General features: G+C 57.9%; 184 protein-coding genes and 4 pseudogenes. 102 read left to right on the plus strand and 86 right to left on the minus strand.

Features of this window, described 5'->3' with window-relative positions; all coding sequences use genetic code 11:
* Nucleotides 1-446: 446 nt before the first annotated feature.
* Together rhtA and H043_RS0120245 are read left to right on the plus strand one after the other, a co-directional pair.
* Nucleotides 447-1,334, plus strand: a complete 888-nt coding sequence (gene rhtA / locus H043_RS0120240; protein WP_027613370.1) for a threonine/homoserine exporter RhtA — start codon at nucleotides 447-449, stop codon at nucleotides 1,332-1,334.
* A gap of 169 nt (nucleotides 1,335-1,503) precedes the next feature.
* Nucleotides 1,504-1,785 carry a hypothetical protein gene (locus tag H043_RS0120245; RefSeq protein WP_007965435.1) on the plus strand — a complete coding sequence of 94 codons (282 nt, stop codon included), beginning with the start codon at nucleotides 1,504-1,506 and terminating at the stop codon, nucleotides 1,783-1,785.
* Nucleotide 1,786: 1 nt separating this feature from the next.
* Here H043_RS0120245 and H043_RS0120250 read toward each other — a convergent pair whose 3' ends face one another.
* On the minus strand, nucleotides 1,787-2,365 hold the full coding sequence (locus H043_RS0120250; RefSeq protein ID WP_027613371.1) for a TetR/AcrR family transcriptional regulator: 579 nt from the start codon (nucleotides 2,363-2,365) through the stop codon (nucleotides 1,787-1,789).
* A 92-nt stretch (nucleotides 2,366-2,457) separates the two neighbouring features.
* On the opposite strand from H043_RS0120250, the gene H043_RS0120255 reads away from it, so the two are divergent.
* Entirely contained in the window at nucleotides 2,458-3,186 is a 729-nt protein-coding gene (locus H043_RS0120255; RefSeq protein ID WP_027613372.1) for an SDR family oxidoreductase, read from the plus strand.
* A gap of 40 nt (nucleotides 3,187-3,226) precedes the next feature.
* Nucleotides 3,227-3,823, plus strand: a complete 597-nt coding sequence (locus tag H043_RS0120260) for a 2-hydroxychromene-2-carboxylate isomerase (RefSeq protein WP_027613373.1) — start codon at nucleotides 3,227-3,229, stop codon at nucleotides 3,821-3,823.
* Nucleotides 3,824-3,872: 49 nt separating this feature from the next.
* Here H043_RS0120260 and H043_RS0120265 read toward each other — a convergent pair whose 3' ends face one another.
* From H043_RS0120265 to H043_RS0120280, 4 genes are all read right to left on the minus strand, one after another.
* Nucleotides 3,873-5,681, minus strand: a complete 1,809-nt coding sequence (locus tag H043_RS0120265) for an aminopeptidase P family protein (protein WP_027613374.1) — start codon at nucleotides 5,679-5,681, stop codon at nucleotides 3,873-3,875.
* 56 nt (nucleotides 5,682-5,737) lie between these two features.
* Nucleotides 5,738-6,904 carry an aminotransferase class V-fold PLP-dependent enzyme gene (locus H043_RS0120270; RefSeq protein ID WP_027613375.1) on the minus strand — a complete coding sequence of 389 codons (1,167 nt, stop codon included), beginning with the start codon at nucleotides 6,902-6,904 and terminating at the stop codon, nucleotides 5,738-5,740.
* A gap of 205 nt (nucleotides 6,905-7,109) precedes the next feature.
* Nucleotides 7,110-7,724, minus strand: coding sequence for a LysE family translocator (locus tag H043_RS0120275; RefSeq protein WP_003226640.1), 615 nt, complete (start codon nucleotides 7,722-7,724; stop codon nucleotides 7,110-7,112).
* 99 nt (nucleotides 7,725-7,823) lie between these two features.
* On the minus strand, nucleotides 7,824-8,081 hold the full coding sequence (locus H043_RS0120280) for a hypothetical protein (RefSeq protein WP_027613376.1): 258 nt from the start codon (nucleotides 8,079-8,081) through the stop codon (nucleotides 7,824-7,826).
* Nucleotides 8,082-8,473: 392 nt separating this feature from the next.
* Here H043_RS0120280 and msuE point away from each other — a divergent pair, with 392 nt between their 5' ends.
* The 4 genes from msuE to H043_RS0120300 all read left to right on the plus strand — a co-directional run bounded on the left by msuE (nucleotide 8,474) and on the right by H043_RS0120300 (nucleotide 12,640).
* Nucleotides 8,474-9,037: an FMN reductase gene (msuE, locus tag H043_RS0120285; protein WP_027613377.1), complete on the plus strand. Its 564-nt coding sequence runs from the start codon at nucleotides 8,474-8,476 to the stop codon at nucleotides 9,035-9,037.
* 10 nt (nucleotides 9,038-9,047) lie between these two features.
* A complete protein-coding gene (ssuD, locus tag H043_RS0120290; RefSeq protein ID WP_007965452.1) occupies nucleotides 9,048-10,193 on the plus strand; it encodes an FMNH2-dependent alkanesulfonate monooxygenase in 1,146 nt (381 codons plus the stop codon).
* 130 nt (nucleotides 10,194-10,323) lie between these two features.
* Entirely contained in the window at nucleotides 10,324-11,511 is a 1,188-nt protein-coding gene (locus H043_RS0120295) for an acyl-CoA dehydrogenase family protein (protein ID WP_027613378.1), read from the plus strand.
* Between the two features lie 25 nt (nucleotides 11,512-11,536).
* Entirely contained in the window at nucleotides 11,537-12,640 is a 1,104-nt protein-coding gene (locus H043_RS0120300; RefSeq protein WP_027613379.1) for a sigma-54-dependent Fis family transcriptional regulator, read from the plus strand.
* Here H043_RS0120300 and H043_RS0120305 read toward each other — a convergent pair.
* Nucleotides 12,637-13,002 carry an antibiotic biosynthesis monooxygenase gene (locus H043_RS0120305; RefSeq protein ID WP_027613380.1) on the minus strand — a complete coding sequence of 122 codons (366 nt, stop codon included), beginning with the start codon at nucleotides 13,000-13,002 and terminating at the stop codon, nucleotides 12,637-12,639. The two genes, H043_RS0120300 and H043_RS0120305, sit on opposite strands and share 4 nt — an antisense overlap.
* Before the next feature lie 95 nt (nucleotides 13,003-13,097).
* On the opposite strand from H043_RS0120305, the gene soxR reads away from it, so the two are divergent.
* The 4 genes from soxR to H043_RS0120325 all read left to right on the plus strand — a co-directional run bounded on the left by soxR (nucleotide 13,098) and on the right by H043_RS0120325 (nucleotide 16,168).
* Nucleotides 13,098-13,547, plus strand: coding sequence for a redox-sensitive transcriptional activator SoxR (gene soxR, locus H043_RS0120310; protein ID WP_027613381.1), 450 nt, complete (start codon nucleotides 13,098-13,100; stop codon nucleotides 13,545-13,547).
* Between the two features lie 103 nt (nucleotides 13,548-13,650).
* Nucleotides 13,651-14,109 (plus strand): VOC family protein, encoded by a 459-nt coding sequence (locus tag H043_RS0120315; protein WP_027613382.1) that lies wholly within the window; start codon nucleotides 13,651-13,653, stop codon nucleotides 14,107-14,109.
* Nucleotides 14,110-14,317: 208 nt separating this feature from the next.
* Entirely contained in the window at nucleotides 14,318-15,193 is an 876-nt protein-coding gene (locus tag H043_RS0120320) for an alpha/beta fold hydrolase (protein WP_027613383.1), read from the plus strand.
* 24 nt (nucleotides 15,194-15,217) lie between these two features.
* On the plus strand, nucleotides 15,218-16,168 hold the full coding sequence (locus tag H043_RS0120325) for a LysR substrate-binding domain-containing protein (RefSeq protein WP_049827918.1): 951 nt from the start codon (nucleotides 15,218-15,220) through the stop codon (nucleotides 16,166-16,168).
* Nucleotides 16,169-16,282: 114 nt separating this feature from the next.
* Here H043_RS0120325 and leuD read toward each other — a convergent pair whose 3' ends face one another.
* Nucleotides 16,283-16,897, minus strand: a complete 615-nt coding sequence (leuD, locus tag H043_RS0120330) for a 3-isopropylmalate dehydratase small subunit (RefSeq protein ID WP_027613385.1) — start codon at nucleotides 16,895-16,897, stop codon at nucleotides 16,283-16,285.
* Nucleotides 16,894-18,312: a 3-isopropylmalate dehydratase large subunit gene (leuC, locus tag H043_RS0120335; RefSeq protein ID WP_049827919.1), complete on the minus strand. Its 1,419-nt coding sequence runs from the start codon at nucleotides 18,310-18,312 to the stop codon at nucleotides 16,894-16,896. The genes leuD and leuC overlap by 4 nt, the downstream gene beginning before the upstream one ends.
* Nucleotides 18,313-18,436: 124 nt before the next feature.
* Between leuC and H043_RS30765 the strand changes: the two are divergent.
* From H043_RS30765 to H043_RS0120375, 9 genes and pseudogenes are all read left to right on the plus strand, one after another.
* Nucleotides 18,437-18,526, plus strand: a pseudogene (locus tag H043_RS30765) (DUF4381 domain-containing protein); the annotation flags it as partial.
* Between the two features lie 177 nt (nucleotides 18,527-18,703).
* Complete coding sequence (locus H043_RS0120340) at nucleotides 18,704-19,894, plus strand: PepSY domain-containing protein (RefSeq protein ID WP_027613387.1); 1,191 nt, start codon at nucleotides 18,704-18,706, stop codon at nucleotides 19,892-19,894.
* The gene (locus tag H043_RS0120345) at nucleotides 19,891-20,433 is read left to right on the plus strand and encodes a hypothetical protein (protein WP_027613388.1); all 543 of its coding nucleotides are present in this window, start codon (nucleotides 19,891-19,893) and stop codon (nucleotides 20,431-20,433) included. Before H043_RS0120340 ends, H043_RS0120345 begins: the two co-directional genes overlap by 4 nt.
* A complete protein-coding gene (locus H043_RS0120350) occupies nucleotides 20,430-20,771 on the plus strand; it encodes a hypothetical protein (protein WP_027613389.1) in 342 nt (113 codons plus the stop codon). The genes H043_RS0120345 and H043_RS0120350 overlap by 4 nt, the downstream gene beginning before the upstream one ends.
* Entirely contained in the window at nucleotides 20,768-21,343 is a 576-nt protein-coding gene (locus H043_RS0120355; RefSeq protein WP_027613390.1) for a DUF6162 family protein, read from the plus strand. Before H043_RS0120350 ends, H043_RS0120355 begins: the two co-directional genes overlap by 4 nt.
* A 35-nt stretch (nucleotides 21,344-21,378) precedes the next feature.
* Entirely contained in the window at nucleotides 21,379-22,308 is a 930-nt protein-coding gene (locus tag H043_RS0120360; protein WP_027613391.1) for a metal ABC transporter substrate-binding protein, read from the plus strand.
* Complete coding sequence (locus tag H043_RS0120365; protein WP_027613392.1) at nucleotides 22,305-23,153, plus strand: metal ABC transporter ATP-binding protein; 849 nt, start codon at nucleotides 22,305-22,307, stop codon at nucleotides 23,151-23,153. The genes H043_RS0120360 and H043_RS0120365 overlap by 4 nt, the downstream gene beginning before the upstream one ends.
* Entirely contained in the window at nucleotides 23,153-24,052 is a 900-nt protein-coding gene (locus H043_RS0120370) for a metal ABC transporter permease (RefSeq protein WP_003226663.1), read from the plus strand. The genes H043_RS0120365 and H043_RS0120370 overlap by 1 nt, the downstream gene beginning before the upstream one ends.
* Nucleotides 24,053-24,958, plus strand: coding sequence for a metal ABC transporter solute-binding protein, Zn/Mn family (locus tag H043_RS0120375; protein WP_027613393.1), 906 nt, complete (start codon nucleotides 24,053-24,055; stop codon nucleotides 24,956-24,958). It abuts the gene before it with no gap.
* 185 nt (nucleotides 24,959-25,143) lie between these two features.
* Here H043_RS0120375 and H043_RS0120380 read toward each other — a convergent pair whose 3' ends face one another.
* From H043_RS0120380 to H043_RS0120400, 5 genes are all read right to left on the minus strand, one after another.
* Nucleotides 25,144-25,368: an MbtH family protein gene (locus H043_RS0120380; RefSeq protein WP_003226665.1), complete on the minus strand. Its 225-nt coding sequence runs from the start codon at nucleotides 25,366-25,368 to the stop codon at nucleotides 25,144-25,146.
* Nucleotides 25,369-25,451: 83 nt separating this feature from the next.
* Complete coding sequence (locus H043_RS0120385) at nucleotides 25,452-26,864, minus strand: aspartate aminotransferase family protein (RefSeq protein ID WP_027613394.1); 1,413 nt, start codon at nucleotides 26,862-26,864, stop codon at nucleotides 25,452-25,454.
* Between the two features lie 143 nt (nucleotides 26,865-27,007).
* A complete protein-coding gene (locus H043_RS0120390) occupies nucleotides 27,008-27,493 on the minus strand; it encodes a GNAT family N-acetyltransferase (protein WP_027613395.1) in 486 nt (161 codons plus the stop codon).
* A 217-nt stretch (nucleotides 27,494-27,710) separates the two neighbouring features.
* The gene (locus tag H043_RS0120395) at nucleotides 27,711-29,033 is read right to left on the minus strand and encodes an ATP-binding protein (protein WP_049827920.1); all 1,323 of its coding nucleotides are present in this window, start codon (nucleotides 29,031-29,033) and stop codon (nucleotides 27,711-27,713) included.
* Complete coding sequence (locus H043_RS0120400; RefSeq protein WP_007969056.1) at nucleotides 29,033-29,713, minus strand: response regulator; 681 nt, start codon at nucleotides 29,711-29,713, stop codon at nucleotides 29,033-29,035. The genes H043_RS0120395 and H043_RS0120400 overlap by 1 nt, the downstream gene beginning before the upstream one ends.
* Nucleotides 29,714-29,866: 153 nt before the next feature.
* Here H043_RS0120400 and dsbD point away from each other — a divergent pair, with 153 nt between their 5' ends.
* The 3 genes from dsbD to dsbG are packed head-to-tail and all read left to right on the plus strand — an operon-like array spanning nucleotide 29,867 to nucleotide 33,216.
* Complete coding sequence (gene dsbD, locus H043_RS0120405) at nucleotides 29,867-31,600, plus strand: protein-disulfide reductase DsbD (protein ID WP_027613397.1); 1,734 nt, start codon at nucleotides 29,867-29,869, stop codon at nucleotides 31,598-31,600.
* Nucleotides 31,601-32,470 carry a TlpA disulfide reductase family protein gene (locus tag H043_RS0120410; protein ID WP_027613398.1) on the plus strand — a complete coding sequence of 290 codons (870 nt, stop codon included), beginning with the start codon at nucleotides 31,601-31,603 and terminating at the stop codon, nucleotides 32,468-32,470.
* The gene (gene dsbG, locus H043_RS0120415; protein WP_027613399.1) at nucleotides 32,446-33,216 is read left to right on the plus strand and encodes a thiol:disulfide interchange protein DsbG; all 771 of its coding nucleotides are present in this window, start codon (nucleotides 32,446-32,448) and stop codon (nucleotides 33,214-33,216) included. Before H043_RS0120410 ends, dsbG begins: the two co-directional genes overlap by 25 nt.
* Nucleotides 33,217-33,329: 113 nt before the next feature.
* Here dsbG and H043_RS0120420 read toward each other — a convergent pair whose 3' ends face one another.
* Nucleotides 33,330-34,145 carry an alpha/beta fold hydrolase gene (locus H043_RS0120420; RefSeq protein WP_027613400.1) on the minus strand — a complete coding sequence of 272 codons (816 nt, stop codon included), beginning with the start codon at nucleotides 34,143-34,145 and terminating at the stop codon, nucleotides 33,330-33,332.
* A 190-nt stretch (nucleotides 34,146-34,335) separates the two neighbouring features.
* Entirely contained in the window at nucleotides 34,336-47,334 is a 12,999-nt protein-coding gene (locus H043_RS0120425) for a non-ribosomal peptide synthetase (RefSeq protein WP_027613401.1), read from the minus strand.
* A gap of 370 nt (nucleotides 47,335-47,704) precedes the next feature.
* Here H043_RS0120425 and H043_RS0120430 point away from each other — a divergent pair, with 370 nt between their 5' ends.
* Nucleotides 47,705-48,259 carry an RNA polymerase factor sigma-70 gene (locus H043_RS0120430; RefSeq protein WP_027613402.1) on the plus strand — a complete coding sequence of 185 codons (555 nt, stop codon included), beginning with the start codon at nucleotides 47,705-47,707 and terminating at the stop codon, nucleotides 48,257-48,259.
* Between the two features lie 134 nt (nucleotides 48,260-48,393).
* Here H043_RS0120430 and H043_RS0120435 read toward each other — a convergent pair whose 3' ends face one another.
* From H043_RS0120435 to H043_RS0120445, 3 genes are all read right to left on the minus strand, one after another.
* On the minus strand, nucleotides 48,394-49,407 hold the full coding sequence (locus tag H043_RS0120435; protein ID WP_027613403.1) for a GNAT family N-acetyltransferase: 1,014 nt from the start codon (nucleotides 49,405-49,407) through the stop codon (nucleotides 48,394-48,396).
* Nucleotides 49,408-49,486: 79 nt separating this feature from the next.
* Nucleotides 49,487-50,284, minus strand: coding sequence for an ABC transporter substrate-binding protein (locus H043_RS0120440; RefSeq protein WP_027613404.1), 798 nt, complete (start codon nucleotides 50,282-50,284; stop codon nucleotides 49,487-49,489).
* A 92-nt stretch (nucleotides 50,285-50,376) separates the two neighbouring features.
* Complete coding sequence (locus H043_RS0120445; protein WP_027613405.1) at nucleotides 50,377-51,000, minus strand: TetR/AcrR family transcriptional regulator; 624 nt, start codon at nucleotides 50,998-51,000, stop codon at nucleotides 50,377-50,379.
* Nucleotides 51,001-51,183: 183 nt separating this feature from the next.
* On the opposite strand from H043_RS0120445, the gene H043_RS0120450 reads away from it, so the two are divergent.
* The 8 genes from H043_RS0120450 (at nucleotide 51,184) to H043_RS0120485 (ending at nucleotide 60,541) form a co-directional block, all read left to right on the plus strand.
* The gene (locus H043_RS0120450; RefSeq protein ID WP_027613406.1) at nucleotides 51,184-52,974 is read left to right on the plus strand and encodes an acyclic terpene utilization AtuA family protein; all 1,791 of its coding nucleotides are present in this window, start codon (nucleotides 51,184-51,186) and stop codon (nucleotides 52,972-52,974) included.
* A 12-nt stretch (nucleotides 52,975-52,986) separates the two neighbouring features.
* Nucleotides 52,987-53,856 carry an SDR family oxidoreductase gene (locus H043_RS0120455; RefSeq protein WP_027613407.1) on the plus strand — a complete coding sequence of 290 codons (870 nt, stop codon included), beginning with the start codon at nucleotides 52,987-52,989 and terminating at the stop codon, nucleotides 53,854-53,856.
* 3 nt (nucleotides 53,857-53,859) lie between these two features.
* Nucleotides 53,860-55,476: a geranyl-CoA carboxylase subunit beta gene (gene atuC / locus H043_RS0120460; RefSeq protein ID WP_027613408.1), complete on the plus strand. Its 1,617-nt coding sequence runs from the start codon at nucleotides 53,860-53,862 to the stop codon at nucleotides 55,474-55,476.
* A gap of 30 nt (nucleotides 55,477-55,506) precedes the next feature.
* A complete protein-coding gene (gene atuD / locus H043_RS0120465) occupies nucleotides 55,507-56,664 on the plus strand; it encodes a citronellyl-CoA dehydrogenase (protein ID WP_027613409.1) in 1,158 nt (385 codons plus the stop codon).
* Nucleotides 56,661-57,458, plus strand: a complete 798-nt coding sequence (locus H043_RS0120470; RefSeq protein WP_027613410.1) for an enoyl-CoA hydratase/isomerase family protein — start codon at nucleotides 56,661-56,663, stop codon at nucleotides 57,456-57,458. The genes atuD and H043_RS0120470 overlap by 4 nt, the downstream gene beginning before the upstream one ends.
* A gap of 110 nt (nucleotides 57,459-57,568) precedes the next feature.
* Nucleotides 57,569-59,530 (plus strand): acetyl/propionyl/methylcrotonyl-CoA carboxylase subunit alpha, encoded by a 1,962-nt coding sequence (locus H043_RS0120475; protein WP_027613411.1) that lies wholly within the window; start codon nucleotides 57,569-57,571, stop codon nucleotides 59,528-59,530.
* 70 nt (nucleotides 59,531-59,600) lie between these two features.
* Entirely contained in the window at nucleotides 59,601-60,143 is a 543-nt protein-coding gene (locus tag H043_RS0120480; RefSeq protein WP_027613412.1) for an exonuclease domain-containing protein, read from the plus strand.
* Between the two features lie 113 nt (nucleotides 60,144-60,256).
* A complete protein-coding gene (locus H043_RS0120485) occupies nucleotides 60,257-60,541 on the plus strand; it encodes a pyrimidine/purine nucleoside phosphorylase (protein WP_003226701.1) in 285 nt (94 codons plus the stop codon).
* Nucleotides 60,542-60,612: 71 nt separating this feature from the next.
* Here the strand turns inward: H043_RS0120485 and H043_RS0120490 are convergent, their stop codons facing one another.
* Both H043_RS0120490 and H043_RS0120495 read right to left on the minus strand, forming a co-directional pair.
* Nucleotides 60,613-61,419: an MOSC domain-containing protein gene (locus tag H043_RS0120490; protein ID WP_027613413.1), complete on the minus strand. Its 807-nt coding sequence runs from the start codon at nucleotides 61,417-61,419 to the stop codon at nucleotides 60,613-60,615.
* 189 nt (nucleotides 61,420-61,608) lie between these two features.
* Complete coding sequence (locus H043_RS0120495; RefSeq protein ID WP_003226705.1) at nucleotides 61,609-62,544, minus strand: chemotaxis protein CheV; 936 nt, start codon at nucleotides 62,542-62,544, stop codon at nucleotides 61,609-61,611.
* A 456-nt stretch (nucleotides 62,545-63,000) separates the two neighbouring features.
* Here H043_RS0120495 and H043_RS0120500 point away from each other — a divergent pair, with 456 nt between their 5' ends.
* The 3 genes from H043_RS0120500 to H043_RS0120515 all read left to right on the plus strand — a co-directional run bounded on the left by H043_RS0120500 (nucleotide 63,001) and on the right by H043_RS0120515 (nucleotide 65,512).
* A complete protein-coding gene (locus tag H043_RS0120500) occupies nucleotides 63,001-63,471 on the plus strand; it encodes a hypothetical protein (RefSeq protein ID WP_027613414.1) in 471 nt (156 codons plus the stop codon).
* Between the two features lie 491 nt (nucleotides 63,472-63,962).
* Nucleotides 63,963-64,856, plus strand: a complete 894-nt coding sequence (locus tag H043_RS0120510) for a sensor histidine kinase (RefSeq protein WP_027613415.1) — start codon at nucleotides 63,963-63,965, stop codon at nucleotides 64,854-64,856.
* Nucleotides 64,853-65,512, plus strand: coding sequence for a response regulator transcription factor (locus tag H043_RS0120515; protein ID WP_007969079.1), 660 nt, complete (start codon nucleotides 64,853-64,855; stop codon nucleotides 65,510-65,512). The genes H043_RS0120510 and H043_RS0120515 overlap by 4 nt, the downstream gene beginning before the upstream one ends.
* Here H043_RS0120515 and yegS read toward each other — a convergent pair.
* Nucleotides 65,496-66,413, minus strand: a complete 918-nt coding sequence (gene yegS / locus H043_RS0120520) for a lipid kinase YegS (protein ID WP_027613416.1) — start codon at nucleotides 66,411-66,413, stop codon at nucleotides 65,496-65,498. The two genes, H043_RS0120515 and yegS, sit on opposite strands and share 17 nt — an antisense overlap.
* 318 nt (nucleotides 66,414-66,731) lie before the next feature.
* Between yegS and H043_RS30480 the strand changes: the two genes are divergently transcribed.
* The gene (locus H043_RS30480; RefSeq protein ID WP_177325650.1) at nucleotides 66,732-67,040 is read left to right on the plus strand and encodes a hypothetical protein; all 309 of its coding nucleotides are present in this window, start codon (nucleotides 66,732-66,734) and stop codon (nucleotides 67,038-67,040) included.
* Between the two features lie 57 nt (nucleotides 67,041-67,097).
* Here the strand turns inward: H043_RS30480 and glp are convergent, their stop codons facing one another.
* The gene (gene glp, locus H043_RS0120535; protein WP_027613417.1) at nucleotides 67,098-68,324 is read right to left on the minus strand and encodes a gephyrin-like molybdotransferase Glp; all 1,227 of its coding nucleotides are present in this window, start codon (nucleotides 68,322-68,324) and stop codon (nucleotides 67,098-67,100) included.
* Nucleotides 68,308-68,847 (minus strand): molybdenum cofactor biosynthesis protein B, encoded by a 540-nt coding sequence (gene moaB, locus H043_RS0120540; RefSeq protein WP_027613418.1) that lies wholly within the window; start codon nucleotides 68,845-68,847, stop codon nucleotides 68,308-68,310. Before moaB ends, glp begins: the two co-directional genes overlap by 17 nt.
* Nucleotides 68,848-68,929: 82 nt before the next feature.
* Between moaB and mobA the strand changes: the two genes are divergently transcribed.
* Together mobA and H043_RS0120550 are read left to right on the plus strand one after the other, a co-directional pair.
* Complete coding sequence (gene mobA / locus H043_RS0120545; RefSeq protein WP_027613419.1) at nucleotides 68,930-69,532, plus strand: molybdenum cofactor guanylyltransferase MobA; 603 nt, start codon at nucleotides 68,930-68,932, stop codon at nucleotides 69,530-69,532.
* A 78-nt stretch (nucleotides 69,533-69,610) separates the two neighbouring features.
* Entirely contained in the window at nucleotides 69,611-69,832 is a 222-nt protein-coding gene (locus tag H043_RS0120550; protein ID WP_027613420.1) for a YgdI/YgdR family lipoprotein, read from the plus strand.
* A 76-nt stretch (nucleotides 69,833-69,908) separates the two neighbouring features.
* Here the strand turns inward: H043_RS0120550 and H043_RS0120555 are convergent, their stop codons facing one another.
* The 3 genes from H043_RS0120555 to H043_RS0120565 all read right to left on the minus strand — a co-directional run bounded on the left by H043_RS0120555 (nucleotide 69,909) and on the right by H043_RS0120565 (nucleotide 71,602).
* Nucleotides 69,909-70,799: a pseudouridine synthase gene (locus H043_RS0120555; protein ID WP_027613421.1), complete on the minus strand. Its 891-nt coding sequence runs from the start codon at nucleotides 70,797-70,799 to the stop codon at nucleotides 69,909-69,911.
* Between the two features lie 81 nt (nucleotides 70,800-70,880).
* Entirely contained in the window at nucleotides 70,881-71,198 is a 318-nt protein-coding gene (locus H043_RS0120560; RefSeq protein ID WP_003226726.1) for a transcriptional regulator, read from the minus strand.
* A 167-nt stretch (nucleotides 71,199-71,365) separates the two neighbouring features.
* Complete coding sequence (locus H043_RS0120565) at nucleotides 71,366-71,602, minus strand: glutaredoxin family protein (protein WP_027613422.1); 237 nt, start codon at nucleotides 71,600-71,602, stop codon at nucleotides 71,366-71,368.
* 201 nt (nucleotides 71,603-71,803) lie between these two features.
* Here H043_RS0120565 and H043_RS0120570 point away from each other — a divergent pair, with 201 nt between their 5' ends.
* Nucleotides 71,804-73,516 (plus strand): monovalent cation:proton antiporter-2 (CPA2) family protein, encoded by a 1,713-nt coding sequence (locus tag H043_RS0120570; protein ID WP_027613423.1) that lies wholly within the window; start codon nucleotides 71,804-71,806, stop codon nucleotides 73,514-73,516.
* Here the strand turns inward: H043_RS0120570 and H043_RS0120575 are convergent.
* Nucleotides 73,513-74,721, minus strand: coding sequence for an ammonium transporter (locus tag H043_RS0120575; protein WP_027613424.1), 1,209 nt, complete (start codon nucleotides 74,719-74,721; stop codon nucleotides 73,513-73,515). The two genes, H043_RS0120570 and H043_RS0120575, sit on opposite strands and share 4 nt — an antisense overlap.
* Nucleotides 74,722-75,026: 305 nt before the next feature.
* Here H043_RS0120575 and H043_RS0120580 point away from each other — a divergent pair, with 305 nt between their 5' ends.
* The 8 genes from H043_RS0120580 (at nucleotide 75,027) to H043_RS0120615 (ending at nucleotide 86,379) form a co-directional block, all read left to right on the plus strand.
* Complete coding sequence (locus tag H043_RS0120580) at nucleotides 75,027-75,341, plus strand: YqjD family protein (protein ID WP_003226733.1); 315 nt, start codon at nucleotides 75,027-75,029, stop codon at nucleotides 75,339-75,341.
* Nucleotides 75,342-75,343: 2 nt separating this feature from the next.
* Nucleotides 75,344-75,730 (plus strand): phage holin family protein, encoded by a 387-nt coding sequence (locus tag H043_RS0120585; protein ID WP_027613425.1) that lies wholly within the window; start codon nucleotides 75,344-75,346, stop codon nucleotides 75,728-75,730.
* Nucleotides 75,727-76,065: a hypothetical protein gene (locus tag H043_RS0120590; RefSeq protein ID WP_027613426.1), complete on the plus strand. Its 339-nt coding sequence runs from the start codon at nucleotides 75,727-75,729 to the stop codon at nucleotides 76,063-76,065. The genes H043_RS0120585 and H043_RS0120590 overlap by 4 nt, the downstream gene beginning before the upstream one ends.
* Nucleotides 76,066-76,189: 124 nt before the next feature.
* Nucleotides 76,190-77,353, plus strand: coding sequence for an EAL domain-containing protein (locus H043_RS0120595; RefSeq protein ID WP_027613427.1), 1,164 nt, complete (start codon nucleotides 76,190-76,192; stop codon nucleotides 77,351-77,353).
* 76 nt (nucleotides 77,354-77,429) lie between these two features.
* The gene (locus H043_RS0120600; protein ID WP_003226741.1) at nucleotides 77,430-78,758 is read left to right on the plus strand and encodes a deoxyguanosinetriphosphate triphosphohydrolase; all 1,329 of its coding nucleotides are present in this window, start codon (nucleotides 77,430-77,432) and stop codon (nucleotides 78,756-78,758) included.
* A gap of 350 nt (nucleotides 78,759-79,108) precedes the next feature.
* Nucleotides 79,109-79,735, plus strand: a complete 627-nt coding sequence (locus H043_RS0120605) for a response regulator transcription factor (protein WP_027613428.1) — start codon at nucleotides 79,109-79,111, stop codon at nucleotides 79,733-79,735.
* Nucleotides 79,736-79,743: 8 nt separating this feature from the next.
* Nucleotides 79,744-83,385 (plus strand): transporter substrate-binding domain-containing protein, encoded by a 3,642-nt coding sequence (locus H043_RS0120610; protein WP_027613429.1) that lies wholly within the window; start codon nucleotides 79,744-79,746, stop codon nucleotides 83,383-83,385.
* A 48-nt stretch (nucleotides 83,386-83,433) separates the two neighbouring features.
* Complete coding sequence (locus H043_RS0120615; RefSeq protein ID WP_027613430.1) at nucleotides 83,434-86,379, plus strand: HD domain-containing phosphohydrolase; 2,946 nt, start codon at nucleotides 83,434-83,436, stop codon at nucleotides 86,377-86,379.
* On the opposite strand, the gene H043_RS0120620 is transcribed toward H043_RS0120615, so the two are convergent.
* Nucleotides 86,380-86,862: a GAF domain-containing protein gene (locus tag H043_RS0120620; RefSeq protein ID WP_027613431.1), complete on the minus strand. Its 483-nt coding sequence runs from the start codon at nucleotides 86,860-86,862 to the stop codon at nucleotides 86,380-86,382.
* Nucleotides 86,859-87,749 carry an ATP-binding protein gene (locus H043_RS0120625; RefSeq protein ID WP_027613432.1) on the minus strand — a complete coding sequence of 297 codons (891 nt, stop codon included), beginning with the start codon at nucleotides 87,747-87,749 and terminating at the stop codon, nucleotides 86,859-86,861. The genes H043_RS0120620 and H043_RS0120625 overlap by 4 nt, the downstream gene beginning before the upstream one ends.
* Nucleotides 87,750-87,914: 165 nt before the next feature.
* Here H043_RS0120625 and H043_RS0120630 point away from each other — a divergent pair, with 165 nt between their 5' ends.
* Entirely contained in the window at nucleotides 87,915-90,236 is a 2,322-nt protein-coding gene (locus tag H043_RS0120630; protein ID WP_027613433.1) for a response regulator, read from the plus strand.
* Here the strand turns inward: H043_RS0120630 and H043_RS0120635 are convergent.
* The 3 genes from H043_RS0120635 to msrB all read right to left on the minus strand — a co-directional run bounded on the left by H043_RS0120635 (nucleotide 90,220) and on the right by msrB (nucleotide 91,660).
* Nucleotides 90,220-90,681 carry a MarR family winged helix-turn-helix transcriptional regulator gene (locus tag H043_RS0120635; RefSeq protein ID WP_027613434.1) on the minus strand — a complete coding sequence of 154 codons (462 nt, stop codon included), beginning with the start codon at nucleotides 90,679-90,681 and terminating at the stop codon, nucleotides 90,220-90,222. The genes H043_RS0120630 and H043_RS0120635 overlap by 17 nt on opposite strands.
* Complete coding sequence (locus tag H043_RS0120640; RefSeq protein WP_027613435.1) at nucleotides 90,678-91,163, minus strand: glutathione peroxidase; 486 nt, start codon at nucleotides 91,161-91,163, stop codon at nucleotides 90,678-90,680. Before H043_RS0120640 ends, H043_RS0120635 begins: the two co-directional genes overlap by 4 nt.
* A 101-nt stretch (nucleotides 91,164-91,264) precedes the next feature.
* A complete protein-coding gene (msrB, locus tag H043_RS0120645) occupies nucleotides 91,265-91,660 on the minus strand; it encodes a peptide-methionine (R)-S-oxide reductase MsrB (protein ID WP_027613436.1) in 396 nt (131 codons plus the stop codon).
* 223 nt (nucleotides 91,661-91,883) lie between these two features.
* On the opposite strand from msrB, the gene H043_RS0120650 reads away from it, so the two are divergent.
* Nucleotides 91,884-93,095 (plus strand): pyridoxal phosphate-dependent aminotransferase, encoded by a 1,212-nt coding sequence (locus tag H043_RS0120650; RefSeq protein WP_003226761.1) that lies wholly within the window; start codon nucleotides 91,884-91,886, stop codon nucleotides 93,093-93,095.
* Nucleotides 93,096-93,399: 304 nt separating this feature from the next.
* A complete protein-coding gene (gene htpX, locus H043_RS0120655) occupies nucleotides 93,400-94,287 on the plus strand; it encodes a protease HtpX (RefSeq protein WP_007964827.1) in 888 nt (295 codons plus the stop codon).
* A 182-nt stretch (nucleotides 94,288-94,469) separates the two neighbouring features.
* Here htpX and H043_RS0120660 read toward each other — a convergent pair whose 3' ends face one another.
* Entirely contained in the window at nucleotides 94,470-95,123 is a 654-nt protein-coding gene (locus tag H043_RS0120660; protein WP_027613437.1) for a thiopurine S-methyltransferase, read from the minus strand.
* Between the two features lie 104 nt (nucleotides 95,124-95,227).
* Here H043_RS0120660 and H043_RS0120665 point away from each other — a divergent pair, with 104 nt between their 5' ends.
* Nucleotides 95,228-95,995, plus strand: coding sequence for a class III extradiol ring-cleavage dioxygenase (locus tag H043_RS0120665; RefSeq protein WP_027613438.1), 768 nt, complete (start codon nucleotides 95,228-95,230; stop codon nucleotides 95,993-95,995).
* Between the two features lie 104 nt (nucleotides 95,996-96,099).
* On the opposite strand, the gene H043_RS0120670 is transcribed toward H043_RS0120665, so the two are convergent.
* Complete coding sequence (locus H043_RS0120670; RefSeq protein ID WP_027613439.1) at nucleotides 96,100-97,773, minus strand: DEAD/DEAH box helicase; 1,674 nt, start codon at nucleotides 97,771-97,773, stop codon at nucleotides 96,100-96,102.
* A gap of 421 nt (nucleotides 97,774-98,194) precedes the next feature.
* Here H043_RS0120670 and H043_RS0120675 point away from each other — a divergent pair, with 421 nt between their 5' ends.
* Complete coding sequence (locus tag H043_RS0120675; protein ID WP_027613440.1) at nucleotides 98,195-98,986, plus strand: crotonase/enoyl-CoA hydratase family protein; 792 nt, start codon at nucleotides 98,195-98,197, stop codon at nucleotides 98,984-98,986.
* Nucleotides 98,987-99,105: 119 nt separating this feature from the next.
* Here the strand turns inward: H043_RS0120675 and H043_RS0120680 are convergent, their stop codons facing one another.
* Nucleotides 99,106-99,861 (minus strand): spermidine synthase, encoded by a 756-nt coding sequence (locus tag H043_RS0120680; protein WP_027613441.1) that lies wholly within the window; start codon nucleotides 99,859-99,861, stop codon nucleotides 99,106-99,108.
* A gap of 153 nt (nucleotides 99,862-100,014) precedes the next feature.
* Between H043_RS0120680 and H043_RS0120685 the strand changes: the two genes are divergently transcribed.
* Nucleotides 100,015-101,361: a class II 3-deoxy-7-phosphoheptulonate synthase gene (locus tag H043_RS0120685; RefSeq protein ID WP_027613442.1), complete on the plus strand. Its 1,347-nt coding sequence runs from the start codon at nucleotides 100,015-100,017 to the stop codon at nucleotides 101,359-101,361.
* A gap of 117 nt (nucleotides 101,362-101,478) precedes the next feature.
* Here the strand turns inward: H043_RS0120685 and H043_RS0120690 are convergent, their stop codons facing one another.
* Together H043_RS0120690 and H043_RS0120695 are read right to left on the minus strand one after the other, a co-directional pair.
* Nucleotides 101,479-102,705: a winged helix-turn-helix domain-containing protein gene (locus H043_RS0120690; protein ID WP_027613443.1), complete on the minus strand. Its 1,227-nt coding sequence runs from the start codon at nucleotides 102,703-102,705 to the stop codon at nucleotides 101,479-101,481.
* Nucleotides 102,706-102,769: 64 nt separating this feature from the next.
* The gene (locus H043_RS0120695) at nucleotides 102,770-102,991 is read right to left on the minus strand and encodes a DUF1127 domain-containing protein (RefSeq protein ID WP_007964812.1); all 222 of its coding nucleotides are present in this window, start codon (nucleotides 102,989-102,991) and stop codon (nucleotides 102,770-102,772) included.
* Between the two features lie 96 nt (nucleotides 102,992-103,087).
* Between H043_RS0120695 and H043_RS0120700 the strand changes: the two genes are divergently transcribed.
* Entirely contained in the window at nucleotides 103,088-103,942 is an 855-nt protein-coding gene (locus H043_RS0120700; protein WP_027613444.1) for a LysR substrate-binding domain-containing protein, read from the plus strand.
* Here H043_RS0120700 and H043_RS0120705 read toward each other — a convergent pair.
* Nucleotides 103,932-104,681 carry a sulfite exporter TauE/SafE family protein gene (locus tag H043_RS0120705; protein WP_027613445.1) on the minus strand — a complete coding sequence of 250 codons (750 nt, stop codon included), beginning with the start codon at nucleotides 104,679-104,681 and terminating at the stop codon, nucleotides 103,932-103,934. The genes H043_RS0120700 and H043_RS0120705 overlap by 11 nt on opposite strands.
* 110 nt (nucleotides 104,682-104,791) lie before the next feature.
* On the opposite strand from H043_RS0120705, the gene H043_RS0120710 reads away from it, so the two are divergent.
* Nucleotides 104,792-105,748 carry a LysR family transcriptional regulator gene (locus H043_RS0120710; RefSeq protein WP_027613446.1) on the plus strand — a complete coding sequence of 319 codons (957 nt, stop codon included), beginning with the start codon at nucleotides 104,792-104,794 and terminating at the stop codon, nucleotides 105,746-105,748.
* 73 nt (nucleotides 105,749-105,821) lie between these two features.
* Nucleotides 105,822-106,277: a MarR family winged helix-turn-helix transcriptional regulator gene (locus tag H043_RS0120715; RefSeq protein ID WP_027613447.1), complete on the plus strand. Its 456-nt coding sequence runs from the start codon at nucleotides 105,822-105,824 to the stop codon at nucleotides 106,275-106,277.
* A gap of 51 nt (nucleotides 106,278-106,328) precedes the next feature.
* On the opposite strand, the gene H043_RS30305 is transcribed toward H043_RS0120715, so the two are convergent.
* The gene (locus H043_RS30305) at nucleotides 106,329-106,544 is read right to left on the minus strand and encodes a hypothetical protein (RefSeq protein ID WP_155953505.1); all 216 of its coding nucleotides are present in this window, start codon (nucleotides 106,542-106,544) and stop codon (nucleotides 106,329-106,331) included.
* A gap of 79 nt (nucleotides 106,545-106,623) precedes the next feature.
* Between H043_RS30305 and H043_RS0120720 the strand changes: the two genes are divergently transcribed.
* Entirely contained in the window at nucleotides 106,624-107,043 is a 420-nt protein-coding gene (locus H043_RS0120720) for an organic hydroperoxide resistance protein (protein WP_027613448.1), read from the plus strand.
* Nucleotides 107,044-107,077: 34 nt separating this feature from the next.
* Nucleotides 107,078-108,088, plus strand: coding sequence for an alpha/beta hydrolase (locus H043_RS0120725; protein ID WP_027613449.1), 1,011 nt, complete (start codon nucleotides 107,078-107,080; stop codon nucleotides 108,086-108,088).
* A gap of 184 nt (nucleotides 108,089-108,272) precedes the next feature.
* Here the strand turns inward: H043_RS0120725 and H043_RS0120730 are convergent, their stop codons facing one another.
* A complete protein-coding gene (locus tag H043_RS0120730; RefSeq protein ID WP_003226785.1) occupies nucleotides 108,273-108,842 on the minus strand; it encodes an elongation factor P in 570 nt (189 codons plus the stop codon).
* A 48-nt stretch (nucleotides 108,843-108,890) separates the two neighbouring features.
* On the minus strand, nucleotides 108,891-110,033 hold the full coding sequence (gene earP, locus H043_RS0120735) for an elongation factor P maturation arginine rhamnosyltransferase EarP (RefSeq protein WP_027613450.1): 1,143 nt from the start codon (nucleotides 110,031-110,033) through the stop codon (nucleotides 108,891-108,893).
* A gap of 124 nt (nucleotides 110,034-110,157) precedes the next feature.
* Here earP and H043_RS0120740 point away from each other — a divergent pair, with 124 nt between their 5' ends.
* Together H043_RS0120740 and H043_RS0120745 are read left to right on the plus strand one after the other, a co-directional pair.
* Nucleotides 110,158-110,568, plus strand: a complete 411-nt coding sequence (locus tag H043_RS0120740; protein WP_027613451.1) for a hypothetical protein — start codon at nucleotides 110,158-110,160, stop codon at nucleotides 110,566-110,568.
* Between the two features lie 2 nt (nucleotides 110,569-110,570).
* A complete protein-coding gene (locus H043_RS0120745; protein ID WP_027613452.1) occupies nucleotides 110,571-111,053 on the plus strand; it encodes a GreA/GreB family elongation factor in 483 nt (160 codons plus the stop codon).
* Nucleotides 111,054-111,062: 9 nt separating this feature from the next.
* Here the strand turns inward: H043_RS0120745 and cysB are convergent, their stop codons facing one another.
* From cysB to H043_RS0120770, 5 genes are all read right to left on the minus strand, one after another.
* Complete coding sequence (gene cysB, locus H043_RS0120750; RefSeq protein WP_007908591.1) at nucleotides 111,063-112,037, minus strand: HTH-type transcriptional regulator CysB; 975 nt, start codon at nucleotides 112,035-112,037, stop codon at nucleotides 111,063-111,065.
* A gap of 113 nt (nucleotides 112,038-112,150) precedes the next feature.
* Nucleotides 112,151-112,654, minus strand: a complete 504-nt coding sequence (locus H043_RS0120755) for a universal stress protein (RefSeq protein ID WP_027613453.1) — start codon at nucleotides 112,652-112,654, stop codon at nucleotides 112,151-112,153.
* A gap of 98 nt (nucleotides 112,655-112,752) precedes the next feature.
* Nucleotides 112,753-113,658, minus strand: coding sequence for a 5'-nucleotidase (locus H043_RS0120760; protein WP_027613454.1), 906 nt, complete (start codon nucleotides 113,656-113,658; stop codon nucleotides 112,753-112,755).
* Nucleotides 113,659-113,685: 27 nt separating this feature from the next.
* A complete protein-coding gene (locus H043_RS0120765) occupies nucleotides 113,686-114,642 on the minus strand; it encodes a putative 2-dehydropantoate 2-reductase (RefSeq protein ID WP_027613455.1) in 957 nt (318 codons plus the stop codon).
* A complete protein-coding gene (locus H043_RS0120770) occupies nucleotides 114,643-115,029 on the minus strand; it encodes a co-chaperone YbbN (RefSeq protein WP_027613456.1) in 387 nt (128 codons plus the stop codon).
* On the opposite strand from H043_RS0120770, the gene H043_RS0120775 reads away from it, so the two are divergent.
* The gene (locus H043_RS0120775; RefSeq protein ID WP_003226800.1) at nucleotides 115,028-115,471 is read left to right on the plus strand and encodes a PilZ domain-containing protein; all 444 of its coding nucleotides are present in this window, start codon (nucleotides 115,028-115,030) and stop codon (nucleotides 115,469-115,471) included. The genes H043_RS0120770 and H043_RS0120775 overlap by 2 nt on opposite strands.
* Nucleotides 115,472-115,600: 129 nt before the next feature.
* The gene (locus tag H043_RS0120780) at nucleotides 115,601-116,677 is read left to right on the plus strand and encodes a 3-deoxy-7-phosphoheptulonate synthase (protein WP_027613457.1); all 1,077 of its coding nucleotides are present in this window, start codon (nucleotides 115,601-115,603) and stop codon (nucleotides 116,675-116,677) included.
* 60 nt (nucleotides 116,678-116,737) lie between these two features.
* Here the strand turns inward: H043_RS0120780 and H043_RS0120785 are convergent, their stop codons facing one another.
* Nucleotides 116,738-117,019: a GNAT family N-acetyltransferase gene (locus H043_RS0120785; protein ID WP_003226804.1), complete on the minus strand. Its 282-nt coding sequence runs from the start codon at nucleotides 117,017-117,019 to the stop codon at nucleotides 116,738-116,740.
* Between the two features lie 635 nt (nucleotides 117,020-117,654).
* Between H043_RS0120785 and oprI the strand changes: the two genes are divergently transcribed.
* Nucleotides 117,655-117,906 carry an outer membrane lipoprotei OprI gene (gene oprI / locus H043_RS0120790; protein ID WP_025113130.1) on the plus strand — a complete coding sequence of 84 codons (252 nt, stop codon included), beginning with the start codon at nucleotides 117,655-117,657 and terminating at the stop codon, nucleotides 117,904-117,906.
* A 122-nt stretch (nucleotides 117,907-118,028) separates the two neighbouring features.
* On the opposite strand, the gene H043_RS0120795 is transcribed toward oprI, so the two are convergent.
* From H043_RS0120795 to H043_RS0120805, 3 genes are all read right to left on the minus strand, one after another.
* Complete coding sequence (locus H043_RS0120795; protein WP_027613458.1) at nucleotides 118,029-119,000, minus strand: L,D-transpeptidase family protein; 972 nt, start codon at nucleotides 118,998-119,000, stop codon at nucleotides 118,029-118,031.
* A gap of 136 nt (nucleotides 119,001-119,136) precedes the next feature.
* Nucleotides 119,137-119,430, minus strand: coding sequence for a hypothetical protein (locus H043_RS0120800; protein ID WP_003226812.1), 294 nt, complete (start codon nucleotides 119,428-119,430; stop codon nucleotides 119,137-119,139).
* Nucleotides 119,431-119,487: 57 nt separating this feature from the next.
* The gene (locus H043_RS0120805) at nucleotides 119,488-120,093 is read right to left on the minus strand and encodes an arylesterase (RefSeq protein WP_007964780.1); all 606 of its coding nucleotides are present in this window, start codon (nucleotides 120,091-120,093) and stop codon (nucleotides 119,488-119,490) included.
* 10 nt (nucleotides 120,094-120,103) lie between these two features.
* Between H043_RS0120805 and H043_RS0120810 the strand changes: the two genes are divergently transcribed.
* The 3 genes and pseudogenes from H043_RS0120810 to H043_RS0120820 all read left to right on the plus strand — a co-directional run.
* Entirely contained in the window at nucleotides 120,104-120,787 is a 684-nt protein-coding gene (locus tag H043_RS0120810; RefSeq protein WP_007964778.1) for an ABC transporter ATP-binding protein, read from the plus strand.
* Complete coding sequence (locus tag H043_RS0120815; protein ID WP_027613459.1) at nucleotides 120,787-123,291, plus strand: ABC transporter permease; 2,505 nt, start codon at nucleotides 120,787-120,789, stop codon at nucleotides 123,289-123,291. The genes H043_RS0120810 and H043_RS0120815 overlap by 1 nt, the downstream gene beginning before the upstream one ends.
* Nucleotides 123,292-123,325: 34 nt before the next feature.
* Nucleotides 123,326-123,493: pseudogene (locus tag H043_RS0120820) on the plus strand (transcription elongation factor GreB); the annotation flags it as partial.
* Nucleotides 123,494-123,584: 91 nt separating this feature from the next.
* On the opposite strand, the gene greB reads toward H043_RS0120820, so the two are convergent.
* Nucleotides 123,585-124,058 (minus strand): transcription elongation factor GreB, encoded by a 474-nt coding sequence (greB, locus tag H043_RS0120825; RefSeq protein WP_027613461.1) that lies wholly within the window; start codon nucleotides 124,056-124,058, stop codon nucleotides 123,585-123,587.
* A gap of 648 nt (nucleotides 124,059-124,706) precedes the next feature.
* Here greB and H043_RS0120830 point away from each other — a divergent pair.
* From H043_RS0120830 to H043_RS0120835, 3 genes are all read left to right on the plus strand, one after another.
* Entirely contained in the window at nucleotides 124,707-125,126 is a 420-nt protein-coding gene (locus tag H043_RS0120830) for a hypothetical protein (RefSeq protein WP_155953506.1), read from the plus strand.
* A 92-nt stretch (nucleotides 125,127-125,218) separates the two neighbouring features.
* Nucleotides 125,219-125,608 carry a hypothetical protein gene (locus H043_RS29235; RefSeq protein WP_049827923.1) on the plus strand — a complete coding sequence of 130 codons (390 nt, stop codon included), beginning with the start codon at nucleotides 125,219-125,221 and terminating at the stop codon, nucleotides 125,606-125,608.
* 2 nt (nucleotides 125,609-125,610) lie between these two features.
* The gene (locus H043_RS0120835; RefSeq protein WP_049827924.1) at nucleotides 125,611-126,072 is read left to right on the plus strand and encodes a hypothetical protein; all 462 of its coding nucleotides are present in this window, start codon (nucleotides 125,611-125,613) and stop codon (nucleotides 126,070-126,072) included.
* Nucleotides 126,073-126,238: 166 nt separating this feature from the next.
* Here H043_RS0120835 and H043_RS0120840 read toward each other — a convergent pair whose 3' ends face one another.
* Nucleotides 126,239-127,366 (minus strand): hypothetical protein, encoded by a 1,128-nt coding sequence (locus tag H043_RS0120840; protein WP_027613464.1) that lies wholly within the window; start codon nucleotides 127,364-127,366, stop codon nucleotides 126,239-126,241.
* A gap of 247 nt (nucleotides 127,367-127,613) precedes the next feature.
* On the opposite strand from H043_RS0120840, the gene H043_RS0120845 reads away from it, so the two are divergent.
* The 5 genes from H043_RS0120845 (at nucleotide 127,614) to H043_RS0120865 (ending at nucleotide 131,134) form a co-directional block, all read left to right on the plus strand.
* Nucleotides 127,614-128,444 carry an HNH endonuclease signature motif containing protein gene (locus tag H043_RS0120845; RefSeq protein WP_027613465.1) on the plus strand — a complete coding sequence of 277 codons (831 nt, stop codon included), beginning with the start codon at nucleotides 127,614-127,616 and terminating at the stop codon, nucleotides 128,442-128,444.
* A gap of 61 nt (nucleotides 128,445-128,505) precedes the next feature.
* Complete coding sequence (locus H043_RS0120850; protein WP_027613466.1) at nucleotides 128,506-128,910, plus strand: helix-turn-helix domain-containing protein; 405 nt, start codon at nucleotides 128,506-128,508, stop codon at nucleotides 128,908-128,910.
* Between the two features lie 201 nt (nucleotides 128,911-129,111).
* On the plus strand, nucleotides 129,112-129,924 hold the full coding sequence (locus H043_RS29905) for an inositol monophosphatase family protein (RefSeq protein WP_081730258.1): 813 nt from the start codon (nucleotides 129,112-129,114) through the stop codon (nucleotides 129,922-129,924).
* A gap of 298 nt (nucleotides 129,925-130,222) precedes the next feature.
* Nucleotides 130,223-130,516 carry a hypothetical protein gene (locus H043_RS0120860; RefSeq protein WP_027613468.1) on the plus strand — a complete coding sequence of 98 codons (294 nt, stop codon included), beginning with the start codon at nucleotides 130,223-130,225 and terminating at the stop codon, nucleotides 130,514-130,516.
* A 15-nt stretch (nucleotides 130,517-130,531) separates the two neighbouring features.
* Nucleotides 130,532-131,134: a hypothetical protein gene (locus H043_RS0120865; protein ID WP_027613469.1), complete on the plus strand. Its 603-nt coding sequence runs from the start codon at nucleotides 130,532-130,534 to the stop codon at nucleotides 131,132-131,134.
* Between the two features lie 732 nt (nucleotides 131,135-131,866).
* Here H043_RS0120865 and H043_RS0120875 read toward each other — a convergent pair.
* Together H043_RS0120875 and H043_RS0120880 are read right to left on the minus strand one after the other, a co-directional pair.
* The gene (locus tag H043_RS0120875) at nucleotides 131,867-132,874 is read right to left on the minus strand and encodes a YiiX/YebB-like N1pC/P60 family cysteine hydrolase (protein ID WP_049827926.1); all 1,008 of its coding nucleotides are present in this window, start codon (nucleotides 132,872-132,874) and stop codon (nucleotides 131,867-131,869) included.
* Between the two features lie 71 nt (nucleotides 132,875-132,945).
* The gene (locus tag H043_RS0120880; protein ID WP_027613472.1) at nucleotides 132,946-133,989 is read right to left on the minus strand and encodes a hypothetical protein; all 1,044 of its coding nucleotides are present in this window, start codon (nucleotides 133,987-133,989) and stop codon (nucleotides 132,946-132,948) included.
* Between the two features lie 378 nt (nucleotides 133,990-134,367).
* Here H043_RS0120880 and H043_RS0120885 point away from each other — a divergent pair, with 378 nt between their 5' ends.
* The 9 genes from H043_RS0120885 (at nucleotide 134,368) to H043_RS0120925 (ending at nucleotide 143,639) form a co-directional block, all read left to right on the plus strand.
* The gene (locus H043_RS0120885; RefSeq protein ID WP_027613473.1) at nucleotides 134,368-135,582 is read left to right on the plus strand and encodes an ABC-three component system protein; all 1,215 of its coding nucleotides are present in this window, start codon (nucleotides 134,368-134,370) and stop codon (nucleotides 135,580-135,582) included.
* Complete coding sequence (locus H043_RS0120890) at nucleotides 135,579-136,064, plus strand: three component ABC system middle component (protein ID WP_027613474.1); 486 nt, start codon at nucleotides 135,579-135,581, stop codon at nucleotides 136,062-136,064. Before H043_RS0120885 ends, H043_RS0120890 begins: the two co-directional genes overlap by 4 nt.
* On the plus strand, nucleotides 136,061-137,998 hold the full coding sequence (locus H043_RS0120895; RefSeq protein WP_027613475.1) for a DUF3732 domain-containing protein: 1,938 nt from the start codon (nucleotides 136,061-136,063) through the stop codon (nucleotides 137,996-137,998). Before H043_RS0120890 ends, H043_RS0120895 begins: the two co-directional genes overlap by 4 nt.
* A 274-nt stretch (nucleotides 137,999-138,272) precedes the next feature.
* Nucleotides 138,273-139,394 (plus strand): hypothetical protein, encoded by a 1,122-nt coding sequence (locus tag H043_RS0120900; protein WP_027613476.1) that lies wholly within the window; start codon nucleotides 138,273-138,275, stop codon nucleotides 139,392-139,394.
* 255 nt (nucleotides 139,395-139,649) lie between these two features.
* Entirely contained in the window at nucleotides 139,650-140,519 is an 870-nt protein-coding gene (locus H043_RS29240; protein ID WP_049827927.1) for a hypothetical protein, read from the plus strand.
* An 85-nt stretch (nucleotides 140,520-140,604) separates the two neighbouring features.
* A complete protein-coding gene (locus H043_RS0120910; protein ID WP_027613477.1) occupies nucleotides 140,605-142,023 on the plus strand; it encodes a hypothetical protein in 1,419 nt (472 codons plus the stop codon).
* A gap of 89 nt (nucleotides 142,024-142,112) precedes the next feature.
* Complete coding sequence (locus tag H043_RS0120915; protein ID WP_027613478.1) at nucleotides 142,113-142,592, plus strand: hypothetical protein; 480 nt, start codon at nucleotides 142,113-142,115, stop codon at nucleotides 142,590-142,592.
* A 206-nt stretch (nucleotides 142,593-142,798) separates the two neighbouring features.
* A complete protein-coding gene (locus H043_RS0120920; protein WP_027613479.1) occupies nucleotides 142,799-143,017 on the plus strand; it encodes a hypothetical protein in 219 nt (72 codons plus the stop codon).
* A gap of 67 nt (nucleotides 143,018-143,084) precedes the next feature.
* Nucleotides 143,085-143,639, plus strand: a complete 555-nt coding sequence (locus tag H043_RS0120925) for a restriction endonuclease (RefSeq protein WP_027613480.1) — start codon at nucleotides 143,085-143,087, stop codon at nucleotides 143,637-143,639.
* Between the two features lie 45 nt (nucleotides 143,640-143,684).
* Here H043_RS0120925 and H043_RS30770 read toward each other — a convergent pair whose 3' ends face one another.
* On the minus strand, nucleotides 143,685-143,900 hold the full coding sequence (locus H043_RS30770; protein WP_027613481.1) for a hypothetical protein: 216 nt from the start codon (nucleotides 143,898-143,900) through the stop codon (nucleotides 143,685-143,687).
* Nucleotides 143,901-144,542: 642 nt separating this feature from the next.
* Nucleotides 144,543-145,100, minus strand: coding sequence for a hypothetical protein (locus H043_RS0120940; protein ID WP_027613483.1), 558 nt, complete (start codon nucleotides 145,098-145,100; stop codon nucleotides 144,543-144,545).
* 245 nt (nucleotides 145,101-145,345) lie between these two features.
* Between H043_RS0120940 and H043_RS0120945 the strand changes: the two genes are divergently transcribed.
* Nucleotides 145,346-145,816, plus strand: coding sequence for a helix-turn-helix domain-containing protein (locus H043_RS0120945; protein WP_027613484.1), 471 nt, complete (start codon nucleotides 145,346-145,348; stop codon nucleotides 145,814-145,816).
* 171 nt (nucleotides 145,817-145,987) lie between these two features.
* A pseudogene (locus tag H043_RS29245) lies at nucleotides 145,988-146,595 on the plus strand (histidine phosphatase family protein); the annotation flags it as partial.
* A gap of 365 nt (nucleotides 146,596-146,960) precedes the next feature.
* Here H043_RS29245 and H043_RS0120955 read toward each other — a convergent pair.
* Entirely contained in the window at nucleotides 146,961-148,262 is a 1,302-nt protein-coding gene (locus H043_RS0120955) for a hypothetical protein (RefSeq protein WP_027613486.1), read from the minus strand.
* A gap of 257 nt (nucleotides 148,263-148,519) precedes the next feature.
* Between H043_RS0120955 and H043_RS29910 the strand changes: the two genes are divergently transcribed.
* Together H043_RS29910 and H043_RS0120960 are read left to right on the plus strand one after the other, a co-directional pair.
* Entirely contained in the window at nucleotides 148,520-149,047 is a 528-nt protein-coding gene (locus H043_RS29910) for an SH3 domain-containing protein (protein ID WP_081730266.1), read from the plus strand.
* Nucleotides 149,048-149,159: 112 nt separating this feature from the next.
* Complete coding sequence (locus H043_RS0120960) at nucleotides 149,160-149,972, plus strand: DUF1206 domain-containing protein (RefSeq protein ID WP_027613487.1); 813 nt, start codon at nucleotides 149,160-149,162, stop codon at nucleotides 149,970-149,972.
* 31 nt (nucleotides 149,973-150,003) lie between these two features.
* On the opposite strand, the gene H043_RS0120965 is transcribed toward H043_RS0120960, so the two are convergent.
* Nucleotides 150,004-150,831 carry an alpha/beta fold hydrolase gene (locus H043_RS0120965; protein ID WP_027613488.1) on the minus strand — a complete coding sequence of 276 codons (828 nt, stop codon included), beginning with the start codon at nucleotides 150,829-150,831 and terminating at the stop codon, nucleotides 150,004-150,006.
* Nucleotides 150,832-150,876: 45 nt separating this feature from the next.
* Nucleotides 150,877-151,320 carry a DNA methylase gene (locus H043_RS0120970; protein ID WP_027613489.1) on the minus strand — a complete coding sequence of 148 codons (444 nt, stop codon included), beginning with the start codon at nucleotides 151,318-151,320 and terminating at the stop codon, nucleotides 150,877-150,879.
* A 391-nt stretch (nucleotides 151,321-151,711) separates the two neighbouring features.
* On the opposite strand from H043_RS0120970, the gene H043_RS30780 reads away from it, so the two are divergent.
* Complete coding sequence (locus H043_RS30780) at nucleotides 151,712-151,921, plus strand: hypothetical protein (protein ID WP_081730259.1); 210 nt, start codon at nucleotides 151,712-151,714, stop codon at nucleotides 151,919-151,921.
* Between the two features lie 33 nt (nucleotides 151,922-151,954).
* The gene (locus H043_RS0120975) at nucleotides 151,955-152,836 is read left to right on the plus strand and encodes an alpha/beta fold hydrolase (protein WP_256214397.1); all 882 of its coding nucleotides are present in this window, start codon (nucleotides 151,955-151,957) and stop codon (nucleotides 152,834-152,836) included.
* A 69-nt stretch (nucleotides 152,837-152,905) separates the two neighbouring features.
* Here H043_RS0120975 and H043_RS0120980 read toward each other — a convergent pair whose 3' ends face one another.
* Together H043_RS0120980 and H043_RS0120985 are read right to left on the minus strand one after the other, a co-directional pair.
* Nucleotides 152,906-153,154, minus strand: coding sequence for a hypothetical protein (locus H043_RS0120980; RefSeq protein WP_027613491.1), 249 nt, complete (start codon nucleotides 153,152-153,154; stop codon nucleotides 152,906-152,908).
* A gap of 28 nt (nucleotides 153,155-153,182) precedes the next feature.
* Nucleotides 153,183-153,884, minus strand: a complete 702-nt coding sequence (locus H043_RS0120985; protein WP_027613492.1) for a glycosyltransferase family 2 protein — start codon at nucleotides 153,882-153,884, stop codon at nucleotides 153,183-153,185.
* A 187-nt stretch (nucleotides 153,885-154,071) separates the two neighbouring features.
* On the opposite strand from H043_RS0120985, the gene H043_RS0120990 reads away from it, so the two are divergent.
* Together H043_RS0120990 and H043_RS0120995 are read left to right on the plus strand one after the other, a co-directional pair.
* Nucleotides 154,072-155,295, plus strand: a complete 1,224-nt coding sequence (locus H043_RS0120990; protein WP_027613493.1) for a zinc-dependent alcohol dehydrogenase — start codon at nucleotides 154,072-154,074, stop codon at nucleotides 155,293-155,295.
* A gap of 265 nt (nucleotides 155,296-155,560) precedes the next feature.
* Nucleotides 155,561-155,971, plus strand: a complete 411-nt coding sequence (locus H043_RS0120995) for a response regulator (RefSeq protein WP_027613494.1) — start codon at nucleotides 155,561-155,563, stop codon at nucleotides 155,969-155,971.
* A gap of 351 nt (nucleotides 155,972-156,322) precedes the next feature.
* On the opposite strand, the gene H043_RS29920 is transcribed toward H043_RS0120995, so the two are convergent.
* Complete coding sequence (locus tag H043_RS29920) at nucleotides 156,323-156,589, minus strand: DUF1652 domain-containing protein (RefSeq protein WP_081730260.1); 267 nt, start codon at nucleotides 156,587-156,589, stop codon at nucleotides 156,323-156,325.
* 326 nt (nucleotides 156,590-156,915) lie between these two features.
* On the opposite strand from H043_RS29920, the gene H043_RS0121000 reads away from it, so the two are divergent.
* A complete protein-coding gene (locus H043_RS0121000) occupies nucleotides 156,916-157,164 on the plus strand; it encodes a DUF6555 family protein (RefSeq protein WP_027613495.1) in 249 nt (82 codons plus the stop codon).
* 147 nt (nucleotides 157,165-157,311) lie between these two features.
* Here H043_RS0121000 and H043_RS0121005 read toward each other — a convergent pair whose 3' ends face one another.
* The 12 genes from H043_RS0121005 to H043_RS0121050 form a co-directional block, all read right to left on the minus strand.
* Nucleotides 157,312-157,815 carry a ferritin-like domain-containing protein gene (locus H043_RS0121005; protein WP_027613496.1) on the minus strand — a complete coding sequence of 168 codons (504 nt, stop codon included), beginning with the start codon at nucleotides 157,813-157,815 and terminating at the stop codon, nucleotides 157,312-157,314.
* A gap of 152 nt (nucleotides 157,816-157,967) precedes the next feature.
* Nucleotides 157,968-158,897: a ZIP family metal transporter gene (locus H043_RS0121010; protein ID WP_027613497.1), complete on the minus strand. Its 930-nt coding sequence runs from the start codon at nucleotides 158,895-158,897 to the stop codon at nucleotides 157,968-157,970.
* 9 nt (nucleotides 158,898-158,906) lie between these two features.
* On the minus strand, nucleotides 158,907-159,059 hold the full coding sequence (locus H043_RS30310) for a hypothetical protein (protein ID WP_155953508.1): 153 nt from the start codon (nucleotides 159,057-159,059) through the stop codon (nucleotides 158,907-158,909).
* A 60-nt stretch (nucleotides 159,060-159,119) separates the two neighbouring features.
* Nucleotides 159,120-160,004, minus strand: a complete 885-nt coding sequence (locus H043_RS0121015) for a manganese catalase family protein (protein WP_027613498.1) — start codon at nucleotides 160,002-160,004, stop codon at nucleotides 159,120-159,122.
* Between the two features lie 132 nt (nucleotides 160,005-160,136).
* Nucleotides 160,137-160,364 (minus strand): PLD nuclease N-terminal domain-containing protein, encoded by a 228-nt coding sequence (locus H043_RS0121020; RefSeq protein WP_027613499.1) that lies wholly within the window; start codon nucleotides 160,362-160,364, stop codon nucleotides 160,137-160,139.
* 90 nt (nucleotides 160,365-160,454) lie between these two features.
* Nucleotides 160,455-160,901 (minus strand): DUF421 domain-containing protein, encoded by a 447-nt coding sequence (locus H043_RS0121025; RefSeq protein ID WP_027613500.1) that lies wholly within the window; start codon nucleotides 160,899-160,901, stop codon nucleotides 160,455-160,457.
* Between the two features lie 7 nt (nucleotides 160,902-160,908).
* Complete coding sequence (locus H043_RS0121030; RefSeq protein ID WP_027613501.1) at nucleotides 160,909-161,427, minus strand: hypothetical protein; 519 nt, start codon at nucleotides 161,425-161,427, stop codon at nucleotides 160,909-160,911.
* Nucleotides 161,427-161,933 carry a CinA family protein gene (locus H043_RS0121035; protein ID WP_027613502.1) on the minus strand — a complete coding sequence of 169 codons (507 nt, stop codon included), beginning with the start codon at nucleotides 161,931-161,933 and terminating at the stop codon, nucleotides 161,427-161,429. Before H043_RS0121035 ends, H043_RS0121030 begins: the two co-directional genes overlap by 1 nt.
* A 13-nt stretch (nucleotides 161,934-161,946) precedes the next feature.
* A complete protein-coding gene (locus H043_RS29925) occupies nucleotides 161,947-162,195 on the minus strand; it encodes a hypothetical protein (RefSeq protein WP_177325649.1) in 249 nt (82 codons plus the stop codon).
* Nucleotides 162,196-162,329: 134 nt separating this feature from the next.
* Nucleotides 162,330-163,154, minus strand: coding sequence for a DUF3618 domain-containing protein (locus H043_RS0121040; RefSeq protein WP_027613503.1), 825 nt, complete (start codon nucleotides 163,152-163,154; stop codon nucleotides 162,330-162,332).
* Nucleotides 163,151-163,579, minus strand: a complete 429-nt coding sequence (locus H043_RS0121045; RefSeq protein WP_027613504.1) for a phage holin family protein — start codon at nucleotides 163,577-163,579, stop codon at nucleotides 163,151-163,153. The genes H043_RS0121040 and H043_RS0121045 overlap by 4 nt, the downstream gene beginning before the upstream one ends.
* Nucleotides 163,579-164,226: a hypothetical protein gene (locus H043_RS0121050; protein ID WP_027613505.1), complete on the minus strand. Its 648-nt coding sequence runs from the start codon at nucleotides 164,224-164,226 to the stop codon at nucleotides 163,579-163,581. The genes H043_RS0121045 and H043_RS0121050 overlap by 1 nt, the downstream gene beginning before the upstream one ends.
* Before the next feature lie 297 nt (nucleotides 164,227-164,523).
* On the opposite strand from H043_RS0121050, the gene H043_RS29255 reads away from it, so the two are divergent.
* Together H043_RS29255 and H043_RS30785 are read left to right on the plus strand one after the other, a co-directional pair.
* Nucleotides 164,524-164,973 carry a low affinity iron permease family protein gene (locus H043_RS29255; protein WP_049827929.1) on the plus strand — a complete coding sequence of 150 codons (450 nt, stop codon included), beginning with the start codon at nucleotides 164,524-164,526 and terminating at the stop codon, nucleotides 164,971-164,973.
* Nucleotides 164,974-165,238: 265 nt separating this feature from the next.
* Nucleotides 165,239-165,457 carry a hypothetical protein gene (locus tag H043_RS30785; protein ID WP_027613506.1) on the plus strand — a complete coding sequence of 73 codons (219 nt, stop codon included), beginning with the start codon at nucleotides 165,239-165,241 and terminating at the stop codon, nucleotides 165,455-165,457.
* A 564-nt stretch (nucleotides 165,458-166,021) separates the two neighbouring features.
* On the opposite strand, the gene H043_RS0121070 is transcribed toward H043_RS30785, so the two are convergent.
* Entirely contained in the window at nucleotides 166,022-166,261 is a 240-nt protein-coding gene (locus tag H043_RS0121070; protein WP_027613508.1) for a hypothetical protein, read from the minus strand.
* Nucleotides 166,262-166,445: 184 nt separating this feature from the next.
* Here H043_RS0121070 and H043_RS0121075 point away from each other — a divergent pair, with 184 nt between their 5' ends.
* From H043_RS0121075 to H043_RS0121085, 4 genes are all read left to right on the plus strand, one after another.
* A complete protein-coding gene (locus tag H043_RS0121075) occupies nucleotides 166,446-166,943 on the plus strand; it encodes a hypothetical protein (protein WP_027613509.1) in 498 nt (165 codons plus the stop codon).
* Between the two features lie 53 nt (nucleotides 166,944-166,996).
* Nucleotides 166,997-167,314 carry a hypothetical protein gene (locus tag H043_RS29930; RefSeq protein ID WP_081730262.1) on the plus strand — a complete coding sequence of 106 codons (318 nt, stop codon included), beginning with the start codon at nucleotides 166,997-166,999 and terminating at the stop codon, nucleotides 167,312-167,314.
* A gap of 258 nt (nucleotides 167,315-167,572) precedes the next feature.
* Complete coding sequence (locus tag H043_RS29935) at nucleotides 167,573-167,755, plus strand: hypothetical protein (RefSeq protein WP_081730263.1); 183 nt, start codon at nucleotides 167,573-167,575, stop codon at nucleotides 167,753-167,755.
* A gap of 87 nt (nucleotides 167,756-167,842) precedes the next feature.
* Nucleotides 167,843-168,517, plus strand: a complete 675-nt coding sequence (locus tag H043_RS0121085; protein ID WP_027613511.1) for an HAD family hydrolase — start codon at nucleotides 167,843-167,845, stop codon at nucleotides 168,515-168,517.
* 220 nt (nucleotides 168,518-168,737) lie between these two features.
* On the opposite strand, the gene H043_RS0121090 is transcribed toward H043_RS0121085, so the two are convergent.
* The 5 genes from H043_RS0121090 to H043_RS0121110 all read right to left on the minus strand — a co-directional run bounded on the left by H043_RS0121090 (nucleotide 168,738) and on the right by H043_RS0121110 (nucleotide 172,994).
* A complete protein-coding gene (locus H043_RS0121090; RefSeq protein WP_049827930.1) occupies nucleotides 168,738-170,003 on the minus strand; it encodes an APC family permease in 1,266 nt (421 codons plus the stop codon).
* A 281-nt stretch (nucleotides 170,004-170,284) separates the two neighbouring features.
* Nucleotides 170,285-170,650, minus strand: coding sequence for a histone-like nucleoid-structuring protein, MvaT/MvaU family (locus H043_RS0121095; protein ID WP_027613513.1), 366 nt, complete (start codon nucleotides 170,648-170,650; stop codon nucleotides 170,285-170,287).
* A 70-nt stretch (nucleotides 170,651-170,720) separates the two neighbouring features.
* On the minus strand, nucleotides 170,721-171,281 hold the full coding sequence (locus tag H043_RS0121100) for a hypothetical protein (RefSeq protein WP_147304802.1): 561 nt from the start codon (nucleotides 171,279-171,281) through the stop codon (nucleotides 170,721-170,723).
* Nucleotides 171,282-171,687: 406 nt separating this feature from the next.
* A complete protein-coding gene (locus tag H043_RS0121105; protein WP_027613515.1) occupies nucleotides 171,688-171,987 on the minus strand; it encodes a hypothetical protein in 300 nt (99 codons plus the stop codon).
* Between the two features lie 296 nt (nucleotides 171,988-172,283).
* A complete protein-coding gene (locus tag H043_RS0121110; RefSeq protein ID WP_027613516.1) occupies nucleotides 172,284-172,994 on the minus strand; it encodes an SOS response-associated peptidase family protein in 711 nt (236 codons plus the stop codon).
* A 98-nt stretch (nucleotides 172,995-173,092) separates the two neighbouring features.
* Here H043_RS0121110 and H043_RS0121115 point away from each other — a divergent pair, with 98 nt between their 5' ends.
* Nucleotides 173,093-173,524 (plus strand): LexA family transcriptional regulator, encoded by a 432-nt coding sequence (locus H043_RS0121115; protein WP_027613517.1) that lies wholly within the window; start codon nucleotides 173,093-173,095, stop codon nucleotides 173,522-173,524.
* Nucleotides 173,511-174,791: a translesion error-prone DNA polymerase V subunit UmuC gene (umuC, locus tag H043_RS0121120; protein ID WP_027613518.1), complete on the plus strand. Its 1,281-nt coding sequence runs from the start codon at nucleotides 173,511-173,513 to the stop codon at nucleotides 174,789-174,791. Before H043_RS0121115 ends, umuC begins: the two co-directional genes overlap by 14 nt.
* Nucleotides 174,792-175,051: 260 nt before the next feature.
* Here the strand turns inward: umuC and H043_RS30315 are convergent, their stop codons facing one another.
* Both H043_RS30315 and H043_RS0121125 read right to left on the minus strand, forming a co-directional pair.
* Nucleotides 175,052-175,660, minus strand: a complete 609-nt coding sequence (locus H043_RS30315) for a hypothetical protein (RefSeq protein ID WP_155953509.1) — start codon at nucleotides 175,658-175,660, stop codon at nucleotides 175,052-175,054.
* Entirely contained in the window at nucleotides 175,657-177,096 is a 1,440-nt protein-coding gene (locus H043_RS0121125) for an AAA family ATPase (protein WP_027613519.1), read from the minus strand. Before H043_RS0121125 ends, H043_RS30315 begins: the two co-directional genes overlap by 4 nt.
* A gap of 424 nt (nucleotides 177,097-177,520) precedes the next feature.
* Between H043_RS0121125 and H043_RS0121130 the strand changes: the two are divergent.
* Nucleotides 177,521-177,853 (plus strand): annotated as a pseudogene (locus H043_RS0121130) (DUF4113 domain-containing protein); the annotation flags it as partial.
* 103 nt (nucleotides 177,854-177,956) lie between these two features.
* Here the strand turns inward: H043_RS0121130 and H043_RS29940 are convergent.
* The 4 genes from H043_RS29940 to H043_RS30560 form a co-directional block, all read right to left on the minus strand.
* Nucleotides 177,957-180,431 carry a hypothetical protein gene (locus tag H043_RS29940; protein WP_081730264.1) on the minus strand — a complete coding sequence of 825 codons (2,475 nt, stop codon included), beginning with the start codon at nucleotides 180,429-180,431 and terminating at the stop codon, nucleotides 177,957-177,959.
* Between the two features lie 675 nt (nucleotides 180,432-181,106).
* On the minus strand, nucleotides 181,107-181,511 hold the full coding sequence (locus tag H043_RS0121140) for a hypothetical protein (protein ID WP_155953510.1): 405 nt from the start codon (nucleotides 181,509-181,511) through the stop codon (nucleotides 181,107-181,109).
* Nucleotides 181,512-182,089: 578 nt separating this feature from the next.
* A complete protein-coding gene (locus H043_RS0121145; protein WP_027613522.1) occupies nucleotides 182,090-182,470 on the minus strand; it encodes a hypothetical protein in 381 nt (126 codons plus the stop codon).
* A gap of 90 nt (nucleotides 182,471-182,560) precedes the next feature.
* Nucleotides 182,561-182,949: hypothetical protein (locus H043_RS30560; RefSeq protein ID WP_027613523.1), on the minus strand; the 389-nt coding region annotated here is incomplete at its 5' end.

Here is a 182,949-nt window from a genome sequence, read left to right on the forward strand (position 1 = left end):
AGTGATTATTTTCAGAAGTTTTCGAAGAATTCTTCAACAACTTCAACCACTTGCGCTTCCGATCTCTCGTTAGCGGGAGGCGAATTCTACAGCGTTACACGCTGCTGTCAACACCTCTTTTTCTCCGCTTTCGACCGAGAAGATCGAACCGTCAAAAGAGCCAAACATCACCGCTCTTTCAACTCCTTCCAGGCTTCGATGAACTGAAGCAAGCCGCTGCCGAAAACTGCGTAACTCATTGAATCTCAAGGAGTTTTACGTTTCGACTGCGCCGGAAGTGGGGCGAATTATAGACTTCCTGAATCTGCCGTCAACCGTTAATTTCAGTTTTCTATCAATGCACCGAAAAAGCCTGCTTATATATAGATGCAACGTCAGCGAATGCGCAGTATATTGCCCAACACTTAAAACAACACCCTGTTCTCACCTTCGGATGATGCCTTGCAATGACTGACCAACCTCGCTCTCTGGCCTCAATGCTGTTCCCGGTTGGCCTCTTATTAATAGCCATGGCATCCATTCAGTCTGGCGCCTCTCTGGCCAAGAGCATGTTCCCGGTGGTTGGCGCTCAAGGAACGACCACTCTGCGCCTGGTCTTCGCCAGCGTGATCATGCTGTTGTTATTGCGCCCTTGGCGCGCAAGGCTGACAGCTCAGTCCCTGCGCACGGTGATCGTTTACGGAATGGCGCTGGGCGGGATGAACTTCCTCTTCTATATGTCATTGCGCACCGTGCCACTTGGAATTGCAGTCGCGCTTGAATTCACGGGTCCGTTGGCCGTCGCCATCTACGCCTCCCGCCGCGCTATCGACTTTCTCTGGATTGCTCTGGCGGCAGTTGGCCTGCTGCTGTTGATCCCGACAGGAGCGACATCCACGGGGATTGATCTAATGGGCGCCGGTTACGCCTTGGGGGCCGGCGTGTGCTGGGCGCTGTACATTCTGTTCGGCCAAAAGGCTGGCGCCGACAACGGCGTGACGACCGCGGCGCTGGGCGTGATGATTGCCGCACTGTTTGTCGCCCCGATCGGCATCGTGCATGCCGGCGCGGCATTGCTCACCCCGTCGCTGATCCCGGTGGCCATCGGCGTCGCCATCCTCTCGACTGCTTTGCCCTACACGCTGGAGATGGTCGCCCTCACCCGCATACCAGCCCGCACCTTTGGGACGTTGATGAGCATCGAACCGGCCTTTGGCGCGTTGTCCGGGCTGCTATTCCTGCAGGAGTACCTCACGCTGTCACAATGGATGGCGATCCTGTGCATTATTCTGGCTTCCGTCGGGGCAACCATGACCATGGGCAGTAGCGCCAAACCCGTTGTAGCGGCAGATTGAAACAGGATTTGACGAAGGTCTGGCAATTGGCGTTCATTTAGGCCATGTTTAGGCCCCTTAACTCAGTGCCAGGCATGGATTTTTTCGGACAGGGATATCGAACCGCTTAAAGCGCAGGCGAATACAGGCAGACCCGAGCGCCAGACTCGTGGCTACCATAAGGACGGTAATGAAACGAATTTTGATACTGATCGCTGTATTGGCAGTAGCGGGGTGCGCAGCCACTTCCAAGACCCAAGTGAAGCACGGTAAAAAAGGGCTGCACATCAACTGTTCCGGGCTGTCGTCCTCTTGGGACAAGTGCTACACCAGCGCCGCCAATGCCTGCGCCCCAAAGGGCTACAAAGTCATCGCCAAATCAGGGGACGCCGTGGAAGAACCCGGCGATTACCCGTTCGGTCTTAATCCGGCCGGTTATACCAGCCGCAGCATGATCGTCATCTGCAAATGAATCATGCTGGCTGCTCGCCTTGTCGAGCAGCCAGCTGACGCCCGATTTCCTCATGACTGGATTTCAAAACCGTCCGTTGAATCTCCGGCGTCACCAGCATCCGCGCCACTACCAACGCTCCGACGCATTGCGACAGAATCGCCCACGCCAGGCTGTCGCTTTCCAGAATCTGCGCCCAACTGGCGTGCAACCGACAAATCCACAACTCTGCCTGCTCGCGAACCTGATCATCTGAACGGGCAATTTCCGCACCCAGTGTCGGCAAGGCGCAGCCCGATTCAGGCTGCTCCACGTGAGCCATGCTCAGGTACTGTTTCAGACAGCGTTCCAGCCGCTCACGATCCTGCGCCCCCTGCCCTCCCAGTCGCTCCAGGCTCTGACACAGTTCACGCTCGACGATCGCCGTGAACAGCTCGTTTTTCGACGAAAAGTGGCTATAAAACGCTGCGCCACTGAGGCCGATAGCCTTCATCAAACCATCGACACCGACTGTGGAAAAGCCCGAACGCTTGGCTGACAGCGCGCTGCTGTTCAGCAGCTTTTCTCGGGTTTCCAGCTTATGACCGGCGGAATACCGCATGTGCTTGCCCTCTTGATCGACCGCCTTGACGTTGTCCGGATCCTAGCATAACGTTCGTTCACTTAACGATCGTTTACTAAAGGGATCTACCCATGAATAACAAGAAGGTCGTGTTGGTGGTGGGTGCGGGCGATGCCACTGGCGGAGCGATTGCCAAACGCTTTGCCAGAGAAGGTTTTATCGCTTGCGTCACCCGGCGCAGCGCCGACAAATTGCAGCCGCTGGTCGAGGCGATTCAGGCCGAGGGTGGCGAAGCACACGGTTTTGCCTGCGATGCGCGCAAGGAAGAAGACGTGATTGCGTTGATTGAAGAGATTGAAACCCGCCTCGGCCCGATCGAGGCGTTTGTCTTCAACATTGGTGCCAACGTGCCTTGCAGCATTCTCGAAGAAACTGCGCGCAAGTATTTCAAGATCTGGGAAATGGCCTGTTTCTCCGGTTTCCTCAATGCCCGCGAAGTGGCCAAGCGCATGGTCACCCGCCAACGCGGCACCATTCTGTTCACTGGCGCCACCGCCGGGCTGCGCGGTGCTTCCGGATTTGCCGCGTTTGCCGGCGCCAAACATGGTATCCGTGCACTGGCGCAAAGCATGGCGCGCGAGTTGGGGCCGATGAATATCCACGTCGCCCATATAGTGGTCGATGGCGCGATCGATACCGACTTCATTCGCAACAGTTTCCCCGAGAAGTACGCGACCAAGGATCAGGACGGTATTCTCAATCCCGAACACATCGCCGAAAACTATTGGTATCTGCACAGTCAGCCACGGGATGCCTGGACCTTCGAGCTGGATCTGCGCCCGTGGAACGAACGCTGGTAAGCCCCGCCTCCTCCATAACAATAATCAGAGAGCAGCGAAGATGACGAAAACCGTGGAGTTCTATTTCGACCTCGGCAGCCCTGCCACCTACCTGGCTTACACCCAATTACCGAAAATATGTGCCGCAACTCAAAGCGAGCTGATCTATATCCCGATGCTGCTGGGCGGCGTGTTCAAGGCGACTGGCAACGCATCGCCGGCAATGATTCCGGCGAAGGGCCGCTACATGTTTCAGGATCTGGATCGCTACGCCAAACGTTACGGCGTGCCGCTGAAATTCAATCCGCATTTTCCGATCAACACGCTGATGCTGATGCGTGCCGTCACTGGCATACAACTGCACCAACCGGAACGCTTTCACGCATTTATCGATTGTCTGTTCAAGGCATTGTGGGTGGAGGGACGCGCTCTCGATGAGCCGGCAACTGTCGCTGCGGTATTGAGCGAACATGAATTCGACCCCAATGAAGTCCTGGCCCTGACCAACGACGAGACAGTCAAGGCAGCCCTGAAGGACAACACTGAAACAGCCATTAAACGCGGGGTGTTTGGCGCGCCGAGCATGTTTATCGGCAACCAGATGTTCTTTGGACAGGACCGCCTCGACTTCGTCGAAGAGGCCCTGCGTCAGGCTTAGAAAAACCTCAGAACCCGGACGCTGCCAACAGCGCCCGGGTTTCAGCCATTCAAATCGCCGCTGTGCGCGTGTTCAGCCACTCCAGCGCGGCCCCATCGAGCAACGGACTCAGACGCTCACGCACTTCAGCATGGTAGGCGTTGAACCACTCCTTTTCTTCCTGCGTGAGCAAGGACGGCTCCAGGCAGCGCGTGTCGATCGGGCAGAGGGTCAAGGTTTCAAACTTGAGGAAATCACCGAACTCGCTGCTCCCCGCCTCGCGGTTCATCGCCAGGTTCTCGATGCGCACGCCCCAACGACCCGGACGATAGGTGCCCGGTTCAATCGAGGTGATCATCCCCGGTTGCATCGCCGTTTGCGGTGCCGGTGCTGCCTGATAGGCGATCACCTGCGGGCCTTCGTGCACGTTGAGGAAATAGCCGACCCCATGACCGGTGCCGTGACCGTAATCCACGTTTTCCGCCCAGATCGGTGCGCGGGCGATGGCATCGAGCAACGGCGAGAGAATGCCTTTCGGGAACTGCGCCCGCGACAGGGCAATCACGCCTTTGAGCACACGCGTGCAGTCACGCTTCTGCTCAGCCGTCGGGGTACCGACCGGCACCATTCGAGTGATGTCGGTAGTACCACCGAGGTATTGGCCTCCCGAGTCGATCAGCAGCAAGCCGTCACCCTCGATCACCGCGTGTTCTTCTTCGGTGGCGTGATAGTGCGGCATCGCGCCATTGGCGTTAAACGCGGCAATCGTGTTGAAGCTCAACGACACGTAATCCGGACGGCGCTCGCGGGCAGCGGTGAGTTTTTCGTCGATGGTCAGTTCGGTGATGCGTTCACGGCCCCAGGCCGATTCCAGCCAGGCGAAGAATTCGCACAACGCCGCGCCATCCTGTTCCATGGCCTTGCGAATGTGCTGTGCATCGGCCTCGCTCTTCTGCGATTTGGCGAGGGTGGTCGGGTTCAAGCCTTCGACCAGTTTCACCGCGCTGTCGAGGTTATCCAGCAAACCGCTGGTCACCCGCGCCGGATCCACCAGCAGGCTCGCACCACCCGGTACGGCGCGCAAGGCGTCGGCGACCTCGCGGTAATCGCGCAGAGTCACGCCGTCCTGTTCCAGCACTGCACGCAGCTCGGCATCGACTTTGCTCAAGGCCACAAACAGCGTGGCCTGCTGTTGATTGATCAACGCAAAAGAAACAAACACCGGGTTGAACGACACGTCGCCGCCGCGCAGGTTGAACAGCCAGGCGATGTCATCGAGGGTGGCGATGAAGTGCCAATCGGCGCCACGTGCCTGCAGGGTCTCGCGCAGTTTGGCGAGTTTTTCGCCACGGCTGACCGTCGCTTGCGGTGGCAGATGCTGATAGATCGGCGCGTTCGGCAGGCTCGGGCGATCCGCCCAGACTTCATTCAACAGGTCGATGTCAGTGCGCAGACGCGCGCCACGCGCTTCGAGCTTGCTGCTCAGGGTGCGCGCTGAAGCTACGGCCATCACCGCACCGTCGACCGCGACTACGCCACCTTCCGGGGTCTGCTCGGCCAGCCAGTCCAGCGGGCTCAGCTGACCCGGTTGCAGCTTGACCAGTTCGATGCCGCTGCCCTTGAGTTCCTTGGTCGCCTGTTCCCAATAGCGACTGTCGGCCCAGACCCCGGCGAAATCAGCAGTCACGATCAAAGTGCCGACCGAACCATGGAAGCCCGACAGCCATTGCCGCCCCTGCCAATAACCCGGCAGGTATTCCGACAGATGCGGGTCGGCCGATGGCACCAGCAACGCATGAATGCCTTCACGGCGCATTAATTCACGGGTGTGCGCCAGGCGCTGGGGAACCGTTCCTTCGGTCAAAGTCTGGGTACTCATCATGTCTCCTGCCAATCACTTCATCGTTATTGTTCGTAGCCGTGAAAACCGGCTGGTTAAAGCCCTGTCGCCCAGAATGCCGGGGCACTGGCGCAGGCGCCTTTGATCAGTGCTGCCGCCTGATCGACATCATCGGCGGTGGTGAAACGGCCGAGACTCAGGCGAATGGTGCGACCGGCCAGCCGGGCGTCGTGCCCCAGTGCCAGCAGCACGTGAGAAGGCGTGTTGCTCGCCGAGTTGCAGGCCGAGGTCGCGGAAAAGGCGATCGACTGGCTCAAGGCCGCACTGTTGAATTCACCTTCGCTGAAGGTCAGGCTCAACGTGTGCGCGATGCGCTGGCTGGCGCTGCCGTTGAGACGTACGCCTGGCAGACTCAGCAACTGTTCGAGCAGCCGTTCACGCAGCGCCACGATGGACTTTTTCTCGGCATCGAATTCGGCAGCCGCCAAGGCGAATGCCACGCCCATGCCGGCGATCTGATGCGTCGCCAGAGTCCCGGAGCGCAGTCCGCCTTCGTGGCCGCCGCCATGAATCTGCGCCTGCAAACGCTGCTGCGCGCGCGGGCCGACATACAACGCGCCGATCCCCTTGGGACCGTAAAGCTTGTGCGCCGAAAACGACATCAAGTCCACTGGCCACTGCTGCAGATCAATCGCCACTTTGCCGGCGCCCTGCGCAGCATCGACATGAAACAACGCGCCACGGCCGCGCACGACTTCACCGATGGCCGGGATGTCATTGAGGGTGCCGAGTTCGTTGTTGACCAGCATCAGCGACACCAGAAAGGTGTCGTCGCGCATGGCTTCGCTGACTGCCTGCGGGGTGATCAGGCCTTCGGCGTCTGGTACCAGATAGGTCACCGCGACGCCGGCATCCTGCAATTGCCGGGCGGTATCGAGAATGGCTTTGTGTTCGATCTGACTGGTAATGATGTGGCCGCCGGCAACGCCGCGCGCCTGGGCCACGCCCTTGAGGGCGAGGTTGTTGGACTCGGTGGCGCCGGAAGTCCAGACGATCTGCGTGGCCTCGGCGCCGACCAGTTCGGCGACTTGCCGACGGGCCTGCTCGACCGTGTGCCGGGCCTGCTGGCCGAAGGCATGGGAGCTGGACGCCGGGTTGCCGAAGTTACCGTGAAAACCCAGACAATCGATCATCACCTGGATGACCCGCTCGTCCACCGGGGTGGTGGCGGCGTAATCGAAATACAACGGACGTTTATTCATAAAAGACTCGCAGAGCGTGTTCCGGGATCAGGAGGCTCGTGTCTGCAAACGGCACAGCGCAGCCTTGTGAGCTGCGCCTGGGTTCGAGACCGTCATCAATACCTGATCGGATGCCGTTAAAGAAGAACAACTTCATTTAAAAGTGCGTAGGAACGCTCCTGAAGCCGAGCTTAACAGGCATCGGGCCGGCGGTTGAAGCAATGCGTCAGTGAAAGCTTTCGAGAAGTAACGGGTACAGCGAAATCACCAACAGCGCCGCCATGCCCCAGTTGAACACGCGCAACCAGCGCGGGTCCTTCAGCACGTTACGCAGCAGCGTGCCGCACGCTGCCCAGACGCCGACGCTGGGCAGGTTGATGATGGCGAACACGGCGGCGATCACCACCACGTTGGTGAAGTAACCCTGCATCGGCGTGTAGGTGCTGATGGCGCCGATGGCCATGATCCAGGCCTTGGGATTGACCCACTGAAACGCGGCGGCACCCAGATAGCTGATCGGTTTGGCCTCGCCTTCCACGCCCTCACCCACCGGCCCCGAATGGGCGATTTTCCACGCCAGGTACAACAGATATGCAGCGCCGAGATAGCGCAGCACGGTGTAGAGAATCGGGTAAGTCTGGAATACCGCGCCCAGGCCGAAACCCACGGCGACCACCAATACGAAGAAGCCGCAGGTGATGCCGAGCATGTGAGGAATGGTGCGGTTGAAGCCGAAGTTCACGCCCGACGCCAGCAACATGGTGTTGTTCGGCCCCGGTGTAATCGAGGTGACAAGGGCAAACAGGGCAAAGCCCAACAGCAGATCAAGCGAGAGGGTCATGGGGCAATCCGTCAGGGTCATTCAGGTGTTGACCCTATCGCACGGCAGCGCGCAAACCCACGGACAGTTACGCGAAAATTCGAGCAGTACAGTTTTCGATTAACTTGGACGACCGTGCAGCTGTATGGCTCGACCGGCGCTCATTTCAGCTTTCTTGTCGAATGGCGACTCGCCCAGCAGTGCGGCTTTCTTCGCGTGATATTCGTCGAAAGACAAGCCGCTGCGGTTCAGCGCTTCCATCGCCAGTTCGCGGGTTTCTTCGGCGGTGTACGGCCGTTGTTCGGGGGAAACGTGGCTCGCGCAACCGGCGAGTACGGAGACAGCGAGCAGCAGCGAAACAGTCAGTAAACGATTCATGGGGAGCGTCCTGGCGAGCGGTGGTAGTCGATGGACAAAGGCTACGCCCGCGCCTCTCCGGGCAAAAATCAACGCTCTCAATAGTGGCTATCAAGATTTCAGCTTCAACGCCCTCATATCTCTTAACGATCTATAAATATCGATTAACGTTCTTTTACGGAATAACCAGCAGCCGCTATAAATCCCTGCACACGGCGAACAACTGTTGCTCCAGCAACTGTTGCCCAGGCAACAGCAGATCAGCAAACCCGCCTGATATCTGCACAACCGACTCACGCCAGAGCGCTAAGGCCCAAGTAAACCGGGGCTCTCAGGAATTGGTACAGCGCTTGCTCAAACCTTGGCACTTACTCACTGCTCGCTGAGCAACTGTTGATAAAAAGGAACTGATCATGTCGCGTCCCCTGAAAGTCGTCGCCCTCTCCGGCGGCACCTGGCGTCCATCGCGCACGCTGGTGCTGACCCAAGCGCTGTTGGCCGAACTGGCCGAACACTTGCCGGTCGAGAGTCATCTGATCGAACTCGGTGATATCGCCCGGCCGTTGGGTGCTGCCCTGTCGCGTCAGGAGCTGAGCGCCGAGGTCGAAGCCGAACTGCAAGCCATCGAACAGGCCGATCTGCTGATCGTCGCCGCGCCGGTGTATCGCGGTTCCTACCCGGGCCTGCTCAAGCATCTGTTCGACCTGATTGACCTCAACGCGCTGATCGACACTCCAGTGCTGCTTGCCGCCACCGGCGGCAGCGAGCGCCATGCGCTGGTGCTCGATCATCAGTTGCGGCCGCTGTTCAGTTTCTTCCAGGCGGTGACCCTGCCGATCGGGGTCTACGCCACCGAAGCCGATTTCGCTGACTACCAGATCACCAGCGAACCGCTGAAAGCGCGGATCCGTCTGGCCGCCGAACGCGCCGCGCCGCTGTTCGGCACACAAATCAAACCGTTGCTGAAAATCGCGTAAGGAGCTGTGCATGGATGTTTTCTGGTTCCTGCCGACCCACGGCGACGGCCATTACCTGGGCACCACCCAAGGCGCGCGCCCGGTCACCCTGAATTATCTGAAACAAGTGGCGCAAGCCGCCGACAGCCTCGGCTATCACGGCGTGCTGATTCCCACCGGGCGCTCCTGCGAAGACTCGTGGGTGATCGCCTCGGCGCTGGTGCCGTTGACCGAACGCCTGCGTTATCTGGTAGCGATCCGCCCGGGGATCATTTCGCCCACCGTTTCGGCGCGCATGGCGGCGACGCTCGATCGACTGTCCAACGGTCGTCTGCTGATCAACGTGGTGACCGGCGGCGACCCCGACGAAAACCGTGGCGACGGCAGCTTCCTGAGCCACAGCGAACGCTACGAAGTCACCGACGAATTCCTCAGGATCTGGCGCCGGGTGTTGCAAGGCGAATCGGTGGATTTCGAAGGCAAACACCTGAAAGTACAGAACGCCAAAGCCCTTTATCCGCCAGTGCAGAAACCGTATCCGCCGCTGTATTTCGGCGGCTCGTCCGACGCGGCGCATGACCTCGCTGCCGAGCAAGTCGACGTGTACCTGACCTGGGGCGAACCGCCCGCCGCCGTTGCCGAAAAACTCGCCGATGTACGTGAACGTGCCGCTCGCCATGGACGCAAGGTGAAGTTCGGTATTCGCCTGCACGTCATCGTTCGCGAGACCGCCGAAGAGGCGTGGAAAGCTGCGGACAAACTGATCGAGCACATCAGCGACGAGACCATCGAAGCCGCGCAGAAATCCTTCTCGCGCTTCGACTCCGAAGGCCAGCGGCGCATGGCGGCGTTGCACGACGGGCGTCGCGACAACCTGGAAATCGCCCCCAACCTGTGGGCCGGCGTCGGTCTGGTACGCGGCGGCGCCGGTACCGCGCTGGTGGGCGATCCGCAGCAAGTGGCCGCGCGGATCAAGGAGTACGCCGACCTCGGTATCGAGAGTTTTATCTTCTCCGGCTATCCGCATCTGGAAGAGGCCTACCGCTTTGCCGAACTGGTGTTCCCGCTGCTGCCCGAGCCGTATGCAAGCCTGGCCGGACGCGGCGTGACCAACCTGACCGGGCCGTTTGGCGAAATGATTGCCAACGATGTGTTGCCCACCCAAGCCAAGGCCTAAAACGCCCCCTGTAGGAGTGAGCCTGCTCGCGAAAGCGGTGTGTCTGCGACGGTGATGTCGACTGTGCTGACCACATCGCGAGCAGGCTCACTCCTACAGAGAATCGCGTCGATTTGATGAGGAACACCGCGTGACCGCCAAACCACAAAGCACCCTGCTCTCCCCGCTGCAGACCGCGCGCCAACTGGCCGCCGAATTCGCCGTCACCGCCGTCGAGCGTGACGAACGCGGCGGTACGCCGAAGGCCGAACGCGATGCCCTGCGCGACAGCGGCCTGCTGGCCCTGAGCATTCCCACCCGCTACGGCGGCCTCGGCGCGACATGGAGCGAAACCCTGCAGATCGTGCGCGAGTTCGCCAAGGTCGACAGTTCCATCGCCCACGTCTTCGGCTTTCATCACCTGATGCTCGCCACCGTGCGCCTGTTCTCGCGGCCCGAACAATGGCAGCCGTGGTTCGAACAGACCGCGCGGCAGAACTGGTTCTGGGGCAACGCCCTCAACCCGCTCGACACCCGCACCGTGGTCAAGGACTTCGGCGGTTGGCGCGAGTTTTCCGGGAAGAAAAGCTTCTGCTCCGGCGCCAGCGATTCGCAGATGCTGATCGCTTCGGCCGTCGACGAAAGTGCCGGCGGCAAGTTGCTGATCGCGGCGATCCCCAGCGGTCGCAGCGGCATCACCCTGCACGACGACTGGAACAACATCGGCCAGCGCCAGACCGACAGCGGCAGCGCTACGTTCGAACGGGTGCGGGTCGAGGAATCCGAACTGCTGCTCGATCCCGGCCCGTTGAGCACACCGTTCGCCTGCCTGCGTCCGCTGATCGCGCAACTGACCTTCACCCACATGTTTCTCGGCATCGCCGAAGGTGCCTTTGAGGAAGCGCGGCAATACACCCTGAGCGAAACCCGGCTCTGGCACAAATCCGCCGCCCGCAATGTGCGTGAAGACCCGTACGTACTCGCGCATTACGGCGAGTTCTGGGTGGCGCTGGAAGGCATCCGCCTGCTGGTCGAACGGGCCGCCGCGCTGCTCGACGAGGCCTGGGCCCAAGGCCCGAACCTGACCGCAGAAGAGCGCGGACATCTGGCCACAGCGATTGCCACCGCCAAGGTCGCCGCCAGTCGTCAGGGGCTGGATATTTGCAGCCGTTTGTTCGAAGTCACTGGCGCGCGCTCGACCCACGCTTCGCTGCGTCTCGATCGGCACTGGCGCAACCTGCGCACGCAGACCCTGCACGACCCCCTCGATTACAAACTTCACGAGTTGGGCGACTGGGCGCTGAATCAGGCGCTGCCGGTGCCAACGTTCTATTCCTGATCCTGCCTTTAATGGAGCGAGCCCCATGCAACTGCTGACCCTTCCGCCCTCACCCGCTCTGGCGACGTCGATCCGTGCCACCGCACAGGTCTTCGAAGACCCCAAGTCCCAGGCCCTGCTGGCGCATCTGCAGCAGGTCGCGCCGAGCGAAGCCAGCGTGCTGATCATCGGCGAGACCGGCACCGGCAAAGAGCTGGTGGCGCGGCACATCCACAATCTGAGCCACCGCCGGCATCGGCCGTTTGTCGCGGTCAACTGCGGTGCGTTCTCCGAATCGCTGGTGGAAGCCGAGCTGTTCGGCCATGAAAAAGGCGCCTTCACTGGCGCCCTCAGCGCCAAGGCCGGGTGGTTCGAAGAGGCGGATGGCGGCACCTTGTTCCTCGACGAAATCGGCGATTTGCCGATGGCGATTCAGGTCAAGTTGCTGCGGGTGTTGCAGGAGCGCGAAGTGGTGCGCCTCGGCTCGCGCAAGAGCATTCCGATCGATGTGCGCGTGCTGGCCGCGACCAACGTGCAACTGGAGAAAGCGATCAATGCCGGCAACTTCCGCGAAGACCTGTTCTACCGGTTGAACGTGGTCAATCTGGAACTCAGCCCGTTGCGCGAGCGGCCCGGCGATATTCTGCCGCTGACCCGACATTTCATCGAGGCCTACAGCCAGCGCCTGGGTTACGGACGGGTCAGCATCAGCTCCGGTGCCGAACAGAAACTGCGCAGCTACAGTTGGCCGGGGAACATCCGCGAACTGGAAAATGTCATCCATCACACCCTGTTGATCTGCCGCAACGGTGTGATCGAGCGCGACGATCTGCGCCTGTCGAACCTGCGCATCGAGCGCCCGGACGATCAGCAGTCGAGCACCGACGATTCACCGGAAGCGTTGCTGGAGCGGGCCTTTCAAAAACTCTTCGAACAACAGGCCGGCGCCCTCCACGAAAAGGTCGAAGACGCCCTGCTGCGCGCCGCCTATCGCTTCTGCCATTACAACCAGGTGCACACCGCCGCGCTGCTCGGTCTGAGCCGTAACGTCACCCGCACGCGGCTGATCAAGATCGGCGAACTGGCGGTGAACAAGCGGCGACTCACGGAAAACCTGCGCGGCGAGCGCCTGATCCAGTTATCGATCTAGCCGACCAGGTTGCAATGCAGCGCATCGTCATGACTGCGGGCGATGCTGCTCAACACCTGGAATGAATTGAAGGTCACGGTTCTCGCCTGATGGGCGCGGATCAACTGCCAGAAATCATGCTCGCCGCTTTCAAAGCTACAGAACGCCGCCTCCCCGGCCTCGCGGCTCTGCCACTGCAGCAGGCTCAGCACCCGCCGGCCGTCGTCGCTGACCTGGACGCTGGCGCTGACAAAGCCTGCGTAGCGCTGCGCCAGATGTTCGCTCTGCTGCGCCAGCGCACAGACCAATGCCGGTTGCTGGCGCGGCTCGATCTCGAATTCGATCAATTGGGTAAAACTGCGATTTTTCGCTGAGGTTTGCATGAGAAGTCCCCACTCATCGTAAGCCGAGTCTTGCGACTCGAAGGCCTGCAGGGTAAAACCTCTAGTTAAGTCAAGGTCAAGAGTCCTTTTGCAAAATGATCACCCAGGAAAACCTGCACAAACAGCTCACCGTGGGCGAAGTCGCCGCGCGCAGCGGAGTCGCGGTCACTGCCCTGCATTTTTATGAAGCCAAAGGCCTGATCACCAGCCAGCGCAATGCCGGCAATCAGCGCCGTTACCCACGGGCGGTCTTGCGCCGGGTGGCGTTGATCAAGGTCGCGCAGCGTCTGGGCATTCCGCTGGCGGAGATTGGCGAGGCGCTGAAGAGACTCCCCGACGACCGCGCTCCGACAGCAGCAGACTGGAAAGTCCTGTCCGAACAATGGCGCCGCGAACTGGACGAGCGGATCAATCAACTGACCTTGTTGCGCGACCGCCTCACCGGTTGCATCGGTTGCGGTTGCCTGTCGATGGAAGCCTGCCCGTTGCGCAATCAGGGCGATGTGCTCGGTGATCAGGGGCCGGGGGCGCACTTTCTGGACTGACTGCTCGTCGGGGAAAAATCCTGGCCGCGCAGACAGTTCTATAGTGAATCTTCCACAAATCCGGTGGAGCCATACCTCGCAAAACAAAAACAGGGAGAACGTCATGAGCGTCAAACCCATTCCCGAGGGGTATCACAGCATTACCCCGTACCTCGGCATCCTCAAGGCTGCCGAAGCCATCGATTTCTACAAGAAAGCCTTTGGCGCCACGCAGGTCATGCGCCTGGACATGCCCGACGGGCGCATCGGCCACGCCGAGCTGCGCATTGGCGACAGCGCGATCATGCTCGGAACGCCGTGCGATCAAGGGCCGTTGAGTGGTCCGGACAATGCCGTGTCGGTCGGTCTGCATCTGTATGTCACCGATGTCGACAAGTCCTTTCAACGGGCGCTGGATGCCGGGGCGAAAGCGGTGTCGGAGGTCAAGGATCAGTTTTATGGTGATCGCAGCGGGACGCTGAAGGATCCCTATGGTCACCTGTGGTTTCTGGCGACGCGCAAGGAGGATCTGACCGAGGAGCAGATCAAGCAGCGGGCGATGGAGATGTTCAGTCAGGGTTGAGATTTTCAGGGTTTTGGCTGGCCCTATCGCGAGCAGGCTCACTCCTACAATTGGAACGCATTTCAACTGTAGGAGTGAGCCTGCTCGCGATGAGGCCAATGCGGATAGATCACACTTCATGAACCACCACACCACGCTTCAACCCTTGCCCCGAATGCCGAACACTTTCAGGATGCATTCCACCCGCACCTGAACAAGGATCAGCCCGATGTTTGCCGGATTCGTCAAAGACCAGCGCCACGTCAACGGCGTCGACATCGCCTATCGCCTCGGTGGCAGCGGCCCGGGGCTGTTGCTGTTGCACGGACACCCGCAGACCCACGTGATCTGGCACAAGATTGCCGAGCAGTTGGCGGAGCATTTCACCGTGGTCGCCGCCGACCTGCGCGGCTACGGCGACAGCGCCCGACCGGCTGCCGATGAACAACACCGCCATTACTCAAAACGCGAAATGGCCAGGGACAACCTCGAGTTGATGCAGGCGCTGGGCTTCGAACAGTTTTCGATTCTGGCCCACGACCGTGGCGCCCGGGTCGGCCATCGCCTGGCCCTCGACCACCGCGCGGCGGTGCAGCGGATGATGCTGCTGGACATCGCCCCGACCCTGGCGATGTACACACAGACCAACGAAGCGTTCGCCCGCGCCTATTGGCACTGGTTCTTCCTGATCCGCCCGGCGCCGTTGCCGGAAACCCTGATCGAGGCCGATCCCGCAGCCTATCTGCGCAGCGTGATGGGCAGCCGCAGCGCCGGACTCGCGCCGTTCACCGAGCCAGCGTTCAGCGAATACCTGCGTTGCCTGCAACGTCCCGGCAGCGCCCGAGGCATTTGCGAGGACTACCGCGCCAGCGCCAGCATCGACCTGGAACATGACCGGGCCGACATCGCTGCCGGGCATCATCTTGACCTGCCGCTGCGGGTGCTGTGGGGTGCGCAAGGCACAGTCGGGCGCTGCTTTGACCCGCTCAAGGAATGGCAGCTTGTGGCGACCAACGTCAGTGGCAAGGCGCTGCCGGCCGGGCATTATCTGGCCGAAGAAGTGCCCGAACTGTTGCTCGCCGAAGCGCTGGATTTCCTACGCTGAATCGAGCCCTGTACCGCCGATGCTATGCTGGCGGCTTGTGCCGCCAATGCTCGTTCCCACATGTCCCAGAACCAAGACCCCGTGCCCCTGCCCGAAGACCTGCGCGTGCTGCTGACCGTTATCCGCAAGAACGGTTTTGCCGCCGCTGCGGATGAACTGGGCCTGTCCCCGGCCTACGTCAGCAAACGCATCCAGATTCTCGAATCGACCCTCGGCACCCGCCTGCTGCATCGCACCAGTCGTCGCGTGTCGCTGACCGAGGACGGCGAGCGGGTGCAGCGCTGGGCCTTGCGCATCCTCGATGATTTTCAACAACTGCATGACGATCTCGCCGACGCCCACGACAGTCCACGCGGGCGTTTGCACATCTGCAGCAGTTTCGGCTTCGGTCGCAACCATGTGGCGCCTGCGGTTTCGCGGCTGGCCGAGCTTCACCCGCAGTTGCAGATTCGCCTGGACCTGTTCGACCGCGCGGTGGACATCGTCAACGAAGGCTTCGATCTGGAAATCCGCGTCGGCGACGACCTGCCCGGCCAGCACATCGGCCGGCAACTGGTGAGCAACCGCCGTGTGCTATGCGCTGCGCCCGCATACCTTGAGCGCCGCGGCACACCGCAGACTCTGGACGATCTGCAACAACATGACTGCCTGGTGATCAAGGAGCGCGACAACGCTTTCGGCGTCTGGCATCTGGATCGCGACGGCACGCAGGAAAGCGTGCGGGTCAGTGGGCCGCTGTCTTCCAACAACGGCGAGATCGTCCTGCAATGGGCGCTCGACGGACGCGGCGTGCTGCTGCGTTCATTGTGGGATGTGAAACCGTTGCTGGAACAGGGCCGACTGCTGCCGGTGCTGGCCGACTACAGCCAGAGCGCCAATGTCTGGGCGGTGTACCCGACGCGGCTGGCCAACTCCGGAAAGCTGCGGGCGTGTGTGGAGTTTTTGCAGGGGCATTTCAAAGCACTGTCACTGTAAACACAGCCTCCTGTGGGAGCGAGCCTGCTCGCGAAAGCGTCGGGTCAGACAATTGAGTGCTGGCTGAGACGACGCCTTCGCGAGCAGGCTCGCTCCCACAGGGTAAAAGGGGTGTCAGGTCAGCCATGGGTTGGCGGCCAGATGTTCGCGCTCGAACGCCTCGATCTGCTCACGCCGCTGCAAGGTACTGCCTATCGCATCCAGCCCCAGCAACAGTGCGGTCTTGCGCAAGCCGTCAATCTGGAAATCGATGACTTCACCGTCCGCCAGACGTATCTGCTGCGCCTCAAGATCCACATTGATCAGTGCTGTTTCAGGCTGACTCACCAACCGGCCAATGCGCTGCACCTGTGCCTCGTCCAGGGTAATCAGCAACACCCCGTTGCGCTGGCAGTTGTCGTAGAAGATCCCGGCAAAACGGCTGCCGATCAGCGCGCGAATGCCCATTTGCTGCAACCCCCACACCGCGTGTTCGCGGCTGGAACCGCAACCGAAATTCGGCCCGACCACCAGAAAGTTCGCGCCCTGCCAGGCCGGTTGGTTCAACACGAATTCCGGGTTGGGCGTGCCGTCGGCAAGAAAGCGCAGATCAAAAAACAACCCACGATCCAGCCCCTGACGGTCGATACCCTTGAGAAACTGCTTGGGCATGATCACGTCAGTATCGACGTTGGCCGCGAGCAGCGGCGCGGCCCGGCCGCTGACTTGCGTGAAGGGTTGCAGGCTCATGGGCGTTCTCCAAAGTGGCGGATGTCGGTGAGGTGGCCGTTGATCGCCGCAGCGGCGACCATGGCCGGGCTCATCAGGTGCGTGCGCGCCCCCGCGCCCTGGCGGCCTTCGAAATTGCGATTGGTGCTGGAGGCGCAACGGTCACCGGGCGCAAGTACGTCATCGTTCATCGCCAGGCACATCGAGCAGCCGGACTGACGCCATTCAAACCCGGCGTCGATAAAGATCTGCGCCAGCCCTTCCGCTTCAGCCTGAGCACGCACTGCGCTGGAGCCGGGCACGATCATCGCCCGCACATGCCCGGCCACCCGTCGCCCACGCACGACGCCGGCAGCGTCACGCAAATCCTCGATCCGCGCGTTGGTGCAGGAGCCGATAAAAGCGTGACTGATGACGATATCGCGCAGCGCCATTCCCGGCTCCAGGCCCATGTATTGAAGGGCGCGGCGCATGTCCTGACGCAGGATCGGATCGTCGATACTTTGCGGATCCGGCACTTGCGCACCGATCGGCGCCGCCTGATCCGGGCTGGTGCCCCAGGTAACCATCGGTTCCAGCTTGCTGGCGTCGAGGTGGATTTCGCGGTCAAACACCGCGCCGGGATCGCTGCGCAGTTCACGCCACTTTCCCACGCCCCGCGCCCACAGTACGCCTTGTGGTGCGCGGGGTTTGCCGTTGAGATAAGCAAAGACTTTTTCGTCCGGCGCCATGAACGCACCGCGTGCACCGGCTTCTACCGCCATGTTGCAAATGGTCATCCGCGCCTCGACGCTCAGCGCATCAATGGTCGAACCGCAGAACTCGATCGCATAGCCAGTGGCGCCCGATGCACCGATGCGGCCGATCAGCGCCATGATCACGTCCTTCGACGTCAGCCCCGGCGCCAACTCGCCATCCACCGTCACGCGCAGGCTTTTCAGGCGTTTGTAGACCAGCGTCTGCGAGGCCAGCAAGTGCTCGATTTCCGAGGTGCCAATGCCAAATCCGAACGCCCCCAGCGCACCGTACGTGGTGGTGTGGCTGTCACCGGCAGCGATGACCATGCCCGGCAGAATGAAGCCCTGCTCCGGGGCGATCACATGCTCGATGCCCTGACGTTTATCGAGAATGTCCAGCAGTTCGATGCCGAAGTCCCGGCAGTTCTCCGCCAGATACGACACCTGCCGCGCACCGCCGGCATCAGGCATCGCCGCCACCCGTTTGGGGGTGGTCGGGTTGACGTGATCGACCACCGCCAACGCCGTACCCGGCCGCCAGACCTTGCGCCCGGCAGCACGCAGACCGCTGAACGCCTGCGGGCTGGTGTATTCGTTGATCACTTGGCGATCGATGTACAACAGCACATGGCCCTGATCGTCGAGGCGGCACACGGTGTGCGAATCGATGTGTTTGTCGTAGAGGGTTCTGGGGCTCATCACGGGGCTCACTAGGGGAATCGAGTGATTTCCATCATAGGGAGCGCCTTGACCGCATCAATTGCCAGGCAGTGAGAGCGGCATTCATGAATCGTGTTTGATCGGCTGATCACCGAACGCCCCTGTGGGAGCGGGCTTGCTCGCGAAGGCGTCGTGTCAGTCGACCTCAATGTTGAATGATCTACCGCTTTCGCGAGCAAGCCCGCTCCCACAGGGGGGGAATTGCGAAACATTTGCTTTCATATCACTTTTCGGGATTTGTCCGGCTCATCCGTCCTATAGAGATGCAGGCCGTTCGCACAGGCAACAGCCACGACCGCGCCTTTTGCGGACACCCGCGCTGCGAAGCCCGTAGCCGCGTGCCCTTTCATCGAAATCAAGACGCGCAATCATGTCGAAGAAATCCCGTTCCAAACTGTGGTTCCTGGTGCATAGCTGGCTCGCGCTGCCGATCTGGTTTTTTGTCCTGATCGTGTGTGTCACCGGCACGCTGGCGGTGGTCAGCCAGGAAATCGTCTGGCTGGCCAACCCGCAGATGCGCGCCAGTCAGCCGTCGGACGACGCGCCGCGGCTCAGTTACGATCAGGTGCTGGCCGCGATCAAACAGGCCGAACCGCAGACGCTGGTGGAAAGCATCAGCCGCCCCGACGAATCGCACTTCGCCCTCGACGTCGAAGTCAGCTACCCCGACGGCCGCTCGCAGACGGTCTACGTCAACCCATACACCGGGGTGATCCAGGGCCCGGCGCCGGACTTCAACTTCAAGGCGTTCACCCGCGCCCTGCACGGCTGGTGGCTGGTGCCGTTCACCAACGGTTTCAGCTGGGGCTGGTACCTGGTGTCGTTCCTCGGTCTGCCAATGCTCGCTTCGCTGGTGACCGGGCTGGTGGTGTACAAGCGCTTCTGGAAAGGTTTCTTCAAACCCACCCTGCGTTTTCGTCACGGTGCGCGGATCTTCTGGGGCGACTTCCATCGACTGAGCGGCATCTGGTCGATCTGGTTCATCGCGGTGATCTCGATCACCGGCACCTGGTTTTTGATCCAGGCCATTCTGGCCGACAACCAGGTGTCCATCAGCAGCGAACCGATCATTCCCGCCATGTCTCGGGAAAGCGTACCGATGTCGAGCGACGCCAGTCCTCCCCCACGGATCAGCCTCGATCGCGCGGTACAGATCGCCGAACAGCACATCCCCGGGCTGGAAGTCAGCTTCGTCAGCCTGCCGGGCAATGCCTACAGCCACCTGAGCCTTGGCGGTCGCGGCTGGTATCCGCTGATGTTCCAGACCGCCACGCTCAACCCGTACAACGGTGAGATGGCCGCCACGCGACTGCTGACCGACCGTTCCTCGCTGGAGTTCGTCACCGAGTCGATGCGCCCGCTGCACACCGGTGATTTCGGCGGTCTGTGGATCAAACTGATCTGGTTCTTCTTCGGCCTGCTGCTGAGCATGATGGTCCTCAGCGGCCTGTTGATCTGGACCAAGCGCACCGCGCTGGCCACCGCCAACGCCCTCAAGCGCGAAAATAAAAAGGCCCGCAGCCCCCGCGTCAGCCGTGAACCGGCGGAGGTCAGCCTGTGAGCCCGTCCAATCGCACTGCCCAACCGTCCGCCCTGCGCCGCTTCTGGCACAAATGGCGTTTTCATCTGAACGCCCTGTTGCTGCTGATTCCGTTGGGCTTCATGCCCAAGTATTTCGCCGATGCCGCGCTGTTTCGCGGTGACGTCGGCCTCGGTGAGCATGAGGTCGGCGAAATCCAGGTCGGCCCGTGGAGCCTGCGCCTGGCCGAACTGCGTAACGAAGCACCGCGCCTGAGCGGCCCCGCAGGTTACATGAAGGACTTCAATGCCGCCCTCTGCGATGCCTGTGTCGAACAGGTCAAGGCCACCTACCTGCGCATCGGCAAACCGCGCAGCCTGCGCGCCGCCGGGGTGATTTTCTTTGGCACGCCGTATCGCATGGGCGCGCAATTGCCGGTGGCGGAAAAAACCAAAGCCGATGCCGAACTGTGGATCACCATGGAAGGCTGGGACGGCAGCATGCATCAGGCCTCGATTCCCCTGAGCCAGGCCTCCCCCGCCACCCTCGCCTGGCTGAACCAACAAGGAGCCAAACCATGAACCGCGTTCCACGCCCTTCCCGCCTGCGGTTGCGCGCCGCGTTGCTGATGCTGTGCGCAGGTTTCAGCACCGGCGCCCTGGCCCATAACCCGATGTGCGAATGCAAGGCCGTCGATGCCGAGCAGATCAAATGCACCGGCGGCTTCTCCGACGGCAGCGGCGCGCCGGGGGTGACCCTCGATGTGATCGGTTACGACGAAACCATTCTGCTGCCGGGCAAGCTCGGCGCCGATTCGACCGTGACGTTCAAGAAACCGGCGGCCGAGTTTTATGTGCTGTTCGACGCCGGCCCCGGCCACGTCGTGGAAATCGACCAAGCCGACATCGAGGCCCCATGAGCACGCCCACCACGCAAGTCGTCCGCCCGGCCGGTGCCGGGCATGAAACCCTTAACGTTCTGCTGTTGTGTTTGCTGATCCTTGCCGTCGCCGGATCAGTGGTGGCATGGCGCGGGGTGTCCCATGAACCGGAACCGGTCGCCAGCCATCAGCTCGATGCGCGGCGCGACCTCAGCGCTGCCGAGCAAGGCATCTACGCCGACCTGCGGGTGACCCTCGATGAAATCCGCCTGCTGCGTGCAGAACAGCAAAGCCTGCCGACACCACAGACCCTGGCTGAAGAAGGTTTCGCCCCGTTCGCTCAGGACGCCAGCTCGGTCAGCCGTGGTGGCCATGCCTGGCAGTTACTGGCGGACCGCGCCTATTTCGGCCACAGCCAGTCGCCCGCCGTCGCCGGTTCGTTCGTGATGCTACTGAGCGCCGACGCCACTGCCGCGCCGGACATCTGGCTCAACCGCGCCGCCGAGCTGCAGACGCCCACCGAACTGACTGACGCCGCGCTGTCCGCCGCAGGCTGGAAACAGATCGTCGCGCAGTTCGATGCCGGCGTGACCCGCGAGCATCGCCACTGAACCTTCGCCTTCACCCGAGAGAAGACCGCTTGCCCATGCTTATTTCCCTGACTCGCCGTCCCCTCCTGCGCACCCTGCTGTTAGGCCTGTGCGCGTGCCTGCTGAGCCCGCTGGCCAGCGCCGATCCGGGCAAACGCCTGCGCATCGGCATCACCCTGCACCCGTATTATAGCTATGTGGCGAATATCGTCGGCGACAAGGCCGAGGTGGTGCCGCTGATTCCCGCCGGCTTCAACCCGCACGCCTACGAGCCACGCGCTGAAGACATCAAACGCATCAGCGGTCTGGATGTGATCGTGCTCAACGGGGTCGGTCATGACGACTTCGCCGACCGCATGATCGCCGCCAGCGAAACGCCGAACATCAAGACCATCGAAGCCAACGAAAACGTGCCGCTGCTGGCGGCCACCGGTACCGCTGCGCGCGGCGCCGGCAAAGTGGTCAACCCGCACACCTTCCTGTCGATCAGCGCCTCGATTGCCCAGGTCAACAACATCGCCCGCGAGCTGGGCAAACTCGACCCGGACAACGCCAGGACCTACACCCAGAACGCCCGCGCCTACGGCAAACGCCTGCGGCAGATGCGCGCCGATGCGCTGGCCAAACTGACTCAGGCAGCGAACGCCGAACTGCGTGTGGCCACGGTGCATGCGGCCTACGACTATCTGCTGCGCGAATTCGGCCTGGAAGTGACGGCCGTGGTCGAACCGGCCCACGGCATCGAACCGAGCCCGAGCCAGTTGAAAAAGACCATCGACCAACTGCGCGAACTCGACGTGAAGGTGATCTTCTCGGAGATGGATTTTCCCTCGACCTACGTCGAAACCATCCAGCGTGAGTCCGGGGTGAAGCTGTACCCGCTGTCGCACATTTCCTATGGCGAATACAGCGCCGACAAATATGAGAAGGAAATGACCGGCAACCTCGACACCGTGGTGCGGGCGATTCAGGAGTCCGGGGCATGACAGCAAAAGAAACCCTCTCTGACACCCATCAATCCCCTGTGGGAGCGAGCCTGCTCGCGAAGGCGTCCGGTCAGTCAGCATCATTATTGAATGAACCACCGCATTCGCGAGCAAGCCCGCTCCCACAAGGGGTAAGTGGGCCGACTCTGGATTTTGCGGGAGTCTCTCTGACCCTCGGGCGCACCACGATCCTCGACAACGTGACCTTCCAGGTTCAGCCCGGTCACGTCCACGCCCTGGTCGGCCCCAACGGCGGTGGCAAGAGTTCGCTGATCAAGACCTTGCTCGGGCAAATGCCGCATCAGGGTCAACTGAGCCTGCACTGGCCCGGCCAACCCGGCACCATCGGCTACGTGCCGCAGGCGTTGGAGTTCGATCGTGGCCTGCCGATGACCGTCGACGATTTCATGGCCGCGATGTGCCAGCGTCGGCCGGCGTTTCTCGGCCTGAGCAAGCACTACGCCAAGGCCATCGGCGAGGCGCTGGAACGGGTCGGTATGCAGGACAAACGCAAGCGGCGCATGGGCGCGTTGTCCGGTGGCGAACGGCAGCGCGTGTTGCTCGCTCAAGGCTTGATCCCGGCTCCGCAATTGCTGGTGCTGGATGAGCCGATGTCGGCCCTCGACGAAGCCGGGATCCAGGTGTTCGAACGCCTGCTCGGCGACTGGCGCGCCGCTGGCATCACCGTGCTGTGGATCGAGCACGATCTGGAAGCGGTCAAGCGTCTGGCCGACCGGGTCACCGGTCTCAACCGCCGAGTGCTGTTCGACGCCACGCCGCAACAGGCACTGACCCCGGAACGGCTGCTGAGTCTGTTTTCCACCCATCCACGGAGCGCGGTCTGATGAGTTACGAAGCCTTTCGTTTGATGGTTCAGGGCTGGGCGTCGTCCGGTTACCTGCCGGAAGCGCTGGCCTACGGCTTTGTGGTCAACGCATTGCTCGCCGGCCTGTTGATCGGTCCGGTGCTCGGTGGCCTCGGCACGCTGGTGGTGGTCAAGCGCTTTGCGTTTTTCTCCGAAGCGGTCGGGCACGCGGCGCTGACCGGCGTGGCCATCGGCATTCTGCTCGGCGAACCCTACACCGGGCCGTACGGCAGCCTGTTCGGTTACTGCCTGTTGTTCGGCATCCTGCTCAACTACCTGCGCAACCGCACCGGCCTGGCGCCCGACACCCTGATCGGCGTGTTCCTGTCGGTGTCGCTGGCGCTTGGCGCGAGCCTGCTGTTGATTCTGGCCGGCAAGATCAACGTGCACATTCTGGAGAACGTGCTGTTCGGTTCGGTGCTCACCGTCAATGGCAATGACCTGCTGGTGCTGGCCATCGTCGGTTCGCTGGTCATGGCCCTGGCGCTACCGCTGTACAACCGGATCATGCTCGCCAGTTTCAACCCGCAACTGGCGGCGGTGCGCGGCGTCGCGGTGAAGACTCTGGATTACCTGTTCGTGATTCTGGTGACGCTGATCACCGTCGCGGCGGTGAAGGTCATCGGCGCGATTCTGGTCGGCGCGTTGTTGGTGATTCCGGCGGCGGCCGCGCGTTTGCTCAGCCAGTCGCTCAAGGGCTTCTTCTGGTGCTCGGTGCTGATTGCTACCGTCAGCACGCTGTGCGGGATTCTCGCGCCGATCGTCTTCGATCTGCCAATCCCGTCCGGCGCCGCGATCATTCTGGTCGCCGGCATCGCCTTCGCCCTCGCCGCCATTGCGCGCGGGGTTGTCCCGAGTCTGAAAGGGAACCTTGGATAAATGATCTTCTCACTGCGAAAACTGACCCTGGCCATGGCCCTGTGCGGCGTGGTTGGCAGCCCGTTGCTGGCGGCTGAAAACCCTCAACCGCTGCGCGTACTGGCCTCGTTGCCCATCACCTACGGCCTCGGCGAAGTGCTGCTCAAAGGCACCGACGTCAGCCTGGAACGCGCGGCCCCGGCGAATCTGCCGGGCAGCCGTCAGACCGCATACTTCACCGGTCGCGGCGCTCCGGCGCTGGGCAAACTGGCGAGCAATGCCGACGCGGTGATCGGCGTGCGCTCGCTGTGGGCCGATGATCCGCTGTACCCGATCGCGCGGCGCAGCAACATTCGCATTGTCGAAGTCGACGCGGCGCGCCCGGTGGATGGCGCCCTGCCGGGGATCGCCGTGCAACCGGGGCTGAAGGTCGATGGCTTGAACAGTCAGCCATGGCTGGCGAGCAACAACATGGGGCGCATGGCTGATGTGATCGCGGCAGACCTGGTGCGTCTGGCGCCGTCGGCCAAACCGAAGATCGAGGCCAATCTGGCGGCGCTGAAACAGCGCCTGCTCAAGCTCAGTGCCGACAGCGAAGCGCGCCTGGCCGAGGCTGAAAACCTGAGCGTGATGAGCCTCAGCGATCACTTCGGTTACCTGATCGGCAGCCTGAATCTGGAGCTGATCGGCCAGGACGCGCGAGCAGATGCCGAGTGGACAGCCGAAGATCTGAAGAAGCTCACGGCGACGCTGAAGGACAACGACGTGGCGCTGGTGCTGCATCATCGTCAGCCGTCGGAGGCAGTGAAAGCAGCAATTGCCGCCTCGGGGAGTCATCTGCTGGTGTTGAGTACCGATGCAGCGGACCCGGTGGCGGAGCTGGAGGGGAATGTGGATTTGTTGCTCAAGGGGTTGAGCGGGGCGTAGTTTCAGTTACACCGCGTTATCGTTCTTCGCGAGCAAGCCCGCTCCCACAGGGGGGTTGTGTGCAGCGCAGATCCAATGTGGGAGCGGGCTTGCTCGCGAAGAGGCTCGTCAGAACAACACCATTGCCAGCCATGAAAAAACCCGCTGCCTGTCACCAGTCCAGCGGGTTTGTTTTGTCTGTCAGATTACTGAGCGGCCGCCTGCCCTTCCATCTTCTGCCGCAGGCTCAGCGGACGCATGTCGGTCCAGACTTCTTCGATATAGGCCAGGCATTCCTTCTTCAGGCCGCTCTTGCCCACGGTGCGCCAGCCTTCCGGCACGGCTTTGTAATCCGGCCAGATCGAGTATTGCTCTTCGTGGTTGACCACGACCTGAAAGAGGATGTCCTCGCGGTCGAATACTGACGTCATGCTGGTTCTCCATCGTTGTAAGGGTGGGCTGCACCGGGGGTGCAGCCGGGTATGTAGTAAGAACGTTCGGCGCTGCGAAAAATTTACAAAGCGGCGGTGGCAGCGGCCAGGGCCCGGCCGAAGATCTCGGCGACGCGGTCGATTTCGGCGGCGGTGATCACCAGCGGCGGCAGGAAGCGCACCACCGCGCCATGGCGGCCGCCCAGTTCGAGAATCAGTCCGCGCTTGAGGCATTCACGCTGCACCAGCGGTGCCAGACGCGCGAACGCGGGTGGGTGACCGAGCGCATCCGGCGCGCCGTTGGGGTCAACCAGTTCGACGCCGAGCATCAAGCCACGACCACGAATGTCGCCCAGTTGCGGGAAGTCGCGTTGCAGGATGCGCAGGTGTTCGCTCAGGCGTTCGCCCATGGCGGCGGCGTGTTCGCAGACCTTGTGCTCAAGCAGATAACGCATCACCGCGGAACCGGCGGCCATCGCCATCTGATTGCCACGGAACGTGCCCGCATGGGCGCCCGGTTGCCAGGTGTCGAGCCAGTCGCGATAAACCACCACCGCCAGCGGCAGGCTGCCGCCGATAGCTTTGGACAACACCACCACATCCGGGACGATACCGGCGTGTTCGAAGGCAAACATCTTGCCGGTACGCGCGAAACCGCTCTGGATCTCGTCGACGATCAGCGCCACACCGGCCTTTTCGGTGATTCGACGCAAGCCGCGCAGCCACTCGATATCGGCCGGAATCACCCCGCCCTCGCCCTGCACCGCTTCGACGATCACCGCTGCCGGCAACTGCACGCCGGCTTCAGGATCGTTGAGCAGGTTTTCCAGATAACTCAGGTTGGCTTTGACCCCGGCCGCGCCGCCGAGACCGAACGGGCAACGGTAGTCGTAAGGGAACGGCATGAATTGCACACCGTTGCTGAGCAAGGCGCCCAGCGGCTTTTTCGGCCCCAGGCTGCCCATCAGGCTCAAGGCGCCCTGGCTCATGCCGTGATAACCGCCGGAGAACGACAGCACGGTGCTGCGCCCGGTGGCGGTGCGCACCAGTTTCAACGCGGCTTCCACCGCATCGGTGCCGGTCGGGCCGCAGAACTGGATTTTCGCTTCGGCCGCCAGTGCTGGCGGCAGCAAACCGAACAGGTCCTGGACGAACTGATCCTTCACTGGCGTGGTCAGGTCGAGGGTGTGCAGCGGCAGCTCATCGGCCAGCACTTGCTGAATAGCCTCGATCACCACCGGGTGATTGTGTCCCAGCGCGAGAGTGCCGGCGCCGGCCAGGCAGTCGATGAAGGTGCGGCCTTCGACATCTTCGACGTACAGGCCCTTGGCGCGCTTGAGTGCCAGCGGAATGCGTCGCGGATAGCTGCGGGCATTGGATTCCTGCTGGCTCTGCCGGGCCAGTAGTGGTGATTCGTTGAACTGATACAGGGTTTCCGCCGGCGCGGAGCTGATCCGGGCCGACGACTCTTCGATAAGGCTGGTGGCGACTGACATCTCTCGACCCCTCAATACGCTATGGATAGTGACCAAAACAGCACACCGCACAGGTGCGCGTTCCGGTCGCGGGGCGCACATGCAGGTTTTCCTGTTCTGGAAACGCTTAAGCGGGGCGAGGATTTAGACCCTTGATCGAGATGTCAGCCAGGCAATGGCAGCAGCTTGTGCAGCGTAACGCGGTGCAAGCCCTGATCGCTGGCGCGTGGCACTGCATCGCAGTAGCCCAGATGCCGATAAAAAGCCGCGCCGCTACGTGTGCTGGCGATGCGCGCCTGCGGCACACCACGAATCCGCAGCCAGCCTTCAAGGTCGGTCATCAGGGCGCGCCCTGCGCCACGGCGAAACCATTCCGGCTGCACATGGCAAAAACCTATCTTACCGCTGGCCGTGGCCATGCCGACACCCACCGGTTTGTCCTGCAACAAGGCGATATTCAGGTAGCAATGCGCGTCGGCAAGGTGCGCGCTGATGACGTCGGCAGATTGTCGGCCGATCCAGCGGCTGACCAGTTGCGGATCGTTGCGGTGTTCGAGCGCACAACCGACGCGAATCGATCGCTCGATGATGCGACTGATGATGCCGGCGTCGGCAGGTTTCGCCGGGCAGATGCAGATCGATGCTTCCATGGCGCGTTCCCTCAATCCATTGAGTCAGAGCAGCCCCGACCTTAACGCCGAGGCTGGCGAATCACCAACGCAAAGACGTTACATTTGATGTGCCACACCACGGATCCCCTAATGTGGGAGCGGGCTTGCTCGCGAAGGCGGCGTGCCAGTCAGCAACCTGTCGACTGACCGGACGCCTTCGCGAGCAAGCCCGCTCCCACAGGGGATTTTTGCTGGTTCAGACAGGTTGCAGCGGCATGGTCAGCTCGACGCGCAAGCCATCCGGACGGCTGTCGAAATGCAGGGTGCAGGCGCAGCGCTGGACGATGGCTTGCACAATGGCCAGGCCGAGACCGCAGCCGGTGCTCTGACCGTTGCGCCAGAAGCGTTGGGTCAGATGCTGCAGATCTTGCGCCGCAATCCCCGGGCCGTGGTCGCGCACCACAAAACGGGCGCGCTGGCCGACCGTTTCCAGGCTCAGCTCCACCTCAGCGTCCGCCGGGGTATGGCGCAGGGCGTTGTCGAGCAGATTGCGCAACGCGGCAATCGACAGCACCGCCGGCATTTGCACCGGCGCACTGGAGAGCTGCTTGGGCAATTGCAGTTTGATGCGCTGACGCTCGCCACCAGCCGCATCCTGCATCGCCAGTTTCGCCACCTGTTCGGCGCTGCACTGCACGCCGTCATCGAACGACAGACTGCCCTCGACCCGCGCCAGCAACAGCAGTTGCTCCAGCGTGCGGTGCATACGGTCGGCACCCTCTTCGGCGCGAGCCAGCGACTGATCACGGGCACTGCCCTCGGTCATGCGTGCCACTTGCAGGTGGGTCTTGATCGCGGTCAGCGGGCTGCGCAGTTCATGGGCGGCATCGCCCGTCAGCCGTCGTTCGCGCTCGATGGTCTTGCCGATGCGCTGAAACAACTGATTCTGGGTATCGAGCAGCGGTTTCAGTTCACTGGGAAACGACTGCAACTGCAATGGCTCAAGCGAGTCGGCGTTACGCCGCATCAAGGCTTCGCGCAGCCGATTGAGCGGCGCCAGCCCCTGGCCGATGCCCAGCCACAACAGGCACAGGCAACCGAGCAACGCCACGCCCACCGGCACCGAGGCCGCCAGCAGGATCGACATGTTCAGCGCTTCGCGTTCGATTTGCCGATCGGCCGTGGTGATCCGCACATCCCCCCGCGCGAGAGTGAAACTGCGCCACGGCGCGCCATCGATCATCTGATCGTGGAAGCCCATTTTTTCCGCTTCCAGGGTTTGCTCGGGGCTGCTGTGGCTGCGGGCCAGAATTTCCCCGCGCAACGAACTGACCTGACAGGCCATGCCGCCGGGAATGTTCAATTGTTCGGCACTGAAATGGGTGCCCTCGCCCTTGCTCGGCAGCGCCGGCAATTGCTCCAGCAGCCCGGCGACCATGCGCGCCGAGGCTACCAGCCGCTGGTCGAGGGAAAACATCATCTGATTGCGCAAGTCGCTGAGCATCCAGGCCGCAGCCAGTGCCCAGATCAGGGCGAACGCGGCGCCGAGGGTCAGACTCAGGCGCAGACGCAGACTCATCACTTCTGTTGTTCTCCACCATCGGCCGGCCCGAGGCGATAGCCCAGACCGCGCACGGTCTCGACGATGCCCTTGCCGAGCTTGCTGCGCAGGTGGTGGATATGCACGTTCAGCGCGTTGCTCTCCAACTCGTCATTGAAGCCGTAGACGCTGTCCTTCAACTGCTCGGTGGACAGCACTCGGCCACGGTTGTGCAGCAGCGCCTGCAACAGCGATTGCTCGCGGCGCGACAAGTCCACCGGTTGCCCGGCCAACGTGGTTTCGCGGCTGCTTGGATCGTAGGTCAGCGCGCCGTGTTCGATCAGGTTGACGCTGCGCCCGGCGACCCGGCGCAACAAGGTTTGCAGACGCGCGAACAATTCACGCAGATCGAAGGGTTTGAGCAGGTAATCGTCAGCCCCGGCCTGCAAGCCATCCACGCGGTCGGTGACCGAGTCGCGTGCGGTCAGGATCAGCACCGGAATTTCCAGGCCTTGCTGACGCAGCTGTTGCAGCAACTTGAGGCCATCTTCGTCGGGCAGGCCGAGATCGAGCACCATCACGTCGAATTCGGCGACCTTGAGCATCGCCCGCGCTTTCGAGGCGGTGTTGACGTGCTCGACCGTCAAGCCCTGCGCCGTGAGACCGGCAACGATACCGCTGGCGATCAGTTCATCGTCTTCGCAAACCAGTACGTGCATGATCCGTCCCGTAGAAAAAAGCCGATTAGGCCGTTGGCCGATTAAGCTGACATTATGGCGCCCAACGCCACAGCGACAAGGGCGTGACGGTTAATCATCGGTTAATCGCCATCCACCATTGTGCCCACACTTGCACAGGGACAAGGCTCCTCCATGCGTCATTTTTTTCTTTTGTTTGTACTGCTGATCTCCGGCCTGGCCCAGGCGGGAAACAACCCATTCGAGACCAAACCGGAGTTTCTGCCGGTCGACAAAGCCTTCGTGCTCACCTCCGAACGCCTTGAGTCCGGGGAAACCCAGCTGTTCTGGCAAATCACCGACGGCTATTACCTGTACCAGAAACGCCTGAAATTCGACGGTTTGACGGCCGAGCAGCAGCCTGTGCTGCCCGAGGGCGAGTCGCACAGTGACGAGTTCTTCGGTGAACAACCGGTGTATCGCCAAGGGCTGGAGGTGAAAGTCCCGGCCTCGGCCAGCGGTCAGATCAAGGTCAGTTACCAGGGCTGCGCCGATGCCGGCCTGTGTTATCCGCCGCAAACCCGGGTCATCGATCTGGGCGGCAAAGCGACGCCAACGGCCAGTGCCGAAGCACCGGATCAGGCCCTGGCCAGCAGCCTGCAACAACGGGCGCTGGGCTGGAGCCTGCTGGTGTTCTTCGGCCTCGGCCTGTTGCTGGCGTTCACCCCGTGTTCGTTGCCGATGCTACCGATTCTGGCGGGCATGATTGTCGGCAGCGGTGCAACCCCACGCCGTGGTTTCGCCCTGGCCAGCAGCTATGTGATCTGCATGGCGCTGGTGTATGCAGCGATGGGGGTGATCGCTGCGCTGCTCGGCGCCAACCTGCAGGCGTGGCTGCAAAATCCATGGCTGCTCGGTGCATTTGCAGCAGTGTTCGTGGTGCTGGCGCTGCCGATGTTCGGCTTCTTTGAATTGCAATTGCCGGTGGCCCTGCGTGACCGCCTCGAACACGCTTCGCGCAGTCGCAGCGGCGGCAGCCTGATCGGTGCCGGGGTGCTCGGCGCGTTGTCCGGTCTGTTGGTCGGCCCGTGCATGACCGCGCCACTGGCCGGCGCTTTGCTGTACATCGCGCAGAGCGGCAATGCGCTGCACGGTGGCTTGATTCTGTTCGCGTTGGGCATCGGTATCGGGGTGCCGCTGTTGCTGTTGGTGACCGTCGGCAATCGCTTCCTGCCGAAACCTGGCGCGTGGATGAACCTGCTCAAGGGCATCTTCGGTTTCCTGTTCCTCGCGACCGCGTTGCTGATGCTGCGCCCGGTGCTGGACTCGTCACTGTGGCTGGGCCTGTGTGGCGCGCTGCTGCTGATCGCGGCGTTCTGTGCCTGGAAGCAATCGGACGGCTTCGGCCGGGTCGCCCAAGTGTTCGGCGCCAGTTCGTTGCTGCTCGGTCTGTGGGGCAGCCTGTTGCTGATCGGCGCTGCCGGTGGCAGTGACGACCCGTATCAACCGTTGCAGGTTTACAGCGCCGGGCGGGTCGCCAGCACCACGCCGAGCGGGCATGACGCGTTCACCACGATAAAGGATCCGGCAGCCCTGCTGCGCGAACTGGATAGCGCCAAGGCTCAAGGCCAGTGGGTGCTGCTCGATTACTACGCCGACTGGTGTGTGTCGTGCAAAGTCATGGAAAAACAGGTGTTCGGCAAGGACAAGGTCATGCAGGCACTCAGCGATGTGCGCCTGCTGCGCCTCGACGTCACTGCCGACAATGCCGCCAGCCGCGAGCTGCTCGGCCGCTACAAAGTCCCGGGGCCACCAAGTTTTGTCTGGATCGGCACCGACGGCGAAGAACGACGCAGCCAGCGCATCACCGGTGAGGTGGATGCCGAGACGTTCCTGCAACGCTGGACCACCACCCGAGACGCCAATTAAATGCTGACGTTCACCCTCGGCACCTTTGCCATCGCGCTTAACCATCTGCTGCTGATCAGTGCCCTGGCGCTGGCGACCTTTGTCGGCTGGCGGGTGGCCAAGCGTGGCGGCGATAACCCCGAGTCGGCGCTGTTCAGCCTGTTTCTGCTGGGCATGCTCGCGGCACGCGTGGCGTTTGTCGCCCTGTACTGGGGCCACTATCGCAACGATCCGTGGCAGATCATCGACCTGCGCGATGGTGGATTCCTCGCCTGGCCGGGGGTGATCGTGCTGCTGCTCACCGCTCTCTATCGCGGCTGGCGCCGCCCGGGCCTGCGTCGGCCATTGGGTTTTGGCGTGGCCAGCGGCGTGCTGTTCTGGTTGTTGGCGACCCTGTCACTGAACATCTACGAACAAGGCACGCGCTTGCCGGAAATCACCCTGCGCAACGCCGCAGGCGAGACCATCCAGCTCAGCGACTATCAGGGCGGACCATTGGTGATCAACCTGTGGGCAACCTGGTGCCCACCGTGCCGGCGCGAGATGCCGGTGCTGGAAAACGCTCAACAACAACGCCCGGACCTGACCTTTCTGTTCGTCAATCAGGCCGAAAGCATGCAAAGCGTTGCCACCTTCCTGGAAACCCAGGGCCTGAGCCTGAACAACGTGCTGTTCGACCGCAGCGGTCGACTGGGTCAGGCCGTGGGCTCCATGGCGTTGCCGACTACGCTGTTCTATAGCCCTGACGGTCGCTTGCTGAGCAGTCATCTGGGCGAACTGTCGAACGCCAGCCTGGCCCGCGCCCTGGAAAATTTCGACATCCCGAATCCAACCGCCGCACCGGCCACCTCTGCAAGGAAACTGCCATGCCCCGCCTCCGCCACCTGCTGACGCTGACTCTGGGCACTGCCCTGCTGCACCTGCCGTCGGTGCAGGCCGCCGAAGAATTGCCCGCCGCGATCAAGCAGATCGAAGCCAAGGGCGCAAAAATCGTCGGCCAGTTCGACGCCCCGGACGGCTTGCGTGGTTATGCGGCGCAGTACCAGAACCGTGGCATGGCGTTGTACCTGACGCCGGACGGGAAACACGTGCTGCTCGGCAATCTGTACGACGCCGACGGCAAGGATCTGAGCAGCGAGCCGTTGCAGAAACTGGTCTATGCGCCGATGGCCAAGGAAATCTGGGGCAAGTTCGAAGCCAGCAACTGGATTCAGGACGGCAACAAGGACGCGCCGCGCACCGTGTACCTGTTCAGCGATCCCAACTGTCCGTACTGCAACATGTTCTGGGAACAGGCGCGACCATGGGTCAAGGCCGGCAAGGTGCAGCTGCGGCACATCATGGTCGGGATCATCCGCGAAGACAGCCCGGCGAAATCCGCCGCGCTGCTGGCGGCGAAAGATCCGGCCAAGGCCCTGGAAGATCACGAAAAGGCCGGCAAGGCCAGCACCCTGAAGCCGTTGAAAGACATTCCAAAAGCGGTGCAGACCAAACTGGCCGCCAACATGCAGTTGATGGAAGACCTGGAACTGCAGGCGACGCCGGCGATTTTCTACATGGATGACAAGGGTGAGCTGCAACAGCAGCAAGGCGCGCCTTCGCCGGAGAAACTGGCGAAAATTCTCGGGCCAAAGTGAGTCCGGCTTCTTTATTGCCTGATCGGGCCTCTTCGCGAGCAAGCCCGCTCCCACAGGGATCACCGCGGTCACTGTGGGAGCGGGCTTGCTCGCGAAAAGAACGATGACACGGTTTAGCGGTTGCGCTCAGCCAAAAAAGTAAACAACACCTCGCTCACAAACTGCGGATTCTCCAGGCTGGAAATATGCCCCGCCTCCGGCACCAGCACCCACGGGCAACCGATCAATTCAGCCATTTCCTGTGCCTCCGACGGCGGTCGCGGTTTGTCCTGATCGCCGCACAGCACCAGGGTGGTCGCGGCATTCAGTTCGCCCAGGCGCGGCAACAGATCATCACGGCTGAAGGTGATACGCCCCATCGGCACGATGCTTTCGCGCAGGCGATCCGCGGTGTAGGCCGCCAGTTTGGCGCGGAAGTCCTGATACAGCGCCGACTGCGGATCGATGCCCGGGCGGAAGAAGATCGGCACCACGATGTCGAGCAACTGAGGCGCAATCTCGCCGCTTTCCTCGATTTGCTTGAACAGCGAGAAATAGTACTGACGGGTTGGCTCAGGCTCGACGCCGACGTAGGTGTCGAGCAGTACCAGACCGTTGATCCGTTGCGGTGCCGACAACGCCAGACGCACGCCCCACATGCCGCCGACTGACAGCCCCGCCAGCGTTATCTGCTCGATCTGCAGGTGGTCGAGCAAGGCCTCGACCTGCCGCGCGATGTCATCCAGCGAGGTGGTGCCTTGCGGCAAGCGCCCGGATTCGCCGTGGCCCCACAGGTCCAGCGCAATCACCCGGTAGTGCGGCGACAGCGCAGCGATCTGCGGCGCCCACATGGCCGTGTCCCACAGATAGCTGCCCGCCAGCAACACGGCCGGGCCGGTGCCTTGATCAATGTAGTGCAGCGCTTGTCCGTCAACCGTGAAGAAAGGCATCGACCACCCCCGCGACAAAAAAGAGAACCGGCAGACTGAGCTGCCGGTTGTTGATCGTCAACCGTGTAAATGTCTGAAAATGTGCCGCCCCAATCGCGAGCAGGCTCGCTCCCACAGGGGATCTGTGATCGACACAAAACCCATGTGGGAGCGAGCCTGCTCGCGAAGGGGCCGGTACAGACGCCGAAGATTACAAGCCCTCCAGCTCCGCCATCAGATCATTCAAGCGATCCACTTTATCCTCGGTCATGTCACTCGCCGCCAGGCCTTCGATGTACTCGGCCAGTTCCTGCACCGTGCTGCACTCGAACATCGCCCGCAACGGCACATCGCGTTGCAGGGTTTTCTGCACCCGCGAGGCGATCTGCGTAGCCAGCAACGAATGCCCGCCCAGTTCGAAGAAGTTGTCGCGCACGCCGACCTTGTCGACCTTGAGCACTTCGGCCCAGATGTCGGCCAGGGTCTGCTCCAGTTCGTTGCGCGGGGCCAGGTAATCCTCGCTCTGCAACTGACCGATCTCCAGCGCCGGCAAGGCCTTGCGGTCGAGTTTGCCGTTGGCGTTGTGCGGCAACTGATCCAGCCACAACCAGTGCAGCGGCACCATGTATTCCGGCAGTTCGCTGCGCAGGCGTTGCTTGATCCGCTCCAGACGTTCGCTCGGGTTGAGCGCCGAATCCGCCGCGACCAGATAGCCAACCAGGTGCTTGCCATTCACGCCTTCCTGCACGCCGACCGCCGCATCGCGGACTTCCGGTTGTTCGTGCAGACGCGCTTCGATTTCACCCAGTTCGATGCGGTAACCGCGAATCTTCACCTGATGGTCAACCCGGCCAACGTACTCCAGCACCCCGTCACTGCGCCGCCGCGCGAGGTCACCGGTGCGATACAGACGCTCGCCCGGCGCGCCGAACGGGTTCGGCACAAATACCGGCGCGGTGCGCAGCGGATCGCTGACGTAACCGCGACCGACACCGGTCCCGGCCACGCACAACTCACCCACCGCGCCCAGCGGCACCAGTTCCAGCGCGCCATCGACCAGATACAGCAAGTTGTTGTCGGTCGGCGTACCGATCGGCAAATAGCTGCCGCGAGTCGAAGCCATGTCCACACGGAAGAACGCCACGTCATCGGAGCATTCCGCCGGGCCGTAAGCGTTGACCAGACCGATCTGCGGATAACGCAGCAGCCACTGGTGCGCCAGTTCCGGCGGCATGGCTTCACCGGTCGGCAGCATCCAGCGCAGGCCGTCGAGGCTCAGGCGATCAGAAGAGAGCATGCCTTGAATCAGCGACGGCACACTCTCGAGCACGGTGATGCCCTGCGCCTGCACATGCACCAGCAGACCCTGCGGATCGTGAGCGATAGTGTTCGGCACGATGTCCACCCGCGCCCCGAACAGCGGCGCGGCAAGGAACTGCCAGACCGAAATATCGAAGCTTTGCGAAGCGGTCTGCGCGATCACGTCGGCGTCCGTCAGTTGCAGGTACGGCACCTTGCTCAACTGGTTGTTGAGCATGCCGCGCTGCTCGACCATTACGCCTTTCGGCAACCCGGTCGAACCCGAGGTGTAGATCACGTAGGCCAGGTTGTCCGGGCCACTGTAGATCCCCGGGTTCTGCAGCGATGTCGCCAGCGCCTGCACTTCTTCCCAGACCAACAGCCGTGGACGGTTGGCGCAGCTGAACTCATCGAGCAAAGTCTGCGCCTGTTCGCGGCAGGCCTCGCTGCACACCAGCACCGGCGTGCGGCTCAGCTCGATGATCCGCTGCAGACGCTGGCTCGGCAGGCCCGGATCCAGCGGCAGGTAACCGGCACCGGCCTTGAAGCTGCCGATGATCATCCCCAAAAGATCCAGATTACGTTCGGCGAGCAACGCTACCGGTTGATCCAACTGCACCCCGGCGGCGACCAGTGCATGGCCGAGGCGGTTGGCGTTGAGGTTGAGCTCGGCATAGCTCTGTTGCTGATCAAGGCAAGTGGCGGCGATGCGCTGCGGATGCGCCGCGACCTGCGCTTCGAACAGCGCCACGTAGCTCTGCTCCAGCGGATAATCGTGCGCGCTCTGGTTGCAGCCGTGCAGCAAGAATTCCTGCTCATCAAAGCCCAGCAGCGGCAGGTCAGCCATGTCGCCATGGAAGCCATCGACCAATGCCAGCAGCAGGCGCTTGAACTCACCGAGCATGCGCTCGATCGTCGATTCGTCGAAGTAGCGCTGGTCATAGGACAGATGCAGGCCGAGGTCATCGCCCGGGTAGCACACCGCCGTCAGCGGGAAGTTGGTGTGGGTACGACCAGAGTCCGACGTAGCGTTGAGACTCTGCGCTCGGTCCAGCACCGAGACTTCCACTGGCGCGTTCTCGAACACGAACAGACTGTCGAACAGCGGTTGGCCTTTCGGCAATTCGCTCTGCTCCTGGATGTTCACCAGCGGCAGGTATTCGTACTCGCGCAGCTGCATGTTGCTGTCGAGCAGAGCGCTCAACCACTGGCGCACACTGGCACGCTGATCGTCCTCAGGCATTTTCACCCGCAGCGCGATGCTGTTGATGAACAGGCCGACGGTGCGCTGCATTTCCGGCATTTCCACCGGGCGCCCGGCCACGGTGACGCCGAACAGCACGTCGCGATCACCGCTCAGGCGGCGCAATACCAGAGCCCATGCCGCTTGAGCGAAGGTGTTGATGGTCAGTTGATGGGCCTGGGCCAGCTCACGCAGACGGGCGCCATCCTCAACGTTGAGACGGGTATAGCGGTCACCAACGATCATGCCGCCGCTTTCGCCGGCGTGTTCGCGCAGGAACGGTCGGTCGCTCGGGATCGGCGTGGTGCGTTCAAAACCTTGCAGGTTCTGCTGCCACCACTGACGTGCCTCGGCCAGGCTCTGGCGTTGCAGCCAGCCGATGTAGTCGCGGTAACGCGGCGGCACCGACAACTGTGCTTCGCGACCTTCACCGAGGGCGGTGTAGATCTCGAAGAAATCGTTCATCAGCAGCGAACGACACCAGGCATCGATCAGGATGTGGTGGTTGCTCATCATGAACCAGTAACGCGCCGCGCCGACCTTGATCAGGCGCAGGTGGAACGGTGCCTGATTGAGCAGATCGAACCCGGCCTCACGCTCGCTTTTCAGCAGCGCTTGCAGCTTCGGTTCTTGCTCGTCCTCGGCGATGGCGCTCCAGTCCAGGTACTCGATCGGCGTACGACCCGGGGTGTGGATCACTTGCAGCATGTCTTCGCCGACGTTCCAGCAGAACGACGCACGCAGCGCTTCATGACGGGCGACCACCGCTTGCCAGGCTTGGGCGAAACGCTCGGGATCGAGCTCGCTGTTGATCCGGTAGCGATCCTGCATGTAGTACAGACCGGTGCCCGGTTCGAGCAAGGTGTGCAGCAACATGCCTTCCTGCATCGGCGTCAGCGGATAGACGTCTTCGATCTGCGCCGCCGGCACCGGCAGTGCATCGAGTTGCGCCTGGGTCAATTTCGCCAGCGGGAAGTCCGAAGGCGTCAGGCCACCGGCCGTGTCTTGCAGGCAATGTTCGATCAGGCTTTGCAGCTCGCCGAGGTAGGCGTCGGCCAGATCGTTGATGGTTTGCGCCTCGTAGCGCTCGGCACTGAAAGTCCAGCGCAGCAGCAGTTCGCCGCCGTACACCTGACTGTCGATGCTCAACTCGTTTGGCAACGGCGCCTGCGGATCGTGGGCCGCACCGACCGGCTCATCCAGCGGACGGAACAGCGCATCGCTGGCGAAACTCTGGTCGAACTGGCCGAGGTAGTTGAAGGTCACCGGAGCATTCGGCAACGCCGCCATGCTGCGCTGACTGAGGTCATCGGCCAGATAACGCAACACGCCATAACCGAGGCCTTTGTGCGGCACCGCGCGCAGTTGTTCCTTGATCGCCTTGATCGAAGCGCCCTGCCCGGCGGCCTCTTCGATGTTGTGCGGGGTCAGGCGTAATGGATAGGCGCTGGTGAACCAGCCGACGGTGCGGGTCAGGTCGATCTCGTCGAACAGGGTTTCGCGGCCGTGGCCTTCCAGTTGAATCAGTGCCGACGGCTGCCCGCTCCAGCGGCACAGCACGCGGGCCAGCGCGGTCAGCAGCAGATCGTTGACCTGCGTGCGGTAGGCGCGCGGTGCCTGTTGCAGCAGTTGTTGGGTACGCTCGGCATCCAGGCGCACGCTGACGGTTTGCGCGTGACGATTCTGCTGTCCGCCCTGCGGGTTTTCGCACGGCAGCTCGGCGTTCTGCCCGGCCAGTTGCGTCTGCCACCAGTTCAGTTCTTCACGCAACGATTCGCTGCCGGCATAGGCCTGCAAACGTGCAGCCCAGTCTTTGAAGGCACTGGTTTTTGCCGGCAGTTTTACCGACTGTTCGGCGTCGAGCTGGCGATACACGGTTTGCAGGTCGTCGAGCAATACGCGCCACGACACACCGTCGACCACCAGGTGATGGATCGCAATAAACAGGCGTTGCTGCCCTTCGGGACCATCGACCAGCAAGGCGCGCAGCAGCGGGCCGTTCTGCAGATCGAGACTGCGCTGGGCATCAGCGAACAGCGCTGCGCACTGGTCCATCGCCGCCACCCGCACCTGCCACAACACCTCGGCGTCGGACACCGGTTGATGCGTTGCTTGCCATTGATCGTTGACCTGAGTGAAGCGCAGACGCAAAGCATCGTGCTGCTCGATCACAGCCAGCAGCGCCTGCTCCAGACGATGCGGTTCCAGCGCCACACTCGGCTCCAGCAGCAGCGCCTGGTTCCAGTGCTGACGCTCAGGAATATCAGTGTCGAAGAACCAGTGTTGAATCGGCGTCATCGCCGACTCACCGACCACCAGTCCCTGCTCGGCAGTGACTTGCTCGCTGCGGCTGGCCACGGCGGCGAGGGTCTGCACGGTCTGATGCTGGAACAGATCCCGCGGGCTGAAATGAATGCCCTGCTGCCGCGCACGACTGACCACTTGAATCGACAGGATCGAGTCGCCGCCGAGTTCGAAGAAGTTGTCGTTGAGCCCGACCTGCTCGACGTTAAGCACCTCGCACCAGATCTGTGCCAGGGTCTGCTCCAGCTCATTGCTCGGCGCGACGTAGTCCTGACGGTTCAACTCCGGATCCGGTGCCGGCAAGGCGCGGCGGTCGAGTTTGCCGTTGGCGGTCAGCGGCATGCTCGCCAGCAGGATCAGGTGCGTCGGCACCATGTAGTCCGGCAGTTGTGCCTTGAGGTGCGACTTCAGTGCTTCACGCAGTTCGGCCTGTTGCGCTTCGCCTTGCTCGGCAACTTCGCTGACCAGGTAGCCCACCAGTTGCTTGCCGCTCGGCGCATCCAGCGCCAGCACCACCGCTTCGCGGATCGAGTGGTGATCGAGCAGACGGGTTTCGATCTCACCCAACTCGATACGGAAACCGCGAATCTTCACCTGATGGTCGATCCGCCCCAGGTACTCCACCAACCCATCGGCACGCTGGCGCACCAAGTCGCCGGTGCGGTACATGCGTCCACCATCGGCGGCAAACGGGTCTGCCACGAAACGCTCGGCGCTGATGCCCGGACGGTCGTGATAGCCCTGCGCCAGACCGGCGCCGCCGACGAACAATTCACCGGTCGCGCCTTGCGGCACCAACGCCAGATCGGCATCGAGAATGTACGCCACGCGGTCACCGATCACGCTGCCGATCGGCACGCTGCCGGCGCCCTCTTCCAGCACTTCCGGGGCGAGACCGGCCAATGGCATGACCACGGTTTCAGTCGGGCCATAGGCGTTGAAGAACAGACTCGGTTTGAACGCAGCACGAATCCGTTGCAGGTGCTCGCCAGTCAGCGCTTCGCCGCCGGTGATGATCATCCGCACCGGCAGAGTTTCATTCTGCGTGGCGAGGAACTGCGCCAGCTGGCTGCCGTAGCTCGGGGTGAAGCCGAGCACATTGATCCGGTGGGTGCGGATCAACCCGCAGATTTCTTCCGCGTCCCACTGCCCTTGCGCTCGCAGCACCACTTGCGCGCCGCTGAGCAACGGCACCAGCAGACGCTCGGTGGCGGCGTCGAAGTTGATCGAATAGAAGTGCAGTTCGCAGTCGTCCGCACGCATGCCGAAACGTTCGATCACGGCCTGGCAATGCATGGCGATTTCACCGTGGGACACCACCACGCCTTTCGGTTTGCCGGTCGAACCCGAGGTGTAAATCAGATAGGCCTGATGCTGCGGCAGGCTGATAAAAGGCAACTCGCTGACCGGGTAATCCACCAGCGCCGCGCTGTCATCTTCCAGGCACCAGCGCGCCACGCTCGACGGCAAATCGCCGAGGGCGTTGAACATCGCGCGGTCACTGAGCAGCAGACCGATGCGGCTGTCTTCGATCATGTAGTGCAGGCGATCGAGCGGGTATTCCGGGTCCAGCGGCACGTAAGCGCCGCCCGCCTTGAGGATCGCCAGTAGGCCGACGACCATTTCCAGCGAGCGCTCCAGCGCCAGACCGACCCGCACTTGCGGGCCGACCCCACGCTCACGCAGGGCCCAGGCCAGGCGATTGGCGCGGGCATCAAGTTCCGCGTAGCTCAGGGTCTGGCCGGCGAAGGTCAGGGCCGGGGCGTCTTTGCGCGCCAGTGCCTGCTCGGCGAACAGATGATGGATGCACTGATCGAGACGACGCTCGCCCGGTTCAACGCCGAGGCTGTCGAGCAACTGCTGTTGTTCAGTCGGGGCGAGCAGCGGCAACTGGCTCAGACGCTGTTGCGGATCGGCGATCAACGCTTCCAGCAGGTTGCGCCAATGCTGGGCCATGCGCGCGATGGTCGGTTCGTCGAACAGGTCGGTGCTGTAGGTCAGGCAGCAACCGAGGCGATGATCGAGGTCGGTGACTTCCAGGTTGAGGTCGAACTTGGTCGCCCGCGCATCGTTGGCCAGGTACTCGACGGTCATCCCGGCGAGCATGCGGCTCTGCTGGAATTCCCAGCGCTGCACGTTGCACATCACCTGGAACAACGGGTTGTACGCCGCGCTGCGTGGTGGTTGCAGCGCTTCGACCAGATGATCGAACGGCAGGTCCTGATGCGACTGGCCTTCGATAACGGTGTGGCGCACTTGCTCGAACAGTTCGCCGACCGACATCTGGCCGTCGAGCTGGCAACGCAGCACCTGGGTATTGAGGAATGCGCCGATCAGCCCTTCGCTTTCCGGACGAATCCGGTTGGCCACCGGCGCGCCGATGCGCAGGTCGGTCTGGCCGCTGTAGCGGTAGAGCAAGGTGGCGAGCGCAGCGGTCATGGTCATGAACAGGGTCAGACCGTTTTGCGCATTGAACGCGCGAACGCGAGCGGCGAGATCATCACTGAGGTCGAAACGGAACAGCTCACCCTGATGGCTTTGCACCGGCGGACGCGGACGATCGCCGGGCAGTTCCAGCAGCGGATGTTCGCGACCGAGTTGCGCAGTCCAGTAGTCGAGCTGGCGCTGACGTTCACCTGACTCCAGCCACTGCCGTTGCCAGACGCTGTAATCGAGGTACTGCACCGGCAACGCTTCAAGCGGCGAATCGCGCTCATCGACAAAGGCTTCGTACAGCGCGCTGAGCTCGCGGGCAAAAATATCCATCGCCCAGCCTTCGGTGACGATGTGATGCAGGGTCAGCACGAAGTAATGCTCGTGCTCGGCGGTCTTCACCAGACAGGCGCGCAGCAGCGGGCCGCTTTCCAGGTCGAACGGCAGATGCGCTTCGTCATCGGCCAGTTGCTGGACGTTCTGTTCACGCTGGTCAGCCGGCAGTTTCGAGAAATCTTTCCAACCCATGCGCACGCCGGTTTCGGCATGCACCTGTTGACGGGCCACGCCATCGACGCTCGGGAACGTGGTACGCAGGGTTTCGTGGCGCAGGATCAGCGCCTGCAAGGCTGCCTCGAAATGCTCGACGTGCAACACGCCGCGCAGGCGCGCCATGCCGCCGACGTTGTACGCCGGGCTGTCCGGCTCCATCTGCCAGAGGAACCACATGCGCTGTTGCGAGTACGACAACGGCACCGGTTTGCTGCGATCGACTTTGGCAATCGGCGGCTGTTGGTTGGTCTGGCCGCTGGCCTGGATCAGGCGGATCTGTTCGGCGAAATCGCCGAGTTCGCTGTGCTCGAACAAGGCACGCAACGGTAGCTCGACGTCACAGGCCTGACGGCTGCGCGAGATGATTTGTGTGGCCAGCAACGAGTGTCCGCCGAGGGCGAAGAAGTCGTCGCGCAGACCGATCCGTGGCAGACCCAGCACTTCACGCCAGATCGCGGCGATCTGTTGCTCCAGCTCAGTGACCGGTTCGACGTGTTCACGCACCTGCCACTGCGGCTCAGGCAAGGCGCGACGGTCGAGTTTGCCGCTTGGGCTGAGGGGCATTGCGTCCAGGCGCATCAGTTGCGCCGGGACCATGTATTCCGGCAGCTCGGAGGCCAGCGCGTTTTTCAGGCGGGCGATCTGTGCGTCCTGATCTTCGCTGGCGTCGGCGGCAGTGAAATAGCCGATCAGTTGCGCGCCGGCTGCGGTTTCCCGTACCAGCACCACGGCCTGGGCGACGCCGTTTTGCGCCAGCAGCCGTGCTTCGATTTCTTCCGGTTCAACGCGGAAACCACGCAGTTTGACCTGCTGATCGAGGCGCCCGAGGTATTCGATCACGCCGTCCGAGGTCCAACGTGCACGGTCGCCGGTGCGGTACAAACGTGCGCCCTGCTCGCCCAACGGGTCGACCACAAAGCGCTCGGCCGTCAGCGCCGGACGACCGAGGTAACCCCGGGCCAGACCGATGCCGCTGATGCACAGTTCACCCGGCACACCGGCCGGCACGGGATTGAGATCGGCGTCGAGCACGCGGCAGATCACGTTGCCCAGCGGCCGGCCAATTGGCGAACGCTCACCGTCGTCCGTGGTGCAGTGCCAGTGGGTGACGTTGATCGCGGTTTCGGTCGGGCCGTAACGGTTGTGCAGTTGCACCGCCGGCAGCTGCGCCAGCACGCGGTTGCGCAGTTCCGCCGGCAGCGCTTCACCGCCGGAGAACACCCGGCGCAGGCTGGTGCATTCGGCGCTCAGCGGCTCGTCGATGAACAGCGCAAGCAACGGCGGCACAAAGTGCAGCGTGGTCACACCGTATTCCTGCACCAGTTGCGCGATGCGATGCGGATCACGGTGTTCGCCGGGGCCGGCGATCAGCAGACGCGCGCCAGTGATCAGCGGCCAGAAGCATTCCCACACCGACACGTCGAAACTGATCGGCGCCTTTTGCATCAGCACGTCGCTGTCGTTCAGGCGATAGCTGTTCTGCATCCATTGCAGACGTTCGGCCAATGCAGCGTGGGTGTTGCCGACGCCTTTCGGTTGGCCGGTGGAGCCGGAGGTGTAAATCACGTAGGCGAGATTGTCGCCGTGCAGGTGCAGACCCGGCGCCTGGCTCGGCCAGTTCTCCAGATGCAGCGCGTCCATGGCGATGACGCTGACGCCGTCACTGGCTGGCAGACGGTCGAGCAATGCAGTCTGAGTCAGCAGCAGCTCGACACCGCTGTCGCTGAGCATGTAAGCCAAGCGCTCGGCCGGATAATCCGGATCCAGCGGCACATAAGCGCCACCGGCCTTGATGATCGCCAGCAGGCCGATCAGCAGTTGCGGCGAACGCTCGGCGGCAATCGCCACGCACACGTCCGGGCCGACACCTTTGTCGCGCAGATAGTGCGCGAGGCGGTTGGCCTGGGCGTGCAATTCGGCGAAGTCGAGGCTACCTCCGTCCCACACCAGCGCGGTGCGTTCCGGGGTCCGCCGCGCCTGTTCGTTGAGCAGCTCCGGCAGCCATTGCTGCGCCGGGGTGCACGGGGCGACGCTCCATGCCTGTTGCTGCTCGTGCTCACACGGAGTGAGCAATGGCAGGTCGCCGATCGCCTGTTGCGGCTGCTCGCAGACCGCGCGCAGCAGGTTGCTGAAGTGTTCGGCCAGACGCTCGATGGTCGCCGCGTCGAACAGTTCATCGGCGTAGTCGAAGGACAAGGTCAGTCGCCCGTTGCGATCCTCTTCACTGTGCAGTTGCAGGTCGAACTTGGCCTCGCGGCTGTGCCACGGCAACTCTTCGGCGAGCAGGCCCGGCAGGCGTTTGAGCGCACTCAAGTCGCGTTGCTGGTGGTTGAACATGACCTGGAACAGACCTTGTTCGCGAGCCTGCGGGAACGCTTCGAGCAGTTGTTCGAACGGCAGATCCTGATGGGCCTGCGCACCCAGTGCAGCCTCGCGGGTCTGCGCCAGCAACTCGACAAACGATAGCCGCGAATCAACCTCGGCACGCAGCACCTGAGTGTTGATGAAGAAGCCGATCAAGCCCTGGGTTTCCAGGCGCGGACGGTTGGCGTTGGGGATGCCGATGCGGATATCGCGCTGACCGCTGTAGCGGTGCAGCAGGCTCTGGAACGCCGAAAGCAACAGCATGAACGGCGTCGATTGATGCGCCTGCGCGGTCTGCTTGATCGCATCACTGAGGCTGACGCCGAGGCGCACGCTGTGGCGCGCGGCGCTGTGCAATTGTCTGGCTGAACGCGGGTGGTCGGTGGCCAGTTCCAGCACCGGATGTTCGTCGCCCAGTTGCGCTTTCCAGTACGCCAGTTGTCGCTCGCCCTCACCTTGCGCCAGCCACTGGCGCTGCCAACTGCCGTAGTCGGCGTATTGGGTGGGCAGCGGCGCGAGTTCGGCGCGCTGGCCTTGGGATGCCGCAGCGTACAGGCGCGAGAATTCGTCGATCAGCACGTTCAGCGACCAGCCGTCGGCGATGATGTGATGCAGCGTCACCAGAAGCTGATGATCTTCATCGTCGAGGCGTACGAGTGTCACCCACAGCAGCGGGCCTTTTTCCAGATCGAACTGAGTGCGCGCCTCGTCCTCGCGGATCTGTTGCGCGCGGGCTTCACGTTCGTGCGCCGGCAGGTCGCTGATGTCGATCAGTTGCAGGTTGAATTCAGGTGCGGCGTCGACTTGTTGCAGCGCTACGCCGTCGCGCTCGAAGAAGCGCGTGCGCAGCGATTCGTGACGCTCGATGAGTTGCTGAAAGCTGGCGCGCAACGCGTCTTCGTCCAGCTCGCCGCGCAGACGCAGGGCGCCGGGGATGTTGTAGGCGCTGCTGTGCGGGTCGAGTTGCCAGGTGATCCACAGTCGGTTTTGCGCCAGCGATTGCGGCAGTGCTTGCGTGCGCGACAACGCAGTGATTGCGCCTTGGGCGCTGCCGCCGTCCTGTTGCTGTTGCGCGACCGCAGCGGCGAATTCGGACAGGGTCGGCGCTTCAAACAGCAGGCGCAGGTTCAGCTCCAGCGCCAGTTCTTCGCGGACCCGGGCGATCACTTGCGTGGCGGCAATCGAGTTGCCGCCGAGCAGGAAGAAGTGGTCGTCGGCGCCGACTTGTCTGACGTTTAGTTGCTCGGCCCAGATCTTGCCGATTAGCGTTTCCAGCTCCGAAGCTGCCAGGCTCGATTCGCTACTTTGCACCTCGGCGGACGGGAACACCGCGTAGCTGTCGAGGCTGCCATCGGCCAGACGATTGCGGCACGCCGAGCGTTGCAGCTTGCCGCTGGAAGTCTTCGGCAGCGCGCCCGGGTTGAGCAGCACCACCACGCTTGGCGCTTCCTGATAGGCCTCGGCCACCGCTTGGCGAATGGCTTTGATCAGCGCTTCGGGCGGCAGGATTTTCTGCACGCTGCGGCTGATTTCTGCGGCGATGCCAATGCCTTCTTCACCGCCCTGATTGACCGCGAATGCCGCGACGCGACCTTTGCGCACCACTTCCACTTCACGCTCGACGGTTTGCTCGATGTCCTGCGGATAGAGGTTGTGACCGCGCACGATCAGCAGGTCTTTCAGGCGCCCGGTGATGAACAGTTCACCGTCGCGGATGAAGCCCAGATCGCCAGTGCGCAGCCAGGTGCGACCGGCGTGCTGGACAAAGGTCTTGGCGCTGGCCTCGGGGTTGCGCCAGTAGCCGTGAGCGATGCTCGGCCCGGCGGCCCAGACTTCACCGACGAGGTTGTCAGCCAGTTCATTCAGCGTCACCGGCTCGACGATCAGCACCGCGTGCTCCGGCTGGCTGATGCCGCAACTCATGATCGGGCTGCCGTCGCCCGGCTCGGCGCGGTTTTGCGCCAGTGCCTGATCATCGACGCGTAGCGCAGGAATGCCGGTGCCCCGTGGTGTGCCGGCGACGAACAGGGTCGCCTCGGCCAGACCATAGGAGGCCATGAAGCTGTCTTCGCTGAAGCCGCACGGGGTGAACTTCTCGGCGAAGCGCTCAAGGGTATCGAGACGGATCGGTTCGGAGCCGGAATAGGCCACGCGCCAGCGGCTCAGGTCGAGGCGCTCCAGCGCCGATTCGCTGACCCGCTCGCTGCACAGACGATAGGCAAAATCCGGCCCGCCGCTGATGGTGCCGCCGTATTGGCTGATCGCTTCAAGCCAGCGCAACGGGCGACCGAGGAAGTACGCCGGTGACATCAGGATGCACGGCACGCCGCTGAAAATCGGTTGCAGCAATCCGCCGATCAGGCCCATGTCGTGGTACAGCGGCAGCCAGCTGACGATCACATCGTCAGGGTTCACATCGATGCCGAAACCGTGGCGAATCAGCAGCTCGTTGGCCACCAGATTACCGTGGCTGACCTGCACGCCTTTGGGCAGCGCGGTGGAGCCGGAGGTGTATTGCAGGAAGGCGATGTGGTCTTGCGGCAGAGCCGGTTCGACCCAGCGCTCGGCCAGGGCGTTGTCGAGGGTATCGACGCACAACAACGGCGGCGCGCCGTCGATTTGTTGCAAGGCATCGCGCAGGTCGGCACTGGTCAGCAGCAGGCGCGGTTCGGCGTCGGCAATGATCGACAGCAGGCGTTCCTGGTGATGCCGACGGGCGGACTCCGGCGGATAGGCCGGCACTGCGATCACCCCGGCGTACAGGCAACCGAAAAACGCCGCGACGTAATCCGCGCCGCTGGGAAACAGCAGCACCGCGCGATCACCGAACTCAGCCTGGGCCTGCAGCGCGGCAGCAATGGTGCGCGCGCGTTGATCGAGTTCGCGGTAACTGAGCACCACGCCCTGCTCCTCGGTTTCGGCGAGAAAGCGCAGGGCCAGGCGATCCGGCGTCTGTGCCGCGCGGCGCTGGAGGGCTTGGACCAGAGTGCTGGGGAGTTCGAACGCGTCGGTCATGAGGTTTCCTGCCTGAATTCGGCTTGCTAAGTGGAATCGAGTTGCTGCGTCACGCCGATCGAGGGCGTGCAGGGCGCGGTCTGTGCCGACCGCGCAAGGCATCGGAATGCTGTCTGGCCGGGGCTCGGTACCCGGAACCATTCACCAATGAGAACGGATGACGTCTTGAAATAATTAGTCGGCAGGCTGGATCGCCAACGGGGGCTGGGGTGTGGCGGTGTGTCGCAGTTCTCGATTCGCACCTTTACGGAGCATTAGTTCTCTTTCTCAATTGACAATCATTATCATTCAACATAATTTGTCGCTCGATGTGTAGGACGGCCCCGTCCCCCAGGCGTCCCACTAACCTATTGGCAGCAAGGTGATTTCCATGACGGAACAAGTATCCACAAGCAGGTGCGATTCACCGCTACTTCAGGCCTTCGTCGACAATCGACTGATTCTGGTGAAGATTGCAGCGCGCATTACCGGCTGCCGTTCACGCGCCGAAGATGTGGTGCAGGATGCGTTCTTCCGCTTGCAGTCGGCCCCGCCGATCACGTCGTCGATCAAGGCGCAATTGAGTTATCTGTTCCAGATCGTGCGCAACCTCGCCATCGATCACTACCGCAAACAGGCGCTGGAACAGAAGTACTCAGGCCCGGAAGAGGAAGGGTTGAATGTGGTCATTCAGGGCGCTTCGCCGGAAACCTCGCATATCAACTTCTCGACGCTGGAACACATTGCCGACGCGCTGACCGAACTGCCCAGCCGCACCCGCTACGCCTTCGAGATGTACCGTCTGCACGGCGTGCCGCAAAAGGACATCGCCAAGGAACTCGGCGTCTCGCCAACCCTGGTCAATTTCATGATTCGCGATGCGCTGGTGCACTGCCGCAAGGTGTCGGGCAGTCGCGGGGATGCGGCTTCGATGGGTCGTCGTTAATCAGCGAAATCGTGGTAACCCCATTCGCGAGCAGGCTCGCTCCCACATTTGTCCTGTGTATGCAGAACCTGTGTGGGAGCGAGCCTGCTCGCGAATGCGGCCTCAAGATCACGTAGATCTTTGAGGCCTGAACCTCAGGCCAGCTTGCACCGATCAAAAAACCGCTCACGCCCCAGAATCATCAACGCCGCACGCTTGTGCGGAAAGTCGAATTCCTTCTCGCAGTGGAAGCACTGATTCTGCATGTGGCCGATCATCTTCGCGTTGTCGGCACGCGGTTCGGCGACCACGCGCTGGGTACGCGGATCATCCAGAAACAGATAGTGCACCAGGGCCGACAACCAGCTCGCGACCTTGTGCGGGCCACGGTGATTCTCTTCCCCCACCAGCATGTGAATGCCACGGTCGTAATTGTCGACATCATAGAACGGCGCGATACGGTCTTCCTTGGCCCAGTAGGCCTCGAAATAGGCAAACGGCTGATCGTCGAAACAGCCGATCAACGTCAGCGTGTGCGGATCGGCGTCGAGCTTGCTCAGGTATTCGCGATGCTGCTCAAGACTGCCCTCCTCCTGCCAGAAACTGGCGACACGTGGACTGTTCTGCCAGCGATTGAAACGCGCCAGATCCTGCTCGATCTCCACCGTGCGCAGGGAGATCCACGCCCCGAGGCGTGCATCGAAACGTCGATAGACTTCGCCGCGCGGCTTGACCGGACGCAGCGGATGGCGCTTGCCCTGGCTGATCACCATTTGTTGTGGGTAGCTGCCGCTCAGCGATGTACCGAGCCATGGCTGCGGCAATTGCCAGAACAGGGTGCGTTCGCAGCGGTATTCGCCGGCCACTTCGGTGCTGACCAGCAAGCCGCTGAGCAAGGCTTCGGTGGGCGGCTGGTCCAGTTGCCAGAGCAATTGCTGACGCTCCGGCTCACGGGCGAACAACCAGTAACAGGCCGCCCACAACGCCAGGCCGGGCGGCAGGGCAAAACGCTCATCGAGCTGAATCGGGCCGGTGCCGTCACGATTCAGACGCAAGCGAACCAGCGGTTGCCCGTCCAGGCTCAGGCTCAGACGGCTTTCAGTAGCATCGGCTACCAGTTCACTGCCCGAAGGCAAGGCCAGGGCAGTCAGGTCATTCAGATTGGACATGGGTCGGGCTCACGATAATCGTCGACAGTTCAACGATGGGACGTGAGCCGCACGGGAAAATTTAGCCGGCGGGGTGAAATCAGTGTTGCGGTACCGGTACCAGAGCGATCTTGTATGGCTCGAAAATCTTCAGCATCTGTCCGTTGTCCCGCAGCTCCTGCAACAATTTGCCAAACGCCTCACCGGTGATCGGCGCGGCCGGGCGCAAAATGGAGTAATGGTGATAAACCTGATCGATGCGCTGCGACACCAGCAACTTGTCGGCCACCTTTTCGTTGCGTTTCAGGTAGTCGAACAGGTAAGAGCGCGTGACCAAGGCGATGTCGGCGCGCCCGCGCAGCACCATCAACAGGTTGCTGTCATGGGAATAGGTCAACGTGGCCTTGAACGTATCCGCGAGAAATTTGGGGTCGGCGTTGAAATTGGCGAACTCGTAGTGATAACCGCTGTACAGCGCCAGCCGCTTGCCCTTGAGGTCCGAGAAGTAATCCTGCTGCCGACCCTCTTCGCGTTGCGCGACGAAAATCTCGGCATCTTCCAGACCCATATCGACCGTGGTGTGTGGAATGTCCTTCCAGCCCCACTCCGGGTTTTCGAAAATCGCCATGTCGGTGCGCCCTTCCTTCAAGTCACCGAAACGCCGGGGAATCGAGGTCGGTACCAGGACAAACTGATACTCCGTCTGCAACGCATTCAGCGCTTCGACCAATTCCGGCAGCAGACCGGTGTCGGCTCCGTTTTCCGGGCGGATGGTGTAAGGCGGAAAGTGCGCGGCGCCCACTCGAACCAGTTGCGCCGCCTGCGCAGGCAACCCTGAAAATGCCGTCAGCGCGACGAGTACCAGCCCCGTGGCCGTCCGAATTGGCGAAGACTTCAAAACACCCCACTCCCCGAAAAAATACCGATCAATGCATTCAAGCTAGGCGGTTTCGCCCAGTTAGCCAGTTTCCTGACCTGTTGGAACGTGGGTTAACGCTCTTCGAGCACCAGAATCAGCGCTTCATCGGCCAACTGATCGAGGCTCAGGCTGCCGCCGGCACGAAACCAGGTGGTGGTCCAGGACAGCGCGCCAGTGAGAAAACGTCGGGTAATGAATACATCGCCACGGATAAACCCCGCCTCCTTGGCTTCGCCCAGCACCTGCAACCAGAGGTCTTCATAGACATCGCGCAGGGCCAGCACCCGGGCCTGACCTTCTTCGGACAGCGAACGCCATTCATAGACCAGCACCGCCATGGCTTCGCCGCTGCCGCCCATGATCGACTGCAACTCGCAGCGAATCAGCGCCAGCACCCGCTCGCGCACGTTACTGGCTTCGGCCAACGCGGCGCGCATCAACGCGGTGTTGTAACGGATGGTTTCTTCCATCACCGCCCGAAGGATTTCATCCTTGCTTTTGAAGTGATGAAAAATGCTCCCGGACTGGATCCCCACCGCCCCGGCCAGATCGCGCACGGTGGTGCGTTCATAACCCTTGTTGCGGAACAGGTGAGCCGCCACTTGCAGCAGTTTGCCGCGGGCGCTGTCAGGGTCGGTCAACTGGCCTTGGTCGACCAGTTCGCGCATGACCCTCAGGGCTTTTTGCTCGTCCACCCGTTCTCTCCTACAGTCGATCAGTCTGTTGCCCCCTGAACACGCAGGGTTGCGCGCAATTTAAGCCGCGGGCCGCAACCAAGCAAGCGCTTGGGCAGAAGATATTTCAGTGGTTTACAAACCAAGCGCTTGCTTGGTAGCCTCCAGACACTTCTGTCGCAGGTTCCTGAGTCGGAGATAAAAATGCCCACCACCGTTCGGATCGGATGCGCCAGCGCATTCTGGGGTGACACCAGTACCGCCGCCGCACAACTTGTGGCCGGCGGGCAGCTGGATTATCTGGTGTTCGATTACCTGGCCGAAATCACCCTGTCGATCATGGCCGGCGCCCGTATGAAAGATCCGCAGGCCGGATTCGCCGGGGACTTCGTTGAGGTGCTCGCGCCGCTGCTGCCGCAACTGGCTGAACAGAAAATCCGCGTCATCAGCAATGCCGGCGGGATCAATCCAAAAGCCTGTGCCGCCGCCCTGCAAGCCGCCTGCGACAAGGCCGGGGTCAAGCTGAAAATCGCCGTGCTGCTCGGCGATGACCTGCAACCGCAATTCAAGCAACTTGCCGCCCAAGGCATCCACGAAATGTTCAACGGCACGCCGCTGCCGCCGATGTGCGTATCGACCAACGCCTACCTCGGCGCACCGGGCATCGTCGAAGCCCTGCGCCTGGGTGCCGACATCGTCATCACCGGGCGCGTGGTCGACAGCGCGGTGGTCAGTGCGGCGCTGGTGCATGAATTCGGCTGGGCGTGGCACGACTACGACAAACTGGCCCAGGCCGCGCTCGCCGGGCACATCATCGAATGCGGCGCGCAATGCACCGGGGGCAATTTCACCGACTGGCGCGACGTGCCGGACTACGAACACATCGGTTTTCCCATCGTTGAAGTCAGTGCCGATGGCCAGTTCATCGTGAGCAAACCCGAAGGCTCCGGCGGGTTGGTGACGCCGCTGACCGTTGGCGAGCAGATGCTCTATGAAATCGGTGATCCACAGGCCTATCTGTTGCCGGATGTAGTCTGCGATTTCACTCAAGTGAAACTGCAGCAACAGGGCAAAAACGCCGTGCACGTCCACGGAGCCAAAGGCCTGCCGCCCAGCGATAAATACAAGGTCAGCGCAACTTACCCGGACGGTTTCCGCTGCACCGCCAGTTGCCTGATCGCCGGCATCGATGCGGTGGACAAGGCGCGCCGCGTCAGTCAGGCAATCATCGACAAGACTGCAGAAATGTTCAGCCAGCGCGGCTGGCCACCCTACAGCGAAGTCAACATTGAACTGCTCGGCAGCGAAGCCACATACGGCCCTCACGGCCAGCGTCGGGACAGCCGCGAGGTGGTGATCAAACTTGCGGTGCGCCATCCACTGAAACCGGCGCTGATCCTGTTCTCCCGGGAAATCGCCCAGGCTGCCACCGGCATGGCACCGGGACTGACGGGAATCGTCGGCGGACGGCCGACGGTATACCCGCTGATCCGGCTATTCTCGTTCCTGATCGATAAAACCGCCTGTACCCTGCACATCGACATGGCCGGTGAACAGCATCCCTGCGCCCTCCCCGCGCAAAGGCCGCTCGACAGCCATGACCTGCCAACCCCCGACCAGCCACCCAAACCCCAGGGCCGCGCCGACGCCAGTGTGCCGTTGGTGAAACTGGCGGTGGCGCGCTCCGGTGACAAGGGCAACCACAGCAACATCGGTGTCCTGCCGCGTCGACCGGAATACCTGCCATGGATCGCCGAAGCGCTGACGCCAGCGGTGATCGTCGACTGGATGCGCCATGTGCTCGACCCGATTCACGGCCGGGTAGAACGCTGGTACCTGCCCGGCACCCACAGCCTGAATTTTCTGCTGGAGAACGCGCTTGGCGGCGGAGGCGTGGCGAGTCTGCGCATCGATCCCCAGGGCAAGGCCTTCGCTCAGCAACTGCTGGAAATCCAGATCCCGGTGCCGCAGAGCATCGCCGAACAACTCGACTAGAGGTTGGGCTTCATGGCTTACGCATCGATTTTCAAAGCCGATCTGTTCAGCGGCCAGACCATCATCGTCACCGGTGGCGGCAGTGGCATCGGCCGTTGCACCGCGCATGAACTGGCGGCGCTCGGCGCCACTGTGCTGCTGGTCGGGCGCAAACCGGAGAAGCTGCAAAAGGTCGCCGCCGAAATCAGCGAAGACGGCGGCCGCGCCCATTGGCAGGCCTGCGACATCCGTGATGAGGACGCGGTGAAACAACTGGTCACTGAGTTGATCACCGAACACGGGCCGATCCACGGTCTGGTCAACAATGCCGGCGGCCAGTACCCATCACCACTGGCCGCGATCAATCAGAAAGGCTTTGAAACCGTATTGCGCACCAACCTGGTCGGCGGCTTCCTGATGGCCCGGGAAGTGTTCAACCAGTCGATGAGCAAACACGGCGGCAACATCGTCAACATGCTTGCCGACATGTGGGGCGGCATGCCCGGCATGGGCCACTCGGGCGCGGCACGTTCGGGGATGGACAACTTCACCAAAACCGCCGCGTTCGAGTGGGGGTACGCCGGGGTGCGGGTCAATGCGGTGGCGCCGGGCTGGATCGCATCCAGCGGCATGGACACTTATGAAGGCGCGTTCAAAGCGGTGATCCCGACCCTGCGCGAACACGTGCCACTCAAACGCATCGGTACCGAATCGGAGGTCAGTGCGGCGATCGTTTTTCTGCTCAGCCCGGCGGCGGCGTTCATCAGCGGCAGCACCTTGAAAATCGATGGTGCGGCCAGTCTCGGCAGCCGCGCATGGCCGTTGCACAAGGCAAGCCACAGCGAGTCGTTCAACGGTTTCCATCGGGCGTACCTGCCCGACGTGCTCAAGGACAAGGAGTAAGCCATGCCGCAGATCCAGTCCCAACTCGATCCGCACAGTGAAGCTTTCGCGCGCAACTGCGCGGCGATGCTCACGGCCATCGAGCAAGTCCAGCAACTGGAACAGAACCTGCTGAACAAGGCTGCCGAAGCCAAGGGCAAATTCGACAAGCGCGGGCAACTGCTGCCCCGCGAACGCCTGAACCTGCTGCTCGACCCCGGTGCGCCGTTCCTCGAACTGGCGAGTCTGGCCGGCTACAAGCTGCACGACGACAAGGACGGCAGCGCTGCAGGTGGCGGCCTGATCGCCGGCATCGGTTACGTGTCCGGCATACGGGCGATGGTGGTGGCCAACAACAGCGCGATCAAGGGCGGCACGATCTCCCCCACCGGCCTGAAAAAATCCCTGCGGCTGCAACAGATCGCCCTGGAAAACAAACTGCCGGTGATCACTCTGGCAGAGAGCGGCGGCGCCAACCTCAATTATGCGGCGGAGATATTCGTCGAAGGCGCACGCAGTTTTGCCAATCAGGCGCGGATGTCGGCCATGGGTTTGCCGCAGATTACCGTGGTGCACGGCTCGGCGACGGCCGGTGGCGCCTATCAACCGGGGCTGTCGGATTACGTGGTGGTGGTGCGCGGCAAGGCCAAGCTATTTCTTGCCGGGCCGCCACTGCTCAAAGCCGCGACGGGCGAGGTCGCCACCGATGAAGAGCTGGGCGGCGCCGAGATGCACGCGCAGGTCGCCGGCACCGCCGAGTATCTGGCCGAGAACGATGCCGACGGCGTGCGCCTGGTCCGCGAGATCCTGCGCATGCTGCCGTGGAACGAGCAACTGCCGTGGCTGCCCGAGCCGCAATACAAGGCGCCGCTGTACCCGATCGACGAGCTGCTCGGGCTGATTCCCGACGACCCGAAGAAGCCCTACGACGTGCGCGAAATCGTTGCGCGGATTGCCGATGAATCGGAGTTTCTCGAATTCAAGGGCGAGTTCGATCAGCAAACCATCTGCGGCCAGTTGAAAATCCACGGTCGCGCCTGCGGCTTGATCGGCAACAACGGCCCGATCACGCCGGCCGGGGCGAGCAAGGCTGCACAGTTCATTCAACTGTGCGATCAGAGCCAGACGCCGCTGCTGTTCTTCCACAACACCACCGGTTTTATGGTCGGCACCGAGTCCGAGCAGCAAGGCGTGATCAAACACGGCTCTAAACTGATTCAAGCGGTGGCCAATGCGCGAGTGCCTAAACTGACGATTGTCGTCGGTGGCTCCTACGGTGCCGGCAACTATGCGATGTGCGGACGCGGTCTCGATCCACGTTTCATCTTCGCCTGGCCCAACAGCCGCACCGCGGTGATGGGCGGCGCGCAGGCCGGCAAGGTGTTGCGCATCGTCACCGAGGCCAAACAGCTCAAGGAAGGCCTGGTCCCGGACCCGAAAATGCTCGACATGCTCGAACAGGTCACCGCGCAGAAACTCGACAGCCAGTCCACCGCGCTCTATGGCAGCGCCAACCTGTGGGACGACGGCCTGATCGACCCACGCGATACCCGCACCCTGCTCGGATACCTGCTGGATATCTGCCATGAAGCTGACATCCGCACGCTGCAACCCAACAGCTTCGGCGTCAGCCGCTTCTGACTGCCACGGATCCCAAGGAGAACAATAAAAATGATCTTCACCCCGGAACACGAAGCACTGCGCCGCACCGTCCGCCAATTCGTCGAGCACGAAATCAACCCGCACGTCGATGAATGGGAAAAGGCCGGACGCTTTCCAATCCATGAGATTTTCCGCAAGGCCGGCGACCTCGGACTGCTGGGGATTTCCAAGCCGGAAAAATTCGGCGGCATGGGCCTCGACTACAGCTATTCGATTGTCGCCGCCGAAGAGTTCGGCACTATCCACTGCGGCGGCATTCCGATGTCGATCGGCGTGCAGACCGACATGTGCACCCCGGCGCTGGCCCGTTTCGGCTCCGATGAATTGCGCGACGAATTCCTCCGTCCGGCGATCACCGGCGAGCAGGTCGGTTGCATCGGCGTCTCGGAAGTCGGTGCCGGCTCCGACGTCGCCGGACTCAAGACCAGCGCGCGCAAGGACGGCGACGACTACGTGATCAACGGCAGCAAGATGTGGATCACCAACTCGCCGAGCGCCGATTTCATCTGCCTGCTGGCCAACACCTCGGACGACAAGCCGCACATCAACAAGTCGCTGATCATGGTGCCGATGAACACCCCGGGCATCAGCCTCAGCTCGCACCTGGACAAGCTCGGTATGCGCAGCTCGGAAACCGCCCAGGTGTTTTTCGATAACGTGCGTGTGCCGCAGCGCAACCGCATCGGCCACGAAGGCGCCGGGTTCATGATGCAGATGCTGCAGTTCCAGGAAGAACGCCTGTTCGGCGCGGCGAACATGATCAAGGGTCTGGAATATTGCGTCGACAGCACCATCGAGTACTGCAAGGAACGCAAGACCTTCGGCAACGCGCTGATCGACAATCAGGTGATCCACTTCCGCCTCGCCGAATTGCAGACCGAAATCGAATGCCTGCGGGCGCTGGTCTATCAGGCCACTGAGCAATATGTGAAAGGTCAGGACGTCACACGTCTGGCATCGATGGCCAAGCTCAAGGCCGGGCGTCTCGGCCGTGAAGTCAGCGACAGCTGCCTGCAATATTGGGGCGGCATGGGCTTCATGTGGGACAACCCGGTAGCCCGCGCCTATCGCGATGTGCGGCTGGTGTCGATCGGCGGCGGCGCCGACGAAATCATGCTGGGGATCATCTGCAAACTGATGGGCATTCTGCCGGGAAAAAAGAAATGAGCCCCCTGCCCGACTGCCAGACTCTGCTGCTGGAACTGCACGGCGGCGTGCTGCACATCACCCTCAATCGCCCGGACAGCCGCAATGCGATGAGCCTGCAAATGGTCGCCGAACTGCGCGCGGTATTGGCGGCGGTGCGCGATGACCGCGGGGTTCGCGCTCTGGTCCTCAGCGGTGCCGGTGGGCATTTCTGTGCGGGTGGCGACATCAAGGACATGGCTAATGCCCGTGCCCAAGGCGCCGACGCTTACCGCGAGTTGAACCGCGCCTTTGGAGCTCTGCTGCAAGAAGCTCAGGACGCACCACAAGTGCTGATCACCGTTTTACAGGGCGCAGTGCTCGGTGGTGGTTTCGGGCTGGCATGTGTCAGCGATATCGCGATGGCCGACCATCAAGCGCAGTTCGGTCTGCCGGAAACCAGCCTCGGTTTGCTGCCAGCGCAGATCGCGCCATTCGTGGTGCAGCGCATCGGCCTGACCGAGACCCGCCGACTGGCGCTGACTGCGGCGCGTTTCGACGGCCATCAGGCGCGGCGGTTGGGGCTGGTGCATTTCGTCGAGCAGGATCCGCAGGCACTGGCAGAACGCCTCGACGAAGTGCTCGACCATGTTTTGTGCTGCGCGCCCGAAGCGAATGCGGCGACCAAAAAGCTGTTGCTCGCCAGTGCCGGGCAGCCTTCGAGTGAATTGCTGGATGAAGCGGCGCGGTGGTTCAGCGAAGCGGTGACCGGGGCCGAAGGGATCGAGGGCACCATGGCTTTCGTGCAAAAGCGCAAACCGCGATGGGCCCCTTAAAAGCTTCGCGAGCAGGCTCGCTCCCACAGACGGAACGCATTCCAAAATGTGGGAGCGGGCTTGCTCGCGAAGAGGCCAGCACCGACACCGCAAATTCCGAGGGAACAGCCATGCCCGCCATCCACAAAATCCTGATCGCCAACCGCGGTGAAATCGCCTGCCGCATCCAGCGCACCGCCCAGGCCCTCGGCTATCGCACCGTCGCCGTATTCAGCGATGCCGACGCCGATGCCCTGCACGTGCAGATGGCCGATCAAGCGGTGAACATCGGTGCCGCACCGGTGCAACAGTCCTATCTGAACATCCCGGCGATCCTTGACGCCGCACGCCGCAGCGGTGCCGACGCGATCCACCCAGGCTACGGCTTTCTCTCGGAAAACGCCGAATTCGCCCGCGCCTGCGCTGAGGTCGGCTTGACCTTTATCGGCCCCAGCGCCGAGGCCATCGAGCTGATGGGCAGCAAGCGCCTGTCGAAAATCGCCATGCTCGAAGCAGGCGTACCGTGTATTGCCGGCTATCAAGGCGCCGCGCAGGACGACGCCACTCTGTTGCGTGAAGCCGAGCGCATCGGCTACCCGCTGATGATCAAGGCCAGTGCTGGCGGCGGTGGACGCGGCATGCGTCTGGTGCACAGCAGCGAGGAATTGCCGGCGCAATTGCGCACCGCCCGCTCCGAAGCGCTGAACGGTTTCGGCAGTGATGAACTGATCCTCGAACAGGCGCTGATCGAACCACGGCACGTCGAGGTACAACTGTTCGGCGATAGCCATGGCAACCTGATCTACCTCGGCGAGCGCGATTGCTCGGTGCAGCGCCGCCATCAGAAAGTCGTCGAGGAAGCACCCTGCCCGGTGATGACCCGCGAGTTGCGCCAGGCCATGGGCGAAGCGGCATTGAAGGCTGGCCGAGCGGTGAATTACGTCGGTGCCGGCACCGTCGAGTTTCTGCTCGATGCCCGTGGGCAGTTCTACTTTCTGGAAATGAACACGCGTTTGCAGGTCGAGCATCCGGTGACCGAACTGATCACCGGGCAGGATCTGGTCGCCTGGCAACTGGCCGTCGCCGAGGGGCAGCCGCTGCCGTTGACTCAGGATCAGGTCGCGCTGAACGGCCACGCCATGGAGGTGCGTCTGTATGCCGAAGATCCGACGCAGAATTTCCTGCCGCAGACCGGTCGTGTACAGGCCTGGGAACCGGCGTTGGGTCCGGGGGCACGGATCGATCATGGCTTGCTCGAAGGTCAGTCGATCAGCCCGTTTTATGATCCGATGCTCGGCAAACTGATCGCCCACGGCGCCACCCGCGAAGAGGCACGGCGCAAGCTGCTGCGCGCGGTGCAGGACAGCGTGCTGCTCGGCGTTCAGAGCAACCAGCGTTTGCTGGTCAGCCTGCTGCAGCATCCGCAGTTCATCAGCGGCGAATTCAGTACCGCGTTCATTGCTCAGCATTTCACTGACCACCCATGCCTGCACACTTACGCCCCCACCGCCGAGGAGCTGGCCATCGCCGCCGTGCTGTTTTATCAGGCTGGCGCGCAGGCGCATCGTGCGCCGCTCAAGGGCTGGCGCAACAATGTCGGCGCGCCGCTCAATTACCGCCTCGGGCTTGAACAGCAGGACTGGACCGTGCAACTGCTTGCGGACGGGGATGACCGCTTCACCGTGAACGTGATGCAGCGCGCACTGGTACTGACCGTCATCAATTGCGACGAGCGCGCGGTGACACTGGAAGTCGACGGCCTGCGCCAGCGTCACGCCTACCGGATCGATGACGAAGAACTCTGGCTGTTCACCCACCCCGGCAACCTGCGCCTGGAGGATCGAACTCATGCGCTGATCAGCAGTCAGAGCAGCGTCAGCTCCGGCACACTGAAAGCGCCGATGGACGGTGCCATCGTCGACGTGCTGGTCAGCGAAGGCAGCCCGGTCAGCAAGGGTCAGTTGCTGGTGGTGCTGGAGGCAATGAAAATGGAGCATCCGCTCAAGGCCGGCATCGACGGCGTGCTCAAGCGGGTGCAGGTCAAGGTCGGCGATCAGGTAAAAAATCGTCAGGTTCTGTTGCAGGTCGAGTGAGTCGCCAGGCGCAAACGCAAGGTTTGACTACGCTCTGATCTATCAGGACGCGTAAATCAGGAAACCTGCGATGCCCCATTGGCTGGTCATTGATCTGGAAGCCACCACAGATGAAGGTGGCTGGCCGGTTACGGAAATGGAAATCATCGAAATCGGCGCGACGCTGGTCGACCGTGCCGGTCGCGAGCAGGATCACTTTCAGCGGTTCGTCAAACCGACCCGGCGGCCGTTGCTGACGCCGTTCTGCCGTGAGCTCACGCACATCACCCAGGCCAACATCGACGCCGCGCAGCCGTTGAACGAGGTCTGGCCGGCCTTCGAACGCTGGCTCGGGCAACACCAGACGCGCCTCGAAGGCTGGGCCAGTTGGGGCGATTACGACCGCAAGCAGTTGCTCCAGGAATGGCAGCGCCTGCAACTCGACAGCCTGCTGAGCCGGGTGCCGCACATGAACCTCAAGCAGCGCTTCGCCAAGGCCCGGCGCCTGGAACGACCGCTGGGCTTGAACGGTGCGCTGCAACTGGCCGGCATGCAGTTCAGCGGTCAACAGCACCGAGCCCTGGAAGATGCGCGCAATACCGCGCGGTTGCTGCCGTTGGTCTTGCCACTCTGAAGTCAGGGCGAGAACTCGCCGGACACGCCCGGGCAGGTGACGGCGCCGGGAGCCTTGTGCATACTGGCCAGCCTTTTTTAACCCTTTTTTGCCCTTTTCGAGAGGAATCGCCCATGTTCAAAGTCAACGAGTACTTCGACGGCACCGTCAAGTCGATCGCTTTTGGCACCGCTGAAGGTCCGGCGACCATCGGCGTCATGGCCCCGGGCGAATACGAATTCGGCACCGCTCAGCGCGAGATCATGCACGTGGTCTCCGGTGCGCTGACCGTCAAACTGCCGGACAGCAGCGACTGGGAAACCTTCGCCGCCGGCAGCCAGTTCAACGTTCCGGCCAACAGCAAGTTCCAGCTGAAAGTCGCCGTTGATACCGCTTATCTGTGCGAATACCGCGGCTAAGCCCACGGTTTTTCCCGGTGCAAAAAAATGCCCGTGTCCATGGACACGGGCATTTTCATTTCCGGCAGCGGTTACTCGAGGATTTCCACCGGCATTCCGACTTCCAGTTGACCATTGCTGTCGTTGACCAGGTTCTGCCCGAACATCGCGCCATCGGCCTGCGCACGGTATTTCTGCAGGGTTGCCAGCGGTTCGCGATCAGCACTGCGTTCGCCGGTTTGCGGATCGATGGTGGTCAGAATGCAGCGCGAGCAAGGCTTCACCACGCGGAACTCGACGTCACCGATACGAATGCGCTTCCAGCCGTCCTCGGCGAACGCCGCGCTGCCTTCGATCACCAGATTCGGCCGAAAGCGCAGCATCTCCAGCGGTCGTCCGACCTTTTGCACCAGATCCTCAAGTGACGCTTCGCCAATCAGCAACAGCGGGAAACCGTCGGCGAACGCGACCTGATCGTCCTCGCGGCCATAACCGGCCTGCGTCATGCGCGCGCGATCAAGGGGCACCTGCACCAGACGCGTCGGCTTGCCGATGAAATCGCTGACCCAACGGGCGGCTTCATCACCGGCATCCGGAACCCGCAGTGTGTCACGCCAGATGGTCACACCGCGCAAGTCGGAATCGGCCTCGGGCAATGGCACGTCCAGCGCGGCAAGCCCGGGCGCGCTGAGGGTCAGACCGCCCTGCGCGTTCCACAATGCCGACAGCTGACTCATTTTCGCTTCGGCCCGCTGGGTCAGAAAGCGCCCGCTGGCCTCGTCCACGAGCATCCAGCGTCGGTCCCCTGCAAGGCCCAGTTTGTCCAGGCCAATCGATTGCAGAATCTCGGGTTTGCCGGATTTCAACGGATAACGATAAAGCGCGCTCAGACGCAGCATGGCCAGCTCCCTGGTGGGCAAAAAAGCCACCCTATACGAGCTTTATCGGCGAATCAAAAGAGTTTGTGCAGTGCAAACCTTGTGGGAGCGAGCCTGCTCGCGAAAGCGGAAATTCATTCAACACATGTGTTGACATGGAATCCGCCTTCGCGAGCAGGCTCGCTCCCACAGGAGGCTGAAGCGTCAGGATCAGGCCGGCACTTCATCGAGCATCAGACGCTGACGCACCACATCGACCAGTTTGTCCGGCTGGAACTTGGAGAGGAAGTTGTCGCAACCGACCTTCTTCACCATCGAGTCGTTGAAACTGCCGGACAGTGAAGTGTGCAACACCACGTATAGGCCACGCAGACGCGGATCGTTGCGGATCTCGGTGGTCAGACGATAGCCATCCATTTCCGGCATTTCCGCGTCGGTGAACACCATCAACAGCTTGTCGGTCATGTTCACGCCGGTATCGGCCCAGGCCTTGAGCATGTTCAGTGCCTTCAGGCCGTCACTGGCGATGTGCATTTTCACCCCGAGCTGGCCAAGGGTGTCGCGCAGTTGCGAAAGGGCCACGTTGGAGTCGTCCACCAGCAGCACTTCGCGGCCACGGGCACGCTCCAGCACCGGATCGTCAAGCTTGTCGCGCGAGACCTTGGCGTTGTACGGGACGATTTCGGCGAGGACTTTCTCGACGTCGATGATTTCCACCAGTTGATCGTCAACCTTGCTGATTGCAGTCAGGTAGTGCTGGCGGCCAGCACTGGTCGGCGGCGGCAGAATGGCTTCCCAGTTCATGTTGACGATGCGATCCACACCACCGACGAGGAAAGCCTGCACCGAACGGTTGTACTCGGTGACGATGATGGTGCTGTTCGGGCCCGGCACCAGCGGGCGCATGCCGATCGCCTGAGACAGGTCGATCACCGGCAGCGTCTGGCCGCGCAGGTTGACCACGCCGCATACAAAGGGGTGACGCTGTGGCATCAAGGTCAGCTTTGGCAGTTGCAGAACTTCCTGAACCTTGAACACGTTGATCGCGAACAATTGGCGTCCGGCCAGTCGAAACATGAGAATTTCCAGGCGATTCTCACCCACCAGTTGCGTGCGTTGGTCTACCGTGTCGAGAATGCCGGCCATCAATGACTCCTGGGCTTGTTCTGATGAATTCACTACTAAGTGGGGTTATCGGCTGTTTATGGCGATTCTTGATCCCCACAAAATTCACCATCAAAATGCCACACACGGGCATTGATGTCACATTAACATCATGGTTTACTGACCCGGTGTTTTCATCTGCTACATCCTCTTCTGGCGCGACCACAGTTTGCGCCACAGGTTCCCGCGCGTAAGGGAATCCCCTAGGAACAATCAGGCCCAACCTGATGTTCGCAATATCCAATAGCCATTAATGTGACGCCATTCTCATTGCATGAACGGAGTCAGGCTATTGTGTGCGATCGCAGGTCAGTGGAACCCCACCCTCTGGAAAACCTCAGCCAGTGCAATTGCACGGTGGGGCGCGATCTCCCGACGATCCACGAACGTCGACACACACGGCATTCCCTCATCAGACATGACGCTGTGGAGATAAGCATGCCAATCGACCGTAAAGACTGGGCGCAACGCTTTCCCGAATTCCTCGTCGAAGCTGAAACACTCCTGGCCAAGTCCGAAGAGTGCCTGAGCCACCTGCAATTGATCAGCAACGACAAAGACGCCATCGACTGCATGCGCAACACCCTGCTCAAACTGGCGAGCCGGGCTGAAGCGTTGGCACTGGAGGCGATCTCCGAGTTTTCCCTGCATATTCACAGCCTGCTCGACCACGCGCCGGATCATATCGATCTGCACGCACAGGCGCTGAATGCGCTGCAGGACTGTTTCACCCTGATGGCCTGGCAGATTGAATTGGTCGATCACAATACCGGCCAATTGAGCCTGGATGGCAGCGAACAAACCTCACTGATCGAAGCGTTCGCGTTTCAGGTCGGTCAGAGCCAGTTCAAGCCACCGCTCCGGCCTCAGCCGCTTTCGCTGTTGTCTTATTCCGAGCGTCAGGCGTGATCCGCCGCATTCAAAGCGTAAATCCAGGCTGAAGATGGGAATCGCTGAATGTCGCAATTGAATAGTTCATACCTGCCAGCGACAATTCGAATTAAATAATCACACCTGACACCAGCGGATATTCTGCCGCGGCCTCAGGGTTTGCCTGTGTCTGTGTAACGATCAACTTCGAACCGCACGGATCTCTACCAAGCACAATAAAACGACATTTTCCATAATGGAACTCACGTCCAACATGGCGTATTTCCTGACTCATTGGACATATATCGCAAACGCGACCAACGGTATCTTAAGTGGTATTATGCCGACCGTTAGTTGCTTTCAACTAATGGCACAGTGATTCAGCGACTGTCATCCAACGAACTTGATGGTCGAATATCGTTCACTGTACTTCGTTAAAATCAATAACATAATTGACAGCATTTTCAGACAGAGATCCGCCAGCCACCGGCCGGTCTGCCCGTAGCGAACATCCATTGGCTCCATCCGTTATGTACGCCAGCCTCAAGTCAATCATCAAATGGCCACCGTCCCGGGAAAATGCACGCCGGTTCACTCTCATATTGAGTGTCATCGCCGCCGCTGGCAGCCTGCTGACCTACGGATTGTCTGCTCCGCTCTCACTGGGTCTGCTGCTGTTGAATATTGCCGCCACTGCTTGTGTCTGGGTGCAATATCGACTGTCGCGCAAATCGATCAAGTTTCAGCCTCAGGAACTCGCCGATCGTTTGCTGGAAGTCCAGGAAAACGAACGCCACCGTCTCAGCCGTGAACTGCACGACGATATCGGCCAGTTACTGACAGCGGCCAAGCTGCAAAGTGAATGGCTGAAAAAACGCCTGCCAGCCGACTTGCAAGCGCAATGCTCGACACTCTGCGACACCCTTGATGAAACCCTCAACAAGGTGCGCGACGTTTCCGCCATTCTCAATCCGCGCCAACTGACCAGCCTCGGGCTGGAGGCCAGTCTGCGTGCGCACCTGCTCAAGACCCTGGCGAACACCTCGGTGCACTGGAGCCTCGATTGCCAGCAACGGCTCAATGGCATTCCGGAAGAAATGGCGGTCGCTGCCTTTCGCATTGCCCAGGAAGCGGTCACCAACATTCTGCGTCATGCGCAGGCCAGCAATCTGCTGATCCGCGTGCAACGCTTGCCAAAAGGCCTGACGCTGTTGATCAGCGACGACGGCCAAGGCTTTGCGCCTGCCGCGGACCCGGGCCGGGAAGGACAGCGCGGAATGGCCGGGATGGCCGAAAGGATCGAACAGTTGGGCGGCACGCTGAACGTCATCAGCGAGCCGGGCAAAGGCACTCAAATCGAAGCACTATTCCCCTGGGCGCCCCGTGCACTCGAGCGGGCCAGTACGAATAAGGTTATGCGTTGACTTGTAACTTACTTCTGGTGGATGACCACTCGCTGATCAGGGCCGGCGTGCGCGCTCTGGTGCTCGATATTCCCGGTTACGCGGTCGTTGGCGAAGCCAGCGACGGCTCGCAGTTGCTCGAAATGGTCGAGCAACTGGCGCCCGACATCGTGTTGCTGGATATCTCGATGAAGGAAACCGGTGGCCTGGAAGCCTTGCAACGGCTCAAGCGGGTGCGCCCGCAAAGCAAGGTGCTGATTCTCTCGATGCACACCGATCCGGCGCTGATCATGCAGGCCCTGGAATCCGGGGCGCACGGCTATCTGCTCAAGGACACCACGGCCACCGAGCTGGAACATGCCCTCGAAGCCTTGCGCAACAACGAGCGCTACCTGAGCCCGGCCATCGCCCACACCGTGATCAACCAGGCGCTGACCCGTACGCAGAAAAACCAGCCGGAAGTGGCCGACTCGCACAATCTGACGGCACGCCAGCTGGAAATCCTGCGGTTGATCGTGCGCGGCAAGTCCACCCGGGAAATCGCCAACGGCCTGGGCCTGAGCATCAAGACCGTCGAGACCCACCGCTCGCAGATCATGAAACGCCTGCAGATCTACGACGTGGCGGGTCTGGTACTGTTCGCGGTGCGCGAACAGATCATCAGTCTGGACGACTGATCGAACCCGCGCCGCCCAACAGCGGCGAATGCTCCGGCAAATGCACCTGCAAGGCGGCGGGGCGCGCCTCGAAACGCAGGCTGTCGCCCTCCAGCGGCTCGCCGTCAAGGTTGATGCTCAGCCCCTCGGCGACCTTGATTTCGACCCAGGGCAAACGGGCCCGGACAAACATATTGTCGAGGCCGAAGCCGTCGCTGAGCAGGTTCTTCAGTGTGCCCACCAACTCCTGTGGCGCCGGCAGAATACTGATGTCCAATAGACCATCGTCCGCCAGTGCCTGCGGGCACAAGACGTGTCCGCCGCCTGCCTGACGACCGTTGCCGATGCCCAATGCGAGCAGCTCGCCGCTCCAGTGAAAGTCCGGCCCTTGCAGTTCACCGTAAGCCGCGTGCAGCTCACTGAAGCGCGACAAACCGGTGAACAGATAGGCGGCCCCGCCGAGCACTTTTTTCAGATCTTCAGAGGTATTGGCCGTGACCTGGCTGCCGAAACCACCCGTCGCCATGTTCAGGAAAATCTGCCCACCGACTTCGCCCAGGTCAATCTTGCGCGGTGGCACGTCCAGCATTTCCAGTGCTTCGGCCGGCTCCAGCGGGATCCCCGCCGCGCGGGAAAAATCGTTAGCCGTTCCTAGCGGCAACAGCACCAGACTGGCCTCGTCCGGATGCGCGGCAAGCGCTTCAGCGATATCGCGCAACGTGCCATCTCCGCCTCCGGCGATGATCTTCCGATAGCCACTCGCCAGTGCTTCTTCCACCAGACGCTGAGCGTCACCGGCCTCCCAGGTCAGCCGTACGGCCAATTCCCAGCCCTGCTTGCGTTTGCCTTCGACGGCGGTGCGCACCGCCTCATTGAGTGCCTGCTTGCCATGCAGAATCAACAGCGCCCTGCGTTCACTCATTACGGTCACTCCCCAAGATTGAATCGGTATGAAACATCTTGACCACTGGTGCACGCAAAAAAGCCATGGGAACACCATTTAATTCAAGCGACTGACCCGTTGCGTCCTACGCGACGGTATTTTTTCTTACAACATGTGAGGAATCGGCTCAATTGACCGGACACGATCCTTGATTCACCTTGTGCAGGTGGTATCAATTTTCGATTCAACAACACAAGGATGTGCAGGTAATGATTGGATACACCCTCGGAGATGTTGGCAGTCTGGATGACGGGAAGGCCGATGCGCTTACACTTGAAACAGCCGATGGACATTTCCATGCCAAGCCATGAAGCCAGAATTGCAAATAGTCCGGTTGCCCCTCTGGACGAAAGTCGCGCCAATCACAAATCCGATTTCAGAAAGAACGCCAGAACCGCTGGAGAAGTTGATATGGAACCGCGCGTGACCGAACTGGAAACCCACCTCAAATACATTCGTCGGGATATGGACGAAGTTCGCGGGGATGTAAAGACCATCAAGCACCGTCTCGCCTATTCGGCGGGTGCAACGGCGGTGGTCCTGGGACTGCTGGGATGGGTTGCCAACAGCCGGTTCGATCAGTTGGTCACACTGATGAGCCATTGACAGAGGAATGCAGGCATCGACGCGGTATCGGTCGAGCCTGCAATTACCGGAAGCGGATCAGCCGAGCAGGTCGCTCAGGGGAATGAACCCGACCTCATCGCCTTCTACCAGCGTGCGGCCTTCCAGCACCTCTACCAGACCATCCGCCCAGGCCGCGCTGCGCAGCACACCGGAGCTTTGATTGCGGTAGATGATCGCCCGCCCCTGCTCGAGACGACCGCGCAGGTATTCGCGCCGATTGCCGGCCACAGGCCAGACAAAACCTGCCGGAATCGTAAACTTCAGGGGTTCGACATCCTGTACGCCCTGACGCCGCAACAAGTAGGGCCGCGTGAGCAGAGCAAAGGTCACCAGCGTCGAAGCGGGGTTGCCCGGCAGGCCGATGACCGGCACCTTGCGAAAATGACCGAATGTCAGCGGCTTGCCCGGTTTGATGGCCAGTTTCCACAGCGCCAGCTCGCCCTCTTCCCGCAATGCGATGCCAAGAAAATCCGCTTCACCGACCGACACGCCTCCGGTCGAGAGAATCAGGTCGACACCCTGCAAGTCGCCAAGGCGCGCCCGCGTGGTCGCCAGATCGTCCGGAAGAATACCGGCATCAATCACTTCACAACCCAGGCGCTGCAGCCAACTGCACAACACCACCCGATTACTGTTGTAGATCTGCCCCGGCCCCAGCGGCCGGCCCGGCTCGACGAGTTCATCGCCGGTGGACAGCACCGCCACTCGGACCTTGCGTACCACATTCAGCCCGGCACATCCCAGCGACGCCGCCAGACCTTGTTCGATCGGTCCCAGCCGGGTACCTGCAGCCAGAATCAACTCACCCACGGTGGTTTCCTGGCCTTGCGGGCGAATGTTCTGGCCGACGCTCATGGTTTCGATGAAACGCACGCTGCCGTCGTCCTGAACCTCGGCATTCTCCTGCATTTCCACGCAATCGGCCCCGGCAGGCACTGGCGCACCGGTGAAGATCCGCGCGCAGGTACCGGGCTTCAACGGCTCAGGCGCCTGCCCGGCAAAGACTTTCTGGCTGACCGGCAGCGGTGCGCCGGTCCAGTCGGCCAGATTCAGGGCATAACCATCCATGGCGCTATTTGGCCAGGGTGGTAGGTCCAGGGTCGAAACCAGGTCCTCGGCGAGCACCCGCCCCTCGACTTCGGCCAAGGGCAGAAACTCGCGTTCGACAATCGGCGAGGCTTCAGCCATCTCCAGCAGGCGGGCCAACGCTTGCTCGACAGGCATCAGGCTGCCGGTCTTGCCCGGCTTACCCACGGGATTCACAGGGCGCCGCCTGTTTCAGGTGAGGGACGAAGTTGCACGGACGGTGCCGCGAATCCAGCTGTTCGGCGAGAATGCCGTCCCAACCGGTGCGCACCGCATTGGTCGAACCTGGCAGGCAGCACACCAGTGTGCCATTGGCCAGACCGGCCAGTGCCCGCGACTGCACGGTCGAAGTACCGATATCGGCCACCGAAATCTGCCGGAACAGTTCACCGAAGCCGTCAACCTGCTTGTCGAGCAGACAAGCCACGGCTTCAGGCGTGCTGTCACGCCCGGTGAAACCAGTGCCGCCGGTAATCAACACGACCTGCACGACGTCCTCGGCAATCCAGTGGGCAACTTGCGCGCGGATCTTGTACAGGTCATCTTTGAGCAGGACCCGTTCGGCCAAGCGGTGACCGGCAGCAGTCAGGCGGTCGACGAAGACCTGGCCTGAGGTGTCGGTTTCCAGGGTTCGGGTATCGCTGACAGTCAGCACCGCAATGTTCAGCGGCGTAAAAGGTACATCGGCCTTGGCTTTCATTAGGCTCGTCCAGTTGTAGGAGAAACAGCCCGGTGTTATATCACAGCGCCTGAATTTTTCGCCGCCCCGCTGGAGAGCTGCCATGACCTCGAATACGCCATTGCCCCCCTGCTCCATTCTGCTCCTGGCAGGCGGACGCGGCCAGCGCATGGGCGGCCAGGACAAAGGGCTGGTCGAATGGCAGGGTGAGCCGCTGATTGCGCATTTGCAGCGCAAGGTCCGACCGCTGACTGACGATCTGATCATCTCCTGCAATCGCAATCACGAGCGTTATGCCGCCTACGCCGATCAATTGGTCAGCGATGAGCAAGGCGATTTTCCTGGTCCGCTGGCCGGCATCCTCGCCGGACTCAAGGTCGCCCGCCGTCCACACCTGCTGGTCTTGCCCTGCGATGTGCCGCGAATCGACGCCGCGCTGTTGCAGGACATGCGTGAAACCGCCGGCCGGTTTCCTGAAAAACCTTTAATGTTGCGTCACGACGACCACTGGGAACCCCTGCTGTGTGTAATTCCCGTCGCCCTGTTGCCCGCCTTCGAAACCGCGTGGAACGCCGGTGAACGCAGCCCCGGCCGGGTCATGCGCAATCTCGGCGCGACTGCCCTGCAATGCCCGGACAATGACCCGCGACTGGCCAACCTGAACACCCCCGAACTGTTAAATACGCACAACACTGTGTCAGACTGACAGCATTCAAGGAACTCTCACGCCTTGTATACGTCTCAAGCTCAGTAACCAAAAGTATTCCCATTCGGAGACACACCCATGACTCAACGGACCCTCGCCACTTTCATGCTCGCACTGGGCCTGGCTACCCTCGCTGGTTGCTCCTCGCCAACAGTGCTCACCTTGAATGACGGTCGCGAAATCCAGGCCGTCGACACCCCGAAATACGATGAAGATTCGGGCTTCTACGAGTTCAAACAACTCGACGGCAAAGAGACCCGCATCAACAAGGATCAGGTTCGTACCGTTAAAGAGCTGTAAGCTTTACGTCGACACCGGATACAGAAAAGCCCGCATTAATGCGGGCTTTTTCATGGGTGGGGGAAAGTGAATGGCGTCACCACTGCAGGGTGATCTGACTTTCGAACTCGCGTTCTTCGCCGGTGACCGGGTCGACAAACCGCAGCCCCTGTGCCAACAGCTTGAGCGGATTGGCGTAATCATCCTCAACGTCTTTCAATACATCCGGGTAGAACGGATCGTTGCAGATACTCGCCCCCAGCGCGGTCATGTGTACACGTAGCTGATGCTTCTTGCCAGTCACCGGATACAGGCCGTAGCGCCACAGATCACCGTTCTTTTCCCGGACTTCCACCGCTGTTTCCGTATTGGCGTCGCCTGGCCCTTCCTGCATGCGGAAGAATGGTTCGCCATCGATCAGACGGCTTTTGTGTACCAGGGGAAATTCCAGCTCCGGAAGCGCACGGGCAATCGCCTCATAGCGTTTATCGATCTGCCGCGTAGGGAACAGCGACTGATAAGCGGAGCGGGTTTGTGAGTTAGCCGAAAAGATCACCAAGCCTGCCGTGTGCCGGTCAATGCGGTGCAGTGGCACCAGATGCGGATTATCGAGGCGACGGATCAGACGGCGCAGCAACGTCTGTTCGACGTACTCGCCGGCCGGCGTCACCGGCAGGAAGTGCGGCTTGTCCGCCACCACCAGATGTTCGTCCGCATACAGGATCGACTCGACCACCGGGATCGGTTTTTCATCCGGCACTTCACGGAAGTAGTGAATACGCAGGCCTTCCTTGTACGGCAGATCCAGCGCAATCGGCTGTCCCTGCCCATCCAGTACCCGGCCCCGGGCGATCCGGTCCAGCCATTGCTCGCGACCGATCGCACTGAAATGCTCACACAGGCAATCAAGGACGGTAGGCCAACTGCCCGGAGGAAGGTAAAGGGTGCTGGCTTGATTCTGCGCAGCGGAAAACGTTGGTGTGGACATACGGAAATTCGAACCCTCAATGCAGGTCGGCATTATCCAACACTGAGCGATACGAACCTAGCGCCGATTCCACCGCCCGCTTCAGGCCGGGATCGACTTGAGCGCGGCGGCTTCGGTGAATTCCTTGAGCCAGCGCAGCACATCGACGGCCTCCCAGCGCCCCGGGTCATACAAGGCATAGAGCAGGCCCTGATAACCGACCACATCCAGTTGCTTGTGATAACCGGCACGCTGGAACAGCGCCTCGATCTCGGCAAAACAGGTGTTGAAATGCAATTTGTTGAAAGGCGTCTTGCCCTCCGTGACCAGCCCGTCCAGGCGCAACTCGAGGACGGCCTCGCGCACCACGTCAACCGACATCCGGTTCACGCTGTTCTTCAACTGTTCGACATTGACCACGGTTCGTCCCTCTGACTGCCGGATTCACCTGCTCAAGTCATCAAAAGCAGCAGGCCCATCCAATTACTGTATACACATACAGTAACCGAATAATCCGCAAAACGCCAAGGGAAGGATGCGCGGTCGCGACCGGCGGAAAGCCATGCCGCGTCAACGAAGAAACAGGCTCAGCGCAGGAAGGCCACCACCTGATCGGCACTGAAAGGCCAGCTCAGCTCCGCGCCGGTGTCAATTCGGCGCAGTACCGGAATTCGCAGGCTGTAAGCCTCGAACCAGGATTCATCGTCAGCAATATCCACCAGTTCGACCAGCAGACCATGCTCGACAAAAGGCATCAACTCGGCCTCTGCCACCTCACACAAATGGCATCCCAAGGTGCCGAACAACTGACATTCAGGAGGCATGATCGCTCAACCGGAAAAATGAGCATTCATTCTAGGCCTGCCTCGAAAACCCGTCGAGCCGCTGCCGCCCAAAGGCCCGAGCACGGCAACCAGTACGCAAAACCCTGACGCAAATCAGTCCAGAGAAAAGCCAATCAGGCCATGCTCCCGGGCTTTTTGCCTCTACGCTTGAGAAGCCTGAGCCTGACATCGGAGTGCCTTGTGTTTGCCAACCTGCTGATCATCCTCGCCTCATCCCTGGTGATGATTGCCCTGTTTCGCCGCCTGCGCTTGCCGCCGGTGCTGGGCTATCTGTGCGTGGGCCTGATGGTGGGGCCGACCGCGTTCAACTGGGTCAACGAGAGCGAGCACCTGCCGGACGTGGCCGAGTTGGGCGTGGTGTTTCTGCTGTTTTCGCTGGGCCTGGAGTTTTCCCTGTCGAAAATGATCGCGCTGCGCCAGGTGGTGTTTCGCCTGGGCAGTCAGCAGGTATTGCTCAGCACGGCATTACTGGGAATGGTGCTGATCGTGCTGGGCATGCCGGCGACCCCGGCCCTGCTGCTTGGCGCCGGGCTGTCGTTGTCGTCAACGGCGATTGTCACCAAGGAGTTGAGCAGCCTGGGCGAGGTGTTCAGCAGTCACGGGCAAAACGCGGTCGGGGTCCTGCTGTTTCAGGACGTGGTGGCGGTGTTATTGCTGACCCTGGTGCCGGTGTTCGCCGGCAGCAGCACGCAAGCCTGGTACTGGGCCTTGCCATTGACGCTGGTTAAGACCGTGGTGCTGTTTTTCGGTCTGCTGCTGGCCAGCCGCTGGTTGCTGCCACGGCTGTTCCACGAAGTGGCGGCCTCGCGCTCGGCGGAGCTGTTCGTGCTGCTGGCGCTGGTGATTGTGCTGCTGACCGCCTGGCTGACGCACCTGCTGGGCCTGTCCCCTGCCCTCGGCGCATTTCTCGCCGGCATGCTGCTCGGCGAGAGCCACTATCGCCATCAGATCGAGGCCGATATCCGGCCGTTTCGCGACATCCTGCTCGGGGTGTTTTTCGTCAGCATCGGCATGCTGATCGATCTGCAACTGTTCGTCAGTCACAGCCTGCTGATTCTCGGCCTGACCCTCGGCCTGATGCTGATCAAAGGCACGGTCGTCGCGCTTTTGGTGAAGTGGCGCGGCAGCGATCACGAAACTGCCTGGCGCAGCGGCCTGGCGTTGGCGCAGGGCGGGGAATTCTGCTTCGCATTGATGGCGCAGATGCAGCAAAACCGCATGCTGCCTGACGAACTGGGCGGCCTGCTGCTGGCGGCGACGTTCTGCTCGATGTTGCTGACCCCGCTATTGTTGCGCGGGGCACCGAAAATTGCCCTGCGCCTGCATCGCAAGCCGAATCAGGAGGCGCAAATCGAGGAGATCAGTGCGCTCAACGCCGACCTCGATCAGCATGTGGTGATTTGCGGCTACGGGCGCGTTGGCCAGTCCATCGGCCGCTTCATGCGCAATGCCAATCAACCTTACATCGCGTTGGACAACGATCCGGTGCGCGTGCAGGAAGCCGCGTCCGAGGAAAGTGATGTGCATTATGGCGACTCATCGCGCGGTGACTTGCTGACGGCCATCGGATTGTTGCGCGCGAAACTGCTGGTGATCGCCGTGGATCAGAGCGATGTCAGCCTGCGAATTCTCAAGGAAGCGCGCCGGCTCAATGCGCGGATACCGATTCTGGTGCGCACCCGCGACGACAGCCAATGGGCGGAGCTGAAGGCTGCCGGCGCCACCGAAGTGGTGCCGGAGTTATTGGAGTCGAGCCTGATGCTCGCCTCCCACGCCTTGATCATGCTCGGTCTGCCAGCTCATCAGGTACAGGAGAAAGTCGACCAGGTGCGCATCAATCGCTATCGCCTGTTGCATGGCTTTTACCCCGGCACCGACGACAAGGAAACTTAGTCCTGACTGACCGCGCCGATCTTGTGCAACGACAGATCGGCGCCGTAATACTCTTGTTCCTGACTCAGGCGCAGGCCGTGCAAGGCCTTGATCACGCCGTAAACGGCAAATCCGCCGAGCAATGCGACCACCACACCGAGCGCAGTGCCGATCAACTGACTGATCAGGCTGACGCCACCGAGGCCACCCAGCGCAGTCTGGCCGAAGATGCCGCAGGCGATCCCGCCCCACACCCCGCACAAACCGTGCAACGGCCAGACGCCGAGTACATCGTCGATACGCCATTTGACTTGCGCGGCGGTAAAGCACCAGACAAACAGTGCACCGGCAATCGCGCCGGTCACCAGCGCACCCACCGGGTGCATCAGGTCGGAACCGGCGCAGATCGCCACCAGCCCGGCCAACGGACCGTTGTGCAGGAAGCCCGGGTCATTGCGCCCGACGATCAACGCCGCCACCGTGCCGCCAACCATGGCCATCAGCGAGTTGACCGCCACCAGACCGCTGACGCCCTGCAAGGTCTGCGCGCTCATCACGTTGAAGCCGAACCAGCCGACAATCAGAATCCACGAACCCAGCGCCAGAAAAGGAATGCTCGACGGTGCGAACGCCACCAGACGCCCTTCGCGATAACGGCCATTGCGCGGGCCGAGCAGCAAAACCGCCGCCAGTGCCAGCCAGCCGCCCATGGCGTGCACCACCACGGAACCGGCGAAATCATGGAACGCCGCGCCAAAACGTGCCGTCAGCCAGGCCTGCAGACCGAAGTTGCCGTTCCAGACCATGCCCTCGAAAAACGGGTAGATGAACGCCACGATCAGCGCCGTTGCGCACAACTGCGGAACGAAGCGCGCACGCTCGGCAATCCCGCCGGAGATGATCGCCGGAATTGCCGCTGCAAACGTCAGCAGGAAGAAAAACTTCACCAGCCCATATCCGTGATCGGCACTCAGCACCGCCGCCGGTTGCATGAAGGTCACACCGTAAGAGATCCAATAGCCTATAAAGAAATAGGCCAGGGTCGAAACGGCAAAGTCGCTGAGGATCTTCGACAGTGCGTTGACCTGGTTTTTCTGGCGCACCGTGCCGACTTCAAGGAAGGCGAAACCGGCGTGCATCGCCAGCACCATCACCGCACCGATCAGAATGAACAACGTGTTGGAGCTGTGAACCAGCGTGTCCACAGCGCTTTGCAGATTTTCCATAAAGAGGCAGACCTGAAGGCTAAAAAGGCACCAAAGCGGTTCGCGCGGACAATTCATGCACCAAGTTGCGACCGGTCGGTCTGCGCAATAAAGCTGCGATGAACCGGTTTGGCGCACAAGGTCGATGTCCTGACACGAACCAGGATTATTTGAGTTAAGGTTTTGCTGCATGTACGCCCGCCAACAGCGCACGGCGGCAGCAGGACGCACCACGACATAGCAAAAGCTGTACCAGTCATTTGTACTGAACCTTCGCGCAATGCTCATACTCGAACGCTTCAGACGTCACTTACGGAGATCCACCCATGGCCAGCATCAAGGCAAAGACTGCTCAAGAAATCCTGATGAACGACTTCCAGACTCTGGTCGCCGACACCGAGCGGCTGCTCGAACACACCGCGTCCCTGGCGGGCGATCAGGCTGATGAGCTGCGTGATCAGATTCACGACAGCCTGTTGCGCGCCCGGGAAACCCTGAAGCTGACCGAAGACACCCTGCGTGATCGCGGCCAGGCAGCGGTCACCGCCACCGAAGATTATGTGTCGGCCAACCCTTGGCAATCGGTGGGCATCGCCGCCGGGGTGGGCTTCCTGATTGGCCTGCTGGCCACTCGGCGCTGATCATGTCGATCGGCGAATCCGGCCTGGGGTCGGGCACCTCCTCTTCCACGCGGCGTCTGGGCGCCGCTGTTCTCGGCTTGCTGCACAGCCATGTCGAACTGTTCGGCATTGAATTGCAGGAGCAGAAATCACGCACCGTCAGCCTGTTGCTGTTCGCAGGGCTGGCGCTGGTGTTTGCCCTGCTGTTGCTGGTGGGTCTGTCGACGCTGGTGCTGATCGTGTTCTGGGATACCTATCGTCTGGCAGCGATCATCGGCCTGTGCGTGTTCTACACCCTGGCGGCCGCTTTCTGCGGGCTGCGTCTCAAGGCAGCAGTCTTCGATGAATCCTCGCCCTTCCACGGCACGCTGGAAGAATTGGCCAATGATCGGGAGCGCCTGCTGCCATGAGCCTGCCTGAACTGCCACACAACAGCTCGCGCCGGGAAATGCGCAAGGCGCTGATCCGCCTGCGCATGGAAATGCATCGTCAGGAAATCCGCCACGAAGCCGGGCAAGTGCTGCAGCCCTTGCAACGCATGCGCGGCATGACGCAAAACCTGCAAGGCGGCTTCGGCATCAAGCACGCGCCGCTTTGGGGCGTGGCCGCCGTCACCCTGCTGGGCTTCATCACCGGCAAAGGCGCAAAAAGCGGCGGTGTTGGCGGGCTGACCCGGCTGATACGACTGGGCACCAGCCTCGGGCCACTGATCAAACTGGTCATGCAGAGTTCGGGCAAACGCTAAGCCGACGCATCTGGCTACATTCTTGCAATATCCGCGGGATGAACCTCTTTACCCGGAGGTTCAATCCCGCGCGCCTACCCGGTCGGCGGGGTTCATCCAGAACAAGAACGACTAAGGAGGCCCCGTGATCGACGGGCAACCGCTCGCCTGCTTTCAACCTTTCATCGATACCGCTACCGGACGAATTGCAGGCGTCGAAGCTCTCGGTCGACTGCGCCAGCCCGACGGCCAACTGGCCTCGGTCGGGCCCTTGTTCGCCGACCCGCGCACACCCGCCATCGCCCTGCGCCGGCTCGACCGGCAGATCCGCGACAACGCCCTGAGCCGACTGCATGAAGCCCCCGCCGAGTGGTTTCTCAGCCTGAACATGTCGCCGCGCTGGATCAGTCGCCTGCGCGCCGATCAACCGCTGCCCAGCCTCAAGCAGATGCTGCGCCACGGCGTCGATCCGCAACGCATCGTGTTCGAGATCACTGAACTGGGTGGCAACAGTCAGCGTCTGGCCGAGGTGGTCGCGCGCTATCGCGAGGCCGGAGCGCGGATCGCTATCGATGACTTCGGCGCCGGTTACTCGCAGCTCGATCGGGTGCTAGCCTTGCAGCCGGACATTCTCAAACTCGACATGCGCCTGTTTCAGGCTGCCGCACTGGGCGGGCCGAGCAGTGACGTGGTCAAGGCTCTGGCGCAAATGGCCGAAAAAACCGGCTGCTGGATCATCGCCGAAGGCGTGGAAACCGAGGCCCAGCTCAATTTCGCCCTGGAATGCGGTTCGCGCTACGTTCAGGGTTTCCTGTTCGCCCGGGCGCAGGAGGCGTTTTATCCAACCGACGCCTTCGTGCAGCGCTTCGCCGAACTGCGCCAGCGTTACGTGCGGCAGAAACTGGCCGAACGCGGGCGCCTGATGCAGATGCGCCAGCAACTCGGCGAACTGATGGCGATCCTCCAGAGCTGGGCTCAGGCCCACGCGCCGCTGAGTGCGCTGCCGCAACTGGAAGCCTTCCCGTGGTTGCTGCGGTTCTACCAATGCGACCGTCACGGCACCCAACTCACGCCCAACCTCGAATGGCGCAACAACGGCTGGGTCGCCGATAACCGCTATCTGGGCCACAACTGGTCATGGCGTCCGTACTTCTATCATTTGCTCGCCGAAGGCTGGGAAGAGCGGCGCCTGACCCTGTCCAGCACCTACCGCGATGCCACCAGCAACCAGTATTGCCTGACCGCCGGGCAGTTCTTCGATAACGGCGAGCGCCTGCTGCTGATCGATATTGATGCCGCGGGCTTGTAGTTCCGCTTGCAGGTGTGTGGCTGAACCGGGAAGCTAGGGCAACAGTCATCCCAGTCACCGACGGAGAGAACCAGCCTTGGATTGGCAGACCCTGCTCAACCGCGAACGCCTTGGAAAACCGCTGCACAGCCCGCAAGAGCTTGGCCGCAGCCCGTTCCACAAAGACCACGACCGCATCATCTTCTCCGGTGCCTTCCGCCGTCTGGGGCGCAAGACCCAGGTGCATCCGGTGTCGAGTAACGACCACATCCACACCCGCCTGACCCACTCGCTGGAAGTCAGCTGCGTCGGGCGCTCGCTGGGCATGCGCGTCGGTGAAACCTTGCGCAGCGCCCTGCCCGACTGGTGCGACCCGAGCGACTTGGGCATGGTCGTGCAATCGGCCTGCCTGGCCCATGACATCGGCAATCCGCCGTTCGGCCACTCCGGTGAAGACGCGATTCGTCACTGGTTCCAGCAGGCAGCCGGGCGCGGCTGGCTCGACGGCATGAGCGAAGCCGAGCGCGGTGACTTCCTCAATTTCGAAGGCAATGCGCAAGGCTTCCGGGTGCTGACTCAGCTTGAGTATCACCAGTTCGACGGCGGCACCCGCCTCACCTACGCCACCCTCGGCACCTATCTGAAATATCCGTGGACCGCACGGCACGCCGACTCGCTGGGCTACAAGAAACACAAATTCGGCTGCTATCAGAGCGAACTGCCGCTGCTGGAGCAGATCGCCCACAAGCTCGGCCTGCCACAACTGGAAGACCAGCGCTGGGCGCGCCACCCATTGGTGTACCTGATGGAGGCTGCCGACGACATCTGCTACGCGCTGATCGACCTCGAAGACGGCCTGGAAATGGAGCTGCTGGAGTACGCGGAAGTCGAATCGCTGCTGCTCGGTCTGGTCGGTGACGACCTCCCGGAAACCTATCGCCAGCTCGGCCCGCAGGATTCGCGTCGACGCAAACTGGCGATCCTGCGCGGCAAGGCCATCGAGCACCTGACCAACGCCGCTGCCCGGGCATTCGTCGAGCAACAGGATGCGCTGCTGGCCGGCACCCTGCACGGCGACCTGGTGGAACACATGCACGGTCCGGCCAAACGCTGCGTACTGAACGCCAAGGACATCGCCCGCAAGAAAATCTTCCAGGACAAGCGCAAGACGCTGCATGAAATCGGCGCCTACACCACCCTGGAAATCCTCCTCAACGCGTTCTGCGGCGCGGCCCTGGAGCAACATGGCGGCCGCACGCCGTCGTTCAAGAGCCGCCGGATCCTCGATCTGCTGGGTAACAATGCGCCGGATCCCCATGGCCCGCTGCACACCTCGTTCCTGCGCATGATCGACTTCATCGCCGGGATGACCGACAGCTACGCCAGTGACATGGCGCTGGAAATGACCGGGCGTTCCAGCCACTGACAGAAAAAAAGTTGCTCAACCGGGTCAGGCAACTGCCCGGATGAGCGATACCTCGATTGAACCGGTTCTGTGGTCTGAGGCAAACGGATCGACTGAAAGGTAAATCCGTTTAACAGCCAACTACGCAAACAAAACCTTGTTTATTCAAGGTTCGACAAGCAACTTAAAACATTCAGATAAACAAATCAGCACAACACTTCCTTACGCGACACAGAGTTTGGTCGTAGTCGGTTTCCTTTTAGTGCGTAGGACTTATCCTATATTGCCGCAACAGCCCCGGGAGTTCATGCGGCAGCTCATTTATCTGAGCTAAGGTGCGCCCTTTATTCGCGCACGTATGGGATTTGATTATGAACTCCGTTTTTATTGTCGATGATCACCCCGTCATCCGACTTGCCGTTCGAATGCTGCTCGAGCATGAAGGTTACAAGGTCGTCGGCGAAACCGATAACGGGGTCGATGCCATGCAAATGGTCCGCGAATGCATGCCCGACCTGATCATCCTTGATATCAGCATACCCAAACTCGACGGCCTGGAAGTTCTCGCCCGTTTCAACGCCATGGGCACCCCGCTCAAAACCCTGGTACTGACGGCGCAATGCCCGACGCTGTTCGGCATTCGCTGCATGCAGTCCGGTGCATCCGGTTATGTCTGCAAAGAGGAAGACTTGAGTGAACTGGTCAGTGCGATCAAGGCGGTACTTTCCGGTTACAACTATTTCCCCAGCCAGGCATTGAATCCGGTACGCCTCGACGACGTGCGTTATGCCGAACTGGAGTTATTCAAATCCGTCAACGACCGCGAGCTGATGGTCCTGCAATTATTTGCCCAGGGACGCACCAACAAGGAAATAGCCAAGGGCATGTTTCTCAGTAACAAGACAGTCAGTACCTACAAAAAACGCCTGATGCAAAAACTCAAGGCCAGATCTCTGGTGGAACTGATCGAGATGGCCAAACGCAACGCGCTAGTGTGAGAGCCTGAATGCCCAGTCGTTTAAAGATCTGTCTCGCCCTATGTTGCGTCAGCCTGTGCCTGACGACTCAGGTGCATGCCAGCTTCGTCACCGCGCAAGATTATGTGCTGCGCAGCCGCTCGGGCCACGAAGCGCCATCCGTGTCCCTTGAACCCGCGCAACGGCAATGGCTGGAGAGTCGCCGCGAACTGGTACTGGGCACTTCCGCGCCGGACTATCCGCCGTTCGACATGACCGCCAGCGGTCGTGATTACGAGGGTTTTACCGCCGACTACGCCGGTCTGCTCGAACAGGCTGTCGGGTTGCCAATCCGGGTCAAGCGCTTTGCCTCACGGGAAGCCGCCTTGCAGGCGTTGATAGCAGGTCAGGTCGACATGCTCGGTACGGCCAACGGTTTCGAGGCCAGTAACGCAAATATCCTGCTTTCAACGCCCTACGCCATCGATCAGCCGGTTCTGGTTACCCGCGAAGGCGAGACCCGCTCGCTGACTGAAGGCCTGGCCGGTCTGCGGCTGAGCATGGTCTATCACTATCTGCCCCAGGATGAGGTCAAGGCGCAGTATCCCAAAGCCATCCTGACGTCCTATCCCTCCTATCAAAACGCAATCAACGCGGTAGCTTTCGATCAGGCTGACGTGTTTCTGGGTGACACCATTTCCACCCACTACATGATCAACAAGGGTTATCTGAACAACATTCGCATGGCCAATTTCGGCAAACAGGAAGCCCATGGTTTCAGCTTTGCCGTTCACGCCGACAACCCGCAACTGCTGGCGATCATCAACACCGTGCTGCAAGCCATACCGGCCAGCGAACGGGACAACATCGCCAAGCGCTGGAGCGCCGGCAGCGACATTCTGCTGACCGACCAGAAGCTGCAATTGACCCACCACGAAGAACAGTGGCTCAAACAGCACCCGGTGCTGCGCGTCGTCGTCAACGAGGCGTTCGCGCCGCTGACATTCTTCGACAGCGACGGTAACCTGCGAGGCATCACCGCCGACCTGCTCGAACTGCTGCGCCTGCGCACCGGCCTGCGCTTCGAGCTGGTCCGCAGCCGCAGTGATGGTGAAATGATCGAGCAGATCAATCAGCATCGGGCGGATCTGATCGCCGCGTTGCTACCCAGCCCCCAACGGGAAAAGACCCTGCAATTCAGCCGTCCCTATCTGGAAAACTCCTTCGTCCTGCTGACGCGCAAATCCGCTGACAGCCCGACACATCCCACCCAGCTCAAGAACCGATACCTGGCGATTGCCCAAGGCAGTCCCATGGCTGATTACCTGCGCCGCGAATTCCCCAACATCCACCTGATCGAAACCTCCGACACTTTCGGTGCCGCAACCTTGCTCGCCGAAGGCAAGGCCGATGGCGCCGTCGCCTCGCTGGTGATTGCCAATTATCTGATTTCATCGCGGATCTTCGAACATCAATTACAGATCACCACCACCCTGGGCACACGTCAGGCGGCCTTCTCGCTGGCCAGCGCCCGTGACAATGCCGAACTGGGCTCGATCCTCGACAAGGCGCTGCTGAGCATCACACCGGAGGAACTGGGGGTCATCAACAGTCGCTGGCGCGGTTTCTCCAATGCGGCTCAAAGCAACTGGCATCACTACAAGCGCCTGTTTTACCAATTGATCGGCGCGGCCTGCCTGCTGCTGTTGCTGTCGCTGTTGTGGAACGCCTACATGCGTCGCCAGATCAAGCAACGCCAGGCCGCCGAACGGGCACTCAACGATCAGTTCGAATTCATGCGTTCACTGGTCAACGGAACCCCTCACCCGATCTACGTGCGCGATCGCCAGGGTCTGCTGCAAAGCTGCAACGACAGCTACCTCGAAGCCTTCAACGCCAAACGCGAAGACGTGATCGGCAAAAGTGTCATGCAGGGCACCCTGAGCAACGCCTTCGAAGCCCAGGCATACCAGGCGGATTACCAGCGGGTGGTGGCCGAAGGCACGCCTCTGCTGCTCGATCGACCGCTGCACATCGGTGGCCGGCGTTTGACGATCTACCACTGGATCCTGCCGTACCGCGACTCCAGTGGCGATGTGCAGGGGATCATCGGTGGCTGGATCGACATCAGTGAACGTCGCCAGTTGTTCGATGAACTGCGCCGGGCCAAGGAACAGGCGGACAACGCCAACCGCGCCAAAAGTACCTTTCTGGCCACCATGAGCCACGAAATCCGCACGCCGATGAATGCCATTATCGGCATGCTCGAACTGACGCTCAAACGCATGAATGATCAGGCTCCGGATCGCTCCTCCATTGAAACCGCCTACTGCTCGGCCAAGGACCTGCTGGGCCTGATCGGCGACATTCTCGATATCGCGCGGATCGAGTCCGGGCACCTGAGCCTGAGCCCGGAACGGGTCAATCTGGTCGAAACAGTGGCGTCGGTGGTCAGGATCTTCGACGGCCTCGCCCGCCAGAAAAACCTCCTCCTGCCGCTGATCATCAATCCGCCGGGGCTGCAGGTCGACGTGGAACTGGATCCGTTGCGCTTCAAGCAGATCCTGTCGAACCTGATCAGCAATGCCATCAAATTCACTGAGTCCGGGCAGGTGCGGATCAATCTGGATGTGCTGCCCAACGGGCGGAGCCAATGCTCGCTCGTTCAGTTGACGATCCAGGACACCGGGGTCGGCATCAGCATCGAAGATCAACAACGCCTGTTCGAGCCGTTCGCCCAGACCGAGAATGGCCGGCAGCAAGCTCGCAGCGGCGCAGGCCTGGGGCTGGTGATCTGTCGCAACCTGTGTGAAATGATGGGTGGGCAGCTGCAGTTGAGCAGCCAGCCGGGGATCGGCACCCAGGTCTGCCTGTCGCTGCCGCTGCAAACGCTACCGTGCCAGGTGACCACGGCAAAAACCGAGCCTGTGCTGCAAACCTCTGCGCCACTGAACATTCTGGTGGTCGACGATCATCCGGCCAATCGCCTGCTGATGTGCCAGCAACTGGAGTTCCTCGGGCACCGATTCACCCTTGCCGAAGAGGGTCGGAGTGGATTCGAGAAATGGCAGACCGGTGCATTCGACCTGGTTATCGCTGACTGCAACATGCCGTTGATGAACGGCTACGAACTGACCGAGGCGATCCGCCAACAGGAACAACGCACTGGCCGCCCTCCGTGTACCGTGCTGGGTTTCACGGCCAACGCGCAGCCTGAAGAAGTACAGCGCTGCAAACAGGCCGGCATGAATGACTGCCTGTTCAAGCCGTTGAGCCTCAGCGCACTGAGCCACTGGATCAATGGTCTGCAGCCCGCGACGCTTGAACCGGCGTTCAATCTTGACGGGTTGAGTCAGTTGACTGGCGGCAACCCGCTGCAAGTCCGGCGTCTGCTCACGCAATTGCTCAAGAGCAGCCGTCTCGATCGCGAGGAATTATTAGCCCTGGCCCCCTGCAATGATCGTCAGGCAGTGGCGCTGGTCGCCCACAAGATCAAAGGCGCCGCCCGGATCGCCCAGGCCTCGCGTCTGATCGCCTGTTGCGATGCGCTGGAACAGGCCTGCATGCAGACAACGCCCGCACCGACCATCGTGCGCTGCGTCGAGGCCACCGACGCAGCCATGCTCGAGCTGGAGCAGGCGTTGCGGCAACAACTGGAACCGTTCGAAGAAAGCACAATGACCGAGCCTTAACTATGCTTGGACGCTGAGCAGTGTGTTTACTTCAATGGAGAGTCAGCAATGCCCAGCCCACTGCGCCCGGATCAACGCCGGTTCCCGTTGCACGTGCACATCAGCGTCATGTTCACCTTTCTGCTGTTGCTCACAGGCGTGGTGCTGGGGCTGTTCAATTATCGCCAGACCACCCGGATCATCCTGTCGAGCAGTGAAAACCTGTTCAATCGCATCGAACAGGATGTGCGCCTGGATCTGCATTCGACCTACGAACCGATCCGGCACCTGCTGAGCCTGCTGGCCGACAATCAGGCAGCCGAGGCGCCGAGCCTGCAACAGCGTCTGGCGCTGCTCAAGCCGTTCAGTCAGTCGCTCAAGGACAACACCGATCTCGCCTCGCTGTATCTGGGCTACGGCAACGGCGATTTCTTCATGGTCCGGCCCTTGCGCACCAGCGCGCTGAAAACCCTGCTCAAGGCACCACCAACAGCGGCCTATCAAGTCTGGAGCATCGAGCACGACGCCAGCGGCACCGTATTGTCGCAGTCACTGTTCTTCGACCAGACGCTGACGCCGGTCGGACGCGACACCAATCCCGACGACCGCTACGACCCGCGTACCCGCAACTGGTACAGCAACGCCCTGCAACAGGGCGATCAGATCACCACCGAACCCTATGTATTTTTCTCCACGCACAATGTGGGCACCACCCTGGCCCGACGCAGCAGCGCAACCAGTGTGATCGGTGCCGATCTGACTTTGGAGGCACTCTCGGCCACCTTGACCAAGCATGTGGTCACCCCTTCGACCGAAATCGTGCTGTTCGATGTCGATGGCAATGCGGTGGCCTATCCGGACAGCAGCCGGCTGATCGTCGACGACAGCAGCGCACGCCTGGCCAAAGCGGCCGACCTCAGCCCGAATCTGCACGCGTTGCTGTCCACCGCCCATCCGGGCAAACGGCTCGACGTCAATGGCCGCCACTGGATCGTCGCCCGCAGCACTCTGCAGGAAGGCGGGCCGAAAGGTTTGCAGATGGCCCTGCTGGTGCCCGAGGACGAACTGCTTGCCGATGCCTACCGCATGCGCTGGCAAGGCGCGCTGATCACCTTGGCGATCTTGCTGCTGTGCCTGCCGCTGGGCTGGCTGATCTCGCGGATTCTGGTCAAACCGTTGCACGCGCTGGTCAAGGAAGCCGACGCGATCCGCAGTTTCGATTTCAACTTTCCGGTCACCCGCCGCTCGCCGGTGCTGGAGGTTGACCAGTTGAGCCTGTCGATGGCGCGCATGAAGGACACGCTCGCCAGTTTCTTCCGCATCACCGACAGCCTCTGCGCCGAAACCCGCTTCGCCCCGCTGCTGCAACGGGTGCTGTTCGAAACGGCGCAGATCGCCCAGGCGCAGGCGGGGTTGATCTATCTGCGCGAAAGCGATGGCAACCGGATGGAGCCTTACGGACTGGTCATTGATGGCGCCTCGCACGAGCCGGGCGAGTTCGCTGTGCTGGGCCGGGATCTCCTGGCCGATCAAGGGCCGGCGTGGTTCCAGCAACTGATCAACGCTGACAACGTGGTCAGCAGCCTTGGCTTCGAGCAGGCCGGGGACTTGCAGAAAGTCCTGTTGGCCATGCAGTCGCCGCGCATCCACCTGATCGGCATCCGCCTGCGTAATCGGCACAACGAAACCATCGGCCTGTTGCTTCTGCTGATCAACGACAGCGGCAGCGCTCAGGACCTGGAAAAACTGCGCCCGGACCGCATCGCCTTCCTGCAAGCCGTGTCTGGTGCGGCGGCGGTGAGTATCGAAAGTCAGCGCCTGCAAGCGAAGCAGAAGCAGTTGCTCGACGCGTTCATTCAGTTGCTGGCCGGCGCCATCGACGCCAAGAGCCCCTACACCGGCGGCCACTGCCAGCGCGTGCCGGAACTGACCCTGATGCTCGCGCAGGCCGCAGCCGCCAGCCAGGCGCCGGCGTTCCAGAGCTACCAACCGAGCGAAGACGAATGGGAAGCCCTGCACATTGCGGCCTGGCTGCACGATTGCGGCAAAGTCACGACACCGGAGTATGTCGTCGACAAGGCAACCAAACTGGAAACCCTCAATGATCGCATCCACGAAATCCGCACCCGTTTCGAAGTGCTCAAGCGCGATGCCTGGATCAGTTACTGGCAGGCGATCGCACTGGGCGGCAACGCGGCGCAACTGAGCGAACTGCGTGACGCCACGCTGACGCAACTGGATGACGACTTTGCCTTCGTTGCCCGCTGCAATCTGGGCGGTGAGGCCATGGCGCCCGCCGATCTGCAACGTCTTGAACGCATTGCCGAGCGGGGCTGGATGCGCACCCTCGATGATCGCTTGGGGGTGTCATGGGAGGAAAACCGCCGCCAGGCGCAAACGCCGGCGGCGAATCTGCCAGTCAGCGAGCCACTGCTGGCGGACAAGCCCGAACACCTGATCGAACGCGCCGACAGCGAACTGATTCCGGAAGACAATCCGTGGGGGTTCAAACTGGATGTGCCGCGTTACAAATACAATCGCGGCGAACTGTACAACCTGAGCATTGCCCGGGGCACGCTGACCCGCGAAGAGCGCTACATCATCAATCACCACATGGTGCAGACGATCCTGATGCTCAGCCACCTGCCCTTCCCCGGGCACCTGGACAGCGTCGCGGAAATCGCCGGTGGGCATCACGAAAAGATGGACGGCAGCGGTTATCCCAAACGCCTGAAGCGCGAGGACATGAGCCTGCCGGCACGGATGATGGCGATTGCCGATATTTTCGAGGCACTGACAGCGGCGGATCGACCGTACAAGAAGGCCAAATCCTTGAGTGAAGCCCTGGGGATCATGGCCACCATGTCCCGCGAGGCGCACATCGACCCCGAGCTGTTTGCGCTGTTCATCAACGATGGGGTGTACATGCAGTACGCCGCACGGTTTCTCGATCCGCGCCAGATCGATGTGGTGGATCCGGCCAGCCTGCTGCGCAAGGCTGGCCTGAGTGCCTGATCAGCAGTCGGTCAGACGCAGGAAAATCGCCGCCAGTTGCTCGATTCCGGACTGATCGGCGGTGCCGAAACGTGCGAGTTTCGGGCTGTCGAGATCAAGTACGCCGATCAACCGACCGTCCTTGACCAGCGGCACTACCAGCTCGCTGTTGGAGGCGCTGTCGCAAGCGATATGACCGGGGAATGCATGCACGTCTTCAACGCGCTGGGTCTGCCGACTGGCCGCTGCCGCGCCACATACACCGCGACCGAACGGAATGCGCACGCAGGCGATCTGCCCCTGAAACGGGCCAAGCACCAGTTCTTCGTTGCGATTGAGGTAGAAACCGGCCCAGTTCAAATCGTCGAGTTGATTGAACAGGAACGCCGAAAACTGCGCGGCGTTAGCGATGAAATCGCGCTCGTCCGCCAGCAGCGATTCCAGTTGTGCGGCCAACATGCCATAGCCTTCGAGGCCCTGGCCGCTTTGTTGCAAATCAATCATGCCTTGTGCTCCAGCAATTTCAGTCCCACCCAGTAACGGGCGAATTGGTACGCGCAACGTCCGTTGCGATTGCCGCGCCCGGTTGCCCAGCGCACGGCGAGGATGTCGAGCTCTTCGTCGCGCTGCCAGCTCAAGCCGGCCTTGGCGGCCAACTGGCCGATCCAGTGCTCGACGACGTTGAGGAAGTGTTCCTGGGTAAACGGGTAAAACGACAACCACAGGCCGAAACGGTCGGACAAGGCGATCTTGTCTTCCACCGCCTCACTCGGATGCAGCTCGCCGTCGACGCGTTTCCAGTTTTCGTTGTCGCTTTCCTTTTCCGGCACCAGATGGCGGCGGTTGGAAGTGGCGTACAGCAGAACGTTGTCCGGGGCCTGTTCGAGCGAGCCGTCGAGCACGCTTTTCAGCACGCGATAATCGCCTTCGCCGGATTCGAACGACAGGTCATCGCAGAACAGCACGAAGCGTTGCGGCAGTTTGCCGATCTGCTCGACCACCCGCGGCAGGTCGGCCAGATGGTCGCGCTCGATTTCGATCAAACGCAGGCCGGCCTTGGCGTGTTCGGCCAGCAACGCGCGCACCAGCGACGATTTACCGGTGCCGCGCGAGCCCCAGAGCAGCGCATGATTGGCCGGCATGCCGTCGAGAAACTGCTGAGTGTTGCGGCCCAGTTGTTCCAACTGACGATCGACACCGATCAGGTCGGACAGGCGCATGTCGAGGCTGACTTCCAGCGGCAGCAAATAGCCGCTGCGCCCGTCACGCTGCCAGCGCGCCGCCAGGCAGGTTTCCCAGTCGATCAGCGGACGCGGCGCCGGCAGCAAGGGTTCGATCCGCGCCAGAACCGACTCGGCGCGTTCAAGAAAAGCATTCAATCGGGAATCCACGTCTTCTCCTCGGGCACGTTCACAGTGATGATGTCGATCCAGCGACGACAGACAGATCTCAATCCCCGTTCAAGCCTTGTTACAAGGCGCTTCGGGAACCTCGGTATCCATACATGATCGACTATGCTTGAGCAGCGAAGGGAAACGGAAGTGGTTCAACACCCCATGGATATCAAATTCACCCACCGGCTGTCATACAAGCAAGCCAGATTCACGGTGCTGGTCGGGTTCGTTCTGGGCACGCTGCTCAGCCTGCTGCAAATCGGCATCGATTATGCCAGTGAAGACGCCTCCATCAACCGTGAAATCCTGTCTTTGCTGGAAATCAGCCACAATCCGGCGTCGCGAATCGCCTACAACATCGATGCGGAACTGGCGCAGGAACTGACCCTGGGCCTGTTGCGTTCGCCGGCGATCATCTCGGCGCAACTGACCGACAACAACGGCAACGTCCTGGCCAACGTCAAGCGCCCGGAGCTGCAAAGCGGTTACCGGGTGATCAGCGACTTTCTGTTCGGTGCCAAGCGCCAGTTCGAAGACCGCCTATACCTCGACCACCTGCCCGAGGAATCACTGGGCACGCTGAGCCTGGAGGTCGATACCTACGCGTTCGGCAGCCGGTTTCTGCGCCGCGCCGAAGTCACCCTGCTCAACGGCTTTGCCCGCAGCCTGATTCTCACCGGGATCCTGTTGGCGCTGTTCTACGTGATGCTGACCAAGCCATTGGTGCGCCTGATCCGGGAACTCAGCGCGCGTGACGCACGCAGTGCAGAACCGACGACCCTGGAATGTCCGGCTGGCCACGCCAATGACGAGATCGGCGTACTGGTCAAAGTCGCCAACCAGCAGTTCGACAACATCGCCACGGAAATCCAGCAACGGCGCAACGCGGAAAACCGCCTCACCGATTACCTCGGACAACTGGAGCACATCGTCTCGGCCCGCACTGCCGAGCTCAAGGCCATCAACACCCGGCTCAGCCAGTCCAACGAAGAACTGGAAGTCGCTCGCAGCACCGCACTGGACATGGCCGAAGCGCGCTCGGCATTCCTCGCCAACATGAGCCACGAGATCCGCACCCCGCTCAACGGCCTGCTGGGGATGATCGCATTGTCCCTCGATGGGCCGCTGAATGCCGAGCAGCAACAGCAACTGTCGATTGCCCATGACTCGGGCAAGGTGCTGGTCGAGCTGCTTAACGATATTCTCGACCTGTCCAAGTTCGATGCCGGGCAACTGGAGCTCGAACACATCCCGTTCGACCTCGGCTCGCTGATCGAGGACACCGCCAACCTGCTGTCGCAGAACGCCGCGCCGAGCGTCGAGCTGACTTGCCTGATCGACCCGCACTTCCCCGCGCTGGTGCTGGGGGATCCGACCCGGGTACGGCAAATCGTCAGCAACCTGCTGTCCAATGCCCTGAAGTTCACCCGCTTCGGCCGGGTCGATGTGCGCCTGTCCGCCCACAAGGACGGGGTGCGCATCGAAGTCTGCGACACCGGCATTGGCATCGCTCAGGATGCCCAGGTGAAAATCTTCCAGCCGTTCACCCAGGCCGGTGCCGGCATCACCCGGCAGTACGGCGGCACCGGTCTCGGTCTGGCGTTGACCTACAACCTGTGCGAGGCCATGCAAGGCCGATTGACCATCAGTTCCGAGGCCGGTTTCGGCAGTCAGTTCTGTGCCGACCTGCCACTGCTGTGTCACACCCGGGCGGTCATGCCGCCGCCACTGCACGGCAAGGTGCTGGCGATCACGGCCGCCAGCAGCGGGCTGGCGGAACTGCTCAAGACATTGCTGCCGGTGTGGGGCGTGAGCTATGAACAGCGCACCATGGATGACCCGTTGCTGGGCCTGGCACCCGATCTGCTGATCACCGATTGCCCGGAATGCCTGTTCAGTCTGCGCCCGACCATCAGCGCACCGATCCTCGTCGTAACCGCTTATGGCAGTTTCATGCCCGGCGAAGAAGCCGCCGCGCTGGCGCCATTGCAGCAACAAGCCCGACCGCTGGCACGCAACGCGCTGTACCAGATCCTGCGGCGCATTCTGCTGGCCGATGTCACCACGAGCAACGATGCGCGCCTCGAGAGCCAGCCGGTCCGGCGGCGCGGAAAGGTGCTGCTGGTGGAGGACAATCCGGTCAATCAACTGGTGGCCAAAGGCATGCTCGGCAAGCTCGGTTGCGACGTGGTGGTCGCCGCCCACGGTGCCGAGGCGCTGGATCAACTGGAGCACGATGAGTTCGATCTGGTGCTGATGGACTGCAACATGCCGGTGATGGACGGCTACGAAGCGAGCCGGCAGATCCGCCAGAGCGGGCGCTGGCCGCACCTGCCGATCGTCGCACTGACCGCCAACGCCATGTCCGAAGAACGCGAGCGCTGCCGTGCGGCCGGCATGAGCGATTACCTGGCCAAGCCGTTCCGCCGCGAAGAGCTGGCGGCCCTGCTCGACCAGTGGATGCCGGCTACGTCAGCGCTTTGATCTGCCCCAGCAGGTGATCGAGGCCATTGCGCAAATCGTTGAGCCGATCAAGATCCACCCCGCTGTCGCACAACAACCGGGCCTTGAGCGGCCCGACCTGCTCGCGCAGCGCTTGGCCTTGCGCGGTCAGGCTCAGATGCACTTCACGCTCGTCGCGCGCCGAACGCTGGCGTTGCACCCACTGCAATTGTTCAAGACGCTTGAGCAACGGCGTCAGGGTGCCGGAGTCCAGCGCCAGGCGCTCGCCCAACGCCTTGACCGTCGGTTGCTCCGGTGCACTGTCCTGCCACTCCCACAGCACCAGCATCGCCAGGTACTGCGGGTAGGTCAGGCCGAGTTGATCGAGCATCGGCTTGTAAGCGCGAATCACCGCCCGGGACGCGGCGTACAACTTGAAGCACAACTGACTGTCGAGCTTCAGCGAATCGTCGGGCAGGCTGTTCATTTGAGCAGGGCTTCGATCTCGCCGCTGATGTCCTGCGGCTTGGTGGTCGGGGCGAAACGCTTGACCAGTTGCCCATCCTTGCCGATCAGGAACTTGGTGAAGTTCCACTTGATGCCCTCGGAGCCGAGCAAACCCGGAGCGCGCTTTTTCAACTGCACGAACAGCGGATGCGCATCAGACCCGTTGACGTCGATCTTCTTGAACAGCGGGAAACTCACGCCGTAGTTCAGCTCACAGAACTCGCTGATCGCCCCCTCGTTACCCGGCTCCTGCTTGCCAAACTGATTGCACGGAAACCCCAGCACCACCAGGCCCTGATCCTTATAGGTCTGCCACAGCTCTTCCAGGCCTTTGTATTGAGGGGTGAAGCCGCATTTGCTGGCGGTGTTGACCACCAACACCGCTTTGCCTGCAAAATCGGCCAGGGTCTTTTGCTCACCCTTGATGGTGGTGACAGGGATATTCAGCAGGTTGTCGCTCATGGGTCGGCTCCGCGGGTTATCGGGAAAGGCCAAACATAGCGAGCAATTAAATTGTGTGCAATTTAATTATCCGAAAGGCGACCCGCAGGTCGCCTGTCCGCTTACTCGCGCGGCTCGAGATTCAGGCACACCGAGTTGATGCAATAACGCAAGCCAGTCGGTGGCGGGCCATCGGGGAACACGTGGCCCAGATGCGCGTCGCAGCGGGCGCATTTGACCTCGGTGCGGATCATGCCGTGGCTGGTATCGCGGATCTCGGTCATGGCGCTTTCGCCGATCGGCGCGTAGAAGCTCGGCCAGCCGCAGCCGGAATCGAATTTGGTCGTGGAGTCGAACAGCGGCTCATTGCAGCAGACGCAGTGATAGACACCGTCGGTTTTGGTGTCGTTGTATTTGCCGGAAAACGGCCGTTCGGTCGCACTGAGACGGCACACGTTGTACTGTTCGGGGTCGAGCATCGCCCGCCATTCTTCCAGGGTTTTTTCCAACTTTTCCATCATCACACCTCAGCGGCTGAAAAAGCCCGATCTGTACCTTTTCCACGGATCGGGTGGCACGTATGATTGCGCCTCGTCACACGCCAGTCTGGCAGCCAGACCGGGCGCATTCAAACGGATTCTCGGCGCCATGGCGCAAGACTCCGCCTGTGCGAAGACGCAGGAATCCCAGTACGGTTGGCCATCCGCCGTCTGGATCGTTCATTTTCGGGATCACATCGCCATGCAGTTCAGCAAATCGAACAAGCTCGCCAACGTCTGCTACGACATTCGCGGCCCGGTGCTCAAGCACGCCAAACGTCTGGAGGAGGAAGGCCAGCGCATCCTCAAGCTGAACATCGGCAACCCGGCGCCGTTTGGTTTCGAAGCGCCGGACGAAATTCTTCAGGATGTGATCCGCAACCTGCCGACCGCCCAAGGCTACAGCGACTCAAAAGGCCTGTTCAGCGCCCGTAAGGCGGTGATGCAGTACTACCAGCAAAAAAATGTCGAAGGCGTCGGCATCGAAGACATCTACCTGGGCAACGGCGTGTCCGAGCTGATCGTGATGTCGCTGCAGGCGCTGCTCAACAACGGCGACGAGGTGCTGGTACCGGCCCCGGACTACCCGCTGTGGACCGCCGCCGTGAGCCTGGCCGGCGGTAACGCCGTGCACTACCTGTGCGACGAGGGTGCCGACTGGTTCCCTGATCTGGCCGACATCAAGGCCAAAATCACCCCGAACACTAAAGCCATGGTGATCATCAACCCGAACAACCCGACTGGCGCGGTGTATTCGAAGGAAGTGCTGCTGGGCATGCTGGAAATCGCCCGCGCGCACAACCTGGTGGTGTTTTCCGACGAGATCTACGACAAGATCCTTTACGACGACGCCGTGCACATCTGCACCGCTTCGCTGGCGCCGGACCTGCTGTGCCTGACCTTCAACGGTCTGTCGAAATCCTACCGCGTGGCGGGTTTCCGCTCCGGCTGGATCGCCATCTCCGGGCCGAAACACAATGCCCAGAGCTACATCGAAGGCATCGACATGCTGGCCAACATGCGCCTGTGTGCCAACGTCCCGAGTCAGCATGCGATTCAGACCGCCCTCGGCGGCTATCAGAGCATCAATGACCTGGTACTGCCGCAGGGCCGCCTGCTGGAGCAGCGCAACCGCACCTGGGAATTGCTCAACGACATTCCGGGCGTCAGCTGCGTCAAGCCGATGGGCGCGCTGTATGCGTTCCCGCGGATCGACCCGAAAGTCTGCCCGATCCACAACGACGAAAAATTCGTCCTCGACCTGCTGCTCTCCGAGAAGCTGCTGGTGGTGCAAGGCACGGCCTTCAACTGGCCGTGGCCGGATCACTTCCGCGTGGTGACCCTGCCCCGCGTCGACGATCTGGAAATGGCCATCGGCCGCATCGGCAACTTCCTCAAGTCCTACCGCCAGTAACCGGTCAACGGTGCGCAACGGCCCGAACGTTGCGCACTGTCTGATTCAGCAACACTTCTGCTCTCCCCGCCTCGCTGCGCCTTCTACACTTGCGATTCATAGGGCCCACCCGCCTCTGGCGCAGTGGCGGCGGGTAGCGGCCGGCTGTAATCCCTTTCGGTTTTGGCCGTGGGCAATGACCTGCAGACTCGGGAAGTCGCTGTAGGACACAGTTTGAAATAGTCACTCGGTTGAATCACCCGGTGCCGCACCTTATATACCCCGCAGTACGCTACATCTTTAGCTTGAGGAGATTTCTACAACCATGATGCGCATCCTGCTGTTTTTGGCCACTAACCTGGCGGTCGTGCTGATAGCCAGCATCACCCTGAGCCTGTTCGGCTTCAACGGGTTCATGGCGGCCAACGGGGTTGATCTCAACCTCAGTCAGCTGCTGGTTTTCTGTGCGGTCTTTGGTTTCGCCGGTTCGCTGTTCTCGCTGTTCATCTCCAAGTGGATGGCGAAGATGAGCACCAGCACCCAGATCATCAGCCAGCCACGTACCCGGCATGAGCAATGGCTGCTGCAAACCGTCGAGCAACTGTCCCGCGAAGCCGGGATCAAGATGCCCGAAGTCGGTATTTTCCCGGCCTACGAAGCAAACGCCTTCGCCACCGGCTGGAACAAGAACGACGCGCTGGTCGCGGTCAGTCAGGGCCTGCTCGAACGTTTTTCGCCAGATGAAGTGAAAGCCGTTCTGGCCCACGAAATCGGTCACGTGGCCAACGGTGACATGGTCACCCTGGCACTGATCCAGGGCGTGGTGAACACCTTCGTGATGTTCTTCGCCCGGATCATCGGCAACTTCGTCGACAAGGTGATTTTCAAGAACGAAGAAGGCCAGGGCATCGCCTACTACGTGGCAACGATCTTCGCCGAACTGGTACTGGGCATTCTCGCCAGCGCCATCGTCATGTGGTTCTCGCGCAAACGCGAATTCCGCGCCGATGAGGCCGGCGCACGTCTGGCCGGTACCAATGCGATGATCGGTGCATTGCAACGCCTGCGCGCCGAACAGGGCCTGCCGGTGCACATGCCGGACACCCTGAACGCATTCGGCATCAACGGTGGCATCAAACAAGGCTTTGCCCGCATGTTCATGAGCCACCCGCCGCTGGAAGAGCGTATCGACGCGCTGCGTCGTCGCGGTTGATTCGACCGGTGTGACCATGAAAAAGGCCCGCAGTGATGCGGGCCTTTTTTGTACATGCGAATAATGGTTGTTGCTGATGACCTCTTCGCGAGCAGGCTCGCTCCCACATTGGATTCTTGTATACAGATCTAGTGTGGGAGCGAGCCTGCTCGCGAAGGGGCCGGCACTGTCAGCAAAATGTATCACGAGGAAACCCGGTAAACCCGCTCCTCCAACCGTGTCACGCCCGCCTGCAGGAACCTGACACTCTCCGCCAGCACATCCTGTTCCTCAAGCACCTGCACCTGCCAGACTTCGCCCAGCAACCGCTGCACTTCATCATCCCCCACCGCAAACGGTGGCCCTGGCATCTGCGCCTGATCGTAATCCAGGGTGATCAACAACCCTTGCACACTTTGCGGCAGGATCTGCTGCAAATGCGCCGCATAGCGCTCACGCATCGGAGCCGGCAAGGCAATCAGCGCTGCCCGGTCGTACAACGCCGCGCAATCCGCTACATCGTCGGCTGTCAGCGCAAAGAAATCACCGCACCACAACTCGATGGAATCGGCGCGATAGACTTTGAACGGCCCCTTGGCAATGACCTGCGGCATTACCTGATGCTCACTGAAAAAATCCTCGACGGCCTTCAGCGACAGCTCGACTCCGAGCACCTGATGCCCGCGCCCGGCCAGCCACAACAGATCCAGGCTTTTCCCGCACAGCGGCACCAGCACCCGGGTCTGGGCCGGGATCGCCAGTTGCGGCCAGTGCCGCTGCAGATACGGGTTCACCTCAGGCAAATGAAAGCCGATCTGATTGGATTCCCACTTCTTGTGCCAAAACTCAGGCTGCATGCATCACCCCAAAAAATTCGATCAAAAGGCGTTAAAACTTATATTAGATTTAGATCAATGATCTGACTGAAGATGAGGCCATCTTACCGCTCAGGAACCTTTCCATGTTTCCCAGCCTGTTTATCTCCCACGGCTCACCGATGCTGGCCCTGGAACCCGGTGCCAGTGGCCCGGCGCTGGCGCGTCTGGCGGCCGAACTGCCGCGGCCTAAAGCCATCGTGATCGTCTCTGCCCACTGGGAAAGCCAGGAACTGCTGGTCAGCAGCAATCCTCGTCCGGAAACCTGGCATGACTTCGGCGGCTTCCCGCGTGCCCTTTTCGAAGTGCAGTACCCGGCACCGGGCAATCCGCAACTGGCAGCCGAAGTGGCTGAATTGCTTGACGCCGCGCATATGCCGGCACGCCTCGACCCGCAACGACCGTTCGATCACGGCGTCTGGGTGCCGCTGTCGCTGATGTACCCGCAGGCAGATATTCCGGTGGTGCAGGTGTCGCTGCCGAGTCGCGGCGGCCCGGTGTTGCAAACCCGTGTCGGACAAGCGCTGGCGAGTCTGCGCGAGCAGGGCATTCTGCTGATCGGCTCCGGCAGCATCACCCACAACCTGCGCGAACTGGACTGGCACGCCGGCCCGGAAAGCGTCGAGCCGTGGGCACGGGACTTCCGTGACTGGATGATCGACAAGCTGGCGGCCGACGATGAGGCGGTACTGCACGATTATCGTCAGCAGGCGCCGAATGCGGTGCGCAGCCATCCGAGTGACGAGCATTTGCTGCCGCTGTATTTTGCCCGTGGTGCGGGAGGTGAGTTCAGCATTGCTCATCAAGGTTTCACGATGGGCGCGCTGGGTATGGATATTTATCGCTTCGGTTGACGCCTTCGCGAGCAGGCTCGCTCCCACAAAGGCAAAAAGCAGGCAAAAAAATCCCCGAACCAGTCGGGGATTTTTCATGTTCGATCAATCAGCCCAAGGGCGGATCAATCTTCGCGATAGCGACGCAGTTTCAGCTGCTTGCCAGCGACGCGAGTATCCTTCAGCTTGGTCAGGAGTTTGTCCAGACCATCTTCCGGCAGCTCGACGAGGCTGAAGCTGTCACGCACCTGGATGCGACCAATTGCTTCGCGAGCCAGACCACCTTCGTTGAGGATGGCGCCCAGCAGGTTCTTGGCGGCGATACCGTCACGCGCACCCAGCGCGGTACGGCAACGGGCACGACCTTCGCCCAGAGGCATTGGTGCGCGACGCTCGCGATCACCACGCTCAGGACGATCACCGGAACGCTCAGGACGGTCGCCACGCGGTGCGTTGTTCGGCACCAGTGGGCGTTCCTTCTCGATCGCAGCCAGGTTCAGCGCTTGACCGTTGGTCGCCTTGCGCAGCAGGGCTGCAGCCAGGGCACGCGGCGTGCAACCGATGTCGGCAGTCAGACGATCCAGCAGTTCGCCGTGAGTCGACTCGGCATCAGCGACCAGCGGCGACAGGCTGTTGGTCAGCTTCTTGATGCGTGCATCGAGAACAGCCTGAGCGTCCGGCAGACGCACTTCGGCAACCTTCTGACCGGTGACACGCTCGATCACTTGCAGCATGCGGCGCTCACGTGGAGTCACCAGCAGCAGCGCACGACCTTCGCGACCGGCACGGCCGGTACGGCCGATACGGTGCACGTAGGATTCCGGGTCGTACGGCATGTCCACGTTGAATACGTGGGTGATGCGCGGAACGTCCAGACCACGGGCAGCCACGTCGGTCGCGACAACGATGTCCAGGCGGCCATCTTTCAGCGAGTCGATGACGCGTTCACGCTGGTTCTGGGCGATGTCACCGTTCAGCGCAGCGGCTTTGTAGCCTTTGGCGTCCAGGGCACTGGCCAGATCCAGGGTCGCTTGCTTGGTGCGCACGAACATGATCAGAGCGTCGAAGTCTTCCACTTCCAGCAAGCTGAGAACGGCGGAGGTCTTCTGGTCAGCGTGAACCAACAGGTGAGCCTGTTCGATCGCGGTAACGGTCTGGGTCTTGCTCTGGATCTTCACGTGCTTCGGATCGCGCAGGTGGCGCTCGGCGATGGCACGGATCGACTGCGGCAGGGTTGCCGAGAACAATACGGTCTGACGAGTTTCCGGCATGGCCTTGAAGATCACTTCCAGGTCGTCCATGAAACCGAGTTTGAGCATTTCGTCTGCTTCGTCCAGAACCAGGTGGTTCACGGTAGCGAGGACTTTTTCGTCGCGACGCAGGTGGTCGCACAGACGGCCCGGAGTGGCGACAACGATCTGTGCGCCATTACGGATTGCTTTCAATTGTGGGCCCATCGGCGCGCCGCCGTAGACAGCCACAACAGTTACGCCCGGCATTTGCTTGGCGTAAGTTTCGAAAGCGGTTGCAACTTGTAGCGCCAACTCACGAGTTGGGGCCAGGATCAGAGCTTGCGGCTCGCGCTTGGACGGATCAATGCGGTGCAGGATAGGCAGGGCAAAGGCAGCGGTTTTACCGGTACCGGTTTGCGCCTGACCAATCATATCGTGACCGGCGAGGATGATCGGGATCGACTGCTGCTGAATGGCCGAAGGCTCTTCATAGCCGGTAGCGACTACTGCAGCGACAATATTGGGATGAAGTTCAAGAGCGGCGAAGCCGCCGATTTCCTGGGTCATGGGTCTGCCTCTAAGTGCATCCGCAAAGACCCATGCTCCAAAGCTGCACATGCCGTGTTGAGACTCAAGAGTCGCCCTGGCAGCTTTGTCGGCGGGGATTTGCGAAAACGTATGAATGAAAAAGAATCGTCAAGGAAGAGCCCGCAGTGCGGACGTGCAGCCGAAGCTGACTTCGGGGAATTGCGCTACCTAAACGCGGCCCGGTTAAAGGCCGGCGCGCACTATACCGGAATTTGCCCGAAAAGGGAGCTTTTTTTATCGCCTGAATCGGTGTGTCACCGCTGTGTAACGGGGTTTTGCGGATAATCGTGCAAAGGTCTATTTTGCAAATGCCCGGCCCTGCGGGTGATGACGCTTAAACGATTCATCGATGTGCGGCATACCGTCGCTGCGCCCGCCCTTCCCGCCCGAGGATTTCTCCATGAATCAGCCCTGCCCCGGCCGCGTCAGCCGTGAACGTCGAGGTCATATCCACTTGATCGGCCTCGACCGGCCCGCCAAACGCAACGCCTTCGACCTCGATCTGCTCAATGACTTGAGCCTGGCCTACGGCGAGTTCGAGGCCGACAGCGAGGCGCGGGTGGCGGTGGTGTTCGGGCATGGCGAACACTTTACCGCCGGTCTGGATCTGCTCAACGCCAGCGCCGCCCTCGCCGAAGGCTGGCAGGTTCCGACCGGTGGTTGCGACCCATGGGGTGTTTTCGTTGGTCCACGGGTCAGCAAACCGGTCATTGTCGCCGCGCAGGGCTACTGCCTGACCATCGGAATCGAGTTGATGCTGGCCGCTGATATCAACCTGTGCGCGAGCAATACCCGCTTCGCGCAAATGGAAGTGCAGCGGGGGATTTTTCCGTTTGGGGGCGCGACTTTACGTTTTCATCAGGTGGCGGGATGGGGCAACGCGATGCGCTGGCTGCTGACCGGCGATGAGTTTGATGCCCACGATGCGTTGCATCTGGGTTTGGTGCAGGAAGTGATGGCCAGTGAGGATCTGTTGCCACGGGCGATCGAACTGGCCGAACGGATTGCCCGGCAGGCACCGTTGGGGGTGCAGGCAACGCTGATGTCGGCGCGCCAGGCGCGGTATGAAGGCGAGACGGCGGCGGCACAGGGATTGCCGGCACTGGTGAAGAAGTTGCTGGGGAGTGAGGATGCCAAGGAGGGGGTGAGGTCGCTGGTGGAGCGGCGCCCGGGCATCTTCAAAGGGATCTGAAATATTCGCGGGTTATCAGGCCCTCTTCGCGAGCAAGCTCGCTCCCACAGAAAATTGTGTGAGTGCCACAGGCCCCATGTGGGAGCGAGCCTGCTCGCGAAGGGGCCATCACTGGCAACTCATGTCGCCGGGCGAATCGCCTTGATCAACGACTGCAGCGAATAACCCAGCCGTGGCGCCAGCACTTCGGCGCGGGCGGTCAGCGCCTGCATGTCCAGCTCCTGATCGAGATCCGCCGGCACAATCAGAATCACATTGCCCTCCTTCACCGGCAGCTCCCAGTAATGCCGGTGATAGAGACCGCGCAACAACGCCGCGCCCAACGGTTTGCCATCATCGGTGGCCCACTGATTGATCACCAGCCAGCCGCCCGGATTCAGGCGTTTCTGACAGTCGCCGAGGAAACTCCAGGCCAGATGCCCGACACCCGGGCCGACGTCGGTGTACAGGTCGACAAAGATCAGATCCGCAGGCTCGGCCGTCGGCAGCAACTCCAGCGCATCGCCGACACGAATGTACAAGCGCGGATCGTCATCCAGCCCCAGGTATTCGATCGCCAGGCGCGGCACGTCCGGACGCAGTTCGATGGCTTCGACATCTTCCAGCGGCAGGAACTTGAGGCAGGCCTGGGTCAGCGTGCCGGCACCGAGGCCGAGAAACAGTGCGCTCTCCGGTTGCTCATGGCACAACGCGCCAATCAGCATCGCCCGGGTGTAGTCGTATTCCAGCCAGCTCGGATCGGCGGTGAACACGCAGCTCTGTTCGATGGCATCGCCAAATTCCAGAAAGCGGTAATCGGCCACTTCCAGCACGCGAATCACGCCGAACTCATCCTGTACCTCGGCGAGCAACAGCTCGACGCGCTCCTCAGTCATTTCGTCTCCTGATGGTCACCGGGCGCGGTGACGCGATGGCACCGCTGCGGCGCCGTGGCAAAGCGACGATTGTCGGTGATGGGGCGGGAGCAGGTCACGCACTAATTGCTGCTACCATGGGCTTCCCGTGCGTAGAACCAATTAGAGACCGTGATGAGCCAACCGTGGAGCCCTGACAGCTGGCGCGCCCTGCCGATCCAGCAACAACCCCAATACCCTGACGCGGCGCATCTGCGCCAGGTCGAGCAGACCCTGGCCAGTTATCCGCCGCTGGTGTTTGCCGGAGAAGCGCGCGAGCTGCGCCGTCAGTTTGCCGAAGTGACTCAGGGCCGGGCGTTCCTGCTGCAGGGCGGCGATTGCGCGGAAAGCTTTGCCGAGTTCTCGGCGGCGAAGATTCGCGACACTTTTAAAGTGCTGCTGCAAATGGCGATCGTCATGACCTTCGCCGCCGGTTGCCCGGTGGTCAAGGTCGGGCGCATGGCCGGCCAGTTCGCCAAGCCGCGCTCGGCCAACGATGAAACTATCGACGGCGTGACCCTGCCGGCCTACCGTGGCGACATCGTCAACGGTATCGGCTTCGACGAAAAGAGCCGCGTGCCGGATCCGGAGCGCCTGCTGCAGTCGTACCACCAGTCCACCGCCACCCTGAACCTGTTGCGCGCCTTCGCCCAGGGCGGTTTTGCCGATTTGCATCAAGTGCACAAGTGGAACCTGGACTTCATCGCCAACTCGGCACTGGCCGAGAAGTACAGCCACCTCGCCGACCGCATCGATGAAACCCTGGCGTTCATGCGCGCCTGTGGCATGGACAGCTCGCCGCAACTGCGCGAAACCAGTTTCTTCACTGCCCACGAAGCGCTGCTGCTGAACTACGAAGAAGCCTTCGTGCGTCGCGACAGCCTGACCAACGATTACTACGATTGCTCGGCGCACATGCTGTGGATCGGCGACCGCACCCGTCAGCTCGACGGCGCTCACGTCGAATTTCTGCGCGGAGTGAACAACCCGATCGGGGTGAAAGTCGGCCCGAGCATGAACCCGGATGATCTGATCCGCCTGATCGACGCGCTCAACCCGGACAACGATCCGGGGCGCCTGAACCTGATTGCGCGGATGGGTGCGAACAAGGTCGGCGATCACCTGCCGGCGCTGATCCGCGCGGTGCAGCGTGAGGGCAAGCAAGTGCTGTGGAGCTCCGACCCGATGCATGGCAACACCATCAAGGCCAGCAGCGGCTACAAGACCCGCGACTTCGCGCAGATCCTGGGTGAGGTGAAGCAGTTCTTCCAGGTGCACGAAGCCGAAGGCACTTATGCTGGCGGGATTCATATCGAGATGACCGGGCAGAATGTCACCGAGTGCATCGGTGGTGCGCGGCCAATCACTGAAGACGGGTTGTCGGATCGTTATCACACCCACTGTGACCCGCGGATGAATGCCGATCAGTCGCTGGAACTGGCGTTTTTGATCGCGGAAACCCTGAAACAAGTCCGCCGCTGAATCAGTCAGATTTTTAGCGTCTGGCAGGCCGCCTTCGCGAGCAAGCCCGCTCCCACACTGGATCTGTGTCGTACACAAAACCCATGTGGGAGCGAGCCTGCTCGCGAAGAGGCCCGCTCAGTCACAGCCGATCTGCGCCAACGCCACCCGCAACCGCCCCGCACTCTCGCGCTGACAATTAAGCTGCACTCGCGCAAGCCCCAGCCAATCGGCCATCTGCCGCAAATTCAACGCCAGCGCCAGCATCCCCTCTTCGTCCAGCCCCGGCTCTTCCTCGTGCACTGCATGCACCGCCAATCGTCCCGACGCCCGCTCGGCGCGCAGATCGACCCGCGCGGCAATCCGCTCGTTGTGCAGAAACGGCAACACGTAATAGCCGTAGACCCGCTTGTCCTGCGGCGTATAGATCTCCAGCCGATAACGAAAATCGAACAAGCGCTCGGTGCGACTGCGCTCCCAGATCAGCGAATCGAACGGTGACAACAGCGCACTGGCGATGACTTTACGTGGGACTTTCGGCTGCGGCAGGCAGTAGGCGATCTGTCGCCAGCCAGCGACTTCGCAGGTCTGCAATTGCCCGTCCTCGACCAGCTCCGCCAGACGCGGTCGCGCATCGCCAGGGTTCAAGCGGAAATAATCGCGCAGATCCTTTTCCGTGCCGACGCCCAGTGCCTGGGCCGCGTGCAGCAGCAAACCACGTTGTGCTTCGGCTTCATCCGGCAACGGCTGCTGCAGAATCGACGTCGGGATCACCCGCTCCGGCAAATCATACAAACGCTCAAAACCGCGGCGGCCGGCGACGGTCACTTCACCGGCGGCGAACAACCATTCCAGCGCATGCTTTTCCGCGCTCCAGTCCCACCATTGCCCGGCCTTGTCCTCGCGGGTCGACAGACTGCCGGCGCCCAATGCACCGCGCGCCTCAACCGCGCTTAAAACCCGGCGCACGACGTCCTGCTGCTCAAGACCAAACTTCGCCAGTTGCTGATAGATGTCTCTGCCAGTTCTGGCCCGCTGCATCCGCCACCCCATCAACGGATACATCGCCAGCGGCAGCAACGACGCTTCGTGGCCCCAGTATTCGAACAGCGTGCGCCGACGGCCCGAACTCCAGGCAGCCTGGTCGAGCAGATCGGAAGAATAGGAACCCAGACGGGAAAACAGCGGCAGATAGTGCGAGCGCACCACGGCGTTGACGGAGTCGATCTGCAACAGCCCCAGCCGTTCGATCAGCCGGTTGAGTTGCGGCGCCTTGACGGTCGGCGGCTGGCGCCCGTTGAACCCTTGGGCAGCCAGCGCCAGACGTCGCGCCTGTTTGAGGGAAAAGGCCAGAGTCGCGGGCATGAACATCTCCTTGTCTGCTCGCAACCTACCTCACCTGAAAGTGGTTTGTGTAGTAAGGCCCTGATCATTTATGCATCGGATCGTCCCAGAACGGCCGGATGGCCTCGTGTTCGACGTCGGCACGGCTGACCCCGATGTCCTTCAGCGCTTCGTCGCTCAGGCTGGCAAGCAACTCACGCTCACGGTGCAGTTCGTACCAGCGGCTAAACTTGTGCAGCAGGTCGGAAACGATATGGCCGTGGCCGGAAAATTTTGTGTCGTCTACATACTCTCGTTGACCTTTCATCGTGTTGCCCTCCATGTGGATGGCTCAAGTCTCGCGCTGGCGCTAAGATCAATCCAACGAATGTTTCTGATGGCATTCATCACGGAGATTCATCAATTGTCGGCCTACCCCAGTATCGATACCGATGTCCTGCGCACCTTCGTCGCGATTGCCGATCAAGGCGGGTTTACCCGCGCCGGCGAAATGGTCAACCGCACGCAATCGGCGGTGAGCATGCAGATGAAGCGCCTCGAAGAAGACGTGCTGCAACGCCAGCTATTCGAGCGCGACGGCCGCCAGGTACGTCTGACCGCCGAAGGCCAGGTGCTGTTGGGTTATGCGCGACGCATCCTGAAATTGCACAGCGAAGTGTTCAACACGCTGCGCGAGCCGCACATGGTCGGCACCGTGCGCATCGGTACGCCGGACGATTACGTGATGCGGTTTCTGCCGGGGATCCTCTCGCGGTTCGCTCAGTTCTACCCGCTGATCCAGATCGAAGTGCATTGCGAGTCCAGCAAACAGCTGTTGCAGCGCACCGATCTGGACTTGTCGATTGTCACCCGCGAGCCGGGCAACGAGATCGGTCAGTTGCTGCGTAAGGAGCGTTTCGTCTGGGCCGAGGCGCAGAATTTCAGCGCCCACGAGCAGACGCCGTTGCCGCTGGCCATGTTCAACAGTGATTGTTTCTGCCGTTTGTGGGCGTGCAATGCGCTGGACGCGATGGGCCGCGACTACCGCATCGCCTACAACAGCACCAGCCTGTCGGCGCTGATGGCGGTGGTGAGCGCGGGTCTGGCGATCACCGCGCAACTGGAAAGCCTGATCACCCCGGACATGCGCATTCTCGGCGCCGCCGAGGATCTACCGCTGTTGCCTGAGGCCAGCATCATGCTGATCCGCAACCTGAACAGTCCGTCGCCGATCACCGAATGCCTGGCCGAGCACATCGTCGAAGGCTTCAAACTTTAAACGCGAGCATCACCGCGCACAGCACCAGAAAGCCGCAAAACAGCCCGCGCAGGAGCCGTTCCGGCATGGCGTGGGCGACTTTTACCCCCCAACTGATGCTGGCCAGACCGCCGATGGCCAGCGGCAAGCCGATCATCCAGTCCACTTCGTGATGCACCGCGTACGTCACCAAGGTCACGCCGGTGCTCGGCAATGCCAACGCCAGCGACAGGCCCTGGGCAACCACTTGGCTGGTGCCGAACAGACTGGTCAGCACGGGCGTCGCCACCACGGCCCCGCCGACACCGAACAAACCGCCCATGGTCCCGGACGCTGCGCCCAAAACACCGAGCCATGGCCATGAGTAACGCATCTCGGAGGTCACGGCGGTTTTCTTGCCGAACATCTTCAGCAGGTTGTACGCCGAGAGCACCACGAGGAAGGCGACAAAGCCGATACGCATGGTTTGCGCATCGATGCCCACCGCCCAGATCGAACCGATCCACGCAAAGCAAAAACCCATCACAGCCAACGGCAGCGCATGACGCAATTCGATGCGATTGCGCTGGTGATAGCGCCACAGCGCCAACATCACGTTGGGCACCACCATCACCAGCGCCGTGCCTTGGGCGATCTGCTGATCGAGGCCAAACCACACGCCCAGCAGCGGGATGGCGATCAAACCACCGCCGATGCCGAAGATCCCGCCCAGTGTCCCCAGGGCGGCGCCAAACAGCAGGTACAACAAAAACTCGATCACAGCGATGTCCTCATCCGTCAGGCGATTCATCCTACGCAGTCGAGGCTGGCGGGGAAACGCACAGCAACGCACAATGGCTATGCCAATTTCGCACAAGCACCGAAACACTCATGAATCCCAATCAGTTGACCGAACAGCTCGGGCTGTTTCTCGATGTGCTGGAAAGCGGCAGTTTTTCTGCGGCTTCCCGTCGTCATCCGCTGACGCCTTCCGCCGTGGCGCGGCGCATCGACAGCCTTGAAAGCGCGGTTGGCAGCCAGTTGTTCATTCGCAGCACCCACGCCGTGCGGGCGACCCCGGCGGGTCTGGCGTTTGCCGAGCGAGCACGGCGCATCGTCAGCGAACTGCAACTGGCCCGCGCCGAGGCGGTGTCGTTGAGCAGTGCGCCGGAAGGCTTGATCCGCATCGATGCCCCGGCCGCTTTTGGTCGCCGCCATCTCGCGCCGGTCATCGCTGACTTTCTGGTGCTGTACCCGGGCCTCGACGTGCAGTTGCACCTGATCGACAGCTTCATCGACATGCACGGCTCGAATCTGGGCAAAGTCGATCTGGTGCTGCGCGCCGGGCAAATGGCCGATACGCGGCTGGTCGCCACGCCGCTGGCGAGCATGGTGCGAATTGCCTGCGCCAGCCCCGACTACCTCAAACGCCGTGGCGCACCGCGCCATCCCGCGCAGTTGAGTGAACATGACGGGCTGGATTGGGAAGGTCTCGCCCCGCCCTTCGCCTGGCGCTTCGAACTGGACGGGCAAATGCAACTGCATCGCCCCGCGCGCATCCGCATGAGCGCCAATAATGCCGAAGCGCTGGTGTGCGGGGCACTGGCCGGGCTGGGCGTCGCGCATTTGCCGACCTGGCTGGCCAGTGAGTACCTGCTGCGCGGCGAACTGCTGCCGCTGTTCTGCGAGAACGGTCTGCCGCAACCAGAGAGCACCGGCATCTATGCACTGCGCATGGAACAGCAGACCCATTCGCGCAGCCGTTTGCTCCTGGAATACCTCAAAACCCGATTCAGCCCGGTGCCGCCGTGGGATCTAGCGCTACAGCGTGAACTGGGCCGGCACTAGATTCTGGATAATTATCTGGCGCATTAAACATTCGGGCGCTAGATTCAAGCCCATCACCGAACAAGGCTTTGCCATGACCACCGAACGCGACACCTGCGACGACCTGCTGCTCGACAATCAGGCGTGCTTCGCCCTGCATTCCACTTCACTGATGATGACCAAGGTCTACAAGCCGCTGCTGCAAGCGCTGGGCCTGACCTATCCGCAGTATCTGGCGATGATGGTTCTGTGGGAAAAGGATGGTTTGACCGTGGGCGAAATCAGCACGCGGTTGCTGACCGATCCAGGCTCGCTGACACCGTTGCTCAAACGGCTGGAAGGTGAAGGTCTGCTCAGCAGAACCCGCAGCCGTGAAGACGAACGGGTGGTGATCGTCGAACTGACCGCGCAGGGCCGGGCTCTTCGTGAGAAGGCCAAAAGCGTTCCGCAATGCATCTTGGGTGCCAGTGGTTTCACCCTCGAACGCCTGCAGAATCTTCAATCTGAGCTGCAAGCCCTGCGCAGCCATCTGCAAGAAAGCCTGAACTAAGCCCACCTGACTTCCCCTTGTGGGAGCGAGCCTGCTCGCGAAAGCGCTTTTTCAGATCACACCTCCGCTGACTGGCACACCGCTTTCGCGAGCAGGCTCGCTCCCACCAGAATGTCCTGCTGATCTGAAAATATTGATGCCGTGAAAATTATTTTTTGGCTTTGATACGTCTTCGACCGCTCTAAAACAGGCCTTCCAGCCGGCCATATCACCCTTCTTCATTACTGATCCGATTTTCTCTACAAATTTATCTTGCGCACCAAACATTAGCGAGCTACATTCACCTTGCACTTACTTAGCGCGCAAACAATTAGCGCAAAAACAGACACCCAACGAGGCCCACACCATGCAAACTCTCTACACCGCAATCGCAACCTCCACTGGCGGCCGTGACGGTCGTGCGATCTCCAGCGACAACATCCTCGACGTCAAACTCGCTACCCCGAAAGAACTCGGCGGTGCCGGCGGCGCAGCGACCAACCCTGAGCAACTGTTCGCTGCCGGTTACTCGGCCTGCTTCATCGGCGCACTGAAATTCGTCGCCAGCCAGACCAAACGTAAAATCCCCGACGATGCCTCGATCACTGCTCATGTCGGTATCGGTCAGATTCCTGGTGGTTTCGGTCTGGACATCGACCTGCACATCAGCCTGCCGGGTCTGGAACAAGCCGACGCGCAGACACTGGTCGACGCGGCGCACCAGGTCTGCCCGTACTCCAACGCCACCCGTGGCAACGTCGACGTGCGTCTGCACGTCACCGTTTAAGCACTGACGCCCCAGGCCCGAACAGGAAATGAACATGAACACTTTCAGCAAAGTCTTGACCGGTACCCTTCTCGCCCTGTCCATCCACAGTGCGTTCGCCGGTGATGTCGAACACAACACTCAGGCCTTTCTCGATGTGTTGAATGCCGGCACCGGCAAGCCGATAGAACAGCTGACAGCCAAAGACGCCCGCGCCGTGCTGGTCGGCGCGCAGTCGGGGGTCAAGCTGACGCTGCCCAAAGCAGACGTCAGCGAGAAGACCATTCAGATCAATGGCCAACCGTTGCAGCTGACCATCGTCCGGCCGGCCGGGGTCAAGGGCGAGCTGCCGGTGTTCATGTTCTTCCATGGTGGCGGCTGGGTACTGGGCGATTTCCCGACCCACGAACGGCTGGTGCGCGATCTGGTGGTCGGTTCGGGCGCGGCGGCAGTCTTCGTCAATTACACGCCGTCTCCGGAAGCGCATTACCCGGTGGCGATCAACCAGGCCTACGCCGCGACAAAGTGGGTCGCCGAGCACGGTAAAGAGATCAATGTCGACGGCCAGCGTCTGGCCGTGGCGGGCAACAGTGTCGGCGGTAACATGGCGGCGGTGGTGGCGCTGATGGCCAAAGACCAAGGCACCCCGGCGATCAGATTCCAGGTACTGCTGTGGCCTGTGACGGACGCCAGTTTCGACACGGGCTCGTATAACCAATACGCCGAAGGGCACTTCCTCACACGCAACATGATGAAGTGGTTCTGGGACAACTACACCACCGATGCCAAACAGCGTAACGAGATCTATGCCTCGCCGTTGCGAGCAACCACCGCGCAATTGAAGGGCCTGCCGCCAGCACTGGTGCAGACCGCCAGCGCCGATGTATTGCGTGATGAAGGTGAAGCGTACGCACGCAAACTCGACGAGGCGGGTGTAGCGGTAACGTCGGTACGGTACAACGGCATGATTCACGATTACGGCTTGCTCAACGTGGTCAGCCAGGTGCCGGCGGTGCGTTCGGCGATGTTGCAGGCGTCTGAGGAACTCAAGCAACACTTGAAGTAACCACCATCCCATTGTGGGAGCGAGCCTGCTCGCGAAAGCGGTGTGTCATCCGGTTGTGTGCTGACTGACAGAACGCATTCGCGAGCAGGCTCGCTCCCACAGGGGACAGGCGTGAAGCGCAAAACGCAGACACAAAAAAGCCCGACTCAATGGTCGGGCTTTTTCTTTCCGTAAAAAGCAGTGCTTATTTGGCACGGCCTTTGTAGGAACCGCCTTCGCGGGTATCGATCTCGATCATGTCGCCGATTTCGATGAAGTCAGCAACCGACAGCTCGGTACCGTTCTTCAGTTTGGCAGGCTTCATCACCTTGCCGGAAGTGTCACCGCGAGCGGAACCTTCGGTGTAGTCAACCTGACGCACGATGGTGGTCGGCAGTTCTACGGAAACCAGACGCTCTTCGAAGAACACGGCTTCGCAAACGTCGGTCATGCCTTCTTCAACGAAAGGCAGAACGCTTTCGATGTCTTCGGCGTTCAGTTCGTACATGGTGTAGTCAGTGGTGTCCATGAACGTGTAGGTGTCGCCGCTGATGAAGGACAGGGTCGCTTCTTTGCGGTCGAGGATCACGTCGTCCAGCTTGTCGTCCGCACCGTAAACGGTTTCGGTCTTGTAACCGGTCAGCAGGTTCTTCAGCTTGGTCTTCATGATCGCGCTGTTACGGCCCGACTTGGTGAATTCAGCTTTCTGAACCAGCCAAGGATCGTTGTCGATACGGATCACGGTACCGGGTTTGAGTTCTTTACCAGTTTTCATTGCGAATATCCGAATTTGGATGGGATTTACAAAAATCTAGGCCGCGTATCATATCCAATTTAGGTAAAACTGTACCAGCGCCGTGGCAAGATCCGCCTGCAAGCCTTGTTCCAGACACCATTGCTCGGCGTTTTCCTGCAGTTCTGGCCAGTGTTTACGGACCTGGAGCCAGTGCTCGCCGATCGGTTTCCCGGCACTCCAGGCCCGCCACAGACCGCTCATCGCCTCGGCAGCGGCCGGTGAAAGCCCTTTGGTATAGAGCGCGAGAAAGGCATCGAGCTTGTCGAGGTGGATGTCTTCGTCCTGCTGATAGATATGCCAGAGCATCGGCCGCCCGGCCCACTGTGCACGGACGAACGAGTCTTCACCGCGCACCGCGTTGAAGTCGCAGCACCACAGCAACTGATCGTATTGATCCTGACGGACGAACGGCAGCACCTGCACCGTCAGCGCCTGACGCACGTCCAGATCGCCGACAGCCAACGCGTCGACCCCGAGCCAGCGCGCAACGTCACCGAGGATCCGCCCTTCCGGCACCAGCAGATGGGTCGGCGTGCTATCGGCCGCCAACGCATCCAGCCAACTGGCCAGCCCGGCATTTTCGTAGGCAAACAACGAGATCAGCTGTGCATCATCTGCGCGATTTACGCCCAGGCCTTGCAGGAATTGTCGCTGCGCAGCCGCGTCCTGCTGAAATCGCCGACGCCGCTCAAGCAGACCGCTTTCACGCAGCAAGCCGCCCGTCCCCGGTTGAAATCCGGGAAAGAAAAAGAATTTCTGTACCGACTTGTACTTCACCGACGGCAAACCGTGACAACCGGTGACCCAGTCTTCGGCGCTGAGGTAATCGAGGTTCATCCACAGCGGTGGCTGTTGCCGCTCGGCCATGGCGTCCATGTACGCCGATGGCAGCTGACAGGCAAATGCGGCGATCACCACGTCCGCCGCCTCCGTCTGCGGCCATTCGCTCGGCCAATGCCGCACCTCGACGCCCTGCTGCGATTGCTGCGCCAGGTGGATGTCGATCTCGGGGCAGATACGTTCAAAGGCGCGCAGGTCATCGACCCACAGGCGCACCGCCAGCCCATGCTCGGCTACCAGTTGCCGGGCCAGACGCCAGGTCACGCCGATGTCGCCATAGTTGTCGACCACGGTGCAAAAAATATCCCAGCGGGTTTTCGGTATCGGCATGCAAGACTCCCGTTGGCAAAAGCGCTGATTGTCCGCATAAATGACCTCGCGCAGAAGAGCCGACGGCGATTAATCTTCGTGCGACAATCGCCACTTGCCCGCAATCATCCGCCAGGAGGCAGCCATGCCCTATCGTCCCAATCCGCGTCGCCCGTTGCCCGTTCAGCTTAGCGCGCTGCAACTGACCGGCAGCATTGCCCTGGGCATGTGGCTGGGCTTTCTGGCCATCGCCCTGACCTGCTGGCTGATTTCGCGGTTCGTGTTGACCGAGCAACTGGCACCGGTTGCTCAGGCGGTGCAGCAACTGGCCAAGCCGCCAGCGGCGGTCCAGGTGCAACCAGACATTCCGCCACAGAGTCCGCTGTTCGACCAGTATGAGGAAAACCTGCGCAAGAACGAGCAGCAAAATCGCCTCGATCAGGCCCGCAGCAGCTCACGCAACCAGTCGAATCCCAAGTGCCAGTTCTGGCTGCAACAGGACCAGACCGCGCCGAGCGAAAAGAGCCGCGCCAACGTTTTGCAATTTTGCGATTGATCATGAACAAACACACCGTCCATCAACTGATTCTCGACAAACTGCGCGTCGACCTCGACATCGCCGAACGCGCCGCGCAGACCGCTTACGAAACCGCGACCCACGAAGAGAACATCGCCGAGAACAAATACGACACGCTCGGGCTTGAGGCTTCCTATCTGGCGGCGGGTCAGGCGAAACGGGTCGAGGAAATCCGCCAGTCACTGGCGCTGTGCCAGAACCTGACACTGCGTGCCTATGACGAAAATCGCGGCATCGAGATCGGCGCCCTGCTCGGTCTGGAGGACGAAAAGGGTCGCGAGCAATGGCTGTTTCTGGCCCCGGATGCGGCAGGCCTGAAAGTCGATGTGGTGGGTCAGCCGATTACCGTCATCACCCCGCGCTCGCCGCTGGGCAAAAGCCTGCTGGGCAAGCTCGAGGGCGATGAAGTGGAGATTCTGGTGGCGGGCACCCGGCAACAGTTTGCTGTCACCGAGGTGCTTTGAGGCAGGGTCTTAGTGGACCGGCAGTTCGACGCCGTCGAACAGCTCTTCCAGTTCCTGCTTGTTGTGGCACTGGATGGCTTTGGCCATTACTTCGCGGGTCAGGTGCGGGGCGAACTTCTCGATGAAGTCGCACATGAAACCTCGCAGGAAAGTACCGCGACGGAAACCGATCTTGGTGATGCTCGACTCGAACAGCTCGCTGGCATCCAGCACCACCAGGTCGTTATCGAGCTTGGTGTCGACCGCCATTTTGGCAACGATGCCCACACCCAGGCCCAGACGCACGTAAGTTTTGATCACGTCGGCGTCGGCCGCGGTGAACACCACTTTCGGCGTCAGGCCGCGATGGCTGAAGGCTTCGTCGAGTTTCGAACGGCCGGTGAAACCGAACACGTAAGTCACGATCGGGTATTCGGCCAGCGCTTCGAGGGTCAGCTTCGGCAGCTTGGTCAGCGGGTGGCCCTGGGGCACGACCACGCAGCGGTTCCAGCGATAGCACGGCATCATCACCAGATCACCGAACAGCTCCAGCGCTTCTGTGGCGATGGCGAAATCGACGGTGCCGTCAGCGGCCATCTCGGCGATCTGCATTGGCGAACCCTGGTGCATGTGCAGCGCCACGTCCGGGTATTGTTTGATGAAATTGCTGATCACCGGCGGCAATGCATAACGCGCCTGGGTGTGGGTGGTGGCGATCGACAGGGTGCCTTTTTTCTCGTTGGAGAATTCCTGGGCAATCTGCTTGATGCTTTCGACCTTGCGCAGGATTTCGCCAGCGGTGGTGATGATGCGCTCGCCGGCCGGGGTGACGCGGGTCAGGTGCTTGCCGCTGCGGGCGAACACTTCAACGCCAAGTTCGTCTTCCAGCAGGCGGATCTGTTTACTGATACCCGGTTGCGAGGTGTAAAGGCTTTGGGCGGTAGCGGAAACGTTGAGGTCGTGGTGCGCCACTTCCCAGATGTAGCGCAATTGTTGAAGCTTCATATGTATCCCTCAAAGCAGGTAGACGCCACGGGCATCAGCGACGGTATATAACTATATTAATGGTTTGATGAATAAATCTAGAACTTTTTTATCAAAAGGCCATTATTCCCGCTTCAGCGATCCCCCCGGCGCCGGCGCTCCACCAATGGCACCAGATAAACCGGCACCTTGGCCAATTGCAGGACCCGAGTCGCCGTGCGCCCCAAAGGCGTTTCCGCCCCTACGCCGTGGCTGTGAGTGCCTACGATCAGCAAATCCACAGAGAGTTTCTGCACCTGGTCGAGAATCACCTGCGCCGGATCGCCCTGCACTACCCGAACCGCGCAAATCCGCTGCAGATCCTGCTCGCCCTCGTCGCCCAGCTCTTCGCGAAAACTGTCCAGCACCCGTTGCTCGATATTGGCGATGACAGTTTTCAGACCCTGACTGTGAAATTCGTTCAATGCCTGTTCGTCGAGATAACTCTGCAACACCGATTCGGCAAACAGCCCCATGGGTTCCACTGCGTGCACCACATACAAGTCGGCATTGAATGTCCGCGCCAGCGCCAGGGCATGCTGCATCACTAAAGGTGCGTACAGACCGAGGTCAGTGGCATACAGCATCGAACGAATCATATGACCTCCTCGCGTGCCAACATGGCGGAGATTTGATTCAGCTTAGCAGTGCCTTGGCGAGTACGACGTGCGACGCAACGTCTTGAAGCACTGGGGCTTTAGATCGACGGTTCGTTACTGATGCCATGCGGTACGTGTCCGGTGGCGACCACTTCGCGGGCCGCCTCGCAGTGGCCGGTCTGATCGTCGAAGAACACATCGGCAGCGAAGGCTTCGAGAAACGCCGATTTGGTCAGCCCGCCGAGAAACAGCGACTCGTCGAGGCGGATGTCCCACTCGCGCAAGGTGCGGATCACCCGCTCATGGGCCGGTGCCGAACGCGCGGTAACCAGCGCCGTGCGGATCGGGCAGTCGTCTTCGGGGAACTCGCGTTGCAGCGCATTGAGTGCCGCCAGAAAGCCCTTGAAAGGCCCACCGCGCAAGGGCTCGCGCGCCGACTCGCGTTCCTTGGCCTGAAACGCCAGCAGCCCGCCGGCCTGATAAACGCGCTCGGATTCGTCGGAGAACAACACCGCGTCGCCGTCGAAGGCGATGCGCAACTCATCACTGGCCGCGCGACTGGCGCCGCCGGAGAGAATCGTCGCCGCGGCAAACCCGGCGTCCAGCGCGGCGCGCACATCCTCGGCGTGGGTGGACAGAAACAAGTCACAGCCAAACGCTTTGAGATAGGGATACGGACTGCGCCCGCCGACGAAGGCCGCCCGCGAGATGTCCAGCCCATAATGATCGATCGAGTTGAACGCGCGCAGGCCGGTGTCGGCACTGTTGCGCGAAACCAGAATCACCTCGACCCGGGCGCGATCGAGGCGACTGTTGAGGCTCAGGAGTTTTTCTACCAGCGGGAACGCATCGCCGGGCGCGAGAATTTCGTCTTCGTGTTCAATCTGGTATTGCCGATAGGCTTCGACGCCGCTCGCCAGATAGACCTTATGACTCTCGCTCAGGTCGAACAAGGCGCGAGACGAAATCGCCAGCACCAGTTTGTCATCGATGTTCTTGGCCATGCCTTCCCCACTCCCCCGAAAACCGACTCAAGTGTTGCGTCGGTCGATAAAACTCAATGTGCGATACAGCGCTTCGATCCGTGGCAACTCACAGCCTGCCGCTTTGGCCGCAGCCAGTGGCCGGGCATAAATCGCCTCCAGTTCCAGCGGCCGTTTATGCAGAAAATCGTGGTACATGCTCGGCCAATAGTCGGGCATTTTCTCGGTCATCATGAACAGGTACTCGGCGTAACCGGGAGGAACGTCGTGACCGCAGGCCCTGGCGCCCTGCACCACTTCGGCCATCAACGCCTGGATCAGCGCGCGACTGTCCGCGTCGGCCATCAGCGGCGTGGTGCCGGCGCCGAGCAACACCGAGAGACCGTTGTAGGGAATATTCCACACCAGTTTCTGCCAGCGCGCCTGTTGCAGATTGGGCATCGCCTGCGAATCGATGCCAGCGGCGCGGAACAGACCGGCACCCTCCTCGACCAGCGCCATGCGCGCCGCTTCATCCGCCGCCGGGCCACTGTGATAGCCGACATTCACCGCACCCAAGGCCTGATGGGTGATGTGTCCCGGCCCTTCGCGATGCACGCAGATCAGGCACAGACCACCGAGCAGATGCAGGGAATCGGGCAGCAACTCGCGCAAGCTGTCTTCGACGTCCAGACCGTTCTGCAGCACCAGCACTTTCGCGCCGGGCCTGGCCGCAGCAATGATCGCCGGGGCCAGACCCGCGCTGCTGGTGGTCTTGGCGCCGACCAGCAACCAGTCGCAAGCCGGCATGTCCTCGGCCTTCGCATAGGCCTGCACCGGGTTCAGCGTCAGGGTGCCATGCACGGCACTGTCCACCTGCAAACCACGTTCGGCCACCGCCGAGAATTCACTGCGTAATAAAAAGTGCACATCGAAACCGGCCCGCGCCAGCATCAGACCGTAAAACCCGCCAATGGCCCCGGTGCCGATAATCCCGATCACCGGTTTGCTGTCTGCTCCCACCATCTATGGCAACTCCTCTGCAATTCGACCCAGCGCCTGCGCCACTGCCGCGTTCAGCGCAACGGCGGTCAGACGCGTGTGCAATGCCCCAAAGAACTCGCCGTCGCGTACCACAAACAGCGCCGGCAAATGAAAGACCTGATAGCGCTCCACCAACCCGCCGTTGTTGCCGGCATCGATCCAGCACAGGCGATCCACCGCCAGCTCGAACCCGGGCAACACCTCTCTGGCATAGCGGCAGCTGGAACAGCCGACGCTGGTGAAAATCACCAGCGAAACGCCGCTCATCGCCAGCAGCCGCTGGTCGGCGTCGAAATCGGTCAGCTCGGATTCGACCACTATACTGGGTGAAACAATGTCAAATGGCCGACACAGGGAGTCTGTGCTCATGGGACGTTTCATTCCTCATCCGGACGAAGTGCCGGTTGAATTAACCTTGCTCAAGCCCGAGTGTATTTCCAGGCAACAGCTGCACACTATCAGCCTCGGCGGGATCGCTTGCAATTATCACCGCGCGTGGCGCCACGGCACGGCGCTGCAAGTGCGCATGCCGACACTCAACGCCGAGATCTGTTATCCGGGCTATGTCGCGTGGTGTCTGCGGCGCAAAAAGGGCTATCTGGTGGGGATCGCATTCACCGATGAGCAGACGCTGTTCAGTGCCCGGATGGGCGAACAGGTGTGCCAGATCGAACGTTATTGCCGCATGAACGAGGCCCACGACGATCTGCAGGATATTCAGGCGCTGGCCCTGCAATGGGTCGAACAACACGCCGACGAGTTCTCCCACGACAGCGTGCGCAAGGCTTTTGCCCAGCCAGTGCTGGATTAAAGCGGCGTTTGCCCATTGTCGAGCCGCGTCTGACGCGCTAAGGTTCGGCTCCCCGACGCGCTTAAATCTGCTGTGCTCCGCCGCGCGGGGATCGCTGGCGGCCGGCACCCGTGACCTGACGAGTAAACGATGGCTGATTTACCGATCAACGACCTAAACGTCGCCTCTAACGAGACCCTGATCACTCCCGATCAGCTCAAGCGTGATATCCCTCTGAGCGATGCTGCGCTGCGCACCGTCACCAAGGGCCGCGAAGTCATTCGCAACATTCTTGATGGCACCGACCACCGTCTGTTCGTAGTGATCGGCCCGTGCTCGATCCACGATATCAAGGCTGCCCACGAATACGCCGATCGCCTCAAGGTGCTGGCGGAGGAAGTCTCCGACACCCTGTATCTGGTCATGCGCGTGTATTTCGAGAAGCCACGAACCACCGTTGGCTGGAAAGGCCTGATCAACGATCCGTACCTGGATGACTCGTTCAAGATTCAAGACGGTCTGCATATCGGTCGCCAGTTGCTGCTGGACCTGGCCGAGAAAGGCCTGCCGACCGCCACCGAAGCCCTCGACCCGATCTCCCCGCAGTATCTGCAGGACCTGATCAGCTGGTCGGCCATCGGCGCACGCACTACCGAATCCCAGACCCACCGTGAAATGGCTTCCGGTCTGTCCTCGGCTGTCGGCTTCAAGAACGGTACCGACGGCGGCCTGACCGTGGCGATCAACGCCCTGCAGTCGGTGTCCAGCCCGCACCGTTTCCTGGGGATCAACCAGGAAGGTGGCGTGTCGATCGTCACCACCAAGGGCAACGCCTACGGTCACGTGGTGCTGCGTGGCGGCAACGGCAAGCCGAACTACGATTCGGTCAGCGTCGCCCTGTGCGAGCAGGCGCTGAACAAGGCGAAGATCAAACCGAACATCATGGTTGATTGCAGCCACGCCAACTCCAACAAGGACCCGGCTCTGCAACCGCTGGTGATGGAGAACGTCGCCAACCAGATCCTCGAAGGCAACCAGTCGATCATCGGCCTGATGGTCGAGAGTCATCTGAACTGGGGCTGCCAGGCCATCCCGAAAGACCTCGCCGACCTGCAATACGGCGTGTCGATCACCGATGCCTGCATCGACTGGTCCGCCACCGAGAACACCCTGCGCGGCATGCACGCCAAGCTCAAGGATGTTCTGCCGAAACGTCAGCGCAGCTGATCAGCGTTTCACGGGCATAAAAAAACGCCGGGCATTGCCCGGCGTTTTCGTGTGTGCGATTCAGATCTTGGCGGCGCGGCGCTGATGACGTTCCATGTAGCGCTCGACGTAGGAGCACGACGGGATCACCGTGTAGCCCATTTCTTCGGCGTACTGCAGCGCGCTTTCGGTCAGCGCGGCGGCAATGCCACGGCCGCGCAAGGCGTTGGGCACGAAAGTGCGATAGATATCCAGGGTCTGTTTCCCCAGATCCATATAGGTCAGGTAGGCACGATGACCGTCCACATTGGTCTCGAACTGATGACCAGCCTGGTCATGGTGGATGGACAACGCCTCGCTCATCACTACTCCTCGCGGGTCTCGAATTCTGACCCCTACCTTACCGATGTTTTTCCGGCGAAGGAACATCTACGCCACCCCGTGCCTGATGGACACCGAGAAAAACCACACCGGTCTCGCGCAATCGAGCACGTCATAAATAGTAGGCACCATTGGCGAAAATGCTCAAGGTGCGCTCGTCATCATGCTCGTTGAACGGGTGACTCCGATGGGCGTAGTGGCAGGCGCGGGGACGATCTTCCCCAGGCACTCGCCTGAACATTGCCGGATGTCGAGACTTAAGACGCAGCCTCTTCTTTAAAGTCACCTCAAGAGCGACAAAGATATGTGAGGTGTCATGCAAAATCGGAACAAAAGTGTAGACGAACTCATCTAGGCAGACTTGGTGCAAGACGCAGAAACAGCACCGGACAACGGGAACTTTTTCTCATTAACACGCTCAGGCCGGGGCCTGCAGCTGGATATTTTTTATACAGCCCGGTTAAAAGTTGCTCGAAAAAGAATCAACGCCTACAATTTTTTTTGCTTCTTGCGCTCCGTCAGTTTACTTACTACAAGTAATGGGTAGTATGTACGCCGGCTATTTCCTCAATCGGAGGAGAAAGCCACTTAATTGAAAGTCCTTGAAGGGGAACACGATGAACAACGTTCTGAAATTCTCTGCTCTGGCTCTGGCCGCAGTTCTGGCTACCGGTTGCAGCAGCGCATCGAAAGAAACCGAAGCACGTCTGACCGCTACTGAAGACGCAGCTGCTCGCGCTCAAGCTCGTGCAGACGAAGCATACCGTAAAGCTGATGAAGCTCTGGCTGCTGCTCAAAAAGCACAACAGACTGCTGACGAAGCTAACGAGCGTGCTCTGCGTATGCTGGACAAAGCTAGCCGCAAGTAATAATCCCTCGGGATTGTTATCAAGCCGACCCATTTTTTGGGTCGGCTTTTTTATTGCCGGTACTTTCCCCCGGGCAATAAAAAACCCGCCGACGCTGCACGCGCCTGCGGGTTTTGATCGACTTACTGCTGCAGGTCGATCGGGGTGTTCGAGACCATCGGCGCCGAGGTATTCGGTGTGCCGATTTCAGTTGGCAGGCCATCTTCGGCCGCTACCACATCACGCACGACATCCCAGTTCACGCGCAGGTTGTTGGTGACATCTTCGCGCTTGAGCATCGCATTGATCACTGCAGTGTGCTTGTCGACCACTGACGGGTTGCCCTTGTCATCGATGGGTGTGTGCGCTTCCAGATAGACCTTGCCGCCACTGCTGCCGAACTTGTAGGCATCGTTGAGAATGCGCACCGAAGTGCCGACCGGCACCATGGCCGCCATTTCCAGCACGTTGTTGTTGAACATGCGGAAGCAGCCGTGGCTGGTGCGCATACCGATGCCGAACTTCTTGTTCGAACCGTGGATCAGGTAGCCCGGAGTGCCCAGGGTGAACTTGAACGGCCCCAGCGGGTTGTCCGGGCCGGCCGGTACCACGTTCGGCAGCGGATCACCGTCGGCGGCGTGCTCGGCCTTGATCGACGCCGGAGGGGTCCAGGTCGGGTTCGGCGTCTTGGCAGTGATCGAGGTGTGTGCGATTGGCGAGCCCCAACCTTCACGCCCAATCCCCAGCGGGAAGGTGTACACCACGTTCCGGCCTTTCGGGTAATAGTAGAGGCGGTACTCGGCGAGGTTGATCACGATGCCTTCGCGTGGACCCGGCGGCAGAATGAACCGGGTCGGCAGGACGATTTCGGTACCGGCGCCCGGCAGCCAGGCATCGACGCCCGGGTTGGCCGCGACCATTTCCGAATAGCCCAGGTCGTACTTGGTGCCCAGGTCAGCAAAGGTGTCTTCGTATTTGGCCTTGATCACCTGCACCTGGCCGATGATGTCCTCACCGGGTGGTGGCAGGGGAAACTCCAATGCAGCAACGGGACCGGCCACACACAGGGCGGCAAGTGACAGGCAGCGGGTGACGGCAGGAAAGCGCGGCAACATCCGGAAAATCCTTCGCATGATCAACAAGGGTATAAGAGCGCGATTGTACACCGCACCTCGGGAATTCGGGGAGATGCGCCGATGGCCAGCCAGAAGTCTTCATGTAGGAGCTGTCGCAGGCTGCGATTTGTTGATCCTAGAGTTCGAAACGCAACTCGGGCCAGATCGGCGAGGTGCCGCGCTTCTGCGACTCGAGAATCGCCCGGCACAACGAACACAGACGCTGATCCTGAAACACCCGACGATCCACACTCGACCAACGCGGTTGTGCTGGAAGCAGACTGCCACACAACGTACGGTCTGCCGAGCCACCGAGTTCGAGCTGACGGGTCACCAGATGCACCCGCACTTCCTGGCAGGCGAACAGATCCAGCTGTTCGTCAGGCTCGATCAGTTGGTAGGCAAACAGGGACCAGGCAGGACGCGGCATCGGGGGCTCCAAATAAGGGGGCGCCACATTAGCCGAAAGCCTGCCACTAGAAAAGCCTCATAACAGCGGTTTTAGCGTCGGCCAGACATTTTCCAGCAACTTGCCCTGAGCCCCGGCGGCCGGGTGCAGACCATCGGCCTGCATCAGCTCGGGATGCCCACCCACGCCGTCGAGGAAAAATGGCACCAGCGGGATTTTTTTATCGTCCGCAAGTTTGCCGTAGACCTCGGCAAAGGCATCGGTGTAACGCTTGCCGTAGTTGGGCGGCAATTGCATGCCCAGCAGCAACACCTTGGCGCCACTCTGACGCGAGCTGTCGATCATCGCCGCAAGGTTTTGTTGCAATTGCGTTGGCGGCATTCCGCGCAGGCCGTCGTTGCCCCCCAATTCGAGGATCACCAGTTCCGGCTTGTGCTCTGCAAGCAGCGCCGGCAGGCGTGCCTGGCCTCCGGCACTGGTGTCGCCGCTGATCGAGGCATTGACCACTTTGTCGTCAAAACCCTCCTGCTTGAGCCGTTGCTCGAGCAGCGATACCCACCCCAGGCGGGTATCCAGTCCGAAACCGGCGCTGATACTATCGCCAACGATCAGGACAGTACCCGCCGCTGCGTTCTGGGCCATGCACATCAAGGCCAGGCCAGCACTCAAAAACCAAACACGCATCGGATTCTCCATGGGCGCAAGCATTCTCACCGCGAAGAACCTCAGCAAAGTGGTTCCCAGCGCGGAAGGTGAACTGACTATCCTGCACGAACTCAGCCTGGAACTGAACCAGGGCGACAGCCTGGCCATCGTCGGCGCGTCCGGTTCCGGCAAATCCACCCTGCTCGGCCTGCTCGCCGGCCTCGACCTGCCAAGCAGCGGCGAAGTCATCCTCGCGGGGCAAGGCCTGAGCAATCTCGACGAAGACCAGCGCGCGCGAATCCGTGCCGAACACGTGGGTTTCGTCTTTCAGTCCTTCCAGTTGCTGGACAGCCTCAACGCCCTGGAAAACGTCATGCTGCCGCTGGAACTCGATGGCCGCAAAGACGCCCGCGAACGCGCCACCGAACTGCTGCAACGGGTCGGTCTCGGCCAGCGCCTGACGCACTCGCCGCGCCAGCTCTCCGGCGGCGAACAACAGCGCGTGGCGATTGCCCGGGCTTTCGCTGCCGAGCCGGACGTGCTGTTCGCCGACGAACCCACCGGCAACCTCGACAGCCACACCGGCGAGCGCATCAGCGACTTGCTGTTCGAACTGAACAAGGAACGCGGCACCACCCTCGTGCTGGTGACCCACGACGAACGCCTGGCCCATCGCTGCCGGCGCCTGATCCGACTTGAAGCCGGGCTGCTGGTTGCCCCTCTGGAGCCTTGATGGCACGTCTGCCGCTGTTGCGTCTGTTCAGTCTCGCCCTACGTCAACTCATGCGCGATGCCCGCGCCGGCGAATTGCGCGTGTTGTTTTTTGCCTTGGTCGTGGCGGTCGCGGCGAGTACTGCCATCGGCTACTTCGGCGCCCGCCTCAACGGTGCGATGATGCTGCGCGCCACCGAGTTCCTTGGCGCCGACCTGGTGCTTGAGGGCAGCTCGCCGGCCCGCGACGAACAGATTCGCAGCGGCACCGAGCTGCGCCTGAATCATGCGCAGGTGGTGGAGTTTTCCAGCGTCATTGCCACCGACAACGGCATTCAGTTATCGAGCATCAAAGCCGTCGACCGCGCCTACCCGCTGCGCGGCGAGCTGAAAAGTGCCCCGGCCCCGTTTGCCGCTGAAACCTCGGGCGGCGAACCGCAACCCGGTGAAGCGTGGGTTGAAGCTCGTCTGCTGACTGCGCTGGATCTGAAGATCGGCGACAGCATCGACGTCGGCATGAAAACCCTGAAGCTGACCCGCGTGCTGACCTACGAGCCGGACCGCGCCGGCAACTTCTACAGCCTCACGCCTCGGGTAATGATCAATCTCGATGACCTCGCCGCCACCGGCGTAGTGCAACCCGGCAGCCGCGTGAGTTATCGCGAACTGTGGCGCGGCGAACCGCAGGCACTGGAAACCTATCGACAACTGCTTAAACCCGGCCTGGCCGCCAATCAGCGCATTCAGGATGCGCGCGACGGTAACCGGCAGATCGGTGGTGCACTGGGCAAGGCCGAGCGTTATCTGAACATGGCCAGTCTGGTCGCGGTGCTGTTGGCCGGTGTAGCCGTGGCGCTGTCGGCCAATCGCTTCGCCAGTCGCCGCTTCGATGCCAGTGCCTTGCTGCGCTGCCTCGGTTTGTCGCGTCGGGAAACCATGCTGTTGTTCAGCATTCAACTGACCGTACTCGGCCTGTTCGCTGCCCTCAGCGGCGCAGTGCTCGGCTGGCTGGCGCAACTGGGCCTGTTTGCCCTGCTGCATGATCTGCTGCCAGCGGACGTCCCGCCCGGCGGTCTGTTTCCGGCGCTCGCCGGGATCGGCACCGGGCTGGTGGCGCTCGCCGGCTTCGCTCTGCCACCACTTGCCGCGCTTGGTCGCGTGCCACCGCTGCGGGTATTGCGCCGCGACATGCTGCCGATTCCGTCGAGCACCTGGATGGTCTATGGCGCGGCGCTGGGCGCTCTCGGGTTGATCATGTGGCGCCTGAGTCTGGATCTGCTGCTGACCTTCGCCCTGCTGGGCGGTGGTGTGGTCGCGGCGCTGGTGCTGGGTGGCTTGCTGCTGTTGTTGCTCAACAGCCTGCGGCGGATGCTCGCCCGCGCTCCGCTGCCGTGGCGTCTCGGCCTGGGGCAGCTGCTGCGTCATCCACTGGCCGCTGCCGGTCAGGCGCTGGCGTTCGGTTTGATCCTGCTGTCGATGGCGCTGATCGCCCTGCTGCGTGGCGAGCTGCTCGACACCTGGCAAAACCAGTTGCCGAAAAATGCTCCGAACTACTTTGCCCTGAACATCCTGCCGGGGGACAAACAAGCCTTCACCGATCATTTGATCAAGGTGTCCGCACAAGCGGCGCCCCTGTACCCGGTAGTACCAGGGCGGCTGATCAGCATCAACGGTGACCCGGTGCAGCAGATCGTCAGCAAGGATTCGGCCGGCGACCGCGCGGTGCAACGCGACTTGAGCCTGACCTGGGCCGCCGACCTCCCGGCTGGCAACAAGCTCACCGCCGGTACGTGGTGGACCGGGCAACCCTCGGACGACGTACCGGGCGTGTCGGTTGAAGGTAAAGTCGCCGAAAGCCTCAAGCTCAAACTCGGCGATCACATGGTGTTCAGCGTGGGCGGGGTCAATCGTGAAGCCAAGGTCACCAGCCTGCGCGAGATCAACTGGGACAACTTCCAGCCGAACTTCTTCATGATCTTCCAGCCCGGCACCCTGAAGGATCTGCCAGCGACTTACCTGACCAGTTTCTATCTGGCACCCGGTCACGATCAGCAGATCGTCGAGCTGTCGCGAGCCTTCCCGGCGGTGACCATCCTTCAGGTCGAAGCCTTGCTCGAACAGCTGCGCAGCATCCTCGCCCAGGTCACCCTGGCGGTGGAATACGTGTTGTTGTTTGTGTTGGCGGCGGGGATGGCGGTGCTGTTCTCCGGCTTGCAGGCAACCCTGGATGAACGCATTCGCCAAGGTGCGCTGCTGCGTGCGCTGGGCGCGCAACGGCAGTTGCTGATCAAGGCGCGGCGCATCGAGTTCGGCTTGCTCGGTGCGGTCAGCGGTTTGCTCGCGGCCATCGGTTCGGAAGTGGTGAGTCTGGTGTTGTATCGCTATGCGTTCGATCTGCCATGGCATCCGCATCCATGGCTGCTGATGCTGCCGTTGATTGGCGCCGCGCTGATTGGCGGTGCCGGCGTGTTCGGTACGCGTCGAGCATTGAATGCGAGTCCGCTGACAGTCCTGCGCGAGGGTTGATAGACTCCAGCCTTCGTCACCACAAGAAGTTGCCATGAGCCGTTATCGCCCTCCCCGCACCGCCGGCACCGCGCTGATCACCCCTGAAGGTGAAGCGCGGATGCGCGCCGAATTCCATGAGCTGTGGCATGTGCGCCGCCCGCAGGTAACGCAAGCGGTCAGCGAAGCAGCGGCGCAGGGTGATCGTTCGGAAAACGCCGAGAACAACCAAGAACCCTAGATTGCATACTATTTTCGAGATATCCCCCTATATGCGGGGCCTAAACAATAGTACACATACTCAACAAACCATACTATTTCGAGTATGAGACCTCATTTATCCACCACAGCATTTCTCCACCTGGTGTCTGCACCACAGCCTCATCCCCCACCTCTTTTTTCAAAAGAGCACGCGCCATGGGCGAATCTATGGAGATGTAATCGTTGCGGCCGTAGATTTCGTCATATCCAACGATCCGAAATTTCATGGTCTCTCCAGCCTCGTTTTCGATCTCCACCCAAGCCCCAAAAAATACTTTCCCCTCTTGCTCGGGGGAGTATTCGATAACCCGAACGTCCTCGAGCCTCTTGCGCAGGTACCTCACCCGACGATCGATTTCCCGAAGCAATTTCTTATTGTATTGATAGTCAGCGTTTTCTGATCGATCACCGAGGGACGCTGCCCAAGTCACCTTACGAGTGGTGTCAGGTCTTTTTTCTCGCCAGAGGTAATCGAGCTCCTGCTTAAGAGCGTCGTGCCCCTCTTTCGTAATGATGTTTGTACTCAAGATCAAATTCCACGGGGATTTTGTTAGTCCGACATCATCTCATCTTGATCAGACGTCGTAACATTTGCTCAGCTTATTGACCCGCCGCAAACCTCCAAACCTAGCAGACGGTAACAATCATCGAACGGATAGATCCTGAGGCAGCCCTCCATTAGACCTCTGGGCGCGCCCTTCGGGACGGCTGTCGTGAACCGAGCCGCTCGCGTATTGGCCCTACGGCTTCTATCCTCGCGCATGCGCGCTCCGCTTACTTCAAGGGGATGCTCAAGGTCAGTCACGGATCTGGTCTGAACTCAGTGATGGAGAACGGAAGATATTTTTGTCGACGATTTGTGCTGATGCTCGATTTTGCTCTGACGATGACGTGGCGTTGCGAAAACGTCTGATCTTTGCGCCCTGGATGTGAAGCCTTGATCATTTGATCACCACGCGATCTAGAGATCCTCCATTAGTCCAGCGACCGGTGTATCCCTTCAGGAGCGGCCAGCCTAAACGGAGTTTACTCTCCCCGGATTTCGGCCCTACAGGCTCTTATCTTGGCTCCTACGGCTACGCTGGCGCGCTCTGCTTGTTGCTTGAGTCAGAAAGCATTGCACCTCCACCCCTCCCTTGATGAGCTTGCGAGGCTGGACTTAGGCGGCTTCAACGGTGGAAGATGGCCTTGCGCCATCCGCCCTGCAGGTGGCTTTCTTATGCGAAGCCAACGTCCCATACAAGGATTCGACTGTGATCAGAGCAATGATGTCCCTCGATTTGAAGAATGCCTCTACCGCCCAAAGGAAGGAATTTGACGCCAGCCTTGATGAGCAGGGATGGCTCAAACTGAGTGGTGTCGACACAGTGTGGTGTAACCGATTCAGCAGACTTTTGAACAATGAGGATGGGATCAAGGAGGTTCGTAACACTATTCTCCGCGTAGTGAAAAAAGCTGCAGCTAGCGGCAGAATTGAGCAGGTCAAGTACGTGGCACAGATTTCAAACGATGACGCGATCGGCCGAATCGTTTGGAAAAAAGCAGGCGAGTATGTACATCGCCATTACGATCCCTATGCCGTCGAAGTAGAATAATCGGCGCACCAACCCAATGAACTGACAAGCTAGGACTTCGTGCGTGATTCGGGGGCATCGCCCATCACGCCTTAATATTCCTTCGGAGCGGCATGGAAGCTTTTGAGAAGTACGCTGAGCGCATCAAGCTCGATGATTTGGAGTCTGTGGCACGTCGCCAGATGTGGCCAGCGATGGTGAAGCGGATCCAGGCTGTTTTTGATGAGATAGAGCACTCACCGCTAGCTGGCTGTTTCGGCTCTTTCTATCTACATCCAGTTGTTCCAGACGCTTACCGGAAATTGCCTGAGGGCCGATACCTTGCCCAGTTGCAGTTGACTTGTGGTATCCGGCGGCTAGGCCTCGACACCTTGAAAAAAAGCGAAACACACCCTCAAGCATCGCCACTGCTCTCTTCGAAAAAGACGCTGCAATGTGGTTCAACCAATCTCCTTCGGGAGCTGTCACGGTTTTCATGGCGCCGTATCGCTCAGCAGTGCTGAGCATGAACGAAGAGAACATCACTCTTGGAATTTACTCGAGTCCTGAGAAGCTGACCGACAAGCTGATCAGAAGTCTGTTCTCCACCTTCTTCAGGTATCTCTCCATTACTACCGCTCACCACCAGCAGAGCGTGATGGACTACGGCTGGAGGCTGTGGCTGATTTACAAAGATGCAAGGACGAAAAAACACGAAGGGTTAGTCAAAACGGTAGAGCGACTTCTCATGGTTGCGGGCGCAGTAGCCTGTATTTGGGTGATATTCCCATCCACCGCGACTTCAGTGGCTAATACGAGCACTGCGCAAGGTCAGCACCAACCCATCGAAGAGGGCGCGCAAAATGCTCAAATATCCAGTGAGCCCAAATTCCTCTGTGCGAGCACCTGGCTGGAACTTGCTCAGCCTCGGAAGGAGGGTGCCCCTCCTTGCGCTCCCGCTGCACCCACTTGGATTCCCTACCGATGAGTTCATCTGGGAGGAATTCGAAATCCTCGCGCCTGAAAGCCATAGCCTCTCACTAAGGGAGGTAGATTCGTACAGCCGAGTGATTGATACCAGAAAAGTGGATTGCTGGAACTAGCGCTACCAATGCATGGAGAGAGCACTTCGCCCTCTCCGCTCAAGCCTGTCATTAAAGGTCGAGATTGCCAAATTCTTCATAGTGGTCGATCAGTCGTTGCCTGAAGGTCTCGTAGTCTTCGGCAAGGATATCTTGACCGTGGTACGTCCCGTTCAGAAAGAAGCTCATCACGGCCTGTTGCGCTTTATCAACACCTTGATCTTCAATCTTGAGCAGGTACTTCGCGATGTAAACCCGGCAGATGTCTTGGAGCAGCAGTGCGACAGCGCCGGCTACCCGGAAGGACGCCTCAGGACTTTCTGCGATGTCCAACCTGATCGAGCCTGAATGCGCTACGGAATTACGAAGGACATTCAGCCATTTGAGACGCTTAGGCGCGCCCTCATCTGGATTTTCCGGATACATGCCACCGGCCTTCAAGAAGGCTGCGAGCTTGGCAAGCGCCGACTCATTCGCAACGTTTGACAGTCGCGGCATGATGTCATCAATGAGATCCTGGCTCACACCGGCTTTTTCCAGATACTCCTTAAATGCCTGTGCCGCGACCTTGACCTCCGTTTTTACGTCCTTCGTATAGCGGTTGGAGCCCGAGGCGCTGTACCAGTGGGAGTTCAGCCCATCGAGCGCAGCCGATCCCATCGCAATTTTCACGCCTGCATTGCTATTCGTCATTGCGAGCATCACTGCTTCCATCGCTTCTCCAGCACCTGCTTCTTGCAGAACTGGAAGCAGCGCCCAATCGATCACTGGGTGGGTACGGAAGAAGTTTTGGCTGGTGACGGCCTGCCCTGCTGAAACCGGCATGTACGGCCTGGCAGCATTGCCAACCAACACATGGCGACCAGTGAGAAGCGAGAGAATGACCGATAGGTCGTAGGCTCCATTCACCCATGGATTGCCGGGCAAAAGCACGGAGGCCTGATCTAGCCCCTCGTGCTCCGCTACAGCCGCCGTTACGTTCCAAGTGCCAAAGCTGGAGGGTTCCTCAGTGACGGTGTTCCTGAACCCGGAAGAATCGAAGGCACCACCAAAGACGAGTCGTGATGACCGAGCAAAATCCCCACCAATAAGCTCCTTGCTCACAGTGATTCGGTAGGGGCCTATGACAAACTCCCCCTCAGAGTTGAGGTGGTGCTCAAAGTTGAAAATCTCTCGAAATCCGGTGTACTCAAAGTTCATGCATCCCTCCTTGGTAACTGTGGTGTAATCTGCTGACCTCGCCGCCGAGCCAGGCGACCAACACTGCAGATTCGCACTTAAGCTAGCACACTCGCGGTGACAGAAAGATGCACAAAAGGCGGCGAAATCGCACTTTTTTACGTGTTATACGTAGTCACATTTCTCTCATCGCGCTCGAGCAAGTTGCCGCAAGCGGAAATATGCATTTACACTCATTCGTCTACCGATTTTTGCAAGGACTCAAGAAATGGCAGTTAAGCCAAAAGCTCTTAAGGAGCTGTATGCCAGAGCTGCAGGGCGATGTGCTATGTGCCCGGGCTTTGAAAGTGTATTCAAGAAGCAGGTATGCGATATTGACATTGATAACAAAAATATTTCAGAAGCAGCCCACATAATTGCTCAAAGCAAGAAAGGGCCTCGTGGTGAGGATGGCTTTAGCGGGAACATCGATGACTACGACAACCTGATACTACTTTGCCCTAATCACCACAAGTCTGTAGATGACAACCCCCTGCGGTTTCCCCCTGACTGGTTACACCGCAAGAAGATCGAACTTGAAAAATTTGTTGAGAACTCGTTAGCCGCTGACAACCGACGTAGTCGTGACATAAGCTCGCTAAGTCTGCTGATGGAGAACTTAGCCTTCACTCGAATTCGTGGCTACTGCGAAAGCCTACCTGACAGCTTTAATTCTGACCTTTTTGAGGTCGGGTCAGTGTTAGATGGGTTCCCTATTGACCTGCCAGATGCACGCCCGTTCTACGATGAAATTTTAGAGTTTAATTTTTCCGACTTTGAAAAAACGTATCGAGAACTGTCCTGGCTTCTCAAATCAAACTTTGAGAATGAGAAAAAGCATCTAATCTCGGTCTACAAAGACACAATCCAACGCGGAAACACACTTACCATACTATTCAACAAAGGGGATCTTTACCCTTACAAAGAATCGCTTGATATACAAAGTGAAATTTGCGAGAAAAGAGATAGCTTTATTCAAAGCTATACAAAGCTAATGAACCACTTAAGATTTAGTTACACCGAAGTAAACCTTAATTCTTATCGACCATACATATTATAGTTTCTACAGCTCGAAGAAGCATAACCACGCCAAATAGGACTGGCTCATCAGGAACGTGTTTATGACGCTCAAAATTGCGTTTGCTGCCGTGCTTAAAGCGATGCGCGCGGGCAAAGGACTGACTCAAAGAAATCTCGCCGAAGTCAGCAGTCGAACATATGTCTCAAAATTGGAGCGTGCCCAGTCGAGCCCCACGTTAGAGATGATCACGGCTTTGAGTGGCCCACTCAGGTTGAACCCTCTGACACTGGTGACAGTTACGCTTTGCGCCGAGTCTGGACAGTCCGTTGGCGATCTGCTCCTTCGTACCCAAGAGGAGTTGGCAAATCTAGCCCAAGAGGGCGTTCTCAAAAAACTGATGATTTCGACAGGTGATAAGTTTCCGATGCCACGTCCTTCAATTCAGCCATCAAGTAATCGCTCAATGCGCAACTCCCAGCAAGTCGAATTCTGCTTCGCTGACTAGACGCCTCATCTTGCCGTATTGTCGTGAGCCGACGGCACACACGGCTAGGTGTTGTAGCACTCCTATGGAAAGCCCCAGTAGGCCTAGTAATGCGCAATTTCGACCTCGATCTATGGCTTGAATCGCAGCTCCGACTAGAAGGTAGGTGTACGCTCGTCTAGAGGTCTCAGCTCCCCCTGTTAATTAACTCGAAAGATCCCCATGACTAATCAATGGCTGCAGCACATTCTCCACCAAGTGATCGAATCCGTAGAGCGAGTGGGTGTTTTATTGGCACAGGAATGTGTACGTCCAGGCGGCCGGAGAGGGTCAGGAGACAAAGCAGAGATTGATGTAGAGATTGAGGTTCTGCTCCGGGCCGAACTGCTGGCCCTCGTGGATTGCGATTGGTGGGGCGAGGAAACAGGCCATGTTCTTACTGGATATCCATTCTGTTGGGTCGTCGACCCTAACGATGGCACCAGTGATTTCTTGAGAGGCCTCGCAGGTTCTGCCATATCTGTTGGGTTGCTCCATGACGGCAAACCGGTGCTTGGGGTAGTACACGCGCCTGTTACGCCGTCCGGCGCCTCTGACTGCATTGCCTGGGCAAAGGGTATGGATCATCTGCTCAGAAATAACAATCGCATCGTCGTCGACCTCTCTGATCAAAAACTTTCCGAGACGTCCACCGTGATGGTTAGCGCTGCAGCTGCTGACAAGCCCGATATCAATAACCTGCTGTGCGCGCCGGCAGAGTTTTACGCCATGCCATCCATTGCATATCGCCTCGCTAAAGTTGCTGCAGGAGACGGGGTTTGTGGTATCTCGCTTTACCCTGTTAGCGCTCATGATGTAGTGGCTGGTCATGCGCTGCTGAGTGGTGCCAAGGGGGTGCTGATTGGCGAGGATGGGACTCCAATTCAATACACGACTGAGGCCACCATGGCGAAGGTATCTGGACGTGTATTCGGTGGCGCACCAGACGCATGCAGCGAGCTCAATAAACGGGACTGGAATAAGGTGTTTGAGTAAAGCTGACTGCATGCAAAATTCAGTCAGAAGGCTTATTCCTGCAGACTGGCGTTTGGCCCGCCCTTCGGGCCAGCTGTCGTGAATCAAGCCAGCCATTTTCAATGGCTATCTTGCCCCTCCGGGCTTCCATCTTCGTGCCTGCGCGCTCCGCTTGCCTGATGTGACAGTCCTTCAACGCATCAGTCCAAGCTGCCGCACTTGGGCAAACCTGTATCTCCCAAAAAAAATCACTTCATGCTCAAGGTTTTCCAAAACCAACCGTTTGTCATAGGTATGTACTCCCGTTGAGCGAACCGCTTTGATCCCACCAACCGATGATTACGCACAGCGTTTGAGTGCCGCCATTCCGTTTCCCAAGACGACCCTGGGCAAACGCCAGCACAGTGCCTGGCAACGTCTGATCAGCGTCATCAAGTATTCAGAAACCCTTTCTGCATTTGATAAAGCAGCAGCATATGTAGAGGGCTACGCACATGCGCTGGTCGACAGCGACCAGATCGACATCTCCATCGAACGAGATGTGTTGATCATCGAGACTGTCGACGCTTGGCGATGCGCCCGTGTTGGCTCCAGCACCTCCACCTATTTGTAGCCACCAGTGAGTACCATGACTTCTATTTTCCAACGCTATGCCGACGACGAACCGTCTGAATTACGCATCCAGATGCCGCAGCGGGCTCTGGCTACAACCGTCAGTCATTACCCAATTGATGTTCTGGTAGGCCACTGGGAAATGTATCTGGTTGACTCCTCCTCCGCTCACGATAGGTTTCCATGGGCTGGACGATTTGTCATGGGTATGCCCGTACCCACTTGGGCGCGCGGATTGGAGTGGAACGTAGGCCAGCAGGCACGTTTTATTAGCGCTGTTTGGTCAGGGGGAGACTTGGGAAGCTACCTTACAAACGATTGGAGCGAGCCGGCGAGCACTGGCAGGGCATTGGCGGAGAACAGCGAGGTTCTGGTCGATGGTCAGCAACGTCTGCACAGCCTGGAAGAGTATCTCCTCGACCGGCTGGCGATCCCTGATGCACAAGGACAGCCAAGGATTTGGTCTGAGCTCGGCAACGGTGAAAGGAAACGCTTTCTGTCGACGATCTTTACCCATGTCAGGGTGTCGTCTGGTGACGAGGAGGCATTGCGCAGGACATACGATCTTTGCGCGCTGGGTGTAGTGCCTCGGTCATTTGATCAACGAGCTGTTCGGTAACCTTTTAATCAAGGCGGTCGGGCGTATCCCTTCGGGATCGGCTGTCGTAAACCGAGCCCCGCTACGCCGGGTTTCGGCCCTTCGGGCTTCCATCCTTACGCTCTTCGACCATCATGGTCTGCGCGCTCCGCTTGCAGAGCGAGCCGACTCACCTTCTTGCTTGGACATTGGCTAACGCTCCCACATACTGCTGAGCATCCGATCAAAGATGAGGCCGGGCAAATGGGTTGGCTATTTTGGAAAGACAAGCGGCCCGAGTGGGTTCAGGCAGAGGAACGGGAATTCATCAAGGCTGCGAACAGTCTGAAATCGCTCCAGGTAACGCCTCGCGGTGGCATGAGGATTGATCCTGAAGAGCTCAGGGATCAGATCCTAGAGTCACGAAAACGATACAAAGATCTGGTGAAGAGATAGCGGTGGCGAAGGGGCAACTGGCTCGGTGCCTGACTCAGCTGTTCACGCGGGAGCGGTTTGGTGCGTGCCCTTTGCGGGGAGTAGCTCTCGTGAGCCGAGCCCTGGCAAACCTGCGTTTCGCACCCTTCAGGCATCCATCCTGCACGCCGCGTCCTCCACTTCCGTCTGTCACTCTCAGTATTCGACACACCAAATTCGCGCACGAGGAACACTCAACCTTGATCAACCAGGCTCACGACTCTCTAATGATTGTGCCTCCCTCTCTGCTGGCAACCCGACCAGACTGCAAAAGTCTTGATGGGCGCGAGCTAAATTTTCTTACAAACCTTTCCCTTCGAGTGTGCGGATAACCAACTGGGCCGACTCCATCCTCTTCGTATGGAGTTCAACCAGTAGCGTGTAGAGTTCATGCTCAAGCTGAAAGTAACGGCGCGGGAACCGCCCATTGAGTTCATGATATTGTGAATGGCAAAAAGAAAATCGTTTAATCGCCTCTTTTGCACTACCAACTTCATATCGAGCGGATTCGACCACCTTATCAGTGGGGATATCCAGATTCAGAAAGCTTTCAGAGCTATAGCGCCATGGGTTGATAGAAACATCCAACCTCCAGAAATCAAGATAGCCTGAGCGCTGTAAAGCTTCCGAAATGGCGGCGTCGTACTCTGGATGATCCACTACACACTGCGCGACCTGTTCATGCATCTGGATGTCCAACCCGGAAATTTTCCGTACATCCTCGAGGAACTGATTGGTGCCACGTCGTTGTACTTCAAGTGGATTGAAGCTATTGGCAAATTCGACTTCGCTTGGTGACGCCTCCCGCACACACTCAGGTACCTCGATGAGTACAGAAGACTCAAAAATATCCTGAGGCGTACAGTAGTTGGCGTCGGCCACCAAAGGGAAAGCGGCCTCAGCAAAGGCCAGGGCCACAAGGCGTGAACAGAACTGTCGGTTTTTTAGATCACTCCTCAGCTTTTTTACAATAACTCCAGCAGCCTCTCGCTTGGAATACTGCGTTCCGACCTTGCGGCGAGCATACGTGACGACCTCGCTCACGATACTACTTCGATTCAGCCGCTCTACTCGCAACACGGTCGCACGGCAAGGCGAATCCAGCAAAAGGCGCTGAAGGTTGTCGGCATGGACACCCGTTAAGTCAGAGTGAATATAACTCCCTCCCCCCACGTAAAGCATGGCATGAGAGTAATCACTTTTGATCAGTTTACGAATACCGACACTGGGAATTGCCCCCACACTTGTTAGAAGAATGTCTCCCACCTCAAGCTTGGAAATGTCCAGTACGTAGTATTTGGTCGGCATTGAATAATCCATATCGTTGTCGAAATCTCAGCTCACTGCGTAAGGGCGAGGTACTTTAGGTTTCGAGAGGATCAATCTTCACGCATGAATTTTTCATACGCATAAGCGTGATAGGAGCACCGACCATCGTTATCTTGATCTTCTTGTCCTAGTGCCTCACCGCAGTCTTCGCATTCGGTGTAATCCAGTTCGCTAGCGCACCACAGGCAAGCTTGATGCTCGACAACGAAAGCTTCCCGGTCACACTCGATACAACGCTCCAGAGTGGGTTCTTCGCCATCACGTGGATCATAGCTGTGCGCTTTACCTAGTGCTTCCAGTAACAACGGCGCAATCAGCTCTCGATGGCCGCACGTGACGCACATCGCGGAAAAACGCGTGTCATCGGACTCGACGGTCTCACCAGCATCGATGTTCTCCTGATCCGGCTTCAGGAGTGTGGAAGCGCATTCAGAGCATTTACATTTCTCCAGCCACTCGTACATTCCATCAGGAACTCCAGCTTCCGCCCAGGCCTCGTCGCACTCCTCTTTGATTTCCGCGACGAAGTCGTGATGGAGCAGCATGATTTGCCAGGCTTGACCCAGAATGGCAGCAGGTTCTTCCTCAAGCTCATCGCGAATGAAGTCTCGAAGTATCGGAAATAATTCCGCCACAAAATCGGCGACTTCGCCCAAGGTATGGGCTGGATGAAGGTGCTCCAGGTGATTGCGGCACGACTGAAGCTTGTAGATGACTTCCCAATCGATCTCGATATCAAAAGCATCAAAACGCTTTTTGATCGTTGCCACATCGATGGTTGTGTCCCTGAAGCGCCCGACAGGCTGCCAAGTGACTCCACCGTCGCCGTCTGGGCTTGGCAGAATTTCTGGAGGGTTAAATATCAGGGCAGCCGCATCGGCTGGCTCATCAACGCTGCTTGCAATTTTGTACTTGAAAAGCAGCAGAACCCCAGCAAAGAGGTTCCGGATCGAAGAAAGCGCTCTGGCCGGGTCGGGATTCTCACCACCTTGGCTGCGTTCGAAGTCTTCCATGCCAAGACGAATTGATGTGAGGGCGTTTTCGCGCAATTTCGCGGCGTCAAGAGTCGGCTTGGTTCTTTGAATTCGAGCCATTTGAGAAATCCTTATCGATGATGGCTATCTGATTCTAAATAGTAAGACAGCTTCAACAAATATTTTCCAGTCTCGATTTTTGTCAGGGCCCATCATCGTAGCGGCGAGCTGTACTCGCGCTGATGGTGTGCTGAGGGCCGTCCATATTCCTGCCATTTATAGCGCTGCGGTAAGCAGGACAAACTCTTCACGTTGCAGGCACTAGCTAGAAACGTGAGCTATAAGCTTGTTTGTGCTTATAAGGTACTTAGAGTTCCGGAAGGCTTCACTCTGCATGCAAGCAACGTTCTGTCCCTTCGGCCCCAAAATAGTGGCATTCTGTTACCATACGATGCGTAAGTCTGTAACGACTTCACTGAATACAACAGGAGCCAAGGAATGGTGGCCGATTTATCAAGTGGTTCAACGGGGCACGAAGCCGGCGCTTCCGCATTAGGCTTTTACTACCAAGCCCACTACGCCTTGCTGTCGCTGTTACGACATTCCACGGATGAGTCAGCAGTTTCCGTCGAACGACTCGATGACGTGCTACTGGAAGTGAAGGGCGAGCACCTGCTTATTCAACTTAAGCATTCTCTCTCTAAACGGCCACCCCCCGTCTCACTGAGCTCAACAGCGTTGTGGAAGACGATCAAGGTGTGGATCGATACGCTACCGAATGTTTCTCTCGCATCGACCAAATTCCATTTGATCGCCGTTGGAGCGATACCAAGCGGATCTCCGTTGCTTTCATTGTGTGAACAAAACACTGATAGGCGTCCGCTTCTCATGGCGATGATTGAGGAGGCAAAACGAGTCGTTGACCTACGTACTACGTCCAGTAAAAAAATCCTCCCCTTTGCAGATCGCGCGCCAGGATGTGAGGCATTCTTGGCGTTAAGTGATTCGGCTCGTTCCAATCTGCTTAATCAAATCGAGATCTTCCCGAACAGCCCGGATATTACCAAGATCGAATATTTGATAGGGCAACAGCTGAAATTTACACCTGTTGAGTACCGCCCTCGTGTCGTAAAGAGACTCGTCGAGTGGTGGGGCCTTCAGATAGTACATTCTCTGTGCGGTATGAGAGACCGAGCGATCTCGTTTACAGAGCTGCAGCAAATGTTGATCGAAATCGAAAGCGACTTGGTAGAGGACAACTTGTCTTGGGAGTTTGAGGACGCGATGTTCCCCCCAGGCCATTTGCCTCACCGCATCCTTGAGCGGCAGATTTCCTTGGTAAACGGCAGCAAAGTTGACTTGAAACGTTCCACCCGAGATCAATGGCGATCCCATGAGCAACGATCTAGCTGGGTTTCCGATAATCCCGGTATGAAGCTCAAGGTCGCCAGATACGACTCCCGATTGATCGAACACTGGTCTGACTTGCATGAGCAAATGGTGTTGGACTGCGAGAATCAAGACGAAGCGACTAAGCGAGAAAGTGGCCTTAAGCTCCTGAGATGGACATATGACGAAGCTCCAAAGAATGTGGAACCCATCTCTACACCAAGCCGCCATTTCTATATCCGAGGCACCTACCAAACCCTTTCGATAGACCGTCGAGTAGGCTGGCATCCTGACTATATAGATCTTCTGGAGGATGAGTCTTGATAGTCGCTCACGACCTCTATGCTGAAACGAATCCTGCGTTCTGCTCCTACATCCTTGCAACATTCGCATCGGCCTACGAGCAGGAGAAGTCCAGCGGCCCAGAGATGTTGCTCTGCTATGCAGCACTGCCCATTGCACTATCAGGCGATCTGGAAAAAACGTTCTCCGGGACGAACCGCCTGACCGGGCTTCTCGAGTGGCTACAAAGAAATCCGGTCGTCCAGATTGATCTCCGTGAACGCATCGATAACTCGGCAGAAATCGTTACCGAAGCAATCCAGTTCGGCTGTTTTTCGAAGCTCCTGACTATCAATGAACAAGGCCTTGTGTCGACAGGGCCGAAATCCACGAACAAGAGCGCGATCAATCGGCTTGGCTCTCCTAATCTGAATGCCTTCAAACGTGCCAGGTCATTGGGACATTGGATGGCAATGGCGGGGAGCACCCGCACGACACTCAACATGATGGGGTTGACTGTATGAGTCGCTGGAACATCGCGAGCATCTTTTTCCTTGGGGAAGAAGGTCGACTGAGAACAATCACCCTAGAGCCAGGTGTAAACATCATCACCGGCGCCTCTGGTACTGGAAAATCTACGCTCATCAAGGCCATCGATTACTGCCTGGGATCGAGCGAATGCGAGCTCGCAGCGTATGTACGTCGTCACAGCATCGCTGTTGGAGTCAAATGGATTTCCGATTGTGGTGAAATGATCACGGGCCGCATTGTTCCACCACTCGCTCAGAAGAGTAGCGGAAGCATGTTTGTTAGCACCGGCAGAGATCTGCCACTGCCTCGGACTATAAGTGAGTTCGAAGGTGCTACTACCCTCAAGTCAGCGAAGGCACTCATAGAGCGCGCCTTTGGGATTGGAGATCTTGCCGGAGACTCGCGTGAAGCTGGCGTGCAGCGCTGGCGTGCGTCAGTGCGCCACGCCACAGCCTATATGTTTGTGACCAAAGAAGTCATCAACAACGAGAAGGCCCTACTCCACGGATTAGATCAGGCAGACGAAGCGAAAGGGATCATTGAAACGATGCCCTATTTTCTTAGGGTTGTGGACGAAGAGTCCGTGATTCATGAACGAAAGCTCCGTGAACTGCGCCAACGATATGATCGGGAAGAGCGCCGTCAGCGCACCCAGAAAGCGTCCGACAGTGAGTTCAGGACAGTGGCGATGCGGCTTTTGATGGACGCTCAGCGATGCGGCATGATCAGTGTTCTCCCGGACAGGCAAATTACGGAAGAGGGTCTTAAAGCCGCCCTTGATGCAGCTCGAAGAAGCCCTGCAAGTCGCTCGGTCAATCCTGACGAAAGTGAGCTGCCAGCCTTATACGCTGAGCGAAGGAAGCTACTGAGCCTGTTGGACAATCAACGTCGCAAAGTGCGTGCAACTCAAACCGTGCTAACAGAAATGGAAGACTTTAGAGGCACAGTACAGCGCCAGTACGAAAAGCTGGAGCTTTCAGAACACATTAGTAAGATAGGTGAAGTGTGTCCGGTATGCGATGCGCCTTCCCAGAAGGGTAGGTTAATTGCAGGTGCTTTGCAGGCCACCCTTCAGATCATCCGCTCAGAAAGTGTTGCTGTCGAAAGCGTAAAGCCCCGACTTGTGGAGCACGACCAAGTGCTTCATGACGAACTCAGAGACATCAATCTCGATCTCAAGGCGGTGAATGAGAGGATTGCAACATGGGTGCGGCAAAACGAAGAAAACAAAAGGTTTGAGTCGGCTTCGACTTACCGTGCGAACCTGCTAGGAAAAATTTCACTCTTTCTTGAGCTCAGCCCTGCTCAACGGACTGCGGCTGTTAGCCTTGATGTGTTGCGTACTCAGATCGAGGAGCTGGAAGCGAAGGTCGACCATGCTGCCAGGAAGGTGCTCTTAGATAGAGCGCAACGCAAGGTCTCGGAGAGAATGACAAAGTCAATCGTTGACCTACCGACCAAAGAGCCATGCTTCGACGTAGACATTGAATTTTATGCACGCCCACCCGAAGTGGCGGTCATTGAACGGGGTCAGAATGCCGTCTTGCGAATGATAGACCTAGGCTCCGACGAAAACTGTCTAGCGATTCATGTTTCCCTCACTTTTGCCTTGCAATCGTTCTTCAAAGAAGTAGGAGCGCCAGTACCAGGCTTCCTGGCTTTCGATCAGATAAGCCGCCCCTACTATCCTACTCGTGGTGAAGATGAAACCTTCATCACAGGTGAAGACGAAGAGATTATGGCAATGCGCAAGCACATCAATTTCTTATTTAAAGAAACGGCGACCCAAAAGGATCTCCAGGTACTACTAATCGAACACGCCTACTTCGCTGATGATCCCCGCTTTGTGAGTGCGACAAGGGAACGATGGACTCGTACCTCTGGTAATGCATTGATCCCTATGGATTGGCCGCAGCGATCTGAGTAGTAACCTCAGTCGCTGTAGCGCTGTTAGCCAAAAATTTAGATTTCCAGACAGAGCAAAAAAAGCCGCCCTTTTGGGCGGTAGCATCTCGCCAATTACGATCACTTGTGGGTCACTTTAAGATTCATCAGGAGGTCGTTTTGAGAAGCATGGAAAGCTTCTGACTTAGAACCCTGTAACCACGGTAGACCATATGAATACAGCCTGCCTCCACACGTAACCACGATTTGCATCGCGGCCCGATAAATTCGACACACAACATAGCTAAGGAAGCCTGATGAACGATTTGCCTCAAAGTGTCATATCGATATTCAATGACCACCCAGAGCTTCAGAAAATTATTCCCCACCCGGTGCAGCTAACGGATCATGCACTTTTAGATTCCGTAACTACAGCCCTTTCCAAAGTCTACGGAAAACTGCAACATGACGACTTCTATCAAGTTATGTTCAAAAATGGCTCTAGTCAAGATTTACTAGCTCTAAAAAATGGTGAGCTGGCTGGTTTCCTGACAACCACCTGCGTAAATAAAGGAAAATTCAGTGACGTTGCTGGCCTTAAGAAGGTCAACGACGCGCTGAGCATGCCTCTTCTTCACAGCATGCTTAATGTAATGATCTACCGGTCACTAAAAGCTGAACTATCCTATATATCACATATCGTAACCGACATCCGAAACGACCAAATCCTAACTCGCCAAGCAATTTTCGAACGGATCAATGAAGTCATCATTGATTGTTACCACTCCATTCCCGACGCCGCCTTGGACGAAACACTCCGAGGCATTCAGTTAACTCGAATAATTAAAAACTCCGACGACTGCTTTGAACTATATGTACAACAAAGAGAAGAACTAAAAACACTCATTAAACAAGTTCCACAATGCCACGAACTTTACTACCCTGCAGGTAGCTACCAAGATGGACAGGGGTACTATTCACAATTTAATATTGAAAATTTTTTCAAATTTAAAGTCCTCAACCACAGTGTATTTTCGCTATTTGAGAGAATGACTGCCACCAAAGTATGCGAGCTTCTTCTAAGCGAGAACTACTCAGAAAACAACTATACACGGATTCGCCGTCAGCTTGTGAAGATAGCCGGCGAGATCCGCGAATGCTTGACCCCTACAATCTCAAAATTGGATTCTGCATCCGACAAGATGCAGAGAGAATCAGCCGACCAGCATATTACACGGCATGAAGAAAGTATTCGAATAGAGGCATTAAAAAGGCAACAACAGGGAGCTGAGCTTCTCAGAGGCCTCTTAGAGGAAAAACTAGAAGGTAAGCTCAGAGGCCTAGAGCTACTTAAACAATCATCAGCTAAGGGTGAGTGGAGTGTATTTCTGCTCAATGGCGTGTTGCTAGTCAACAATGGAAGCCAAAATAATGCATAGATATCTGACTCCTGAATTCTAATGCCTGCGCGACTCCCTGATCGTAGATGGGAATGACCACTTAACTCAGGCATCCATGCGCCTAGCTTAACTTTCTTAAGTTTATGAATTCAATGGCGCATTAGCAAACGGAAAAGCCTCCTCTCAACAAAACAGTGATAAAAAATTAAACCTTAGTAGACAACCTCAGAAACTCACAACATGACCACACCAAAAAACGTTTACTCCCCCCACACCCTCAACTGGAATTAAAACATGAATCATGCTTTTGAAAATAAAAAAACGCAATACCAAGTTTCCAAACCAGTTGAGCTATTACTTTGGCTAATAATTCCATTCATACTTTCACTACGCTTCACTCTACTCATAGTTGCCGACCCTGACGAAGTTAGATACCTCTTTAGAGACAACTATTGGGATCTAATAATTACGACATTGATGATTGCTTTTCCAGTATTTTTTAATCAGATATTTGGAAGCCTTCCACTTCAGATCCTCTTAAAAAATAAAAATCCGAAACATCAATCTATAGTTAATATCGGCGGAGACTATATCGTATCATCTGATATTTCGAATGATTCAAGCAATCCTGAAAAAAGTAACTCCTCCGATGCGAGTGGTACGGCTCTTTTGTTCGCTAACGCTGTAAATTCGCGCAGCTTGGCCAAGGGGATTTATGGACGATCCGGCGTCTACTTGCTACTAGGTGTTTTGGTTGCATTTTCTGGATTGGTTTTCTTTTATACACAGACTGCCACCCTCAACATACCAACTGAAGCTAGTAATTTATTACTTCTGCTAGCACCCAAATTCGGCATATTATTTTTCATAGAATTTGTTGCGTTCTTTTTCCTACGACAATATCGGTCTGCGATGGATGAATTCCGCTACTACGAGTCCATTGCAAGGAAGCGAGAAGAGGTTAACGCATTACTCCGACTGTCCGCAGACTCAGACACAAACATCAAACTAATGGAGCTCATAAAAAACGACTCCTACTTCTCCAAAAGCTCCGTACTTGAAAAAAATCAAACCACGGAAATTATTGAAGCCAGAAAATTAGAAAAGGGTGAGATTGATCTTTTGGAAAAAGTGGTCGAAACGCTGGCTAAAGCCAAACGTTAGAGGGATTACTACTCCAGGCGCACAGTTACTCTCGGCTTAAGCCTGCCTCATCAGTTTTCATAGCTTCAGTGGAGTTAATTTATTTATGACCGCATCACATGCAGCGACGTACAATCGACCCGCAGACTGGCAACAGTTCGAGCGTCTATCAATAGCGCTGATGAGCTGTGTATTTGCAAGCAGATTCGACCAGTACGGTCGTGGTGGCCAACGGCAGGACGGTGTTGACCTCTTTTGTCGCCTGAAGGATGGCACACTAATCGCCGTTCAATGTAAAGGCCGAAACAGCAACCTTGGCAAAAAGCTAACAATTGCACAGGTTGACAAGGCTGTATCGGAAACGAACAGCTTTCCCTTCAAAATTGACCGCTTTTTCATTCTCACAACCGACCCGCATGACCGCTCTCTGACCAACCATGCACTTAAACTAACGCAGGAACGAGCCCTAACCGGCCAGGGAACCGTGGAAGTTTGGGGTTGGGGATCATTAGAAAACATCATCCGCGAGAATGCCTCACTGCAAGAATCATTCTACTCTGAGTACAAACCTAAGATTTTTATTCGGGGATGGATCCTAAGGGTCGGACTAGCGGGTTGCTTAGCCTTAATTGGCTTCGTCGTGGCCCACAAATATCTTGCTTACGAGGCGGACTCATTGCAGGTGAACGAGGCGACAATTGAAGGCCTCAGTGAGTATATGAATCTGAATGACCGACTGATTGATATCTATGAAAGCTGCCTTGGTATGTTGGATAAAAGCACGTTCGCCTTCTCCTATTCCTTCCAGCAGTTTTGCGTGATACCTGTGGAACGAACATTAAACGCCATGGAGCATCAAGTGCAACATGCCAGTTTTAAAATTGACACCGCAGCCATCAGTCAGTTGGACGTGTTGCTTGATCTCTTGAAAGAAGACTACAGGCAGGGATTAATCGCTAACCAAATGGTGGGCTATTTTGAGCAGGATATCAGGGAGAGCCAGAAAGCACTGTGCATTCCCAACAACTCTGATGCATCCGGTGAAATGATAAAGGGCTTAAGGAAGCCGGCTGATGCGGCAATGAATCGGCAGCTCGAATTCTATTTCATCCTTCGCGACTTCATCTTACCGGGCCTTCAATCTATGCAAGCGAATGTGTTGGTTGCGGCTCGGCAAAGCAATAGGCGCGGCATTTCAGAACAAATGCTGAGCGACGCTCTTAAATTGAGCGAGCTCCTTAAGCAACGCCACGAATATCGATTGGAGGAACCGTTGCAGCCATTTACTCTATCCGCAATTAAGCACATGAGCTCACGAGAAATAACAATTTCCGGCGATATGGATACCATGATTGAAGATGCACGCTTCGCTCAAGTTTTACGTGAAGGTTTTGGCGCTTCTTTTTTAGGTAAGCACGACGATGTGGATGCAATGATCAAGTGCGGTCTTTATAGAGCAGAGGCATCAGCAATCTTTCGTCAAGAGGAAGCTTCTATTGAGGCCTCTGCTACACCGTCCACCTAGAGCTCAGGCCAAGCTGTCACAGATCTCGCTCTGCTAACGCTACGTTTACAGTAAAATAAGATCAGGCTAAATGGATAGAGTTACGGCTCATGAACATGCCACTCTTCGACTTCGATCTCAAACGCGCATCCCGCGAAAACTACATAACAGGCAAGGCCGCCATCAATTTTCCACATCCTGGAGGCACTACTGGCGGATGGCATTTCCTTTCCTATTTTGATCGAGAATCCGGCGTGGCAAAGGTGTCGTTGGCAGGGATCCATTACCCTGAAACCACAGTCTACTTTGGCGACCTTGGCATCATCGACGTGACCGATGAGCTAGCGAAGCGCGGTTGGTCTGTGGACGGCCATCGCCTGTTCATGGCAGATCACTACAGAGCCGCTGCGGACATGATCGTGAGATGGGCATTGAGCGAGTCCAACCACTGCAGCGTCGAGATTGATGATTGGTTTCCCTCTCGTGCGGAGAGAGAGCGACTGATTGAGATTCTAGATACAGGAAGGTCGAAGCTTTCCGAGGTTGGCCGATGGCAAAAAGTGGAGGCTTGGCTGCGTACGCAAACCTGAAGCTCGGGTAGATAAGCTTTACCCATTGCGTGCTCCACAGACCAAGCACGGCGGGCAAGCACAGACGGTGAGTGCAGCCTTCTGGCCCCCTGTCCGCCCAGGTCGTGCTCTGCCAAAACATCGGGCAAACCTATGCGACTACCCGCACCGTTTGAGCCAGCGGTGAGATGAACTAGGCTTCATGCATCATCTCAAGGAAGACTACCATGCCAGATAATTTGAACTACAAGATCGCCACGGCGGACGCCTTGACATTGCTGCTGCATAACCAGCACGCACTAGGTGCAGCAATAGAAGAAATAACCAAGTGGCTTTCAGAAAATGGTGTGGGAAGCGTCGCCGCTCATGCGATGTCGGCCATGGAAGCGCTGGACGCAAATGCTCAAGCCATCACCGCTTCCATTTTGAGGATTCGACAGTCTTAAGTGCTGCTACCCCGAGCCCTGCGCACCTATCGCACACTGCCAATTCGACTGAACGATGAGGAAAAGAATGTTCCCACCAATGGCGAATCCCAACCTCGAAATTACCGCCACTGAATTCGAGTTCTTGGTCAGAGACTGGATCCTCAAACACGGAGGTGAACTGACATCGCTGGAGGTGAAGCACGACGTGAAGGTCGAGGCCTACGACTCAACCTACCAGATCGACGTGCTGGCGAAATTCCAGGCTTTTGCAGGGGCCGAATTCATCGTGCTGATTGAGTGCAAAAAATACCGTAACGCAGTCGAGCGAGAGCTAGTTCAGGTATTGCACGACAAGGTGAGATCTGTGGGCGCCCATAAAGGAATGCTGTTCACCATAACAGGGTTTCAATCCGGAGCTATACAATACGCAAGGGTGCATGGTATTGCGCTGGTGTCGATAATCGACGGTGCAGCAACCTATCATACCCGCTCGGCTTTTCCAGTTGATGCGAAGCCACCGGCCTGGCTAAACCTTCCGAAATTTTCGCTCTGGCACGTCGGTGAAAATGACGCAGGCAACATCACGATGAAATCCTTGGGGCGCGCTGATAAGGAGCTCAACGAGATGTTCGGCGACTAGACCTATCTCGACTAAGGATTCTTGGGATGCAGATATCTGAAGGCTCTACTGGCCTCCTAATTGGCACCAAGGGCCCCAAGATGGTGGATTCTCGATGATATCAATGGATGTACTGAGCTCGTGCTGCATGTGTTCGAAGACCCTATCGAGACCTGAATGTGCTTTCGATTCTCGCAGTGCATTCACCAACTCCAGAAGCTCTCGCCCCTGGGCTAGCGGCATCTGGATATCGCAGTACACCGTGTCATCCTTTTGTCCCATGCCCTCACCCGCTCAGTCATTTTACTGATGTCTTGCGGCCCTATGCTGCTCCAAGTGCTGCATCTCTGCTTCCCAACCCGCCAGGAATTTATCCCAGTCTGTAGCGTAATAGGCATCAACCAACCTGGTCGCCCCGATACGTGCCTGATGGAAACGCTCCCTCCAAGGCTGCGGAATAGTCTGCTCCAAGATGATGTCGATTCCGGAGTTATGACGCCTCACCGAGACAGAGTTACGAACCTCAATGAGTTCGAGTGGCTTATCGCGACAAGGGGTGTCGTATCGCTCTTGGATGTCGAGCTCATCAAGGATGGTAAGGAGCTCAGATGCAGTGGGGTCACCTGGACGAAAGCTTACAAGCGCCCACAGAGCTCTCCGCCTAGTTCTCTCACGCTTGCAGAGCAAATCGCAGGTCATTTCAGCCCCCCTTTACAACGCTGGCGGTAGTTATGGCGTGCCGCCTTCGGCGGATGGCTGGCGTGAACCGAGCCACGGCAAACCGCGTCTCGGCCCTTCGGGCTCTCATCCTGCACGCCTGCGCGCTCCGCTTGCATAATGCTTATGCGCGCCGGGATTTGCCTGAGTTCAGTTTCTAGCGAATGTGTGGGCCAATAATTTCGCTTTTCCCGCCAGCCGCGAACTTTACTCCTTATGAAACTTGCTGAATCGACTCGACAGCGTGGAAGGGGCAATAATTTCCCACGATTCCGGCCTCGAGGAGGCACTGAAAATTACCCAGGCACGCCAAAGGAAAAACAACGCAACCAACCCAGCTTCAACTATTGTCAGCACTGTAGCGTTATACATATAGCTTTGATCTTGTCCGAATAAGAAGATCAATGCGAATAAAGAAGGAAACCAGCCGATGAGAAATACCATGCAGAATGCGAGAGCAGCGGCGCCTGCTAAAATCATTGGTACCATGAGCCTAAAGGAAGTAGCGAACACTTTCTCACCACCTTCTTTTTGAACACCATAAATCACACCAATATTTTTTTCTTTTTTACTACTGTTCTTGAACATCCCATACAATGTCACACTTTGGCCAACCTCTAATTCTTCGTAAATCTTACTGGTCATTGTCAAATTAGGAATGCTAGATCCATCAATACTGATCTTGGCTTTATACCCACCGTTCATGGGCATCACAGATCGGACATAGTCGAGCGTTCCGGAAACTTTTAGGCACTCAAACTTCATTACAACATTTACCTTTTATTCACGTAATAGAGTTCTGGAGCAGTTGAAATCTACAGCTACCCCCAAATGTGACCATGTTCCGGTATCAGGGAGGTGCGCGCGGGAGCCCCTGCTGGGAGGAGCTCTGGCGTTTCCCTGCTGGTAGGCGATACGCAGGTGATATCAACCAGCCATACCCAAAGCTGAATATATTAGATGGAATGGGTTTTAGCAATGTGGCCTTATCCTCGCATTTGGAGATTCCAATGCTTGCTAGGGACTCACTTGCCGCTGTCCTACGCGTTCTCAGACGTGCACGTGATCTGAAAGCAGAGGATTTTTCGACTGGCATCGACCCCACTCACGTGAATAACCTTGAAAACGGTAAAGTCAGCGCATCGCTTGAAACGCTCGAATCCGTAGCAGAGATCCTTGACCTCAGAACAATCTCGTTGCTGGTACTCGCAACAAGTCTTCGCGAAAAAATATCGCCTAATGAGTTACTGGCCCAAGTAAAAACGGAAGTACGCGAGTTTTCTTCGCCACGTTTTCTAGCCGACTTCGCAAGCCAAATAGAAAATGGCAAGCTGGTGCGTAGACCTTCCGGAGCTCAGGTTTCTCAGGAAAAACTGGCTGCTGTGCGAGAGTGCAAGGTCGCGGGCATGACTCAGCGTGAGACCGTGATCAAGCTCGGTTTACCTGCCTCCACTGTGCAGCGTTACTGGCACAAGGAATAGTTTTCTCACTACAGTGCTGTCGGTATGCTCAGAGGCTCTGCACTGCCTATGCAGACCGCTGACCAAAGCGTTCTGATATCGTTGGGGCAACGATCCGTTGGCCCTATCTCATAAGCCGCCAATATCAGCAATGGATGGAACGCGCTGCGTACCAGCCTGTGAGAGTCTTCGATGAAGCATGTCAGGCTAATCAGGCACGGTGAAAGCGCGGCTAACGCCGGCAAAGCCAGTCTGGATCACGCGAGCATTCCTCTTACGCCAAAAGGTGTCGAACAAGCGCGCCTAGTGGCAGGGTCATTCGTCCAGGCCCCAGATCTGATCGTTGCCTCGCCATTCTCCCGAGCCAAGCAACTGCAATTCAGACAGTGGCTGATTTCCCTTCAGTACCATTCGAAATATGGCCCATCCAGGAATTCACTTACCTTGAACCCGCGCGTTGCACTAGCACAACCGTCGCGGATCGGCGCGAATGGGTGGAGGCGTATTGGGCCAAAGCAGATCCTGGTTCTACGGATGGTGAAGGCGCTGAGTCATTTCTAGATTTCATAGCTAGAGCTCAGTCTTTCCTGGAGCGTCTTGCTGAACATTCCGCCCAAGACATCGTAGCGTTTTCGCATGGTCAGGTTATCAACGCTGCAGCCTGGCTGATTGAGCACAAGCCGCTCGGCATTGATGGCGCAGCTATGTTGGACTGGCGTGATTATGAGATCGGTAACCACGTGCCCAATTGTGGTGGATGCCTACCCTTGAAAGATCCCGACGAAACCGGGTGGAGAGTATGTCGGTCAGCCCCTGAGGAGCCACGAATGGACGCAACTTGCCGCGTACCAGGAAAAGTCTATCAAGTCGCTCGTGATCCTGAGCGCCTGCTCATTGAAGAGCGCGCAGAGGCTCCTTCAGCAGCAGGTTATCCGACTCCAAATGATGATTCAGCCACGTACGCCGAACACGGCTGCAAGAGGCTAAAGCAGCTGCGTGTCTGACGCCCTTGAACATTCCCGCTGGAAAACCCTTGGGAGCTGAGTGACTTTGGGAGGAAAAGCGCTGCTGGCAAATCTCAGCGTCACGATTTGAGTCCGATTGCATTCTTCCGCACTCACATTTTAACTCCACGCGCACCCACCCACTGTAAAAGCTGGACGTTCTACTCACCGCCCTTGAGGAGTGGCGGTTTCCAGTCAGCGAAGTGCTTTAACGCATCAAGGTCGCCAATCAATTCCTTCGCGTTGGCCAGCCGCTCCATGACAGCCTCTCTCGACACACCATCCAATCGTTGTGCTGACCCTTCGATATCGGCAAAAAATGCGTGAATACTGTTCACTTTTGCCCACGTCTGGATTACGGCTTCCAGTTGCTCGCGACTTTCCTGTATGGCCTTGAGCTGGCGCTTTTCCTCCTCTTTTCTTTTCCATTCCGCCATTTGCAATTGGTGCTTTTGCCACTCGAGGTCGGCTTTCTCCCGTTCAAGCTTCACTTTCTCCGCAAGCCCTGGAGCTTCAGCGATCAATAGCTTCACGATGCTTGGGATCTTACTGATCAGATCGCCAGGCTTGTCTTCCTTCCAGCGCTGAACCCACTCTGCCCGATAGTACGGGGAGTAAACTTGAAGGCACAGTCGACCGCTGGGCATGTCGGCGCTCATTACCCATTCGTTTCGGAAGGGGGCAACGCGTTTTCTCTCTGGACGCGAACCCAGCCGGACTAACCTTTTATCTACGCTTTTGACTTCAACGTATTCGCTGATTTCGTAAATGGACAAACCAAAAACAACGCTTCCAACATGAACCACTGTCGGACGTTGGGGCTGCCAAAGCGAGGGATAGACGTATCTCGATGACGACTTGTCCCTATGATCAACTGGTTCGCGGCTCATGCGCTCGGCAGGATCGCTCAAGGTAACCGTAAGGCCTTTTTTCATAAACGCGAGGAACAACTGGTTTGCGAAGTCGACCGCATGAGTGACCCCACTGCGGCTTACTATTAAATCCGCCATCGCACGCTTTGTAGGCCTATCGTAGCCGTTCTCGCTTTCCCGCACTTTCTTGAAGTGATCTTCAATACTCAGTAAAAGTGGGTGCCTACGAGGTTGCATGTCAGAGTTGAGCGGTGTCTTCCGGCTCATTTGCTTTCGTTTTATAGGTGAGGATCGCGGAACCTGAAGCGGTGCTTCATTTCTGTTCCAAACAGTTGAATCGCCTGGTTGAGCCTCAGGCAAGACCGGGCGAGCTTTAGCTTTTCCTACCGCGATTTGCGCCCAGTAGCCAACGGGCGGTCTTGGAATATTCAGGCTGGCATACACCTTCGTGAGGTAGCTGGAGGAGACTCCATATCGCGAGCTAATTTTGGTCATTGGAGTCGACCAAGCCAGATCGAAAAGCGCTTCTCTCGTCACGACTTCATCCGACATATCACCAGCTGGGCTTTGAGCCTTAGGCATTCCTTCCATAGTGATCACTTTTCAGCGATTGAGGAGCAAATTATCGTAGCTTATCCGTCACTGCTACATGGATGCTTATCTGAGTGGTTTCCATCCCTAGAATAAAGATAGCGATAGCTCACGACGCTAATCCGGGGAAACCCAAGATGTTAGGGCTAGGTAGGCTGCAGAAAATTGAGGTTTGGCTAAGCTCGCAATAGGTTTATGACGCCAGGTTGGTCTGGAAAGACAGGCTGGATAGTGCTTGCTGAGCGAGAGCAATGGAAATGCGCAAGAAATCCCAGTCATGGTTTGTCCCACTCCTGATTCTTTTCGCGATCCTTTGGGCGATAGGCAAAAAAGACACGCCTCCCGCTCAGGTGCAACCGAGCCCCCCTCCCACTCCGAATACTCTGGTCTCATCTACCTCGGTTCCATCATCGACACCTGCCCCCTCGGTTGATCAATACGTAAGCACAGACAAGCTAAATATCCGAAATCAACCAGGCGGAAAAGTTATCTCCAAGTTGAGCCGGGGAGCCAAGGTTCAGGTCTTCGAAAAACGGGATGATTGGGTGCGCATAAGCGTCGATGGCCAACCTGCGAAGTGGCTTTCTTCCAAAAGCCTTTGTACCGGATCGAATTGCTACACCGCCTCTAAACCAAAACAGTCGCCTTCGCCAGTACAACCAGTCCGGAGACAGACTCCAGAATACGGATCCTCCTGCCCTTGTTCTTCGGGACACATTTGTATCGGGCCACGAGGCGGTCGGTACTGCATTACTTCAGGTGGCAATAAGCGTTACGGTGTTTAAGCAATTGTAGGGGGGCAGTAAATTCTCGGTCAGGTCAGTGCGTCTTCGTTTGGTATCGAACCCCTCCCAACGAGAGGGGTCTGCTTTTGTACTACTCTCGGGAATAGATCCGATGTCCGCGCAACATAGCCTTGTAATACTCGCTCGGGGAGGATACGCCGCTCGAGGAGTGCTTTATTTGATCATCGGTATCTTCGCGCTGCTGGCAGCACTTGATTCGACAAAACCAAAGGACAGCCACAAGAGCCTGGAAGCTTTACTAAACCAGCCATTCGGATATTTTCTAGTTGGACTTGTGGTGGCGGGTCTGCTCGCATTTTCGGCTTGGCGTGTCTTGCAAGCTACGCGAGATGTCGATCATCACGGCAAAGAACTCAAAGGAGTGGTGATTCGCACTGGTCTGTTTGCCGGAGGTTTGGTCAACGCCGCTCTAGCGTTTTTTGCAATGGGTCTACTCATTAGCGGTATTAGAAGCTCGGGGGATTCTGGAGGGCAGACCAAAGACTGGCTAGCGCATCTTCTGTCTTGGGATCACTCGAATTTATTGGTGTACCTGATCGCTCTCATTCCGCTTGGTGTTGGAATTGCTCACATCATCAAAGGATGGAAGGCGTCGTTCGAGAAATATTTTGAAGCCGACGAGGACGTCATGCGGTACGTCCGGCCAGTGTCTCGGTTCGGTCTAATAGCTCGTGGAGTCGTATTCATAGAAATTGCCTTCCTGCTGGCAATTAGCGGTTCCACTTATCAAGCTATGGATCCACCTGGTATGAAACAAGCGCTCGACGCTCTGCAGAATCTACCTGCTGGATGGCTGATATTGATTGTGATGGCCCTAGGTCTGATTGCCTTCTCGGCTTACAGCTTCTCCGAGGCTTTCTGGCGCAAGATCAATATGGACGTGCCTGGAGTATCGAGACCTTAGGTTGCCGCATTAACGGTGGCACGCTTTCGGATTAGCGCAGGCATGGCCTCAACCTGTCGTTTGCGATGAGGGATACCTCCTGTTCTTCATCATGGTGCTGCTGACAGAGAAATTCGCGCATTAGTGCGGCAGTTCGTCTAGCGCTAGTCACCACAAAGAAGTGCCCCTCCCCCTTCAGAATGCGAAGCTCTGAACGGCGAATTGTGCGGCGCAGGATATGGGCGTTGTACGCATGTATCAACGGATCGCAGTCGCCGGTAAGAACCAGCGTGCGTTGAGGCAGCCGGGACAACCGAAGCAGGCTTGTCCATCCGATCAAGGCTGCGAGCTGGAAATAGTAGGTTCGTGGATTAACAGAGAGCATGCCTTTCATCACACCGAACCGCAGCAGTGTGTGAATTGGATTGCGGGAGCTATCTTGCTTGCGCACATTGGCGTTTTTACTCTTGCGGAAAAAATCCATAACGTCAGCAGGCTTCATGAACAGCACTGGGCCGGGAGAGGTCGCCGCGAGGATCAGCCTGCGTACCATGCTCGGGTAACGAAGAGCGAATTCTTGAGCCAGTGCACCTCCCCAACTCACCCCGAACACATCGACTTGGTCGACTCCCAATTGCTGGAGCATCTCGGCAATCACGTCGGCATGGCTTGGCAGGCGAATGGGCCAACGGGGCATTTGCGACTTGCCGACTCCTGGCACGTCCAGCGTGATGGTCATGAAGTCGTCAAGTTCATCGCGCAGCGGATCGAAGGTACGTATCAAACCACCCAAACCATTGAGTAAAAGCAGCGGAGAGCCTTGACCGCAGACCGAAACATTCAACTGCAAGCCCTTCGCTATTAGCCTGTGCGTTGTCATGATTTCTCCTTGCTTCACGCAATTGGGAGGCAGTATTGGTGAGACTTAGGGAGAAGTTCCGAAGAGCTCCGCAGCCGCTTCCCTCATAAAAATCTCAATGGTTTTCGGCCCTATCCCTTCAAATTCAGATAGCCGTTTTTCGAATGCCTTACGATCTGCGCTTGCCGCGACGATGTTGCTGACCTTGCCGTGATATTCAGCATTCATCTTGTTAGCCAATGCCAACAACCGCGACGCGGTGGTCTCGTCGTAACGCACGTAGTGAGCCTCACCAAGCATCATGACCAGCTGGCGGTGAGTGCAGCTCGCCAATTTGTGCGGCGTATCCCGATGATGTTTATCGACGATCACTTGATAGGCGTTGGCGGCAACTGGCCCCTGGATTCTCTTGCCCATCAGGAAACTGGCAAGCAGCCATTTGAATAACCCGGCTTCGTTCGCACCTTGAAGGTCGATGTGTAAGTCATGTGCGCAGATGATTTTGCTCACTGGTTCACCCTCAAGCGATGGTCTCAATGTAGACCAGGCGCTATCGCGAATGATCCGGCTGTGCGACGCCGTGATAAGGGAACCCTTATTCATGCTCGACGCCTAATGGTTGAACCTTACGATTTGAGAAAGACGAAATGCATATTTCCGACACAATCCAAGTCATGGAATCGCTATCAGCCAACGAAGCAAACCTAAAGCTTCACGAGGGCTGGTCATTGATATCCGTGGTCGTCACAACCCATCCCAATGGTCAGCGTCATCCTTGCTGAAAACCCCATCCAACCATCAAAAGCCCGATTGGTTAGGGTTATATCGATAAGAGATTTGTTGCGCTGAACTGTAACGGGGGGATGATTTGGCTTATCTGGATTGGATTCAATGGCCCGCGATGGTTGTTACCGTTCTCGCCGCATGGCTAATCGGGTCGCAGCGGCCAGGACGGCGGATGATCGGATTTGTATGCTTCAGTGTGAGCAACGTGTTGTGGGTGATTTGGGGATTTTACGCAGGCGCGTATGCATTGATCGTATTACAGATTTGTCTTTTCCTGATGAACCTTCGAGGGCTCAAGAAAAACTCAAGCCCCAATGAAACATAGTCAGCCAGCAGGGTCATTGCTTATTGAAGAGCAGTGGACACCGCCAAGGGCATTGGAATGTTCGATAACTTTTCGCTCGATATCGTAAAACTCCCAGAGGCAACCCTCAGAGTCAGGCATGGTGGGAGCGGCTCTCCCGTCTTATTACTCCATGGACATCCTAGGACTCATGCGACCTGGCATCGCGTTGCTCCACTCTTGGCAAAAAATCATTATGTTGTCTGCCCTGATCTAAGAGGCTTTGGCCAGTCATCAAAGCCTGAGGATACGTCCGATCATGCAGGCTCCTCCAAGCGCGCCAAGGCCCGGGATTGCATCGCCCTAATGCGACATCTGGGTTATCAGCGGTTTGCCGTGATTGGTCATGATCGAGGTAGTTACACCGCCTTTCGCATGGCTATGGATCATCCCGAAGCCGTTACACATCTCGGCATATTGGACGGTGTACCGATACTTGAAGCTCTCGAGCGCTGCAACGCCCAGTTCGCGACGCAATGGTGGCATTGGTTCTTCTTCGGGCAACTCGAAAAACCGGAGCAGGCAATCCTGGCCGACCCTGATCGATGGTACGGCGGCACAGCCGAGGCGATGGGTGCAGACGCCTACAGAGACTATCAAGCAGCCATCCATGATCCAGCGACCGTTCATGGCATGGTCGAAGATTATCGAGCAGGCCTTGGAATAGACCGTACTCACGATGAAGTCGACCGTCGCGAGAGCCGCAGGGTCGAGTGCCCGACAATGATTTTATGGTCGCTACGTGATGATCTTGAGCTTCTGTACGGCGATGTTTTAGGCGTGTGGGAACCATGGACAACACGACAACGTGGTCGTGGGCTCGACTGTGGGCATCACATGGCGGAGGAAGTGCCCGACGAGCTTGCGCGAGAAATACTCGAGTTCCTGCGTGAATAGTGATCTCTCAATACACTAATCCGTAATCGCTTCTAGCTACGAAGGATGATGTCATTCGAGCTACATGTCTTATGTTGATGGCTCGGAAGCATTGAAGTTCTTCCTGAAGCCTCGGGCATTCATCCCCAAAAGTATGCATTCGAGCAGGATCAGGGCGTAGGCATCAGCGTGAAGCCCCCAGATCACCCAAAGCGCATTACTGGTGATAAATCCCCAAAAGGCAATCATGCGACGGTACGCTCGTTGCGACCCGATGAACCAGGCTGAGGCTACCGTCACTACCATGGCTGGCCATTGCAGGTAATCGATGTACTCCAAATTGCTCCCTCCTGCAGACGGCGCTTTTTTAAAGAGAGACGCCGGCGCTTGCCTGTGGATCAAGCGCAGGCAATCCCAGTGAGGCACCCAGATTGACCAGATACTCTCCAAACCCTCCACGACATTTGTAATCCTTACGGGCGCTGGTGATGACCGGATTCGTTGCTGTCCAAACGATATGAGCACCGATCCTCTTAAGGTCAGCGACCAAATGGACATCTTCGTGTGCAGTGAGATGCTGGAACCCACCTGCGTTCCGATAGGCATCGGCACTCAAGCCAAGGTTAGCTCCGTGGATGTGCCGGTGATTCTCGATGAACTGGTAAAGCTCCGTGTACTTTGAGCGAACCAGGTCTCCATGGATATTCCAGCTATCCACCTCGACTGTTCCACAAACTGCATCAGCCTTGAACCCAATCTGACGCGCCAGCCAATCATGTGGCACAACGGTGTCGGCATCGGTGAAAGCAAGCCACTTCGCGCCAGCGGCCAGAAGATGATCTGCACCGGTTGCTCTCGCCTTGCCCACGTTCTGGAAAGAAACCTCGATCCCGCTGACACCGTGTGCTGCAACGATCTGTCCGGTCTGATCAGAGCAATCATCTAAAACGACGACTACGGAGACTGGCTGGCCCGCCAATGCAGGATGCTCAGCCGCGAACTGAACTGATGTTAGACACGCTGCAATGTGGTGCTCTTCATCGTGGGCAGGTATGACAACACCGATCATTAACGACACCTCCGACTGACTGAGTTAATGGCTCCTGCAGTCGACCTACTTGCGCTCCATTAGGTTTAAAAAATTACGAGCGTGCCTACATATGCGACCGCTAGTCATTTGCGTCGATATCACTCTGAACTTACTTTCTTCGATCCTTCTCTCCCACTTACCATCCAGCTGAAGTAGGTAAGACGTCATGAGAGCACTCACCTATCACGGCGCGCACAGCGTCAAAGTCGACACGGTTCCCGATCCGGTTATCGAGGAAAGTGATGACATCATTCTTCGGGTTACCGCGACGGCGATATGCGGATCTGACCTCCATCTCTATCGGGGCAAGATTCCGACTGTCGAGCATGGCGATATCTTCGGGCATGAGTTCATGGGGATCGTTGAAGAGGCAGGCTCAGCGGTTACCGCAGTGCAACCCGGCGACCGCGTGGTAATTCCCTTTGTGATCGCCTGCGGCAGCTGTTTCTTCTGCGCAATGGATCTGTTCGCGGCCTGCGAAACAACAAATACAGGGCGCGGAGCGATCATAAATAAAAAGGCGATACCACCAGGAGCCGCGCTGTTCGGCTTCAGTCATATGTACGGCGGCGTTCCTGGCGGGCAGGCCGAATACGTGCGCGTGCCGAAAGCCAACACCGGGCCGTTTAAGGTGCCGGGGACACTGTCGGATGAAAAGGTTCTTTTCCTTTCAGACATCCTTCCCACGGCGTATCAGGCTGTAACTAACGCGGGGATTGGTAATGGTTCCAGCATCGCAATTTATGGTGCAGGGCCCGTCGGTTTGTTGAGCGCGGCCTGTGCAAGGATGCTCGGTGCCGACCAAATTTTCATGGTCGATCACCATCCTTACCGCTTGGCTTACGCGCAGAAAACGTATGGTGTAATTCCGATCAATTTCGATGAAGACGACGATCCTGCAGATACGATCATTCGGCAAACCAAAGGAATGCGGGGAGTTGATGGCGTCGTAGATGCGGTAGGGTTTGAAGCAAAAGGTAGTACGACGGAAACAGTTCTCGCAACACTCAAGCTTGAGGGCAGCAGCGGCAAGGCTTTACGTCAGTGCATCGCCGCCGTTCGACGCGGCGGCATCGTCAGTGTCCCTGGCGTTTATTCAGGGTTCATCCATGGCTTCCTGTTCGGAGACGCATTCGACAAGGGGCTGACCTTCAAAATGGGGCAGACCCATGTGCACCGTTTCCTACCCGAGCTCCTGGATCACATTGAGACAGGTCGTCTCGCACCAGAAGTCATCATCAGCCATCGCATGTCACTGGAACAGGCCGCTGAGGGATATAAAATCTTTGATAAAAAAGAAGAGGACTGCCGAAAAGTCATCCTGACACCTGGCGATAACCACATCGCTTTGCCGGAAACCGACGGAAGCGCGACGGTGCTGACTACCTAAATCTGTCGATAAGTGGAGAGGACGAGAAGGCTCGGTGCCTCACCGAAAACTCTCGTCCTTCTTCATATGAGGTCGACATGAAAGTGGCAACCGTAAGCCTGCCTCGGTCAATTCTGAAACCTCAGGTCGTTACATGCTGGAGTCTTCCTGTGACCTGGGTCATCAAAAACGTTGCAAGGAGAACCACAAAATACTGAAACGCGCATACACTCAGGCACTGACTCATTAGACGCCGGCCACGTGTGCCCAGCTAAGGAATCTTTGATTGATCGTCCAATGGGAAGGTTTTTTGCCAATCGAGGGAAAGGTGATCGTCATCGAGGACGACCCTACATTGCGAGAGTTAATGGCAGAAATCGTATCGGAAGTCGGAGGGAAGGCAATCTCGTTCCAGACTGCAGATGACGCCTTAACCTATCTGCTCCAAACTCATGAACAATGCCGTCTAGTGATCGCAGACCACGGCGTACCTGGCCAGATACAGGGTATCGAATTTATCGAAATGGTAGGTAGTCGATGGCCATCAATTGCGGCAATCCTGACCTCTGGATACCTAATAGACCCTGAGGCTATCCCAGCTTCTACCATTTATCTGCACAAACCATGGTCACTGGATGATTTCGTTATCGCTATGGCGGCGCTATTGCAGCCTGGCATCGCGATTCACAAAGCCTGATTTTAAGGCATTGTAGATGCGAGGTAGACCGGGGTCGACTTGGTTGCCCCCCTCATCAGAAGCTTGGTTAAAGCTTCCTCTATCTCATCAGCGGCGCCGTGTTTGCGCTCCGTGAGTAACCACCGCCAGTAACGATCTGCCATCAGGCCGCCAACCGCTTCTGCGCACAAAGCTTCCCGGCTGACTCCCATCTTTGACGCCGATGCGATAACCGCTAAAAGTGCTTGCTCAAGTTGCTGTGTTCTTTCGGAGGATACGAGATCGGCTCAATGGAAATGAAACCATATTATGTTCCGATATCAGTTTGACATCAAAAATCGTGTTTTGGCCCCTACTCCCGCATCTATTCTCTCAATTCCCTTGAGCTCTGCACTCACTCGATCCAAAACTGACTTTGCGTGCAGACATCTCACTGCGAAGCTCACCAATCAGATTGGCAATTGAGCGACTTGTAGTCAGCGGTGCCGCCGACACCCCTGTCACCAACAGTTCAACACTGCCAGAAGATGGCTCTATAACCTTGATCATTAGCGAACCATCCACATTCAACGTGCATGAGCACGACAGTGGTAGGAAGCCGCACTCAATAATATGTCGGAGCTCAAGAGCGGAGATCATGGTGTTCGTCCTAGGAGCAGGGTTCATTGATTGTTGTCCAAATGGGGCAGTAGTCAAAGATTCGCAAAAGCATTATTCGACAAGGCATTTCAGCTCCAGGCGCTGAAACGTTACACCGGCACGCCGAACCTTAAAAATCTTCTTGATAAAGACTTGTGCATCGTTCTGACCGCTCTAGAGCGCCCCTGTTCAGGGGAACGCCACCAAAAAACGAGCAATTTCGAGCGTTGAGATCCAGGCAAAGAAACCCCTCAAAAGCGATCAAAAAACGTTGGAATTTTTTCTGTGAGCATCACTCTTTTGCCTACGAGCGTAAGGAGGAGTTCATGAGCCAGACAGATATATTCGTTATCGAGTACAAACTACACGGGAAACCAATGTCATTCGTCATCCGCGTTAAGACAATGCGCAATGTTGATGCGTGGCACTGGGCGAGTTGCGACGCCGGTCTGGTACCGATTCCCAAACCTGGAAAACCGCCGTTGAAGGTCATGTCGAAACCTCAGGCGGAACGGTTCGGAGTGACAGAAGTGAAATGGCGTGAGACTGCAGCATTAGTCTGGACGGAAGCGTAGGGCTGACAGCCTCATTGAGTAACCTGTAGCACATTGGACGGGCACGGACTCGCCATTCAAATGCGTAGTAGAGGTCTCGAATTGAATGAGGCTCGGTGGCGGAGCTCCCACCGTCACCGAGTGATCGATTACTCAGAAGTCGCTTATTTAACGTTTCTTTTCCAAGGTCGCAGCTTGATTACCGCCCTGCTCTGCGATCTTGCTCAGCTTCTCGTCAGCACCTTTTTCTTCAACGAGCGTTGCGGCCAATAGAGCGGCAGCGTCATCAAGTTTGAGATGCTTGGCCATCGCTATCAGGGTGCCGTAGGCAGCAATTTCATAGTGCTCCACTTTTTGAGCCGCACCGATTAGTGCGGCGTCGAGCACAGCTCCTTTGTCGATTTCTTCCAGCAGCTCTTTCGACTCTTCGACAAGTCCCTCCATGGCCACGCACTTCATACGCTTGAGCTTTATACCGGTTAGCTCGACCAGCTGATCAATGCGCTCAATCTGCCCATGGGTCTCCTCCAAGTGGGACGTAAACGCGTCCGCCAACAGTGGATTAGTCGCTGCTTTCGCCAAGCGCGGCAATGCTTTGGTAATTTGTTTTTCCGCACTGTAAACGTCAGAGAGTTCATGGATAAACAAGTCTTCGACAGTTTTTCTAGCCATTTGCAATCTTCCTTCTGGTCAGTATTGGCGTCGCCTGATGGGCGTACGCATGGGATCAACATGCATGCAAAACTTGCCGTGCATGAAGACTGACCAACCTCATTTGAGACGTGTTCCGAATATTTTAAGGGGGGCGGACAAAAGGCCCGTTGCTAACCCAAAGCAGTATCGAGAAACATCATCACTCCGAAGCCAAGCATCAGTCCCAAGGTCGCGGGGGTCTCATGACCATTGCGATGAGTCTCGGGAATGACCTCATGGGACACCACAAAAATCATCGCACCAGCCGCTAAACCGAGAGCTATGGGATATCCCAATGCGAAGCTGTTGGAAATCCCCAAGCCGACGATAGCGCCTATGGGTTCCATCAACCCTGAGCCTACTGCAATGAGCGCTGCACGAAGCGCTGAGATGCCTGTCACACGTAACGCTAGGGCGACGGCCAAACCTTCGGGTATGTCTTGGATGGCGATGGCAGTGGTCAGCGGCAGTCCGACCTTCATATCTCCATTGGCGAAGCTCACTCCAATAGCCATGCCTTCCGGTAGGTTATGCAGAGTGATTGCAAGGACGAACAACCACACACGATTGATACGTTGCGCGTCCGGCCCCCGTCGTCCGCTTTTCTCGTGTTCGTGAGGGACGAAACGATCAAGGCCAACCATCAACGCTACGCCCAGTCCTAATCCCGCAACAACTACACATGCTGCGAGTAACTGGTTTCTGCAAAGGGTCTGGGCCGCTTCGATCCCAGGGAGAATGAGCGAGAACGAACTGGCGGCCAGCATCATACCGGCGGCGAAGCCCAGCATGATGTCTTGTGTGCGGGCCGCGATGTCTCGTAACGCAATCGCTACGACAGCTCCTATGGCCGTCGCAGCGAAACCTGCCATGCCACCGAGAAATGCGAAGTGCAGATTTTCTTTATTGGCACCGACGAAGGCGCCGTACCCGCTGATGAGCAAGAACACTGTCACGCCAATCAGAATTGACCAGAAGGCGCGTCCGCCCCATCCAGATCCTGAGAACCGCGCAAACCAGGAGCGAAGTGGTGCGCCGGATGAGGTCAAAGGCTCGGGCATGGGAACCTCCTATTTTCTTAAGTCGTGCTTTTCAGCAAATCCGGAAAGCGACCGGCGGAACTGCTGGGATACGCGCTGTGCGTCACGTTCAAAAGCGACACTGGTGGCAAAGAGCATCTCAGGGCCAGTTAAATTCCGACGCGCTGATTTTTTGTTAACCATGCTGTGGTTCCTCTCTGAATGAGATGAAAGACCGCACGCCGGAGGGCGTGCGGCTGCTCTTCAAGGTTGAGGTTCGCCTTGTACCCCCGCCCCTAAGTCCGCCCCTGTGATCGGATTGCTGTCTGGGTCGGACATCGTCCTGGCTTTCATATCCATGAGCAGCGCCTCGTCCTCAGCGCTCAATTGCACAGAGGCGGTGCCGTCCCCACCATCCACTGCAGGCGCCGGATCTTCCACAAAGTCCCAATCGTCCCCTTCGTTCCAAGGGCCGCGAGTGCTGCCTTCGCCCTGTGACATGTTGAAGTAGACGTTGGTGAACTCCGGCATGCCCGACAGTTTGCCCTGAGGGAAATTTGGCTGGATGGCGTGCAGTGCTTTTTCGAAAGATAGCTGGTGGGCGATTTCACGCGTCATCAGAAATCCTAGGGCCTCTTTCACACCCGGATCATCGGTAACATTCATCAACCGTTCATAGACAATTTTCGCTCTCGCCTCAGCGGCGATATTTGAGCGCATGTCTGCTGTCGGTTCGCCGATGGTGTCGACGTAAGCTGCCGACCAAGGCACGCCCGCCGAGTTAGTCAACGGAGCACCGGCGCCGTACAACAGACTGGTGATGTGAGAGTCGTTGCCGGCACCATTAATGGCGCGATACAGCTCTCCTTCTTCCTCCACACCTTCAGCCATTTGTCCTTTAGCACCCTTGTTTAACATCACGATGATCGACCCGACGATCTCAAGGTGACTGAGTTCTTCGGTGGCGATGTCCATCAGCAGATCCTTTCTGCCTGGATCATCTTCTGCCAACGCTTGGGTGAAGTAGCGGGAGGCCGCTGCAAGCTCGCCCTGAGCTCCCCCAAACTGTTCCAGTAATAAATTTGCTAACCCAGGGTTTGGCTGGGCAACTCGCACGGTGTATTGAAGTCGTTTGTTATGTAGGAACATGACATTCTCCTCAGGCGAATCAGGGCTGCAGTTCACTCGGTAAGATACCGAATGCCAACCCACATTCATCTGAAGCAAATGCGTCTGGGTTAATTTCAAAAACCTTCTGCACTAGCGACCAACGGATGCTGCTTACCCTTTGCTGTGTTCAGGCGACGATGGGCCTTCTTTGATTCCGCGCGGCCCTGCAACACCCCAAACGATTAAACCAATGACTGGGAAAATGATGAGCCCAAAAGCCCAACCGGCTTTGACTCCCACCGTCTTGTCGCTGCGAAACACGCTTACGATGGCCCAAAGATCAACGAGCAAAATGATCACTGCGACGGCAATTGCGAAATAGCTGGTAGCTTCCGACATGGCCAAGCCCTCCTCAGATTGATATTGCTTAGGCCCCACGAATCCAAGGGTGTTCAAGTAATTCCGCCAGTACATATCGACTCTCGCGAGTCAGTCTTCCTGGGCGATGACTGAGATCTTGCCGTTGCGCTCTAGAATTGCGAACTTGATCTCTTCCAGCTTCTCGATACCTTGGCTGGAACGTGCAGCCTCCATCACATCCGCTTCTAACAATCGCGCACGACGAAGGCGTTCGTGGAGCAGTTTTCCGTTCTCGACGATTATGGTCGGCTCGCCATCAATCAGCCGTGACATCCACCGCGAGCGCCGCTTGAGCAGGGACAGGCCAACGTCGATGGCGACAAGGGTGACGATGACGATCACAGAATTAGTGAGCGAAAAATCATCGCCCAGCAGGGCTTGCTGAGTCGCCTCACCGATCATCAGTAAAAGAATGAAATCGAAGGTGGTCAGTTCCGCCAAGGAGCGCCGTCCAGCGATCTTGAAGAGCACCAAGAGGGCCACATACATGGCACCTGCACGCAAAACTGAATCCATAAATCACCTAAGGGAAGATGAACTGCACAAGCTTTATGCCGTTGGTACCCGGTGAAAAGATTTGACTGCGGTAGAAGCCGAGGCCATCCCCTCGCAGGGTGATATATAACTTCGCTTGACCATCGAGGTCGGTCTGTAGCCACAGCCTGATGCCCTGTGAAGAACTTCTTGAGCGCAGAGGTTCTGGTTGTAGAGTTTCTATACTGAACCCTTCCAGCAACTGACCTGCCAGCTCCAGTTCCACTGCCGTGTCGGGCGTTGCGTTCACACTGACTTTCATTGAGTTGGTGGATCCATTGCGATGGAACATCTCATATTCCACCCTGATCTTGCCGACGTCGCTGCGTACTTCTCGTGAACTAATCAAACCCCTGGAGAAAAGCCCCACCAGTGCGAGCACCACGACTAACACCAGCACGTACCAGCCAACTCGCTCGAAGCGCCAAACTTTCAACTGATAGGCCATGTCTTCGCGTATGGGATAACTACGGCTGCGCAATTCCGGATGGTCGCGATCATCGCTCATCAGTGTTCACCTTTCTCACCCTGCAGGACACGCTCATGGAAATGCGCCAAGCACTGCAAAGCATATTCAGTGGCCTGGGTCTGTACTTCGCAGCGTCCGCCGGAAAACCGATGCTGGTAACTGAACACGTAACACCCATCAGCCATTTGGAAGGCCCAAGCAAAGCAGATCGTGCCAGCAGGAATACCGTCTAAATCGTCCGGGCCGAGAATCCCGGTTGTAGCGATTGCAGCATTAGCGGTGCTATCACGCAATGCGCCCATCGCCATCTCCCGCGCCACTTCCACGCTGGTGAGGTTGAACGTTTCGATGGTATGCGGGTTGACATGCAACAAGCGTTGTTTCGCCTGTGGCGAATACACTACGTATCCACACTCTATGAAGTTACCGCTGCCTTCGACCTCAGATAACAGCGTCACAATTTTACCGGCGGTACACGACTCCGCAGTGGTCAACACCAAATCGTTGGTGCGAAGGTATTGAACGGTGTCGTCGGCGATAGACATGAGCTGAATGACCTCAGTGATAATCCTCACCGGCGACAGCACGCAGATATGCTTCGTCTGCATCTCTTCGCAGGTCGCGCCATTCGGTCAGAGTTAACATACCCAACCGATCCATCTCATCAGACAATCGCAAAAGTTCGTCGTGATAAGCGTCAGGGCATTCCATGCGCAGTGGTCGGTTGTCCATTGCACGATGCCAAGCATCCAAGGCCTGTAATCTCGATTCTTGCTCAGGCGTCAGTTGATTCTTGAAAGCATTCATTTCACTCACCCCGAACATTTCCCGGTTGAGCAACCAGTTTCGAATTAGGTTCCAAAGGTCTGACGAAGAACTGTTTTACGGAGCATGATCAAAAAAAAGGAGGCCTTGTTATAGGCCTCCCGTTTGCAGCGATGTCAAGAAGTCCCTAATCCACGAGAAAGATCGGCACTTGCCGTGGGCGTAGGGTTTTGCGTCGCTTCAGTCCTTGCGCCAACGTCCGCTTGCTCTGTCGTTTTCGTCACGGTGTCACGCACCGCCTCGTAGCCTTCTTGCGCCTGTTTCTTGACCTTGTCTACCAGCCCCGCACTGGTACGCCCCATGTAGCGCTGCTCAGTCGAAGTGGTGGGCAATGCCGCGCCAATGACTGCACCCAACGCGATACCTGCCGCTGCGACAACCAGCGGCTGCTCTCTGAGCATTTGATTAAACTGCTGTCCCAGTACCTGGGTGCTGCGATTCAACCGGTCGCCTGCATCGTGCATGGCATGACTGAGGTTTTCGCCGGCGGCGCCAACGTTGTGGCCAAGGTGGCCAGCCTTGTTTTTCAACGATTGATATCCCTCCTTCAGAGTGTCGGCGGTTTGGTGCAGGCCGTCACGCGCACTGTCGAGCCCCTCAGCCAGGCTATCCGCCCATTCCCCCGCCCGATCCTGATCCGGCCCGGTGCGATAGACCGGGTGTTCAACCGGCGGGCGGTTCTGACTCATCATCATCCATAGCAGCCCAATCGAAGTCAGCACCGCAGGTACAGGATTATTACGAACACTGGTGCCGAGATTGCTGATGAACGCCGAGCCATTGTTCTGCATCATGCCCCACGCCTGATCAATCATCTGACCTGGAGTGAACTTACTTTCGAGCTTGTCGACAATGTTGCCGATGCTGGCACGCTGCGCATCGATCTCGCGCTCTATCTGCTCAGGGCTTTTTTCGGATTCGATTTCCAGTTCACTGTTCATGAGACTTTCCTCCGCATTGCTTCCTGATCTTTATTCAAAGAGTCCAGTGTCCGATCAGGCTTGAAGTGGGACGGCTCGAATTGTTTTTTGCCTGATTGCAGCATGGCGAAGCCGATAATCATCACGACGACACCGACGATAAGGGCAGCTAGCCACGGTGCCATGAACAAGCTCAAACCGTAGACTGCCGACATCAGCAGGATGATGAAGCCCGCGAGGAACACAATCGCGCCCCCCGCCACGGCGGCGATGCCGGCCTTCAGCGTGTTGAGGCTGGACTGAAGCTCGACTTTGGCGAGCGCTAACTCTTTGGTAAATAACGCGGGGACTTCTCGGGATAATTGACGCAATAGGCCAACTACCGACGCGTCTTCAGGTTGGGCCAGAGGTCTTGAACCAGGCAGTTCTGAATCTTCTCTGTTCATCACAGTGCTCCTTTCGTGCTTGGAGAAGCGGGCGTTACTGCTCCGGCAAAATCCGTCGGATGGTCGGACTCATTCGGGGAAGTTGGTGTGATGCCGGTAGCCAATCCGGGGTTCGGATCGGACGACGATGGAGGGGTAGTCTCGTAAGGTCGATGCGCGCCAAATCCTCCTGCAGGCGGTGTCGAAGTGCCCGCCGCCGGATCGTGACTCGCAGTAACGGTCGCGGCGGTAGAGCTGCCAGCCTTGAGAAATCGCGATAGGCCGAAGCCCAACGCGATGCTGCCGGCAATGAACAAGCCCGGATTACTGCGAGCTAGGTCGGCTGCGTCGTGCAACAACTGTTCGGCACTTTTCCCGCGAAGGTTACCCGCCAAACCGGTCATGGACTCAGCCATGTCGGTCAGATAATCGGACATGCCTAGGGTGTCCTTGTCTTCGATTTCCGAGATAAAGCTCTTTGCGCCCTGTGCCAATGCCTCGATCTGATCGGCGGCGGTATCGCGATACTGCCCAAATTGCGCATCTGCTTGCTGTCTCGCACCACCGAGCGCCTCGGTAACGTCTTCCTTCAAGTGGTGAAAATCTTGAGGCTTCCCATCACCTGGTGCATCTGATGGGGCTCCGGCCCTGCTGTCTGAAGTATTCATGTCGTCCCTCGCTTTCTGATGAAAACGTCAACGGGACTGCGCAGCACGATTGCTATGAGCCCCTCAGAGCAGAGGACGGATCGCAGAACTGGAGAGTTCAACGAAGTTGATGAGCGTTAAGATGACGCGTCGGACGGGATAGAGATATTTCACGCGTGGCGACAATCAAGACAAATGCAGACAATCCTGCGACCTCTGAAACGCGCAGAGGAAAGGCCCGACGAAAAGTTAATTTGTAAGAAAGAATTTCAAGAGCACTGAGTGGTCTATTCATACCCACAACCCGAGCTAGTAATTATGAAATTCGCACGCTTCTGCCAAGCGCTTTCCAATTGGGCTGGCAGCTCCAAAACATTCCTTCTAGCCATCTTTTTAATAGGGGTTTGGGGGTTGACCGGGCCATTCTTCCACTACAACGACACCTGGCAGCTCATCATTAACACGTCGACAACAATCATCACATTCCTGATGGTGTTCCTGATTCAGAACACTCAAAACCGCGACAATGACATTTTGCATCTCAAGATTGATGAGCTGATTCGAGCCACCGAGGCGGCACAAAACGCGACTTTGGGCCTGGATAAGATGGCATCAAGAGATCTTAGAAAACTGCGGGATCAATACAGTTCACTTGGTGGAAATGATCAGGTGAATCTCGACGCTGGCGTAATGGATGAAGCACGTGCCGCTGACTTACCCATCCAACCGAAGACCTTTGAATCAGATCGAGCAAACCTACAGAGTTGAGCATGGCACGAAAAACAGCTGAGATTAGGAAGGTTTTAGGTGCGATTTTGCGCCGCAAGGTAGGAAGCGAACGTGGAGCGACTGAGCTAGTGTAGTTGTGTCCGCATCGCTGGTTACGACCCAATCAGCTTGTCCCTGACGAGACCCGCGAGGTGAACACTTTTCGCTAGTCCATTTCACAACGAGTCTTTCAAGTCTCGCCCTGAAGCTTGCGTGCCAGCGACCCAGTAGGTGCTCCCCGTTCAAATACTCAAGGAAGATACCGATGCCAGATAGCTCTGAAGCGAACATAGCAGCAGCGGACGCTCTCACACTGCTGCTGCACAACCAGCACGCCATATGCGCTGCCATAGAAGAGGTGACCAAGTGGCTTTCCGACAACGGAGCGCGAAGTTCTGCGGTTAACGCCGAGACAGCAATGGAAACGTTAGATATAAATGCTCAGGGGATTACGGACGCGATCCTACGGCTACGCCATTCATAGGCATCGGCTGCCACTGCCTGTTCATCATGAACAGCTCTGCCGGTGCACTCGGATCCTGTTCCTCGCTTTCAGTAAGAACTAGATTGAGCCGATGTACCCAGCTAAGGAGCGCCATGTCAGCCTTCAAGGTGATTGCCATTATCGGAGTCGCGGTAGTCACCTCAACCGCGGCTTACTCCGCTCATTTTGTGGGAGAGCAGATCAAATATCTGCATCAAAAGCTTTCCCCTCCGGCGGAAGCTACGAACCTCGCAACCGATTGGCCCACCACAGAGGCAGCCCTCCCAAAGCTGGAAGACCAACTTGTGGGTCACTCGCAGACGATATCTCCGGCAACGCGACCTGACTTTCCACCGAACCAACCGTGCTACATCCATCACGATAATTTCACATTTGCAGGTATACGGTTGTAACAGCTCCTTTAGTGATTCCCAGCCCGCCCCCCATCGCGGGCTTTTTTTTGCGCCAAATATGGAATCACTTGTAAAGGCCTACACGCTCGCCGTTCGAGCTGTCCGACCCTGACCAACTCACTCGATGATTGAGGAAAGGGGTGTCGGAGGGTTAGCGCGGATCCTGCTGATTGTCCATCACCGCATTATCCGTCTCCTCCCTCACACGCTCAGGATCTAAGCCGACATCGTCATCATCAAGCGGACGCTCACCTTCATTATCCGGCAGTTCGTCAATCCCCTCCTCCTTCATTGGGTCAACTTCAGTGCGCCCAGGGCTCAATGGATCAGGTGACGTGGGCATTGGGTCGTCCTCACCCATACCACCTTGAAGCTTAGGATCTTGATTCATATACACCTCTCAATACCCTCAATGGTGGGGTCATGTAGCTTGGAGAGGGTTCGCATTTCGAGTGTTCGATTTATCGGCTTACCGACCGTCGCCATCTTTCCATTCAGCCCTTCAGTCATCTCGATGGAACGTTACGCCAGCCCCCATCCTCTATCGCAACACCAGCGAATCTGAGGACTTCATCATGATTGATCCAGCAACCGGTATGAAGGCGGGCGAGCGTTACATCGTGGAAAGTCTCGAGCGCACAAGACATTTCCCTGGCTTCTTCCTCGACGGGAAATATTATCTTGGCCCCGAATTGATGACGGCCATAGGTTGGCTGGAAGGTCAGGAGTTTTTTTACGATGAGCTTGACCTCACTGGTGAGCCAGTATTCCTAAATCGACTCGCCGGCACTGTAGAAGACCTAACCCTCATTCTTGCAGACGGTGCGCGTTTACCTTTAAACGAAATGCCCTACGAAGCAGAGATCGATGCCTCTGACATTCCGATCAGTCGTAATCCATCATCATCGGGACATCGCCCTACTTCACTAAGCGATCAACACGAAGTTGAGGGCGTATGGATGTCAGGTAAACATCCCTATCCCATACTCCTGGCGGCGGGCGCAGCGCTATTACTGGGAATACTGTTTGGGGTCAAACAAGCTAAACGCCTTCCTATCCGAAAGCTGAGGTAGTCGTCCTTCGTGAATTCTCTGGAGCAGCGCCCTTTGAAAGATCGGAGTGAGAAATGCATCCAGTGACCCCTGACGGTCGTTACTTCGTTGTCAAAGGGCAGCTGTGGCGCTGTTCAAACCCGTCATTGGAAGAGGACGTGCGCCAGCATCTTGTCGATGCGCTCATGGCTGCTCGACGCGAGGTGAAGAAAGCAAAAGATTCGGAAGACGCATCGCAGATGAGGCGCGCTCGGGAAAAAGTACAGGCTAAAGTAGCGCTTGGGGAGCGGGGCCCTGTTTGGTGGGCTGATGGCAGTCCTGATTTCAATAGATTCCGGGTCACTAACTCCCCTTATGCTGAATGGTTCAGCTTGCTTCATGAGTCTGATTAACCCTTGGCTCAAGGTAAATTTCCAATAAACACTGCCGGCAGATAAAAAAGACCTACCAGGGCCCTTTTTTTGTACTTGAACCAAATCTGTTCGCGCTAAAAAACTCGTCGGAAAAGCGGACGCAAGGCAAAGGAAACCGCAGTGCCATTCATGCTCTGGGGCTGCTGCGTTTCGAAATTTGCGAAAGACGGAACGACTCAGACCATGTGCTTTCGAAAAATTGAGCGCTTCAAATTTCGAGGGTAGAGGAGAAATCTCATGACTGAAAAAAGCTCCGCTTCATCAAAAAAAAGCAAAGCACTGGAGGATTCTGCTCTCGTCTCAGACGTGTCTGAAACAGGCTTAACAGATGACGAACGAGTCGTTAGGGAAGATGAGTTCCTTGGCGGCGAACCACGTGTAGAACCTGGCCCAGCAGACTTGGAAAGACTTAAGGATTAAAGCCAGCTCCGCTTGGTTTTCGATGCGACCAATATTTTCAATACGCGACGTCTACTACTTGAAATTTGCTTAATGGAGGTGTCACGTATGCGCCAGCAAACATCATTCATATTTGATCTGGATGGCACGTTGACTGATAGCGTGTACCAGAATGTTTTCGCGTGGAAAACCGCGCTCGATTCAGAAGACATACCGTTGACCATGTGGCGAATTCACAGAAAAATCGGTATGAGCGGCGGGCTGATGCTCAAGATGTTAGCTCGTGAGACCGGCCTGGAAATCAAACCCGACCAGGCTAAAAGACTCAGCGATAAACATGATAAAGCCTACAAGGATCTGCAAGGCCAGATAACCGCTCTCCCTGGCGCTGTAGAGCTTCTCGATACTCTCAACCGTGATCAGCTCAAGTGGTGTATTGCGACCAGCGGTGGCATGGACACTGCGGCGATAAATCTGAGGGCTTTGGGCTTGGATATCGCGGAGGTCAATCTCATCACCCGTGATGACGTCAAGTATGGCAAGCCCGATCCAGACCTTTTCCTCGCCGCTGCAAGCAAACTCAGTGTACCCATCGAAGATTGCCTGGTGATCGGCGATGCCATTTGGGACATGCTTGCCGCACGCCGCTGTAAGGCCACCGGTATAGGGCTGCTTTCAGGTGGTTACGACACAGGAGAGCTTGAACGAGCTGGTGCACTCCGCGTCTACGAGGATCCTCTGGCACTGCTGCGGCACCTAGACGAGGTTGCTTCCCGTCCGTGAAACAGTTGTAGGCACGCGGATTGAGTTGCTGTGCTCCCCGCTCGCGGTGACGTTCACGCATCCAGCCATGCCAGACGATTGATCGGGTTATGTTCCAGTGCTCCTCAGAATCGACGATCCGAGGCATTGGACGCACCCCGATAAAACTGCGCGCCCTACAAGGCACTCGTATAACGTCACCAAGTTTTACGCTGCGATAGTAGGCGAAGCGCTTACAAGATCAGCCCGGCTCCACTGGCGCCGGCACTGCCACTCTTGAACAGACAAAAAGCAACATGCCTATCAGGATCAAGCCCCCTCCCCGCATCCATGTTTCCAGACTTTGCTGGCTGAGCAGTACCAGGCACGAGACGATAGCAAGTACCGGAACCCACGTCGGCACCCGAAAGTGATTTTCCGCAACCTCGTCACGGCGCAGGATTAACACGGACAAATTAGTGCTTAGAAATACAAACAGTAAGAGCAGGACGACGGTTTCGGCCAATGTAGCTAGCGTTCCCGTCAGCGTGAGTGCGATTGCTACCACGGTGGTAGCGATGACCGCGATCCAAGGGGTGCGTCGCCGAGGCAGCACCTTGCTCAAGGCGGTCGGCAACAGTCCTATACAGGCCATGCCATAAGTAAGGCGACTCGCCATTATCATGGTTAACAGCGCGCCGTTGGCTACCGCGATCAGTGCAATGAAGGCGAAGACGCGAGGCGGAATGTTTAAACCTGACGCCCGAACCACCTCAAGAAGAGGAGCCGAGGTGGCCACAAGTTTTTCCATGGGCAGTACGGAAGATGCCGCGATGCCGACAGCCATGTAGACGACTCCGGCGGTTAGCAATGCGGCAAATAATGCGCGCGGATAAATTTTTCGAACGTCTCGAATTTCTTCCGCGAGATTGGCGGATGTTTCGAATCCTACAAAAGAATAGAAGGCGATTAATGCCGCGCTCAAAACGGCTAACATCGGGCTGATCCCCGGTTTGAACTCAAGGCTGCGACCCAAATCAGCTTCGCCTGTACGGAAATACCAAGCAGCGGCTACGACGACCAAAAGAAGACCTGACAGCTCGATGACTGTCATCACCAGGTTGGCTCCCAAAGACTCTTTAATTCCCCTCGCATTGAGTAGCGCGATAACGAGAAGGAAAAGTAATGCTGCGATGTGAGGCGGTACATGAATGAACGCCGCTAGGTAATCACCGGCAAACGCTAGGGATAAACCCGCCGCGCTCGTGACAGCTGCCGATAGCATGCAAAAGCCAACAAGAAAAGAAATGAGCGGAGACCGGAACGCCTTCTCTGCGAAAACTGAAGCGGCGCCCGCATGAGGATATTTTGTCACCAACTCTGCGTAGGAACCTGCAGTAAGCATCGCGAAAAACAGAGCGATGAGCAGAGGCACCCATATTGCGCCACCTACCTCCCCCGCAATTGTCCCGGCGAGCGCATAAACGCCCGCCCCGAGAACATCACCGAGAATAAATAGAAAAAGCATCGGGCCGGTAACGGCGCGGCGCAGCGAATTATTCGGGTGCGAGGTCTTCACGTTCAACTTCCTGGCTTGGGGGTTCAAAAGCACATTCCCGGCTAGTAGCTGGTTGGCTTTGCTATGAAGCAATGGAAATTTGCGTGTGTCTAAAGTTCACATATCTTGGCTAACTGTCGGGAAGAAAACGCCGTTCCTATAACGTGAATAGAGCGATGAAATGCCCCTGAAGATGAAAAAAACGATAAGAAAAAAGGGCCCTACTAGGCCCTTTTTTTATTCAAACCAAATCACTTGGTCAGCCAAGACTCAACGGTCGCGGAGCCGTGTTCAGCTTTCCAATCTTTCAACGTCTTGTGATTACCACCCTTGGTTTCTACGACCTCGCCGGTATGAGGATTTTTATAAACCTTCAACTGGCGAGGCTTGCGGCTGCCTGCTTTGGACTCGACAGCTTGAGCGCGACGACCAGCATGTGGATCTAACAGGTTGATCACGTCCTTGAGGCTATAGCCGTATTTTGCGAGCAAATCGCGCAGCTTCGTTTCGAACTCGATTTCTTTCTTGAGGCCAGCATCGCCCTTGAGGGCTTCGAGAGCCTGGAGCTGTTCGGCGAGGTGTTTTTCAAGCTGGCGGAATTCGGCAAGTTTGGACATATCGAACCCTTCTTCAATGTTACTAGAATGTCAATTTGGCGTTTTTACATCGATACGGGAAAGAAGCATTTTATTTCAAAACGAGCTTCATAGCGCTCGCCAAACTCGGATAGACAACTTCGAGGAACTTCCCTGCCACCAATGAGACTTCAACATCAGAAGCTCGCTTAATGCTAAGATCTGGCATGGCACAAGTAAACATTGGCTCTTCCGGTGGTAAATTATCCATTAAAAATCTAGCCTTGATAATTTGACCAGGGTTGATATGGTCAGCCTTTATTAGACATGTCTCACCATCTTCCCGCTCAACCGACCAATGATAATCATAGCCATCAGGAACATCTTCCAAATAGGCCGGAATTATATACGTAGAGTCACGTGACTCGATTTTTATAGGAGGATTTAATATAGCAACATTCCCGCTATTTATTATATCAACCTCCAAAAAAACCAACTTATCTATCACATCACCCTTATACTTTATCTCAAGGTTCTCCGCCTCTTTAAATATTTTGTTATTTACAAGAGAAGTAACTCTTATACGATATTGCAGCTCTTTTCGCTGCATCATTTTCCTTGAGTGCGCAGCAGAAATTAACCACGACAAAACGCCAACAACAATCGTAGCCATTGCTCCCGCTATCCCTATAACATCGGATTGGCTGAGGGTCGAAACTGTATCCCCTGGCATTAAAACTCCAATAGTAATAAATAAAATATAATTATGGCTACACTTTACTCGTTAACCAACTATGCCAGATTTAGCACCGCACAAACTCTCTGACAATCTTTCCTCACATAGATGGAATGCGTGCACGCTATCAAAAGGCCAGCGCCGCGTCTAGCATCTGCTCAGTTCGTGGAGAAATCATGTCAAAATAACCTAAGAAATTAAGCGTTTTTACGCCTTGGCAGCTTGGCTAAGAAACGAGCAGAGCAATCGATTTTAAATAGTGGAAATGGAGGCAGGCTAGATATTGAGGACTGAGTGTCCCCAGACTAGCTGATACTCCTATTTCTGTCAGAGTTGCAGGAGACTATCGATGAGTATCCGCCTCCTCAGCCGGATAAAACTCACCCTCCCTCCCCATCTTTTTCAGCAGTTCACGCACAATTACCTCTACGTTGCCCACTGCGGTTTGATCGTCAGTGTCGACCAACTGCAAGCACAGGCGTCGGACATTCTGATCGTGAGTGCCTTCACTCATCATTTCGTGGGTGAAGACCTGTGCGTCACGCCATAGGCATAGCTGGGTATGAGTCTCGCCGAGCCATATCTCATTGATTGATCTTAGGTCGGTGGTAGCCAGTTGATCGACGGTAATTGTCTTATCCATTGCGTTGTACCTTACCCATAAGCAGAAACAGGTAGACTTCCGGGCACAGGGGGTCGTTCCAATTGCCGGCAGGTGACCCGGCTAGATGGTGGTGAAACACCTCCTGGATTGAGGTCGGACAATCAACGATTGAAGCCGGCAAGTACGAATAGACGACGGGAATTCCATGACTAATCCGGCTGCTTTTACATTCAGGTGGCCGCGCATGGGAAAATCTTACTCCCCTCCTCATCCCCATACTTCCAGCCCGCTGGCGTGCAGCTTCCGATACGCCGTCTCTCAGACTGCGGCTGAAATCAGTCATCGACGTCTTCGACCAGCGAGAGAGGCTGAATCAAATGCGGGCCTTGATTACTGACGTTACCTACATCCTTGCGAACCTTGTACCAATGAAAGTCGGTAACTGGTCGGCAGTGCTCCATCGCGACTTCCTTCGCTCGGTCAACTGAAGTTTCAGGATCAATCCACTCGCGAGCGTGCTCAGGTGCCAGAACCAGAGGTTTGCGGTCATGGATATCGACCATGCCTTGATCCCTCGCTGCGGTGATGATGACGAAACCGTCGCGATCATCTGATTCCAAACCTTCGTGCACCTCAGCCAGACCGGCGAAGAACATCGGATTCTGCTCTTTCAGTGTTATGAAATAAGGCTGTTTTTTCTTTGGATCATCTTCGTCCTTGACCCACTCGAACCACCCGTTCGCCGGCGCGATTACGCGACCATTTGGCCAGAGCTGATTGAAAAATTTCCCGGTCATGACGGTCTCGACTCTCGCGTTTATCGGGTCAGGGCGTTTTCCCTTCGCCCAGAACGGCGCCCATCCCCATTTAACCTTATCGACACTCAAGCCCTCTCCTACTGGCCGGAAGATTTCCACTCGCGTGGACGGCGCAACGTTGTACCGCTCGACAGGCCAAAGGTCATAGCCATTGATCACCAGCTGATTTGGCGCAAGCTCCTTGAGGTAGTGATCCATCGATTCGTAGATCGAGTAGCGTCCGCACATGGTGTCACCCGTCGAATTGTCGTACCTATGAGATTGACCGCAAGCGAACCAAATCGTTAACTGTATGCATATACAGTCAACTTCCTAAGGCTTGCATCATGAGCATCACCATCCTCGGCCCTCTAGCGTCTGGCGGTAGGAAGCTGCCTCTCTATTCATCCAGGGTGCCGGCAGGCTTCCCCTCCCCTGCGGCTGATCACATCGAAAAACACATTTCCTTAGATGAGCTGTTCGATATCCGCGCGCCGCACGTCTACCTGGTGAGAATTGATGGAGACAGCATGCAGGGCGCCGGAATTTATTCAGGGGATTTGGTGGTCGTTGATCGGAGCATCGATGCGGTCAGCGGCGACATAGTCATCGCAGCGCTGAACTCGGAGCCATTCTGCAAGCGCCTGCTTCTGCGTGAGAACGCCGTGATGCTTGTATCGGAGAACCCAAGATATCCGGCAAGGCATGTCATGGAAGGCGATGAGCTGGTGATCTGGGGTGTGGTGAAATACAGCGTGCGCGATCATGACAATACGTGAGCCCGTCTTTGCCCTGATTGACTGCAACAGCTTCTACGCGAGCTGCGAGCGAGTGTTCAGACCCGACCTGGCAAAGACACCCATTGTGGTTTTGTCCAACAACGACGGCTGTGTGATTGCACGCAGCTACGACGCTAAGCCTTTCGTGAAAATGGGCCAGCCGTACTTCCAAATCAAAGACCACCTGCGTAGGAACGGGATCGTAGCGTTCAGCAGTAATTACGCGCTTTACGGCGACATGAGCGAACGCGTCATGACGATCATCGAATCGTTGGTGCCGGCACTCGAGGTCTACAGTATTGATGAGGCGTTCGCCGATCTCACTGGTCTCCCTGGAGATCTATCTGCGTTTGGTCGGCAAATGCGCTCTACCCTTCTCAAGCGTACGGGCATCCCTGTCGGGGTTGGTATTGCCCGCACCAAGACACTGGCCAAACTCGCCAACCACACCGCCAAACGTCTGCTGGATATCACCGGCGGCGTGGTCGATCTGTGCGATCCGTTCAAGCGGGACTGGACGCTGCGCAATACCGATGTTGGAGAAGTCTGGGGCATCGGCAGGCGCATGAAAGCTCACTTGGAAGTGATGGGCATCAAGACAGCCATGGACTTGGCGAAAGCCGACCCGTGGATGCTTCGGCAGAAATTCAGTGTGGTGATCGAGAAAACTGCTCGCGAGCTTGCTGGCACCTCCTGTCTGGAACTGGGTGAAGCTGAACCACCCAAGCAAGAGATTTGCTGTAGCAGGATGTTCGGCATCAGGCTCACGCAGATCGAGCCGATCAAGGAGGCCGTCGCTACTTACACCCAACGTGCGGCGGAAAAGCTCAGAGCGCAAAACTCGCTGTGCAAGAAGATCCGCGTGAGTATCAGGACAGGCATGTTCAATCCCGAAGAAGCGAAGCATGCGAACGGCGCGCTGGTCGAACTACCCTACCCGACAAACGATGTCCGACTCATGACCAAGGCTGCGACCGAAGCCGTCAATCGTCTGTATCGACCGGGCTTCAAGTACAGCAAAGCGGAGGTTCTGTTGATGGATCTCCGACAACCTGGCGAGTTCACCGACGATTTGTTCGCGCATTCGCAGCCAATGATGACCGACAAGGTGATGAGCGTTCTGGATGAGATCAATGGCCGGTGGGGGAAAGGAGTGCTGCGGGTGGCTAGTGTTCCTGTCGCACCTAGTTGGGCGATGCGCAGAGACCTTATGAGTCAAAGCTACACAACTAGGGTAGATCAACTGTGGACGGTGAAAGCTAGATAACAGATTGGTAAAATCTACTGCGCGCTGCGGATGATCGTGACGATCGGCCCAACTGAATAGTTTATGCGACGCCAGCGTCACAGAATCTGAGACTGCATGCCAATTTTTCTCAAAGCCTACTACACACTGGAAAACGGAGCGTCATAACAAAGACGTCAAATTGATCTGGTAATCGATCAGCACAGTCAGCGGCAAGCCCATGACCCACTTAAACCGGCTATAATATACTCTGGTTATTCACTCGCTGGCCAAGAGAAAAACTAAATTGAATTCAATGCAAGTTCGATGAGCGCCTCATCTTTCAAGGGCAAACGTTTTCTAGTTTGATAATAAACTTCTTTTGCTCTTTCTCTAGTTATGCCAGGGCTGTCTAAATTAAGCATTTTTATTGTCCACACCCCTTTTTCACTAGCACCTATAGCGATAACCGGTAGATCGTCCACATCATTGTCGAATGTTATATGGCGGGAAACTTCATCAAGATAGGGATGCACTACGAAAAAATGACATTTATCGTAATCGGCATTCGAGATGGCAACAGTAGGAATGTCTCCCTTATTCGCAAAACCGTTGCAGAATTCGCATGAGAGCACCAGATTTAAAGGAAGAAAAGTCCATTCCGGGTGCAGAGATTTCGGCGCGATATGATCTCTATGTACCGTCCTTCGACCGTCGCTGCCAAGTGACAGCCTACACCAAGCACATAAATTATCTTGGATTAGCTGGCCTTGGACAAGAATCTCATCACGAAATTTTTTTACAGGCTCAGCTTTTCCATTCCAACGCTTAGGTCTGCTTGCGACTGGATAAGCGTCAAGTTGTAAGGTGAGAGCAGGGTCGATGAATGCGCAATGTTTGAATTTAATCATGACTCACCTGATATGAAAGCTGAAATACGATCTAATATTATATTCATAGCCACATTATCAGGAGCCCGTAAACTCAAGAGCCTTGCATGGATTTCACGCAACTTACCAAGATCACGCTTTTCAGTATTGGATATTATATGCAAAGCCTCACGAAGATCATTTTCAACGTAGATATTACCCGACGCAGCTACGCCAAATGCTCGATATAGAATATTTTCTGGGGAGCGCCCATAAACATCGCCATCAAATAGTTCGAAAAGCCACTCTGCACTGTTATTACGATTTTTAGAGAGTATTAAAGAGGAGTTCTTGTCATCAAGATCGGAAATCATGAAATGTGAGTGCGTTGCAATTAATATGTGGATCCCGTGAGCTGCACCTAAGCAGGATTTAAGTGTCGGTACATACTTCATTTGCCAATCTGGGTGAAGACTCAGTTCAGGCTCATCTATGATAACCAGCGAATTATCCGCAATCTCTGCCAACAACCTTGAATTAGTCCCAACTATTTGCTGCTCCCCTGAGCTTAAATCGCTGAATTGATAAGATTCAAGCTGCATTTTTTCTTTAAAAAACATCAGTGATGTCGATTTAAGGGCCCTAACTCGTCTAGCTGCGTCGTGTCCTATGCGCCATGATTCAAGCTGTGATGAACTAAAACCATCCAAATCACAATAGTAGATGCCCTCTATTTTCGGAAAGCTTTTTAACTCTTGCAGAAAATCGATCGCCACCTTAATTGAGGTGGTGAGAGTTTCACTGAACATCACACCTGGTCGTTGCAATAATGAAATTTCATCCTCTACTTTATCTCGATCGTCAGATAAAACTTCCTCTGATCGCGGAATTACAACTATTCCAAGGTGGGGGCTATACCCAGCAAGTGCCAACCAGTGCTCAAGGCTATCTTTAAATCCTGGTCTCTCAAGACCTCGCATAATACTCTGAATCACCTTCGACTCGAGCGCTCCCGTGGTCGTGAGATTCGTAGACTGCCTTAATCCCAAATATTTATAGAAAGAGCCGTCAATATCTTTGCTAAACCTAAATTTATCCACGGGCAGATGAGAGACTACTATAACCTTCTGAGGAAAAGGCAATTCGTTGATCTCATACTGCTTAGATCCCATTTTAGCCGTAACCACCTTGGGGCCTGAGCGTTCGATATAACATTCAATACCGTCCATCCGATATCTGATGGCGCAGCTCTTTGCCATTTTTCTGTTTCTAAATCTTCCGTTCCCCTGCCCTGATTTGATTGATGCTATATACGAGAGCTCATCTGCAATTCGACTTAATAGTAAACTTTTCCCCGAACCGTTAGGGCCAATAATTACAGATACGACGGCGCTTGAATCGTCAGTATCTCCTTCAAATATAGGAACGTCAAATTCACCATCATAATACGCAATGAGCGTGAAGCCCTTCCTGACCATACCCCATTCCCTTAATCACCTTGCGGTTCGCTGACTCATCGAGGATATACATATAAACGGCGGACAGTATCATAATGCCATCCCAGACACCTACGCAATCATGATTAAACTTATTGAAATTCTTCAGCAAGGTGAGGATGTGGCGGGCCTCGGGTGATGGGTGTTGAAATCTTTAATAACAAACCCGCGCTCAAGCGCAAGTGGACTAGGAAACGCGTCACACAGTGCACGGTTCAGCTTGCACCGCGCCTAAAGTAGGAGTTGCCAAAACATACCGACGTCCAAACGCAGTGCTGAGAACCCAAAGCCTTCCCTCTTTCCGCGCGCTGATTACATCTCCGGTCTGAACGATTCGCCCATCAACCAAATGGCCATAGGGATCATCCCCTTCGTGACCAAACACGACGCTTACACAAACACGAGACCTTATGCGACAAAAGATGTGCGACTCATGACAAACGCTGCAACAGAAGTCGATCGCCTCTTCCGACCAAGCTTCAAATACAGCAAAGCGGAAGTTCTGCTGATGGATTTGCGACAGCCCGGCGAATTCACTGATGACCTGTTTGTACATTCCCAGCCTGTTACAGCAGACAAGGTGATGACCGTCCTGGATGAGATCAATGGACGCTGGGGCAAGGGAGTTGTCCGTTTAGCCAGTGTTCCTGCGGCGCCTAGTTGGGCAATGCGCCGCGAGTTGATGAGTCAGAGCTATACGACGAAGGTTGATCAGTTGTGGACGGTCATGGCTAGGTAGCAGGACAGCACTCTACATTAGCGAAATATTTTGACAGGCTGCTAACGGCCCAAAGCACTCATATATAGCGTGCTCGCTTAGGAAATCAATCCATGACTGAGGCTCATCTATGGTGAGTAGGTCGGTTTCCAATATGATTCGAGACAGTAAGAAAAGAGTTTTCCTGACCATTGAGTAGGTTGGTAAAATCAAAATAGTTGACGTTTATACTCGAAAGTAACCATTGCGCCTTTAGATAGTCTCTAAAAGCGACCGTTTTAGTATACCTATCATTTATGGCAAATGAGGACGCAAGATTACAAACTATTTCTCTTGCTGCTTCATCGAAGATTGGTGTGTCAGTTGACATTGCATCTAAAAATGCAAACGAACCCGCCCAATGACGGACATGATAAATTCCAACCGATGTCGCTCGATAATGCAGCTGTTCACTGCGCTCATGCTCTGCAACTTGTATTTCGCGATAGTGAGCGTAGGGTGTTTCAATTAGCCGTTTTGTAGCCAAAAACTTTAATGCTTTACTAATTTGATCATCTACGTAACCATGACCAGCTAATTCTGAAATTATATTTCGCCCAGCCAAAAACCCATCATTGTCGACCACCCCTGTATTTGAGCTGAGATAGGCAACAATTAGAGAAGACAAAAAATGTTCTCGCGGGTCGGCCACACCAACAACATCGAATATATTACACGCCACTAAAGATGATTGAGAGTTAAAGTAGGCATACTCGCCCAACAAGCTATGCTTAGTGAATTCGTGTAGTGGAATTCTATATCCACCTCTCTCCTCTTCAATTTTTACTATTTTTTTAGAATCAACGTTGGGGCTTCCAAAAAAACCAGTGATCAACTCGATAACTGAGCGCGTATTACCTCCAGTTACGTTACTCAGAAACTGCTTAATAGAATCGCTGGTTCTGATTGAACGCAAAGTTGCGTTTAAGAAAAGCACCACGTTTTTCAGATTTAACCTAATATCCTGCAATGCAGCAGGAGCCACCTTGCCTTCTGCCACTCTGACAGCAAAAATTAGCCTTTTCTGGATAACTTCATCTGCGGGCGGAGGAGATATGGTAAGAACTTTATTTTGGTATGCAGAAAGCGCTCCAGTAGTTTTTGAGAGGTAAAATGTACTAGGCCTTAATGCCACGAAAACTGATAGGTTTCTAGATGCTGCAAACTCCTGTGCAATAAGGAATGTTTCTTGCTGTACCTCAAATGAACGCTGATCCGCATTATCCAGCACCATTATTATTTGTTTGCTTCGGCCACGGCTAAGGTGACCTAAAGCCGCCTGTAAATGCATGTCCTTTTGATCAATTTTAGATGTTAAGAATCTCGCTCGCTCCAGACGGTACTGCTCGGGACTTGAGTCTTTTAGGCTTCCGTTGACAGTTGTATCGAAATCCACCAAGTCCTTGTAATAGATCGCATTGGCGAAAGCTGCGGTATTTATATCAATGTTATACTTACTTTTTAGTATTCTAGGAACCTCCTCCAATATATAGGTTTTTATATCTCGACTTAAAGTCGCTTTTATGCCCAGATTAATATTTAAAAAGTAGGTATTGGCTTGATCTGTGCTAGTTAGGCTTTCGAATAGGTTTTCAAAAAAAGACGTCTTTCCGACGCCCACATCTCCAATTACCACTATGGGGCGAGATCCCATTTTTCCAAGCAAAGAGGGATCGCTAATTTGTAAATTTCCGTTATGATCAACCCCCGTAATTTCATCTAGAGCTGAGGGTGCAATACCAAGTTCTCCTGCTCGCCGATAACGACTCGTAATTATACTTTTGCTTAAGAGAAGATGCCTATTATTAGCTTCAATCCCAATATAGCATTCTTTGTAGAAATCCGACTTTAGTTCGGGATTATCTTCGATTTCTTCAAGAAGGAGCGAAGATAGTGACCTTAAATTCTCTTGAAACTCATTCCTGTACCGATATTTGAAAGGTTCTGCGATGACCGTAGAACCTTTAGGAGGAATTCTCGGATTACGATGAAGAGCCAAGTCTCGGTTCGCATGGTTTTCCTCTACCCCCTCTGGCGATAACAATTTCCATAATAGCGGGAAGTGGTCGATATACGACTGAAAGCCATTGAAAAAATAACACTCGCCCTCTAGCGGAGGGAATCCCGGGGTGATCGCTTGAAAAATTGCAATCTGTGGCCCATTACAGATAATCGCGACCTGTGCACCTTTCATTGCACAGTAGGGAATAACTTGAACGATGGCCTCTTTCAAACTTTTGGATGCAACAATTAAAGGCTGGAGCTTACGAAGTACAATTGTTGAATTAGAAGGAGGAATATCAAAAATAATCGCCTCTTTTTTTGCTTCAAGAATCGCCTTAACTGGCAGGCCTAATGCGTAGTCCGCCCTCCCATTCATTTCATCTGATAGCTCAACTGCAATATTTGGCTTTTCCCATCCCAAACATTCGGTTAGTAATCTGTCAACAAACTGAAATCGGTTTTGTGCCTCGTTCCAATGTTCACTGCCATCTGGGGAGTTTTCTAATATTTTGCGTAAACGCACCATCCCCTCGGTCATCTCAAATGGTGCTCGCATACCGTTCTCCCTGATGAGCAGATAATTCTAATCACCATAGATCAAGGTACGTAAAAGAAAAGCTCGCGCCACTCAAGGGTGTGCTTGGGGCGCTTGAAAATCACTGCGATTACTTGCGCCCGCGAGCTATGCGAGCTCAAGCTCGCCGATACAGCACACAGGCGATGACCTCCTGGGGGGGGGAAGGACGGATGAACACCATGCCCAGCTTTGTGAAAAGTCGTGCAAGCAGAGGGCGACCAGAAACAGAAGGAGGCGAAGGAAGTGCTCGCGCTCGCAATCACACTCTTCAGAATACCCGACATTCCCCTTGACTTGATCTGCCGCAAATGCGCTGGGCGCTGAACCAACGCGCGACTGGTAACGCATGAGGATCTGGGCGACTTAGCGAAACAGTTGCTGAATGAACCCCACACTGGAGCCACTGACACCGTTAGGGTGGACATGGCGACCTAGGCGAAGTCTTTGGGCACCGACGCAGTGCTCAAGGATGCGAGGCCAGCAGGATTTTGCGAAAAAAACCTAGGCATCATCGGCAAATTTTTTGGTGAAAATTGGACATTGAAGAGGTTAATTACTCGTTGGAATAATCGCGAACAAACCTATTGTGGTCTCAGGCTATTTTGGCAAGGTAACCTGTTGAACTCGCATTCCATTCGACAGCGATAGCCATGCTCACAAGCGCAGCGAAGTCACCATCACCACCAGCGTCGCCCACCATTGAAGCACCTCTTGGATAGCATGCTCTCTACCATGCCATTGGGTTAGACCAGATGCTACGCCCACAGTAATGACAGTTGCTACCAGGAACGAAGCTGCGCCCTTCAGCACCCAGAGACGCTTCCATAAAGGAAACTGCTTCGCGAAATCGGGCTCATGATTGCGGTAATCCGTCCCAGCAACGTATACGTAAAGGAACACACCTAACGCCAGCATTGCAGCAATCCACTGAGGCATCGAAAATCTGAGCAGCAATGAAAGGATCAAACCTGGCCATACCAGGGTTTCCGCATACCTTTTAGCTATAATCTCAGACTTGGTCGTAAAGCGCGGGCTGTACTTCCTGAGCATCAACATCATTCAATCCTTAAGCCATAGCCGATCAATGCTGAACGGTATGCAAGCTATCAAACTCCATGCTTGGCTGATAGCTAAGGGACTGTTACACGATTTTGCGGCCAGCCTTGAGGTGATTGGCCTAAAGTAGTTGGCTCCAAGGCTTCTGGTAGGCAGAGCACCCGTGATTGCGGGTTGATCGCCCTTAGCTATTACGCCAATCCGTTGATAAGGATGGGAAAAAGGTACTTCCTGATCAGAGACCATCTACGTCGACATGGTGTGGCTGCACTCAGCAATCAATACGCGCTTTACAGCAACATGAGCAAACGAGTGATGACGATCATAAAGAGCTGAATTGCTCCTTCATCTTGGCAAGCGCAGCCAGCAGCCATCATGCATGATGCGTGCGGATGGACGTCCAAAAGGGCCGAGACTCGGCAAGGGGCCGGGGTCACGACAGCCATCCTGCAGGGCGCGGCACCAAACGCTGGCTCAAGACGACTCAATACGAGAAGCCCTTATTTAACAGGGCAAGGCGTTTACAATCCCGTAAGATCAGGTCGGACAGGAATATGTATTGCCGATAGCCCTGCGGAAAATCACTGCAGAACCCGAGGTGTTGGATGGAGCGTTCGAGAGAGGCGCAAGAACTCTCGCAGGCTCGAACGACCGTTACCTCGCTGAAACGTGGCGAGTACATAGCGAGAATTCTCGGTCGTCATTACCCAAAACCTGCCTTCACGCTCGACCTTGACCACGTCAGAAGTCCTGATCAGGTGACCATCGCCAAACCGCCCATACTGGTCTTTGCGCTTGTGGCCAAAAACTACTCCGATGCCTGCTCGGGCCCTGATGGATACTCCGCAAAGGTACGCAGTGACAGGTATGTCGAAGCCCTGCTCCTGAGCTTTTAAGATTCGCAAAAGGTCGAAATCGGTGTGGCGCTTGCCATGAAAATTTACATCTAATGTGTCCAGCATCGTTGGGCTCCAGTTGCTGTCTGTATGGAGTTATCAAGAATTGCACACGCAATCAGGCGCGCTGATATCGTGTGGGATTCTTGGTAAATTTCAGGCTGATCGAATCATGCTTGAGAGAAAGATTGGGCGAAGGTTATTCAGCGCATCGCTTCTGAAACCTGGCTGGTGAGATGTGTGATATTTGGAACCCGTTTCGATCTCTAGAAGGCAAACAAGGCACTCATTTTCGTCCTCTCCAAGCGTCACTTTCCTCAGCGCCTCCATGCGCCACCCGCCAGATCCATTCATATACGCCGGTGTGACTACCTGAACATCGGTAATGATTGTCTCAGCATCTTGGGCAATCAGGATTTGCTGCAGTCGATGTTCACTGTCGACCATTAAAACCGCTTCAGTGAATCGCCCCTCGTGCTTAACCTGGATGGTAACGTGATACCAGTGAGTGCGAAGCACCTTGGATACCTGATGCCATTGGTACT

Source organism: Pseudomonas sp. URIL14HWK12:I6 (assembly GCF_000514195.1).
GTDB classification, from domain to species: Bacteria; Pseudomonadota; Gammaproteobacteria; order Pseudomonadales; family Pseudomonadaceae; genus Aquipseudomonas; species Aquipseudomonas putida_A.

What these genes read in the sequence shown, in the direction of transcription:
- rhtA (WP_027613370.1), top strand. Translation starts at nt 447, where the DNA reads ATGACTGACCAACCTCGCTCTCTGGCCTCAATGCTGTTCCCGGTTGGC.
- H043_RS0120245 (WP_007965435.1), top strand. Translation starts at nt 1,504, where the DNA reads ATGAAACGAATTTTGATACTGATCGCTGTATTGGCAGTAGCGGGGTGC.
- H043_RS0120250 (WP_027613371.1), bottom strand. Translation starts at nt 2,365, where the DNA reads ATGCGGTATTCCGCCGGTCATAAGCTGGAAACCCGAGAAAAGCTGCTG.
- H043_RS0120255 (WP_027613372.1), top strand. Translation starts at nt 2,458, where the DNA reads ATGAATAACAAGAAGGTCGTGTTGGTGGTGGGTGCGGGCGATGCCACT.
- H043_RS0120260 (WP_027613373.1), top strand. Translation starts at nt 3,227, where the DNA reads ATGACGAAAACCGTGGAGTTCTATTTCGACCTCGGCAGCCCTGCCACC.
- H043_RS0120265 (WP_027613374.1), bottom strand. Translation starts at nt 5,681, where the DNA reads ATGAGTACCCAGACTTTGACCGAAGGAACGGTTCCCCAGCGCCTGGCG.
- H043_RS0120270 (WP_027613375.1), bottom strand. Translation starts at nt 6,904, where the DNA reads ATGAATAAACGTCCGTTGTATTTCGATTACGCCGCCACCACCCCGGTG.
- H043_RS0120275 (WP_003226640.1), bottom strand. Translation starts at nt 7,724, where the DNA reads ATGACCCTCTCGCTTGATCTGCTGTTGGGCTTTGCCCTGTTTGCCCTT.
- H043_RS0120280 (WP_027613376.1), bottom strand. Translation starts at nt 8,081, where the DNA reads ATGAATCGTTTACTGACTGTTTCGCTGCTGCTCGCTGTCTCCGTACTC.
- msuE (WP_027613377.1), top strand. Translation starts at nt 8,474, where the DNA reads ATGTCGCGTCCCCTGAAAGTCGTCGCCCTCTCCGGCGGCACCTGGCGT.
- ssuD (WP_007965452.1), top strand. Translation starts at nt 9,048, where the DNA reads ATGGATGTTTTCTGGTTCCTGCCGACCCACGGCGACGGCCATTACCTG.
- H043_RS0120300 (WP_027613379.1), top strand. Translation starts at nt 11,537, where the DNA reads ATGCAACTGCTGACCCTTCCGCCCTCACCCGCTCTGGCGACGTCGATC.
- H043_RS0120305 (WP_027613380.1), bottom strand. Translation starts at nt 13,002, where the DNA reads ATGCAAACCTCAGCGAAAAATCGCAGTTTTACCCAATTGATCGAATTC.
- soxR (WP_027613381.1), top strand. Translation starts at nt 13,098, where the DNA reads ATGATCACCCAGGAAAACCTGCACAAACAGCTCACCGTGGGCGAAGTC.
- H043_RS0120315 (WP_027613382.1), top strand. Translation starts at nt 13,651, where the DNA reads ATGAGCGTCAAACCCATTCCCGAGGGGTATCACAGCATTACCCCGTAC.
- H043_RS0120320 (WP_027613383.1), top strand. Translation starts at nt 14,318, where the DNA reads ATGTTTGCCGGATTCGTCAAAGACCAGCGCCACGTCAACGGCGTCGAC.
- H043_RS0120325 (WP_049827918.1), top strand. Translation starts at nt 15,218, where the DNA reads ATGCTGGCGGCTTGTGCCGCCAATGCTCGTTCCCACATGTCCCAGAAC.
- leuD (WP_027613385.1), bottom strand. Translation starts at nt 16,897, where the DNA reads ATGAGCCTGCAACCCTTCACGCAAGTCAGCGGCCGGGCCGCGCCGCTG.
- leuC (WP_049827919.1), bottom strand. Translation starts at nt 18,312, where the DNA reads ATGAGCCCCAGAACCCTCTACGACAAACACATCGATTCGCACACCGTG.
- H043_RS0120340 (WP_027613387.1), top strand. Translation starts at nt 18,704, where the DNA reads ATGTCGAAGAAATCCCGTTCCAAACTGTGGTTCCTGGTGCATAGCTGG.
- H043_RS0120350 (WP_027613389.1), top strand. Translation starts at nt 20,430, where the DNA reads ATGAACCGCGTTCCACGCCCTTCCCGCCTGCGGTTGCGCGCCGCGTTG.
- H043_RS0120355 (WP_027613390.1), top strand. Translation starts at nt 20,768, where the DNA reads ATGAGCACGCCCACCACGCAAGTCGTCCGCCCGGCCGGTGCCGGGCAT.
- H043_RS0120360 (WP_027613391.1), top strand. Translation starts at nt 21,379, where the DNA reads ATGCTTATTTCCCTGACTCGCCGTCCCCTCCTGCGCACCCTGCTGTTA.
- H043_RS0120365 (WP_027613392.1), top strand. Translation starts at nt 22,305, where the DNA reads ATGACAGCAAAAGAAACCCTCTCTGACACCCATCAATCCCCTGTGGGA.
- H043_RS0120370 (WP_003226663.1), top strand. Translation starts at nt 23,153, where the DNA reads ATGAGTTACGAAGCCTTTCGTTTGATGGTTCAGGGCTGGGCGTCGTCC.
- H043_RS0120375 (WP_027613393.1), top strand. Translation starts at nt 24,053, where the DNA reads ATGATCTTCTCACTGCGAAAACTGACCCTGGCCATGGCCCTGTGCGGC.
- H043_RS0120380 (WP_003226665.1), bottom strand. Translation starts at nt 25,368, where the DNA reads ATGACGTCAGTATTCGACCGCGAGGACATCCTCTTTCAGGTCGTGGTC.
- H043_RS0120385 (WP_027613394.1), bottom strand. Translation starts at nt 26,864, where the DNA reads ATGTCAGTCGCCACCAGCCTTATCGAAGAGTCGTCGGCCCGGATCAGC.
- H043_RS0120390 (WP_027613395.1), bottom strand. Translation starts at nt 27,493, where the DNA reads ATGGAAGCATCGATCTGCATCTGCCCGGCGAAACCTGCCGACGCCGGC.
- H043_RS0120395 (WP_049827920.1), bottom strand. Translation starts at nt 29,033, where the DNA reads ATGAGTCTGCGTCTGCGCCTGAGTCTGACCCTCGGCGCCGCGTTCGCC.
- H043_RS0120400 (WP_007969056.1), bottom strand. Translation starts at nt 29,713, where the DNA reads ATGCACGTACTGGTTTGCGAAGACGATGAACTGATCGCCAGCGGTATC.
- dsbD (WP_027613397.1), top strand. Translation starts at nt 29,867, where the DNA reads ATGCGTCATTTTTTTCTTTTGTTTGTACTGCTGATCTCCGGCCTGGCC.
- H043_RS0120410 (WP_027613398.1), top strand. Translation starts at nt 31,601, where the DNA reads ATGCTGACGTTCACCCTCGGCACCTTTGCCATCGCGCTTAACCATCTG.
- dsbG (WP_027613399.1), top strand. Translation starts at nt 32,446, where the DNA reads ATGCCCCGCCTCCGCCACCTGCTGACGCTGACTCTGGGCACTGCCCTG.
- H043_RS0120420 (WP_027613400.1), bottom strand. Translation starts at nt 34,145, where the DNA reads ATGCCTTTCTTCACGGTTGACGGACAAGCGCTGCACTACATTGATCAA.
- H043_RS0120425 (WP_027613401.1), bottom strand. Translation starts at nt 47,334, where the DNA reads ATGACCGACGCGTTCGAACTCCCCAGCACTCTGGTCCAAGCCCTCCAG.
- H043_RS0120430 (WP_027613402.1), top strand. Translation starts at nt 47,705, where the DNA reads ATGACGGAACAAGTATCCACAAGCAGGTGCGATTCACCGCTACTTCAG.
- H043_RS0120435 (WP_027613403.1), bottom strand. Translation starts at nt 49,407, where the DNA reads ATGTCCAATCTGAATGACCTGACTGCCCTGGCCTTGCCTTCGGGCAGT.
- H043_RS0120450 (WP_027613406.1), top strand. Translation starts at nt 51,184, where the DNA reads ATGCCCACCACCGTTCGGATCGGATGCGCCAGCGCATTCTGGGGTGAC.
- H043_RS0120455 (WP_027613407.1), top strand. Translation starts at nt 52,987, where the DNA reads ATGGCTTACGCATCGATTTTCAAAGCCGATCTGTTCAGCGGCCAGACC.
- atuC (WP_027613408.1), top strand. Translation starts at nt 53,860, where the DNA reads ATGCCGCAGATCCAGTCCCAACTCGATCCGCACAGTGAAGCTTTCGCG.
- atuD (WP_027613409.1), top strand. Translation starts at nt 55,507, where the DNA reads ATGATCTTCACCCCGGAACACGAAGCACTGCGCCGCACCGTCCGCCAA.
- H043_RS0120470 (WP_027613410.1), top strand. Translation starts at nt 56,661, where the DNA reads ATGAGCCCCCTGCCCGACTGCCAGACTCTGCTGCTGGAACTGCACGGC.
- H043_RS0120475 (WP_027613411.1), top strand. Translation starts at nt 57,569, where the DNA reads ATGCCCGCCATCCACAAAATCCTGATCGCCAACCGCGGTGAAATCGCC.
- H043_RS0120480 (WP_027613412.1), top strand. Translation starts at nt 59,601, where the DNA reads ATGCCCCATTGGCTGGTCATTGATCTGGAAGCCACCACAGATGAAGGT.
- H043_RS0120485 (WP_003226701.1), top strand. Translation starts at nt 60,257, where the DNA reads ATGTTCAAAGTCAACGAGTACTTCGACGGCACCGTCAAGTCGATCGCT.
- H043_RS0120490 (WP_027613413.1), bottom strand. Translation starts at nt 61,419, where the DNA reads ATGCTGCGTCTGAGCGCGCTTTATCGTTATCCGTTGAAATCCGGCAAA.
- H043_RS0120495 (WP_003226705.1), bottom strand. Translation starts at nt 62,544, where the DNA reads ATGGCCGGCATTCTCGACACGGTAGACCAACGCACGCAACTGGTGGGT.
- H043_RS0120500 (WP_027613414.1), top strand. Translation starts at nt 63,001, where the DNA reads ATGCCAATCGACCGTAAAGACTGGGCGCAACGCTTTCCCGAATTCCTC.
- H043_RS0120510 (WP_027613415.1), top strand. Translation starts at nt 63,963, where the DNA reads ATGTACGCCAGCCTCAAGTCAATCATCAAATGGCCACCGTCCCGGGAA.
- yegS (WP_027613416.1), bottom strand. Translation starts at nt 66,413, where the DNA reads ATGAGTGAACGCAGGGCGCTGTTGATTCTGCATGGCAAGCAGGCACTC.
- H043_RS30480 (WP_177325650.1), top strand. Translation starts at nt 66,732, where the DNA reads ATGCCAAGCCATGAAGCCAGAATTGCAAATAGTCCGGTTGCCCCTCTG.
- moaB (WP_027613418.1), bottom strand. Translation starts at nt 68,847, where the DNA reads ATGAAAGCCAAGGCCGATGTACCTTTTACGCCGCTGAACATTGCGGTG.
- mobA (WP_027613419.1), top strand. Translation starts at nt 68,930, where the DNA reads ATGACCTCGAATACGCCATTGCCCCCCTGCTCCATTCTGCTCCTGGCA.
- H043_RS0120550 (WP_027613420.1), top strand. Translation starts at nt 69,611, where the DNA reads ATGACTCAACGGACCCTCGCCACTTTCATGCTCGCACTGGGCCTGGCT.
- H043_RS0120555 (WP_027613421.1), bottom strand. Translation starts at nt 70,799, where the DNA reads ATGTCCACACCAACGTTTTCCGCTGCGCAGAATCAAGCCAGCACCCTT.
- H043_RS0120565 (WP_027613422.1), bottom strand. Translation starts at nt 71,602, where the DNA reads ATGCCTCCTGAATGTCAGTTGTTCGGCACCTTGGGATGCCATTTGTGT.
- H043_RS0120575 (WP_027613424.1), bottom strand. Translation starts at nt 74,721, where the DNA reads ATGGAAAATCTGCAAAGCGCTGTGGACACGCTGGTTCACAGCTCCAAC.
- H043_RS0120580 (WP_003226733.1), top strand. Translation starts at nt 75,027, where the DNA reads ATGGCCAGCATCAAGGCAAAGACTGCTCAAGAAATCCTGATGAACGAC.
- H043_RS0120585 (WP_027613425.1), top strand. Translation starts at nt 75,344, where the DNA reads ATGTCGATCGGCGAATCCGGCCTGGGGTCGGGCACCTCCTCTTCCACG.
- H043_RS0120590 (WP_027613426.1), top strand. Translation starts at nt 75,727, where the DNA reads ATGAGCCTGCCTGAACTGCCACACAACAGCTCGCGCCGGGAAATGCGC.
- H043_RS0120605 (WP_027613428.1), top strand. Translation starts at nt 79,109, where the DNA reads ATGAACTCCGTTTTTATTGTCGATGATCACCCCGTCATCCGACTTGCC.
- H043_RS0120610 (WP_027613429.1), top strand. Translation starts at nt 79,744, where the DNA reads ATGCCCAGTCGTTTAAAGATCTGTCTCGCCCTATGTTGCGTCAGCCTG.
- H043_RS0120615 (WP_027613430.1), top strand. Translation starts at nt 83,434, where the DNA reads ATGCCCAGCCCACTGCGCCCGGATCAACGCCGGTTCCCGTTGCACGTG.
- H043_RS0120620 (WP_027613431.1), bottom strand. Translation starts at nt 86,862, where the DNA reads ATGATTGATTTGCAACAAAGCGGCCAGGGCCTCGAAGGCTATGGCATG.
- H043_RS0120630 (WP_027613433.1), top strand. Translation starts at nt 87,915, where the DNA reads ATGGATATCAAATTCACCCACCGGCTGTCATACAAGCAAGCCAGATTC.
- H043_RS0120635 (WP_027613434.1), bottom strand. Translation starts at nt 90,681, where the DNA reads ATGAACAGCCTGCCCGACGATTCGCTGAAGCTCGACAGTCAGTTGTGC.
- H043_RS0120640 (WP_027613435.1), bottom strand. Translation starts at nt 91,163, where the DNA reads ATGAGCGACAACCTGCTGAATATCCCTGTCACCACCATCAAGGGTGAG.
- msrB (WP_027613436.1), bottom strand. Translation starts at nt 91,660, where the DNA reads ATGGAAAAGTTGGAAAAAACCCTGGAAGAATGGCGGGCGATGCTCGAC.
- H043_RS0120650 (WP_003226761.1), top strand. Translation starts at nt 91,884, where the DNA reads ATGCAGTTCAGCAAATCGAACAAGCTCGCCAACGTCTGCTACGACATT.
- htpX (WP_007964827.1), top strand. Translation starts at nt 93,400, where the DNA reads ATGATGCGCATCCTGCTGTTTTTGGCCACTAACCTGGCGGTCGTGCTG.
- H043_RS0120660 (WP_027613437.1), bottom strand. Translation starts at nt 95,123, where the DNA reads ATGCAGCCTGAGTTTTGGCACAAGAAGTGGGAATCCAATCAGATCGGC.
- H043_RS0120665 (WP_027613438.1), top strand. Translation starts at nt 95,228, where the DNA reads ATGTTTCCCAGCCTGTTTATCTCCCACGGCTCACCGATGCTGGCCCTG.
- H043_RS0120670 (WP_027613439.1), bottom strand. Translation starts at nt 97,773, where the DNA reads ATGACCCAGGAAATCGGCGGCTTCGCCGCTCTTGAACTTCATCCCAAT.
- H043_RS0120675 (WP_027613440.1), top strand. Translation starts at nt 98,195, where the DNA reads ATGAATCAGCCCTGCCCCGGCCGCGTCAGCCGTGAACGTCGAGGTCAT.
- H043_RS0120680 (WP_027613441.1), bottom strand. Translation starts at nt 99,861, where the DNA reads ATGACTGAGGAGCGCGTCGAGCTGTTGCTCGCCGAGGTACAGGATGAG.
- H043_RS0120685 (WP_027613442.1), top strand. Translation starts at nt 100,015, where the DNA reads ATGAGCCAACCGTGGAGCCCTGACAGCTGGCGCGCCCTGCCGATCCAG.
- H043_RS0120690 (WP_027613443.1), bottom strand. Translation starts at nt 102,705, where the DNA reads ATGCCCGCGACTCTGGCCTTTTCCCTCAAACAGGCGCGACGTCTGGCG.
- H043_RS0120695 (WP_007964812.1), bottom strand. Translation starts at nt 102,991, where the DNA reads ATGAAAGGTCAACGAGAGTATGTAGACGACACAAAATTTTCCGGCCAC.
- H043_RS0120710 (WP_027613446.1), top strand. Translation starts at nt 104,792, where the DNA reads ATGAATCCCAATCAGTTGACCGAACAGCTCGGGCTGTTTCTCGATGTG.
- H043_RS0120715 (WP_027613447.1), top strand. Translation starts at nt 105,822, where the DNA reads ATGACCACCGAACGCGACACCTGCGACGACCTGCTGCTCGACAATCAG.
- H043_RS30305 (WP_155953505.1), bottom strand. Translation starts at nt 106,544, where the DNA reads ATGTTTGGTGCGCAAGATAAATTTGTAGAGAAAATCGGATCAGTAATG.
- H043_RS0120720 (WP_027613448.1), top strand. Translation starts at nt 106,624, where the DNA reads ATGCAAACTCTCTACACCGCAATCGCAACCTCCACTGGCGGCCGTGAC.
- H043_RS0120725 (WP_027613449.1), top strand. Translation starts at nt 107,078, where the DNA reads ATGAACACTTTCAGCAAAGTCTTGACCGGTACCCTTCTCGCCCTGTCC.
- H043_RS0120730 (WP_003226785.1), bottom strand. Translation starts at nt 108,842, where the DNA reads ATGAAAACTGGTAAAGAACTCAAACCCGGTACCGTGATCCGTATCGAC.
- earP (WP_027613450.1), bottom strand. Translation starts at nt 110,033, where the DNA reads ATGCCGATACCGAAAACCCGCTGGGATATTTTTTGCACCGTGGTCGAC.
- H043_RS0120740 (WP_027613451.1), top strand. Translation starts at nt 110,158, where the DNA reads ATGCCCTATCGTCCCAATCCGCGTCGCCCGTTGCCCGTTCAGCTTAGC.
- H043_RS0120745 (WP_027613452.1), top strand. Translation starts at nt 110,571, where the DNA reads ATGAACAAACACACCGTCCATCAACTGATTCTCGACAAACTGCGCGTC.
- cysB (WP_007908591.1), bottom strand. Translation starts at nt 112,037, where the DNA reads ATGAAGCTTCAACAATTGCGCTACATCTGGGAAGTGGCGCACCACGAC.
- H043_RS0120755 (WP_027613453.1), bottom strand. Translation starts at nt 112,654, where the DNA reads ATGATTCGTTCGATGCTGTATGCCACTGACCTCGGTCTGTACGCACCT.
- H043_RS0120760 (WP_027613454.1), bottom strand. Translation starts at nt 113,658, where the DNA reads ATGGCCAAGAACATCGATGACAAACTGGTGCTGGCGATTTCGTCTCGC.
- H043_RS0120765 (WP_027613455.1), bottom strand. Translation starts at nt 114,642, where the DNA reads ATGGTGGGAGCAGACAGCAAACCGGTGATCGGGATTATCGGCACCGGG.
- H043_RS0120775 (WP_003226800.1), top strand. Translation starts at nt 115,028, where the DNA reads ATGGGACGTTTCATTCCTCATCCGGACGAAGTGCCGGTTGAATTAACC.
- H043_RS0120770 (WP_027613456.1), bottom strand. Translation starts at nt 115,029, where the DNA reads ATGAGCACAGACTCCCTGTGTCGGCCATTTGACATTGTTTCACCCAGT.
- H043_RS0120780 (WP_027613457.1), top strand. Translation starts at nt 115,601, where the DNA reads ATGGCTGATTTACCGATCAACGACCTAAACGTCGCCTCTAACGAGACC.
- H043_RS0120785 (WP_003226804.1), bottom strand. Translation starts at nt 117,019, where the DNA reads ATGAGCGAGGCGTTGTCCATCCACCATGACCAGGCTGGTCATCAGTTC.
- oprI (WP_025113130.1), top strand. Translation starts at nt 117,655, where the DNA reads ATGAACAACGTTCTGAAATTCTCTGCTCTGGCTCTGGCCGCAGTTCTG.
- H043_RS0120795 (WP_027613458.1), bottom strand. Translation starts at nt 119,000, where the DNA reads ATGTTGCCGCGCTTTCCTGCCGTCACCCGCTGCCTGTCACTTGCCGCC.
- H043_RS0120800 (WP_003226812.1), bottom strand. Translation starts at nt 119,430, where the DNA reads ATGCCGCGTCCTGCCTGGTCCCTGTTTGCCTACCAACTGATCGAGCCT.
- H043_RS0120805 (WP_007964780.1), bottom strand. Translation starts at nt 120,093, where the DNA reads ATGCGTGTTTGGTTTTTGAGTGCTGGCCTGGCCTTGATGTGCATGGCC.
- H043_RS0120810 (WP_007964778.1), top strand. Translation starts at nt 120,104, where the DNA reads ATGGGCGCAAGCATTCTCACCGCGAAGAACCTCAGCAAAGTGGTTCCC.
- H043_RS0120815 (WP_027613459.1), top strand. Translation starts at nt 120,787, where the DNA reads ATGGCACGTCTGCCGCTGTTGCGTCTGTTCAGTCTCGCCCTACGTCAA.
- H043_RS29235 (WP_049827923.1), top strand. Translation starts at nt 125,219, where the DNA reads ATGGAAGCTTTTGAGAAGTACGCTGAGCGCATCAAGCTCGATGATTTG.
- H043_RS0120835 (WP_049827924.1), top strand. Translation starts at nt 125,611, where the DNA reads ATGAACGAAGAGAACATCACTCTTGGAATTTACTCGAGTCCTGAGAAG.
- H043_RS0120840 (WP_027613464.1), bottom strand. Translation starts at nt 127,366, where the DNA reads ATGAACTTTGAGTACACCGGATTTCGAGAGATTTTCAACTTTGAGCAC.
- H043_RS0120845 (WP_027613465.1), top strand. Translation starts at nt 127,614, where the DNA reads ATGGCAGTTAAGCCAAAAGCTCTTAAGGAGCTGTATGCCAGAGCTGCA.
- H043_RS0120850 (WP_027613466.1), top strand. Translation starts at nt 128,506, where the DNA reads ATGACGCTCAAAATTGCGTTTGCTGCCGTGCTTAAAGCGATGCGCGCG.
- H043_RS29905 (WP_081730258.1), top strand. Translation starts at nt 129,112, where the DNA reads ATGACTAATCAATGGCTGCAGCACATTCTCCACCAAGTGATCGAATCC.
- H043_RS0120865 (WP_027613469.1), top strand. Translation starts at nt 130,532, where the DNA reads ATGACTTCTATTTTCCAACGCTATGCCGACGACGAACCGTCTGAATTA.
- H043_RS0120875 (WP_049827926.1), bottom strand. Translation starts at nt 132,874, where the DNA reads ATGCCGACCAAATACTACGTACTGGACATTTCCAAGCTTGAGGTGGGA.
- H043_RS0120880 (WP_027613472.1), bottom strand. Translation starts at nt 133,989, where the DNA reads ATGGCTCGAATTCAAAGAACCAAGCCGACTCTTGACGCCGCGAAATTG.
- H043_RS0120885 (WP_027613473.1), top strand. Translation starts at nt 134,368, where the DNA reads ATGGTGGCCGATTTATCAAGTGGTTCAACGGGGCACGAAGCCGGCGCT.
- H043_RS0120895 (WP_027613475.1), top strand. Translation starts at nt 136,061, where the DNA reads ATGAGTCGCTGGAACATCGCGAGCATCTTTTTCCTTGGGGAAGAAGGT.
- H043_RS0120900 (WP_027613476.1), top strand. Translation starts at nt 138,273, where the DNA reads ATGAACGATTTGCCTCAAAGTGTCATATCGATATTCAATGACCACCCA.
- H043_RS29240 (WP_049827927.1), top strand. Translation starts at nt 139,650, where the DNA reads ATGAATCATGCTTTTGAAAATAAAAAAACGCAATACCAAGTTTCCAAA.
- H043_RS0120910 (WP_027613477.1), top strand. Translation starts at nt 140,605, where the DNA reads ATGACCGCATCACATGCAGCGACGTACAATCGACCCGCAGACTGGCAA.
- H043_RS0120915 (WP_027613478.1), top strand. Translation starts at nt 142,113, where the DNA reads ATGAACATGCCACTCTTCGACTTCGATCTCAAACGCGCATCCCGCGAA.
- H043_RS0120920 (WP_027613479.1), top strand. Translation starts at nt 142,799, where the DNA reads ATGCCAGATAATTTGAACTACAAGATCGCCACGGCGGACGCCTTGACA.
- H043_RS0120925 (WP_027613480.1), top strand. Translation starts at nt 143,085, where the DNA reads ATGTTCCCACCAATGGCGAATCCCAACCTCGAAATTACCGCCACTGAA.
- H043_RS30770 (WP_027613481.1), bottom strand. Translation starts at nt 143,900, where the DNA reads ATGGGACAAAAGGATGACACGGTGTACTGCGATATCCAGATGCCGCTA.
- H043_RS0120940 (WP_027613483.1), bottom strand. Translation starts at nt 145,100, where the DNA reads ATGAAGTTTGAGTGCCTAAAAGTTTCCGGAACGCTCGACTATGTCCGA.
- H043_RS0120945 (WP_027613484.1), top strand. Translation starts at nt 145,346, where the DNA reads ATGCTTGCTAGGGACTCACTTGCCGCTGTCCTACGCGTTCTCAGACGT.
- H043_RS0120955 (WP_027613486.1), bottom strand. Translation starts at nt 148,262, where the DNA reads ATGGAAGGAATGCCTAAGGCTCAAAGCCCAGCTGGTGATATGTCGGAT.
- H043_RS29910 (WP_081730266.1), top strand. Translation starts at nt 148,520, where the DNA reads ATGCGCAAGAAATCCCAGTCATGGTTTGTCCCACTCCTGATTCTTTTC.
- H043_RS0120960 (WP_027613487.1), top strand. Translation starts at nt 149,160, where the DNA reads ATGTCCGCGCAACATAGCCTTGTAATACTCGCTCGGGGAGGATACGCC.
- H043_RS0120965 (WP_027613488.1), bottom strand. Translation starts at nt 150,831, where the DNA reads ATGACAACGCACAGGCTAATAGCGAAGGGCTTGCAGTTGAATGTTTCG.
- H043_RS30780 (WP_081730259.1), top strand. Translation starts at nt 151,712, where the DNA reads ATGGTTGTTACCGTTCTCGCCGCATGGCTAATCGGGTCGCAGCGGCCA.
- H043_RS0120985 (WP_027613492.1), bottom strand. Translation starts at nt 153,884, where the DNA reads ATGATCGGTGTTGTCATACCTGCCCACGATGAAGAGCACCACATTGCA.
- H043_RS0120990 (WP_027613493.1), top strand. Translation starts at nt 154,072, where the DNA reads ATGAGAGCACTCACCTATCACGGCGCGCACAGCGTCAAAGTCGACACG.
- H043_RS29920 (WP_081730260.1), bottom strand. Translation starts at nt 156,589, where the DNA reads ATGATCTCCGCTCTTGAGCTCCGACATATTATTGAGTGCGGCTTCCTA.
- H043_RS0121000 (WP_027613495.1), top strand. Translation starts at nt 156,916, where the DNA reads ATGAGCCAGACAGATATATTCGTTATCGAGTACAAACTACACGGGAAA.
- H043_RS0121005 (WP_027613496.1), bottom strand. Translation starts at nt 157,815, where the DNA reads ATGGCTAGAAAAACTGTCGAAGACTTGTTTATCCATGAACTCTCTGAC.
- H043_RS0121010 (WP_027613497.1), bottom strand. Translation starts at nt 158,897, where the DNA reads ATGCCCGAGCCTTTGACCTCATCCGGCGCACCACTTCGCTCCTGGTTT.
- H043_RS30310 (WP_155953508.1), bottom strand. Translation starts at nt 159,059, where the DNA reads ATGGTTAACAAAAAATCAGCGCGTCGGAATTTAACTGGCCCTGAGATG.
- H043_RS0121015 (WP_027613498.1), bottom strand. Translation starts at nt 160,004, where the DNA reads ATGTTCCTACATAACAAACGACTTCAATACACCGTGCGAGTTGCCCAG.
- H043_RS0121020 (WP_027613499.1), bottom strand. Translation starts at nt 160,364, where the DNA reads ATGTCGGAAGCTACCAGCTATTTCGCAATTGCCGTCGCAGTGATCATT.
- H043_RS0121025 (WP_027613500.1), bottom strand. Translation starts at nt 160,901, where the DNA reads ATGGATTCAGTTTTGCGTGCAGGTGCCATGTATGTGGCCCTCTTGGTG.
- H043_RS0121030 (WP_027613501.1), bottom strand. Translation starts at nt 161,427, where the DNA reads ATGAGCGATGATCGCGACCATCCGGAATTGCGCAGCCGTAGTTATCCC.
- H043_RS0121035 (WP_027613502.1), bottom strand. Translation starts at nt 161,933, where the DNA reads ATGTCTATCGCCGACGACACCGTTCAATACCTTCGCACCAACGATTTG.
- H043_RS29925 (WP_177325649.1), bottom strand. Translation starts at nt 162,195, where the DNA reads ATGAATGCTTTCAAGAATCAACTGACGCCTGAGCAAGAATCGAGATTA.
- H043_RS0121040 (WP_027613503.1), bottom strand. Translation starts at nt 163,154, where the DNA reads ATGAACAGTGAACTGGAAATCGAATCCGAAAAAAGCCCTGAGCAGATA.
- H043_RS0121045 (WP_027613504.1), bottom strand. Translation starts at nt 163,579, where the DNA reads ATGAACAGAGAAGATTCAGAACTGCCTGGTTCAAGACCTCTGGCCCAA.
- H043_RS0121050 (WP_027613505.1), bottom strand. Translation starts at nt 164,226, where the DNA reads ATGAATACTTCAGACAGCAGGGCCGGAGCCCCATCAGATGCACCAGGT.
- H043_RS29255 (WP_049827929.1), top strand. Translation starts at nt 164,524, where the DNA reads ATGAAATTCGCACGCTTCTGCCAAGCGCTTTCCAATTGGGCTGGCAGC.
- H043_RS30785 (WP_027613506.1), top strand. Translation starts at nt 165,239, where the DNA reads ATGCCAGATAGCTCTGAAGCGAACATAGCAGCAGCGGACGCTCTCACA.
- H043_RS0121070 (WP_027613508.1), bottom strand. Translation starts at nt 166,261, where the DNA reads ATGAATCAAGATCCTAAGCTTCAAGGTGGTATGGGTGAGGACGACCCA.
- H043_RS0121075 (WP_027613509.1), top strand. Translation starts at nt 166,446, where the DNA reads ATGATTGATCCAGCAACCGGTATGAAGGCGGGCGAGCGTTACATCGTG.
- H043_RS29930 (WP_081730262.1), top strand. Translation starts at nt 166,997, where the DNA reads ATGCATCCAGTGACCCCTGACGGTCGTTACTTCGTTGTCAAAGGGCAG.
- H043_RS29935 (WP_081730263.1), top strand. Translation starts at nt 167,573, where the DNA reads ATGACTGAAAAAAGCTCCGCTTCATCAAAAAAAAGCAAAGCACTGGAG.
- H043_RS0121085 (WP_027613511.1), top strand. Translation starts at nt 167,843, where the DNA reads ATGCGCCAGCAAACATCATTCATATTTGATCTGGATGGCACGTTGACT.
- H043_RS0121090 (WP_049827930.1), bottom strand. Translation starts at nt 170,003, where the DNA reads ATGCTTTTTCTATTTATTCTCGGTGATGTTCTCGGGGCGGGCGTTTAT.
- H043_RS0121095 (WP_027613513.1), bottom strand. Translation starts at nt 170,650, where the DNA reads ATGTCCAAACTTGCCGAATTCCGCCAGCTTGAAAAACACCTCGCCGAA.
- H043_RS0121100 (WP_147304802.1), bottom strand. Translation starts at nt 171,281, where the DNA reads ATGGCTACGATTGTTGTTGGCGTTTTGTCGTGGTTAATTTCTGCTGCG.
- H043_RS0121105 (WP_027613515.1), bottom strand. Translation starts at nt 171,987, where the DNA reads ATGGATAAGACAATTACCGTCGATCAACTGGCTACCACCGACCTAAGA.
- H043_RS0121110 (WP_027613516.1), bottom strand. Translation starts at nt 172,994, where the DNA reads ATGTGCGGACGCTACTCGATCTACGAATCGATGGATCACTACCTCAAG.
- H043_RS0121115 (WP_027613517.1), top strand. Translation starts at nt 173,093, where the DNA reads ATGAGCATCACCATCCTCGGCCCTCTAGCGTCTGGCGGTAGGAAGCTG.
- umuC (WP_027613518.1), top strand. Translation starts at nt 173,511, where the DNA reads ATGACAATACGTGAGCCCGTCTTTGCCCTGATTGACTGCAACAGCTTC.
- H043_RS30315 (WP_155953509.1), bottom strand. Translation starts at nt 175,660, where the DNA reads ATGATTAAATTCAAACATTGCGCATTCATCGACCCTGCTCTCACCTTA.
- H043_RS0121125 (WP_027613519.1), bottom strand. Translation starts at nt 177,096, where the DNA reads ATGGTCAGGAAGGGCTTCACGCTCATTGCGTATTATGATGGTGAATTT.
- H043_RS29940 (WP_081730264.1), bottom strand. Translation starts at nt 180,431, where the DNA reads ATGCGAGCACCATTTGAGATGACCGAGGGGATGGTGCGTTTACGCAAA.
- H043_RS0121140 (WP_155953510.1), bottom strand. Translation starts at nt 181,511, where the DNA reads ATGATGTTGATGCTCAGGAAGTACAGCCCGCGCTTTACGACCAAGTCT.
- H043_RS0121145 (WP_027613522.1), bottom strand. Translation starts at nt 182,470, where the DNA reads ATGCTGGACACATTAGATGTAAATTTTCATGGCAAGCGCCACACCGAT.